Raw genomic sequence first — 195,763 nt, 5'->3', positions numbered from 1 at the left:
CTAGTGTCCTTTAACAAAAGTTCATCGACTCCGTGACTGTCCCCCTGTATCCTGATAACAGGCACTCGGGAGGCGACCGGAATGGGACGACCGATCAAGACGTTGACGATCAGTGAAGCCGAACGCGACGAGCTCGAGAGCTGGCTGCGGCGGCGCCAGATGCCCGCGGCGGAACAACAGCGCGCGCGCATGATTCTGCTGAGCACGCGAGGCCTGAAGGCTTCGGAGATTGGCGCGCGGGTTGGCGTCTCGGCGGAGACGGTGAGCAAGTGGCGCAAGCGCTTCGAGCAGGCACGCATCGGAGGGCTCACGGATGCCCCGAGAAGCGGACGTCCCCGTACGATCGATGACGACAAGGTGACCGAAGTCATCAACAAGACGCTGCAGTCGAAGCCGGATAACGCGACGCACTGGTCGACCACGCTGATGGCCAAGGAGACCGGGCTCAATGCGATGGCCATCAGCCGGATTTGGCGGGCCTTCGGTCTCAAGCCGCATCGGCTCGAGACCTTCAAGTTGTCCACGGATCCGCACTTCGTGGCCAAGGTGCACGATATCGTGGGCCTGTACATGCACCCACCGGACCGCGCCCTGGTGCTGTGCGTCGACGAAAAGAGCCAGATCCAGGCCCTGAACCGGTCCCAGCCGGCGTTGCCGTTGTCGTTCGGCCATCCCGAGACCCGCACCCATGACTACCTGCGCCATGGCACGACCACCCTGTTCGCGGCACTGGATGTGGCCACCGGCGAGGTCATCGGCAAACTCCATAGAAGGCATCGCGCCAAGGAGTTCCTGGCGTTTCTCAACGAGATCGATCGCCAGGTCCCCGACGATCTCGACGTCCACCTCATCCTGGACAACTACGGCACCCACAAGACCGAAAAGGTTCGGGCCTGGTTCGCTGCACGACCGCGCTACCACGTGCACTTCACGCCGACCTCGGCGTCCTGGATCAACCTGGTCGAACGCTTCTTCGCGCTCATCTCGCAGCGCTGGATCAAGCGTCAATCGCATCGCAGTACTCGCGAACTCGAAGACTCCATCCGCGAATACCTGAAGACGTACAACGATGAGCCTCGACCGTTCATCTGGCGCAAAACAGCCGATCAAATTATCGCGTCGATCGCCCGTCTAACCGATCGCCTCGATAAAAATACGAACTTTTGTTAAAGGAAACTAGCGTGAATAGGCCCGTGTTTCCCTGTGTCATACCGGGCGACGGCCAGCCTTGCTACACTGACCTTTTACCGTGCCCGAACCGGAACATGACTGAACGTACTGCATCTGTCCGCCGCGACACCCTGGAGACCCGGATCGCCGTCGAGCTGAACCTCGACGGCACCGGCCAAAGCCATCTCGAGACCGGCATCCCGTTTCTCGACCACATGCTGGACCAGGTGGCCCGTCACGGCCTGGTGGATCTCGACGTACGCGCCGAGGGCGATCTGCATATCGATGCCCATCACACGGTGGAGGACGTTGGGATCACTCTGGGGCAGGCGCTGGCCAAGGCCCTGGGGGACAAGAAGGGTATCCGCCGTTATGGCCATGCCTATGTCCCGCTGGACGAGGCCCTTTCACGGGTGGTCATCGACTTCTCCGGTCGTCCGGGGCTGGAGATGCACGCTGATTTCCGCCGTTCGCACATCGGCGAATTCGATGTGGACTTGTTCCACGAGTTCTTCCAGGGCCTGGTCAACCACAGCTGGATGACCCTGCACATCGACTGCCTGCGTGGCGACAACGCGCATCATGTCGCCGAGACCATCTTCAAGGCCTTCGGGCGCGCCCTGCGTGTGGCGGCGGAGTTCGATCCGCGCTCCGCGGGGATCACGCCGTCCACCAAGGGCAGTCTGTAACGGACCAACGGACGAGACCCGGCCATGGAAACTGTTGCCGTCATCGATTACGGCATGGGGAATCTGCACTCGGTCGTGCGTGCACTGGAGCACGAGGCCGCGGGCGACCAGCGCGTACTGCTGACCGACGACCCCGAGACCTTGCGCGAGGCCGACCGGTTGGTGTTTCCCGGCCAGGGCGCGGCCGGGGATGCCATGCAGGCGCTGTCGAATCGCGGGCTCGACCGGCTGCTGCCGGAGCTGGCGGCCGACCGCCCGTTCCTGGGCCTGTGCCTGGGCCAGCAGATCCTGATGGACGCCAGCGAGGAGAGCGGCGGCGTCGACCTGCTGGGCATCCTGCCGGGCCGGGTCGCGCGCTTTCCCGCCATGCAGGGCCCGGATGGCCGGCGCCTGAAGATCCCGCACATGGGCTGGAACCGCGTGCTGCCGGCGCAGGAGCATCCCCTGTGGCACGGCCTGCCGGAGACCCCGTGGTTTTATTTCGTCCATAGTTACCGGGTGCAGCCCGAGCGCGAGGCCGATGTCGCCGGGCGCACCGATTATGGCGAGACCTTTGCCTCGGCACTGGCGCGGGGCTCGTTGTTCACCATGCAGTGCCATCCGGAGAAGAGCGCCGCCTGCGGGCTGCGTCTGCTGCATAACTTTCTGCGCTGGGACGGTGACGGTCCCGGGGCGTCGTGAGGAGTCGAAGATGCTGGTCATTCCCGCAATCGATCTGAAGGAAGGCAAGTGCGTTCGCCTGCGCCAGGGGAACATGGACGATTCCACCGTGTTCGGCGAGGACCCGGTGGAGATGGCGAAGCGCTGGGTGGATGCCGGGGCCGAGCGGTTGCATATCGTTGATCTCGACGGCGCCTTTGCCGGTCAGCCGCGCAATGCCAAGGCGGTGCACGCGATTGCCAAGGCCTTCCCCGACCTGCCGATCCAGATCGGCGGCGGCGTGCGCGACGAGGACACGGTTCAGGCCTATCTGGATGCCGGGGTCGAATACGTGATCATCGGTACCCGCGCGGTCAGCGCGCCGCACTTCGTGAACGACCTGTGTCTGGAATTCCCCGGCCGTATCATCGTCGGGCTGGATGCCAAGGACGGCAAGCTGGCGGTGGATGGCTGGTCCAAGCTGTCGCACCACGACGTGATCGACCTGGCCCAGCACTTCGAGGCGGACGGCGTGGTGGCCTTCGTCTACACCGACATCGCCCGCGACGGGATGATGAAGGGCCCCAACGTGGAGGCTACCGCGCGCCTGGCGAGCAACGTGCGCGTGCCGGTGATCGCCTCCGGCGGCATCAGCTCGCTGGACGACCTGCGCAACCTCGCCGCCCGCGAGGACGAGGGCATTACCGGCGCCATCGTCGGCCGGGCCTTGTACGACGGCGCCTTCACCCTGGAGGAGGCCCGCAAGGCCCTCGCGACCTGAGATGCTCGCCAAGCGCATCATTCCCTGTCTGGATGTCGACGCCGGCCGCGTGGTCAAGGGTGTCAACTTCGTCGGCATCCGCGATGCCGGGGACCCGGTGGAGATCGCCCGGCGCTACAACACCCAGGGTGCGGACGAGATCACCTTCCTCGACATCACCGCCTCCAGCGACGACCGCGAGACCATCGTGCACGTGGTCGAGGCCGTCGCGCGCGAGGTGTTCATCCCGCTGACTGTGGGTGGTGGCGTGCGCGCGGTCGAAGACATCCGCCGCCTGCTGAACGCCGGGGCCGACAAGGTCTCCATCAACACCGCTGCAGTGCACCGGCCCGAGCTGGTGCGCGAGGCCGCCGACTGGGTCGGCAGCCAGTGCATCGTGGTCGCGATCGACGCCAAGCAGGTCAGCACGGGGAATGAACCACCGCGCTGGGAGGTCTTTACCCACGGAGGCCGCCGCGAGACCGGGCTGGACGTGGTCGAGTGGGCGCAGCGCATGGAGTCCCTGGGGGCCGGCGAGATCCTGCTGACGAGCATGGATCGTGACGGCACCCGTATCGGCTTCGACCTGCCCCTCACCCGCGCGGTCAGCGATGCGGTCGGCGTGCCGGTGATTGCTTCGGGCGGGGTCGGTGAGCTGCAGCACCTGGTGGAGGGTGTGACCGAGGGCCATGCCGATGCCGTGCTGGCCGCCAGTATCTTTCACTTTGGTCAGCACACGGTGGGCGAGGCCAAGGACGCGATGGCGGCGGCCGGTGTCCCGGTGCGGCCGAACGATGCCGAGGTGGCCGCGCAATGACCGATTCGACTCCCCGTCCGGGTGGTGCCGAGGTGCTTTCCGCGCTCGCCGAGGTGATCGAGCAGCGCCGCCAGGCCGACCCGGAGCAGTCCTACGTGGCGAAGCTTCACGCCCGGGGCCTGGACGAGATGCTCAAGAAACTGGGTGAGGAATCGGCGGAGACGCTGATTGCCGCCAAGAACGACGATACCGACGCCCTGGTGTCGGAAATGGCCGACCTGTGGTTTCATGCCCTGGTGGTGCTCGCGGCCCGCGGACGGCACCCGGACGATGTCCTCGATGAACTGGGCCGGCGTTTCGGTCTGTCGGGCGTCGCCGAGAAGGCCGCGCGCGAAATCAGTGGTCGCCGGTCCGACCATTCGTAGTCTGTACATTGGTCGGTGTTTCCCCGGGGGCCGCATTGAGTCGCCGGCTGTAAAGCGTTCGTTCATGTGGCGCGGCTACACTGCAATCACTGCGCCCTGTCCGCGAAGAAACAGCGACTCCAGCACACCGCCCACAGTGGCCGGTGTGCCCCAGAGTTGATTATGGGCCTGGCGCCGTTCAGGCTAACCCCAAAGTTGTATGACTGGAGAACAGAGTCCATGGGTATTGGTGGTATCAGCATTTGGCAGCTCCTCATCGTCCTGCTCATCGTCGTGCTGCTGTTCGGCACGAAGAAGCTGCGCAACATGGGTGGGGATATCGGCTCGGCGATGAAAAACTTCCGCCAGGCGGTCAAGGATCCCGACGCCGAGAAGAAGGAAGGCGAAGAAGGCGAAGAGCCGCGCGAGGTCGAGAACCAGACCGACAGCGAAGGCCGGGTGGTCGACGCCGAGGTGAAGAAGAGCAGCGAAAAGGATTCCGACGCCTCGCAATCGGACAAGAAGTCCTGAGCCGCGCGCCCTGCGCGGCGGCCAGGCTCGAGCGATAGCCCATGTTCGACATCGGCTTCTGGGAAATCATCATCATCGTGCTGGTGGCGCTTCTGGTCGTGGGGCCGGAGCGTCTGCCCGGGCTTGCGCGCGAAATCGGGCGCTGGGTCGGCAAGACCCGGCGTTTCGTCCATAGCGTGCGATCGGACTTCGAGCAGGAGCTGCAGACCGACGAACTGCGCAACATGCTGAAGAGCCAGGATCGCGAGATCCGCCAGCTCAAGAACATGATGGACGAGACCGAGACCAGTCTGCGCGAGGATATCGAGGATACCGAGCGGGACCTGCGCGAAGATATCGAGGGCAAGCCGAAGACCCGCAAGGATCTCTCCGGCAAGGAGCAAAAGGCCCTGGCCGAGAACAAGGCCAAGCCCGCGGTGCGGGACAAGCCATCCATGCGCAGCCCGGATGCGTCGGCGCGTGCTTCGGACACGGGTGCGCCGGAGGCAGCCGACGACGCGGATGCGCCCGAGGTTCGGCGTGTGCCCACCCAGGGCGATCTGGATGGCAACTTGATGACCGACGACCCGGCGCTGGCCGCCGAGCAAAAGGCGCGCGCCTCCGATGGCCCGCGTCCGGAGCGGACGAAACCGGCGGTGCGCGAACGGCGTACCCCGGACCCTGCCGAGTCACGGGGGGGCGAGGCCTCTGATCCCGAAGCGGATACCACCCACAACGACCAGACCCCTGACAAGCACTCATGAGCAAGACCAAACCGGGGGTCGAGCCGAGTCCGGAAGCGACCGAGACCCTGCTCACGCACCTGATCGAGCTGCGCGACCGCATCCTCAGGATGTTCATTGCCATCCTGGTGATGTTCCTGATCCTGTTCCCGTTCGCCAACCCGATCTACACCTGGCTGGCCGGCCCGCTGATGCAGCACCTGCCGGAAGGCACCAGCATGATCGCGATCGACGTGGCCGCGCCGTTCCTGATCCCGTTCAAGCTGACCCTGCTGCTGGCGGTGGTGCTCAGCATCCCCTACCTGCTGTATCAGGTCTGGTCCTTCGTGGCGCCTGGGCTTTACTCGCACGAAAAGAGCATGGCGCTGCCGCTGGTGGCGTCGTCCACCGCGCTGTTCTATCTGGGGATGGCGTTCGCCTACTTCGTGGTCTTCCCGCTGATTTTCGCGTTCTTCACGGCCACGGCGCCCGAGGGCGTGGCCGTGATGACCGATATCTCGCGCTATCTGTCGTTCGTCATCATGCTGTTCATCGCCTTCGGCATTGCCTTCGAGGTGCCGGTGGCAACGATCCTGCTGGTCTCCATGGGGGCCACGACCCCGGCCAAGCTGTCGCAGAAGCGCCCCTATGTGATCGTCGGCGTGTTTCTGGTCGGCATGGTGCTGACCCCGCCGGACATCATCTCGCAGACCCTGCTGGCGCTACCGATGTGGCTGCTGTTCGAGATTGGCCTGATCCTGTCGCGCATCATGGAGCGCAAGAAGGCGCAACGCCGCGCGGCTGCGGGCGGTGACGATGCGGCCGACGCCGATGATGGTCCGGACGACGATGGACCGGGTGGCGGCGGTGGTACGCCGCGCGGTGGCCCCGGTGGCTCGGGCAAGGCGTCCGGCACCACGCGGGCCGATTCGTCCACGGCGGCCGCATCCGCCGCTGGGGGCGCCAGCGCCGCCGCGCGCACCGGGTACACGCCGTTGACCGACGACGAGATGGACGCCGAGCTCGACCGCATCGAGGAAGAGCAGGCCGAACTGCGTCGCCAGCGCGGGTCCGCGAGCACACTCGCCACGGACGCCCCCGCCGATCCGGCGCCCGAGGCGGACGAAAGCCAGGGTGGCGAGGGCCCGGCTGACGACGGCCAGCCCGACGCGGACGCATCGCAGGAGGATGGCAATACGGGGCGCGATCGCTGAGTCACCGCGCCGGCGGCCGTATTTGTGCAGGCCTGCGCCCCCGCCAAGCATCGGAAGTTGCTAAAATACCCGGGTAACCCATTGACCCAGGTAATGATCCCGCGATGGCACACCCGCGTCCCACCCCCCGCCGCCCTGTCCTGCTGATCATCATGGACGGGGTGGGCGTGAACCCGTCCAAGCTGAACAATGCCTACGCCGAGGCCGATACGCCGCGCCTCGATGAGTACCTCTCCACTCATACCCACACGACACTGGACGCCTGTGGTCGCGCTGTCGGGCTGCCGGATGGGCAGATGGGCAACTCCGAGGTCGGGCATCTGACCCTGGGTGCGGGCACCGTGATCAACCAGGACCTGGTGCGTATCGACGACTCGATCACCGATGGCAGCTTCTACGAGAACGACGCCCTGGTCAGTGCTGCGCGCGCCGCGGCCGCGAAGGACCAGCCGTTGCATCTGATCGGTCTGGTGTCCGATGGTGGTGTGCACTCGCATATCCGCCACCTGCGCGCCCTGGTGGAGATCTGCCAGCGCGAGGGCGCGCGCCCGATGGTGCACATGATCACCGACGGCCGCGATACCGCACCCCGTTCCGCGCTCCACTACCTCGATCCGCTGGAGGAAGAGCTGGCGAACGCTGGCGGCGCTATCGCCACCGTGTGCGGGCGTTACTACGCGATGGACCGTGACAAGCGCTGGAAGCGCACGGAAAAGGCCTTCCGCGCGATGGCCTACGCCGAGGGGGAGGCCGCCGGTTCCGCGCGCGAGGCGATCGAGGCGGCCTATGCGGCGGGCGAGGACGACGAGTTCATCAACCCGCGCATCATCAACGGTGGCGAGCCGCTGGGGCAGGATGCGGTCTGCGTGCTGTTCAATTTCCGTAATGACCGTCCGCGTCAGCTGACCGCGGCCCTGGGCATGGACGACTTCGACGGCTTCGACCGCGGTGACTTTCACCCGGTCTCCGAGACCTGCCTGACCGAGTACGACCCGCGCTTCCTGTCGCCGATCGCGTTCCCGCCGGAACGCCCGTCGACGACTCTGGGCAGCACCATCGCCTCCGCCGGCATCCCGCAGTTCCACTGTGCGGAGACCGAGAAGTACGCCCACGTGACCTTCTTTTTCAACGGCGGCAAGGAAGAGCCCTACGCCGGCGAACAGCGCGTGATGGTCCCCTCGCCGTCGGTGGATACCTACGACGAGCAGCCGGAGATGAGCGCGGTCGAGGTCGCCGACCAGACCATCCAGGCGATGGAGAGCGGGCGCTACGGGTTCGTCCTGGTCAACTTCGCCAATGGCGACATGGTGGGTCATACGGCCAAGCGCGAGGCCCTGATCGAGGCCGTCCAGGTCCTGGATCGTGAGGTCGGGCGGGTGCTGGATGCGGCGAAGAAGCTCGAATATTCGGCGATCGTCACCGCGGACCATGGCAACTGCGACGAATACGTGGATCCGGTGACCGGGGCCCCGCACACCCAGCACACCATCTATCCGGTGATGTGCATGATTACCGACTCGCAGCGCTGGCGTCTGCGCACCGGCGGCGGCCTGGCCGATGTGGCCCCGACCGTGCTGGAGCTGATGGGCGTGCCCAAGCCCTCTGCAATGGGCGGGCGCAGCCTCCTGTTCGAGGAAGTGCCGGCCTCGGCCTGAGGGAGCGCGCCATGTATACACGCTACAGCGACACACCGGCCTACGACACGAAGGACGGCTCCGAGATCCGCGAGCTGATGCACCCTGACGTGCACGGCAATGCGGCCCAGAGCCTGGCCGAGGCGGTGGTCGAGCCGGGTGCTGTCACGCGCCTGCATCGCCATGCCCGCACCGAGGAGATCTATCACGTGACCCGCGGGCAGGGCGAGATGCGTCTGGGTGAGGAGACCTTCCCGGTGGCTGTGGGTGACACCGTCTGTATCCATCCCGGCACGCCGCACAACATCCTCAATACTGGCACCGAGCCGCTGCACATCCTCTGCAGCTGCTCCCCGGCCTACTCGCACGACGATACCGAACTGCTGTAGCGCCGATCGGCGCACATGCCGCCACCCTGCGTAAACCCCTGCCCCGGTCCGCGTCTCCTAAACGCCGTACTCGGCGCGGTACGCGCGCAGGGCCTCCAGGTGTTCGGGCGCGCGGCCCGTATCCTCCAGCATGGTCACGAGATCGGTCAGCCGCGCGACGCGGATGACCTGCAGGCCCAGGTCGGCTTCGACCTCCTGGATCGCCGAGCGCTCGCCGCGGCCGCGCTCCTCGCGGTCCAGGGCGATCGCCACGCCCACTGGCGTCGCCCCGGCTGCGCGGATCAGGTCCACCGATTCGCGGATGGCGGTGCCGGCGGTGATCACGTCGTCCACGATCAGCACCCGGCCCTGCAGCGGCGCACCGACGATGTTCCCGCCCTCGCCGTGGTCCTTCGCCTCCTTGCGGTTGAAGGCCCAGGGGCGGTCCATGCCGTGGTCGCGGAACAGCGCTTCGGTGACCGCCGCCGCCAGCGGGATGCCCTTGTAGGCCGGGCCGAACACCAGGTCGAATTCGATGCCGGAGTCCACGATCGCTCGGGCGTAGAACTCGCCCAGGCGGGCCAGGTCGGAGCCGCGGTTGAACAGGCCCGCGTTGAAGAAGTACGGACTGGTTCGCCCGGACTTCAGCGTGAACTCGCCAAAGCGCAGGACGTCGCGTTGCAGGGCGTATTCCAGGAAGGCGTGGGCGGTCATCGGGGTGCTCCGGTCGTAAAACGCCGTATTCTGACACAGGGACACGCGGATTCCGCAGCCAGGCCCTTTCCTGCGCGTGCGCGCGCCGGTATCGTTCCTCGCCATGCGCATACTCTCGATGAACGCCAACGGCATCCGTGCCGCCGCCCGCAAGGGTTTTTTCGACTGGCTCCCGGGGACCGAGGCCGACGTGGTCTGCATCCAGGAGACCAAGGCCCAGATTCATCAGATCCAGGGCGAGCCCTTCCATCCACCCGGTTACCACAGTGTCTATGTCGATGCGGTGAAGCCCGGCTACAGCGGTGTGGCCCTGTACAGCCGCCGCCAGCCGGACGAGGTCGTGACCCGCATCGGCTTCGAGGAGGCGGACAACGAGGGCCGCTATGCCGAGATGCGCTTCGGCAACCTGTCGGTGGTCTCGCTGTACCTGCCCTCGGGTTCCTCCGGCGACCATCGCCAGGATTCCAAGTGGCGTTTCCTGGAGTTCTTCCGGCCCTGGCTGACCGAGCGCATGCAGGACGGGCGCGAATGGGTCATCTGCGGCGACTGGAACATCGCCCACCGCGAGATTGACCTGACCAACTACAAGTCGAACCGCAAGAATTCGGGTTTCCTGCCGGAAGAACGGGCCTGGTTGGACCACCTGTTCGACGAGATTGGCATGGTGGACGTGTTCCGCCGACTGGACGAACGCCCGGAGCAGTACACCTGGTGGTCCAACCGCGGCCAGGCCTGGGCCAAGAACGTGGGCTGGCGCATCGACTATCAGATCGCCACGCCGGGCATCGCGGCCACCGCGCATGACCCGTACATCCATACCGACGATCGCTTCTCCGACCACGCGCCGTTCTGGATCGACTATGACTATCAGCCCTGATCGGGGCATGTTCCTCGCATTCGGTAACGTCGGCGCATGACCGGAGTCGCTGAAGCGCAGCGTCCCCCGAGCCGCGACTGGCGCGCGGCCCTGGCGGTCTACCGCCACCCACGGGTCATCGGGATGCTGTTCCTCGGCTTCGCCGCGGGGCTGCCGTTGCTGCTGACCGGCGGCACCTTCACCGCCTGGCTGCGCGATCTCGGGGTGGAGCTGGCCTCCATCGGCTTCCTGTCCTGGGTCGGCATGGCCTACAGCATCAAGGTGTTCTGGGCGCCGGTGGTCGACCGCCTGGCCCTGCCGCTCCTGACCCGGATATTCGGGCGCCGCCGTGCGTGGATGCTGTTCGCCCAGGCCGTGATCATCCTCGGGCTGGTCGGCATCGCCTTGACCGACCCGGTCGAACAGCTCTGGCTGGTTGCGGTCCTGGCCGTGCTCACCGCCTTTGGCGCCGCCACCCAGGACATCGCCATCGACGCCTATCGCATCGAGGCCGTCAGCCAGGAGCGCCAGGGCGCCATGGCGGCGGCCTACGTGTTCGGTTATCGCGTCGCACTGCTGACCGCGGGGGCCGGGGCGCTGCACATCGCCGCCGTCGGTAGCTGGAGCCTGTCCTATGCCGCCATGGCCGCGCTGATGCTGGTAGGTGTCGTCTGCACGTTGATCGTGCGCGAGCCCGAGGTCGCGAAACGCGATGCCGCCACGGCCCGGCTCGAGGATCGCGTGGTCCATTACCTCAACAACACCTCGGATACCGGCTGGTGGCGGGACCTCAAGGCCTGGGTCATCGGCGCGGTGGTCTGCCCCTTTGTCGAGTTCTGGCAGCGTTTCGGCCGCATCGCCCTCGTTGTTATCGCGTTTATCGCGGTCTTTCGCATCAGCGACATCTTCATGGGGGTGATGGCCAACCCGTTCTATCTGGACATCGGATTCACCAAGGAAGAGATCGCCAATATTGCGGCCGCCTTCGGCCTGGCCATGACCCTGACCGGTGCGGCCCTGGGCGGATTGCTGGTGGTGCGCTTCGGCATCATGCGCATGCTGATCGCGACCGCGATCCTGGCGCCGCTGACCAACCTCACCTTCTCCTGGCTGGCGACGCTCGGGCCCGAGACCTATGGGCTGGTGTTCGCGATCATGGCCGACAATCTATCGGGTGGCATGGCGATTTCGGTGTTCATCGCCTATCTCTCCAGTCTGACCAACAGCGCCTACACCGCCACCCAGTACGCCCTGTTCAGCTCCATCATGACCCTGCCGGGGCAATTCCTCGCCGGCTTCACCGGCGTGCTGGCCGAACACATCGGCTGGGTCTGGTTCTTCGCCAGCTCCGCCCTGATCGGCATCCCCACCATCCTGCTCGCCTTCGCCCTGATGCGCTGGGCCAACCCCGACCGTATGCCCCAGCCCGGCCGACCGGAGACCTCACCCCCGCCAGTCCGCGACTAGCCGTCGGAATCCCTTCGGCTTCCTGCAGACACAAAAAAGCCCGCACCTCTCGGTGCGGGCTAGTATTCCCTTCCGGGTAGCGCGCGATTAGAAGCTGTAATGCATCCCGACCATGAACGCGTTGTTGCTGCCATCCCCGGTGCCGAACCCAATCGGGTCGGTACCGGTGTCACGCGCTTTGAATTCGGGCACCGCGCCGGTGGATTCTTCTTCGTAGTAGTACTCGGCGAACAAGGTCAGACCATCCATCCAGTTGAAGGCATAGCCCAAGTGGTAAATGTTTTCGCCGTAGTTGTCCACGTTCGCGTAGGTCCCGTGGAATGTGTGTTGACCCATTCTGTATGCCGCGTAGATGTTGGCAGCGACATCACCGTCAACGGCATTGTTATCACTTTCGATGTACTCGACCTTCGCAGCGAGGGATAGCGGGCCCATCGAGTGCATCGCGGATAAACCCCAGATCCGCTGGTTATTTTCGCCGTTTAGATCGTCCACACCGATCGAAAGGGTCGTGTCATCTACCGCGTAGGAACCGGTCAGCTGGTAGCGGTCATCGCCATCGGCGCCGGAGTTAGCGCTGTACGCGCCGGCGAACGAAAAGCCGTCAAAATCCGGCGAGTAGTACATCACGCTGTCGCTTTCGCGGAAGGTGGTGTAGGTCGCGAACCCACTCTGGTAGGAGTAGAACATGTCCACCGGGAAGGCGATCGCGTTGTAATAGGGCATCCAGTCGCGACCGTACGCGACGGTCCCGAATGCCCCGTCCAGCCCGATCTTGCCGATACGAATATCTTCGTCTTCACCATTGAACGGATCCTGAATCTTGCCATTGGCCAGATCGATCGGGACTTCCAGCTGCGCGAAGGCATTCACGCCTTCGTTGATTTCGTAGTTGGCGTTGAAGCCCATGCGCGAATAGGCGTCCCGGAATCCGTCATAGCTGTCGAAGCCTTCCGGGTCGGCGGCTTCGTACTGCAGGCGTAGGGAGCCATAGAAATCAAACTCCACGCCGCCTGCGCCTTCTTGCTGCGCGAAAGCGGCATGCGGGCCCAGGAACAGGGCCAGGGCAACGGCACCGGAAAGGGGTGCCAGGGTCCAGCTCATCGTCTTCTTCATTGCGATCCTCTCTGGTCGGGCGGTTCGGGTGTCGCCAGAGGCCATCCTGGGCGGACACGGAATGTGCGTCTGTGCGTCTTGATCGTAGCCGGCAACGTTTATAAGCAGTTTCTAATGCGTTGTAAACAAGATACCCGAGCTCGGCGCACTGTGGTGTGACCACCACACCCGCCCCGTGTTCCTCCTTGTGGCCCCGAGGGTTCGGGGCCCTTCGGTCGCGCGTCTCGGACCCGGCGGGGAGGCGGGTTTCTCGCCGGGGCAGGTACCCCAACTCACTTGTTTAGAGCCCGTGGCGCGATTTCGCCAGTTCGACCTCGAGTTGCAATAAAACTATTTTTGTACAAAAATAAATAGACGAATGATTTATTGCGAGAAGTTTTCATGACCTCCACCCAAGCCGTGCACCAGGCACCCCAGGATGAATCCGGCACCCCTGCCGGTGCGCCGGCCGAGCCGGATGTCGCGCGGTCGGTAATCCGCCAGCTGCGCGTGATCATCCGCGCCCTGCAGGGGCATTCGCGGTCGGTGGAGCGCGCCTGCGGCATCAGCGCCTCGCAGCTGTGGGCGTTGTGGGAGTTGCAGCGCACGCCGGGACTGAACGTCAGCGACCTGTCGCGCCGACTATCGGTGCATGCCTCCACCACGTCCAATCTTCTGGACAAGCTGGAACACCGGGGTCTGATCGAGCGCCGGCGTCCGGAAAAGGACCAGCGCATCGTCCGGCTCTACGTCACCGATGCCGGGCTGGAACTGCTGGAGAGGGCACCGGCCGCCCCGCAGGGCGAACTGAACCGCGCCCTGCAGTCGTTGCCGAAGGGACGTCTCGTGGAGCTGGACCAGGGCCTGGACCTGCTGGTCGAGGCGATGAACACCACCGAGCCCAAGGCCGGCCTGCAGCCGTTCGACGGCAAGTCCTGAACCGTCTGCCGCGGAGGCCCTGATGCGATTCTTTCGCGTGCTGCTGCCGTTTCTTCTCTGCCTTCCACTGGCGGCGGGTGCGCAGCCCACGTTTGATGCGCCACCCGAGCGCTCAACGGATGGCGGCTTCACCCTGGCGTGGGAGGCAGATGGGCCCGTGGTACTGGAGCAGGCCTCGGGTCCCGACCACGCGGATGCGCGCATCCTCTATCAGGGCGGCGATACCAGCACGGTCATCAGCGGCCTGCCCGATGGTGATTACCGGTTTCGCCTGCGCGCCGCGGATGCCGATCCGGACACCTGGGCCGATCAAGCCATGGTGTCGGTGGAGCATCACAGCCTGGCCCGAGCCTTCGGTTTTTTTGCCGTGGGCGCAGTCGTCTTTCTGGTCCTGATCGGGGCCATCCTGCGCGGGCGTCCGCGCAGCTGATTCACTTGGTCCAGCCCTGCCGATCCGTGTCGAGCTAACGTTCTCGCGTGATCCGGGGTGGGCCCGCTTTCGGAGGTATCCATGACGGATCTCAAGATCAACATGCAGCGCCTGCAGCAGGACATCAACGATCTCGCGCAGATCGGCCGCGATGCCGACCGGGGCCTGCATCGTCGCGCATTCAGCGACGGCGACCGCGCCGGGCGCGAGTGGTTTCGTGGGCGCCTCGAGGCCGCCGGCCTGGATGTCTGGCAGGACGGTGCCGCCAACCTGCACGGGCGCCTCGACTACGACGGCAAGCGGCCTGTAGTGGCCATGGGCTCGCATCTGGATACTGTGCCCGGTGGGGGGCCGCTGGATGGGGCACTGGGCGTGCTGATCGGGCTGGAGGTGCTGCGCACCGCCAAGGAGAACGCGGTCGACCTCGAGTACCCGCTCGAGGTGATCGACTTCACCGACGAGGAGGGCCGCTTCGGCGGCATGTTCGGCTCGCAGGCGATGGCCGGCAAGCTCACCCCGGAGAGCATCAGCCATGCGCGTGATCTCGAAGGCGTGACCCTGGTCGAGGCCATGGCCAACTGGGGGCTGAACGCCGACGACGCGCTGGCCGCGCGGCGCGATCCGCACAGCCTGCATGCCTTCATCGAGACCCACATCGAGCAGGGCCCGGTGCTGGACCGGCGCGGCCTCAGTGTCGGGGTGGTCGAGGCAATCACCGGCTTGTTCAAGTGGGAGGTGCGCCTGAAGGGCCAGCCCAACCACGCCGGCACCACGCCGATGGACATGCGTATCGATCCCTTCCAGGGTCTGGCGGAGTTCGGCGGCGAGATCAATCGCCTGATCGAGGAGCACGGCAGTCCGAACTCGCGCGCCACCATCGGCCGCGTGGAGCTGGCACCGGGGGCGGCGAATACCGTGCCGGGCATGGCGACCTTCTCCTTCGAGGTGCGCGACACCGACGAGAAGGTCCTGACTGCGCTGGCCCATGCGGCCCGGCGCACCCTGTCCAGCCTGGCGCGCCGACGCGACCTGATGTTCGAGTTCGACGTCCTCTCCGAGATCGATCCGGTGCGCTGTGACCCCGGCGTCGTGCAGACCATCGAGGCGCAGGCCGAACGCATGGGGCTGGAGTACATCACCATGCCCAGCGGTGCAGCCCACGATACCCAGAGCATGAGCCGCATCACCCGCACCGGCATGATCTTCGTGCCGAGCCTGCAGGGGCGTAGCCATTCCGCCGCGGAATGGACAAACTGGGAAGACATCGAGACCGGCGCCAATCTGACCCTGCAAAGTGCCCTGGCGTTGGCCGCTCGGCAATAAATCGCGACGAGAGGAAGCGCCCGGAATGGCCGAACACGACAACGTCACCCAGTTGACCGACTACGACTCCCTGGATCCGCTGCGCGAGCAGTACCAGGAGAGTCTGATCACCACGCCGGTGCTGCGCCAGGAGTTGCGGGAGCACCATGTCGCCCTGCTGTGCATCGACTTGCAGTATCTGGATGCCGCGCGCGGCCACGGCGTGTTCGCGAACTCCGCCGACTCTGGCGTGCCGCTGGAGGCCCAGGAGTATTACTTCAATCGCCTGGAACAGACGGTGCTGCCCAATGTGCGCCGCCTGCAGGATGCCTTCCGCGAAGAGGGGCTGGAGGTGATCCATACCCGCATCCGCTCGCTGACGCATGATGGCCGCGACCGCAGCCCGGGCCACAAGCGCCTGAACCTGCATGCGGCCCCCGGCTCCAAGGATGCCGAGTTCGTCGAGCAGGTGGCCCCGGTCGGGGACGAGATCGTGCTGGACAAGACCGCCAGCGGGGTCTTCAACTCCACCAACCTCCACTACATCCTGCGCAACCTGAACATCAGCGCGCTGTTCATCGTGGGCGTGTATTCCAACGAGTGCGTATCCACCGCCGTGCGGGATGCCTGTGACCTGGGCTTTTATGTCACCCTGATGGACGACGCCACGGCCACGGTGACGCCGGAGATGCAGAAGGCCACGCTCACGACCATCAAGGACCGCTACGCCCGCGTGATGACCACCGACGAGGCGATCCGCGAGATCAAGAAGGTGCAGGAGGCTTCGTGACCGGTCTCGACGACCCGATCCTCCCGACCTCCATCGCCTGGGGGCTGCTGGCGGCGTTCAGCGTCCTCTGGGTGGTGCTGGGCTGGTGGCTGGGTCGTCGCAACAAGACCGCCGAGGATCACATGCTGGCGGGGCGCAACGTTGGCCTGGCGCTGGCCACCGCCACCGCGATGGCCACCTGGGTCACCGCCAACACCACGATGACGGCCCCGCAGCTGGCGCTGCAATTGGGCGTCTGGGGCATGCTTGGCTACTCGCTGGGTGCGCTGGGCCTGATCCTGTTCGCGCCGCTGGCGCGGCGCATCCGCGAACTGATGCCCGAGGGCTTTACCTCCGGCGACTTTATCCGGCTGCGCTACGGCAAATTCACCTGGCGGGTGTTCCTGGTGGTGTCACTGATCTACGCCTTCGGCTGGCTGGTCTCGATGGCGATGGCCGGCGGTGTGCTGATCAACGCCCTGGCCGGCATCGACTACCGCGTGGGCATGACCGTGATTTTGACCGTCTGCGTGCTCTACACCCTGCTGGGCGGCCTGCGCGCGGTGATCGGGACCGACTTCATCCAGACCGTCATCATCATCGCCGGTGCGGCGTTCATCGCCTGGCTGACCATCGACAAGGTCGGCTTCGAGGCGATCCACTTCAACCTGATGGAAGAGCGCCCGGAGCTGCTGAACCTGCTGTTCCCGGCCGCGATCATGTTCCTGTTCAACAATCTGCTGTTTGGCGTCGGCGAGATCTTCCACTCCAATGTCTGGTGGTCGCGCGCCTTCGCCTTTGGCCGCAACGTGGGTTTCCGGGCCTACCTCTTTGGCGGCCTGCTGTGGCTGCCAATCCCGATCGTGGCCGGCTTCATCGCCCTGGCCACGCCAGCGCTGGGCCTCAACGTGCCCGCCGCGGACATGGTCGGGCCGCTGGTGGCCGCCGAGGTGCTGGGCCTGACCGGGGCGATCGTGGTGTTCATCGTGGTGTTCGCCGCGCTCGCCTCCAGTCTCGACTCGCTGCTGGCGGCCACCTCGGACCTGGTGACCCGCGACATCTACCGCGGCCACATCCGCCCGCAGGCCAGCGAACAGCACCAGTTCCACGCGACCAAGGTGATCGTGGTGCTCCTGGGCCTTGTGACCTGGCTGGCGGCCAGTTACCGCGGCGAGCTGCCGATCGTCGGCTCGCTGGCCGAGCTTCTGTACTTCACCGGCGCCTTCGTGGCCTCCGCGATCTGGCCGATCGTTGCCGGGCTGTACTGGCAGCGGGCGAACCCGCAGGGCGCGGCCTGGTCGATGATACTGGGGTCGGGCATTGGCCTGGCCAGCTACTTCCTGATTGGATTTTATGTGGCCGCGCTGGTCGGGGCCGCTGTCTCGCTGGCCGTGATGGTGCTGAGCACCTGGTTGATGCCGCGGCCATTCGACTGGGGCCGCCTGGCCCGTCCGGACGGCGAGGTGGTCGCATGACGATCTCCATTACAGCCCTGTCCGTGATCGTGATCATCGCCACACTGGTGGCGAGCCTGACCCCGATCCTGCTGATTGCCCTGTTTATCCGCGACTGGAAAAAAGGATGCCTCTGGTGAATTACACCGAAGATCCCCTGCACGTGCTCCACCCGAAAGACGGCGCCGCCGGTACCGACCGGCCGAAGGCGTTGCTGGCGGCGGTGGAGGAAGACCCGGACCCGCTTCTCAAGCTGGCGGCCTCGCATGTGGTCTCCAGCCAGCAGTTCTCGCGCGACGAGCTGCTGCAGCTGTTCCGCCTGGCGGCGCAGTACGAGACCACGCCGGCGCTGATGCACCTGCCGCTGGCGGGCAAGATCCTGATCAGCGCGTTCTACGAGCCGTCCACGCGCACGCGGCTGTCGTTCGAGAGTGCCTGGCACCGCCTGGGCGGCTCGGTCATGTCGATTACCGATCCCAAGAGCACCGGTATTGCCAAGGGCGAATCGCTGGCGGACATCGCCGAGATGTTCAACAACTACGGTGATGTGCTGGTCCTGCGCTCCTCCGACGGCGAGGCCGCGCACAATATGCTGGAGAACCTGCGCATCCCGCTGGTGAACGCCGGCAACGGGATCGACGAACACCCGACCCAGGCGCTGGCGGACGTCTACGCCCTGGCCAAGTGGCGCCCGGAGCTGTTCACCGGCGAGGTGGCCCCGGAGCAGCGCATCAAGGTCGGCATCATCGGGGTGCCCTCGCGCATGCGCACGGTGCGCTCCCTGCTGCGCCTGTTGAGCCTGTTCCCGCAGGCGATCGACGAGATCGTGCTCGTCTCGCGCGAGGACGAGAATTTCGATCCGGGTCAGCGCGAGGAACTGGAAGAGGCCGGGATCTCGCTACGCGTGGTGCACGACCTGGACCCGGCGCTGCCGGATCTGGATGTCGTGTACATCAACGCGATCGCCTGGGTGGGTGACACCTTCGAGGCGATGGGCGAGGGGCTGAAGCTGGATCGCCACTCCCCGCTGAAGGAGGGCGCGGTGGTCCTGCATCCGCTGGCGCGAGGTGAAGAGCTGTCCACCGACCTCGATGCCACCCCGCACAACTGGTATTTCGCCCAGGCCCGCGGGGCCGTATTCGTGCGCATGGCGCTGCTGACCACGGTGGTACGCCGCATCAGCGCGGTGATGGATACCCCGGACGGCTGACGCCGCCTTTTAGTTGAACCGCGAGCGGCGTGGCGCGCCGGGCCTTCCCGGCCCGCGCCCCGCTCGCCCCGAACGGATAACCAAGGAGACATGCCATGTGTGGCATCGCAGGAATCTTTCACGCCGACCCGACCCGCAAGGTCGACCCGCAAACGCTGGTCAACATGGCCGCGATCCAGTATCACCGTGGCCCCGACGGCTTCGGTTACCGCACCCAGGATGACCGCGGTGTGGGCTTTTCCCATGCGCGTCTGTCGATTATCGACCTGGACGAGAACCGCGGCCGTCAGCCGTTCTGCATGGACAGCGGCGAGATCATGACCGCGGTCAACGGCGAGCTGTACGACTACAAGCGCATCCGCACCGATCTCACCTCGCGCGGGGTGAAGTTCCGCACCAAGAGCGACTCCGAGATGGTCATGCACCTGTACCAGCGCGAAGGGCTGGAGGACGCGGTCAAGCATTTCCGTGGCGAGTTCGCGATCTCGCTGTACGACCGCAAGCACGACCGGCTGATCCTGATCCGCGACCGCTTCGGCATCAAGCCGCTGTACTTCACCGAGGCCAACGGCAGCTTCGTGTTTGGCTCCGAGCTGAAGGTGCTGTTCGCCAACCCCGATGTGCCGCGCCAGTTTTCCGATGACGGCCTCTACCACCAGCTGATGCAGACCATGGTGCCCGGCACCACCGCCTTCGAGGACATCCAGCAGGTGAAGCCCGGCCACATGGTGATCGTCGAGCGCGCCCACGGGAAGCTGAAGATCCGCCAGGAGAAGTACTGGGACATGGACTTCCCGCTGGCCTCCGAGCGCCCGCCCGAGAGCGAGACCGACGAGGCGTACTGGATCGAGGGCGTGCGCGACCAGCTCATGGAGGCGGTGCAGTTGCGCCTGGAGGCCGACGTGCCGGTCGCCTGCTACCTCTCCGGCGGGATCGACTCCTGCATCACCCTGGGGCTGGCCTCGGCCAGCCAGCAGGCGCCGGTCAAGGCCTTCACCATCGGCTTCGACAACGACGACTATGACGAGACCGCGATCGCCCGCGAGATGGCCGAGAGCGTGGGTGCCGATCAGGACATCATGACCCTGGACGCCAACCACCTCTACGACAACTTCGAAGAGGCCCTCTGGCACGCCGAGCGCACCATCTACAACACCCTGGGTGTCGCCAAGTTGCTGATGAGCCGCCACGTGAACAAGGCCGGCTACAAGGTCGTCGTCACCGGCGAGGGTTCGGACGAGCTGTTCGGCGGCTATCCGGCCTTCCGCCGCGACATGTTCCTGCACGGCCTGGATACCCTGCCGGAGGCCGACCGCCAGGCCTGGCAGCAGATGCTGAACGAGTCCAACGAGCTGGTCTCCGGTGCGATGCTGGCCGAGGACGAGGTCAACGACCCCGACTTCACGCAGATGATGGGCTTCACCCCGTCCTGCCTGCAGCCGTGGCTGGCCGCGGCCGACCACGTGCCGGGCCTGCTGCACCCGAAGCGCCGCGAGCGCATGCAGGACTACAAGCCGGGCAAGGCGATCGCCAACGCCCTGGATGACGACATGCTGGAAGGCCGGCATCCGCTGGACAAGGCTCAGTACGTCTGGATCAAGACCATGCTGGAGGGCCAGATCCTGACCTGGGGCGGCGACCGCATGGACATGGCCAACTCGATGGAGGCGCGCCCGCCGTTCCTCGATCACCACCTGGCCGAGTTCGCCGCACACCTGCCGCCGACCATGCGCATCAAGGGCCCCACCGAGAAATACGTGCTGCGCGAATCGATGAAGGGCCTGCTGCCGAAGGTGCTCTACGAGCGCGAGAAGTTCGCGTTCATGGCGCCGCCGGCGCATACCGATCCGGTCAAGTGGGCCGCGATGAAGGCCCTGGCCGATCGCTACCTCGCGCCGGAGAAGGTCGAGGAGGCCGGTCTGCTGGATCCGGAGGGCGTGCGCCAGGTGTTCGAGCTGCACGAGTCCGAGGACACCCCGGCCGCGACCCAGGTCCAGCTGGACGCGGTGATCAACCACATGATCGGGGTGCAGGTGCTGTACGAGAAGTTTGTGGCCACCGACATCCCGGCGCTGGCACAGCAGAAGGCCGAGGAGTTCGGCTGGCACGCCTGATTGCCGATGCCCGGTCAGAGGCCCGGGAGCGTCCTCCCGGTGCCACACGAGAAGGCCCCGCGGATCGACCATCCGCGGGGCCTTTTTATGCGATGCCCGATCCGGCATCGCCGGTCGTGTCGGCGAGCAGGGCGTCTCCCTGGTGGAGCCCGAGCCCGGACACAAAAAAGCCGCCGGCCCCGGAGGGCGCGGCGGCGGATGGCCTCGCGGCCCCGAGGGGCCGGAAGCGGACGCCTTACAGGCTGTAGTACATGTCGAACTCGATCGGATGGGTGGTCATGCGCATCTGCGTGACGTCTTCCATCTTCAGGTCGATGTAGGCATCGATCATGTCGTCGGTGAACACGCCACCCTGGGTCAGGAACTCGCGATCCTGGTTCAGGGCTTCCAGCGCCTGGTCCAGCGAATGGCAGACCTGCGGGATGCCCTTCTCTTCTTCCGGCGGCAGGTCGTAGAGGTTCTTGTCCATCGCATCGCCCGGGTGGATCTTGTTCTGGATGCCGTCCAGGCCGGCCATCAGCATCGCGGCGAACGCGAGGTACGGGTTGGCGGTGGAGTCCGGGAAGCGCAGCTCGATGCGGCGGCCCTTCGGATTCATCACGAACGGGATGCGCAGCGAGGCCGAGCGGTTACGCGCGGAGTAGGCCAGCATCACCGGCGCCTCGAAGCCCGGCACCAGACGCTTGTAGCTGTTGGTGGACGGGTTGGTGAAGGCGTTCAGCGCGCGGGCGTGCTTGATGATGCCGCCGATGTAGAACAACGCGGTCTCGGACAGGCCGCCGTACAGGTCGCCGGAGAACAGGTTCTTGCCGTCCTTGGACAGCGACTGGTGCACGTGCATGCCGGAGCCGTTGTCGCCGACGATCGGCTTGGGCATGAAGGTCGCGGTCTTGCCGTGGATGTGGGCCACGTTCTGCACCACGTACTTCAGGATCTGCACCTCGTCGGCCTTCTGGGTCAGGGTCGCGGCGCCCACGCCGATCTCGCACTGGCCGGCGGTGGCCACCTCGTGGTGGTGCACCTCGGTCTCCAGACCCATCTCGGTCATCACTTCGCACATGGTGGAGCGCAGGTCATGCAGGCTGTCGACCGGCGGGACCGGGAAGTAGCCGCCCTTCACGCCCGGGCGGTGCCCGATGTTGCCGTCCTCGTAGACGCGCTCGGAGTTCCAGGAGGCTTCCTGGGAGTCCACGCGGCAGTAGGAACCGGACAGGCTGGAGCCCCACTTCACGTCGTCGAACACGAAGAACTCGTTCTCCGGACCGAACAGCGCGGTGTCGGCGATGCCGGTGCTCTGCAGGTAGGCCTCGGCGCGGCGCGCCAGGGAGCGCGGGCAGCGGTCATAGCCCTGCATGGTGGCCGGTTCGACCACGTCGCAGCGGATGTTCATGGTCATGTCTTCGAAGAACGGGTCGATCACGGCCGACTCGGCGTCCGGCATCAGGATCATGTCGGACTCGTTGATGCCCTTCCAGCCCGAGATGGACGAGCCGTCGAACATCTTGCCTTCTTCGAAGGTTTCTTCCTCGATCTCGTGGGCCGGCACAGTCACATGCTGTTCCTTGCCCTTGGAGTCGGTAAAACGGAAGTCGATGAAGCGAACTTCCTTTTCCTTGATCTGGTTCAGCACGTCGGCTGCGGACATGGGGATCTCCTTGGTCTTTACTTGAGTCTTCAAAGGTGGCCGGCCGGCCCGTCGGGCGCTTGCGCGGCGTCGCGGTTCATTATGCAGGCATCATGCCATCCGGTCCTGTTTGGCCCGGGCGCGCGAAAAACGGGCACCCGGGGCGCCCCGCCGCATCCTGTATGCACCAATCTGGTGCCTTATCTGCACAACTTTTGTGCGCATCGTGGTAGCCCGCACCTAATGAGTGCAGGGCCGATAGAGTAGCGTGACCTCGCCCAGCATGTCGCCTACCCCGGGATGGCGGTGCAGTCGGTCGGCCAGGGCCTGGGTGCGGGCCTCGAGGTCTGCCGGCGCGGCTGCCCCGTCAAGGCGCAGGGTCAGCGTCACGTGTACCCGACCGCCGAGATAATGCAGCGACAGGTGCTCCACCGCATCCAGCTCCGGGGCGTCCGCCCAGGCCTCGCGCAGCGCCTCCACCAGCGTCGGGCGCAGCGGCAGCATGGAACTCCGGGCCTGTTCCGCGTCGTTTTCCGGGTCCACGTGCACAGTGATGTCGTTCACCCGGTCATGTGCATCGGTCACCGCGTGGAACACCGCATCGGCAATCCGATGGCCCTCGGAGACCGAGATCATCGGCGCGACCTGGATATGCACGTCCACGACGACTTCGCTGCCGTGGCGGCGCGTGCGCAGCATGTGCGCATCCTTGACCCCGGGCACATCCATGATCGTGCGGTGGATGCGCTCGACCTTCTCCGGCTCCAGTGCCGTGTCGATCAGCTCCGCCGCGCTGCGCACGATCAGCCGCCCGGCGATATGCAGGATGAACAGCGCCACGATCAGCGCGGCCAGGGCGTCCGCCCACGGGAACCCGGCCACCGCAGCGGCCACCCCGGCCAGCACGAACAGCGAGGAGATCGCATCCGTGCGGTGATGCCAGGCGTTGGCATCCAGCATCCGCGACTTCAGGCGCTTCGCCACCCGGTGGGTGTACTGATACAGGCCTTCCTTGGCTACCAGGGTCAGCAGGGCAAAGGCGATCGCCATGTTTGCGGGGCCGGTCATGGCCTCGGGTTCGACCAGGCGGTTGCCGGCAGCCCAGGCAATCGCCAGACCCGCGAGCGCCAGAAAGACCCCGACGATCACCGTGGCCAGGGTCTCGATCCGCGCGTGACCGTAGGGGTGTTCCTGATCGGGGGAGGCGGCGGCCTTGCTCGCCGCGAACAGCACCACCCCGTCGGTGATCAGGTCCGACAGGGTATGCACGCCGTCCGCCACCAGGGCCTGCGAGTTCAGCAGCCAGCCACTGACGAGCTGCGCCACGGCGAGGAAGCTGTTCACGGCCGCGCCCACCAACGTGACCCGGCGGGTATCACGATAGCGCTGGCCGCTCTCCGGCGTGACCGAAGGTCCGGAATTGGCGAGGGGGTCGCTCAGGGCCACTCTCCCGAACAGAATCAGGGCCCCAGTATGGGCGCGCTTTGGCTGCATGCAAAACGCCCGCGCCAACGCGAGCGGTGGCCGTGGCCGAAGCCGGGCCGATATACTGTCGGCTTTGCCCTGACCCGGGATCCCGCATGTCGCAAGAACGCACCCCGCCCAGCCGCAGCCCGACCTTCCAGGACCTGATCCGCCGCCTGCAGGACTACTGGAACGATCATGGCTGCGTGGTCCTGCAGCCCTACGACATGGAGATGGGCGCGGGGACCTTCCATCCGGCGACCTTCCTGCGCTCCATCGGGCCGGAGCCGTGGCGCGCGGCCTACGTGCAGCCGAGCCGCCGCCCGACCGACGGGCGCTACGGCGACAACCCCAACCGTCTGCAGCACTACTACCAGTTCCAGGTCCTGCTGAAACCCTCGCCGCCGGACATCCAGGCGCTCTACCTGGGCTCGCTGGAGGCGCTCGGGTTCGACACCCTGACCCACGATGTGCGCTTCGTCGAGGACAACTGGGAGTCCCCGACGCTGGGCGCCTGGGGGCTGGGCTGGGAGGTCTGGCTCAACGGCATGGAGGTGACCCAGTTCACCTACTTCCAGCAGGTGGGCGGGCTCGACTGCCACCCGGTCTCCGGCGAGATCACCTACGGCCTCGAGCGCCTGGCGATGTACCTGCAGGGTGTGGAGAGCGTCTACGACCTGGTCTGGACCAACGGCCCGGACGGCCGCGCGATCACCTACGGCGACGTCTACCACCAGAACGAGGTGGAGCAGTCCACCTACAACTTCGAGCATGCCGACCGCGACGCCCTGTTCGCCGCCTTCGACCAGCACGCGACCGAGAGCGATCGCATGATCGAGCTGGGCCTGCCCCTGCCGGCCTACGAGCAGATGCTGCGCGCCTCGCACAGCTTCAATCTGCTGGATGCGCGCGGCGCGATCTCGGTCACCGAGCGCCAGCGCTATATCTTGCGCGTGCGCGAGCTGTCGCGGAACGTCGCCCGGAAGTACTACGAGTCGCGCGAGGCCCTGGGCTTCCCGCTGTGTGCCGAAGACGACGCGAACAAGCCCGACGCCGCCTGAATCCCGCAATCCCGCGCCGGCCGGCCCCCTGGGTCGCGCGGCGCGTACTGGACCCAACCTGGACCCGACATGGCCGAAGCCCGCGAACTCCTGATCGAACTTGGCACCGAGGAGCTGCCCCCGACCGCCCTCGCGCGCCTGCGCGACGCCCTGGCCGAGGGCCTGACCACCCGCCTGCGCGAGGCCGGGCTGGAGCCGGGCGAGCCCGAGGCCTTCGCCACCCCGCGGCGCCTGGCCGTGTTGTTCCCGAGCGTGCCCGCGCGCCAGCCGGACCAGCTGCAGGAGCGCCGCGGCCCGGCGGTGGCCGCGGCCTTCGACGATGCCGGCGAGCCGACCAAGGCCGTGCTGGGCTTTGCCCGATCCTGTGGCGTCGAGGTCGAGCGCCTGGAGCGCGAGACCACCGACAAGGGCGAATACCTGGTGTTTCGCCAGCTGCAGCCGGGGCGCGCCCTCGGCGAACTGCTGCCGGAGATGCTGGAGGCCGCGCTGGACGCCCTGCCCACACCCAAGCGCATGCGCTGGGGCAGCAGCCGTACCGAGTTCGTGCGGCCCGCACACTGGCTGGTCGTACTGCACGGGCCCGAGGTGCTGGAGATGACCGTGCTGGAACAAACAGCGGGTCGGGAGACCCACGGCCACCGCTTCCATCAGCCCGGCGCCCTGGAGCTCAAGCGCGGGAACGACTACGCCGAGCGGCTGCGTCGCCCGGGGTTTGTCGAGCCGTCTTTCGAGGCGCGCCGCGAGCGCATCCTCGAGCAGGTCCACGAGCAGGCGAAGGCCCTGGGTGGGCGTGCGCTGGTGGATGCGGACCTGCTGGACGAGGTGACCGCGCTGGTCGAGTGGCCGGTGGCGCTGACCGGCGGTTTCGACCCGCGTTTCCTGGACGTCCCGCAGGAGGCGCTGATCTCCACCATGCAGGACAACCAGAAATACTTCCCGGTGGTCGACGAGGCTGGCCGCATGCAGCCGCACTTCATCGTGATCAGCAACATCGAATCGCGCGACCCGCACGCGGTGCGCGACGGCAACGAGCGCGTGCTGCGCCCGCGCTTCGCGGATGCCGAGTTCTTCTGGCAGCAGGACCGCAAGAAGCGCCTGGAAGAGCGCCTGGAGGCGCTGGACTCGGTCGTGTTCGAAAAGCGCCTGGGCACGCTGCGCGACAAGTCCATGCGGCTGGAGGCCCTGATGCAGCGCCTGGCCGGGCTGATGGGCCTCGACGCACCCCTCGCTGCGCGCGCCGCACGTCTGGCCAAGTGCGACCTGGTCACCCAGATGGTGTTCGAGTTCACCGAGTTGCAGGGCACCATGGGGCGTTACTACGCCCTGCACGACCGCGAGGACGAGACCGTCGTCGCCGCGATCGAGCAGCACTACTGGCCGCGCCAGTCCGGCTCCGAGCTGCCGGACGCCCCGCTCGCCCAGGCGCTGGCGCTGGCCGATCGTCTCGACACCCTGGTCGGCATCTTCGCCATCGGCAAGCAGCCCAGTGGCACCAAGGACCCGTTCGCCCTGCGCCGCGCCGCGCTGGGGCTGGTGCGCATCCTGGTCGAGCGCGAACTGCCGCTGGCCTTGACCCCCTTGCTGCAGGCCGCCGCCGAACCCATCCGCGAACGCGTGCCGGAGGCCGATCAGGCCGTGGAGCCGGTACGCGAGTACATCCTCGAGCGCCTGCGTGGGTACCTGCTGGAACAGGGTCAGGCGCACGAGACTATCGAGGCGGTGGCCGCGGTCGCGCCGGATGCCCCGCTGGATTTCGTGCGCCGCGTGCGCGCGGTCAGCCTGTTCCGCGAACGCCCGGAGGCCGAGGCGCTGGCCGCCGCGAACAAGCGGATCCACAACCTGCTGCGCAAGGCCGGCGAGGAGGCCGAGGCGGAACTCGATCCGGAGGCCCTGGCGCTGGACGAGGAGCGTCAGCTGTACCAGGGCCTGCAGGCCGTGCGTCCGGGGGTCGAGCAGGCGGTGGCCGACGGTGACTACCTGCATGCGCTCGGCGAACTGGCAGGCCTGCGAGACCGGGTGGACACCTTTTTCGACCAGGTGATGGTGATGGCCGAGGACGCCGCAGAGCGGCGCAACCGCCTGGCCCTGCTGCGTGAACTGCGTCGCGCGTTCGAGACCGTGGCCGACATCGGCCGCCTGGCGACGGGGTAGGGCCGGGCGATGCTGCCCCTGATCCGAGGTCTGCTGTTCCAGCTGGGGCTCGTTGGCTCCATCCTGGTCTTCGGGCTGCTGGTACCCCCGCTGATCTGGCCGTTTTCCCGCCCCGTCCGCTACCGTGTCCTGACCCTGTGGGGCCGGTTCAACGTCTGGTGGCTGCGTGTCAGTTGCGGCATCGATTACCGGGTGCATGGGCGCGAGCACATCGACCCCTCGCGCCCGCATGTGGTGCTGTCCAAGCACCAGTCGGCCTGGGAGACCGTGGCCTTCGTCGCGATCTTTCCCATGCAGACCTGGGTGCTCAAGCGTGAACTCATGCGGATCCCCCTGTTCGGCTGGACGCTGTCCATGCTCGATCCGGTACCGATTGATCGCGAGGGCGGACGCCAGGCCCTGGAGAACCTGGTGGCCGAAGGCAAGCAGCGCCTGGACCAGGGCCGCTGGGTGATCGTGTTCCCCGAGGGCACGCGCGTGGCCCCGGGCGAACACGGGCGCTACCGTCAGGGCGGCGCGATGCTCGCAGTGCGCACCGGCTACCCGGTCCTGCCGGTGGCGCTGAACAGCGGGAGCTTCTGGCCGAAAAAGGGCCTGCGGCGCTATCCCGGCACCGTCGAGGTAGTGATCGGGGCACCGATCGAGACCGCTGGTCGCAAGCCGGTCGAGGTGCTGTCCGAGGCCGAGAGCTGGATCGAGACCACCATGACCGAGATCGAACCTCGCCCCGCCACCCTGTCGACGGAGAAGCCCGATGGCCAGTGAACCCCTGATCAGCGCCCCATTGGTCGAACTGCGTGACCGGACCATCTACCGGATCGGCGATTCGGAACCGGCCGTGTGGCTGATCGACGACCTCGAGCTCGGCGGCATCCTGGTGAACGCGCCGATCTATTCGGAGTCGCTCCTGGAGGCGATCCGGGCCATCAGCAAGCCCGCGTACCTGTTCCTGCCCAGCCGGCATGGGGCGCAGGATCTGGATGCCTGGCGCGCTGCGGGACTGGAGACCCTCACGTTCGAGGCCGAGGCCCCGGCGATCCGCGCAGCGGGCGGCGAGATCGATATCGCCTTCAACCGCAAGCAGCGCCTGTCGCGCACCATCGACTTCCTGCCGATGGCCGGCGTAACCGATGGCACCTGTGCACTGCGCCTGAAGAATCTGCCCGGCGTGGTCTTCTTCGGCCCTGCCCTGGCCCCGGGCGCGGACGGCTGGCCCACGCTGATCCAGAACCCTGAGGATCATTCCTTCGAGGCACGCCTGTTCGGTGCCCTCGGAGTGAAAGACCTGAAGTTTGCCTACGCCTTCTGCGACCGATTTGATCCCGCCACTACACAGTTCGGCCCGGACGCTGACCAGCACATCCAGGCCCGCATCGAGGCCGTGTTCGACGACTAGGGTTGGGTGCCCGCGGCCTGGCGCGGCTGAGGGGTGTCCCTCGCCGATTGCCGCGGCGCGTTGCGCCTCGCAATGACGAGTCGATACGGGTTCCTGCACTCGATTCGTGTGCGTCAGCTGCGGGTGATCAGGGTCTGGATCACGTGGCCGGCGGCGGTCAGGCCGAAGATCGCGGGCAGGTAGGAGATGGTGCCGTTGACCGAGCGCGGGCGCCCGCCGTCGCCGACCGGCCGGTGCTCCGTGCCCTTGCGCGGCTGCTCGATGGAGAACACCACGGGGTAGTCGAGATGTGCGCCCAGGCGCCGCAGCCGCTTGCGCATCTGCCGCGCGAGCGGGCACACGCGGGTCTCGGTCAGCGGCCCTACGCGCACGGCCGTCGGGTCGATGCGCCCACCTGCGCCCATGCTCGAGATCACGGCCTGCCCGCGGGCCTGGGCGGTCGCGACCAGCGCGGCCTTGCAGACAATGGAGTCGATCGCGTCCAGCACGAAGTCGGCATCCTCGGGGACCAGGTCGCCGATGGTGTCGGGCTGGAGGAAGTCCTGGCGAATGATGACCTCGATGTCGGGATCGATGTCGCGGATGCGGTTCGCCATGATCTCGGTCTTGGGCCGGTCCACGGTGGAGCGCAGCGCGACGAGCTGGCGGTTCAGGTTGGAGGCCCCGACCACGTCGTGATCGGCGAGGGTCATGCGTCCGACCCCGGCCCGCGCGATCGCCTCGGCCGCGTAGCTGCCCACACCGCCCAGTCCGGCGATGAAGACATGCCGATCGCGCAGGCGCGCGGTGACGTCATGCCCCAGCAGCAGATCCGTGCGTTCGGTAAAGGGATTGTGCGGGGCGTCGGCGGGCGAGCTCATGCAGCGGAACCGGTCGGGAGCCGGAGGACCCGGCGTGCGTTTTGTGACGTGATTATAGCCATCTCGGCCGGATCCATGTCTCGCAGGGCCGCGAGCTGGCGGTTGACCTCGGCGGTCATGGCCGGTTCGTTGCGCTCGCCCTGGTGTCCGGCCAGCGGTTGGTCCGGGGCGTCCGTCTCCACCACCAGCGCCTGCAGCGGTGCGTCGCGCACCACGCGGTGCAGTTTCTTTGCGCGCTCGTAGGTCACGGGCCCTCCGATCCCGAGTGCAAAGCCGAGATCCGCCGCCTGCCGAGCCTGCTGCGGACTCCCGATGAAGGCATGCAGGATGCCGCTGATGCCGGGGTACTGGCGCAGGCCCTTCAGGACCTCGTCGAGCGCGCGGCGGCTGTGGATGATCACCGGCAGCTCGCGTTCCCGGGCGATGGCCAGTTGCCGCGTATAGAACCGCCACTGACGGTCCCAGTCGAGCTCCTGGTGGTAGCCGTCCAGTCCGATCTCGCCGACGGCGACGGTCTCCGGGTGCGCGTCCAGCCAGGGCTCCAGCGCGTCGAGGTCGTCATCCGCATGGTCCTGCAGGAAGATTGGGTGCAGACCGTAGGCGACATGCAGACCATCGTAGTGCCGGTGCAGGGCGTCCAGATCCGGCCAGCGGGCACGCGTGACGCCGGGCAGGACCAGCTCCCGCACGCCGGCGGCGCGGGCCCGGTCCAGCACCGCCGGGCGGTCCGGATCGAACGCGTCGAGGTCCAGGTGGACGTGCGTATCGATCAGGTGCAACGGATCCGACCTACGGACAGGGGTAGGTATAGCGGGCGTGGATCGCCTCGATGGCTTCCAGCACGGCGTCGGACAGGGTGATGTCGACGGTGGCGATGTTCTCGCGCAGCTGTTCCATGGTGGTCGCGCCGACCAGGTTGCTGGTCACGAACGGTTGCTGGTTGACGAAGGCCAGTGCCAGCTGGGTTGGCGTCAGCCCATGTTCGGCGGCGAGCCTGGCGTACTCGGCGGTCGCGGCCAGGCCGGATTCGTTGCTGTAGCGCTGGAAGCGCTCGAACAGGGTCAGGCGGGCACCTGCCGGCTTGGCGCCATCCAGGTACTTGCCGGAGAGCATGCCGAAGGCCAGCGGCGAGTAGGCCAGCAGGCCGGCGTCCTCGCGGATGGCCATCTCGGCCAGGCCCGCCTCGAAACTGCGGTTGAGCAGGTTGTAGGGGTTCTGGATGGAGACAATGCGCTCGGACAGGCCGCGGTCATGTGCGCGGATCCATTCCATGAAGCCCCACGGGGTCTCGTTGGAGATGCCGATGGTCCGCACCCGGCCGCTGGCGACCATGGCCTTCAGGGCGGCGGCGGTCTCCTCGATCGGCGTGGCGTTATCGTCGGGCTTGTGGCTGTAACCGAGCTGGCCGAAGAAGTTGGTCGCGCGCGCCGGCCAGTGGACCTGGTAGAGGTCCAGATAGTCGGTCTGCAGCCGCTTGAGACTGTCGCTCAGGGCCTGCTCGACGTGTTCGCGGTTCAGCTGGGGGCCGCCGCGCAGGTAGTCGATCATGCCGGGGCCGGCGACCTTGCTGGCCAGCACGACCTGTTCGCGATTCTGGCGCTGCGCCAGCCAGTTGCCAATGTAGGTCTCGGTCAGGCCCTGGGTGTCTTCGCGCGGCGGCACCGGATACATCTCGGCGGCGTCGATGAAGTTCACGCCCTGCCCCAGCGCGTAGTCGAGCTGCTCGTGCGCCTCGGCCTCGGTGTTCTGCTCGCCCCAGGTCATGGTGCCCAGGCCGATCAGGCTGACTTCGATATCGGTACGTCCCAGCTTGCGGTACTGCATGCCTTCTCCCGGGGTGTGGTGGAGTGCGTTTCAGGTGAACAGGGTCAGGACCCCGGTGTAGCCGTACAGGCGGTTGGCGAAGATCTCGCCATTGGCGAAGAAGCCGACCAGGGGTACGTCCCCCAGCCCCTTTTGCACGATAGCCAACTCCGCGCCTTCCTGCCCGAACTGGTGGCGTCCGCGCCCGACACAGGAGACGTAGAGCGCCCCGCGAATGCCGTTGGGTGCCTGGGCGCGCACCTGTTCCAGCATGCGTTCCAGGTCGTCGCGGGCGGCCTGGCCGTCGCGGCGCACGAACAGGATCTGCGACCCCGGTTCCAGCATCTCGCCGATCGCGAGGACCTCCTGGTCCAGGTCCACCCCGATGATGTTGCGCACGCGATAGTCGCCGGTATCCGAGCCGGCGATGGGAAAGCCGACCAGGATGTAGCCCAGCGCGCGTTCCAGATCGCGCGACAGGACATCGCCGATGATGCCCTTGAATGCCGGCAGCGCCTGCTGCCCGTCCAGACGCACAATGATGTTGCGCCAGGTCTCGGTCAGCTCGTGCTGGCCGGGCAGCGGTGTGCAGCCCTGGCTGTGGCGCGCGGCGATGGCGACATCGTCGCGCAGCGCCAGGCCGGTGATGCCCGAGGCGGAGACCCCGTCGGCGATCTGTACCACGCCGGGCTCGCCGGAGTTGACACCCCCGGTGGCGAACCAGGCGGTCTGCTCGCCGATCTCCGTCAGTATGTCTTCCAGGCCCTCCGTTTGGGGGTCGGCATTCAGGATCAGACGCCCCGGGGTCTGCGGGTCGAGGAAGCCGTCCAGTTCCTGTACCAGATCCTCGAAGCGACGTACCGGATGGTAGATGACCCGAACACTGGATGCCGGGAACTCGCCGATCATCAGGGTCACACCGGGCTGCTCGTAGAGCTCGTCGCGCGGGCCGATGATTGCCATGGCCATGCCGCCGACGAAGTGATCGATCCCGAGGCCTTCGCGCAGGTGTTTCAGCAGGCTGCGGGCGTGGCGGCTCAGGGGGTCGGAGAGATAGATGAAGCCGACGCGTACCTGATCATCGCCACGCACCGGCTGTTCGCCGAGCTCGGCGATCAGGGTGGTGGCCAGGGCCCCGGGCTCGTCGCCGCGGGCGGTGGCGCTGCGAAAGGGTGTGGTCATAAACCGAGATGCTCCAGCATGCTGAGGGCCTCGTTGTCGTCGACCGGCAGGCCGGTGTGCACGTGCAGGCCGCCGTCTTCGGCGAAGACCAGGCGGGCGTGGTGGCGAGTGTCCAGTTCCTCCAGAAACCAGGCGATCTCGGAGGGGTGCACGGCATGCTGCCCGCGCGTCAGGTGGCGCACGAGGATGGCGTCCTCGCGTACGTCCAGAAACAGTGGCTGAGGGAGCTCCAGCGGCAGGATGTAGGTCTGCACCAGCCATTCCACCGGGGTGGGGCGCCGCCGCGGCAGCGGTCGGCTGTCCATGCGGAAGTGGCCCCCGCCGCCCGGCTGCTTGATGAGCTCCTCCAGCCAGTCTCCGTTGAAACCCTGGTGCACGATCAGCGAGCGTCCGTCGTAACGGCTGCGAAAGCGCTCCATCTGTTGGGCCGGCCGTGGCCCGAAGAGTCCGATCACGCCAACTCCGTCCTGTTGGTTAAATCCCGAATCCTAGCGGAATGCCCGGCCATGAACGAAAAAAGCCCCGCCGGAGCGGGGCTTGGGAACTTCTCTTGGGCTTGCGGATCAGCCGCGACGCGACAGCATCTCGTGGATGATCGGGGCCAGAATGACCTCCATCGCGAAGCTCATCTTGCCGCCCGGGACCACCAGGGTCTTGGGATCGGACATGAAGGAGTCCGGGATCATGTTCTGCAGGTACGGGAAGTCGATGCCGAGCTTCGCCGGATCCTTGAAGCTGATCACCACCATCGACTCGTCCGGGGTCGGCACCGCGCGGGCGATGAACGGGTTGGAGGTGTCCACCGTCGGCACGCGCTGGAAGTTGATGTCGGTGTAGCCGAACTGCGGGGTGATGTAGTTCACGTAGTCCGGCATGCGGCGCAGGATCGTGTCGACGATCGCCTCGGCGGAATAGCCGCGCTCGGCGTTGTCGCGGAAGATCTTCTGGATCCACTCGAGGTTCACGATCGGCACCACGCCGATACCCAGGTCCACGTGCTGCGCGGCGTCCACTTCGCCGTTCACGACCAGGCCGTGCAGGCCTTCGTAGAACATCAGATCGGTGCCCGGCTGGATCTCTTCCCAGGGGGTGAACTCGCCCGGTCCAAGGTTGGTGCCAAGGCGCTCGTTGTGCTCGGCCGCCTCTTCGTCGGAGTGCAGGTAGTAGCGCTTCTCGCCCTGGCCGGTCTCGCCGTAGGTCTTGAACAGCCCCTCGATGCGATCGAACAGGTTGGCTTCGGGGCCGAAGTGCGAGAAGTGATCGTTGCCGTCGGCGGCGGCCTTCTGCATCGCCTCCTTCATTGCCTTGCGGTCATAGCGATGGAAGCTGTCGCCCTCGATCACAACCGGGCTGATCTGCTCGCGACGGAAGATGGACTCGAAGGAGCGCTTGACGGTGGAGGTGCCGGCACCCGAGGAACCGGTCACCGCAATCACGGGATGCTTCTGGGACATGGGATTTCTCCTTGCAAACGGGTTGCTAAAGGTTGCGTTTAACAGACTAGAAAATCAGGTTGAGCATGAACATGGCGACCACGGCGAACAGGATGGTCATGATGCCGCCCGCCTTCATGAAGTCCTTCACCCGATAGCCGCCGGGGCCCATGATCAGGGCGTTCACCTGGTGGGTCGGGATCAGGAAGGAATTCGAGGTGGCGATCGCCACGGTCAGCGCGAACACGCGCGGGTCGGCATCCATGCCCGCGGCCTGCGCGGCGATCGCGAAGTTGATCGCCAGCGGCACCAGCAGCACGGTCGCGCCGACGTTGGACATGACCAGCGTGAAGAACGTGGCCAGGGCGAAGATCGTCGCCTGCAGCACCCAGGGCGGTACGGTCCCCAGCATCTCCAGCGTGTTCTGCGCGATCCAGGCGGCGGTTCCGGTGTTCTCCACCGCCATGCCTAGCGGGATCAGTGACGCCAGCAGGAAGACGGTCTTCCAGCTGACGGCGCGATAGGCGTTGTCGAGGCTGATGACGCCGGTCAGGATCATGCCCAGTGCGCCGGTCAGCAGTGCGACCGAGAGCATCAGGTCGGTGAACACGATCAGGCCCACGGTCAGCGCCAGGAAGAACAGCGCATGCGGCACCTTGGACGGTACCAGTTCCTCGCGCGGATAGTCCGACGTGATCACCACGAAATCGCGGTCCTGCTCCAGCCGGGCCAGCGATTCCCAGGTGCAGTGCACCACCAGGATGTCGCCCGGTTCCAGGGGGATGTCGCGCAGCCCCTCGCCGTAGGTCTCGTTGCCGCGCTGGATGCGCATCACCGACAGGCCGTAGGTCTGGCGCATCGCCAGTTCGGTGACCGTCTTGCCGGCGAGGTTCGAGCCCGGCGCGATGGCGACCTCGGCGACGCCGGAACGCCCACTGTCCAGGGCGTTGGCGAACACGTCGAGATGGGTGCTGGGACGCTTGCGCGTGCCCTCGCACAGCTTTTCCATGCGTGACGGGCTGGCCAGCACGGCCAGGTGCGAGTTGGCCTGGATCTCGTAGCCGGTCCACGGTGCCATGCGCAGCTCGTCGCGCATGTAGGTGCCGACGATCGCGATCCCGGTCTCGCGCTCAATCTCGGCCACCGTGCGCCCAACCATCGGGTCGTTCTCCGGGACGAACAGCTCATGGATCTCGTAGGACAGGCCGTACACGCGCTGGAAGTAGTCCTGTGCACTTTCGCGCTGGGTGGCCTTGCTCTTGACCGACGGCAGTACGAAGCGGCCCAGCAGCACGAAGTAGACGATGGCGGTGGCCAGCAGGGCCAGGCCGATCGGGGTCACGTCGAACAGCTGGAACGGTTCCATGTCCGACGGCAGCAGGTCGTTCAGCAGGATCAGCGGGCTGGACCCGACCAGAGTGATGGTGCCGCCGACGATCGCGGCGAAGCCCATCGGCATCAGCAGGCGCGACAGCGGGATGTTCAGACGATTGGAGATGCGGCTCATCACCGGCATGAACAGCGCGGCTGCGCCGATGTTCTGCATGAAGCTGGAGATTACGCCGACGGTTCCGGAGACGGTCGGGATGATGCTTTTTTCGGTGGTGCCACCCACGCGCATGATGAACGCCGCCACCTTGTGCATCACGCCGGTCTTGTCCAGGCCGGCGCCGATAATCATCACCGCGATGATCGAGATCACCGCATTGGAGGCGAAGCCGCTGAACAGCTCTTCCTGGCCGACCAGCATCCCGAGTCCGGGCACCAGCGTCAGCAGGCCGAGCAGGACCATCACCGAGATCGCCGCCAGGTCGACCCGGATGATCTCGGAGACAAACAGGAAGATCGTGAACGCGAGCAGCGCAAGCACCACGATCATCTCGGTGGTCAGCGTAAGGTTTTCCATGTTCCAGTCGTGTCCTGAGGACCCGCGCCGGACGGCGCGTGGCCAGAAGCCGAAAAAGGGGACTCGCGCCGGGCGCAGGCGCCGAGGCGGGTCGGCGGAAACAGATTCCGCCTTTCCCTTGAAAGCGCGGGATTATTTCATCCCGCGGGCACGGACGCAAAAAATGCGCCGGCGTCGGGTTGGCGGTTCGGTCGGCGCGGGCCCGAGTGCTGGGGCGCGGGCCCGAGTGCTGGGGCGCGGGCCCGAGTGCTGGGGCGCGGGCCCGAGTGCTGGCGTTTGCCGGCATGTCGGTTATGCTTGGGAAAAGTCCAGGTGGAGACCCCAGCATGTCCGAATCCGATGCCCCGATGTGCCGTTTCGAGACCATCGTCCTGGCGACGGATGGCTCCGAATTCAGCGAATCCGCCGAGAATGTGGCGCTGGATCTGGCGCAGCGCTGTGGTGCGCGCCTGATCGTCGCACGGATTATCCGCACCGATACCCAGCACGATGCGTTGTCTCCGCCGCGCAGCCACGAGGCGAGCGTTGCCGGCCAGACCGATCTGGACGCACTGGAAAAGCGCGCCCGCGAGGTGGGCATCGATGCCTCCATGATCCTGCGCCACGGGGTCGACCGGCACCAGGAGATCGTCGCCATTGCCGAGGAGTTCAAGGCCGGGCTGATCGTCATCGGCCGACGCGATCGCGGTGACCTCTCGCGCCTGATGGTGGGGGACGCCACGCGCAAGGTCGTGGGGCTCGCACCCTGCAACGTGATGATCGTCCCGCGCGGCGCCCAGGCGCCGCATCGCGGGCTTCTGGTGGGGACCGACGGCTCCGACCTTGGGGACCAGGCCGCGCGTGCCGCAATCGAGCTGGCCGGCTATTGCAAGCTTCCGATCACGATCGTGTCCGTGGCGGTCCCGGGGCAGAACGAGGAGCGGCGTCAGGAGGGTGTTCAGGCCATCCAGCGTCTGCAGGGCGAGGCCCGCGAGAAGGGGCTGGAGGCCGATGCGACCTTCGAGGAGGGGCGCCCCGAGGTCACCCTGCTGGAGGTCGCTGCGCGCGACCATCGCGATCTGGTGGTGGTCGGCAGCCACGGGCGTACCGGGCTCAAGCGCCTCCTGATGGGCAGCGTGTCCGAGCGCGTGATTGGCGGGGCTGACTGCCCGGTCCTGGTGGTCAAGAACGTCTGATCCGACCCGGCATCGCGCCGGGTATCATCAGGCGGGTTCGTCGGTGCGCCGGTAGAGCAGATCGGCGACCTGGTGGCCGCGTTGCTCCCCGCGCCGTTCGAACTTGGTCACCGGGCGCTCCGGCGGCCGGCCGGGAGCCGGGATCAGGCCATCCGGCACGAACCATGGCCGGCATTCCTCCAGCACCACCATCATGTGTTCGGCGTATTCTGCCCAGTCGGTCGCCAGATGCAGCCGCCCGCCCGGCCGGATGCGCGTCGCCAGGTGGCGCACGAAGGCCGGCTGGATCAGGCGCCGCTTGTGGTGGCGCTTCTTGTGCCAAGGGTCGGGGAAGAACACCTGCACGCAGTCCAGGCTGGCGGGCGTCAGGTAGTGCTCCAGCAGTTCCACCGCATCGACGTCGCTGACGCGCACATTGGTCAGGCCGCGCTGCTCCACCTCGCGCAGCAGATGTCCGACCCCCGGCCGGTGCACCTCGGTCCCGATGAAGTCGCGTTCCGGTTGGTTCGCGGCCTGCTCGGCCAGGCTCTCGCCGTCCCCGAAGCCGATCTCCAGCGTCACGGGTGCCGTGCGCCCGAAAACGGAAGTCAGGTCCAGCGGTGCCGCGGGTGTCGGTAGCTGCAGGCCAAAGCGCGGAAACAGGTCGTCCAGTGCCCGCTGCTGGCCCGGCGTCAGCCGGCCCTCGCGGCGCACGAAGCTGCGGATACGGCGGTAGAACGGCTTGTCGTCCGTCTCGGCGTTGGCGTGGTCGCTCATGCTCAGCTGAAGAACAGGCCGGTCTGCGGCGAGGAGGCCGAGGCGTAGCGCCGCGGCGCCATGCGCCCGGCGCGAAAGGCCTGGCGCCCGCCGATGATCGCGTGGCGCATCGCCGAGGCCATCAGCACCGGGTCGTCGGCCGCGGCGATGGCGGTGTTCATCAGCACGCCGTCGCAGCCCAGCTCCATTGCGATGGCGGCGTCCGAGGCGGTGCCGACTCCGGCATCCACCAGCACCGGAACCGAGGCGTTCTCCACGATCTCGCGGATGTTGTAGCGATTCTGGATCCCCAGGCCCGAGCCGATCGGCGCGGCCAGCGGCATGATCGCCAGGCAGCCGATGTCTTCCAGGCGCTTCGCCAGCAGTGGGTCGTCGGTGGTGTAGACCATCACGTCGAAGCCCTCGGCCACCAGCGTCTCGGCGGCCTTCACGGTCTCGAAGACGTCCGGGTACAGGGTCTTCTCGTCACCCAGGACCTCCAGCTTCACCAGGTTGTGGCCGTCGAGCAGCTCGCGTGCCAGGCGGCAGGTGCGGATCGCATCCTCGGCATTGAAGCAGCCGGCGGTATTCGGCAGCAGCGTGTAGCGCTCCGGCGAGATCACGTCCAGCAGGTTGGGTTCGTCCGGGTTCTGGCCGATGTTGGTGCGGCGGATGGCGACGGTCACGATCTCCGCGCCGCTCGCCTCGATGGCATCGCGGGTCTGGTCGAGATCGCGGTACTTGCCGGTCCCCACCAGCAGGCGGGAGGTGAACTCGCGCGTGCCTACGCGGAACAGGTCGTCGGCGGACGCGGCCGATTCGGTCATGGTCATTCCTTCGTTGAAAAGTGGTCGCAGGCCGGGCGGCTGGGCAATCTAGCCGCCCCCGATTGCCTGCACGATCTCCACGCGATCCCCGGGTTTCAGGGGATGGGCCGCGTGCTCGCTGCGCGGGACCAGCTCTTCGTTCACCTCCACCGCCAGACGGCGGCCGCCAAGGCCGCGTGCCTCGATCAGCGCGGCCAGGGTGGCCTCGCGATCATCGGGGAGTTCAAAGGGTTCGCCGTTCAGCTGAATCTGCATGGTTCTTCGACTGCTCAGTTTACCGTTGAGCCGGAGGCCGACAAGGCCTACAATCGGCGGCGCAAGCGGGTGTAGTTCAATGGTAGAACGGGAGCTTCCCAAGCTCTTAATGTGGGTTCGATTCCCATCACCCGCTCCATTCTATCAGGCTTCCCGGCCTCACCGGTCCCCGGAAAGCGGGATATGGACTTGCTCCAGACCCCTGTTATATCGTCGGAATCATGAACATCGACTCCAACAACCCGGATCTGCTCTCGGTCCACGCCGCGCGCGAAATGCTGCGCGAGCACGCGATCTCCCCGACCGAGCAGCGCGTCGAGATTGCCCGCGTGATGTTCGCCCGCCATCAGCACCTCAGCGCCGAGCAAATCCTCGGGCAGCTAATGCGGCATGCCTCGCGGGTGTCCAAGGCCACGGTGTACAACACCCTGAACCTGTTCGCCGAGAAGGGGCTGGTGCGCGAGGTCGTGATTGATCCGGCCAAGCTGTTCTACGACTCCAACCTGAATCCGCATCACCACCTGTTCCATACCGATACCGGACAACTGGAAGACGTGGATCCGGCGCGGATCGACATCTCCGATCTGCCCGCCCTGCCGGAAGGCAAGGAACTCGAGGGTGTGGACGTCGTCTTCCGCGTGGGCCGCCGCCGCTCCTGAGCCGGTGATCGGTCGATTGTCCGGGCTCGCCGGATTGTGGTCGGCACCGGCCCTCGCTATCATGTCGCGCTTCGCCGGTGTAGCTCAGTTGGTAGAGCAATCGATTCGTAATCGATAGGTCGGAGGTTCGACTCCTCTCGCCGGCACCATCTTTTTCTGTGGTTTTCCCGCGTCCGCTCAGCCCCGGTTGCCGCTGCGCTGCGGGCGGCTGCCTCCGGGGCGGCCGCCTCCGCCGGAGCGCGGGCCGCCGCGGCGATCGTCGCGCGGCTTGCGCGGGCGCGGTTTCGGCTTGACCGCATCCTGGAACAGGCGTGCCGGGTCCACGCTCGCGGTGGGGATGCGCTCGCCCAGGTAGCTCTCGATATCCGGCAGGTAGAAGGCCGAGTCCTCGCAGCCGAAGCTGATCGCGTCACCTTCGGCGCCCGCACGTGCGGTACGCCCGATACGGTGCACGTAGTCCTCGCCGGACTGCGGCAGATCGAAGTTGAAGACATGCGTGACCGCCGGGATGTGCAGCCCGCGGGCGGCCACGTCGGTCGCCACCAGGTAGGTGTATTCGCCAGCGGCGAAGTGTTCCAGCAGCTGCGAGCGCTTGTTCTGCGGCACGTCGCCGGACAGCAGCGCGGCCTTCTGGTCGTTCACGTTCAGCCAGTCGCAGACCTTCTCGGCGCCGTGCTTGGTGTTCACGAACACGATGGCGCGCTCCGGCTTGAGGTCGCGTGCGAGCCCGAGGAGCAGCGGGATTTTTTCGTCGTTGGCCGGGTAGTAAATCACCTGGCGCACGCGGTCGGCAGTCAGGGTCTCGGCCTCGACCTGGACCTTTTCCGGATTGTTCATGTGCTCGTACGCCAGCTCCATCACGCGGAAGGACAGCGTGGCGGAGAACAGCATCGACAGGCGTTCGCTGGTCGGCGCGCAGCCACGCATCAGAAAGCGCACATCCTTGATGAAGCCGAGATCGAACATGCGATCCGCCTCGTCCAGCACCACCACCTCCGTATGCTTGAGGCCGAAGACCTTCTGCTTGAAGTAGTCGATGATGCGTCCGGGCGTGCCGATCAGGATGTCGGCGCCGGCCTCCAGCTGTTCGCGCTGGCTGTCGTAGCCGGTGCCGCCGTAGGCCAGCGCGAGCTTCAGCCCGGTCTCGGCGCCCAGCGATTCGGCATCCTTGTGGATCTGGATCGCCAGTTCGCGGGTCGGGGCCAGGATCAGGGCGCGCACGTCCGTGGGCCGCCGGTTGGGCGAAGGCTGCTGGCGCAGCAGGCGGTTGAAGGTCGCGATCAGGAAGGCGGCCGTCTTGCCGGTCCCGGTCTGGGCCTGGCCGGCGACGTCGTGGCCGGCCAGCGCGATCGGCAGGGTCTGTGCCTGGATCGGGGTGCAGGTTTCGAAACCGGTGGCGCGGATGCCCGCCTGGACGGGTTCGGGCAGATCGAGCTGGTCGAAGCGGGGTGTGTCCTGCACGGTTTCGGTCATGGGGTTCCTCGGTTCCTGCGTATTACTTGAACTGTCCGGCGTTGATCGTCGATAGTAAGGGCCGTGCAGCCGGCGGTGCGGGCTGCTCCCCCAACCCAAGTCATGAGGGCTCGGAGTGAGCGACAAAATTGTGTACACATCGGACGCCGGTTTCGACGAGGACGTCCTGAAGGCGGATCAGCCGGTCCTGGTGGACTACTGGGCCGAGTGGTGCGGGCCCTGCAAGATGATCGCCCCCATTCTGGACGAAATCGCCGAAGAATACGCCGGCAAGGTCAAGGTCGCCAAGCTGAACATCGACGAGAACCCGTCCACGCCGCCGAAGTACGGCATCCGCGGGATCCCGACGCTGATGCTGTTCAAGAACGGCGATGTCGAGGCCACCAAGGTCGGTGCCCTGTCCAAGTCGCAGCTGACTGCGTTCCTGGATCAGCACCTGTAACACCCGGGCCTGGCGGTTAACCGCCAGGCCTCGCAGGCGCCCGGCTTCACCGGGGTTGCCCCGCGCCGCCGCCTCGCTTACCATCGAACCAGTTCGAGTGGCCGCCAGGCCATTCCCTGCCTCCTTCCAGTCAATCCGAGTGACCACCCCCGGTCGCCGATCATCCACGTTGAACACAGCATCCCACGCATGAATCTGACCGAATTGAAGCGGATGTCCGCTGCCGATCTCGTGGCCTTTGCCGAAGAAAAAGGCATCGAGAACATGTCCCGTGCCCGCAAGCAGGAGATCATCTTCGCCCTGCTCAAGGCTCACGCGAAGAGCGGCGAAGCCATCTTTGGCGACGGTGTCCTCGAGATCCTCTCCGACGGCTTCGGCTTTCTCCGCAGTGCCGACAGCTCCTATCAGGCCGGGCCGGACGACGTCTATGTCTCGCCCAGCCAGATCCGACGCTTCGGACTGCGCACCGGCGACACCATCTCCGGCAAGATCCGCCCGCCCAAGGACAACGAGCGCTACTTCGCGTTGTTGAAGGTCTCGGAGATCAACTTCGAGCCGCCGGAGAACGCCAAGCACAAGGTGCTGTTCGAGAATCTCACCCCGCTGCATGCCAACAAGCGCATGCGCATGGAGCGCGGCAATGGCTCCACCGAGGACATCACCGCGCGGATCATCGACATCGTCTCGCCGTTCGGCAAGGGCCAGCGCGGCCTGATCGTCTCCCCGCCCAAGGCGGGCAAGACGCTGATGCTGCAGAACATTGCCCAGAGCATCGCCGGCAACTACCCCGAGTGCTATCTGATCGTCCTGTTGATCGACGAGCGCCCGGAAGAGGTCACCGAGATGGACCGCATGGTCCAGGGCGAGGTCGTCTCCTCCACCTTCGACGAACCGGCCCAACGCCACGTGCAGGTCGCCGAGATGGTGATCGAGAAGGCCAAGCGCCTGGTCGAGCACAAGCGCGACGTGGTGATCCTGCTGGATTCCATCACCCGCCTGGCGCGCGCCTACAACACCGTCTCGCCCAGCTCCGGCAAGGTGCTCACCGGTGGTGTGGATGCCAACGCCCTGCATCGCCCGAAGCGCTTCTTCGGTGCCGCGCGCAACGTGGAAGAGGGCGGCAGCCTGACCATCATCGCCACCGCACTGGTCGAGACCGGGTCGAAGATGGACGAGGTGATCTACGAGGAGTTCAAGGGCACCGGCAACATGGAGCTCCAGCTGGAGCGCCGCATCGCGGAGAAGCGCATTTATCCTGCGATCAACGTGAACCGTTCCGGTACCCGCCGCGAGGAGCTGCTGACCGCACCCGAGGAGCTGCAAAAGCTCTGGATCCTGCGCAAGTTCCTGCACGGCATGGACGACATCGAGGCCATGGAATTCCTGCTCGGCCGCATGCAGTCGTCCAAGACCAATTCCGAATTCTTCGACCAGATGAAGCGCAGCTGACAGGGGGCGGGCGCAGCCCGCCCCCTGTCAGCGCGAGCGCCAGCGAAGCGATCGCCCCACGCAGCCCCGGTCCCTCCCGGGCTGGCGCTCCGAGCCCTCCTGGTTGCCCCGCAGAGGGCACGGAGCGCATAGAGGATGAACAAGGCCCATTCTGGTCCAGCGGGATTGCAGGGCTGTTGATTCGCAGGGGATGGCAAGTTGCCGGAAGCCCGGTTACGGGCGTACCCCAAAGGGTCCACGCCTTCTGCGTTGTGCATGATCCAGCGGTGTCTACCGCCCCCGACAACCCCTGCGCCTTTCTCCGTGTCCGCTGTGCCCTATGTGGTGCGGCGATCAGACGAGCCACCTCGCCGGTCGCAGCCCGGATGGCGTTCAGCCCGGGACCGGCTCGAAGCTGATCAGCCGGTCCAGGCGCCACCATTGCCGCCGGCCCTCGGCGTCACGCAGGATCAGGTACTCCGCGCTGCGCCGGGTGCGCAAGTCCAGCGGCCGCACGATCGCGATGCGGTCCATCTCCCCGCGGCGCCAGTGCGTGCGCAGGGACTGACCGCGCAGGATGGCCAGCTCCAGCTCGGAATAGCGCTCGCAGTCGATCGGGGTATACGGTGGCGCCGCGCTCACTCGCCCTCCCGCTGGGCAGCGACGCGCGGAATCTCCTCGTCGCCGGCATCCTCGCGGCGGAACACGATGGGGGCACAGCACACCGCGCAGTCCTCGACCCATTCGCGGTCATTGCTGACCATGTCCACCGTGATCTCGCCGGGCTCGCCGCACCAGGGGCAGGCGAAACCAACAAACTCGACGGGACGCATTATCGACCCTCCTCCCGGCCCGCGGGCCAGGCTATCGGCGTGGCGATCGAGTCCTGCGGAGTCCCTTCCGGAAGAAAACGCTCCAGCACGTCATTGAGAAACGCCAGGCCCCGTTCCGTGGCCTGCAGGCGCTCCGTATCCGCCGCCAGCAGCCCGTCCGCGCGCAGTTCGGAAAGCGCCGGCTCGAGCGCCGCCAGCGGCAGGCCGCAATGCGCCTCGAAGCTCGCGGCCGGAACACCTTCCACCAGTCGCAGCGCGTTCAGCATGAACTCGAAGGGGCGCTCCGCCGTCGGCACGGTCTGATCGTTGTGCTGCAGCGGCCCGGCGAGATAGGCCTCCGGCTGGCGCGGCTTCACCCGCCGCAGGATCGTGCCATCGTGCACCTGCGTCAGCTTGCCGTGGGCCCCGGCGCCAATGCCGAGATAGTCGCCGAAGGTCCAGTAATTGCGGTTGTGGCGACATTCCTGCCCCGCGCGTGCATAGGCGGATATCTCGTATCGAGTATAGCCAGCCGCCGCCAGATGGGACTGGCCGCGGGTGAACAATTCCTCGATTGTGACGTCCTCCGGCAGTTCGGGTGGGCGCGCCGCGAACAGGGTGTTCGGCTCGAGGGTCAGCTGATACCAGGAGATGTGCCCCGGGTCCTGTTCGATGGCTGCTTGCAGGTCCGCCAGCCCGGCCGCCACCGACTGACCCGGTAGGCCGAACATCAGATCCAGATTGATCGCCTCGAAGCCGGCGGCCCGGGCATGTTCCACCGCGTCGCGGGCCTCGGTGGCGCCGTGGATGCGTCCCAGCCGGGCGAGCATCGCATCGTCGAAGCTCTGGACACCCAGCGACAGCCGATTGACCCCGGCCTCGCGGTAGCCGCGAAAGTAGGCGCGATCGGCGGTGCCAGGGTTGGCCTCCAGGGTCACCTCGCAGTCCGGGCGCAGCGGCAGGCGGGCACGCAGACCGGACATGAGAGCGTCCAGCGCCTCCGGCGGGAACAGGCTCGGGGTCCCGCCACCGATGAACACACTCTCCAGCCGCCGCCCCCATACATCCGGGAGCTGGCCCTCCAGATCCCGCAGCAGCGCCGCCACGTAGTCGTCGAACGGCGCCTCGCCGCGGGGCTCGTGGGAGTTGAAGTCGCAGTACGGACACTTGCGCACGCACCAGGGCAGGTGCACGTACAGCGCCAGCGGCGGCGGATGGATCAGGGCGGAGTTCATGTGCGGAGCATAGGCGAGCCCCCGGGTGGCGTCGAAAGCACCCAGTCCCGTCATTGCGGCCTCCGACGTCTGGGTTTTCGCGCCGATCGCCACGGCGCTGCGCGCCGCGCGATGACGGTGTTTTTTGCCCCCGTCGTTGCGAGGCCCCGTAGGGGCCGTGGAACAAAAGCGCGAAGCGCGTTGAACGGCCGCAGGCCGAGCGCAGCGAGTAGCCGCCCGACGACACCCCGGCGCATGTTCGGGCCCGCATCGGGGCCAGGCCCGGGAGATCGCCACACGCCTGCGGCGCTCGCGATGACGGTACTTCTGGTCCCCGTCATCGCGAGGCGCGCAGCGCCGTGGCGATCTCCCTGGATGCGCCCCGGAGCCAGGCAGGACCGGGTGTCAGGCCGGCGCGTGGCCCATTCGGTTGCGCAGGCTGGCCACGAGCTGTTGCAGGGCCTGGCCGCGGTGGCTCAGGCGGTTCTTGGTCGCCGGGTCCAGTTCGGCCGAGGTGCAGCCTTCCTCCGGAACGAAGAACAACGGGTCGTAGCCGAAGCCCTCGGCGCCGCTGGCCTGCTCGGCGATGCGTCCGGGCCACACGCCCTCGGCGATGATCGGGGCCGGGTCCTCGGCGTGTTCCAGGTACACCACCACGGCGCGGAAACGCGCACCCCGCTGTTCCGGTGGCACGCCTTGCAATGCCTCCATCAGCCGCGCGTTGTTGGCGGCATCGTCGGCGTCCGTACCGGCGTAGCGCGAGGAGTAGATCCCCGGCTGGCCGCGCAGGGCCTCCACCTCCAGCCCGGAGTCGTCGGCGATCGCCGGCAGTCCGGTGTGCCGGGCGGCGTTGCGCGCCTTCAGGATGGCGTTCTCCACGAATGTCAGGCCGGTCTCCTCGGCCTCGGGCACGTCATGCTCCGATTGCGGTTCGACCGCGAGGCCCAGCGGCTCCAGCAGGGTGCGGATCTCGCGCAGCTTGCCGGGGTTGCCGGTGGCCAGCACAACGCGTTGGGGTTCGCCGACCATGGCCCAAATCAGCCTTCGGCCAGAACGGCGCGCTGGGCGTCGCAGATCTCGCGGATGCCCTTCTCGCCCAGATCCAGCATCTGGTCCAGCTCGTCGCGGCGGAAGGCGTGGCCCTCGGCCGTGCCCTGGATCTCGATCACCCCGCCGGCCTCGTTCATTACCAGGTTCAGGTCGGTCTCGGCCTGGGAGTCCTCGTCGTAATCGAGGTCCAGCACCGGCGTGCCATTGAAGATGCCCACGGAGACCGCTGCCAGGTGTCCGTGCAGCGGGTCCTTGCGGATCAAGCCCTGTTCGCGTGCCTTGCGGATGGCATCGCGCAGCGCGACGTAGGCCCCGCTAATCGCGGCCGTGCGGGTGCCGCCATCGGCCTGGATCACGTCGCAGTCGACGATGATCTGGCGTTCGCCGAGGGCCTCGAGATCAACCGCGGCACGCAGCGAGCGGCCGATCAGGCGCTGGATCTCCATGGTGCGACCGCCCAGCTTGCCCCGGGCGGCCTCGCGCACCATGCGCTCGTGGGTGGAGCGCGGCAGCATGCTGTATTCGGCGGTGACCCAGCCGCGGCCCTTGTTCTTCAACCACGGCGGCACGCGCGACTCCACCGTGGCGTTGCACAGCACGCGCGTGTCCCCGAATTCCACCAGTACGGAACCCTCCGCGTGACGGGTGAAATGGCGGGTAAAACGCACGGGGCGCATCGCGTCGGCTGCTCGGCCACTGGGTCGCATGCTGTGATCCTTGCTAGATTTGAGAGGGGCGCAGTATACGGGCCATGAGTGTAGTGCGTTACCCCACTGGGCGACGCACTACACTCATGCCTTGCGCAGCAGGGACCGCAACGGGGGAATAATGATTACCAGCATGACCGGATTTTCCCGGCACGCCATCACCCTGGACGGGGGCGTGTTCGACTGGGAGCTCAAGAGCGTCAATCACCGCTACTTGGAGCTGCGGATCCACCTGCCGGATCACCTGCGCTCGCTGGAGGCCGAGGTGCGTAAGCGCCTCAAGGGCCACTTGGCACGCGGCAAGGTGGACGTGGTGCTGCGCGACCGAGGCCAGGCGGACAACGCCCCGGAGGCCTTCGATCAGGAGCGCGCGCAGGCGCTGATCGATGCCTGCGCGGCGATCGAGCGAAGGATGCGCAATCCGGCCCCGGTCTCGCCGCTGGACGTGCTGAGCTGGCCCGGCGTCCTGCAGGGCGCCTCGGATGCCGGCGAGGTCCTGGCGGAGCCGCTACTGGCCGGCTTCGACACCGCGCTGGAGGCCCTGGTCGCGATGCGCACGACGGAGGGGGCGGCCCTGGCCGATGGCATGCGCACGCGCCTGGAGGCCCTGGCGGAGCATGCCCGGACGGTACACTCGCGGCGTCAGCCGATGCTCGACGAGCAGCGCGAACGCATCCTGGCGCGTATCCGCGAACTGGACCTGCACCTGGACCCGAAACGCCTGGAGCAGGAGGTCGCGTTACTGGCCCAGCGCATGGATATCGCCGAGGAGCTGGATCGCATCGACGGTCACGTGGCGGCCGTGCGCGAGATCCTGGACCAGGGCGGGCCCAGCGGTCGGCGGCTCGACTTCCTGATGCAGGAGTTCAACCGCGAGGCCAACACCATCTCCTCCAAGTCGCACGATCTGGAGATCACGCGTGCCACAGTGGAAATGAAGGTCCTGATCGAGCAGCTGCGCGAGCAGGTGCAAAACCTGGAATAGCGCGATGCGCCGGTTTCGCCTGCGCCTGGCGATCTCGCGCCAGGAGATGGAGGACTACTACACTGGCCGCGCCGCGGTGGTCTTTGCGCAGGCCGACAGCGGCGAAAGCGTGCAATTCCCGGCGCGGCTGCTGCGCAGCCATCTGGATCAGCGCGGCGTGCATGGTGTGTTCGAACTGACTACCGACGATGACTACAAGCTGAGGGAGTTTCGCCGTGTGTAAGGGAGGCGTTCATCAGCCTGCACAATCGGCGCGAGTGCGGGCCAGTACAGTGAGCGCCGTCTCTCTCAGGCCCTTGAAAACGCGGGAAGTGTCCCCTAACTGTAAGGGTGAGTCAGATGACACCCACACAGGAGGGAATGCCATGACCATGACCCGCTACGAACCGTTCAGCCTGCTCGGTCAACTGTCGCGCGAACTCGGTCGCATGCCGGACATGCCCGGCGCCGAGGACTCTTCCGCGACCTCAGACTGGGCCCCCGCGGTAGATATCCGCGAAGAGACCGATGCCTACGTGCTGCATGCCGATATCCCCGGGGTAGACCCGAAGGACATCGAACTGAACATGGAGAATGGCGTGTTGACCCTGCGCGGCGAGCGCAAGCACGAAAGCGAGGAAGAGAAGGATGGCTACAAGCGCATCGAACGCGTGCGTGGCACGTTCTTCCGCCGCTTCTCGCTGCCGGATACGGCGGATGCCGAAAACATCTCCGCGCGCAGCGAGAACGGCGTGCTGGAGGTGCGCATCCCGAAGCAGGCCCGCGTGCAGCCGCGCCGGATCCAGATCGAGAACTGATCCGGCCTCACGTGCCCGGTGGGGATGCTCGCCCACCGGGCGAGACACGGGCGCTGCCCCGGGTTCCACCCGCGGTGGCGCCCGTTTTTTTGAACCTTGGGAGGCACGGATCTTTTTCTGCGGCTCCTGTCTCCCGGGGTGACAGCCGCATCCCGGCTATCATGGGCTAGGGAAACACTGATCAATGTACACACTCGCGTTGGTACCCCAGGTTTTCCGAGACAAGGCGCGGCGTGCAGCGGGTAGTGGTTCTACCCGCAAGCGGCGCAACGCAGGATCGGGGAACCTGGGGTACCAACCCCGAAGGGGCTCGGCCGCTTTTGCGCGCGCACGGCGTTGCGGCTCCCTTGTGCAGAGTGACTGCACGGCAGTCGCCGCGCCTTGTTCGCACGCAAAAGCGACTCGAGCGCGAGCGTGTACATTGATCAGTGTTTCCCTAGGCGGGATCCAGGTGTCACCCGAGGACGCAGCCGCAATCGCTCGAGGAAAGCAATGGAATACAAGGACTACTACAAGATCCTCGGTGTGAGCCGCGACGCCAGTCAGGACGAGATCAAGAAGTCCTATCGCAAGCTGGCGCGCAAGTACCACCCGGATGTCAGCAAGGACCCGGACGCCGAGACCCGCATCAAGGAGGTCAACGAGGCCTACGAGGCCCTGGGCGACGCGGAAAAGCGCAAGGCCTATGACCAGCTGGGCTCTAACTGGCGCCAGGGACAGGACTTTCGTCCGCCGCCCGGCTGGGACGGCCGGGCGCAGTACGGCGGTGCCCGCGGGGGCGCCGATGCCGGCGGCTTTTCGGACTTCTTCGACTCGATCTTCGGCGGTGGCGGCATGGGTGGGGGGCGTCGCCGTGGCGGCGCCGGCTTCAACATGCGCGGCGCCGACCGCGAGGGGCGCGTGGACATCAGCCTGGATCAGGCGCTCAAGGGCACCGAGGTCTCGGTTCAGGATGCCGAGGGCCGGGTGCAGCGCGTGCGCATCCCCGCCGGGGCCAAGGATGGCTCGCGCCTGCGGGTGCGCGGCCAGGGCGACCCGGGCGTTGGCAGTGGTGGCGCCGGCGACCTGCTGCTGGAGATCCGGGTCAAGCCAGATAACCGCTACACGCTGGACGGTCGCAACCTCTACCGCGACATCCCGATCACCCCGTGGGAGGCCGCGCTGGGCGGGACGATCGAGGTGCCCACGCCGCATGGCTGGGTCAACCTGAAGGTCCCGGCCGGTACCCAGTCGGGCAAGCAGATGCGCCTGAAGGGCAAGGGACTGCCGGGCAAGCCACCGGGTGATCTCTACCTGAAGCTGCTGGTGCAGGTCCCGCCGGAGGACGAGGCCGGTGACTGGTACCGCAAGATGGCCAAGGAGTCGTCCTTCGCCCCGCGCGCCAACCTGGCGCCCTGATCGAGGATCGCTCATGCGTCGGCTGGTTCCCCTTCTGATCCTGGCCCTGGCCCTGCTCGGGGCCGCACCGGCCGCCGCCCAGCTCCCGGCTGCGGTGGACGGTCAGCCCCTGCCCTCCCTGGCGCCCATGCTCGAGCGCACCATCCCCGGGGTGGTGAACATTGCCACCCGCGCGCGGGTGGTGGAGTCGGTCAGCCCGCTGTTCGACGACCCCTTCTTCCGCCGGTTCTTCGATGTCCCCGAGCGTTCGCGTGAACGGGAACGCCAGGGTCTGGGCTCCGGCGTGATCGTGGACGCCGAGGCCGGCACCATCCTGACCAACAGCCACGTGATCGCGCGCGCCGACGCGATCCTGGTCACGCTCTACGATGGCCGCCAGTACGAGGCCGAGGTGGTGGGGACCGACCCGGCCACCGACGTCGCCGTGATCCGCATCGACGCGGAGGACCTGCAGGCGATCCCGCTGGCGGACTCCGACGCCCTGCGCGTGGGCGACTTCGTGGTCGCCATCGGCAACCCCTTCGGCCTCGGCCAGACGGTGACCAGCGGCATCGTCAGTGCCCTGGGCCGCAGCGGACTGGGTGGTGACGGCTTCGAGGACTTCATCCAGACCGATGCCTCCATCAACCCTGGCAACTCCGGCGGGGCGCTGGTCAACCTGCGTGGCGAGCTGGTTGGAATCAATACCGCCATTCTCGCGCGCGGCGGGGGCAACATTGGTATCGGCTTCGCGATCCCCGCCAACATGGCCAGCCAGATTCGCGACCATTTGCTGGCGGAGGGTCGCGTCGAACGCGGCGCGCTGGGCGTGGAGATGCAGGATCTGACCCCGGCGCTGGCCCAGGCCTTTGAGTTGGATATTTCCCAGGGCGCCGTGATCACGCGGGTGGTGCGTGGATCCGCCGCCGAACGCGCCGGCCTTCAGAGCGGGGATATCGTGCTGCGGGCGGACGACCAGTCGGTCCGCAGCGCCGGCGACCTGCGCAACCGGCTCGGCCTGCTGCGCGCCGGTTCCGATGTGCGCCTGGATGTCCTGCGCGACGGGGCCGAACAGCGGATCGTGGCCCGCCTGGATCGCCCCGAAGAGCGGCGCATCGAGGGCGCGGCCGTGCATCCGCGGCTGGAGGGTGTTCGCTTGTCCGAGGCCACCGGGCGTGACGGGGGCAGTCGCGTGGCGGTGATCGCGGTGGAGCCCGGCACCCCGGGGGCGCGCGCCGGCCTGCGCGCGGGCGACGTGCTGCTGGCCATCAACCGCCAGCGCATCCAGCGCCTGTCCGACCTGCCGCAACAACTGGCCGCACACCAGACCCTGGAGTTGCAACTGCGTCGCGGCAACCAGACCCTCTTCCTCACCCTGCGCTGAGGACCGGCCGTGTTCCATTGCGCCCAAGGTCGCGCGCAACTCCGTCACCCGGCGCACCCCCGTGTCCACTGTTAAGCCGGCCTTATCCTCCGGCCCACCCCGTCATCCCGGCCGGAGCGGAGCGGAGAGCCGGGATCTCCCGCGCTGGAGCCTCCGCGGACGCCCGGCTCATCTCCGGCGGTGGCGATCCCGGATAACCGCTGTGCGGTTTCCGGGATGACGATGTGGGGGCGGCCGGAATGCCCCATGTCCTGATCTGCCCCCTGTGGGAGCCTGCTCGCAGGCGAATGCTCCGGCCCGCGTCCGACTCTGGCAGGGGCTTCGCCTGCAAGCAGGCTCCTTGTGTCTTGCGGTTCACGGATCGCTACCATGAACCGCATTGGGCTCGGGGTAACCCGTCAGGCTCCTGAGGTCACGAACCTGTTCTGTAGATTGGCCCCCGAGTCCTTTCTCATCTCGAAGTTTGAACGGTATCCAAGACCCCCCTCCGTGATGGACGGGTGAGGCTGTACGGACAAGGCGAGAGGACGAGATGGCTCATATTGGCATTGATGTTAGCAAGAACAAGCTCGACTGCATGTGGGTCCGGGACCTGGCAGCGGGCAAGGTGAAGCCGAAGGTGTTCCCGAACCGTCGGGACCAGTATCCGGAGATGCTGCGCTGGCTCGAGCGCAACACCGGCGAGGCCCCCGAGGGGCTCCATGTGTATCTGGAGGCCACCGGCATCTACCACGAGCCGCTGGCGTACTGGCTTCATGATCAGGGGGTGCAGGTCCACGTGCTGAACCCGGCCCAGGTGCGTTCGCATGCCAAGGGCATGGGGGTGCGCAACAAGACCGACCGCAAGGACAGCATGATGCTGGCCCGCTACGGCATCGAACGCGCACCACGGCGCTGGCAGCCCGAACCGCCGGAGGTGCGGGAACTCAAGCGCCTGCTCAGCCGCCTGGAGGCTCTGGAACAGGACATGCGGCGCGAAGAGAACCGCCTGGAGAAGGCGCGTTTCAGCGAGGACACCCTGGCCCAGGCGTCGATCGACAACGTCCTGCAGGCCCTGCGTGAGGAACACCGTCGGCTCCAGCAGCAGATCGATGATCACTTCGACGCCCATCACCACCTGAAGCGGGATCGGGCCTTGCTGGAGAGCATCCCCGGCATCGGCCGAGTGCTGTCGGCCTCGATGACCGCAGCGCTGCGCAGCCGCGCGTTCACGAGCGCTCGACAAGCGGCGGCGTTCCATGGGCTGGCGCCGGTCCTGGAAGAATCGGGGACCACGGTCCGGCGGCCCTCGCGGTTGGCGAAGATCGGTTCCAGCCGACTGCGCAAGGCGCTCTACATGGCGGCGGTGGTGGCGACCCGGTACAACCCGGACGTGCGACACCAGCATCAACGTCTGCTGACACGCGGCAAGGCCAAGATGTCGGCGATCGGGGCGGCCATGCGCAAACTCCTGCACATCGCCTTCGGTGTGCTCAAATCCCAAACCCCGTATCAAGCCCGCCATGAAAACCCTTGCACCCCGTAGGGCAAGACGGTATCTACAAGGGGGGCGAACAGCGGGTGTCGTTCAGAAGCCCGGGGTGTTTTTCTCCACCCAGCGGTCGGTGCCGTCGGCCAGGGTCTCGCGTTTCCAGAACGGGGCCTCGTGCTTCAGGCGTTCGAGGATGTCACTGCAGGCGTCGCGGGCGGCGATGCGGTGGGCGGACCAGGTGGCCACCAGCACCAGGGCATCGCCGGGACGTACATCGCCGACGCGGTGGGCCACATGGCAGCCCAGCAGCGGCCAGCGCGCCTCGGCCTCGGCGACGATGCGCTCCAGCTCGCGCTCGGTCATCCCCGGATAGTGTTCCAGGAACAGGCCGGTCACGTCCTCGTCTTCGTTGAAGTCGCGCATGCGGCCGACGAACACGCTGGCCGCGCCGCGGGCGTTCGCCGGGATGGCCTGTTCGGCCTGGCGGACGACCTCCCAGGGGTCGAAATCGTTGGTGTGGATCTCGACCGCCACCCTAGCCCCCGGTGACCGGCGGAAAGTAGGCGACCTCGTCGCCATCGCGCACCGGGGTCTCCAGGCTCGCCTGCTCCTGGTTGACCGCGGCCATCAGGCGTTCCGGGGGGGCATCCTGGTGCAGGTGCCGCCACAGCTCGCCGACGGTCAGGCTGTCTCCGGGCAGCGCCACATCGTCGCCCTGGCGGCCCAGTTCCTCGCGCAATCGCGCGAAATAGTGAACGCTTACGGTCATTCCGGCCCCTGTAAAGATAACTGCGAGTCAAGCATTATAGCCGGCATGAACGAATTCACTCACTTCGATGCCGAAGGCCATGCGCACATGGTCGATGTTGGCGAAAAGTCCGTCACCCATCGCGTGGCGATCGCCGAGGGCCGGATCCACATGCAGGCGGACACCCTGCAGCGCATCCGCGAAGGCCGCCATGCGAAAGGGGACGTCCTGGGTATTGCCCGCGTGGCTGGCATCATGGGGGCCAAGAAGACCGGCGACCTGATCCCGCTTTGCCACCCGATCGGACTGACCCGGGTGGCCCTGGAGCTGGAGACGGAAGACACCGCCGTGCGCGTGCAGGCCACCTGCGAGGTGCACGCCCGGACCGGGGTGGAGATGGAGGCGCTGACCGCCGTGTCCACCGCGCTGCTGACGGTCTACGACATGTGCAAGGCCGTGGATCGCGGCATGCAAATTGATGGTGTTCGCCTGCTCGAGAAACGCGGGGGCCGCAGTGGCACCTGGCGGGCCGAACCGAAAGGAGATTCCGAATGAAATGGATCAAGCGCCTGCTGGGCCTGATCGCCGTACTGATCCTGCTGGCCATCATCGTGGCCGCCTACCTGCTGATCACCTTCGATGCCAATGACTACAAGGAGCGCATCGAAGCCGAGGTGCAGGAGGCGACCGGTCGCGAGCTGACCCTCTCCGGGCCGATCGGCCTGACCCTGTTCCCCAGCCTTGGGCTGCGTCTGGAAGAGGTGCGCTTCGGCAATGCCGAGGGCTTTGGCGACGAGCCGTTCGCCGAGGTCGACGTGGTGGATGTTGCGGTGGCGGTGATGCCGCTGCTGCGCCGCGAGCTGGAGGTCCAGCGCGTGCAGGCCGACGGTGTGCGCCTGAACCTGGCGCGCGACGAACAGGGCCGCAACAACTGGGACGACCTGCTGGATCACGCGGGCGCTGCCCGCGACGACGCTGTGGGCGCGGATGACGACGAACGCACCACGACCGAGACCCGGCTGGCCCTGCAGCGCATCGACGTGGCCGGGATCTCCCTGACCAATACCCGGGTGCACTGGGATGATCGCGAGACCGGCATGCAGGCCACCCTGGACCCGTTCGAGCTGCAGATTGGGCGCTTCCGCCCGGGCGTCGAGACGCGGCTGGATCTGGAAGCGGTCGTGCGCGCCGAGGGCGGTGATCTGGCCGAACCCGTGGAGCTCGCGCTTGACCTCGGCGGGCTGATGAACGTCGACCTGCTCAACGAGCGCTACTCCGTGCGTCGTCTGAACGCCACCCTGGGCCTCGCCGGTGGTGGCTTGCCGCGCGCCGTGGGCATGACCCTGGAAACCGATGTCGCCCTGGAAATGGCCGACGCGATGTCCCTGCGCCTGGAGCGTCTGACGCTGGGTGTCGCCGGCGTGCGCATGACCGGGTTTGCCGAGCTTTCCGAGCTGGATGGCGAGCAGCCGCAGATCCGGAGCGAGATGCGCACCAACACCTTCAACCTCAAGGACGTGTTGACGGACCTGGGAATGGACGCCCCCAAAACCAGCGATCCGGATGCCCTGGCCCGGGTTGCCCTGGACCTGTCCGCCCACGGCAGCTTCCAGGCGTTGAACATGGACCCGTTCCTAATCACCGTGGATGACGCCATGCTGAGCGGTTCCGCGGGCTGGGATGGTCGCGGGGAACGCCCGCTGATTACCTTCGATGTCTCCGGCGAGCGCCTGAATCTCGACCGCTACCTGCCGCCGGAAGTGGAAGAGGCGCGCACGGAAAACGGCAATGGCAATGGAGAAGCCGACGAGGATATCGCCATCGAATTGCCGCTGGAGGCCCTGCGCAGCGTCGATGTGGATGGCAGCGCGGCGCTGGGCCGCCTCGACGTGATGGGCATGGTCCTGCGCAACATCGAGCTGCAGATCCGCGCCGAGGCCGGTGACTGGAATATCCAGCCCCTGAATGCCGAGGCCTACGACGGCGAGCTGAGCAGCCGCCTGCGCCTGGATGCGCGCCACGATGCCCCGCGCTACGAGCTGGCGGCCGACCTGCAGGCCCTGGATATCGGGGCCCTGCTGGAAGACTTTCAGGGCGATGATGCGCGCCTGATGGGTACCGGCAACCTGGAGCTGGACATCGCCACCCGGGGCGAGCTCCTGAGCGAGCTGAAGGGCGCCCTGAACGGCTCCGGCAACATGCGCTTCGAAGATGGCGCGGTTCGCGGCATCAACGTGGCCCAGATCATCCGCCGGGCCGAGGCGCGCCTGCGCGGCGAGCAGCTGGAAGAGGAAGAGCCCAACCAGACCGATTTCAGCGAACTGACTGGCAGCTTCACCATTCGCGACGGCATCGTGCGCAACGAGGACCTGGCGGCCAGCTCGCCCCTGCTGCGGGTGAGCGGCGAAGGCCAGGCCGACCTGAACGACGACACCCTCGACTACCGCGTGAATACCACCGTGGTGGGTACGCTGGAGGGCCAGGGCGGCCGGGAACTCGACGATCTGCGCGGCGTGATGCTGCCGATCCGCATCAGCGGCACGTTCACCGACCCGAGCTTCCGTCTCGATCTGGAGGACGCCCTGCGGGACCGCTACGAGGACGAGGTCCGCGAACGCGTGCAAGAGGAAGAGGATCGTGTCCGCGAACGCCTGGACGAGGAAGAGGAACGCGCCCGCGAGCGCATCGAGCAGGAGTCCGACCGGCTCCTGGATCGCTTCCGCAGTCGCTGATTACCCGCGGCGCCTGCCCCCGGTGCGGGTGCCGCCATGTTCGATTCGCCCATGAACGCCTTCGCCGAGCGGCTGCTCGCCTGGTTCGATCGCCACGGTCGCCAGGACCTGCCGTGGCAGCATCCGCGCACGCCCTATCGGGTGTGCGTCTCCGAGATCATGCTGCAGCAGACCCGGGTGGAGACCGTCGTCCCCTACTTCCTGCGCTTCATGGAGCAGTTCCCCGACGTGCAAAGCCTTGCCACGGCCCCGCAGGACGCCGTGCTGCACCAGTGGTCGGGGCTTGGCTATTACGCCCGTGCGCGCAACCTGCACCGCGCCGCACAGGTGGTGGTCGAGGAACACGGGGGCGTGTTCCCCGCCGAGCGCGAGGGCCTGGAACAACTGCCGGGCATCGGGCGCTCCACCGCCGCCGCCATCATCGCCCAGGCGCACGACGTGCCCGAGGCCATCCTGGATGGCAATGCCAAGCGCGTACTCGCCCGTCACGCGGCGATCCACGGCTGGCCGGGCAGTACCGCCGTCCAGCGCGAACTGTGGGCCGAGGCCGAGGCGCGTACCCCTGCCACACGCTGCGCGGATTACACCCAGGCGATCATGGACCTGGGCGCCCTGCTCTGTTCTCGCAGCCGCCCCGCCTGTGAGACCTGCCCGGTGCACACCGACTGCGGCGCCGCGCAGCAGGGCCTGACCGGCACGCTGCCTTCGCCCCGGCCGCGCCGCGATCTGCCCACACGCACGCGTTGGGCCGCCTGTCTGCGGGCGCCGGAGGGTATCGCGTTGATCCAGCGCGAACAGGACGGCATCTGGGGCGGGCTCTACAGCCTGCCCGAGGCCGAAACCGCCGAGGCCCTGGAAGACTCGGTGCTCGTTCAGTGGCCCGGTGCCACCCCGTCCGGTGCCGATCACGGGCTCCAGCACAGCTTCAGCCACTACCGCCTGGATCTGCGCATTCGGTCCTTCGACCTCCCGGCTGGCGCGTGTGGGATCATGGAAGGCAACAGGGTGATTTGGTATAAACCCGGCACATCACGGGCGGTCGGCATCCCGGCCCCCATCCAGCGTTATCTGCACGACGACAAGGATCCCGGCAATGGCACGAACCGTTAACTGCGTGAAGCTCGGCAAAGAGGCGGACGGGCTCGACTTCCCGCCCTATCCCGGCGAGATGGGCAAGAAGATCTACCTGAACGTGTCCAAGGAGGCCTGGCAGGCCTGGCTGAGCCACCAGACCATGCTGATCAACGAATACCGCCTGACCCCGGTCGACCCCAAGGCGCGCAAGTTCCTCGAAGAGGAAATGGAGAAGTTCCTGTTCGGCGACGGTTCGGAAAAGCCGGAAGGTTTCGTCGACCCGAACGCCTCCTGAGTCGCAGTTTTCCGCGGCTCGTATCGATCTGGCAGCCCCGCGCGCTTGACGTGGGGCCGCCGGACGGCTTTAATACCGCCCTTCGTCCGCAGGACGATTCCCCCGAAGTATGGCCGGGTAGCTCAGTCGGTAGAGCAGGGGATTGAAAATCCCCGTGTCGGCGGTTCGATTCCGTCCCCGGCCACCATTATTTCCCCCTTGTGGCACCATCTTTCCCATGAGCGTTCGCCCTATCCTGCGCATGGGACACCCCGACCTGCGTCGCGTCTGCGACCCGGTACCCGAATCCGATTTTGACAGCCCCCGGCTGCACGCCCTGGTGGACGACCTCGTCGACACCATGCACGCCTGTGAAGGGCTCGGCCTGGCCGCCGCCCAGATCGGTGTGCCTCAACGCGTTGCCGTGATCGAGATCGAGCCCGGTAACAGCCGCTACCCCGATGCCGTGCCCACCGGCCGCCTGGTGCTCGTCAACCCGGCCGTGACCGTGCTCGACCCGACGCCGCAGAGCTACTGGGAAGGTTGCCTCTCCGTACCCGGCCTGCGCGGCGAAGTCGCGCGACCGCGGCACATTGCCGTGGACTACCGCGAGCCGGACGGAACGCCGTGCCATGTGGAGCCCGAAGGCTTCCTCGCCACCGTCTTCCAGCACGAGATCGACCACCTCGACGGCAAGCTCTACATCGACCGCGTCACCGACACCACGCGCCTCGCCTTCCTCGACGAATACCGCGAATTCCACGCGACAGCCTTGTCAAAGCCCACGTAAGCCAGCCCGTGCTGGCGATCAGAATTGGCCCACCTTCCAGTCGCCTCCGTCCAAGAGGACCGTACCGTCGACCGCCCATACAGGATGCGTCGGTAGCCGACCTCGCACTCAATAGTGATATCGGCAGGAGATGATCGTGATAGACGAATCCTCCACCGCATACACAAGTCGATTGGTGTCATCAATTCGACGCGACCAGAAGCCCGCCAGGTTCTCCTTGAGAGCTTCCGGCTTGCCAATGCCTTCTAATGGAGACCGCTTCACGTCTTCTATCAACTTGTTGATCCGCTTCAAGGTCTTCTTGTCCTGACGTTGCCAGTAGAGGTAGTCAGTCCATGCTTCGTCGGTCCAGCAAAGCAACCGACTACTCATCCTCATCTACCAACGCACGCTCGGTCGCCTTTCCGGCCTTGTATTGCGTAATGGACCTGTTGAGGTGCTCTGCATTGGCAGGGGAACGCAAAAGATGCACGGTTTCCATCAGGCTGTTGTAGTGATCAAGCGACATGACCACTGCATCCTCCGAATCACGGCGGGTAATCACCGTGGTGTCGGCATCGTTGACCACGCCATCCAGTACTGCCTTAAGCCCGTTGCGAGCCTCGGTGAATGAAACAATCTTCATGGCGCCCTCCTGTACTTGAACTTGTACAAGTATAGGCCTGGCAGCCCACATGTACAATCAACTGTGCAGCTCGTGCCATCGCGTCGCCGAGTGAATACCGTTTACCTGACAGCCACTCGCCCGGCGCTGGTGGACCCCGTGTTCACCGAGTGCGGCGCGAGCCAGCCGCCCCTGTGTTCCAGTGTCGACTTCCCCGGAAACTTCTAGTTATGCGTGGACCTAATCGGGGGAAGTCGACACGGCACCTCACCCAGCTCGGAAACCGGGCAGCGCTACATCCACCACGAACAGGTCGGCTACATCCCCATGCTGTTCATACGCCCGGCCAAGCGCGACGCCACCGGCCTGAGCCAGCCATTCACCTTCTGCGGACCGGTTCGCTACCAGCGTCACGAAGGCAGCAAGCCGATGAGCATCGTCTGGGAGCTGGATTACGAACTGCCCGCCCGGCTCCTGCACCTCGCCCGTCGGACGGTGCTGTAAAAAGAAGAGGTGTACAGGCTTGCTTGCGGGCTGGCCGCCTGGAGATTTGCTCTCAGGTGGGTAGCGCGGCCTGGAGCTGCCGCAAGGCGGGCAGATATCCCGGCAGCCGGGAGTAGAGTTGCTCGGCCAGCTTCTCGTCGTAGGTGTGCGAGGCGCGGTTGCGGTCATCCAGCATGGCGAGCCAGATGGCCTCATCCGATATCCAGCTCTGGCTCAGAGCCAATCGCAGGCAGGATCGTGGCGACGCGCACTCCAGCCCTTCGGGCACCGCGGCTGCCTTTACGGATTTCCACGCCAGTTCGAAGGTGAATTCGAAACGCTGGATGCTGGCATCCCGGGCCAGGTCGCTGGTGGGCGCCTGCAGGGCTTCTTCAAGCCGGCCGAGGGCCTTGCCGAAACTTTCGCGGACGGTGGTCAAAGCGGGATTCCCTCGCTCTCGATTTCCTTGCGCAACTCGTCGCTGACCTCGGTCATGTCAACCAGGTCGAAGGTGTAGAGGGTGCGCAGGTCCTCGATGTGCCCGCGGAGTCGGCCCCAGTCGCTGATGGAAACCTCCCTGGCCGGGCGTACGGCGAGGTCGATGTCCGAGTTCCACCGTGCGGTGCCGCGCGGCCAGGACCCGAACCAGAATACCTGTGCGTCTTTTCCGAACTCTTCGCGCACGAGTTCCGCGGCCGCATGCGCGAGGTGGTTCACGCGTTCGCGGGGCGGGAGTGCCTCTGCCGTGTTTCCGGTGCTGGCGTGGAGGGTCGATGCCATGTTTCGGACCGCCTTGGGCTTTGGCTCGACTATAGCATTCGGCCCTCAATGCCTGGGAGATACGGATCAGGCGGTCTCTAGTGCGGTCTTCTGTTCCCAGGCGAGGGCGTGGCGGACGATGAGGTCGACGTCGGCGTATTGCGGTTCCCAGGCGAGGGTCTGGCGGATGCGGCGGGCGTCGGCCATCAGGGCGGGCGGGTCGCCTTCGCGTCGCGGGCCGAGGGTGACGGGGAAGTCCACGCCGCTGGCGCGTTTCACGGCGTCGATGACCTCGAGCACGCTGTAGGCGTGGCCGTAGCCGCAGTTGAGTACCTGGGAGTCGCCGCCGCCGTCGAGGTGTTCCAGGGCGCGAACGTGGGCGGCGGCGAGGTCCTCGACGTGGATGTAATCGCGTTCGCAGGTGCCGTCGCGGGTGGCGTAGTCGGTGCCGAATACGGTCATGCCGTCACGCTGGCCGGTGGCGGCCTGGCAGGCGACCTTGATCAGGTGGGTGGCGTCCGGGGTGGCCTGGCCCAGCCGGCCTTCGGGGTCGGCGCCGGCGACGTTGAAGTAGCGCAGGCTGACGTAGCGCAGGTCGGAGGCGGCGCCCAGGTCCATCAGCATCCGTTCGGACATCATCTTGGAGGCGCCGTAGGGGTTGATCGGTTGTAGCGGTGCGTCCTCCGCGACCGAGACGGTGTCGGGGATCCCGTAGACGGCGGCGGTGGAGGAGAACACAAAGTAGCGCACGCCGGTGGCGGCACAGGCCTCCAGGAGGTTGAAGGTGTTGCGGGTGTTGTTGCCGTAGTACTTGATCGGGTCGGTGACCGATTCCGGCACGATGATGTGCGCGGCAAAGTGGAGTACGCCGTCGAAGCCGCGTTCGAGCGTTTCTCGCAGGCGGCCGGTATCCGCCAGGTCGCCGACCACCAGCTCGGCATCCCCCACGGCCCATGCGTGCCCGGTGCTGAGGTTGTCGTACACGGTGACGTCGTGCCCCGCCTCGCGCAGGTGCCGCGTCACGTGGCTCCCGATATAACCGGCGCCGCCTGTTACGAGCATTTTCATCCGCCGCCCCCGGTGGTGATGGGTTGGGGCTGGCGGGGCGCGTCAGGTGCCCGGTGATGCCGGGTGACGGCCGTATTGCCAGCGATACCACAGAATACCGAGGTACTCGTGCATGGCGAGCCAGCTGGTGCGCATGGCGTTAGCCTGGGGTTTGAAGGCGCCTAACGACAGGCGCGTGTCGTGGGCCACGAAGGCACCGGTGGGGGCCGGGATGGGCTGCAGCCCGGCGCGTTCGAAGGCCGCTGTGGCGCGCGGGAGGTGGTGGGCATGGGTAACCAGCAGCACGCGCTGCATGCCGCGTTCGTGCAGCAGCGCGGCGGAGTGGCGGGCGTTGCCCTCGGTGTCGCGTGCCCGGGTTTCCTGCCATACCGGGGTGACGCCGAACTCCTCGAGGACCTCGGCCATCCAGCGGGCCTCCGGTTCCCGGTCCTCCGGGCCGCCGCCGGTGGCGACGACCGGGAGCCCGGTGCGCCGATGCAGGGCGGCGGCATAGCGCAGGCGCACCAGGGCCAGGTCGTTGACCGTCTCGCCGGAGAATTCCACGGCGCCGCTGCGATAGCCGGCACCGAGCACGACGATCGCCTCGGCGCGTTCCAGCGCTGGGGCGTCGGGTGGCGACCAGGGCGCCTGCAGCGGGGCCATCAGGGCGTGGCTGACCGGCGGGAGGCTGAAGGCGTAGGTCAGTAGCAGCCCGCTGGTCAGCAGGGCCTTGCCCGTCAGGGTGCGATACAGCAGCAGGCCTGCCAGGGCCATCAGGAGTGGCCCGCTGGGCGGGAGCAGCAGCCAGTCAGCCAGAACACGAAGCGAAAGAAAATCCACGGGGCACCCTTGTTGGCGGCAGACGGACGGCCCGGCTGCGCCGTAACGAGAACGTTAGTCCGGAGGCGCCGGGAATGAAGACCTTACGTGGACTCTGTTCACAACCGGGGCCTAACATCAAGTCACTTGTGGAATCCGGTATTCCCGGTAAGCGTAGCCAGTTGCCGCAGCCTTCGGGACGCGGTGCGGGCCCGGTTCCCGGTCGGGTGAAGCCTCCAATAACCGCGAGAACGTCCAAGGGGGAGTCGCGATGTCCCTGATCAATGCTTCAAAGGTCGGGCGGAAGGCCGGGCCGAGGTTCGGCTTCGTCATCCTGCTGCCGGCTCTGCTGATGGCTGGCTGTGCCACGACGGATTATCCGGAGGCCCCGACCTCCATCGAGCGCACGGTGATCGAGCAGTACATCATCGGTCCCGGCGATTCCCTGCAGGTGGCCGTGCGCGGTAACCCGGATCTATCCACCGGCGTGGCGGTACGCCCCGACGGGCAGATCACGACCCCGCTGGTCGAGGATGTCCAGGCCAGCGGCCAGACGCCCACGGAACTGGCGCGGGCGATGGAGGAAGAGCTGTCCCGTTTCCTGCGCGATCCGATCGTGACCGTCATGGTGACCGGCTTTGCCGGGCCCTACAGCCGTCAGGTCCGTGTGATCGGGCAGGCTGCGGAGCCGCAGGCCCTGCAGTACCGCGAGGAGATGAGCGTGATGGACGTGATGATCGCCGTGGGCGGGATCACGGACTTCGCGGCGGGCAACCGCGCGGTGATCGTGCGCAACGAGAACGGCGAGCGCCGGCAATATCGCGTGCGCCTCGATGACCTCGTCAATGGCGGCGACATCTCGGCCAACGTGGACATGCTGCCCGGCGATACGCTGATCATTCCGGAACGACGCTTCTGACGACCCCGTGCGGGGGCGTCGTGTCCCGGGCGGACGGGCTCTTGATGTGCCGTCCGGGGTCGGCGACCCCCATGCAACGGGATCGGGAACGGTGTACATGGATCCCCTGACAAGGACGCACAACCCCGCTGCGCAAGCGCCTCGGCGAGAGGGCTAGTCGTGCGCATCTTCGGTCACTACATACGCCGCCGCGTGCTGATGCTCGCGGCCGCCGAACTGCTGGTGGCGTATCTGTGCCTATACCTGGTGCTGACCCTGCCGCCCTTCCAGCCGGAGGTCCTCAGTCTGCTGGACCCGGAGCTGGTGGCGGCGACGCTGGTTGTCCTGCTGGTGCTCACCCTGGCGGGCCTGTACGAGTCCGACTATCTGGCCACCCGCAGCACGCTGCGCTCCCTGTTGCGCCTGGTGCCGGCGCTGCTGTTCGTGGGCGGGCTGCTGCTCCTGTATGGGGCCCTGGTGCCGGCGGCGCTGTTTTCGCCAACGGCGGTCGGCGGCGGGGTGCTGCTGTTGCTGACCGGGCTGGTCGCCGAGCGAACCCTCTGGTGCAACTTCTCCGACGCCGACGCCTTCAAGCGCCGCATCCTGGTGCTGGGTACCGGAAGCCGGGCTCGCGCGATCGAGACGGTCCACCCGGACAAGGCCCCGGACGACCTGCCGTTCCGGGTGCTGGGCTACATCGCCACCGAGGGCGAGAAGGACTGTCCGCAGGATCCGGCGCGCCAGTTGCAGCTGGGCTGCGACGCGAGCCTGCTGGAGATGGCGCGCGACTTTCGGGCCCACGAGATCGTGGTCGCCATCCGCGACCGACGGGGCAACCTGCCCGTCCGGCAGTTGCTGGAGTGCAAGCTGAACGGGGTGGCTGTCACCGATGTGTCCAGTTTCTTCGAGCGCGAACAGCAACGGGTGCAACTGGATTCGCTGAATGCCAGCTGGCTGATCTTCGGCGAGGGGTTCCGCCAGCACTGGACCCGCAACGCCATCAAGCGGACCTTCGACGTGCTGGCCAGCTCGACGCTGCTGCTGGCCACCCTGCCGGTGATGCTGGTCACCGCCCTGGCGATCAAGCTGGAGAGCCGCGGCCCGGTGTTCTACTGGCAGACGCGCGTGGGGCTGGGGAATGTGCCATTCGAGGTCTGCAAGTTCCGCAGCATGCGCGAGGACGCCGAAGTCGATGGCGTGGCGCGCTGGGCGGTGCGCGACGACGACCGCATTACGCGTGTGGGGCGCATCATCCGCAAGCTGCGCATCGACGAGCTGCCGCAGGTGATCAACGTGTTCCAGGGCAGCATGTCGTTCGTCGGGCCGCGCCCGGAGCGGCCCGTGTTCGTCGAGCAGCTGACCGAGCAGATCCCCTATTTCCCGGCGCGCCACACCATTCGCCCGGGCATTACGGGGTGGGCCCAGGTGCGCTACCCCTACGGGGCCTCGGTCGAGGATGCGCGTCAGAAGCTGCAGTACGACCTCTACTACGTGAAGAATCACACCCTGTTCCTGGACATCCTGGTCCTGTTCGAGACCGTCAAGGTCGTACTGTTCGGACGCGGCGCGCGCTGAAACCGCGATGACGATGCCCCTGGCCGCGACCAGCTATCTGACGGCGGCGCTTGCGTTCCTGATCCTCGCGGTCGTCACGCTGGTGCGCTGGCGCAACCGGCCTTCGGGCCTCTGGGTGGTGCTGGCCTCCCTGTTGTCGGTGGGCTGGGCCGGCTATCTGGCCTTTCTCGCCTGGCAGTACGGAACCAGTGCGGCAATCTCCGGCGGCGTAATGGAAGTGGCGCGCAATGCCGGATGGTTTGCGGTGCTGCTGGCGCTGCTCGCCGGCAGCAACAGTCGTCCGGGTGTCGATCCGCGTGCGCTGCGCTGGTGGGCCAGTGCCGTGGCGGCCTTTTTGTTGTTCATCCTGGTGCCGATGCTGTGGCCGCAGTTGCTGGGTGCTGTCTGGCCGGGGCTGGCCACCCTGTTGATGGCGATCGCCGGCCTTGTGCTGGTGGAGCAGGTGTACCGCAACACGCCGCCGCAGAATCGCTGGGAGATCAAGTTCCTGTGCCTGGGGCTGGGCGGCCTGTTCGCGTTCGACCTGTTCCTGTTCGCGGATCTGGTCCTGTTCCAGACGGTCGACAGCCCGTCGTGGCAGGCCCGCGGGTTCGTCAATGCACTGGTGGTGCCATTGCTGGCGGTTGCGGTGAGCCGGCGCCTGCCGCAGCGCGAGGGTCCCACGGTCTCCCGGCATCTCCTGTTCCACACCGCGTCACTGTTCGGGGCCGGCCTCTATCTGCTCGCGGTGGGGGGTGCGGGGTACTACCTGCGCCACCACGGGGGCGAGCTGGGCGCGTTGCTGCAGGTCACCCTGCTGTTCGGGGCCGTGCTGTTGCTGGCGATTGTGCTCTTTTCCGGCAGTGTGCGCGCCCAGTTGCGCGTCTGGCTGGCGAAGCATTTCTTCAACTACCGCTACGACTACCGCCAGGAATGGCTGCGGTTCACCGGAACCCTGGCGCAGACGGACCACGAAACCCCGTTCCGGCAGCGGGCCATCCAGGCCATCGGCGAGCTGGTCGAGAGTCCCGGGGGCCTGCTCTGGGTCCACCGGGACGATGGCACCTTCGCGCTCGATGGCGTGCTGAATCTGGGCGAACCGGATTACGCGGCGCTGGAGCCGGATGACCCCCTGGTGGTGTTCCTGACGCAGTCCGGGTGGGTCATCGACATCGAAGAGTTCCGCCGTGACCCGGCGTTCTATCACGGCCTGGAGTTGCCGCCGTGGCTGGTGGATAACCCGCGTCACTGGGCGGTGGTGCCGCTGCTGAAAAGCGATGGCCTGGAGGGGTTCGTCGTGCTCGCCCAGCCGCGCGCACGGCATCGCATCGACTGGGAGGAGCGCGACCTGTTGAAGACCGCGGGCCGTCAGCTGGCGGTGTACGTGGCCCTGGTGCAGACCGACGAGGCGCTGCTGGAGGCACGCCAGTTCGAGACCTTCCACCGTCTGGCCGCGTTCCTGGTCCACGATCTCAAGAACGTCTCGGCCCAGCTGTCCCTGATCAGTGCCAACGCCGAGCGCCACCGCGACAACCCCGAGTTCGTGGCGGATGCCTTCCGCACCGTTGGCAATGCCCGCGAGCGCCTGGAACGCACTCTGGCCCAGTTGCGCAAGGCGCAGCCAAGTGCCGACAGCCCGCGTCAGGCCATCGAGCTGGATGCCCTGTTGCACGAAGTCGCGCGCGATAGCCGCGAGGTCCAGCCGGTGCCCCGGGTGGCGATCGCGGCGCCCGCCGGTGTCCTCGGAAACCGCGACGCACTGCGGAATGTGCTGCTCCATCTAGTGCGGAATGCGCAGGAGGCCACACCGGATAACGGCGATATAACCATGACCCTGAAAACCCGGGATCAATGGGCCATCATCGAAATCGAGGATAACGGCGCGGGCATGGACGAGGATTTCGTGCGTCGGCGGCTGTTCCGCCCTTTCCAGACCACCAAGGGAAATGCCGGCATGGGCATCGGCCTGTACGAGGCCCGGGATCTGGTGGTCCGGATGGGTGGCCGGATCGATGTATCCAGCCGCGTTGGCGAGGGGACCGCCTTCACGCTGCGCCTTCCGCAGTACGGCACATGAACTCTCTTCGTGCCGTTCACCATCATGTCCTCGCGGGGTCCGGTGCAAAGTAATGGAGTCGATGCTCAAGCTTCTCATTGTCGAGGATGACGCCGGCCTGCAAAGCCAGTTGCGCTGGTGCCTGGACGGCTACGAGATCCTCCAGGCGCAGGATCGCGCCAGCGCGATGGCTCACATGCGCCGGCACGAGCCCGAGCTGGTCACGCTGGATCTGGGCCTGCCCCCCGACCCCGCCAATGCCACCGAGGGCCTGGCGCTCCTGGAAGAGATCCTCGCGTTCAATCCCGGCACCAAGGTGATTGTGGTCACGGGAAACGATGATCGGGAGAACGCGCTGAAGGCCGTCGCACTCGGGGCCTACGACTTTTACATCAAGCCCGTGGACGCCGAACTGCTGCGGTTGATCGTGGATCGCGCCGCACGCTTGTACGAACTCGAGGAAGAGAATCGTCGCCTGGCGCGGGGCAGCACCTCGTCGCTGTCCGGGATCATTACCTCGGACCCGGGCATGCTGCAGGTCTGCCGCATGGTGGAGCGTGTGGCGCCTTCCGACGCGACGGTCCTGCTGCTGGGCGACAGTGGCACCGGCAAGGAGGTCCTGGCGCGCGCCGTCCATGACCTGAGCAACCGCGCGAAAGAGCGGTTCGTCGCGATCAACTGCGCCGCGATCCCGGAGAACCTCCTGGAAAGCGAACTGTTCGGCTACGAGAAGGGCGCTTTCACCGGCGCGACCCGCCAGACCATCGGCAAGATCGAGCACGCCGACAAGGGCACGCTGTTCCTCGACGAGATCGGCGATTTGCCGCAGAGCCTGCAGGCCAAGCTCCTGCGTTTCCTGCAGGAGCGCACGGTCGAGCGCCTGGGGGGGCGCAACGAGATCCCGGTGGACGTGCGCATCATCGGTGCGACCAATCAGGATCTCCAGGCATTGATCCAGTCGGGGGATTTTCGCGAGGACCTGTTCTACCGCATTAGCGAGATCGCGATCGAGATCCCGCCGGTCCGCGCGCGCCAGGGCGACGCAACCCTGCTCGCGCACGCGCTGCTGGAACGCTTTGCGCGCGAGCAGGGCAAGCCGCGGCGTGGCTTTACCGCCGACGCGCTGCGGGCCATCGAAGGCCACAGCTGGCCCGGCAACGTGCGCGAGATGGAAAACCTCATCCGGCGCGCCGTGATCATGGCCGACGGCAATCTGGTGACGGCGGAGGACCTCGGCCTCCAGGACCGGGATCAGGAGGCGTCCCCCGAGCGTCTGCGCGAGGCCCGCGACCGGGCCGAATATCAATCCGTAATCAAGGCGATGGGCCGTTGCAACGGCAACATCGCCCAGGCAGCCGACACCCTCGGCATTACCCGTCCAACGCTCTACGGCCTGCTCGACAAGTACGGCCTTAGATGAGGAGCATCATGGTGACTACGCGATACACGACACAAGGCACCGGGTTTTCCCGGCCCCGTCACAGCCGCATGCCGAACGGACGGTTGAAGCCGCTGGCGCTGGCCGTGGTGCTGGCCACGGGCGTGGGCCTGGCGGGCTGCGACCCGATCGGCTCGGCCAGCGAACAGGACTATCTCGAACGTGCCCAGGCCCTGCAGGAGCAGGGTGACTACCGTGGCGCGCGTATCGAATACCGCAATGCCCTGCAGCTGAACACCGATGCCCCCGCCACTCGGCGCAGCCTCGGGAAGGTGTACCTGGAACTGGAAAACCCCGAGGAGGCCCGCCGCCAGCTGGAGCGGGCGCAATCGCTCGGGATCCCGGAGGCCGAGGTGGCGCTGCCACTGGCCGAGGCCTGGTTCGCCCTCGATCGGTTTGCCCGTATCCGCGAGCAGGACGTGCCGGAAGGTCTGCCCGTCGAAGAGCGGCCGCGGCTGCACGCGTTGCGGGCGGTTGCATTCGCGGCCGTGGGGGATCGCGCCGCGGCGGAAGGCGAGTTGGCACAGATCGAGGCGGGCGAACAGGCGCCTCTGCAGGCCCTGGCACATGCCCATCTGTCGATGGCGGAGGGGGCTGCCGACCAGGCCATCGCGTCGCTGGAAAAGGCCATCGACCTGGAACCCGGGCTGGGACACGCGTGGAGCCTCCTGGGCGAGTATCGCCGCATCACGGGTGACGCGGACGGTGCGGAAGAGGCCTTCAGCCGGGCCATCGAGGTGCGTCCGGCTTCCGGACGCGACCACATGGCGCGAGCGATGGTGCGCCTGAACCAGGGGGATTACGAGGGCGCACGGGCGGATGTTGACGGCCTGAAGCAAGGCGGCTCGTCCCATCCGGGCGTGCATTACCTGGACGGCATGCTCCTGATGGAGCAGGAGCGTTATGGCGAGGCGCGGGCGAGTTTCGAGCAGGCCGTGGCGGTCAATCGTGCCTACAGTCCGGCGCTGCTGGGCCTCGGGCTGGCGCATCGCAGCCTGGGCAACCTGGAGCAGGCTGAACACAACCTCAACCGTCATGTTCAGGAGAGCCCGGGATCGCTGCAGGGCATCCGGACGCTGACGGCGATCTACCTGGAACAGGATCGCGTGGAGGATGCCCTGCAGTTCGTGGAGCGGGTCAGCCGCGAATACACCGGCGATCCGGCCGACATGGCTGAACTGCGCGGGCGACTGTTGCTGGTCGCCGGTGATTCCGATGCCGGGATCGAGGCCTTGCGTGACGCCGCGGCCTCGAGTCCGGGATCGCAGGGTCTGCAGGAACTCCTGGCGGTCGCACTGCTCCGGGGCGGCGAGACCGAAGAGGGTCTGGATACCCTGCGTGCCGCGGGAGGGGGCGAGGCCACCGTCCAGCAGGTGGATACCACCATGGTGTTGTACCTGTTGCAGCGGGGTCGCTATGACGAGGCGCTGGAACGCGCGCAGCGGTTGCAGGAGTCGCAGCCCGAAGCGGCGGGCCCGCTGAGTCTGCAGGGTGCGGCCCTGATGGGCCTGGGGCGAATCGACGAGGCCCGCGCGGCCTTCCGCGAGGGTGTCGCGCTGGATCCGGATGACGTGTCCGTGGCGATGAATCTCGCCGGACTGGAGCTTCAGGTGGGCAATCGCGGGGCGGCGCGCGAGGTCCTGGAAGGGATCCAGGAACGCCACCCCGGGCATGCCCGGTCCGCGCAGCGCCTGGCCAGCCTGAGCTTGCAGGACGGCGATCAGCAGGGAGCGGCTCGCTGGTTTCGGGTGGCGATCGACGCGCAGCCCGAAATGCTGCCACCGCATCTCGCGCTCGCCCAGATCCAGCTCCAGGGCGGCCAGCCGGAGCAGGCGCTGGAGACGCTCCAGGCCGCGCGCGAACACCACCCGCGCAATCCGGACCTGCTGTATGCGCTGGCCGATGTCCAGCAGACGCTCAATCGTCCCGATGCCGCGGTCGCGAGCCTCGCAGAGGCCGTCGAGCAGGCGCCGGACAACGTGAACCTGCGCCTGGCCCTGGCCCGCGCGCATGCGCAGGCGGGCGACGAGGGCGCGACCGAGGCCACGCTTCGCGAGCTCCTGGACCAGCAGCCGGAACATTACCGGGCCCGCGTACTGCTGGCCCGGGGTCTGCTCAACCAGGACCGTACGGAGGATGCCCGGCCCCACCTGCAGCGGCTGGAGGAGCGGTACGAGGATCGCAGCGAGGTCCAGGCCCTGCTGGGTCGGGCGGCCCTGCAGCGGGAGGATCCGGAGGCCGCCGTGGCGCACTACCGGGCCGCCCTTTCGGATCCGGGCGCGCAGCGCCGGGACTGGGTGCATGAACTGGCCCGCGCCCAGCGCGACTCCGGCGATGTCGACGCCGGGCAGGCCACGCTGGCCGACTGGCTGGACCAGAACCCGCAGGACCTGGCGACGCGCCACGTCTACGCGGCGCAGCAAATGGCAACGGGCGACCCGTCCGGGGCGGTGGCTTCGTACCGCCGGATCGTCGAGCAGGATGCGGACGACGTGATCGCGCTCAACAACCTCGCATGGTCGCTGCGCGAGAGTGAAACCGAAGAGGCGCTGGGGCATGCCCGCCGTGCCGCGGAGCTGGCTCCGGAAGCCCCGCCGGTACTGGATACCCTCGCGGTGGTGCTGATCCATGCGGGCGAGCCGGCGGAGGCCGTGGACATCCTGGAGCGTGCCGGCGAGCTGGCACCGGACGATCCCGGCATCCAGTACCACCTGGCCTGGGCGGAAAGCGAACAGGGCGATCGCGGCGCCGCCAGAGAACGCCTGCGGCGACTACTGGAGGCGCACGAGGCGTTCCCGCAACGGGCGGACGCCGAGGCCTTGCTCGACCGCCTGTAAGCCCGAAGAGGCCGTGCTCCGAGGGGCTGCCTGTGGCAGCCCCTCTTTTGTATACCGGCCCGCACGCCCGCACGCCCGCACGCCCGCACGCCCGCACGCCCGCACGCCCGCACGCCCGGGGGCTGGCGCGGCGGCGGTGGCAGCGTCGGGAGACCCCGGCTCTCCGCTTCGCTGCGGCCGGGATGAGGGTGTGTGTGAGTATGCGGCCGGGAATCCGGATGTCCTGATCCGACCCCTGTGGGAGCCTGCTCGCAGGCGAATGCTCCTGCCCACGTCCGGCTCTGGCAGGGGCTTCGCCTGCAAGCAGGCTCCTACAAGAATGCTTCCACCGCGCACCCCCTCTGTCGTCATCCCGGAGACCGCGCAGCGGTTATCCGGGATCACCCGGGATCTCCCGACGCCGGTGGCAGCGTCGGGAGATCCCGGCTCTCCGTTTCGCTCCGGCCGGGATGACGGTGTGTGTGAGTATGCGGCCGGGAATCCGGATGCCCCGATCCGACCCCTGTGGGAGCCTGCTCGCAGGCGAATGCTCCTGCCCGCGTCCGGCTCTGGCAGGGGCTTCGCCTGCGAGCAGGCTCCCACAAGGCTGTTTCCACCGCGCACCCCCCTTGTCGTCATCCTGGAAACCGCGTTGTGGTTATCCGGGATCTCCGGGGCTGGCGCGGCGTCGGTGGCAGCGTCGGGAGATCCCGGCTCTTCGCTGCGCTCCGGCCGGGATGACGGTGTGTGTGAGTATGTGGCCGGGAATCCGGATGTCCTGATCCGACCCCTGTGGGAGCCTGCTTGCAGGCGAATGCTCCTGCCCGCGTCCGGCCCTGGCAGGGGCTTCGCCTGCAAGCAGGCTCCTACAAGAATGCTTCCACCGCGCACCCCCCTGTCGTCATCCTGGAAACCGCGTTGTGGTTATCCGGGATCTCCGGGGCTGGCGCGGCGTCGGTGGCAGCGTCGGGACATCCCGGCTCTTCGCTGCGCTCCGGCCGGGATGCCGGGGTGTGGGGGAACGCTCCGGCCGGGATGACCGGGGGGAGCCTTGGGGGTAGGCATCCAGGGTTTTGGTCTGCGGTATGAGCCGGAGGGCGGGCACAAAAAAGGGCTCCACGGAGGGAGCCCTTAACTCGTTGGCCCCCAGGGGGGGGAGGGCCGCCAAGGTTGTCGTTTTGTTATCGGTCAGGCTGCCTGGCGGGAGGCGTTGGCGGAGCGGCGGCGGATGCCACCGACCCCGATGAAGCCCGCCAGGATCAGCAGGGACAGCCCCATCAGCGCCAGGGTACCCGGTTCCGGCACTGCGAAGCGCAGGCTGCCATCGTGGGTGGACTGGGTTTCGCTGAACAGGGTCTGACCTTCCTGGGTGTCGCCGTACACGTTGTTGGCATCGTCACCGAAGAAGGTCTCCGGAGCCGGATCCTGGACGGTGCCGGCGCTGGCAGAGGCCGTGACCTGGAAGGTCGGGGCGCCGTCCTCGTCTTCGATCAGGTCCGCGAAGTCGATGCCGTCGCGGGTGAACCAGAAGCCCGGCAGTACGTCCACCACCTGGAACTCGAAGGTGAAGGTCCCTTCGATGAAGGCCCCGCCCTCGCTTTCGAACTCCAGGATGCTGTTCCCGGACTTCAGGGCGAGTTCCATCACCTGCTCGCCGGCGCTGTAGTGGGCCGCTGCCCCTTCATAGTCCTGGCCGAAACCGGGGGTCACATCGGACATGAACAGCTGGAAGTTGTCGGTACCCACCGAGGTGTAGTTGGCGTTGACCACGTAGTTGCCGCCGACGGTATCGGTGCCGGTGATTACGCCGCGGAGCTCATCCCAGAGGAGCCCCATGGAGTAGTCCTCGCCCAATCGGTCCCCGGTCCGAGGCGCAGCTCCGCCGAGCGAGGTCCGGTAGCCCGTGGCATCGCCGTACCCGCGGTCATAGAAGACATCGCCTACCTGTGCGGGGTTGTCCGGGTCCTGGACGTACTGGAAGGTCTGGGTGTTCAGGTCGAACTGGATCCGGCGGACGTTTTCGACCGAGCCGCTGTAGTTCGCGGTGGCGTCGAGATTCATGTCGAAGTCGATCGTCTCCGCTGTCGCGGTACTCGCACCTGCGGCGAAAATGCCGACGCAGAGCGAAGCAAGAAGTACTTTTTTCGCGTTCATGGGGTTCTCCTGATGCTTAATCAAAAGCGATTCAACCATCGCCGGGGTTTGGCCTGGTGGCCTTGTCTGTTGCTTTCGGTTGAATACAAAGCAGGTCGCGTGCCAGGTTTCGACCGCAATACCGACCCCCTTGTAACTATCGGATTTTGCGCAAATAAATAGACGTCCTGATGGGGCGGTTCGGAATCTTCGTTGCAGTCGGGCGGTTTCTCGAGCCGAACTGTAAAAGGGGTCGACGGCGGTCGGGGATGTTTGGGGCCTTGCGGACGGCGGGAATCGGAGATTCGGGAGGAGTTCTCGATAAAACAATGGCTTGAGTGGATTGTTTTGCTTGTAAAGCATCTCGACAGACCGGTCGAATACGTTGCCGTGGAGGCCAATGACGGTGGGCTGGTTTGCTTTGTGAAGGGGTGTGCACCGTGACGATCGCGACCGCGCAGCCAGTGTGGGCCACCGGGGATCAACGGTGGTTGGGGTCAGGCCGTGCGCGAGCGGGTTAGCCGATGCCCGGCGACCAGCAGGGCCGGGAGGACCAGCAGGTCGAACAGCAGCGCCGCGATCAGCCCGAAGGCCGTCAGCCAGCCAAAGGCGGCTGTGGGCTGGAAGTCGGACAGGGCCAGCAGCAGGAACTGACCCACCAGCACGATCGTGGTGGCGGTGATCGCGCGACCGCTGCGGCGGAAGCTCCGGGCGAGGGCCCAGGCGACCGGGCTGCCACGCCCGCGGCGCTGGCGATAGTTGTGCAGGATGTGGATGGTGTCGTCCACGGCGATCCCGATGGCGACACTGGCAATCATGGCCGTGGCCATGTCCAGCCAGATCCCCAGCAGGCCCATCAGGGCGAAGATCATCGCCACCGGTGCCAGGTTGGGGATCATGCTGAGGAGGGTCAGGGGGATCGAGCGCCACATCAGCAGCATCAGCAGCGTGATCATCGCGGCCACGGCATACAGGCTGTGGAGTTGTCCCTCGATCAGCAGGCGCTCCTGGTCCGCGAACAGTCGGGCCATGCCGGCCATGTCCCAATCGAGGTCGGCCGGCGGATTGGCGTCCAGATGGGCGCGCAGGTCGTCCATCAGCACGTTGATGGCGCGGGCCCCGTGGGCGTTCAGATTGAGCAGGATGCGGCTGCGTTCAAAGTCCCGGTCGACGGCATCGAACAGATCGCGGCCGTCGTAGATGAACAGGTACTGGGCGACCAGGTTGGGGTCGTCCGGGATCCGCCGGTATGCCGGGTCTTCCTCGTTGAAGGCCCAGTGCATCTCCGCGACCAGATCCGGCAGGGACAGGCTGTAGTCGACTTCGGGGCGCTGGTCCAGCCAGTGCTGCACCCGCTGGATGGCCTGCAGGCGTTCCGGGTCCTGGAGGCTGTCCCACTCCGGGCCGTCGAACACCACCTCCAGTGCCATCACCCCGGAGAGTTCGTTCTCCACCGCACGGGTCGCCTGGGTGATCGAGTGATTGTCGTCGAAGAAGGCGTAGAGATCGGTTTCGACCTCGACATGCCGGATCTGCGGGATGGCCAGCGCCAGCAGGATGGCCGTGGCCAGCAGGACCCAGCCGGCCCGGCGGATCGCCAGGTGTGCCGCCAGCGCCGTCACGCGGTCCAGCAGGCGCAGCCCGCGCCGGGGCGCGAGCCAGTTGCCACGGTCCCAGCGCACCATGATCGCCGGCAGGATCAGCAGCACGACCGCTGCCGCGACGAGGACGCCAAAGGCCCCGATCAGGCCGAAGGTCTCGATCGGCCGGATGCTGCTGACCTGCAGCGAGGCGAGCCCCGCCGCCGTGGTCAGCGCCATGAACCACGTGGGCCGGGCCACGGCGGAAAGCGCCGCTTCCACTCGCGCGCGCCCCCGGTGGCCACGTTGCGCGGCGTGCAGCATGGCGTTGAAGAAGTGCATCAGCATCGCCACGGTGAGCGCGGTCAGTAGTGGCGGCAGGATGGCGGAGATCAGCGTGAACGGCCGGTCGAGCAGGATCAGCAGGGCGATCGCGGGCCCGGTGACCGCGCTGATGGTGGCGGCCGACAGCACGACCACCAGCGGGCGCCGGAACAGCCACCACAGCAGCAGGAGGCTGATAGTCATGGTGCCCGGAACCAGGAAGGCGAGGTCCTTGACCATCGCCCGGAGCTGGGCGACATCCAGGGCAATATGGCCGGCGATGGCGGCCAGCTCGCCTTCCAGTTCGTGTTCCCGGATCCGGTCGCGCAGCAGGCGTTCCAGCTGCAGGCGTTGCAGGCTGTTGTCCAGCGCGTGCGGCCGCACCACCACGGCCAGGGCCTCGCCCCCGGGACCGGCCACCAGGCCGGGCGCGAAGCGATCGCGCAGCACCCGCTCGCGCCATTGTTCCGGGGTGCGCTCGTCCAGCGCGCGACCGTCCACCAGGCGGTCCACGGTAAAGCCGTCCGTCGTCGCCCGGATGTGGTCCAGGGTGGTGACCGACAGCACCCGTTCGACGCTTGGGTCGGACTCCATGTCCTGTACCAGTGCGTCGATGCGTTGCAGGAAGTCGGTTTCGAACAGGTGACTTCCGGTAAACAGGCCGACCAGCACCTGGTCCTGGGGGAAGCGCTCGCGCAGTTCGCGATCGAAGGTGACGGCCGGGGCGTCCTCGGGGAAGTACGACTCGGGTGCGTTGTCCAGATTGACCTGTAGCAGGACCGGGCCGGGCAGCAGGATCAGCAGGGCCAGGATGCCCAGGGCCAGGAGGGGGTGCCCCAGGAACCAGCGCATCAGAACTGCCCCCGCCAGCCGGTCACGAGCATGCGGTTATCGCGGTAGAAGCCCCCGGCCGTGCCCTCGGCCCCGTCCAGCCAGTGCAGGCCGATATAGAACTCCATGGGTTCGCGGGCAATCCAGGTCAACTCCGGGTTCAGATAGATGTCGCGCCGGTTCAGGCCGAACGAATAGCGCAGGCGAGCCCGCCAGTTGTAGGCGGCAAACGGGCTTTCCAGTTCTCCGGTGAGGAAGTAGCTTTCGCGTGCGTCCAGCATGTCGCCGGCATCGATCAGGTGCTGGCCGGCCAGCTGGGTCGTCATGCGGAAGTCCCCGTCCCCGGGGAAGCCCTCGGCGCCGATCACCCAGTCGACGCCTTCCACCGTTGTCTGGCGCAGGTCGTCCGCGCGGGTGACCGGTACATCGCTCAGCCAGGCGGCCTCGGCGCGCCAGGTCCAGGCCCCCGCCGCAAAGGCGGTGTCACCGCCGACGACCCAGGTGCGTGGGTGCACGGCCTCCAGCGTCGGGTTGTCGGCCGGCTGGCCGGTCAGGATGGCCTGTCGGGTGTTGGTATCGAAGCGGTAGTAGGGCTGCGAGTGCCGGGCACGCTGAACGGTGACGGCGAAGTCGGCACCCCGCCCGGAACGCCCCAGCCGTACCCCGGCGCCGCCGTTGCCGGAGACGTCGTCGTTGAGCGCGGCCTGTTCGATCACCGGCGCCAGCGCCGGGTCCTGCGGCAGTCCCAGCAGGCGTCCGCGGTTGCGGTCCACAGGGTGCCAGAGGCTGTCACGGTCGGGGAGCTCCGCCGGGCGAAAGATGGGCAGGAACACCAGGTCGGCGTGCCAGGGCCCTTCGAAGAATTCCGCGCGAATGGCTGGGTTCGCGCGGCGGCGATCGGCGTAGGGGTCCAGCCCGAAGCGGGTCAGGTCCTTGGTGCTGAGGCGGTCGGTGGGCGGGATTTCGTCCACCCGTCCCCACAGGATGCGCTGGGTGCCGATGGTGACCCGGGTGCGGTCGCCGCGGTAGCGCAGGAAGTTCTCGTCGTAGTCGGCGCGTGCGCGGGTGGTGCTCGGGTAGTCGCCGCCCTGCTGGGCCTGGATGTCCGCGCGCGCGCCCAGGCGCAGCTCCCAGGCCTCGTTCAGGTCGCGGCGGGCACTGACCACGCCGCGGCCGTGCTGCACATGGTCCACGGGGCGCCCGGATGTGCCCAGCATGCCCAGTTCGATGCGGGCGTCCTCTACCCGCAGGTCCCAGGCGGCGGCGCCGGTCTGGGTGTCCGCGTCCGCATCCTCGGCCGACTCCTCGCCAAACACGAACGTGCGTTGCGCTTCGTCTTCGGCATCGTTCCTGGCGCCGTCGCGCTCCGGCGCCGGGGTGTCGGGCGCGGCGTCGCCCGCGGGAGCGGGGGATGCCTCCGCGACGGCCACGGGCTCAGCGGTGGGCCCAGGCCCAGCCGTGGGCATGTCCGGGACCTGCAGCACCGCGCCGGCGCGCAGGGTATGCACGTCGCCGTCGAAGGCGTGCGGATTGTGCTCGAACAGGCGCTGGACCATCTCCCGGGTGGGGATGCTCGGGTCCGGGCGCAGGCGCTCGGCCACGCTCCACAGGGTGTCGCTGGCGCGCACTGTGTAGTGGTTGCCGGCGTTCGGGATGGGCGAGGGTTCGGTGCGCGCAAGCTGCTCCGGCGCGGGCGGCAGGAGCGTGGCCCCGGCCTTCAGGCCCTCGGGTCCGCCGTCAAAGGCATCCGGGTTGCGGGCATACAGTGCCTGCGCCATGGCCTGGATGCGGACGGACGGGTCGGGGCGCAGGTCGCGGGCGATGCTCCAGAGGGTGTCGCCCGGCTGCACCGTGTAGGGGGCCGGCGACGCGGTGGCCAGCGGCAGCGGCGCCAGCACCAGCAGCCCGGCGAGCACCGCTACGCGGTAGCCCCCGGGCAGAAGGCCGCCGGCGTCATGGACGATGGGGGCGCGCAAGGCTCGGGTCCGACAGGCCGCGGAGGGTGAACAGTTCGTCCGGGAGACCGCTGTTGTAGGTCACGTCCTCGACCTCGAGGATGGTGGTGCGGCCGCTGGCGAGATGGGTCATGGAGCTGCGGGTGACCGTCCAGTAGCCCTGAATGTCCTCGATCCGTTGCACCTCCAGGCGTTTCGCTGGCTCGTCGCCCCCCTCGTAGAGGTCGATCCGCAACGGCAACCGGGTCTCCTCGTGGATCCAGCTGACGCGCTTGCTGTAGACGGAGTTGCCGCTGTCCACCGGGATGCTCTCGAGGACGGTGACGGGGGTCCCTTCGTAGGTGTCCTCACCCAGGATGCGATGGTGGTCCTTGTGCGGCTCGCGGTCTTCCAGGTCCTCGAAGTAGAGCTCGGACTGCACAAAGCTGCCGCCGCGGTTTTCGCTGCTGATGCGGCGTTCGCGCTGGATGGCGGGGAGATAGAGCCACTGGTCGACATCCCCGCCGGGGTGGTTGTGGATCAGGATGGCCGTGTCGGCGATGTTGCGTGGCGACGTGAAGCGGATGAGGTTGCGGCTGGCGCCGGGCTCCTCGCCTTCCAGGCGGTACTCGTAGCTTTCGCGCACCCGCTCGCGGCGTCCGCCGCCGGTGAGCGTCATGATGCCCCGGGTGACGGCATCGTCGCCTTCCGGGCGCTCGTGTACGGCGCGCGCCAGGTCGCGTGCGGTGGATTCCTCGGCCAGGGCCGCGGGGGGCAGCGTGCCGCCCGACAGCAGCAGGGCGACGGTACCGACGAACATGGCGATCCGGCTGATCATGGCGTCATTGTACTCCGGGGTTCGCGGCCCGCTGCCGGGCGCGCTGGGCATGCAGCCGTTTGCGGGCGATGCGGATCAGGAGGCGATGGAGCGGATTGCGGTTGCCCCCGGGGCGCCACGTTCGCGCGAGGCGCTGGCGGTAGGCGTCGAAGTGCACACCCCGCGGGGCCCAGGTGAGCGAGCCACGGCCCAGTAGAAGCTTGAGCACCTCGGTCCCCATGACCCCGGCGCACAGGTCGCAGGCCATGGGGGTGGAGGGGCCGCGCCGCGCGGCCAGGTCGACGGCCGTCGGGTCGGCCAGGTAGCCCATCTGCAACATGGCGGGCGCGAGGCCGATCATGAAGCGCAGGGCCAGTTCTTCGTCGTCGAGGTCGTCGTGCAGGTCGAAGTAGGCATCGAAGCTCATCCCGCCGGGGCGGAAATTCAGGAGCGCCGCCCCCATTCCGAGCGGCGCGACCGTGACGGCGGGTATGCCGCGCTCCGCGCAGGCCGCGAATACCTGGCGGCGAATGTCGAAGGCGAAGAAATCGAGGCCATCGACATACACATCCACGCCCGCGAGAAAGGTGTCCAGGTTGTCCGGCTGGACACCCTGCGGGAAGGCGTCGATCTCGAGCTCCGGATTGATGTCGCGCGCCATCTCCTCCAGCACCTCGACCTTGGGGCGGTCCAGGCGCGAGAGTGCCGCGCCAACCTGGCGGTTCATGTTGTGCAGTTCGAAGATATCCGGATCGGCAATGCGGAAGCGGCCGATCCCGAGGCGGACGAGCGTGAGCAGGTGCGCCCCGCCGACGCCGCCAAGGCCGGCGATTGCGACCCGCGCCCCGCGCAGCTGCTGCAGCTCACCGGTCGTGACCCAGCCAACCGTGCGGGCGAAGGCGGTTTGGTAGTCGAAGCCCGAACTCAACGCATCAACCCGTGGTATCCATTTTCAGGTGCTGTTGGTGGCGGTATGCGGGTCCGGCCGGCCGGCAAGCCCGTGGCAGGCATCACGACGCCACGTGGCCAGGCCGTCTTCGCTGGCATGACGGCGGGTTGCGGAAGCGGTCCGCGCAACAGGGTCGACTCCACGTATCCGCACAGCTCGCTCAGGGCGCTCGACCGCCGGATGCTTTCGTGTGCCTCGCCGGAGTCGATGTAGAACGCGGCGCGCTTGCCATGATAGTGCACGACCTCGCCGACCTGGGTGAACTCCAGCCCGGTGTGTCGCAGGATCCGGGCAAGGGCCGGCTCCATCATCGCGAAGGCGTGTTGCTTGCGATAATGCACGCAAAGCAGGGTTGCGGCCACGAACAGGCTGACCGCCAGGATCGGGAATACGCGAATCTGGTCCGGCGAGAGCTTCAGGGCCTCGATGTCGCCGATCGGCGTGGCGGCCTCGCCATTCCGTCGCCGGAACATGCCGTGCACGGCCAGCCGGGAGACCTCGCAGATGCTGTCGCGGTCCAGGCGGTCGGGGCGCCAGTCACTGTCGAAGAAGCTGTCGACGCAGTGGCGTTCCATGGGCAACTGGCCGATCGGGTCATGGGTGTCGACATGCACCACCCGCACGCAGCCGGCGGCCATACCGCTGGGCTTGTGTTCCAGCAGACAATGCCAGGCCTGGGTGTCGTATTCGTCGACCTCCTTGTGGCCCGGGCAGTCTTCCTCGCGTTCGAAGCCGAACTCCTTGCAGTACACCTGATAACGAAGGTGCTGGATATCCTCCAGGTCCTGCCCCACGCGCTTGGAGAGCTCGAAGTACCGTTTGAATGCGCTGACCACCGAGTCGTTTTCCACGACTAGTTTCCTCCTGCTGCAAGCCCCGGAACGCCGGAGGGCGGGTCCCCGCGGTCGGGAAGTTCCGCCTGGTGCGGCGGATGTTCCGATCCGGGATCCTCCCATGCAGTGTAGTGGGGAACGTCCGGTGGTGCTGGAAGCTGCAATCGCTGCCGCCAGGCTTGCAGGGCCGTTCCCGCCGCGTCCGTGTATGCCACGCAAGGGATGCGCGTCCCGCGATGCCGGTGGGGTGAGCCGCACACCTCGACGGGCAGGCCGTGACGGCGCAGCAGCCGTGCGAGGGCCGGACGCACCAGAAAGAACATACGCGGGTATGCGTGGCGTTGCGCGTATTCCTGCGCGGCCTGGCAGAGGTAATAAAGGATCTCGGAGGAAGCCCCGCGTACGATCAATCGCGACACTTCCAGTGCCGCGGCATCGGCTTCGTCCGCCACCTCCGGGAAGAGTCGGCAGTTTGCGGCGGTGGGCAGAGGTCGCTTTCCCGGCAGGATCAGGCGCATGGTGCCCACCCAGCGCGTTTCCGGAGGGCGGCCCTCGTGGCCGACCAGGAAGTGTTCGGCGTGCTCGTCGAAGGCATCGCGCTCGACGCCGTCCGGGTGCTGTTCCGGCGGCTCAAAGCCGGTCTCGCGGCAGTACACCTCGTAGCGCAGCCGGAAGTGGATGCGTCGGGCGGCCTCGGAGCGGGCAAGATAGGTGCGCAAACGGCCGGGGCTATGCACGTGAAGGGGCCCGCCTGGAGCCGAATGCGATGTTCGATTGCGCAGGCGCAATGGCGCCGGAGGTCAAGGCCGGAACGGCCTCTGGATCATGCATGTTCCTGCTCCCATGTTGGGGCGGAGGGCATGCTTCAGGCCGCGGCGTTCGCGAACTGCAGCCCGACCCCCCTTGGACTGGAAAAGACAACGACGCCGTCGCGCACGCCGCTATCCGGGATCGCCACGCGAATGGCGGTGCCGGGGGGCAGCCGCGGCTGGTACCGCAGTGGCATGACCCGCGCGCCGAAGCGCGAGATGTCCACCAGCCGGCAGCGTGCCGGGTGCCCCTGAACCCACATCTCCGTGAGCATGTTGACCATCCTGCGCGGCCAGCGCCGCCGCTCATCGCGCGCCGGTGTGGCCTCGCCGGCCTCCTGCCTCTCGCCGAACTGCCATACCATGGCCGCCCCCCAGTGGCGCTCTTCCGCGGAACCGGCATAAACCTCGGCCTGTGCCGGGTCGGTGACCGGTGGCGAGCCCAGGCGGTCGATCAATGCGGCGACGAAGCTGGCGGAGACCTGTTCGTACTCCTCCGCGGTTTCCAGATCCTGATAAAGCTGGCCATGGACCTCGTCGAGGATGCGGAGGCGTTCTGCCCACGTCTCGTTCGCGATGGCCGGGAACCAGAAGTCCGCGAGCTCCAGTGCCAACTTTTCGTGACTCATCAGCGATCCTTGATGGTCGGTGCAGGGGCCGCTGCAGGCTTGAGACTCTACCCATTGACGCTGAAGCAAACCCTGTACCAGTTCACAGAAGTGACCCGGGATTCATTCATCTTCGCGCGATTGGCGGCTCCGTGATCCGCGCGTCAGTTAGCGGGATGTAAACAATCCCGACATCTGTGGACAGGCCTTCCCAAACCCACTTCAATGAACCTGGGATTTTTCCCAACCCGGGCGGCACCTGCGTGGCGCCGGGCCCGGGTGGTCCCGGCGCCACGCAGGTGCGTCCGGGGGACAGGTATTCGCTGCAGATCGGCCCGTCGGCGCTCCCGAGTGCCGGTGCGGTCGACGGGAAGCTGGGTCGTAATGGAAAAGATCGTTCAAGAGCTCTGGCAGCATGTCCGGGCCACCTGGCGCAAGCGCTGGTGGATCCTGCCCATTGCCTGGCTGGTCTGTCTGGGCGGCTGGGCCTATGCCCACAGTCTGCCGGATACCTATCAGGCGGATGCCCGGGTCTACGTGAACACCCAGTCGGTTCTGGATCCGTTGCTGCGCGGCATGACGGTGCGTCCCAACACCGAGCAGCGCCTGCGCATGATCACCCGCACCCTGCTCAGCCGGGATAACCTCGAGGAGATTGCCCGCGAGAGCGATCTCGACGTCCTGACGGGCAATTCCAGTCTGGATGCCCAGGTGGCATTGCTGCGTTCCCGCCTGACCCTGGAAGGTGGCGAGCGCGACAACATCTACAGCGTACGCTTCCGCCACAGCAACCCGGAGGTGGCCTACCGGGTGGTCCGCGAGACGGTCGACCTGTTCATGGCCCGTGGCATGGGCGATTCGCGCCTTGATCTCACCACCTCGCAGCAGTTCATCGAGCGTCAGCTCGAGAACTACGAGCAACAGCTGCAGGAGAAGGAAGCCGAGATCGAACAGTTCAAGCGCGACAACGCGCGCTTCCTCAGTGGTGACGGAAACTTCTATTCACGCCTGGAGCGGACCCGCGATCAGCTGCAACAGGCGCGCCTGCAGCAGCGCGAGGCCCAGAGCCGGCTGCAGACCCTGCAGCGGCGTGCGCGTGAAGGCCGGGCCAATGGCCTGGGGGGCTACGAGAACTCGGAGCTGGATCGGCGCATTAGTGACCTGCAGCAAAACATTGACGCGATGCGGTTGAGCTACACCGACGAGCATCCGGACGTGGTGTCATCCCGCCGTATCCTGGCCGAGCTGGAAGAACGCCGGGAACAGGAAGCGCGGGAGTTCGCGCGGAACCCGCAGGCCATCCAGCGTCCGGGCAGCAGTAACGAGGCCCTGCAAAACGCCATCAGCGAAACCGAAAGCGAGGTTGCTTCGCTGAACACGCGCATTGCCGAATTCGAGGACCGGGTGGCGCGGCTGGAGGGCGACGTGGATCGCGCCCCGGCAGTGGAATCCGAACTGACTTCTCTGACACGCAATTACGACGTCATGCGCAACTCGTTCCGCCAGCTACAGGACCGCCGCGAGCAGGCCGTCATGTCCGGCGCCGTCGAGAGCCAGACCGATGCGGTCGATTTCCGCGTGCTCGAGCCGCCGCGTCAGCCCACGGCGCCAGCCTCGCCGGATCGTCCGATGCTGGCGACGGCGGTACTCCTGGTCGGCCTCGGAGCGGGTACCGGCTTCGCCTTCCTGCTCTCGCAACTGCGGCGGACGATCAGCAGCAGCCAGCAACTGGCGGCGGTGACCGGCCGGCCGGTCCTGGGTAGTGTATCGCGCGTGCGCACGCCAATGACCCGGCATCGGCGCCTGTCCGAACTGGCGGTGTTCGCGGCTGCCCTGGGAACGCTGGTGCTGGTATATGCCGTGGTGATGGGGCTCTATGCGACCGGGTCCGAGTTCCTTCTGGACGAACTCATGGGATTGGTTCGATGACGGCGCCGATCGGGTTCGCCGGGCACTGGCCCGGTAATCAACGCGCGGGCGGACTATCTTTCAGGAAACGGGCCGGCTCGCCGAAGCCGGTTGCCGACAGGGGGCTGACAGCGCGATGAGCATTATCGAGAAGGCACTGGACAAGAACCGGGCGCGTCAGCCGATCGCTGAAGCAAGAGCGGAACAGGCGCCGGCCCCCGAAACCGCGAAACTCGACCCCGAACCTCAACGGGCACCGGTATCACAGGAAGTCAGCATCGATTTCGCCTGGTTGCGCAAGCAGGGGATCATCGTACCCGGGGACCAGCGTTCCAGCGTCGCGGAAGAGTTCCGCATGATGAAGCGCCCGCTGCTGAACAACGCCTTCGGGCGCCACGCGGCAATGCGCGTGCCCCGCGGTCGGCTGATCATGATCACCAGTGCCCTGCCAGGGGAAGGCAAGTCCTTCACCAGTGTGAACCTGGCCCTGAGCATGGCGATGGAGCTGGAGCGCACGGTGCTGCTGGTGGATGCCGACGTGGCGCGACCGGCGATCCCCCGCACGCTGGGTTTCAAGGCCGACCTAGGACTGATGGATGTACTCAGCGAGCCGGATATCCAGATCCCCGATGTCCTGTTGCGCACCAACGTGGAGAACCTGACCGTTCTGCCCGCGGGCCGTCCGCACGGGCGTTCGACCGAGATCCTGGCGAGCGACGTGATGCGGGATCTGGTCGATGACCTGCACGATCGCTACGAGGACCGGATCATCCTGTTCGACTCCCCGCCCCTGCTGGCGACCAGCGAGCCGGGCGTGCTGGCGACCCACATGGGTCAGGTGGTGATGGTGGTCGAGGCCGATCGCACGCCGGCCAGCACGGTGGAGCGGGCCATGCATCAACTCGATTCCTGCGGGGTCGTGCTCACCTCTCTCAACCGCGCGACGCCCGGTATCGGCATGGGGGGGCAGTACTACGGGGGCAGCTACTATGGCAGCGAGCGTGATCATGTCGCCGGCGCCCCGTCCCGCTAGGCCCCGGGGCCCGGCGGTGGCCCGTCGGTGGTGGATCGGCGCGGCCGCGGTCGTGCTGGCGGTGCCCGGTAGTGCGCAGGCCGTCGACTGGACGTTCACCCCGCGGGTCACGGTATCCGCGGAGGTGACCGACAACGCCCGCCTGGCCCCGCGGGGGCAGGAGGAGGCGGACCTGATCGGCACGGTGAGCCCCGGCTTCACGTTGCGCGGGGAGGGTGCGCGCAGCGACACCCGCATCGACTACCGCATGAATTCGCGCTTTTATGCCGACGATACACGCCAGGACCGCACGACCCACACCCTGCGCGGCCGCACGAACTGGGAGCTGGTGGACGACACCTTTTTCGTCGATGCCGGGGCCTCGCGTACCGAGCAGGCGGCCTCGATCCTCGGGCCGGTCGGGATCGGGGGCAGTACCCCGCGCGAGAACCTGCAGGAGACCACCACCTACAGCGTCTCGCCGATGCTGCGCACCCGCTACGGCAGTTTCGCCACGCAGGAGATCCGCTACACCTACGGCGAGAATCTCTACCACCGCAGCAACCGCCAGGACAGCGACTTCCACCGGGGTGAATACGTCCTCGACAGCGGGGCCGCCTTCAACCGTCCCTTCTGGCAGCTCGCCGGGTTTTACGAGAAGGAACGCTTCGAGGACGGACTGGAGGGCGAGTTCGGACAGGTCAGCGGGACCCTGGGCTACCGGTTCGGGCGGTCCCTGCGCCTGTTCGGCGTGGTCGGCGAAGAGTTCAACGACTATGCGACCACCCGCGAGGACGATGACGGCGGCTTCTGGCAGGTGGGGGCGGGCTGGGCCCCGACGAGGGTCACCAACATCGAGGCCCGCTACGGCGAACGCTACTTCGGCAAGAACCGGTCGTTGGCGGTCGACCACCGCAGCCGCCGCGCCACCTATCGCCTCAGCTACAACGAGGGCGTGAGTTCGACCCGGCAGCGGCGCGACGGGCCCTTTGCCCAGCTCGCGGAGGACATCCAGTTCATGTCCGTCGATGAACTCCTGGACAACTACTCCCCGGAGGAGATCTTCCTGTTTCTGCTGAACCCGGAGCTGGGCGACGAGGCATTCGTGGAAGGCTTCTACCTGACGCGCACCTGGCGTGCGGGCTGGAGCTACGACACCGGCCGCAGCGTGTTCGGCGTCAATCTGATCCAGACCGAACGCGAATCCGAGACCCAGACCAACATTGGCCTGTTCGAGGACAACCGGACCCAGCGCGGGGCCAACGCCTTCTGGCAATGGCAGGTCGGCCCGCGCACCACCTCCCTGCTGACCACCGGCATCAGCCGGACCGAGTTCGCCGACAGCGATCGCGAGGATGACCTCTGGTTCCTGCGGGCCAGCGTCACCCGTCAGTTGACCCCGGACACCAGCGCGAGCCTCGCCGTCCGCCACCAGCGCCGCGATTCGACCAGTGCGGCCAACGAGTACCGCGAGAACGCGGTCATCGGCACGCTGACCAAGGAGTTCTGAGTCATGTACGAGGAATTCTACGGGTTCACCGGCCGGCCCTTCGCGCTGAGCCCCGATCCGCGTTTCTTTTACGCGAGCAAGGGCCACAGCCGGGCGATGGCCTATCTCGAATACGGCGTGCAGCTGGAGGAGGGCTTCATCGTCATCACCGGCGAGGTCGGGGCGGGCAAGACGACCCTGGTGCGCAGCCTGTTCGAGACCCTGACCGACAAGCCCCTGGTGGCGGCCCAGCTGGTCAGTACCCAGCTGGATGCCGAGGACCTGCTGCGCTCGGTCTGCCTCGCCTTCGGTCTGGAGGATGCCCCGAATCACAAGGCCGGCCAGCTGCGGCGTCTCGAGACCTTCCTGCATGACACGCGTGCGCGGGGGCAGCGGGCGCTGCTGGTGGTCGACGAGGCGCAGAATCTGGGGCCCGACGCCGTGGAAGAACTGCGCATGCTGTCCAACTTCCAGGGCGAGGACGGGCCGCTGCTGCAGAGCTTCCTGCTCGGGCAGCCGGAGTTTCGGCGCCTGCTGCGCAGCGAGAACATGCAGCAACTCCGCCAGCGTGTGATCGCGACCTACCACCTGGGGCCGATGGACGAGGACGATACACGCGCCTACGTCGAGCACCGGCTCGCCCGGGTCGGGTGGAGCGGGCGGCCGCATTTCGACGACGATATCTGGCCGCGCATCCACGACTACACCAGTGGCATCCCGCGCAAGGTGAATACCTTCTGCGACCGCCTGTTGCTGATGGGGTACCTGGAAGAGTGCGCCGATCTGGATGCGGCGCGGGCGCAGCAGGTCATCGACGAGATCGAGGAAGACCTCGAAGGGGTCCTGCTGGACGAAGGTCCAGCCGCCGCGCAGTCTTCCGAACGCCGCTCGGAGCCAGAGGACGTCGCCCGCGCCGATGACCAGGCCATTGCGAGCCAGGTCTCCATGCTGCGCATCGAACAGGACATCGAGGCGCTGGAAGAACGCCTGCAACGGATCGAGCGCAATCTCCTGGTCAACTTTCGGGTGACCCAGGAGGTGCTGAAGATCGTGCGTGACGAGGGCTACGAGCCGGAGTCTCTGGCGCCGGTTCCCAGCGCCGCGCGCTCGTAGCCACGGGCCCCTGCCATGCAGTCGCAAAGCGCCCAGCGTCCCAACGCCCTGACCGTCGATGTCGAGGACTACTTCCAGGTCTCGGCGCTGGCCCCGTGCATCCCGCGCGATACCTGGGATGCGCGCGACTGCCGGATCGAGCGGAACCTCGAGCGCATCCTTGAACTGTTCGATCAGAACGGTGCTCAGGCAACCTTCTTTACCCTCGGCTGGATCGCCGAGCGCTATCCGCACGCGATACGCCGCATCGTCGACGCCGGCCACGAGCTGGCAAGCCATGGCTACGGCCACGAGCGGGTCACGGACCTGACGCCCGCCGCCTTCCGGTCCGATATCGAGCGCGCCCAGCACATCCTCGAGGACCTGTCCGGGGCCCCGGTTCGAGGTTATCGCGCGCCCAGCTTCTCCATCGGGGAGGGCAACCTCTGGGCGCTCGAGATTCTGCGCGAGGTCGGGCTGGAATACAGCTCGAGCATCTATCCCGTGCATCACGATCACTACGGTATGCCGGGGGCCCCGCGGCATCCGCATCGTCCGGTGTCCGCCGGGGTGCTGGAACTGCCGCCGGCGACCCTGCGCATGGGCGGGCGCAACCTGCCAGCCGCGGGCGGCGGGTATTTCCGGCTGCTGCCGTACGCCCTCTCACGCCGGGCACTCCGGCGAATCGGGGCAGTGGATGCGATGCCGGCGGTTTTCTACTTCCACCCCTGGGAGATCGATCCCGGGCAGCCGCGAGTCCCCGGGCTGGGGGCGCGCAGCCGGTTCCGGCATTACGTGAACCTGCACCGGATGGAGTCGCGCCTGGAGCGTTTGCTACAGGACTTTCGCTGGGGCCGAATGGATCGCGTATTCGCCGCGGAACTGGCGACACCCGAAGACCCGGTACGGGCAAATGGGGACGGCCATGTACGAACCGCCTGATCAGCGCGCCAGCGGCACCGGTGCCCTCCAGGTACGGACCCTGGCCGCAACCGATCATGCGCGCTGGGACCGGTTCGTGGAGAGCTGTCCCCAGGCAACCTTTTTCCATCGGGCCGGCTGGTCGACGGTGCTGCGCGAGGCGTTCGGGCACGAGACCTATTTCCTCTACGCCGAGGCGGATGGTGCCATCCAGGGCGTGTTGCCACTGGCGCGCATCCAGTCCCGACTGTTCGGGCACTCGCTTTCCTCGCTGCCGTTCTGTGTTTACGGCGGTGTTGCCGCGGTCACCGACGCCGCGGCCGCAGCGCTGGATGCCCGGGCGCAGGCCCTCGCGCGCAGTTTGAATGTCGACTACCTCGAATACCGGAACCTCGAACCCCGGCACCCGGACTGGCCGACCAAGAGCGAGCTCTACGTGACCTTCCGCCGCCTGCTGGATCCCGATGTCGAGGCGAACATGAACGCGATCCCGCGCAAGCAGCGCCGGATGGTGCGCAAGGGCATCAAGGCGGGGCTGGTCAGCGAGGTCGACGCGGATCTCGACCGCTTCTATCCGATCTACGCGGCCAATGTCCGGCGCATGGGGACCCCGGTCTTCGCGCAAAAATACTTCCGCCTGCTGCTGGAGGTGTTTGGCGAGGATTGCGACGTGCTGACGGTGACGCACGAGGGCGAAGCGGTCGCCAGCGTGGTCAGCTTCTGGTTCCGCAACGAGGTGCTGCCCTACTACGGCGCGGGAACCCCGCGGGCCCGCGAAGTCGCGGGCTACGACTTCCTTTACTGGGAGCTGATGCGCCGTGCCTGCGAGGCAGGCTACCGCGTGTTCGACTTCGGCCGGAGCAAGCGCGATACCGGTTCCTTCAGCTTCAAGAAGAACTGGGGTTTCGAGCCGCAGCCGCTGTACTACGAATACGACCTGGTCCGGGCCCGCGAGATGCCGGACGTCAATCCCCTCAATCCCAAGTACCAGTACTTCATCAAGGCCTGGCAGCGCCTGCCCCTGCCGGTCGCCAACTGGCTCGGCCCCAAAATCTCCCGCTCCCTCGGCTGAGCGAATGGAAGGTCAAGGTCAAGTACGTTTAACAGGAAGAAGGGAAGAAACGAAGATTTATGGTGTGGCGTTCGGGGAAAAGCTTGGGTTGGGGCAGCCTTTGGCGTTGGTCTTTACCCTAGGCGCCCCAGAACTCTTCTCACCTTCTAACCTTCCTGTGAACCGCTCTTTAGCCGAAGCTATGTGAGAGCTGTATCGAACCGAACAATGTTGAAGGGACGGGAGCGAAATGGAATTCGACCCGCTTTCGAAGGAAGTGATTGGCGCCGCGATCGAAGTTCATCGGGAGCTGGGCCCAGGACTGATGGAGTCCGTCTACGAGAAGTGCCTTGCCCATGAACTTCGTGAACGAAGGATCTGTTGCGCCACGCAGGTTTCGATGCCCGTTGCCTACAAGGGCGAAACCATTGATGCGGGGTACCGCATTGACGTTCTCGTCGAGGATTGCCTGATGATTGAACTGAAGAGCGTGGATGAGCTCAGTGGCCTGCACAAGGCGCAGCTTCTGACGTACATGAAACTTGCGCGAGTCGACACGGGACTCTTGATCAACTTCAACGCCCCCGTCCTCAAGGATGGTATCCGCCGTCTTGTGCGGCGGGGCGTTTCAGCTGGTTTTTGAAACTCATTCCATGAGCCTTCCCGTCTTCAAACCTTCCTGTGATCAACTGCAGTTGGCAGATGCCTGATGGATGATCTTTTGTATTTGGTGCATCGGATTCCGTGGCCGCCGAACAAGGGCGACAAGATTCGCTCGCACCACATCCTGCGCTATCTGGCGCGGCACTACCGCGTACACCTGGGTACCTTCATTGACGACCCGGCGGATGCCGTCTACCTGCCGGAGCTCAAGAAGCTGTGTACCAGCGTCTGCGCCCGACCGCTCCCGCGTCGGCGTGCGCAGTTGCGCGCGCTGACCGGCTTCTTCACCGGCGAGCCGCTGACCGTGCCGTGGTATCGCGACAGGGAGCTGGCGCGCTGGGTTCGTGCGACGCTGATCCGCCAGCCAGTGGCCCATGCGGTGGCCTTCTCTTCGGCGATGGCCCAGTACCTGCCGGAGGGCAGTGGGCGGACCCGAGTGGTCGATTTCGTGGACGTGGATTCGGACAAGTGGACCCAGTACGCCCCCACCCGGCGCTGGCCCATGAGCGCGGTGTATCGGCGGGAAGGGCGTCGGCTGCTGGCCTACGAGCGGCAAGTGGCGCAGGCCAGCAACGCGAGCCTGTTCGTCTCGCCGGCCGAGGCGGAGGCCTTTCGTGAGCGGGCACCGGAGGTCGCCGGCCGGGTGCACGCGCTGAACAACGGCGTGGATGCCGGCCGTTTCTCGCCCGACGCGGTTGCGGGTCTGGATCCCTATCCCGACGGGGTGCGCGCCATCGTCTTCTCCGGCGCGATGGATTACTGGCCCAATGTCGACGCGGTGGTCTGGTTCGCCGACCACGTCCTGCCCGCGTTGCGCGCCGAACACCCGGATGTGGAGTTCTGCATCGTCGGCAGCCGACCCGCCCCCGAGGTAGCGGCCCTGGCGGCCCGGCCCGGTGTGACGGTAACCGGGTTCGTGGACGACGTGCGCCCGTGGATCGCGCACGCGACGGTTGCGGTCGCGCCGTTGCGCATTGCCCGCGGGGTGCAGAACAAGGTGCTGGAGGCGATGGCCCTGGGGCGCCCGGTCGTGGCCAGCCCGCAGGCCCTGGAGGGGCTTACGGCGCGAATCGGGAGCGAGGTCATCCAGGCCGAGGCCGAGCCCCGCGCGTTCCTGGAAGCCGTATCCGGGTACCTGCGCGCGCCGGATCCGGCGCTCGGGCACGCGGCGCGGGCCCGGGTGCTGGCGGATTACGACTGGGCGCGCAACCTCTCGTACCTGGGCGAGATCCTTCGCCGTCGCCCGGGCCCTGCGCCTGGAGCCGAACCGACCGTGGAGGCCGCGCATGGCCGCTGACGCACTCGATATCCGGACGCGTGCAAGCGGTTCGTCCTGGTGGCTGGCCGGCCCGGTACTGGTGCTGGGACTGGCCGTTCTGGGGTGGATGTTCTACCCGACATTTGCCTCCATCGTGGATGTCTGGAACCGCTCGGATACCTTTGCCCATGGCTTCCTGATCGTCCCGATCGTCCTGTTCCTGCTGTTCCTGAAGCGTCAGGAGGTGCTGGCCCTGGAGCCGCAGCCATCGTGGTGGGCGCTGGTACCCCTGGCGGGCTTTTCCCTGGTCTGGGTGGCAGGAGAGCTGGTGGATGTCGTGTCAGTGCGCCAGTTCGCGGCCGTGCTGATGATCCCCGCTCTGTTCTGGCTGGTGCTGGGCAATGCGATTACCTGGCGCTTGCAGTTCCCCCTGGCGTATTTGCTGTTCGCGGTTCCGTTTGGCGAATTCCTGGTCCCGCCGATGATGGATCTCACCGCGGACTTCACGGTGACCGCCGTGCAGCTGACCGGGATCCCGGTCTATCGCGACGGGCTGTATTTCGATTTGCCCACCAGTCGCTGGTCGGTCATCGAGGCCTGCAGCGGTGTGCGCTATCTGATTGCGTCGGTCGCACTCGGGACGCTGTATGCCTATCTCATGTACCGCAGTACCTGGCGCAGGCTCGTGTTTGTGGGCGTTTCCATCGTGGTCCCGATCGTGGCCAACGGGCTGCGGGCCTACATGATCGTGATGATCGGGCATCTGAGCGACATGGAGTATGCGGCCGGGGTCGATCACCTGATCTATGGCTGGATCTTCTTCGGCGTGGTAATCGCGCTGATGTTCGGGATCGGGGCCTTCTGGCGCGAGGACATGGATGCGCCCGGCGCGCCGGTGCGCAGCGTGGCGCCGGGACGTGCCCCGCATGCCGGGCCGTTCGCCGTGGCGGCCGTGCTGGCGGTGGTGCTGGCCAGCGCGGCGCCGCTGTATGCGGAGTGGATGAACCAGCGGGATCTGGGTCCGGTGGCGGGGCTGGGTGTCGGGCCGCTGACGCCCCCCGGCTGGCGGGCGCTGGAGGAGCAGTCCAACGCGTGGGAGCCGGGCTACCGGGGCGCCCGGGACGGCCGCGGCGGTCTGGTCGTCGCGGAAGAAGGCGGGCCGCCGGTGGGCATGCACGTATTGTTTTACCGCAAGCAGCACCAGTACGGGACCATGGCGGGCTGGAGCAACACCCTGGCCGGGCGTCATCGCGCGGGGGTCTGGTCGCAATCGCATCGCGGGCGGACCGCGGTCGACGGCTATCCCGATCCGGACCGTTTCCTGCTCAATGGCCCGGGGCAGCAGCTTCTCGTCTGGCGCTGGTACTGGGCGGGTGGCCAGCTGACGACGCTGCCGCACACGGTCAAGGCTCGGGAGGCGCTGAACCGGCTGGTGGGCGGTCGGGACGACGCCGCGCTGGTGGTGTTCTACGCGCCCTATGACCTTGAGCCTGACGAGGTGGAGGCGGCCCTTCAGGCCTATGCAGCCGACGCCCTCCCGGGCATCCTCGAACGGCTTGCCACCGTCACGCGACAGTGACGGGACCCGTTGCCAAAGCGGTCCGGGAGGGGGATCCCCGGCCCTGCGTCGCGCACGTGATCCACCGCCTGGACATTGGCGGGATGGAGAACGGGCTGGTCAACCTGATCAATCACATGCCGGCCGATCGCTTCCGCCACGCCATCATTTGCATGACGGACTACACCGACTTCCGCCTGCGCCTCCAGCGGGAAGATGTCAGCCTGCACGCCCTGCACAAGCGCGAAGGCAAGGACCCGCGGGTTCATGTCCGACTGTGGCAGGTGCTGCGTGCCCTGCGACCGGACGTTGTCCATACCCGGAACTTCGGCACCCTGGAGGCGCAGGTGACGGCCGCGCTCGCCGGCGTGCGCGCGCGGGTGCATGGCGAGCATGGCTGGGATGTCGGGGACCTCGATGGCACGCGCGACCGCAACCGCCGCCTGCGCCGCCTGGTGCGGCCGCTGGTCGGTCACTACATTGCGCTGTCGCAGCATCAGAAGGGATACCTTCGGGACGCGATCGGCGTGTCCCCGTCGCGGCTGTCGCATATCTTCAACGGCGTGGATATCGACCGTTTCGCGCCTGCGTCTGGTGGGTTCGTTTCCCCGGCCCCGGACGGTTTCCGCAGCCCCGGCACATTCGTGATCGGTTCGGTCATGCGCATGCAGGCCGTCAAGGCGCCGCTGGATCTGGCGCGCGCCTTTGTCGCGTTGCGCGAGCGCATACCGGAGGTGTTCCCGCGCCTGCGCCTGGTGATGATCGGGGACGGTCCGCTACGCGCGGAGGTCCACGAGTTCCTCGAGCAGGCCGGGGTGGCCGAACAGGTGTGGATCCCCGGCGCCCGCGAGGATATCCCCGACTGTCTGCGGACACTGGACCTCTTCGTGCTGCCGTCGCTGGCCGAGGGCATCTGCAACACCATCCTCGAGGCAATGGCGACCGGCCTGCCGGTGGTCGCGACGGATGTCGGGGGCAACCCCGATCTGGTGCAGCCCGGCGAGACCGGGGCGCTGGTGCCGGCCGGGGACCCCGACGCGATGGCCCGCGCGCTGATGGCCTACCCCGGCGATGCCTCGCGCACCGCGCGCGAGGGGCAGGCCGCCCGTGCCCGGGCCGAGGCGGCCTTCAGCATGGAGGCGATGGTCACGGGCTACATGGCGGTATACGACCGGGTACTGGCCCGGCGTTAGTTGTGGCGCTAACGCCAGCGGCCCCACGGCGCGAATCGCGGGCGCTCGGTGGCGGGGTTGTCGTTTATTCTGGATTTTCCGTGATGGAGTGAGGGGTCCCGGCCCGAACCGGTGCCCGCCCGCCGGCGCCGCCCAGCGTCGACCGGGCCGTAGTTCGCCCGAATCCGATCGAAGCCCAGGCAAGGAAGCAATCAGGATCCCTACATGTGCGGCATCACCGGCATCTTCGATCTGCGCGACCGGCGACCGGTAAACCGGTCCCTGCTGGAGGCGATGAACGAGACCCAGTTTCACCGGGGTCCGGACGAGGGCGGCGTGCATCTGGAGCCGGGTGTGGGGCTGGCGCATCGGCGCCTGTCGATCATCGACCTGGCCAGCGGGCAGCAGCCGCTGTTCAACGAGGACGAGACCGTCGTCGTCACCTACAACGGCGAGATCTACAACTTCCCCGAGTTGACCGCCGAGCTGCAGCAGGCGGGGCACCAGTTCCGCTCCCACTGTGATACCGAGGTGATCGTGCACGCCTGGGAAGAGTGGGGCGAGGCCTGCGTGCAGCGCTTTCGCGGCATGTTTGCCTTCGCCGTCTGGGATCGCAATCGCGACACCCTGTTCCTGGCCCGTGACCGGCTGGGGATCAAGCCCCTGTACTACAGTGCGCTGGCAGACGGGCACCTGATCTTTGGCTCGGAGCTCAAGGCGTTGATGGCGCACCCAGGGATGCCGCGAGAGATGGATCCGCATGCGGTGGAGGACTATTTCGCCTTTGGCTACGTGCCGGAGCCGCGCAGCATCTTCCGCGGCGTGCACAAGCTGCCGCCGGGCCACACGCTGACCCTGCGCCGTGGCCAGGGCAACCTGACCGAGCCGCGCGAATACTGGGATGTGCCCTTCGCGGACAGCGGGGTGGCGGATGCCGACGCCGCCGCCGAGGAACTCACCGCCCGCCTGCGCGAGGCGGTGGACATCCGCATGGTGGCCGATGTCCCGCTGGGCGCATTCCTCTCCGGCGGGGTGGACTCCAGTGCGGTGGTCGCGATGATGGCGGGGCTGTCCGATGATCCGGTCCGGACCAGTTCCATCGGCTTCGCCGATTCGGCCTACGACGAATCCCGCTACGCGCGGATGGTCGCCGAGCGTTACCACACCGATCACCACACGCAGGAAGTCGATCCCGACGACTTCGCGCTACTGGATCGGCTGAGCGGGCTGTACGACGAACCGTTTGCCGACAGTTCCGCGCTGCCGACCTATCGCGTCTGCGAACAGGCGCGCCAGCAGGTGGTGGTGGCGCTTTCCGGGGACGGCGGCGACGAGAACCTCGCCGGGTACCGCCGCTACCGCCACCACCTGGCCGAGGAACGCCTGCGGTCGCCCCTGCCCCTCGGGCTGCGGCGACCGCTGTTCGGCACCCTTGCGAAACTCTATCCGAAGGCCGACTGGGCCCCGCGCCCGCTGCGCGCCAAGGCGACCTTCCAGGCGCTGGCACGGGACTCGGTGGAGGGCTATTTCCAGGGCGTATCCATCCTGCGCGACGACCTGCGCGCGCACCTGTTTTCGCCGGCATTCCGGCGTTCGCTCCAGGGCTACGGGGCGGTGGAAGTCCTGCGCCGGCACGCGGCGCGTGCTCCCACCGAGCACCCGCTGTCGCTGGTGCAGTATCTGGACATGAAGACCTACCTGCCGGGCGACATCCTGACCAAGGTCGACCGCGCGAGCATGGCGCATGCGCTGGAGGTGCGCGTCCCGATCCTCGACCACCAGCTGGTCGAGTGGATCTCGGGGCTGCCGCCGGAACTCAAGCTGCGCGGGCCCGAGGGCAAGTTCGTGTTCAAGAAGGCCATGGAGCCCTACCTGCCGGAGGAGATCCTCTATCGTCGCAAGAAGGGGTTTGCCGTGCCGGTGACTGAGTGGTTCCGTGGCCCATTGCGCGAACGCATGCAGGCGCAGGTGCTGGGGCCGCGCATCGCTGACTCCGGCGTCTTCGACATGGACTACCTCAAGACCCTGGTGGACCAGCACACCAGTGGCGCCCGCGACCACAGCCCGGCCCTGTGGTCGCTGTTGATGTTTGAGGGCTTCCTGGCCCGGTCGACGGTCTGATGCGGGGGTGACGATGAAGATCCTGCACGTGCTCGATCATTCCATACCGCTGCACAGCGGGTATACCTTTCGCACAGCCGCCATCCTGCGCGAGCAGCACCGGCTCGGCTGGGAGACGTTTCACCTGACCAGCCCCAAGCAGGGTGCGGTGGACGCGGACGAGGAGGATGTCGATGGCCTGCACTTCTACCGCACGCGCTACCGCCCCGGAAAGCTCCCCGGGCTTGGCGAGTGGGGGTTGATGCGCGCCCTGACCCGGCGCCTCGAGGCCGTGGCGCGGCAGGTGCAGCCGGATGTGCTTCATGCCCATTCCCCGGTCCTCAACGCGCTGCCGGCGCTGCGGGTTGGCCGGCGTCTCGGCATCCCCGTCGTCTATGAGGTCCGGGCCTTCTGGGAGGATGCCGCGGTCGATCACGGGACCAGCCGCGAACACGGCCTGCGCTACCGCATGACGCGCGGCTTCGAGACGCACGTGTTCCGCCGGGCGGATCACGTGACCACCATCTGTGAAGGCCTGCGCCAGGACATCGTCGCCCGGGGTATCCCGCAGGACCGGGTGACCGTGATCCCGAATGCCGTGGATGCCGAGGCCTTCCGTCTGGGCGGGGCCCCGGACGCGGAGTTGAAGGCGCAACTGGGGCTGGCCAATGCCCGGGTGCTGGGCTTTATCGGCTCGTTCTATGCCTACGAGGGGCTGGACCTGCTGCTGGAGGCGTATCCGCGCATCCGTGAGCAGGCGCCCGATGTACGCATCCTGCTGGTGGGCGGCGGCCCGCAGGCGGAACACCTGCAGGAGCAGGCCCGGCGCCTGGGCATCGCAGATCAGGTTGTCTTTGCGGGCCGGGTGCCGCATGACCAGGTACAGCGCTACTACGACCTGGTCGACCTGCTCGTGTACCCCCGGCACTCGATGCGGCTGACCGAACTGGTCACCCCGCTCAAGCCGCTGGAGGCGATGGCCCAGGGGCGACTGCTGGTGGCCTCGGACGTGGGCGGCCACCAGGAACTGATCCGGAACGGCGAGACCGGCTGGCTGTTTCCGGCCGACGATTCCGAGGCACTGGCGAACACCGTACTGGACACCCTGGCCCGCGAGCCCGAATGGGATGCGGTGCGAGCCGCGGGGCGCCGCTTTGTCGAGCAGGAACGCACCTGGGCGAGGAGTGTGGCCCGCTACCAGGCGATCTACGAACGTCTGCGGGGTGTCGTGGAGCCCGCCCATGCCCGGTGATTGGCGTCATCCGGGCCGACGTCCACGGCTCGTGGTCTTCACCCGTGTCTATCCGAACGCCGCGCAGCCGAACCTCGGCCTGTTCGTGCGCGAACGCATGCGGCGGGTGGCCGGACACCTGGATCTGGTCGTCGTGGCACCGGCCCCGTGGTTTCCGTTCCAGGGATTGCTCGGGCGTCTCAGGCCGCATTCGCGCCCCCCGCTGCCGCGCTACGAGGAGCAGGACGGCATTGCGGTCTACCACCCCCGGTTTTTTTGTTTCCCCGGCGTGCTCAAGTGGACCGACGGGCTCTTCCTGGCGCTGGGCAGTTTCCGGTTGATGCGGCGGTTGCGGCGTGACTTCGGATTCGACGTAATCGACGCGCACTTTGTGTATCCCGACGGCGTGGCCGCCCGCTGGCTGGCGCGCTGGCTGCGCTGCCCCTACACCATCACCCTGCGCGGCAGCCTGACCCGTTTCGCCGGCAGCGCCCTGCATCGGCGCCAGATCTCCCGGGCGATGAGCGCGGCCGCCCGAGTGTTCTCGGTGGCGGACTCGCTGCGCCAGGATGCCATTGCCTGGGGGCAGGCCCCGGGGCATGTCCAGGTGGTCGGCAACGGCGCGGACCTGGCGCGTTTCCACCCCGAGGACCGGGCTGTGGCCCGGCGGCGTCTGGGGCTGCCGCAGGAAGGCCGTTTCCTGGTGTCGGTGGGCGGACTGACGGAGCGCAAGGGTTTTCACCGGGTGATCGCGACCCTGCCCGAATTACTGCAAACGGAGCCCGACCTGCATCTGGTGATTGCCGGCGGTGCGACGCCCGAGGGCAACAACGAGGCGGAGTTGCGCGAGCAGGTGCGGGCGCTGGGTCTGGAGGAGAGGGTGTGGTTCCTGGGACAGGTGGCGCCCGATGATCTGCGCTTCGTCTATTCGTCGGGCGATGTGTTCGTCCTGGCCACCCGGTTCGAGGGCTGGGCCAATGTCTTCCTGGAGGCTTCCGCCTGCGGGCTGCCCATCGTGACGACCCGTGTCGGGGGGAATGCGGAGGTGGTGAACTCCGATCGGGTCGGCATCGTGGTCCCCTACGGCGACCATGACGCACTGCGCGATGCCCTCAAGGATGCGCTTGAACGCGACTGGGATCGCGAGGCCATCCTGGCGCATGCGCGGGCGAATGCCTGGGAGACACGGATCCCTGAGCTGGTCGCGGCCTTCGAACAGATCGCGGACGCGGATGCCGCGACGGCCCACGGGGCCGCCCGGTCCGACTGATCGGCGGATACATGGGGCTGTATACGCAATGGGTAGCGCATGGCCTGTTCCCCCTGCAGGAGCGGCTCAAGGGCCATCCGACCGTGCGCCACTTGCGGGCCCTGGAGGCCAGCCAGTGGTGGAGCCCGGAGGCCCTGCGGGGCCTGCAGGCGCAGCGTTTGCAGGTGCTTCTGGAAAATGTCGCGCGGCAGGTGCCGTTCTACCGGGGGCTGTTTGCGCAACGGGGTTTATTCCCTTCGGACTTCTCCGGCATCGCGGATCTCCAGCGCCTCCCGGTCACCGACAAGGCACTGATCCGCGAGCAGGGTTCGGCGTGGCGCGCGGAGGGTGCGAGGCACCTTGAATCGCAGCACACCAGCGGTTCATCCGGCGAGCCGCTGAGCTTCTGGCTGGGCCCCGATCGCATCGGGACGGACATCGCCGCGCGCTGGCGGGCGACGCGCTGGTGGGGCCTGGATGTGGGCGACCGCGAACTGGTGCTGTGGGGATCCGCCGTCGAGAACGAGGCCCAGAATCGCGTACGGGCCTGGCGCGATCGCCTGTTCCGTTCGTACCTGGTCCCTGCGCGAGACCTGAATCCGGACCGGCTCGACCGGATCATCGAGCAAATACGCCAGCGCCGCCCGCGCATGCTGTTCGGCTATCCGTCGGCGCTGTCCCGAGTGGCCTGGCGGGCGCGCGAGCAGGGGCAACGACTGGACGATCTCGGGATCCGTGTCGCGTTCACGACCTCGGAGGTGTTGCGACCGGAATGGCGCGAGGTGATCGGCGAGGTGATGGGCTGCGGGGTCGCGAACGAATACGGCGCGCGCGACGCGGGATTCATCGCCCGCGAGTGTCCGGCGGGCGGCATGCACATCACGGCCGAGGCCCTGATCGTCGAAATCCTGGACGACGAGAATCGACCGGTGTCAGCCGGCGAGACCGGGAACATTGTCGTCACCAACCTGACGGGGCCGGAGTTCCCGTTCATCCGCTATCGCACCGGGGACCGGGGTGCGCTGGACCTGCGGCCCTGCCCCTGCGGACGTGGCCTGCCGCTGCTGCGCGATATCGACGGCCGCGCCAACGACGGCTTGATCGCGGCGGATGGCTCGTGGGTCCACGGCAGCCGTTTCAACTACCTGATGCGCGACCTGCCCGGGCTGCGCGCCTACAAGATCATTCAGCACGACCGAAATCGCGTCGAGGTTCTGCTGAACCTGGTCGCCCCATTGCCGACCGAGGCGGAGGAGCGACTGCGCCACGCGATCGTCGCCGCACTGGGCCAGACGATCCACGTGGAGGTCCACGTCGTGGATGCCATCCCGCCGGAGCCCAACGGCAAGCACCGCCACGTCGTGTGCCGCGCCCCCGCCCCCGATTGATTGCTCCGGGTGATGTCGGTCCCCGTGCCGACGTGGCTTGTTTCACCACAGAGGGCGCGGAGCGCACAGAGGTGAAAGATTGGATTCACCACGAAGTACACGAAGGCACGAAGAAGGGCTCGTTCACAGGAAGCGTGGGAAGAAGGGAAGATTTGTGAGGGTGTTACCGGGGCATGCCGGGTGATCGGGGTAACCCCAGCGCGGTGGATGCAGGCGGCCACCGAAGCCCACAAGGATCTGAGTCCGCGCTCAATGCACCCATCTGTCATCCCGGAAACCGCGCAGCGGTTATCCGGGATCTCCGGCGTCGGGGCTGAGCCGGGCGCCTGGGGCGGCCTCTGTGCGGGAGATCCCGGTTCTTCGCTTCGCTGCGGCCGGGATGGCAGTATCTTTTGATCCAGACCCTTCCCGTTCTTCTCGTCTTCCTGTTACCCGCCCTTGCGGGGAACCTGGCTCAGGCAGTCTGTTTCCACGAACTGAATTCGCGGATTTGTTCCAGTTCCGTCTGTTCCGATTGCTGGGCCTTGAATAAATCCCAGCGTACCTGAAGGTTCAACCAGAAATCGGGCGACATGGCGAAAAAGCGTGCTAGACGCAGCGACGTGCTTGGCGTAATGCCGCGCTTCTGGTTCACGAGCTCGTTGATGCGCTGATACGGAACATGGAGCGCGTCCGCCAACTGGCGCTGGGAGATATGCATCGGCTCCAGGAACTCTTTCGCCAGCATTTCACCGGGGTGGGTCGGCTGTCGGTGGGTAGGGATGCGGACCATGATTGTGCCTCAGTGGTAATCCGTGATTTCGACCTGGTCGGGCCCGGAGTCTGTCCAGGCGAAGCAGATCCGATATTGCTCGTTGATTCGAATGCTGTATTGGCCTTTTCGCTCTCCCGCCAGGGCTTCCAGCCGGTTACCCGGTGGGACTCTCAGCTCCTCAACGTTCATGGCCGAATCCACCAATTCCAGCTTTCTTGCGGCAACCCGCCATACAGATTGTGGGCAGACCTTGCGAGCAGCCTTCGACGAAAGCCCGTTGAAGATATCCTGAGTGCCTCGATCCTTGAAGCATACAATCATGGATACGCGGTATCACGGGTTCCATGCTATTCCAAAACCTGAAAAGGGCGGGGCGAAGGGCGGTGTGGGTGCCACGGACTGGAGATCCCGGCTCCCCGCATCGCTGCGGCCGGGATGACAGTGTCTTTCCGTCCAGAGCCTTCCCACTCTTCCATCTTCCTGTTGCCTGCCCTTGACCTGCCTTTCTCCGCGTCCTCTGTGCCCTCCGTGGTGCAATCGCCCTTGCCCTTCTTCGTGTCTACGTGCGCTTCGTGGTGAACACATCTAGAGGGCCGGCAGCATGCAGCCGCGACCAGCATCGCGTGGGCAAGCCGTCAGATCAAAGTGCTGGTTGAAGCGATAAGCGAAGGCTGCAAGAAGGATTAAACGCTCACCGGTCGCCACGCACACCGGGCTTTGATGTACTATGGTATGCACGCATACCACTGGATATTCCATCATGACCATACGTACAGGAGATACCCGTCAAACGGCTGTCCGGCTCCCGAAAGAGACGTATGGGCGCCTGAAAGCTCTGGCCGAAAAGACGGGCCGCACGACCACATACTACATCCGTGAAGCCATCGAGGAGCACCTGGAAGACCTGGAGGACATCTACCTGGCCGAACAGACGCTGGAACGTATCCGGAGCGGCGAGGAAGAGGTAAGCAGCTCCCAGGAGTTCTGGCGTGGCCTGGAGGATTGAGTACGCTCATTCCACCCGAAAGGCGGTGCAGAAACTCGACCGGAAGGCCCGCCAGCGCATACGCCGGTACCTGGAGGAGCGTGTAGCCCATCTGGATGATCCGAGAGAGCTCGGGAAACCGCTAAAGGGGCGGTTTACCGAGCTATGGCGTTATCGGGTTGGGGACTACCGTGTGATCTGCGAGTTGCGTGACGAGTCATTGGTGGTGCTGGTTGTGCGGATTGGACACCGGAAAGAGGTATACGATTAACGAGAGCCAGCCCGTCTGGTTCCCGCGACTGGCTGGCTCTCGTTGCTGAAAGCCCGTTGCGGTCATTCGGGATCTCCAGCGTTAGAGTAGAGCCGGGCGCCCGGGGCGTCTTCTATGCGGGGGATCCCGGCTCTCCGCTGCGCTTCGGTCGGGGTGACGATCGTGGTGTGCTGCGACCGGGATGACGATGGTGGTGGGGCGCGACCGGGGCGACGGTGTGGGGCGCTACGGCCCGGATGACGGGGGTATGGCATCCGCCACTGCCGGGAGAGCCGCAAGCAGTCGATCCCGAGTTATTTCATCCTGAGCCTTCGCGCGCTTCCCGCCTTCCTGTTCCCCGCCCTTGACCTGCCTTTCTCCGTGTCCTCTGTGCCCTCCGTGGAGCAATCGCCCTTGCCCTTCCTTAGTGTCTTCGAGCCCTTCGTGGTTAACCAAAAGAGCGCCTGGGCTAGCGCGCGGCAGGGTGCGATTCGAGCCAGAGGTCGAGCATCATCAGGATCCAGACGAAATCGCCGTAGTAGGCCGCATGCCCCTCGCGGTGCAGGCGGATCAGCTCGTCGATGAAGTCGTCGCGCAGGAAATCGCGACCCTTGAGGCGCAGCAGGCTGTCGTAGGCGAGTTCCTGTAATGGGGCGTGCTCCTGCATCCAGACGCCGAATGGCAGGCCGAAGCCGTGTTTCTTCTTGTCGATGATGGCGTCGGGCAGAAAGCCGGTGAACGCCTCCTTGTAAAAGTGGCGCAGCCGGCCGTTTTTCAGCTTGAGATCCGACGGCACGCGACAGGAGAACTCCACCAGGTCGTCGTCCAGCATCGGGAAGGCGACGTCCACCCCGGCCAGCTGGCACATCTCCGCGACCTTGCGCAGGTCGTTGTCGGCCAGGGTCTGCTGCCAGTCCAGGTACATCATGCGGTTGAGGCATGACGCCGGTTCCGGCTCCGAGTAGATCCGGCGCATGAGCTCCCAGGGTGCTTCGGTGTCCACCGCCGCGAGGAACTCCGGCTCGAACATCGCCTCCGGCGCCAGGCGGTGCAGGTAGTTGTAGGTCTGCAGTCGGTCCGGCAGCGGGATGCGGGCCTGCTCCACGTAGCTGCGGGCCTTGCCGGCCAGCGGCAGGCCTCGCGGCAATCGGGTAAACAATGGATCGAGCAGGTGGTGGCGCAGCGGCGCGGGGATCCGGCCCCAGTGTTCGAACACCCCTTGCTTGGCGTAGCGCGCATTGCCGGCGAAGAGTTCGTCACCGCCATCACCAGCGAGTAGCCGGGTGATCCCGGCGTCGGCCGCCATGCGCGCGCAGAAATAGGCCGGCAGCGCCGACGAGTTGCCGAAGGGCTCGTCGTAGCTGCGAGCGATCCGGGGCACGGCCTCGACCACGTCCTCCGGCGTCACGTAATACTCGTGGGCCTCGGTGCCGAAGTGCTGTGCGGCGATGCGCGCATACTCCATCTCGTCGTAACCGGGGGCATCGAAGCCGATGCTGAAGGTGTCCGCCCCGGGGTGTTTGCCGGCGAGCATCCCGGCGACCGTCGAACTGTCCAGGCCGCCGCTCAGGAAGGCGCCGGGGTGTGGCGTGTCCGCCCGACGGTCTACCGCCGCTTGCACGTGTTCGCGCAGGGCCTTTTCCAGGGCCTCGGGCGTGGCGCTGCGGTCTTCCTCGAAGCGCGGGCTCCAGTAGCGGGTTACTTCGGCCCGGTCGCCGTTGTGGGTCAGGCAGTGGGCGGCCGGCAGTTTCTCCAGCCCGGCGAACAGGCTGACCGGGGCCGGAAGCATGTGGAAGAAGCAGTAGTGGTAGAGGCCCTCGCGGGTCACCTCGGTGGCGACCGCCGGGTGGGCAGCCACACACCCGGCACTGGTGCCAAACGCCACGCCGCCATTCAGCCGTGCATAGTGGAGCGGTGTCTGGCCCAGGCGATCGGTGCCGGCTACCAGCCGGCCCCGGCCGGCATCCACGATGACCAGCGCATAGTCGCCGCTTACCTGTTCGAACAGGCCGGTGCCGTGTTGTCGCCAGGCCTCCAGCAGGGCCTGCGCGGGGTCGCGCTCGCGTGCGCGTTCCGCCAGTGAGGGTTTGCGCCATTGCGGATGGCCGGCGATTGCGGCGATGACGTCCCCTTCCTGTGCGGTCCAGCCGCCCCGAACCAGGCAGCCACCCAGGCGGTTCGTACACCGGGATTCAGGCGCCCCGGCGAGCCCCGGCAGGGCCGCCCCCTGGGCCTCGAGGGCGTCGCCCGGGGATGCGGCATTCACCGCGAACCATCCACAAAGTCCCGCCATCCGTCCGCCTGTTGCCTGGTCGGTCCAGGGAAACGCTGGTTGATGTACGCACCCGGGCGTGGGCCCGGCAATCCGTGCCGTATGGGTCACCATTCTACGTCCGGGGTCGGGCGTTCGAAGGCTTGTCGGGTGCAGGGGGTTAACGAGCCGATCACGCGGGACCCGCGGCCTGTCAGCGACGATCTGGACAGCCTGTACAGATGCGGTAACCTGCCTGCTAACCCGCATCCCCGGCCGGGCACGGATACCCGCCTTCAGGAACCCTTATATGTCGACCCTCGATCACACCCGGAATCTGCTGGACAGTGCCCTCAGCCTGAATGGACGCGCTCAGCAATTCGATCGCAACACCACGCTGCTGGGCGGCGTCCCCGAGCTGGACTCCATGGCGGTCGTATCGCTGATCACCGCGATCGAGAGCCACTTCGACATCGTGATCGATGACGACGACGTCAGCGCCGAGACCTTCGAGACGGTCGGCACCCTCGCCGATTTCATCGACGCCAAGCTGGACTAGCTCGGTCATGGAAGCCGGGTTCCTGGAAGGCAAGGCCGGGCCGGTGTTCCATGTGCTGCATCGGCCGGATGGTCCGTCCGTTCGGGGCGCGATCCTGTTTGTCCCGCCCCTGGCCGAAGAACTCAACAAGTCCCGCCGCATGGTGAACCTGCAGGCCCGCCGCATGGCGCAGGCCGGGTACGCGGTGCTGATCCCGGATCTCTACGGATGCGGCGATAGTGGCGGCGACTTCGGCGACGCCGACTGGGATCTCTGGCTGGACGACCTCGCCCGCTGTAGCGACCACCTCGAGGCCTGCTGCCCGGCGCCGCTTGTGGTCTGGGGGCTGCGCGCGGGATGTTTGCTGGCAGGCGATTTCCTGGCCGCACGTGCCGAACAGGCCGCCGCCGCGATCTACTGGTCGCCCGTCACGAACGGCGAACAACACCTGACCCAGTTCCTGCGTCTGCGCATGGCCGCCGGGATGATGGGCGGGCAGAAGGAAGGAACGGCTCAGTTGCGGGCCCAGCTGGGTGCGGGCGAGCCGCTGGAGGTCGCCGGGTACACCCTGGCGCCCGGTCTGGCCACCCGCCTGGCGGCAGCCCGTCTGCAGCAACCGCAGGCGGATGCGATCGAGTGGTTCGACGTGGCCGCGCAGGACACCGCAGCGTTACCGCCGGCGAGCGAACGCCTGATCGAGCGCTGGCGCGAGCAGGGGGGGGCGGTGACTGCAACGGTCGTGGGCGGCGACGCCTTCTGGTCCACCCAGGACATCATCGAGGTGCCGCAATTGCTGGAGGCGACTACACAACGCCTGGAGTCCCTGGCATGACCGAGCGCGCCGTGGTCTTTCGGGTGGGGGAGGACGAACTCCTGGGGATCCTGCATCCCGGGGTAGAAGACGCCCGGCGGGGTGTCCTGATCGCGGTGGGCGGGCCGCAGTACCGGGTGGGCAGCCACCGTCAGTTCCTGCTCCTGGCCCGGCATCTGGCGGCGCAGGGTATCCCGGTGTTCCGCTTCGATTTTCGCGGCATGGGCGACTCTTCCGGTGCCCAGCGCGATTACGAGGAGGTCCACGATGACCTGCAGGCAGCCATGGAGACTTTCTCGGCCGAGATGTCGGGGATGCACGAGGTGGTGATCTGGGGGCTTTGTGGTGCAGCCTCCGCGGCGCTGTTCTACGCCTGGCGCGACGCCCGGGTGGCGGGCCTGGTGCTGGCCAACCCCTGGGTTCGCACCGACGAGGGGCTGGCTCGAGCCTACCTGAAGACCTACTACCTGCAGCGCCTGATCAGTCGCGATTTCTGGGCCGGTGCCTTCAAGGGGCGTTTCAACCCCTGGGTGTCCCTGCGCTCCCTGGGACGTATGGTCGGCGCTGCGAGCAGCTCCAGATCCGGGCCTTCCGCTGGCGACCCCGGCGCTTCAAGCACGAACCTCGGCGACGCCCCGTTGCCGGACCGGATGGCCGAGGGATGGCAGCGTTTTCAGGGGCCGATCCTGGTGATCCTGAGTGGCGACGACCTGACCGCCGCCGAGTTTCGTGATGTGGCGACCAATGCGCCGGCATGGAGCGGGCTGCTGCAGGAGCCGCGGGTAACCCTGCAGGAACTGCCGGCTGCCAACCACACCTTCTCCCGACGCGAGTGGCGCGATCAGGTGGCGAACTGGACCCATGACTGGGTACGTGATCTTCCGGCGGCAGGCACAGAGTCATGACGGCGCGGGACGTCGGCAATCCGCTGGTGTCGGTCATCATGCCGGCCTACAACACGGCCGCATACATCGCCGAGTCCGTGGACAGTGTCCTCGACCAGGACTACCCCAGCGTCGAGCTGATCGTGGTGGATGATGGCTCGACCGACGGGACGATCGAGATCCTGCGCGAGTATGGTGACCGCCTGACGCTGCTGACCCAGCAGAACCAGGGCGCGGCCGTGGCCCGCAATGCCGGCATCGCGAAGGCGCAGGGCGACTATATCGCCTTTATCGATTCCGACGACGTCTGGTTGCCGGGCAAGCTTACGGCCCAGGTGCTCTACATGGAGCAGCATCCGGAGATCGGTTTCGTGCATACCGACTTCCTCTCCTGGAAGCCGGGTGCGGATGGCCGGTTCGCTCCGGCCCGTACACTGGCTGACCCTCCGGTCCCGGTCACCGAAGCACCGGGCATTGTACTGGAGGGGTCGGGCTGGGTGTACAACCAGCTATTGATGGAGTCACTGCCGCATACGATCACCGTGATGATGCGGCGTACGCTGGTCGATCAGGTGGGCGAATTCGATCCGGAACTCAAGCGCGGCCAGGACTATGACTACTGGATTCGGGCTTCGCGGCTGACCGAGTACCGCCAGCTGGATCGGGTGACAGCCCTGTATCGCCTGCACGGGCGCGGCTGCATTACCAAGTATCCGGATGTGAATTACGAGGTCGAGGTTGTCCAGCGGGCACTGGACCGCTGGGGCCTGGTGGGCCCAAATGGCGAGGAAACTCCCTGGTCCCGGGTGCGCGAGCGGCTTGGCGAGGCCTGTTTTACCTTTGGGTATCACCATTACTGGGAAGGTGATCCACGCATTGCTCGGCGGGCCTTCCTTCAGGCCCTGCTGCGCAAGCCGGGGCGGGCGAAGACCTGGGGATATCTGGGTGCGAGTACCCTGAAGGCCCTGCTCCCGGGCAAGGGAGGCGCTGATTAAGGTACGCCTCGGAGCCCTTCAGTGGCGATTGCGGTATACGGCTACCCGCCCGATCGGCATCTTTCTGAGCCGCTTCGTGCGGTATTCCCGGTAGTCGATTCGTTCCAGGAACGAAGCCTGGTCCAGCAGGCGTCTCTGGGTTGGGTTCTGATACACGATCAGCACATCCCGCGGCTTGGCCTGCAAGGACCTCTCGAGATTCGCGAGCACCCGCTCCATGATCGCGCCCTTGAACGGATTGAACAGATAGATCAGCAGGTCGTCCGGCGGCAGCTCGAACGCGCCCGCATCGTCGCAAACGGTTTCGATCGTGTGAACGCGGCGTTCGGGGTGTCGATAGATGCGGCCGTTCTCGGCGGCGATGGCATCCAGACGCGGGTTGTATTCGACCCCGATGATCCGCCGGAACGGATGGTGTGCTGCGAGCAGCAAGGCCTTGCCCTTGCCCGAGCCCAGATCGATAAAGGTGTAGCGGTCCGCGCTGATCTCCAGGGATCGGATGATGCGAGGGAACAGCCGCGGGGGTGCGCCCTCGTACCCCTCGTGTTCCTGCGGCAGCCCCGCGTCGTCCTCGGCCTGCATGCCGGTATTGGTGCCGTGCTTGCGGTCGAAATCCGTCAGATGGAACAGGATGTTCCGCGGGATGAGTGTCAGGGTGCGCCACCAGCCATTCTTGCGCAGGGAGGCGCGCAGCCGCGCAAGTGCATCCGTCATGTGCTCGCCCGGGTGCTTGTGCAGTCGGAAAAGGGGATGTGCTTCATGCCTCAGTCGTCTCCAGCTGCGCGACGAGCGCCTTGCGGTCGACCTTGCCGTTCGCATTCAGCGGCAGGTTCTCGAGCGAGTGGATGGTTCGCGGGACCATCACGGCGGGCAGGCGCTGGCGGAGCCGGTCGCGCAGGGCTGCCTCGTCGACTTCTTCCGCGACCACGAAGGCCACGATCCCGGAGGCGCCGCTTTCCGTTCGTGGCCATCCAACGGCCACGGCCTGGTCCGTGCCGGCGGCCTCGCGTAGTTCGGCTTCCACTTCTCCGAGTTCGATGCGCACCCCGCCAATCTTGATCTGGTGATCCAGGCGCCCGAGAAAGATGAGCGGTTCGCCCGGGGGCGGCCGGCGCACCAGGTCCCCCGTGCGGTAGTGCACGCGCCCATCGTCCAGGTGCACAAAGGCCTTCGCCGTGCGTTCGGGGTCCTTCCAGTAGCCGGGGGTCACCTGCGGGCCGCTGATCAGCAGTTCGCCCTCGGCCCCGATGGGTACCTCCTGCAGGGCCTCGTCCGCCACGCGCAGCCCCACCTGGTTGCCCGGATAGCCGATCGGGACCATTCCGTGCTCGCATTCCGCCGGTGATTGCTCCGGCTCCCAGCGGTAAAAGCAGGCATCCACTGTGCATTCGGTGGGCCCGTAGGCGTTGTCGATCCAGGCATTGGGCGCGGCGGCGGCCATCGCCCCGGCCAGTTCCGCCGAGAGGGCCTCGCCGCCAAAGCGGCACAGGCGCAGGTCCGGAAAGCGTCCCGGTGCCCATCCGTTGCGACGGTTCATCCCGTGCCCGGCCGAGGGGGTGATGTCGATGACCGTGAGGGCCTTGTCCGCAATGTAGCGGTTGGGGTTGAACCATTCCTTCGCGGAGGGGCAGCAAAGGCAGGCACCAAACGCCCAGGACACGTACAGGTCGAACATCGACGAGTCGAAGGTGATGTCGTAGAACTGCGAGAAGCGGTCCGTCTCGTTGATGCCGAAGTCGCGGTAGCGTTCCTGCGACATCTCTACAAAACGCGTCACATTGCTTTGCAGGACACCCACGCCCTTGGGAACGCCGGTGCTGCCGGAGGTGAAGAACAGGCAGGCCAGATCATCCCGAGATATGGTCGCTGGCACCCATTCCGTGGGCCGGAGGGAATCCTCGATCACCCGGAAGTCGTGCCGGGGCCAACGCGTCTTCAGCTCATCCAGCCGCTCCGCATCGGGCAGCAGTATGGCAAGCGGCCGGGAGAACGCCCCCAACAGTTCATCGAGCCGTTCCAGCCCCTGGAGATCCACCAGCAAGCCCGACAGATCGGCCTGTTCGGCCATGGCGATCGTGCGTTCCGCGGGAAAGCCCGGATTCAGCGGGACCAGCGTATGGCCGGCCATCAGGGTCCCCAGGATGCCCTGGTACATCGGCAGCGAGCGCTGCGCCAGTACGCCGACCCGAGCCGGTATGCCTGCACTCAGGGCCTGTTGCAGCCCATGAGCAACATCCGCCCCCGCCCCGAATAGCTCGCGGTAGGTGAACGCGCGGCCCTCCACGTCCAGCGCAGGGCGGTCGGGGAATCGTTCTACCGAACGCAGGAAGCCGGTCAGCATACCCCTCGTTAGCCCGGCGTTTGGCATGGTTGCGGCCCTCGTTCTGCTTCAAAACCCTTTGCCGACGGGGCTTCCGGGACATTCCGGTCAGCACACACCGGCCATCCATTCGCGCCGTTGTCTGCTCGCGCATCCACGGTGCCATCAACGAGAGCATCGGCGATCACCTCATCTCGTACAATCGAAACGAGAAGCCAGCCTCAAGGCTTGGCTAACGGCTGCCTGATGGCGGTTCCCCCGTGGGTCGCCAAGGCCCCTCGCATGAAGGATCCGGGTCGGCGAAACCATGCTGCAAACCCTGCGCAAGCTGAATGCCCTGCTGGACCCCCGTGATCGCGGGAAGGTCGGGCTTCTGGTGATTCTCATGATCGTCACGGCCTTCATGCAGACCGCGGGCATTGCCTCGGTGATGCCGTTCCTGGCGGTGCTGTCCGACCCGAACATGGTCCACGACAACGAGATGCTGCGCCTCGCCTACGAATGGCTTGGTTTCGAGTCCACCGGCAGCTTTCTCCATTTCCTGGGTGTGGCGGCGTTTGTGCTCTTCGTCAGCGGAACCGCACTCCAGGCCCTGAACCAGTGGGCCATCACGCGCTTCACCCACATGCAGCAGTACGAGCTTTCGCGGCGGCTGATGGGCGACTACCTCAGCCGGCCGTTCACGTTTTTCCTAAACCGCAATTCGGGCGACCTTGCCAAGACCGTCCTGCAGGAGACGACTCAGGCCATCAATGGCGCATTGATGCCGGCCATGAAGCTGGTGAGCCAGGGCCTTCTGGCGATATCGATTATCACGCTCCTAGTCGTGGTCCAGCCCTGGCTGGCGGTCACCGTCGCCCTTGGGCTCGGCAGTATCTACGCGAGCATCTACCTTGCCGCGCGAACCTGGTTGAACCGCATCGGCACGGATCGAGTGGAGGCAAACCGGGAGCGCTTTACGGCAGCAGCGGAGGCTTTCGCTGGTGCCAAGGAGATCCGTCTTCTCGGGCGTGAGCGAGACTATCTGGAGCGTTACCGGCGCCCATCGAAGCGTTTTGCCAGCCATCAGGCCAATGCGATCCTGCTGAAAGAGATCCCACAGTATGCGATCGAAGCCATCGCGTTTGGCGGCGTTCTCCTTCTGGTCCTGTTTCTAATGGCTGGCGACGGAGGCCTTGCCACGGCTCTTCCCTTGATCGGGCTATATGCACTGGCGGGCCGGCAACTGATCCCAGCGTTCCAGAAGATCTTTCAGCAGGTTGCCTCGCTGCGTTTCAATGTCGCTGCAGTCGACAACATCCTTCAGGATCTTGGCCATCCGACCCAGGTCGAATTTTCGACCGAAACCGCAGATGGAGTGGCGCCACTGGCGCCCAGGTCAGTTCTAACCACCACGGATCTTGCATACACCTATCCCGGTCACGATGAGCCGGCGGTCCGCGATGTTTCGATAACCATCGAGGCTAGGACGACCGTCGGGTTCATCGGTTCGTCCGGCGCGGGAAAAAGCACCTTGCTTGACCTGCTACTGGGGCTGCTCGAACCGAACCAGGGCCAAATCCGGATCGACGATGAACCCCTTGCGCTCCGCAACGTGCGCAATTGGCACCAAGCAATCGGCTATGTTCCACAGCACATCTTCCTGGCGGACCAAAGTGTTGCTGCGAACATCGCCCTCGGCGTTCCGTCCTCCCAGATCGATTATGCGGCCGTAGAACGAGCCGCCCGTCTCGCGAACTTGCATGATTTTGTCACCCGAGAGCTTCCTCTCGGCTACAACACAATCGTGGGCGAACGGGGCACCCGGCTTTCCGGCGGTCAGCGCCAGCGTATTGGTATTGCTCGCGCCCTCTATCGCGACCCTGAGGTGTTGTTCTTCGACGAAGCGACCAGCGCGCTCGATAACGCCACCGAGCGCGCCGTCATGGATGCCATTCACAAACTCGCCGGGAACAAAACGATCATCCTCGTTGCTCACCGATTGACAACCGTCGCCCCCTGCGACCGGATCTTTATTCTGGAAAAGGGGCGGGTAGTCGATGCGGGGACTTGGGAGGAGCTCTCCGAGCGGAGTGGCTCCTTCAAGACTCTGGCGGCTAGCGCAAGTTGATGGCACTGGGTCTAACCCCTGCGACCGCTATCGCCACACTGACCCGCTTGGAGCACACGTGACGAACGCAAAGCTTTCCGTTGGTACCCGCGCCTTCCAAGACCAGACGGGCCGTTCTGCGGGCAGAGGTTCTAATGCGTAAGCGGTGCACCGCAGTAACGGGGGAAAGCTGTAGTGCTACCCCGCAACCCGTTGAAGGCGGGGATCGGCCGCCTGTTCCTGATAAAAACGGGCGTGCTACGGCGGGCGGCTCCGTTGTGCAGGCTGACTGCACGGCGTTCGCTGCGCCCGGTTCTCGCGCAAAAGCGACTCGCGCGCGAACATCTACATTAATCACTGTCCCCCAGCGAACGAAAATGAGGCCGGAGTGAGCAATAATGGAATTAGGCCAGAAGGAGGAGGCGGTTCCGGTGGGAGCCTGCTGGCGCACGTTGATGCGCCGTGCCCGCCGCAAGATGCTCCGCCATGTCAGACCCCCGGTGAAGCTTTCTCGAACACAGCGCGCCTACTATCGAACGCAGCACGTCGACATTAATGACGAGACCTTCGCGCGCTTTTACAAAGCGGGTCTGCTAGATGACCTTGATCGTGACACTGTGGAGCGAGCCCGGGCCTATCAGCTGCGTGTGTTGGGGCGCCCGATTGATGTCGCGATCCATGCGGCTTTCCATAACCTCCACGGGTATTCGGATTCGCGCCTGCTTCCACGCCACTTGTACTGGCACATCCTCATGCCTTTCCTCAATGACCTCAGTTTTCGTTCCGCATATTCTGACAAGAATCTGTATCACTATTTTGCAGGCGCTTCACGAACCCCGATTTCTCGTCTCAAGTGTGTTGCCGGGAACTTCTACGATTCTGATAACGTATCGCTGAACCCGTCTACTCCGGTCCGGGATGTCTTGGGTGGGGCGGGGAATATGATTATCAAGCCATCCAGAACCGATAATGGATGCCGCGTCGCATCTCTTGACCTGTCGCCCGACGGTGTGGAGTGTGATGGGCTTATCCGTAGAACCGTGGGTGAGCTTTCTGACGTCTATGGGGCGAACTTTGTTGTCCAGGAGAAGCTGGCTCAGCATCCGGTCCTGGCGGCCCCTCATCCGCCCTCGGTTAATACCCTTCGGGTCCTTACGCTGCGCTGGTCGGGCGAAATCCACTATTTGTTGGCCTTCGCGCGTTTCGGTACGGGTGGAGCCGTTAACGATAATGCGGGAACGGGGGGTATCTGCGTTGGAATCGTTGGCAACGGGGCGTTGAAGGATCATGCCGTGACCGAGGCGGTAGAGCGCCTGGCTCGGCATCCTGATACGGGCTACGAGTTTGGCCGGCGTCCGGTGGTCCCCGCCTTCGAGAGGGCGGTGAATTTATGCAAGGACATGCATCGCGACGTGTTGCATCATAATATTGTGTCGTGGGACATCGCCATTGATGTGAACGAGGAGCCAGTGTTTATCGAACATAATTTTCGCGGAGCATTGTGGCTCTACCAGATGGCGGTTGGCACGCCCGCGCTGGGGACGCTTACCGACGAGGTATTGTTGTGGGCAGCACAGCAACAAGGGCAGATTGGATAAAGGTGCAAAGCGGCGGTGGGAGTGATGTTCTTATTGCGCCCAGGCCTTCGGTCCGGCCACGAGCCTGACCGGTTGGGAGAACCTCGAGATGGCCCAGCGTAAGGGGCTTCTTCTGTTTTCACGTCCCGATGCCAAGTTCGAGAGTTGGGCACGGGGTGTTCGGGCTATATCAGACACCCATGAGGCGGTATCCGCGTGGCGTCCCTGGTTCGGGTTCTGCCATTTCCTCCGGTATAGAGTTCAGGGCTACCGAGTTGATGCCTTCGTCGTGCGCTACCTCAACGATCCTGGGTCCCCGGCATCGGCGCTGCTGCGGCTTGGAGGTGATGCGGTCACGCTATTTGTCGCACGCCTTCTTGGGATCCCCGTATTCTGGATACTGCACAATGTGGATCGTGAGACGTGTAACCAGCGCCCTTTGATTATCCGGTGTCGTCGTCACCTGGTACGCCGGAACGCATCGGCGTTTTTCGTGACCGAGAAGGCGTTGGTGGAGCCGGCACAACGACTGCATGCTCTGCCAGCGCCGGTTCAGGTCCTGCCGTTGGGTGAGCCCAGTGAGGCGTGCCTTTACCCAGAGCAGTCATCAGACACATGGGATCGTTTTCGGAGTGGGGCCGAGCGATGGCTCAGGGCAGAAGGTGTCGACTTCCCCCCCTGCCTCCTGGTGGTTGGAACCCCGGAAGAGAAATACACGCACTTCTGGCGGTTGCGCGAATTGCTGGACCACGCCCGAGGGCGTGGTGTGCCTGTCAGAGCGCTCGTAGTTGCGCCCCTTGATGAAGGGTATGGGGAGGATTTGCGGCGGGAGCTGGCCGAGCACGTAGCCCGCGGGACGGTGTACCTCAGCGAGACTTTTGTCCCGTTGAACTGGAAATGGGCGAAAAAGCACTGCACGGCGTTGCTTCGAGGCTATTCGGATTTATCGATGTCGCATGCGATCTACCACTCAGTGTCTGTGGGGATGCCGGTCCTCGCGATGCCCGGGTCTGTAGTTCCCAAGGTGGTTCGTGACGAGGAGATTGGCGAGGTACTGGAGGACGACTTCAGTAATCTGGAGCAAGTCCTGCGGCAGCTACAGCCTTTGAATGACGCAACAGTCGCTGGGTTCTTTTCCGCGCGAACCGGTGTGCGTGCCGCTGAAGTGCTGCTCCAGGCTGTACGCGATGTTGCCGCAGCGCGATGAAGAGGGGCCTGGTCTAGGTGTGGCCTCTCAAGGTGATCCTCGGGCTACCTTTGGGCAGCCTTGTGGGATCCACTGCCAGCGTCTTCCGCGACGCACCGTGCCGGCCCACTTTACGCTGTACGGCAGTGCCGGCGCGCGACTTAATGCCCGAGACGGCGCACAAAGGGAAGTGTTTCCCTAGCATGACGTGCGACGCTTGCTAGCAAGCCCTTCCCAGAAGCTTCGGTGCTGTATTCGGCGTAGAAACGGGATCCTCCAGCCCATGCCTTGCTCAATCGCGTACTTGCATGGCGCGCAGCGGCCACAGGGTTTCCCCGTTCTGGGCTGGTGGCAGAACCATGTCTCTTGCATGATCGAGCGAAAGCCGTTTTCGTCTGCGATCTGCATCATGTCGGTTTTTGAAAGGTGCATGATCGGAAATCGGAACGGCTCGAACAGCGTCCATATTGCATGGTCGAATTCCGTCTTCCCTGTTGCTTCCAGTTTCCCGTGGTGAACGTGTGGCCCGAGCGTTTTTTCGATTCTTCCACCGCCCTGGATCCCGAGTTCCAGGGGGCGCTCCAAACGCCTGGCATATCCAGCGAGCCAAGGGTATTGGGTGCCGATGTCTTTGTGGCTGTAGATGGTCTTGAAGGCGCGTCGGATATCATCCGGGATAGGGGCTCCCCGAGCGGGCGCATACTCAGTGGGGAGCAGGCGATCGGATGTCTCGCTCCATAGCTGTTGGGCCATCGCTCGTATTCGCGACATGGCCCGGATTTCCTCGCCGGTCGACTCCCGTGTCTCGTCTACGAGATAGTGAGGTTGGATGACGTCACTGGACTCGGCGAGGATCTGACAAACTCGGAAGGTACTGTCGAATCCCCCAGTCCAGAGGATGTTGCGTACGGGTTTGCTCATATGGAGTGTCATTGAGTGAAGGCGGGTCGAGTGCGCCATTCAGGCGTAGCGTTGAAGGAGGTCCAGAAGCCGTTTCCTGCAATGCCATAGTACCCGGGCTTCCAGTGCCTTGCGGCGCCGGACCTGCGGAAATGTGTCGCTTCCGTTAGCGAGCCGTAGAAGGAAGTATCGCGCGGCGACAAGTTCGAACAGCGGGTTGTTCTGGTGATCTACTGAGCAGCCATCCAGAAAGGCGTCCTGCAGTTGGCCAAGTTCGCGTGCGGAATTGAGGTGCTCCCATTTGGAACATTCGAGCTCGACCCAGAATGAGCAGACGTCAACCATCGGTATGTCCGTTCCGGAGTTGCCGAAATCGAGCACTTGTATGCGGCCATCAGCGATCCAGATGTTGTGAGACTTGTAGTCTCCGTGACAAAAGGTGGTTGCCAGCTGGATCTCCGGTTGCTTCGAGATGATTTCCTGGGCCACGCGTTCGAATTTCGTGAGGTAGTCCGGTGGGAGCCAGGGGATCCGTTGGTTCGAAATGCGAATGACCTGTGCCTCGCAGAATTCGAGCAGCGAGTCTGCCTCGAACGTGTCGGTATCGTCATCGGCTAGTGTGTGCAATTCGCGCAGCCAGCTCCCCACATGGCGCACAGGCTCCTTCAGATCGAGTAGCAAGCGCGGGTTCCACGCGGACATGTGCTCGGCAAGCAAGTGTCTGAGCGGCTTCCCGGGGAGGGCGCTCATGGCGAGGGCGTTGTAGTCGGGGTAATACCCGATGGGATCCGGAGTGCTCGGCTCGGTCAGAAGAGGCGCGGCACTTACGCGTTGGAGTGTGGCGTACTCCTTTCGAAGTTTCTCCGCCCGGACCTCTGCGTCCATGCCGCTGACCCAACGCGGAAGGCCTTTAAGGTACACCAGGAAAGAGCCTCCCGTGTCGACGAAATGTAGCCGGAAGATGCGGGAGTACGGATAGTCCTGGACCCATACTCGGTGAAGGTGAGGGGGGGATGTGGAGCCCCGGTGTCGTTGAACATCGTGAACGAGCCGTTCTCGTAGTGTCGTTGGCAGTCCAGTGCGGTTAATCAGCTTCATGCCGTCCCTCTGCATGGGATCTCTCCGGGTGGACCCGGCGCATTAGCGGATCGAGAAATGTCTGCCATCCGCTGGATGCAGCCTGCTGCGTTATGCCGCAGGGTTGTCATTACGCCTCCCTCGGGAGGAGTTGCTGGTTGTTAAAGTTTTCGATCCGTTCCCGAATTCGCGTCAACCGGTCGTTCAAGACGGCATCCTTGCCAAGCTGAAAGCTCTGGCTTCGAGACAGCTGAGCCAGTTTTTGACGGAAGGCGACCGCCTTGAGTCCGGCGACCGCCCTCCCTGCCAAGGAGGAGGGAGGCCTGGACCAGATAACCGGGAGGCTTCGAAAATGGATCGACGTGTCCATTGAGGCGGCCCAGTCTTCCCACTTGGAAAGCAACATCTCCCGGTTGGTCATGACAGGTAACCAGGGCACGCGCAGGGCTTCCGCGGCAATGGCGCCGTGCATGGCAGAACAGATGAGGCGGCGCGAACGTCCGATCTGGTCGAGGACGCTGGCACAAGGTTCCTCGGGGTGGATGAAATGAACCCCGGCCTGCTCGCATAGCGCCTTCATGTGCTCGGAGTAGAGGCCGTGGTGGGGCATGAAGGCGCAGTCGATGTCCTTGGTGCAGTTCAGGTTCTGTGTTTCGTGAACGAGCAGGCCCGGGTCCGAAATGGCGAATTCGGGCGGCAATCCAAGAGTGTTGGCGGTCAATGGCCCGCGAACAAAGTGCACCCGCCAGCGAGCTTTGGCATCGGGCTGAACATTTCCGTACCCGGAGCCACTGCCAAAGATGTGCAATACGCCCTTCGGGGGCAGGCGTTCATTCAGCAAGGTTCCGATTCCTACAAATACCTCTTGGGATCCTGGCGTCTTCTCCAGAGGCGCTTGAATAAAATGCGGCCAGAGATAGTCGTTGAGGGCATCGCCAAAGTTGGGGCGCTTACGATAGCTATAGAGATACATCTCGGGCTCCAGCACAATTCAGGGACGTTCCCCGGGCTCCGGAGTTGGGCGGATGACCGTGAGCGCCACAGGGCGATTGTTTAGGCCTCTTCATGGAGAGAACACCGTGTCCGTGACTCCCGTAAAGATTGCGGTGGTGATACCGTATTTCCAGCGTAAGCGAGGGCTTCTGCGCCAGTGCGTGCGCTCGGTGCTGGAGAATGCCACCGGCGTCGATACGGCCGTCGTGGTGGTCGACGATGGGTCTCCGTTGCCTGCCGAGGAAGAGATCGGTGATCTGCTGAGGGATGGCCCTGTCGAAATCGTTCACCAGAAGAATGCCGGGCCGGCGGCCGCCCGGAATATGGGGCTCAGCCGTGTCGAACCCTACGCGTCTTACGTGACCTTCCTGGACTCTGATGACGAATGGACCGGCCCCTTCCTGGAAGATGCCGTCCGCGCGCTGGACCAGGGGTTCGATCTCTTCGTAGGAAACAGTCGCCGGGTTGGAATTCCGGTGTCGCGGTTCGAGTGGTCCGATGTCCAGAGCCAGAATATCCATCCAGGCGGGCACCGTCTGGTGGACCCAGATCATGATGTTTACGAGTACGTAGGGAGCTTTTTCGATCTTTTGGTGCGGCGAAGCAATGTGATTGGCGCGACAACGATGGCTTTCCGTCTTGACCGATTCCCCGGGATCCGCTTCCGCGAGAGTCTTTTTCAAGGCGAAGATCGGCTGTTCAAGCTCACACTGGGGCAGTCGCTGGGCCGCGTAGCGTTTTCGCCCCGCATCTATGCGGAGGAGGGCGAGGGCGTAAATATATTCGACAAATCGGGTTGGAAGACGGACGGATACCTGCGTCTGACATCCAATTACATTGCGCTGTCGCGCATGGTGCTGGATGAGATCCGGCTTGATGCATCGCAGCGCGCTTTTGTGCGGGGGCAACTGGCCGACTCGCGGCGTGCCTTCGTGGCAGCGGTGCTGCACCAGCTTAGACACCGGAAGCCGCTCGACTGGGCACAGGTCCGGGCGACACTGCGCGGCGATCCGACAGGGGCTGTCCTGTTCCTCCCGAATGTTCTTCGCCTGGTCGCTGGCCACCTTGGAGTAAAGGGACGGCGGCGTCCAGGGTAGGCGATGTTGTCGTCCTAGCATGGCGAACCTGCGATATCGAACACGCGAGCGGGCCATTCCAGAAGCAGCTCGGACCTGCAAGAACCTTTCGCGATACGTTCGGGACTTTGGCAAACCCCCCTGCCGCCAGCGATGGCAGAGGGCAAGGCTCTCTCAAGCCATTCGTTCGATGGATGTCCTTTTGAGGTGCCCTTCGTTTCCCACTGGAAGGAATGTTTCGCCATTGGCAGGTCGGTCACCGTGTGCCCGCCCGGGTTCAGGTAAGTGACCGGGTGCTGCCCGTCGTATTCGAGTTCGAGCCGCTGACTGAGACGGGGTCTCCGCAGGGAAATGGTCAGGGAAAGGGTGGCAGCCAAGGGCCGGAATGCGTGTCTCTGGAGGGCGGCTCGCCGCCCAAGCGCGCCACCCAGTAGTCGCCAGTCCAGCGCTGCGAGAGCCCGTTTCGGGAGACCCTTTTCAGCTGGGCGAAGCAGCGGGCGTGGGCGTCCCCAGAGCGTTATTTGAAGGTATTCCTTCGAGGCGTCGGTTTCGCAGCGGTCGAAGTCGGTGAGCCCGAACAGCTGCCCGTCGATCAGGAAGACGGGCGTCCAGCCTGCCAGAGCCGGCGTCTCCAGCAGCGTTTTTGCGGGGATTCGCACAGGAGCGGGACACAGAATCTGGCCCTGCCAGGTCACGTGCAGAGGTATGCCACCGCCATAGCGCAGTTCCACGGTGTCTCGACTGAAGCCTTGCGGGGGTTGTCCGCGGGCCGAGACCAGGGCAAGGGTTCCGGAAGGGTCGCCAACCTTCAGGATTTCCAAGTCTTCACGGGTGGGTAGTGTGGACTCGTATTCCTCCAGGGGCAAAGGTCGAGCGCGCTCAGTGCGGCCGGCTTGGCCGCGTGACCATGCCACAAGACCCGCCGCCCAAGCGTTGTAGACCGACAGATGCATGTAGTCATCCCACCCGGTGCCGGGCGTTGCGGTGTCTGCGGGATTCAGCCCAAGAAAACCGTCTGGTCGGATCTGTTGGGTCCAGCGTTCCAGCACACCCTCAAGCATCAGACCGGGCCCCGTCTTGTGGTGCCGGTCTTCCGCTGCTCCAAGCAGTAGCAGGCTTGCCACGAGGCAGGCGTCTCCGAAGAGCGCGTGGCTGCTCCGCCCGAGGCCACCGACGTGGCCGTGGCCGTCCCATATGTAAAGGCTCCAGGTCAGCAACCTTTCAATAATGGGGCTCCACACATCCTGGTTCCCGTACTCCGCAGCCATGACCGCTACGAACAGCGCCTTGTGGTGGTAGGCCGCGGGCGTCGCCCCGCGTGCCGGTATGCCGGGGTGGGCCGGGTAATCGACGAATGCACCGGAAGGCGTGATCCAGCGGTCAAAGAGCCCTCGCAGGCGCGTATGCGCACGGATTCTGGCGTTGCCGCTGGCTTCCTGCAGTTCGCATAACCGGGCCAGCAGGGCCCAGTTGTTGGAGGGATATGCGCGGGAAAGCTTGCACCGTCGCGCCAGGCATCGAATGTGCGAGACCTCGCTTGCCGATGCGCCGGATTGCTCGAGGTGTTCTGCGAGCAGATTCAGGAGGAATCGGTTGAAAGGGGCGTGTCCTGTCAGGTGCGCCGGCAGGGCCTCCCATGCCTCCAGGGGGTGGCGCCAAAACCCGGAACCGGGACCCTCCTGGATGGCGAGTGCCAGCGCAGTGGCGGTCTGTCCGTAGTGGTCCCTGGGCGTAGGGGCCTCGTCCACTGGATCGTAGAGGCCCACCACGGGCTGAGTGTTGGCACGTAGCGCAGCGGTCAGCCTGTCGATGCATTGGTCCAGCACTGCCGCCGTCTGCGTAAAGGGGGCGTTGATCGGGAAGGTTTCCATCAGGGCGTCATCCAGGACCGAATCAGTTTCGGGATGACGATGGCCCCATGAGGGTGCCGGACATGACCGTATCGCTTTCCGTCTTGACCGGGTCGGGGGCGGGGGGGGAGGACGGTTCTGGCTGTACCGGCCTGCTGGCGACCGGAGCCGTAGCGGGCTGTGGGGCCTGCTCCAGTTCTCTGCGCATGATGACGGCCAGGGCGACAAAGGCGTACAGGAGGTTGAAGTAGGCGACATCCAGGAAGATGCCGGATATCAGGTAGCCAACCAGTCCCACCTGTAGCGCCCAGGCGTATTCCGACAGCCAGATCTCTCCGGTTCTTTGACGTGCCGTTCGCCGGACGCGATTGAGGGTGTGAAAGGTGAAGGCGATCAGCAGCAGGAATACCGCCAGGCCGCCGAATCCGTGTTGGCCCAATATCCCGAAGTACACGCTGTGGGGCGACAGCACGTGGCGCCATCGGCCTTCAAAGTTCGCATAACCGATCCACCAGTCATAGCCCAATGCAGCGTTCCGGAAGCCCATGCCGGTGAGAGGCCGCTCCAGCGCCATGTTCCAGGCCACGCCCCAGGACTGGATGCGCTGCATGGCGGACTGGTCTTCCTCATAGGTTTCGATGGTCTGCCATCGCTCGACGAGTGGTTCTGGTGCGGTCACGCCGACGACCGCGACCAGGAAGAAGCCAACGATAACCATCAGCCACTTCTTGTGCATGTGCCAGAAGAGCAGGGGCACGATCGCCAGCAGGCCGACGAACGCACCGCGCGAGTGGGTCGCGAGGATGGCGATGGCGGTCAGCCAGAAGACGCCGTAGATGAACCACCCGATCGGGCGCGAGAAGCGACTGAGGAACTCGAAGCCGAGGTCGGCCGACCAGCGCTGGTGGAACATTCGGGCGGATACGAGGATCAGAGGCAGGATCATTAGCATGGCCAGCCCGATGTAGGTGTTGCCGGAGAGGTACGAACCGGTAGGGCCGAGGACCATGTGGGCGCCACCCGTCTGAACGGCGAAGATCCCGCCTTTGAACCCGTAGAACGCGAGCGAGGCGGTGATGACCAGCAACAGCCACACGATGCGGCGTTCGCCGTAGATCAGTAGCGGGGTAATGAAAGTGATCAGCAGGATCTTCATGAAGTGGAACCAGAAGTCCCACGCCCCGCTGGAGTTGACCGCGAAATAGCTGGTCATCGCGAAATAGCCCGCCAGCGCGAACAGCATCACCGTCTCGCGGGTAATCGGGAAGGGTTTTCGGTCCTTCGCCAGGAACAGTGCGATCAGTGTGGCCCCGCCCAGGTAGGTGGCCAGCGGGGCGCCGCGCATGAAGGTCCAGGTGTGCCACTGGGGCGCAAAGAGCCCGACCCAGAACCAGGCCAGGATGCCGATCCACGCGTAGCGCACGATCAGGGGTACGAGCACGACGACGATCAGGGCGAGCAGGTAATCACGCATGCAGTTCGAACCTCGCGCCGCTGTGGCTGGTTCAGGCGATAGGGGCTGGCTCATGGCCCGTTTCGTCGCATGTTACACGCGGCCGCTCCCGTGTAACCCTGGGCCGACGAACGGGCTACTAACGGTGCGCCCGGGTCGCGGCCGGAAGCCGCTGGTGCCTGGGGTATGATCGTGCCGTCAGTTTCCGATAGCCCCGGGCGCCGAGATGTCCTTTCTTGTGCACGATTCCGTATGGATGCAAGCCGACAGCGCAGCGGCCGCCCCGGCCCTGCGCTATCGGGACGAGGGCGAGGACTACGCGACACTTGCGGCCAGTATCGATCGAGCCGCCCGGCGCCTTCTGGGGTGCGGTCTGGGGCGTCAGGAACGGGTGGCGGTCTACCTCGACAAGCGGCCGGAGACGGTGCACGCCCTGTTCGGCGCCAGCCGGGCCGGCGGCGTCTTCGTGCCGGTGAACCCGTTGCTCAAGGCGGAGCAGGTGGCGCATATCCTGCGCGACTGCAATGTGCGCATCCTCGTCACCTCCGCGGACCGCCTTTCGGCGCTGAGTCCGGTCCTGGCCGGCTGCCCCGATCTGCACACGGTGCTGCTGTTAGGGCGGGAGCTGAGTCAGGAGCCGGGCGATGCCGAGGTCGGGCATGTGCGAGTGGATGCGTGGGATGTCGCGCCGGAGCATGACGGCCTGCGTCGGCACCGGGTGATCGATACCGACATGGCCGCGATCCTCTACACCTCCGGGAGTACCGGACGTCCCAAGGGGGTCGTGCTCTCGCATCGCAACATGGTCGCGGGGGCGCAAAGCGTTGCGACCTATCTGGAGAACCGGCCCGAGGATCGTCTCCTCGCCGTGCTGCCGTTCAGCTTCGACTACGGCCTGAGCCAGTTGACCACGGCATTTCACACCGGGGCCCAGACTGTTTTGCTGAACTACCTGCTCCCGCGCGACGTGATTCGGGCGGTGGAGCGTTACGGCATCACGGGGCTGGCGGCCGTGCCTCCGCTCTGGATTCAGCTTGCGCGTCTGGAATGGCCCGAGGCGGCGCGGGCGACGTTGCGCTATCTCACCAACTCCGGTGGCGCGATGCCGAAGGAGACGCTGGCCGCACTGCGCGAGCGCCTTCCGGGCACCGATTGCTACCTGATGTACGGTCTGACCGAGGCGTTTCGTTCCACCTATCTGCCACCCGAGGAGCTCGACAGGCGCCCCGGCTCCATGGGCCGCGCGATCCCCAATGCGGAGATCCAGGTCGTCCGCGAGGACGGCACACCCTGCGCCCCCGGCGAGCCGGGCGAACTGGTCCATCGCGGCGCCCTGGTTGCCATGGGGTACTGGAACGACCCGGAGCGCACGGCGGGGCGCTTCCGTCCCGCGCCGGGCCAGCCGTCCGGTGTCCCATTGCCCGAGGTCGCGGTTTGGTCCGGCGACACGGTGCGGATGGACGAGGACGGCTTCCTGTATTTCGTGGGCCGCCGCGACGAGATGATCAAGACATCGGGGTACCGCGTAAGTCCCAACGAGGTGGAAGAGGCGGTCTATGCGACGGGTTTGGTGGCGGAAGCCGCGGCGCTGGGGGTGGAGCACCCGGATCTGGGACAGGCCATCGTGCTGGCGGCCCTGCCCCAGGCCCCGGGTTTGAGCGAGGACGACTTGCTCAACGCCCTTCGTCCCCATCTGCCGGGCTTCATGCTGCCGGCGCACGTGGGGCTGCGCACCGAGCCGCTGCCGCGTAACGCCAACGGCAAGATCGACCGCAAGGCGCTTGCTGAGGACTTCGGCGATCTGTTTCGGGAGGGGGTGCCGGCATGAACGATAGCCGTCCCGGTCACAGTGCGATGGAGCAGTTCACGATAGTGGACGACTGTCTGCAGATCGGCGGTATTTCGCTGCCCGATCTGGCCGCGCGTGTCGGCCAGACCCCATTTTATGCCTACGACCGTGCCGTGATGAGGCGCCGGGTCGAACACCTGCGCAGCAGCCTTCCGGACGGCCTCTCCCTTCATTACGCGATCAAGGCCAACCCGATGCCGGCTGTGGTGCAGCATATGGCGGGTCTGGTGGACGGTCTGGATGTAGCCTCGCAGCGGGAGATGCAGGTGGCGCTCGATACCGGGACCCGTCCGGATGACATCAGCTTTGCCGGACCGGGCAAGTCGGTGCCGGAGCTGGAGGCCGCCGTCGCGGCCGGGATCACCATCAACCTGGAATCTCCCACCGAGCTCGAGCGGGTCGGCGCGATTGCCGCGCGTACCGGGTATCAGGCCCGTGTCGCGGTCCGGGTGAACCCCGATTTCGAGCTGAAGAGCTCCGGCATGCGCATGAGTGGCGGCCCCAAGGCCTTCGGGATCGATGCCGAACGGGTTCCCGGCCTGCTGGCCCGCATTGGCGAACTCGGGCTGCATTTTCGCGGTTTCCATATCTTCTCCGGCTCGCAGAACCTGCGACCGGAGACCTTGGTCGAGGCGCAGGGGCAGACGTTCGAGCTTGCCCTGCGTCTGGCCGAATCCGCGCCGGGGCCGGTCGAGATGCTGAATATCGGCGGCGGCTTCGGTATCCCCTATTTCCCGGGTGACCCGTCGCTGGATCTCGGCCCCATCGCGGAACACCTGGCGGAGCGCTTGCCGGCGGTACGGGATGCGCTTCCGGACGCGGAGATTATTCTCGAACTGGGGCGCTACCTGGTGGGCGAGGCGGGTATCTATGTGGCCGAGGTACTGGACCGCAAGGAGTCGCGCGGCCAGGTCTTTCTTGTCACTAATGGCGGCCTGCACCACCACTTGGCTGCATCCGGCAACTTTGGCCAGGTGATTCGCAAGAATTATCCGGTGGTAGTGGGCAATCGCGTGCAGGGCACCGAGCGCGAGATCGTGAACGTGGTGGGCCCGCTGTGCACGCCGCTGGACGTGCTCGCCCAGCAGATGGAGCTGGCCCGCGCCGACGTGGGGGATCTGGTTGTGGTCTTCCAGTCGGGTGCCTACGGCTATACCGCCAGCCCGACGCGCTTCCTGAGTCATCCGGAACCGGTGGAGATCCTGGTGTGAACGGCGCCGTTGCCGCACCTGCTGAGCCCCCGGCATTGCCGCTGGCGCGGCAGACGGTGTATCTGCCCTTCCGCTTCGGGTATCGCACACTGGCGGAGCCGGTGCGCACGATGCAGGTGCTGCAGCTCCCGTTTACGCACATCCGGCCGGAGCATGCGGAGCAAGTGTTGGCGGCCGCACCGGACGAGGACTGCCTGATCCGCTCCATGCCGGTGGAGGCGCCTCTGCCTCGTGTCTCGCGGTTTCGGGGGCGGTTGCGCTTCGTGCCCCGGCAGTACCAGCGCCACTTCATTGACTTGACTACCGGGTGGGAGGCCTATCAGTCGCGTTTCTCCTCGAAGTCGAGGTCGAGCATGCGCCGCAAGGTTCGCAAGCTGTCGGAGGCCTCCGGTGGCACCGTGGACTGGCGGCAATACGATACGCCGGAGGGGATCCAGGAGTTTCACCGCCTGGCCCGCGAGGTGTCGGCCCGGACCTACCAGGAGCGATTGCTGGACGCCGGTCTGCCCGGAGGCAAGGGATTCGTCAAGCAGCTGTTGGAACGCGCTCGTGAGGGGCGGGTGCGTGGCTACCTGCTGTTCCTGGATGGGCAGCCCATTGCTTATCTGTACTGCCCAATTGACGACGGCATCCTGCGCTATGCCTTCCTCGGGTACTTGCAGGAGTACTCGGACCTGTCGCCCGGGACGGTCTTGCAGTGGCTGGTTCTGGAGGCGTTGTTCCTTGAGGGGCGCTTTGCCCTTTTCGATTTCAGCCCGGGTGAGGGGGCGCACAAGTCGCTTTTCGGGAAGGACTCCCGCTATTGCGCCGACGTGTACCTGTTGCGCCCGTCCTGGCGCAACCGGGCGCTTGTGTACTCGCATCTGGCGGTGACGGACCTGTCGCGTTTCGCCAGCGCTGTCCTGAGCCGTCTGCGGCTCAAGGGGCGGGCCAAGCGTCGCGCTCGGGCGACCGCGACAGGCTGAGAGGTAATCGCTCGTGCGCCGACTGCACCTGTCACCAGTTACATTCGAGGCATCCACCCTGTGGCTGTTGAAGCGCCTGACCGGTATTCAGGTTCACTGGGTCTATGAACTGGGCGCCGACGCTACAGGTACCGAGGGTTTGCACGGGGCTTTACCGGGAGCGTTTTATCACCAGTTCCATGATGTTCCCGGATTTGATGGCCTGCCGGAGGACCAGGCCAGGGCGATCGCGGGCCATACCGGCCGGTCCCCCCGGCGTCTGTTGCGCGAGGGTGGTCGCATCTATGCCATGGAGGTGGATGGCCGGATCGTGTCGCAGTTAAATGTGCAGTTCGGCGCGTTCGATGTCTCGACGCCGATGCCGTTGCGGTTCTCCCTGCCGGCCGATGCGTTCTTTGTCTCCTTCTTGTATACGCCGGAAGCCGAGCGCGGCCATGGGTATGCCCAGGCACTGTTGCGGCATGCCTGTGGGGCGCTGTTTCGGGAAGGCTACGGGCGCGCGTACTGCCATATCCGCTCCACCAACATTGCCTCCCGGCGGGCATTCCAAAGTGCGGGCTGGGGGGCGGCGGGACTCATCGTCAGCACCTTGTCCGGTCGGCTGCTCGGTACCCCGGGAGCGGGCACGAAGGGTCTGCGGATCGTTTCGGTCAGCGCTGCCTCAGGTGACGCCGAATCCCGTCCTTGATGTGCAAGCCTTTGGCGAGTGACGCCAATTTGTCGGACAAGGTGTTGAACAAACCGAGCGTGGCGTAACGGAGTGTGCCACGCCAGTCCTTGGGGAACAGGTAAAATTTTCCCTCATGGTGCATGCAATTGCTTAGCTTGCGCTTAGCCGGGTTGTCACCGTAGAGGAGGTCGATGCGGCGGACGGCGGGGTGCAGCGAGACCAGGTCCCGGATCGACTTGACGTGCAGCACGATCCCCGGCGTCCATTCGGCATAGTCCGGATCGAAGCCCACGTGATGGCTGAAGTACGTCCCACCATGGAGAAAGCCAATTCTCCAGGCGATTACCGCGTCGTCGATGTACAGGCCATAACAACGGGCGCGTCCTCTGCTTGCAGCCGCCAGCAATTGCCGTTCAATCGCACCGCCCGGCCCCACACCGATTTTCAGGAGACGGTGCTGATAGGTGCGACGGGATACCGGCCCCACTTCCTCTAGGAATGAGCGCAGCTCGTCTTCGCGGGTCATGACCCGGATTTCGGCCCTGGGCCCGAATTGTCGGTCGAATCGACGCTCCCGCCGTTTCAGGTCCTTGCGATGATCGCGAGGGATGCTGGACAGGTAGGTGTCGAAACTTGCGTGCAAGTCGACGCTGCGGCGTATGTCAGTCCGTCCGCTTTGCAGCACGTGGTAACGGCGGCGAAGCTCGGCCGATTGCAGCGCCTGCCAGAGAGGTTCGCCTTCGACCACACCGATCAGGAAGACCACGCTGCGGCGGTCCAGGAGGCCCCTCAACTCGCCGAGGATGGCGACCAGGTCATCCTGTGACCAGTCGGGCAGGTTGCCGGTGAGTACGTAACGGCGGATCTCGATGCGGCGGAGGGCCATGCCACCGAGGACGAAGCTGAGGGCCCCGTCGTGGACATAGATCGGTAACTGGCGAGAGTCGCCCCCCTTGGCCAGCAGCACGGCGCCGTGGCCAGGGTGCCGGATGGCGAGCAGCCACTCCGGGTCATGTTCCATCATGGTGCCCGGTGCCGGGGGCGCGAAGGCCTCGCCTGGAGAGGCCTCGCGCAGCTGCCACCCAGCTGTACGGGCATCATCGCTGCGCTGGGTCTCCGCCCGGGTCTGCATGCCTACACCCCGACCCGGGCGTGATTGAGACGGTTGACCAGGATTCGCCCCAGAGCGCGGTAGGCGGGCACATCCAGCGTATCCTCATGGGGTGTCGCCGGCTCGTTGCCCAGCGAACTCATCCAGGCCGCCTCCAGGTTGGGCTCTTCCGCGACGAATGCGCACAGCCGTTCCAGGCGGTGGCGATTGACGTGGTCGAGCTTTGGTGGGCGTGCCGCGCTCCCCTGATGCTTTACGAACTCGAACGGGTGGGTCAGGACCACGATATCCGAAACCCCCTGCGCGCGGGCATTTTTGAGGACGGTTCGGGTCTCCGGCCAGGAGCAGCCCGTGATCGTGAGGGTCTTGTGGTGGCGCCGCCCGGGCCAGCGGAAGTCGGAGTAGGTGGTGACCGGGAACTCGCGAATGCCGTCGATATCGTGGTGCCCGGCGAACAACTGCAACTCTGGTTCGTGCGGACGGAAGATCGCGAGGCCGATGTTCGAGGCCATCCCGATGCCGCATTGGCGCATCGCCGCGTACACGCCCAGTCCGACCTTGAGTCCACCGGTGCGCAGGACGCCGGGGGCGGGCAGCCCCCAGCGGCGAAACGTGTCCTGGCCCATCTGGATCAGGCGCACCTGTTCGTCTTCGCTGCGGCGAGTGATGTCGTCGTTCGGCGGGTCTATCTCGAGCCACTGGGCCCAGTCCGGCTTTTCGAAGTACGTCCAGCAGGGGTGCAGGTGGAGCTGCACGTCATGCCCGCGCGCGGCAATCTCGCGCGCAATGCCTCCCATCGGTTCGTCGCCGAAATAGCAGGTGTTCAGGGTCTCGACAAAGAAGGTGCCGCGGATGCCGTGCTGTTCCAGGGTTGCCATCAGATAGCCCAGGCCTTCCGAGCGGCCCTGGCGCTCGCAGTACACGGATGCCGGCCCGACCGGCGTCCGATTCTTCGGATCGGCAAAGGCCCCGCCAATGCTGAACTCGGTGTCGACCGTGATGTGAATGCGCGTGGTCATGCCGCTTGGCGTTCGCGGGGTTCGGCGAGGTTGCGGGCCAGGCGCAGGCCGAACCGCAGGGGTGTGCGGTCCCAGGGTGTGAAGCGCGGAAGCTGAAAGGGGTCGGAGTCCGCGCGTGCGGCTCCGGCGGCGGTGGAGACGGCGGCGTCGAAGCCGCAATCGCGCGCGATCTGGGTGTGTTCGGCGGCGTAGTCGCGGCCCGGGCGACCATTCGGGTAGGCGAACAGGCGCAGGGGGCGGCTCAGCATCTGTTCCAGATCGGCCTTGCCGCGCTGGATCTCGGCGCGGGCGGTCGCGGCATCCACTTCGGTCAGGATCGGGTGAGTGGCCGTGTGCCCGCCGATCCCCATGCCCGCCGCTGCCAGCTCGTGGATCTGGGCGCGGGTCATCATCAGGTCGTTCGGCGGCTTGATCCCGAAACGTTGGGCCAGTGCCTCGGTGCCGGCAGTACGCTGCTCTGCGGGCTGGTACTTGAAGCGGCCGATCAGGGCGTGGATCAGCTTTAGCCGGTCGTGGTGGGTCTCCAGCGTCCATTCGCCGAGGCCTTCCGGGCCCAGGTCGGCATTTTTCGGCAGGCGGCGCACCGTCTCGATCAGGGTGTCGTTGAACATGCGCCCGCCGTCGAGATACCCGGTGGCGATGAAGAACGTGGCCGGGACGCCTTCCTCGCGCAGGATGGGCAGGGCGACCTCGGCGTTGTCGGCATAGCCGTCGTCGAAGGTGATGCTGACCGCGCGGGGCGGCAGTGTCCCCGCCCGGAGACGGTCCACGGCTTCGTCCAGCGGAAGCGGGTTCATGGATCGGGCGAGGAGCTGCATCTGCCAGCGGAAGTCGCCAGCGTGCGGATCGCCTGGCAACAACGGGTCGGGTGCGGGCAGCACGCGATGGTAGATCAGGATGGACAGGCGTGCGCGGGCGCCGCCGGGCGACATCAGGGAAAGCAGCGAGCGCAGCAGCATGGCGGTCAGCCCGTGGCGCGGGCGCGTGGCTCGTGGCCCAGCCATCGGGCGATGACGGCCGCGATGCGCTCCCCGGCCCGGCCGTCCCAGTACTGCGGTACGCGGCCCTTCTTGCCCCCGTGGTCCATGACGTCACGGAAGGCGGCTTGCAGGCGTTCCGGGTCGTGTCCGACCAGGACATTGGTGCCCGCGTCGATGGTGATGGGCCGCTCGGTATTCTCCCGCAGGGTGATGCAGGGCACGCCCAGGGCGGTGGTTTCTTCCTGCATGCCGCCGGAGTCGGTGAGGACCACCCGCGCATCCTTCATCAGGCCGAGCATTTCCAGATAGCCCGCTGGCGGCAGTACCGCGATGGCCGACTCGTTCAGGTGGTGCTCCAGCCCGGAGGCCTGCAGCCGGTCACGGGTACGGGGGTGCAGCGGAAAGATCAGAGGCAACTCGCGGGCGATGCCCGCCAGGGTGGTGATCAGGCGTTCGAGGATTGCTGGCTCGTCGACATTGGAGGGGCGGTGCAGGGTCAGAACGCCATAGGCACCATCCGGGGCGAAGCGCGCCGGGTCGATACCCGCGGATTGCAGGGATTCGTCCCAGGGCACGGCCCGCTCGAGGTTGTGGAGCTGGGTGTCGATCATCACGTTGCCGACGAAGTGGACGCGCTCGCGATCGATCCCCTCGCGGGCGAGGTTGTCGATGGCGTGTCCTTCGGTGGTGAACAGCAGATCGGATATCTGGTCGGTCAGGACCCGGTTGATCTCTTCCGGCATGCGTCGATCGTAGCTGCGCAGGCCGGCCTCGACGTGGATGACGCCGATGCCCTTCTTGGCTGCGACCAGAGCGCAGGCGATGGTGGAATTCACATCGCCCACGACCAGAACGGCCCGCGGATTCAGCTCGTCCAGTACCGGTTCGAAGCGGCTCATGACCTCGGCGGTCTGGACGGCGTGGGAGGAGGAACCGACCTCCAGGTTGATGTCCGGATAGGGGATGTTCAGATCGGTGAAGAAGCGCTCGTTCATCGCCGGATCGTAGTGCTGGCCGGTATGCACGAGCTGGGCGGTGATGCCGGCGTCCGTGAGGGCGCGCATGACCGGGCCGATCTTCATGAAGTTCGGCCGTGCGCCGACCACGCACAGGATTTCGCATTGCGGTTGGGGAGTCATGGGCTGTCGAGACATCCTGTGGGCGCATGGGCGGGCCCGCTCGCGACGACGCCAACGGGCGCGGCTCGGCATCCTTGTCGGGTTCGACGGCCCGGTCCGGATCCCTGTCGAATCACTTTATCGTTTCGGCTGGAACGCGCGGCGCCCTTCGTGAATGGCTCGTTAGGTCCGGGATGCTGGCATGTGCATGACAACCAGGTGGGAAGTGATCATCGTTGGACCTGATAGACGATTGAGGGGTGGGCTGCATTGATCCAGATTCCTGGCAGTGACGGACGGTGATGAGGCGCTTCGGGCACGCACCGCATCCGTGGCTTTGCGCAACGCTTGCACCGTGCGTCTTGCTGCTTGGGGTGCCGGTGGCCACTGCCGATACCGTCGCTCCGGCCGCCCCGGCGAGCTCTGGCGTTGCTCTGTCGGATGGGGGCTGGAATGTGGTTCAGGTCGGGCCGGGGGATTACCGAGCGGCGGTGGCTGCGCTGGAGCCTGGTGACTGGTTGCGGCTGGAAACGGGGGGCTATCCGCGTTCCCTGCGGCTGCGCGGGGTGCGCGGGACGCCGGAGCGGCCCATCGTGATCAGCGGGCCGACCGATGGGGCGCCCGCCATCCTGCGCGGGCGGCGCGGGGAGAACACGATCAGTCTGGTGGATGCCGAGTACGTAGTGATCCGGCATCTGACTCTGGATGGCGGGGGTGAGCCGGTCGCCGGGGTGGTGGCGGAGGCGCGGGGCGACGGGGTCCATCACGTGACGCTGGAGCACCTGACGATCCGCCACTACGACCATTCGCAGGGCAACACGGGGATCACCACGCGGGTACCGGCCCGGGGCTGGGTGATCCGGCACAACGAGATCCACGATGTGGGGACCGGGATGTATCTCGGGCAGCCGGACGGGACCAGTCCGTTTGTTGCTGGCGTGATCGAGCACAACCATGTGCACCGCACCCTTGGGTACAACATCCAGATCAAGCATCAGACGGATCGCGACGGGATCCCGGGGATGCCGTCTCAACCGTACGAGACGCGCATTCGCTACAACGTGCTGAGCAAGGCGGAGCGCGGAAGCGACGGGGCACGGGCACGGCCCAACCTGCTGGTGGGGCATTTCCCGCCCACCGGCCCGGGGTCGGAGGACCGGTATCGTATTGCCGGGAATCTGTTTTATCAGAATCCGCATGAGCGGTTGTTCCAGGGCGAAGGCCACATCGAGCTCCACGACAACCTGTTCGTGAACGATGCCGGTGACGCGATGGTGATCCGCCCGCACAACCACGTGCCGCGCGCGGTCCGCATCGTGAACAACACGGTGCTGGCCACTGGCTTCGGGATTCGCGTGGACGAGCCGGACCGTGCCTACCGGCAGGTAGTCGCGGGCAATGCCGTGTTTGCCGGGGACCCGCTGCAGCTCTCCGGGGGTATCGCGGGTGACGACAATTTCACTACGTCGCGCGAGGATGCGGTCCACTACCTGCTGGCCCCGGATGCGGGGTTGGCGGCGCTGGATCTGTATCCCCGCGAGGGTGCTCTGCCCGAGCGTGCGGGCAGCGTGAGTTCGGCCCCGGTCGCGGGTGCGAATCGTGACTACAATGGCCGTCTGCGCGAGCGGGTGGTCTGGGGTGCCTATGGCGGGCCGCCGGGGCCCAACCCCGGGCGCGTGGATGGGATCGGGCCGCGCGTCCCCGGCTGCGCGCCCTGTCGGTGATCCGGCGGCAAGCGCCGGCGGCGACGTACAAGCACGGAGTGGCATCCGGCCCGGGGCCCTCCCTCACATTGGCTATGAGAACGGACATCTTATGCACACGCTTCCCGCGCTGGATGAAGTCACCATCGGTGTAATCGGTCTGGGGTACGTCGGCCTGCCACTGGCCGTGGAATTCGGACATCACTGGCCCACACACGGGTTCGACATCGACCCGGAACGGGTGCGGCAACTGCAGGCCGGGGTGGACCGCACGCGCGAGGTGGAGCCGGACAAGCTCGCGGCCACGCCGAAGCTGACGTACACGGCGGATCTGGAGGTCATGCGTCAATGCAACGTGTTCGTGGTGACGGTGCCGACGCCGATCGATCAGCACAAGCGCCCCGATCTGGGCCCGCTTCTGGGCGCCAGCCGCAGTGTCGGGCGGGTGCTCAAGCCGGGTGACACGGTGATCTACGAGTCCACCGTCTACCCGGGGGCGACCGAGGAGGATTGTGTGCCGATCCTGGAGGCGGAATCCGGGCTGGTGCACAACCAGGACTTCTTTACCGGCTACAGCCCCGAGCGCATCAACCCGGGTGACAAGGAGCACGGGGTCACCTCCATCATGAAGGTCACCTCGGGCTCCACCCCGGAGGTGGCCGACTTCGTCGACGCGCTGTATGCGCGGGTGATCACCGCCGGTACGCACAAGGCCGAGAGCATCCGCGTGGCCGAGGCCGCCAAGGTGATCGAGAACACCCAGCGCGACGTGAACATCGCGCTGATCAACGAGCTGGCGCTGCTGTTCGAGCGCCTGGGCCTGGATACGGAGGCGGTGCTGAAGGCGGCCGGGACCAAGTGGAACTTCCTGCCGTTCCGGCCGGGCCTGGTGGGCGGCCACTGCATTGGCGTGGACCCGTACTACCTGACCCACAAGGCCCAGGCGGTGGGGCACCACCCGGAAATGATCCTGGCCGGGCGCCGTGTGAACGACTCTATGGGCGCCCACATCGCGGACAACACGGTGCGGGCCCTGGTGCGCAAGGGCATCAACCCGGTGGGGGCGCGAATCCTGGTGATGGGGCTGACCTTCAAGGAGAACTGCCCGGACCTGCGCAATACCCGGGTGATCGATATCCACGCCACCCTGGCCGGCTACAACGCCGAGGTAACCGTCTTCGACCCCTGGGTGGACCCGACCGAGGCCGAGCACGAGTACGGCATCACCCCGGTGACCGAGACCCCGGACCCGGGGCAGTTCGATGCGATCATCGTCGCCGTGCCGCACCTCGAATTCCTGCAGATGGGAATCGAGGCGATCCGGGCGCTGGCACGCCCGGAGTCGGTGATCTTCGACGTGAAATCGGTCTTCCCGCGGGAAACGACCGACCTGCGCTTGTAGCCGCGGTTCGGGGTGCACTCGCAGGGAGGCATCGAATCCATCGTTCGGTGTCGCCCCGGTTTTTCGACGAAACGATCTTCGACGGGTGGTGCAGCGCCCGTCGAAGATCTTCCGTGGTGGGTGTTTCAGTTGCCGCTGTCGGACTGCTTGCGGCGCCAGAGCATCGATCCGGCCACCAGCAGCCCGCTGGCCAACAGCACGAGCGTTCCCGGCGCGGGCACGGGTTCTCGCGGCGTTACCTGCTCGAGTTCACCGATGGTCATGTTGTCGAAGCTGAAGATGTCGGTCTGCGGGCCTTCGACCAGGTCAAAGTCGAGCGAAGTGAACAGGAAGTCCTCGCTTGAGGCAATGGCGCCGAAGTAGAAGACCGAGCCGTCCGTAGACCCGCCTGATCCCACGGTGTGCGGGACGGTTTCCTGGTGGACGCCTCCCGAGCTCAAGTTGAAATTGATCAGCAGTTGCCCGCCGAAATCACCGATGTCGATCCCGTAGAACCCGAAGGCGGCGATGTCCTGTCCGAAGTCCACGCCGAATCCGTCGTCTCCTGTCGCATCGGCCCGCCAGGTGTTGGTGCCGGATACGGAGTAACGACCGAAGTAGGCACTACCCTCGGAGACGGTCTTGATGCGGCCGTCCCCCGTAAGGGTGGCGTCCAGTGAGCCGCCACCAAAGCCCGGAAAGGTGAGGTTCAGGGGCGCGCCGGTCCCGGTGGCAAAGCCTTCGAAGTCCTCGGTCCCGACGCCACTGAGTGACCCGAGAAAGGCGCTTTCGGCGGCATCGGAGTTGGGGGTCGAGGACAACGGGACGGTTGCCGAGTTGTTCAGATCCTCTCCGAAATAAGTGATGAACGCGGCCTGGGCCGATGTTCCGGCAAACATCGCCCCCGCGGCGATCAGTGCAATAGCGAGCGGTCCTTTCATGCCGTGACTCCCTTGTTGAAATCCTGGACCCCGGCCAAAGAAGAAAGTGTGCCATTGCGCTGCAAGTGACTGACTTGTCGGTGTTTAACGCGGCATACGAGCGGGCTCGGCCTTGTCGGTGTAAAGGTTCGTGACGCTTGTCGCGATTCCTGTGTGCTACTGCTCTGCGGACTCCACCGGGTATACAGTGATGACCCGGCCCCATCCCCGAGCGCCGCATGAACGCGATGGCAAATGCAGACGAGCCCTTGTCCCTGCGCACCTGTGCGCTGTGGGCCTGGCTGTCGCTGGGGGCGGCGATCTATTTGACGCTGCTGCCGTTCGAATTCGGCTCGGTGAGTCTGGAGCGTGCCTGGGAGATCTACCGCGGCATGAGCCTGACCGGCCCCGGGACCAGCGGCCGCCAGCAGTTCATGGCCAATGCCCTGATGTTCCTGCCGCTGGGGTTCTTCTGGACCGCGTGGCTGACCCATGGCCGCCGCAACCGACTGACGGCTCTTACGGTGTTCGCCTTCGTGGCGGCCCTGGGGCTGGCCGTTACGGCTAGCGTGGAGTTCCTGCAGGTCTGGCTGCCTTACCGGCACCCCGCGGGTGCCGACATTGCCGGTAATTTTTCCGGGGCCGTGGCCGGTTCGCTCGCCTGGCTGGCCCTGCGCGACCCGCTGGCGCGCTGGCGACGGGTGCTGGAAGGCGCGGGCCCGCAGACCCTGGCCGCCGGACTGGTGGTATATGCCGCGGCCTATGTGCTGGTCGGTTTCGTCCCCTTTGACCTGGTGCTTGCCCCCGAGGAACTGCGGGCCCGTTTGGCCTCCGATGCCTGGGGCTGGTGGGTAGCCGCCGGGGCCTGCACCGGCGGTGTCCGGTGTATCAGCTGGCTGACACTCGAGGTGGTCGCCAGCGTGCCGGTGGGGTTGCTCCTGGCGTTGTGGCTGCACCGGCGTGGAGCTTCGCTGCTGGGGGCCGGGATCCCGCTGTCCCTGCTGCTGGCGGGGCTCCTGGAGCTGCTGAACCTGGTCACGTTGTCGGGCATTGCCGAGGGGCGCTCCGTACTGTTGCGAGCCCTGGGGATGGGCATCGGCCTGGTCCTGTTCCCGCGTCTGCCCGGGCATCCTCACGGCGTAATCCGCGCGTTGCAGCAGTTCGCCACGCCGCTCCTTGTGACGAGTGGCCTGGCGTACGCGCTGTTGCTGGTCGCGCTGAATCACGGCTTCGGCCCGTTTCATGCCGATGTGGAGGCGGTGCGGGCGCAGTGGGACAACCTGAACCTGTGGCCGTTCTACTACCACTATCACGTGGACGAGATCCATGCCCTGCGCAGCACCGCGCTGCACCTGGCCATGTATGCCCCGCTGGGGTTCCTGGTCTGGCTGTGGCAGCTTCGCCATCCCATGCAGCCGGCGGCGCTGAATCTCCTGGCTGTCGTGGCGGGGGTGGTGCTGGCGCTGGTGGTCGAGGCCGCCAAGCTCTTCGTGGACGGTGCGCGTCCAGATCCAGCCAGCCTGGTCCTCGCCGGACTGGCCGCCTGGGCGATGGCGGCCGTGTTGCAATGGCTCGGCCGGGCCAGTGTCGCACCGGGTTTGACGGCCGGCCGTGCAGCGTCGGAGCCGCGCGATTTGCACCCGCAGCCGGAGCTGGCCCGGTCGGGCCCGCCTGGCGCGACCCTGCAGCGATTGCGCCAGGCGCTGGCCGGCTTGCTGGTGTTGGCGACCTTGCTGGCGGCGGTGACCTGGCCGATCGCGCCGGTCGCGCTGAGTGCCGGGTTGCTGGCCTATGGTGCAGTTCTGGCGTGGCGTCCCCAGGCGTGGCTGCTCGTGATCCCCGTGCTCCTGGCCACCCTGGACCTGACGCTTTATCACGGGCGCCTGTTCGTATCCGAACTGGACCTGTTCCTGTTGATGACCCTGGCCGTGGCCCTGTGGCTCGGCCCGCATACGCTGCATGCGGGGGTATCGCTGTTGCCCCGCGGGATCCGCTGGGCGCTGGGGCTGCTGGTGGTGTCCACGCTGATCAGCCTGGCAGTTGCGTTGTTTCCGAACGTGGCGTGGAACCCGGGCGAGGCGGTCCATTTTGCTCACCAGTGGAATGCCTTGCGGGTGGCCAAGGGCCTGCTGTGGGCGGTCGTGCTGCTGGCAGTGCTGCGCGTGGCGCCCATCCCGGTACGGGCGCAGGTGACCCGCTGGTTTCTGCCCGGGGTGGCGCTGGCCCTGCTGGCTCAGCTGGCCTTCGTGGTCCGCGAGCGGATCACCTATCCCGGGCTGCTGGATTTCGACAGTGGCTACCGCCTGTCCGGTCTGTTCTCCGAGATGCAGGCGGGCGGCCCCAGCATCGAGACCTTCCTGGTGCTGGCCTTCCCGCTCGCCCTGGTCTGGTGCTGGCGGCAGCGCCCCGGCGTACTGCTCGCCGGATCGGCCGTGCTGGCGGTCGGGACCGCCTATGCGGTCGCGATGACCTATTCGCGCGGCGGGTATCTGGGGCTCGCGGTGGCGGTTGCGGTGCTGGCGGGCGGGATGCTGCTGGCGGCGATGCATGGGCGCATGCGGTCAGCCGGGGCCGTGGTGGCCGGTGTGCTGTTGCCGGTCGTGGCGATTGCGCTGATCGCGGGCACGACGCTGGGCGGGTTTGCCGAACAGCGCCTGGGTCAGATCGAACGCGACTTCGGCAGTCGCCTGGATCACTGGCGTGCCGCGCTCGAGTTACCCGGTGCCGGGCCGCTGGCGCCGCTTCTGGGCCGGGGTGTCGGCAGTTTCCCCGAGCACTATCGCACGGGTAACCGCGACGGGCGCGTACCCGGGAACCTGGCGTTCACCCACGAGGGTGATGTGCCGCGCCTGCAGATCGGGGGCGGCGATTCGCTGTTCGTGAATCAGCGCGTGAGCCTGCCCCGTGACGGGCGCCTTACCGTAACGGTGGAGGCGGCCAGCGACCGGCCTGCGGGATTCCGGGTGTTCATCTGCGAGAAGCCCATCCGCCATTCCTTCGTCTGTCGCAGTGAGGGGATGCGGCTGGACGATGGTGGGCGTCAGAGCTTCCAGTGGCCCTTCGATCTGGATCCCATGGAGACGCGTCCCTGGCCCTTCCAGCGCGGCCTCGTGCTGTCGCTGGCAGTCGACGCACGTCAGCAGTCTGTCGTCGAATTTTACAGGGTGCAGATCCGGGATTCGGCCGGTCGCGAATATGTGGCCAATGGCGATTTCCGGCACCTGGGCCGCCACTGGTACTTCACCACGGATCACCTCGGGCCCTGGCGCGTCGAGAATCAGTGGCTGGAGCTCTATTTCGACCAGGGCTGGCTGGGTGTGGCCGCCTTTGTCTGGCTGACGCTGGCCGCCCTCGCGTTCCTGTTGCGCCGCGGCCTCCGCGGCGATGCGGTGGCCCTGGCCTCGGCCGCTGCCCTGGCGGGGGCGCTGTCCATTGGTCTGTTCAGCACACTGTTCTTCTCGCCACGGATTGCGCTGTTGTTCTATCTCGTCCTGTTACTGGGGGTGGCGGCTAGCAAGGTGCCACCATCAAGTGGCCCCCGATGGCGTTAGGGTCGGCTGCTTGCGTGGCTAACGCTGGCCGGATTCCGTGCCGGGGCGGGCTGTTAACCTCGCGGTACGACACCGCCATGGGGCCGGGGGATGGAAGAGGCCTTTAATGCATTCGACGAGCGGCTCCTGGAGCTGGCTCATTTTGTGGAGGAGGCCGAGTCCCTGGAAAAGGGGCTGTCCGGGCTGGCCACGCTGGTGGGACATGCCATGGGCTGCCAACACTGCTCGATCATGCTGTTGAAGCAGGATCCGGAGACCGGTGAACCGCGTCTGCGGGTGCAGGCGCATCACGGGCAGCTCCCCGGCCAGGCCTATGGCGAACGCCAGCCTCTGGGGCGCGGCATTGCCGGCCGGGTGGCGAGTGCCGGCAAGGGGCTCTTGATCCGTGACCTTCACCGATCCGAATTTGCCAGTATGGCGTGGCATGAAAACGGGGGGGACCCGGTCGACATCATCGCGGTGCCGATCGTGCTGGAGGCCGAAGTGGTGGGGGTGATCAATATCGACTCGCCCAAGGGGAGACGGCGGCTGACGCAGGAGGACCTCCGCATGGCGTCGATCCTGGCACTGGTTGTGGCCCAGTCGGTGCTGGTCCATCGTCTGAAGGGGCTGTTGCGCACCAGCTTTACCCAGTTGGCTCTGGGGCGTCAGCCGGGGGCGGCCACGGGCCCGATTACCCATGCCCCGGAGCGGGTGGCCCGGTTGCTGGCCCGCACGTTGTACGACGAGATGAGTCGCGCCGGGTTTTCCCGCGATCATGTACTGACCGCAGCGACCGAACTCATCGGGCAGGTGAGCGAGGACCAGGAATGAGAGGGTGCCCGAGCGTGTCGACAGCACTTGGAGCTGTGCCATGAAAGACACCGGCTTCGAGCGCCGCTGGCGCCAGCGCTTTCTCGAGCGTGGGGCAAGCCTGGAGGATGATGCCGACATCGCGGGCTGGACGCACAGCGGCCTGAACAGTCGCGTGCGGCAGTTCGAACGTCTGTGGCGAAGCGCCGATCTGGCGCCCGGGCGCTGGCTGGATATCGGCTGTGGCGCAGGCACCTACACGCGGATGCTGCAGGCGCAGGGTCACGCGGTGTGGGGCCTCGACTATTCAACCCCATCCCTGCAGAAGGCGCGCGCTCGAAGCGATGCCGCGATCCCCTGGCTGGCGGCGGATATCAACCATCTTCCATTGGCGGATGCGGCGTTCGACGGGGTGCTCTGCTTCGGTGTCATGCAGGCGTTGTCCGATCCCGCACCCGCGCTCGCCGAGATCCGCCGGGTTCTGCGTCCCGGTGGCGAGGCCTGGGTTGATGCCTTGAACCTGCGCTGTCTGCCCACTGCGGCTCGCGAATGGCGTCGCCATCGCCAGGGCCGCCCACCGCATTTGCGCTACGACGATCCCGCCGCGCTCCGGTCTACCGCGGAGTCCGTGGGTCTTGTACCCGGTGACCTGTACTGGCTGCCACTGGCCCCCGGTCGGCTGGCTCGCCTGCAGCCACTCCTGGAGAACCGGGGCACCCGGGGGTTCCTGCAGGCATTACCGATCGCCGGGGCATGGCTAAGCCATTCGTTCATCCTGCGTATGCGCAAGGAGTGACGCGCCGCCCGTGCCGTGAGCTGTCGGAAAATTTTGCACTTGTCGGTGCCTGGATCCGCGTTGGATGTTTCGTGTGGCGGGCGGCCCCTCGATATCAGTGAGTTACCCGTTATTCGAAGCGGTGGCATTACGCTTGCTAAGTCTTGGTAGAAAGCGTCTGATTGCATTGTGCCCCCGAGAATTCGCCGGTCGCGGTGGTTTCGGGTTTTCCGGCGCGAACGGCGCAAGGCCGAGTACGGATCTGGAGGAGTCAAGCATGAGTGACGAACACGAGCACAACGATGGCAAGGGCCTCAAGGGCAAGGGCGAAAACGCGTCCGGAACCCCTACGGACCACGACTCGGATTCGTCGGCCCCCCGTAGTCGGAGTCGGCGCCGCCTGACCGCAGCCGGCCTGGGAGGGGCGATGCTGGTGTCGCTCCCGGCCAAGTCGGTCTGGGGTGCCCAGGGTCAGTGCTCGCTGTCGGGCAACATCTTCTCTGCCAACGTCTCCAACATTGACCATGAGTGCACCGAGGGCGATGGCTGCACACCGGGCTTCTGGAAGAACAACTGGTTTGCCTGGGACTGCACCGGCTACTCGCCTGGGACTTGCTTCGAGACCAATCCGTCCGGTAACCAGTGCCGTCGTTTTGACGCCACCGTTCACCCGGGTGGGGCGACCTCCTTCGAGGAGGTCTTCGGCTACAAGCCGGAGTGCCTGAGTGGCTCGCCCTCCCTGATGGAGGTCCTCCAGGCGGGTGGTGTGTGCAGCGGCTCGCTCGATTGGCATGCGGTGGGCGCCGTGCTGAACGCCGCCTGTACCTCCATCGACTTCGGCGCCTCGGTGGACGAAGTGGTCAAGGCCTATTCCATGGCCCGCGAGGATGCGGACAAGTACGCGGCGGTGAAGAATGTCTTCGTCTACATGAACGAGCGCTTCTGTCCGATCAACAGCCAGGGCGATTGCGAGGATGGCTACTCGCGCAACGAACTGGGCGTATGCGTGGAAGTGCGGACCACCACATCCAACCAGTAGGGCATTCGCTGACCTCCGGGGCGCTGCTGCCCCGGATACGCCTGACCGCACGGTGCACGAGGCGCACTTGTCCGTTTTCGAAGAACCCCTCGAGCTGATCCCCCTGCCTGCCACTCACGTGCGGGCATGGGGCGAGTCCGTGGTCGTCTATGACCAGCGTTGCGGCGAGACCCATGTGCTGCAACCGCCCCTCACCGAGCTCTTCCAGGTCCTGCAAGAGGGGCCGATGACGCCGACGGCCCTGTTCGAGTACCTTGAACAGCGTTACGAAGCCGCCGAGGGGGAGCTGGAGGATGCGATGCACGCGGGACTGACCCAGTTGCGGCAGCACTACCTGATCCAGGTCGCCCCGGAGTCGCGGAGCGCGTGACGGGCCAGGAAACCCTGAAGGCAGGGTTGCGGGGTGCCGGCCTTCCCATCCAGGTGGGCCCGTTCGTGGTGCGGTTGCGTTCGCGGCTGGACCGCATCGAGCGTGCCGTGGCCTTGTTCTATGACCGCCAGCTGCTGCCGGCGGATGGCACCCCGTTTGCGGACTTCCACATCACCCTCGCGCGTTCCTCCGGCCTGCATGCGGTCTGGCGACCGCAGGCGCGTTTCTTCCTTGACGGGCGTTCGCCCTTCCGGCCATTGCCGCTGGCCCATGCCTACCCGCTGTTCGAGTGGGGCCTCAACTGGTGCATCGCCCAGCATGCCCATGACTTCCTGATGATCCATGCGGCGGTGCTGGAACGCGACGGTCAGGCGCTGGTGATGCCGGGCGAGCCCGGGGCGGGCAAGAGCACCCTGACCGCCGCGCTGGCGCTTTCGGGGTGGCGGTTGTTGTCGGACGAGTTCGCCCTGCTGTCCCTGGAGACCGGCCGGCTCGTGGCGTTGCCGCGTCCGGTCAGTCTGAAGAATGCCGCCATTGATCTGATCCGCGAGCGCTACCCGCAGGCAATCATCGGGCCCTCCTCGTACGACACCAGCAAGGGGACGGTGGCCCACCTGAAGCCGCCGGGCCCAAGCATCGAGCGGATGGACGAGCAGGCCCGGCCGGCCTGGCTGGTGTTTCCGCGCTTTGCCGTCGGGGGGCGTGACCATCTGGAGCCGCTGGCCCCGGCCGAGGCGTTGCAGCGGCTGGTCGGCTCGTCGTTCAACTACAGCGTGGTGGGGGCGGCGGGCTTCGAGGCTGCGGCCGACCTGATCGAACAAAGTGCATGTCTGAACCTGGAGTACGCGGACCTGGACGCCACCCTGGGCCTGCTGAACGGGTTGCCGGAGGGTGGCGCGTGACCCGCCCCGCGCTTGTACACATGCTCGCGATTCTGCGCGAGCCGGCCGGGGTCCGTGAGCGGACCCCGGCGGACTGGGACTTGCTGGTCCGGGTGGCGCGGGTCGCCTCCCTGGAGGGGCGGCTACAGGCGTTGATCGAGGATGCCGGGGCCTTGCCGGACGTGCCCCCGGCGCCGCGGCGGCACCTGCATGCGGCCCGCGTACTGGCGGATCGCCAGCATGTCATGGTCCGCTGGGAAGTGGCACGGATCCACGAGGCCCTGGCCCCGGAACAGATCCCGGTGATGCTGCTGAAGGGGGCCGCCTACGTGATGGCCGGTCTGCCCTGTGCCCGGGGGCGGCAGTTCTCGGATGTCGACATCATGGTCCCGAAGGCGCAGATCCAGCAGGCGGAACAGCACCTGTTCGTCCAGGGGTGGGTCTGCGAGGGATACGATGCCTATGACCAGCGGTATTACCGCCAGTGGATGCATGAACTGCCGCCGCTGACGCACATGCGGCGCAAAAGCGTGCTGGATGTACACCACACGATCCTGCCGCCGACGGCGCGGTTGCACCCCGATCCGGCCCTCCTGTGGCAGGCGGCGCTGCCGCTGGAGGGCTACCCCGGTGTGTACATCCCGGCTCCGGTCGACATGGTCCTGCACAGCGCGACGCACCTGTTTCACGACGGCGAGCTGGAGAACGGGTTGCGCGATCTGGCGGATCTGGATGCGCTGCTGCGGCACTTTGTGGTCGAAGATCCGGCCTTCTGGGAGCGACTGACGGCGCGGGCCTTCGAGATGGACCTGGCACGTCCCCTCTTTTACGCCCTGCGTTACGGGCACGAGTTCCTGCAAACCCCGGTTCCGGATTCGGTGATCCGGGCCCTGGCGCCGGCGCGCCCGGCGTTGCCCCTGCTCGCCTTGATGGATGCCCTCTTCCGTCGTGGTCTGAAACCGCACCACTGGAGCTGTGATGGAGGCCTGTCAGGCGTTGCGCGCTGGCTGTTGTATGTCCGTTCGCACTATCTGCGCATGCCCTTGCACCTGCTGGTGCCGCATCTGCTGCGCAAGGCGATCAAGGAGCATCGCAAGGGCAAGCGGGAAAGGCCCGATGCATGATTGCGGTGGACCCGGGTGTGCCGGTATCACGAGGCGGCCGGTGGCGGCTCCATTGCCAAAGCGGCAAGCGGGGCCAGGAGTAGCTCGCCGCGGAAAAGGGTGCGTGCGCCCGAGAGGATCCCGAAGCAGCGATACCGCCGTTGCGCCATGCCGGATCCGGCGAGCCCGCGGTCCACGGTCTCGAGGTGTTCCGCCGGGCTCACCAGGATGTGCAGGGCCTCGGCACTGCGCAGGCTGCGGGCGAGCCGCTGGTCGACGCTGATGTGATGGGCCGTGTAAACCAGCGGGTCCCGGTAGAAATCGTGACCGTCGGCGTGGGCCCTTTCAAGCAGGGCGCAGGAGATGAGCGCGGCCGGAAACATGTCCGGAAAGTTGATGCGGTCCTCCAGCTCGTCGAAGTAGTCCGCCTGGCGTACCAGTGAACCCGACAGCAGGTTCTTCGCATTGCTGTTGGCCATGAACTTGCGCTTGTGGAACCACCCGTTGCCCGGCAGCACGCACCGATCCTCGAGTTGATCGAGGTCGCCATTCGCGGGAAGGGCCAGTACCTCCTCGGGTAGTGCCCGGGGCGCGAACGTGTCGCGCACGTGGCCGAGCAGCACCAGCCCACTGTCCTTGCGCATCACGATGCGATTGGATGGCTGCTCGCGCCCCGCCTCGTCCGGTCGCCGCCTCGTGGGCTTCACCTCTGTGGTGAACGGCTCGTCCACGCGCAGGGCGTCAGCAAAAGTGAACTGGTAGTCCCGGAACGGCAATGGTTCCGCGTTGTCGGTCTCACCCTCGGCCAGGCGCGTCCGGGTGACTAGCGCCTCGGCGAGGCACTCCAGCTGGAAGCCAAGCACGATCGGCCCGCCGAACGGATTGCCACGGATGCGCGCCCACTTGTCGCCGTCATGGAACGGGTTGAAGTCGTCCGTGGCATTGCGGGCCACGTCGATGTGAATCTGACGATAGACGCGGGTGCCGTCGGAAGGGGCCACTACCATGGGGATGGCCTCTTCCGTATCGGGGTGGCGGGGTGCTGGGGTGTGGATCGGGCTACTCCCGGACGTTCGCCAGCAGCGGACGAATGCGGTCGGCCGGCACGGCGTAGCTGATGCCGCTCGGATGGCCGACCGCGGCCTCGCGTCCGCCCTGCACGAAGACCTGGTTGATTACGCCCACGACTTGGCCGCTGTCGATGCGGTAGAGGGGGCTTCCGCTGTTTCCGGGGTAGGCGGTGGCGTCCAGCTGAAACACCATGGGCGCGCCGTCGCGCAGTTGCCGGATGCGAGCCTCGCTCAGTTCGCTCGAGCGGCGTGCGGTGATGGCCATGGGCGTGCGCGCCGCCACGCTGGCGCGATGGGTCGCCGGGTAGGTGCCCAGGACCATGCCGATCGGGTAGCCCGTGAACGCGAGCTGTTCGCCCTCGCGCACCGCATCCGACGATCCCAGCTGCAAGGGGGGCAGCGGGTCGCCGGCAATCCGCAACAGGGCTAGGTCGTCGTTCGCCGAATGTGCCACGACTTCCGCGCTGTGAAGGGAGGTGTTGCGACCTTCGCCGCTGACCACCACGAGCTGTTCGCGGTTCTCGTGGTCGAGTGACGCCGGGATCACATGGTGATTGGTGACGACCAGGGTCCCGTCGCCAACGGCGAAGCCGGTGGCGATGTACTGGGCGCGCGGGCTACGCGAGGGCTGGTGGGTCGCGATGCTGACCACCGAGGGCTTGATGCGCTCGATGGTGTCGGGGAGCCCGTCGGCAGCGGCCGGCTGCTGGGCTGCCAGCAGGGTCAGAAGACTCGCTGTGGCCAGCAGTTTTAGCGTCCTCCCTTTCCGCTGCCGGGTACGCGCCGGGCGGCGCAGGGTCAAAAGGCCGGATCGCGTGCTTGTCGTGCTGTTCATGGGCCACCCCCGCCGATCGATGATTCGAGTCTAGGCCAGGCGCTTCCGGCCGTGGGGGCGATGCGTTAGGCGGGGAGGGTGGTGAACGGCGGTGGCGTTAACCGGTGCCGCCTCAGTTGAAGACGATGGTCTTGTTGCCGTGAGTGAGGACGCGGCCCTCGAGGTGGTAGCGCAGGCCGCGGGCGAGGACCCAGCGTTCGACGTCGCGGCCCTTGCGGATCAGGTCCTGCACGCCGTCGTCATGGCGGATGCGGGTCACGTCCTGCTCGATGATCGGGCCGGCGTCGAGGTCTTCGGTGACGTAGTGACATGTGGCACCGATCAGCTTCACGCCGCGGGCGAAGGCCTGGTGGTAGGGCCGGGCGCCGACGAACGATGGCAGGAAGCTGTGGTGGATGTTCAGGATGCGCTCGGGGTATTCGTCGCAGAGCGTGGGCGGCAGGATCTGCATGTAGCGCGCCAGCACGATGGCATCGGGCGCGAGTTCGGCGAGCCGCGCCTGCAGGGTGGCGAAGGCGGTCTCGCGGTCCTCGCGCGGCACGGGGATGTGCTCGAACGGGATGCCGTAACACTGGGCCAGCGGTTCCAGGTCGCGGTGGTTGGAAATAATCGCGGGGATCTCCATCGGCAGCTCGCCATTGCTCCAGCGCGCCAGCAGGTCGCTGAGGCAGTGCGGCTCGCGCGAGACCATCAGCACGACCCGGGGCCGGGTTTCGGCCGCGGCCAGCCACCAGTCCATGCCGAGATCGAGGGCCAGTTCGTCCAAGCGTTCGCGCAGGGCGGGCTCGGCATCGACGGGCATCGAGAATACCCAGCGCATGAAGAACCAGCCGGCCTCGGCATCGGTGTGCTGGGCCGCTTCGGTGATCCAGCCATCGGTATTCGCGATTGCGTTGGCAATGCGCGCGACAATCCCGTGCTGATCAGGGCAGCGAATGCTCAGCCGAAAACGGGGTCGATCATCCATGTCGTTTAAGTATCCCGAATAAGGTCCAGGGCGGGGTTTTACCACGAAGCGCGCAAAGGCGCGGAGCAGGTCATGGGCATTTTTACCACAGAGGGCATCGCCCCAAGCGAAGTCATCCCGGAAACCGCGCAGCGGTTATCCGGGATCTCCCGGGGTTGGCGATGCGTCGGTGGCAGCCTTGGAAGATCCCGGCTCTCCACTGCGCTACGGCCGGGATGACAAGATTCTGCTACGCATCGGGTTTGGGCCTTTCAAAAGGATCGATGCGATTCGCGGCGCTCATCAGCTTCCTGCCTGCCACAAAGCCATCCCCGGTTATCTCCGTGACCTCTGTGGTTCATTCGCCTTGCCCTCTTCATCTCTTTGTGCGCTTCGTGGTGAACAAATCGGCGCAGGGAAGGACGGGGCGGGTCAGGCAGATTCGCGGCGCAGGCCGGTGGGGATGGAGAAGGTGATGGTCTCTTCGCGGCCGGCGAGTTCGGAGACGGTGTCGACGCCATGCCCACGGAGGTAGTCGAGGACCTCGTTGACCAGGATCTCCGGGGCCGAGGCGCCGGCGGTGACGCCAATGCGGCTCTTGCCCTCGAGCCAGGCCGGGTCGATGTCGGCTGCGCCGTCCACCAGATAGGACTCCACGCCCATGCGTGCGCCGATCTCGCTCAGGCGGTTGGAGTTCGAGCTGTTCTTCGAGCCGACCACCAGTAGCAGGTCGCATTGCTTCGCCAGGTCCTTCACCGCGTCCTGGCGGTTCTGGGTGGCGTAGCAGATGTCCATCTTGCGCGGGCCCTCGATCTTCGGGAAGCGCGCGGTGAGGGCGTCGATGATCCCGGCGGTGTCGTCCATCGACAGCGTGGTCTGGGACACGAAGGCAAGCCGGTCGGGGTTGGCCACCTCGAGGTTCTCGACGTCCGCGATGGTCTCGACCAGCATCATGCTCCCGCCCCGGGAATCATCGAACTGGCCCAGGGTGCCTTCGACCTCGGGGTGCCCGGCGTGGCCGATCAGCACCACCTCGCGGCCCTCGCGGGCATAGCGCGCTACCTCCAGATGCACCTTGGTGACCAGCGGGCAGGTGGCGTCGAACACCGTCAGGCCGCGTTGTTCGGCCTCCTGCTGCACACGCTTGGGCACGCCGTGGGCGGAGAAGATCACCACCTGGCCGTCGGGGACCTCGTCCAGCTCGTCGACAAAGCGCACGCCGGCATCCGTCAGACGCCCGACCACGTGCCGGTTGTGCACCACTTCATGGCGGACGTACAGCGGCGCGCCGTAGATCTCCAGGGCGCGTTCCACGATCTCGATGGCGCGTTCCACCCCGGCGCAGAAACCACGCGGATTGGCGAGCTGGGCCTGCATGCTCATAGGAGACTCTCCTGCGACCTATTGCGGTTCACTTACCGATAGCACATCCACCTCGAAGGTGAAGTTCTGCCCCGCCAGCGGGTGGTTGAAATCCACCGTCACGGTGTCGTCCTCCACCGCTTCGATGCGGCCGGGTACGGCATCGCCGGCCGGGCTGTTGAACTCGTAGATGTAGTCCACTTCCAGCGGCAGGTCGGCCGGGAACTGCGAGCGCGGCATCTGCTGTACCGCCGCCTGGTCCCGAAACGGGAACATGACGCCGGCCTCGATCGCAAATTCCCGGTGGTCGCCCGCGATCAGACCGACCAGCAGATCCTCCAGCCCGGGCAGGATTTCGCCGGAACCGATCTCCAGGGTGATGGGTTCTTCGCCCGTCCCGTCCACGACAAAGCCGTTTTCCAGGATCAGGCGGTAGTGCATCTCGATGTGCGCGCCCTTGGTGGCCGTGGTCATGTGTGCTCCCGACTAGTCTGTGTTGCCCGAGTGGCTGCGATCGCCCTCGATGAAGGTGGCGATGATCAGCGTGATCGCCCCCACAACAATGGCCATGTCCGCCACGTTGAAGGCCGGCCAGTGATAGCCCGCCCAGTGAAAGTCCAGAAAATCCACCACCGCGCCGTAGCGCACGCGGTCGATCAGGTTGCCGATGGCGCCGCCCAGCACCAGGCCCAGGGCGGTCACCGACCACCAGGCCTGGCGTGGCAGGCGGGCCAGCCAGACGAGGATCAGAAGCCCGATCACCACGGCAATGCCGGTCAGCAGCCAGCGGCCCCAGTCCCCGGCCCCGGCCAGGAAGCTGAAGGCCGCACCCGGGTTGTACACCAGCGACAGATTAAAGAAGCTCGTGACCTCGACCGGCGCGAACAGCGTCAGCGCATGCTCCGCCCAGACCTTGGTGACCTGGTCGGCCAGCACGATGGCCACCGCGATCAGCAGCCCCGGGCCGAGGCCGGACCCCCGCAAGCCCATCAAGCGAAACGCCGGGTCTCGCCCGGGCCGTCCACGTTACTGACGCAGCGCCCGCACAGTTCCGGATGCTGGGTGTGTTGACCGACGTCCGGGCGGCGGTGCCAGCAGCGGGCGCACTTGGGCTGTTCGCTCTTGTGCACCGCCACGCCCAGCGGCGTCCCGTCGCCGAGTTCCGCGGCATGCGCAGCTTCCGGTGCGGCGCCTTCGGCGAGGCGGGCCTCGGAGGTGATCAGCACGAAGCGCAATTCGTCTCCGAGGCGTTCCAGCAGGCTGCGGGCGGTCGAGTCGGCCGGCAGGTGCAGGTCGATCTCGGCATTCAGCGAGGCGCCGATGCCCTGCTCGTTGCGCGCCAGTTCGAGGGCGCGGGCGACATGGGTGCGCACCTCCAGGATGCGGTCCCAGTCGCCATCGGAGAACGTGGCGTCTTCCGGCAGGGGCGCCAGCCCCTCGTACCAGGTGGCGAACAGCACGCTGTCCGGACGCTCGCCGGGCAGCAGTTCCCAGATCTCCTCGGCGGTGAAGGTCAGGATCGGGGCCACCCAGCGGGTCAGGGCCTCGGCCACGTGATATAGCGCGGTCTGTGCCGAGCGGCGGGCGTGCGAGTCTGCCTGGGTGGTGTACTGACGATCCTTGATCACGTCCAGGTAGAAACTGCCCAGCTCCACCGAGCAGAAGTTGTGTACCCGCTGGTAGATCTGGTGGAACTGGTAGCCGTCGTAGGCCTGCGTGACCTGGCCCTGTACCTGCAGTGCGCGGGCGACGATCCAGCGATCCAGTGGCAGTAGATCCTCCAGCGGCAGGGCGTGTTCGGCCGGCTCGAAGCCGTTCAGGTTGCCCAGCAGGAAGCGCGTCGTGTTGCGGATGCGGCGATAGGCATCGGCGGTGCGGTCGAGGATGTCCTTGGAGATCGCCATCTCGCCGGAGAAGTCGGTCGCCGCGACCCACAGGCGCAGGATGTCCGCCCCCAGGGTGGAGACCACCTCTTGTGGCGCGACCACGTTGCCGCGCGACTTGGACATCTTCTCGCCCTTCTCGTCCACCGTGAAGCCGTGGGTTAGCACCGCCTTGTAGGGCGCCTCGCCGCGCATGGCTACGCTGGTCAGGAGGCTGGACTGGAACCAGCCGCGGTGCTGGTCCGAGCCCTCCAGGAACAGGTCCACCGGCAGCTCGCCCAGTTCCGGGCGTTTCTCCACGACCGTGGAGTGCAGCACGCCCGAGTCGAACCAGACGTCCAGCGTGTCGTTCAGCTTCACGTAGTCGTCGGCCTTCTCGCCCAACACCTCTTTCGGATCCAGCTGAAACCACGCCTCGATACCGTCGCGCTCGATGCGCTGTGCGATGGTCTCGATCAGCTCTGCGGTATGCGGATGCAGGCGGTTGGTTTCCTTGTGCACGAAGAACGGGATCGGCACACCCCAGTTGCGCTGGCGCGAGATGCACCAGTCCGGGCGGTTGACCACCATCCCGTGGATCCGGGCCTGGCCCCAGCTCGGCATCCACTCCGTGTCGGCGATGGCCTTCAGGGCATCGGCGCGCAGCTCGGCGCGGTCCATGCTGATGAACCACTGCGGCGTCGCGCGGAAGATGATCGGGGTCTTGTGGCGCCAGCAATGCGGATAGCTGTGCTCGAACTTTACCGCCACGATCAGCGCGGCGTGCTCCTTCAGCACGTCGATCACGTGACCGTTGGCCTGGTGCACGTTCTCGCCGGCGAAGTGCGGGGTGTCGGGCAGGAAGCGGCCATCCGGGCCCACCGGGTTTTCCACCGGCAGGCTGTACTGCAGCCCGACCGCATAGTCCTCCTGGCCGTGGCCGGGGGCGGTATGCACCGCGCCGGTACCGGTCTCGGTGGTGACGTGATCGCCGAGGATCAGCGGCACGTCGCGCTCCAGGAACGGGTGGCGCAGCATCAGGCCTTCCAGTGCCTGACCCTTGGTGCGTGCCACGATGTGGCCTTCGCCCAGGGAGTAGCGCGCCAGGCAGTCCTCGACCAGGTCCTCCGCCAGCAGGATGCGTTCGTGTTCCAGCTCCACCAGGGCGTAGTTCAGTTCCGGGTGCAGGGCGACCGCCTGGTTGGCCGGCAGGGTCCATGGGGTGGTGGTCCAGATCACCACGCTGATTGGGCCGCGCGAGCCGTCGATGCCGTCGAAGCGGCGCAGGAAGTCGATGTCGTCGACCACGCGAAAGCGTACGTCGATCGCCTGCGAGAACTTGTCCTCGTACTCGACCTCGGCCTCGGCCAGGGCCGAGCCGCAGTCCACGCACCAGTGCACCGGCTTCTCGCCCATCTGCACGTGGCCACGCTTGAAGATGGTGCCCAGCGCCCGGACGGTGTCCGCCTCCACCTGGTAGTTCATGGTCAGGTAGGGGTTGTCCCAGTCACCCAGTACGCCCAGACGCTGGAAGTCCGCGCTCTGGCCGTCCACCTGCTCCTGGGCGTATTCGCGACAGGCCTTGCGGAAGGTCGCGGCGTCCACGTCGCGCCCGGCCTTGCCCAGCTTTTGTTCCACCTTCAGCTCGATCGGCAGGCCGTGGCAGTCCCAGCCCGGCACGTAGGGAGCGTCGAAGCCCGCCAGCGTGCGGCTCTTCACGATCACGTCCTTGAGGATCTTGTTGACCGCGTGGCCGACGTGGATCGAGCCGTTCGCATACGGAGGGCCGTCGGCCAGCACGAAGCGCGGCCGCCCGGCACAGTATTCGCGCAGGCGCTGGTAGCGGTCCTCGGCCTTCCAGGCCTCCAGCCACTCCGGCTCCCGCGTCGCCAGGCCGGCGCGCATGGGGAAGGCCGTCTCGGGCAGGTTGAGGGTGTCCTTGTAGGGGTTCGGCGGTGCCGGTTTACGTGCCATTAGCGAGTTCCGGATCGGCCCTGCGGGCCGGTTTCAGTCGTGTGCGGAGAGTTGCGTGCGGGCGGTTTCGACGTCACGCGCGATCTGCGCGCGCAGCGCCTCCAGGCCCTCGAAGCGTTGCTCGCCGCGCACCTGCGCGACGGGTTCAAAACAGACGGCCTCGCCGTACAGGTCGGGTTGGCCCTCGAGTACGTGGGCCTCCAGACGCTGTTCGGTGCCACCCACCGTCGGACGCCAGCCGATGTTGGCGACGGCGGGCAGGGCCTCGCCGGAGGCCCGGCGCAGCCAGCCGGAGTACACCCCGCGCAGTGCCAGCGGCCATGGCCCCAGGCGCAGGTTCGCGGTGGGAAAGCCGATGGTGCGCCCGCGCTTGTCGCCGTGTGCAACCCGGCCGTGCAGCCGGTAGGGCCGCCCCAGGAGTTCCGCCACGCGGGCGAAGTCGCCGGCGACGGCGGCGGCGCGCACCCGCGTGCTGCTGATGCGCCCCTCGGCGTCACGCACCGTCGGGGTGGATTCGACGGTGAAGCCGAGACGTTTGCCGGCCGTCTGCAGGGCCGACTGATCGCCCTCGCGTCCGCGTCCGAAACGGAAGTCGTCGCCCACCAGCACATGGCGGGCGCCCAGACGGCGATGCAGGACCTCCTCCATGAAGGCCGTGGCCGAAAGCCCCGCCAGCTGCGCGTCGAAACGCAGGACCCAGGCTGCGCCGAGGGCGCTATCGCCCAGCGTCACCAGGCGATCGCGCAGCCGCTGCAGGCGGCCGGGTGGCGCGGGGGCCTGGGAGCGTGCGGCGAAGTACTCGCGTGGCAACGGCTCGAAGGTCATCAGGAGCGCCGGCGCCTGGCGATCCTGCGCCGCCTCGAGTAGCCGTCCCAGAACAGCCTGATGACCACGATGCAGACCATCAAAGTTGCCAATGGTCACCACCGCGCCATGCATGCCGGCTGCCTCGAACGCCTTGCTGTCGGCCGGCCCCAGGCCGCGAATCAGCCGCATCGCCCCGATCCCGCGCAAAACCGAAAGTATAACCCGCCGGGGCCTTCCCCGGCATCATTGATCGGTGCCTTCGCGCAGCAGCAAGTGGTGCGGGCGCACGCCGGTCAGCCACAACGTGGCGGCGAGTGTGGCGGTGCCGGCCAGGATCAGGCCGGTGAGCGCCAGCAGGCGGGTGTCGACGGGCCACTCGGTCCACTGGCCAAACTCCGGCGAGAGCCAGATCAGCACCCCGATCATCGCGGCGAGCCCCAGGGGCAGCCCCAGGCGTAACGAGCGCAAACCCGGTCCTGGCTGGTAGATGCCCTCGCGGATCAGCCCGCGGTAGAGCAACCCGGCGTTGATATAGGCCGAGGCCGAGGTGGCCAGCGCCAGTCCGGCGTGCGCTCCGGGCGTGCCGGAGAGATACCACGGCAGCACAAAGGCGCCGTTCAGCACCATGTTCCAGAGCATGGCGATGATCGCAATCTTCACCGGGGTCTTGGTGTCCTGGCGAGCGAAGAAGCCAGGCGCCAGCACCTTGATCAGGATGAAGCCGGGCAGGCCCAGGGCATAGGCCGCCAGGGCCATCGCGGTCATGTAGGTATCGAACTGGGTGAAGGCCTGATACTGGATCAGCGTGGCCAGGATCGGCACTGCGAGCACGACCAGACCGACCATCGACGGCAGGGCGACCAGCATCGCCAGGCGCAGGGCCCAGTCCAGGGTGCGACCGAAGGCGGCCGGGTCGGCCAGGTTGTACTGCCGCGCCAGGCGCGGAAGGATCACCGTGCCGATCGCGATCCCGAACAGGGCCAGCGGCAGCTCCACGAAGCGGTCGCCGAAGTACAGCCAGGAGATCGATCCGGCCACCAGGAACGACGCGATCAGGGTGTCCACCAGCAGGTTGATCTGTACCACCGAGGTCCCGAGGATCGCCGGCAGCATCAGCTTCACGATCCGGCGCACCCCCTCGTGGGCGCGTCCAAAGCGCGGGCGCGGCAGTAGCCCCGCGCGCCACAGAAAGGGGATCTGGAAGGCCAGTTGCAGGGCCCCGGCGATAAACACCCCCCAGGCCAGGGCCACCACCGGCTCGTCGAACATCGGCGCCAGCCACAGCGCGGCGACGATCATCGACAGGTTCAGGAAGACCGGGGTGAAGGCCGGCACCGCAAAGCGCCCGATGCTGTTGAGAATGCCGGCCGCCATTGCGGTCAGCGAGATGAACAGCAGATAAGGGAAGGTGATCCGCAGCATGGCTGCGGCGAGGTCCTGGCGCCCGGCCTCCTGGGTGCCCAGCCCCGGGGCGAACACCCAGATCAGTGCCGGCGCCGCCAGGATCCCGATCAGGGTCACGACGGTGACCACCGTCATCAGGGTGCCGGCGGTGTGATCCAGCAAATCACGCAGGGCCTCGCGCCCGCGCTTCTCGCGGAACTCCGCGAACACCGGAACGAAGGCCTGGTTGAAGGCGCCTTCGGCGAACAGTCGGCGCAGAAAATTCGGGATGCGGAAGGCGACGAAAAAGGCGTCGGTGGCCGGCCCGGCGCCGAAGGTGACCGCCAGCACCATGTCGCGCAGATAGCCCATGATCCGGGAGATCATGGTCATGCCACTGACGACGGCGGTGGAGCGAAACAGGCGGTTCATCGCGTGCGGGAGCAGCCTTCGGGAAAGCCCCGCAGTGTACTTGAATCATTCTCGATGAACTTCTGCATTCACCACGAAGCGCACGCTCAAGAGCGATTGCACCACAGAGGTCGCAGAGGACGCAGGGGTTAGGGTGGGCGTTGGGTGGTGGGTAGGATGCTGATGAGCGTAGCGAATCGCATCGATCCGGGGACGGCCCGACCCCTGCGGATGAGCACTGCGAATCCGTCTGTTCGTGTGCTTCGTGGTGAATGCAGAACGCCGGACACGAAAAAGGCCGCCCGGAGGCGGCCTTTTCGGACGGTCCAACGAAGGAGCCGTCAGCCTTGGGAGCGGCGCCTTAGATGGCGGTCACTTCGCCGGCGGCCAGGCCCTTGGCGGTTTCCTGGATTTCAAAGGAGACCTTCTGGCCTTCGGCCAGGGTCTTGAAACCCGAACCGCTGATCGCGGAAAAATGGACGAACACGTCCTTGCCGCCATCATCGGGGGTAATGAAACCAAAACCCTTGCTCTCGTTGAACCACTTCACAACACCAGTATTCACAACTTGTAACCTCTTCATGTAACTAACAAATGTGTTCGCGGCATGCTGCCAACAGATCAACGGGAGCACTGGTTCAGAAACTAGAAACTTCCTAGTGTTGTCGCTCAACCACGAATCACGCTCCCGACTATACGCGCCATCCCAGGCAAAATCCAACGCACCTTCATGAACCTTTTTTGGCGCTGCGAAGCCGATTTTCCGGGTTGGGTCGCGGTCCGCGCCCCAACCGCCCGAAGCCGCGAAGAAGGGCAGCGTCAAGAGCGTTTCCACCGCAATTTTCTGCGTGCGAAACCGAAACGGGCGTCAGAGTTGGCGGATGTCGACGAAGCTGCCGCGGGTCGTGTGGCGCAGGCGCGGCAGGGCATCCAGGATGGCGCGCGCGGCGTTTTCCGGGTCGGGCATGTCCGGGGTGCCGCGCGCCGCCTTCAGGCGCTGGAGCACCGGGAAGCTCTCGCGGTCGGCCTCGTCGCACAGGTAGTCCTGCATCGCGGTGTCGACCAGGCCCGGGGCGAAGGCGTTGATGGCGGTCTCTTCGGGGAACTCGTGCGCGTAGAGCTGCATCATCATGTTCAGCGCGGCCTTGGACAGCGAATAGCCGCTCCAGCCGGCATGCCCGGAGACCGACGCGCCGGAGGAGATCGCGATGATCTGGCCGACGGCCACGCGCTGCTTCAGCAGCGCGTCGAGGATGACCTTGTTGGCGAAGGTGTTCACGTCCATCAGCAGGCGCAACTCGTCCATCGGCGCGTCCTGCATGCGCTGCATGTGGCCCAGTAGCCCGGCGTTTAGCACCACCAGATCAACGCGGTCCACGCCGCCCAGCAGCCGCTCCATTGCGGCCCCGGTGGCGTTGAAATCGCCCAGATCCACTTTTTCGTCGCCGCTCACCCCGGCCTCGGGGCAGCCGCGCCGGCTCATGCCGTAGACCTTCGCGCCGCGTTCCAGCAGTGCCCGGGTGAGGCCCAGGCCCAGACCGCTGGAGTTACCGGTGACGAGTGCCGAACCGAAACTGCCGTCCTGCATGCTCTTTCTCCTTGGTTTTGCCGATGGAGGGATTGTCTACCACGAAGCCCACGAAGACACGCAGAAGGGTCAGGTTAAAAGCTTTTTCACCATAGAGGGCACAGAGGACACCACAAGGCCTTCAGGCGGATTCGCGGCGTGCAGCGGTAGGATGCGTTGAGCTATGTGACACGCATCGGGGGCGGGTTGCCCCGTGGGATCGATGCGATTCGCTGCGCTCATCAGCATCCTGCTCGCTTCAAGGGCATCCTCGGTTTTCGCCCCGTCCTCTGTGGTGTACACCCAATGCGGTTACCCCGGTGTGCGAGTGTTCCTTCCATTCGCGTTCGAGCTGGGCGGCGGGCATCGGACGGCCGAGCAGGAAGCCCTGGACCTCGTCGCAGCCCATGTCGCGCAGGAAGGCGTGCTGCTGTTCAGTCTCCACGCCCTCGGCCAATACCCGGAGCTTCAAGGTCTTGCCCAGGCCGATGATCGCCCGGGTAATCGCCTCGTCGTCCGGGTCGTTGCCGATGCCCCAGGTGAATTCACGGTCGATCTTGAGCGTGGTCAGCGGCAGCCGCCGCAGGTAGCGCAGGGACGACTGCCCGGTGCCGAAGTCGTCGATCGCCACCGAGACGCCCAGGTGCACCAGACGCTGGAGCATCGCGGCCGCCGCGTCGATATCCTCGACCAGTACGCTCTCGGTGATCTCCACTTCCAGGCGCTCGGGGGCGAGCCCGGCCGCCTGCAGGGTCTCCAGGATGCGCTCGGGCAGTTCGGGGTCGGCGAACTGCCGGGCGGACAGGTTGATGGCCAGGCGCAGCGGTGGCAGGCCCAGGCGATCCCATTCCGCCAGTTGCCGGGTTGCGGTGCGCAGGACCCAGTCGCCGATGGGCACGATCAGCCCGGTCTTCTCGGCCAGCGGGATGAAGTCGCCCGGCGATACCATGCCGCGCTCGGGGTGATGCCAGCGGATCAGGGCCTCGACACCAACGGGGTCGCCGCGATTCAGTCCGATCTGGGGTTGATAATGGAGCTCGAATTCTTGCTGGCGAAGCGCGCCACGCAGTCCCTGTTCCAGCTCCAGCTGTTCGCGCGCCTGGGTGTTCAGCTCCTGGGTATAGAAGCGGCAGGTGTTGCCGCCCGAACCCTTGGCCTCGTGCAGGGCGCTGGTGGCGTGCCGCAGTAGGTCGTCCTTGCCGCGTGCATCCTGCGGGAACAGGCTGATGCCCACGCTGCTGGTGGCGACATGCAGGCCCTTCCCGAGGGCAAACGGTTCCGAGCAGTGATCCAGAATGGTCTGGGCGCGTTCCTGCGCATGGGCGAGGTTCTCGATCTCGGTCAGGATCACGGCGAACTCGTCAGCGGCCAGGCGGGCCAGAGTGTCGCGCGGGCGGAGCAGGTTCTGCATGCGCTGGGCCAGCGCGTTCAACAGGGCGTCCCCGACGTCATGGCCCAGGGTGCTGTTGATGGATGTGAAACGGTCGATGTCCAGCAGCAGTACCGCCAGCGACTCCCCCTGACGCTCGGCCTCGCTCAGGGTGGCCCGCAATCGGCTGCGCAGCCCGGTGCGGTTGGGCAGGCCCGTCAGGGCGTCGAAATTCACGAGCTTGAACAGTGCCTGCTCGGTTTTTGCGCGCTCGGTCAGGTCCTGATGGATGCCGAGGATACGGGCGGGCAAATCCTCGGCGCGCTCGCCCTCGGCCAGCATGTAGCGTTCTTCGCCGTTCGGCAGTAGCAGGCGGTGGCGGATGGAGAAGCGCGGGGTTTCGCCGTTGGCCAGACGCAGGAGGGCGAAGGACAGGGCTGCGCGGTCATCCGGGTGGGTCGCTTCGATCAGCGCCTCGCGGGTCATGGAGCGGGGGCGGTCGTCATGCCCGAACAGCACGCTGGCTTCCGGGGAAAGCTGGAGTTCGTCGGTTACCAAGTCCAGATCCCAATGCCCAATACGGGCCACGCGCTGGGCGGCCAGCAGGCGTCGGTGACTATCCTGCAGGGCCTGTTCGGCGCGCATGCGTTCTTGTACCTGGCGGGTTAGCAGATCGATGGCCTCGCGCAGGTACTCGGCCTGTTCCGGCGTGTCGTCGGGCCGATCCGGCCGTTGCTCCCGCAGGACTACGAACTGCACATTCTCATGCGTGTGCTGGCAGGTTCCTATATCGAGGAGGGCCGACCGCGTCTCCCCGTCGTCGCAAAGGATGTTTACCGGATCGCGGCGGGGGATCCATCCATCCGCGCGCGTCGATTCGCGCAGCCGTTCGAGCAGATCGAAGTCCGGGTCCCGGGGCGTGATCAGGGCGGCCATGTCGCGCCCGTCCAGGCTGCAGGCGGTGCTGCCAAACAGGCGCTCGGCCGCCGGGTTGGCATAGCGCACGTGGCCATCCGGCGCGACAAACAGCACTGCTTCGCTCAGGGCGTTGACCAAGTCGATCGGCACCGGACTGGGCCTGGACTCCAGTGCGTAAGTCATCCTGAAGCTCCACTCTCGGCCGCGTTATCCACGGCAGCACCCCAACGATAGTCCGCTTCTACCACGTTGCCGCTGCCTTGATAGCGCACCTGATGGCAGAGCTGGCGTACCAGATTCAGGCCGCGTCCCCATAGGCGCTTGTCGCCACGGCCTTCCAGCGCCTCCCGGATCTGGCGGTGATCAAAGCCGGGGCCGCTGTCGCGCACCCGGATGCGGATGCAGTGCTGGCCGGTCATGGGTCGGTAGCGCAGGGAGATGCCAATCCGCCCGTGAATGTCGCGCAGGCCCTCGGCCCGTTGGCGGTAGTACTGCTCGAAGCCCTCTACCGTGGCCTTCATGTCGGAGTCCAGGCGCAGCACACCGTGCTCGAAGGCGTTATTGCAAAGCTCGGCGATGACCGTCTGTAGTGCCTCGGCGTGGCCGCCTCCCAGGTTCGGCAGCCATTCGAGCAGCTGGGATCGGGCCGCGCCGACCAAGTCAATCTCGGCCAGGCGTTGGTCGCTGGCCTCCACTGACCAACGTAGGGTGCCCCCTAGCTGGCGACCCTGTGGGCGCTCGCTTTCGGTGACTACCGCGGGCGTGCAGTCGATGGTCACCAGGGTCATGTCGTCGGCGGGCGTCTTTTCCCCGCAGTGGGTGTCCAGCGCTTCGCGGATGCGCTCGAAAGCATCCGCAGAGGACTGGCTGGACTGGCAGTGGCGAGAGATCGTGCCTTCGCCGAACGCGGTGCCAGCGACATCGGTGGCCTCCAGCACCCCGTCGCTGACCAGCGTGAGCCAGTCGCCCTCGTCTAGATCGAAGGAACGGGTTCCGGTATCAGCGTCGAGGCGGTCGAGGATGCCCAGTGGCATGGCCTGGGACTGGATGCGCCGCACCCGGTCCCGTTGCGAGTTGCACAGCCAGGCGTCGGGCATGCCGCCGTTCCACAGGCGGACCCGGCGGCCGTCGGCGGAGAACGTGACGAGCAGCGCACCCATGAACATCGCGGCTGGCAGGAAATCGTGCAGGACGTGGTTCAACTCGTGTAGCAGTTCTTGGTCGTCCACGCCTTCCTGGGTCAGGGTGTGAAAGGTCTCGCTGACCGGATATGTCCCGATCGCGGCGGTCAGCCCGTGGCCAGTGAAATCGCCTACCAGGACGCGCAGCGCCCCGTCGGGGGTGTAGTCGGAGAGCACTACGTCGCCGCTGAAGGTGGAGGCAGCGCAGCGATGCAACCGCAACCGGTCCAGACCTTGGTTGCGGCGGGTGATGGCGCGCGAGAACAGGCCTTCGGCGGTCTCTTCTTCCCAGGCCTGGCGAGCCTGGGCGCGCAGCAGGGCCTCATTGCGGTTTTGCAGCCCCGCGTGCAGGTCGCGCAGGCGCTCCATCGCATGGATCTTGGCCTTGAGGACCGCGAGATTCAGCGGCTTGCTGAGGAAATCATCCCCGCCCGACTCGATGCCGCGCAGCAGGGCGTTCTCATCGTCCAGGGCGGTCAGGAAGATCACCGGGACGAAGTGATGGCCCATCGCGGCCTTGATGCGGGAGGTGGCCTGGTAGCCGTCCAACTCCGGCATCATCACGTCCATCAGGATCAGGTCCGGCACTTGCTCGCGGCAGGCCTCCACGGCCGCAAGACCGTTGTTGGCCTCGCGGATTCGGTATCCGGCGCCCATCAGCATCATTCGCAGCAGGCGGCGGTTGTGCGGGTCGTCGTCGACCACCAGCACCAGTCCCTCGCCGGAGATCAAATCGCCCGGCGAGGATTCGTTGCTGGTCGGGATGTTGGTCTGTTCGTCCACGACCCTGCTACTGAATGCGGAACAGGCGGCCGAAATTGGCGATATCCAGCACCTTGCGTACGCCCTGGGAGGCACCGGTGACGGTGATATCGGAGAACTCGCCTCCGGCGTGTTCGCGCAGCAGGAGCAGCATGCCCAGCGCGGAGCTGTCCATGTATTCGGTCTGCGAGAGGTCCACGGTGTAACGCACACCAGTCCCGGCGGTGTCGCGGTAGGCGGCGCGGAAGTCCTGGTGCTGTTCGAAGTCGAAGCGACCCTTGACCCGGATGCGGACTTCCTTGCCGTCGTCGGAGGTGTGTTGCTCGATACTCATATGCGATTCCTGGCGCTTTGGGGGCTTCGTGCCCGGTGAAGTAGGCGCTGAACAAAGCCACCCTGGCTTGTTCGGCGCAAGCGACGCTGCAAACCCGAGTCGCAGCTTGCGGCGGAATCAACCGTGTGGTCCGGTCGATTCCGGTGGCACATCCGACGTGCCGCGGGGAGGCGCGAATGAAGCTGCGCTTCCCCGGCGGCTGATGGCCGGCGTGATGCCGGAAGGGCGACGTCGGCGGGGTGTTGGATGGCAAGACTTCAGAACAATTCCACGTCGCCGGTGGCCATGTTTTTCTGGTCCACCGCGCGGTGGTAGTTCTCCTGGCGCCGGTCGCGCCACTCGCGCACGCGCTGCGCCATGGCCCGGGCGTCTTCGGTCGAGCGGGCCTCGTGCAGGATACCCTGCAGTTCCTGCAGGTGGGTAACCGCCTCTTCGGCGGTGCCCAGCGACTGTCGGGCAATGTCCTCGAATTGCAGTGAGCGCACGGCGATGGAAACCGCCTGATTCATGCGCTCACTCAACTCTGCCTCCTCGCGGATACGCTCGTCCAGTTCGTCGGTGGCGCGCCTGGCATATTCGAACAGGTGAGTAATGCGCTCTTTTTCGCCCATGCTTTCGTTCATGTCGCGCGAGGCCATGTCGTGTACCGTGCCATGCACCTTGCTGATCGACTCGCGGGCCTGGTCGATTTGTTTGCGGATGTCGTCATGGAAGGTTGCCGAACGCTGCGACAGCGAGCGTACCTCGTCGGCAACTACCGAGAAGCCGCGTCCGGCCTCGCCGGCGCGGGCGGCCTCGATGCTGGCGTTCAGCGCCAGCAGGTTGGTCTGCCCGGCGATCGCGCCGGCACTGTCCAGCAGCTTGAACACCCCGTCCATGTGCTGGCTCATGTCTTCCATGTGGTGGGCGCTCTCGACGCTCTGGCGACTGATCTGGACCAGGGTGTCGATGAACATCTGCAGGGTCTCGTCGGACTTGCGGGTCAGCTCAGTGATGACCTCGGCATGGGTCATGCCCTCGTCGTCACCGTCCTGGGCGACCTCGCTGGTCATCAGTTCCATCTGGCGTCCGGCGATCTGGTGCATCTCGTTGAAGCTGGAACCCAGTTCCTTCACCGCCTCGGCGATCAGCCCGCGTTGGCGGCCGATCTCGGCCGACAGCTGCCCCAGTTCGAAATCCATCGCCTGATCCAGTTCGTCGGAGAGTTCGCTCCCGCCGGTGGGCTGGCCCGGGGAGGCGCGCTCATCGGACACGGTGTCAGCGGTTGTCGGCCCGCGCTGCTGGATGCCCAGGGCCAGAACCGCCGCCAGCCCGGCCAGGGTCGTGGCGGCCAGTGCCTGCCACCAGGCGGCGTAGAAGCCGGCGATGATGGCCGCGAGCAGGAGCAGGGCGGTCAGTGCCAGCGCCAGGCCTTTCTGGGCCGAATCACGGGTGAGCCATTGCATGCGGTCGTCCATTCACATTGCTCCTATTGGCCGGATGCGGCGGCGTTGCGGTGGTCACGGATCAGGGACGCGGCGATGCCTCCCAGCGGCAGGACCTGCACCGCGGCGTCCAGTTTGACCGCTTCGCCAGGCATGCCCCAGACCAGGCTGGTGTTCTCGTTCTGGGCGATGGTGTGGGCGCCGGCGTCGCGCAGCGCTCGCAGACCGCGGGCGCCATCGTCGCCCATGCCGGTCAGCAGGGCGGCGACGACGTTGGCCCCCGCCTGCTCGGCGGCGGAGTTGAACAGCACGTCGACGCTGGGGCGGTGGCGGTTTACCGGGCCGCCCTGGTCGAGCCGGCAGATGTAGCGGGCGCCGTCGCGCGCCAGGCGCAGGTGGTAGTCGCTGCCAGGGGCCACATAGGCATGCCCCGGCATCACGATATCGCCGTCCTCGGCCTCTTTTACGCTGAGCGCGGTGTTGCGGTCCATGCGCTCGGCGAAGGCGCGGCTGAACCCCGCCGGGATGTGCTGGGTGATGAGGATACCCGGGGCGTCCGGTGGCAGGGCGACCAGGACCTCGCGCAGGGCCTCGGTGCCACCGGTGGAGGCGCCCAGGACGATGACCCGGTCGGTGGTTCGGAAACGTCCGCTGCCCACGCTGGCCAGCCGCTGCGGTGCCGGGGCGGGGGTGGCACTGCGCGCCTGCAGGCGGACGCGCGCCGCCGTGCGGACCTTGTCGATCAGCACGTCGGCATAGTCCTGCAGGGCGTGGGAGACATCCACCTTGGGCTTGGTGACAAAATCCACCGCGCCGACCTCCAGCGCCTCCAGGGTCACGTCGGCCCCTTCCTCGGTCAGTGACGAGACCATCACGACCGGCATCGGGCGCAGCCGCATCAGATTGCGCAGGAAGGTGATGCCGTCCATCTTCGGCATCTCCACATCCAGGGTCAGCACGTCCGGTTCGTATTGCTTGATCTTGGTGCGAGCGTCGAAGGGGTCGGCCGCGGTAGCCACGACCTCGATCTCCGGCGCCTGGGACAGGATTTCCGTAAGCAGCTTGCGGATCAGGGCCGAGTCGTCGACGACCAGGACGCGAATGGGCTTGGAGGTGGCAGACATCTAGAAGAGCTCCACGTCGCCCTGCAGGGGGTCGTCCTGCAGTCGGCGGCGGTAGTCCTGTTCGCGTTCGAGCAGGGTGTTGTTGTGCAGGGACACGAGTTTCTTGACCCGTGCCCGCCCGGTGGCGGGAAAGAACACGACCTTGCGCGGCCAGCGCCCGCCCACGTCTTCCGCTACCAATTCCAGTTTCTCGTCACGGAGGAACCGGCGCATGAAGGCGATGTTGCCCGCGCCGACATCGCTCATTCCGGCCATCACGCGGCCACCGCCAAACATCTTGATGCGCAGATCCTCGCGCCGGGCTCCCAGCTTGAGCAGCTCGTTGATCAGGAACTCCATCGCGTGCGTACCGTAGCGGGTGGCGTTGGAGACGGCCGGTCCCCAGCCGCTGTCGCGGTCGCCATCCGGCAGCATGAAATGGTTCATGCCCCCGACCCCGGCCTCGGATGACCACACGCAGGCGGAGACGCAGGAGCCAAGCACCGTGGTGATCAGCTCCGAACGCGAGACCGAGACATAGCATTCGCCCGGCAGCAGCTTCGCCGCCGGGCAGGCATGCACCCGATCCCAGTAGCGATTGATGTGCGCGAAGGCGCCATCGTGCAGCTGCGGCAGGGCGGACATCAGCCGGCCCGCCGGTACAGCGTCTGTTCCAGCAGCCGGAAGTCTTCGGTCACGCGGAACAGGGACTCCGAATGGCCGATGAACAGGTAGCCCTCCGGACGTAGCAGCGTGGCAAAACGCTCCACCAGCTGCTTCTGGGTCGGCTTGTCGAAGTAGATCAGGGTGTTGCGGCAGAAGATCACGTCCAGCGGGCCCTTCATCGGCCACGGATCGAACAGGTTCAGTTGGCGGAAGTGCACCATGGCGCGCAGCTCGTCGCGGATCTTCACCCGGTCCTCGTTGGCCCCCTTGCCGCGCAGCAGCCAGCGTTTCTGGCGTGCCCGCGGGATGCCGGTGACGCGCTTGGCGTCATAGACCCCGGCGTCGGCATGCTCGACCACGCGCGAGTCGATATCGGTGGCCAGGATGCGTACGTCATCCGGCGAGGGCAGGGCCTCGGCCAGGGTCATGGCGATGGAGTAGGGCTCCTCGCCGGTGGAGCACCCCGCCGACCAGACCTTCAGCGGGCCGTTCGGGTTGAGCCGTTGGATCTCCTGCAGCACTGGGCCACCCAGCATCTCGAAGTGATGCGGTTCGCGAAAGAACGCGGTCAGGTTGGTGGTCAGCGCATTGATGAACTCCTCGAGTTCGCCCTCGTCCCCCCCCTCGACCCGGTCCAGATAGGTGTCGAAGGCGTCGAGACCGAGCACGCGCAGCCGCCGCGAGAGCCGGCTGAACACCAGCTCCTTCTTGCTCTCGTTGAGCATGATCCCGGTGCGTTCCTGGGTCAGGCGGGCTACGCGCCGGAAGTCGCGTTCGCTCAGGCGATCGGAGGCGGCCAATCAGTCTCTCCCTGGCATGGGTTGAGTGTCGGGACTCAAAACTCTTCCCATTCTTCCGAGCTTTCCTGGCGCGAGGGCGCTGCAGCCGGACGCTTGGCGGCGGCGTTGCCACCGGCAGAGACCGGGCGCTTCAGCCCGCCGGCGCTCCCGGAGGCGGGCTGCGGTGCCGGCTTGGCGTTCGGTTGTTTCATCGAGCGGCCAGCGGCCGCGGACTGTTCGCCCTTGAAGAAGCTCATCAGGTCCAGCAGTTCGCGTGATTGGTCGTCCAGTGACTCGCTGGCGGCCGCCGCCTCTTCGACCAGGGCGGCGTTCTGCTGGGTGACCTCGTCGAGCTGGGTCACGGCCTTGTTGATCTCGTCGAGTCCGGTGGACTGCTCCTCGCTGGCGGCGGCGATCTCGGCAATGATGTCGGAGACCTTCTTCACCGAATCAACGATCTCCTCCAGCGCCTTGCCGGAGTTGTCGACTAGCTTGCTGCCCTCGCCAATGCGCTCCACCGAGTCGTTGATCAGGGTCTTGATCTCCTTGGCGGCCTGGGCGCTGCGCTGTGCGAGGTTGCGCACCTCGGTGGCGACCACCGCGAAGCCGCGGCCCTGTTCGCCGGCGCGGGCGGCTTCCACTGCCGCGTTGAGCGCCAGCAGGTTGGTCTGGAATGCGATCTCGTCGATCACGCCGATGATATCGGCGATCTTCTTCGACGACTGGTTGATCTCGCCCATTGCCGAGACTGTCTTCTCCACGACCTGGCCGCCTTCCTGAGCCTTGTCACGCGCGGCGCTGGCGAGCTGATTGGCCTGGCGGGCATTGTCGGCGTTGGATTTCACCGTGGAGGTCATCTCCTCCATCGACGAGGCGGTCTCCTCCAGCGAGGAGGCCTGCTCTTCGGTGCGCTGGGACAGGTCGGTGTTGCCCTGGGCGATCTCGGCCGAGGCCGAGCGCACGTTGCCGGCGCCCTCGAGGATCTGCCCGACCAGGTCGTCGAGGTTTTCCAGCGAGGTGTGGATGGCGTCGCGGAACTCGCCGAATTCGCCTTGGAATTCGCCCTCCATGCGGACGCTGAGGTCGCCCTCCGCCATGGCCTGCATGACGCGGGAGCCCTCGCGAACGGGCGGCACGACGGCGTCGAGCAGTTCGTTTACGCTTTCCGCAACGCTCTGGGTAAAGCCGCTGTAGCGTTCGGCCTCAAGGCGTTCACCCAGTTTGCCGCTTGCGGCATCCCGGATAAGGGTATCGATCTCGGCCTCGGCGTTTCGCATCTCGGTGACATCCCGCCACTCCAGCATGTTGCCGGCGTAATTGCCGTCTTCGTCAATGATCGCTGTGGCGTTAATCCAGAAGCGCAGATCACCCAGGCTGATTTCGGTCTGGTAGGGCAGCTTGGAGGGGTCTTTCAGGATCGAATGCTGATGCGACGGAACCGAGTGAAACTGGTCAATGGACTGGCCAACCATGTTGTACGGATCAAAGCTTGGGAACGCCTTGGTGAAGGCTGCCCGATGCTTCTGGAACATGGTTGTCAGCGCTGCGTTGGAGAAGGTGATGGTCATGTTCTCGTCGCACATCATGAGTGACGATGTAGCACCATCGATCGCCGCCTTGAAGCGAGCGCGCTCGCGTTCCGACTGATTCCATTCGGTCATGTCCTGCCACTCCACCATGCTGCCGACGAGCGCGCCGTTGTCATCGGTGATGCCGGAAGCCTGCAGCTTGAAATCGATGCCACCGACCTCGATCTCGGCGGTGTACGGCATGCGTGCCGGGTTCGACAGGATGGCGCGCTGATGCGACGGGTCCTTGTGGAACTGGTCGATGGACTGCCCCACGAGGTTATCCGGGTCAAAGTTCGGGAAGTGCTGCTGCAGGACATGGCTGCGTTTCCGCAGCAGGCTGATCACGGCCGAGTTGGCGTAGATGATGTTCATGTCGGTGTCGCACATCATCACGGCCATCTGCGAGCCTTCGCAGGCGGCACGCATGAAGTGCCCGTCCATCATCTCGTTCGGGGCATTGTGTGCGGCGTCGGTTTGCGGAGTGGCGGCCATCGGGGTGTCCTCGCTTTGCTTGTTCGTCTGGCGCGATGCCGGGGTGCGGCGACGCGCGGGTTTGTTCGTTTTCTTGGAAGTGTCGGTTTGCGGGCCGGATAGGGGCTCGGGCGTGGCCGTAGCGGTCGGCTGGGGCGCGGTCGAGGGCTCGTCGCCGCTTGCCTCGCCGGCCGCGCCGGATTCGTCCATCCAGCCCAGCGGGTCGTTGCCCAGCTTGTTGCGTTTGCGTGTCGTCATGGCCCGTTCTCCCTGGCTCGAGGCTCAGGCGTGTGCCGCCGTCGGGCGGGTGGTTGTTGGTGCCCCGGCCGCGACCAGATCGGCGGCCAGTTGCTGAAAGTCCCCGGCCGCGCGGTGGCGCGGCTGGTACTCGAATATCGTCTGCCCGAAGCTCGGGCTCTCGGCCAGCACCACCGTCTCGCGGATGGTGGTCGGCAGCAGGGCATCGGCGAAGTGCTCGCGGATGCGTTCGCGGACCTCGCGGGCATGCCGGCGTTGCTCGACAAAGCGCGAGAGCACGATCCACTTCTTGCGGGTCGAGCCCAGGCGCGCCTCGACGCCCTGGAGGATGCGCATCAGACGCGACAGGCCGTTCAGGGCCAGGAAGTCACCGGCCACGGGGATCAGCATCTCGTCGGCCGCGATGATCGCGTTCATTCCCAGCAAGCCCGCCGAAGGCGGACAGTCGATCAGCACGAAATCGAATGGCTGATCCAGTGCGTCCAGGGCCTTCTTCAGGCGCCAGCCGCGTTCGGCGCCGCCCTGGTTCAGGTTCTCGACCTCCTGCAGTTGATCCCCGGCGGCGACGATCTGCAGTCCGTTGCCGGCCTCGCTGAAGGCATCCTGCAACCGGGCCCCATCCTGCAGTACGCGGTCCAGGCCGGCGGGGTCTTCCAGCCCGAAGGCCATGCTCAGGTGGCCTTGCGGGTCGGCGTCGATCGCCAGCACCCGGTAGCCCTGCAGGGCCAGGGCATGAGAGAGGTTCAGGGTTACCGTCGTCTTTCCGACCCCGCCTTTCTGGTTGATCACCGCGATGGTTCGCATGGTCCGTGTGCGAGGTCGGGCTTACGCCGTCGCCTCGGCCTCGATGGCATCGGCGCTGGCGATCAGGCCCGGACCCAGCAGGGTGTCGATGTCCAGCACCAGGATCATCTGTTCCTCGACGGTCGCCAGACCGCGTACAAAGTTGACCCCGATGCGGGTCCCGAAGTCGGGTGCCGGCTGCAGGTTGTCCGAGCCGATGTTGTAGACCTCGGAGACCGCATCCACGACCACGCCCATTACGCGTTCGCGTTCCTCGCCGACCACGCGCAGCATGATGACCACCGTGGTGGGGCCGTATTCCAGCGGCTCCATGCCGAAGCGCAGACGCATGTCGATGATCGGCACAATCATGCCGCGCACGTTGATCACGCCGCGGATGTAGTCCGGCGTGTTGGGCAGGGGTGTGGGGCGTTCCCAGCCCTTGATCTCCTGCACCCGCAGGATGTCCACGCCGTATTCCTCCTCCGCGAGGATGAAGGTGAGGTACTGGTCCTCGCCGGCGGTGGCCGGGTCGTGGATCGATTGGGTTGCGTCGTTCGCCATTGCGTTCGGCTCCTTGATGATCAGGCCGCGCGGGTATCGCGCCCGCTGGCCATGCGCGCGATCCCGGCGACATCCAGGATCAGGGCCACCTGGCCGTCCCCGAGGATGGTCGCGCCGGCCGTGCCGGGGACCTTGCGGAAATTGGTTTCCAGCGTCTTGATGACCACCTGTTGCTGACCGAGCAGGTCATCGACCCGCAGCGCCACGCGCTGGTCGTCGGCCTCGGCGACCACCAGCAGGGCGCGTTCCGGCAGTGGGCTGGGCTCGGTACGGCCGAACAGGGCCGCGAGGTCGACGATCGGAATGTATTCGTCCCGGAGGCGGTACAGGGGCAGCTTGCCGAAGACCTGTTTCACGCTCTCTGGCAGGGTCTGGAGCGACTCGACGATCGCGATCAGCGGGATCACGAAGGTCTCCTCGCCGATCTTCAGCAACTGGCCATCCATGATCGACAGTGTCAGCGGCAGGCGGATGGTCAGGCGCGAACCCTTGCCGGGTTCCGACTCCAGCTCGACGTTGCCGCCGAGACCGCGGATATTCTTCTTGACCACATCCATGCCGACCCCGCGACCCGACAGGTCGCTAACCTGGTCGGCCGTGGACAGGCCGGGTTCGAAGATCAGCTGCAGGATCTCGTGGCGGTCCGGATGCTGGTTGGGTCCAACGAGGCCGGCATCGCGGGCCTTGGCGAGGATGCGGTCGGCGTCCATGCCCTTGCCGTCGTCGCGGATCTCGATGACCACGTTGCCACCCCGGTGGAAGGCCTCCAGGGTGACCTGGCCGGTCTCCGGCTTGCCGGCCGCAGCGCGTTCTTCGGGCATTTCAATGCCGTGATCGACGGCGTTGCGGACCAGGTGTACCAGCGGGTCGCCCAGGTGCTCCATGACGGTCTTGTCGACCTCGGTGTATTCGCCCTTCAGGGTCAGCTCGATCTGCTTGCCCAGCTGCCCGGAGATGTCGTGTACCAGCCGCGGAAAGCGGTTGAAGACCTGCGCGATCGGCACCATGCGGATGCTCATCACGCTTTCCTGCAGTTCGCGGGTATTGCGTTCCAGTTCGCCCAGTCCGGTGCGCAGGCGCTCGATCTGCGCCTCCATCTGCGAAGGGTCTTCCTCGAGTTGTTCGCTGATGTCGGTCAGCATTGACTGGGTGATGACCAGTTCGCCCACCATGTCGATCAGGGCATCGATCTTGCCGGTGTTCACCCGCATGGAGCTGGACTCCGAGCCGCGTGCGCCACTGGCGCCGCGTGCGGCCGGTGTCTCCGGCTGGCTGTCGGATGGTGCGGCCGTCTCGGGGGTTAGTGCGGGCGCATCAGCGGTCGGTTCGCCGCCCGATTCGCCGCCCGATTGGAGAGGCTCGATCTCCAGATCGCATTCGTCCTCGACCCATTCGAAGACCTCCTGGATCTGGTCGCGGGTGGCATCGCCTTCCAGCTCCAGGGTCCAGGCGAGGTGGCAGTCCTCCGGATCGAAGGCATCGACGCTGTCCGGCAGGCGGTCGGTGTCGCAGTGCACGGTCAGCCTGCCCAGTTCCTCCAGCACCTCGAACATGCGCAGGGGGTCGTTGCCGGTGCGCATCAGGTCCGCGTAGGGCCGGAAGTGGATTCGCCAGCCGCGCGGGCCACCGTGGTCCCCGCCGCTGGAGGCATCGGTACCATCGTTGCCACCGGCTGCCGGCGGGTTTCCGGCTTCGCTGGCGGGCGCGGCATCTCCCAGATGGGCCTCGATCAGGGCGCGCACTTCGGCTACCTCGGCGGGGTCGGCCTCGCCGCCATCGCGGGCGGCGTGCAATTGCGCGCGCAGAGTGTCCACCGCGCGCAGGAGGAGGTTCACCGTCTCCGGGGCCACCTCCTGCTCGCCGTTGCGCATGCGGTCCAGCAGGGTCTCCACGCCATGGGTGAACCCGGAGATCGCGCCGAACCCGAAGGTCCCGGCTCCGCCCTTGATCGAGTGGGCGCAGCGGAAGATCGTGTTCAGCGTCTCCGGGTCGCCATCGTCCAGCGCGAGGAGTTCGGTCTCCATGCGCTCCAGCCCCTCGAAGCTCTCCTCGAGAAAGGCATCGATGAACTGGGCCATGTCGATCGACATGACTAGCGCAGCACCCGGTTCACGGTGTTCATCAGCTGGTCGGGGTCAAACGGCTTGACCAGCCAGCCCGTCGCGCCGGCCGCCTTGCCTTCCTGCTTCTTCTCCGGCCCGGCCTCGGTGGTGAGCACCAGGATGGGGGTGAACTTGTAGTCGCCCAGCTTGCGCAGCTCGCGGGTCAGCTGCAGGCCGTCCATGGCGGGCATGTTCACGTCCGTGATCACCAGATCCGCCTTGGCGCCCTGGGCCTTGCTCAGGCCATCCTTGCCGTCGCGGCCCTCGACGACCTCGTGCCCGGCCTGCTTGAGGGTGAATGCGACCATCTGGCGCATCGAGGCGGAATCGTCCACCACCAGAACCTTAGCCATTGATGTCTCCTGAATCCTTGTCGTCGTGTTGTGCGGCGCTCGACGCAAAACCGTCTTCGGGTGCGCCCAGTGCCTGCAGGGCCTGGGCCAGAACCGCGCTGGTCCCGATGAGCGAACAGCTTTGCGCCTTGCGGGCGGCCGAATGGCGGGCCATCAGCAGGACCTGCACGCCGGCGGCGTCCACATCATTCACGGCCGCCGAATCCAGCTGCAGGTCTTCGCCGGCATCCAGTGCCGCGCGCAGTTCCTGCCAGCATTCGGCTGCGGTATCGATGCGCAGGCGTTCCGGCAACGCAATGGGGGTCATCTGCAGTAACCTTCTCTTGTCTGGGTGAACACTGTACAGGTTTTGTACAGGATGGTTCCAGTCCTGTGTAGAAATCTTGTACGGCTGGGAGCAAGAAAACTTGAGACGCGCTTCACCTTGATCAGCCGATAAAGGACTGGATTTTTGGCTCGACAGTCTGGACATCTCGCCGCTTTCAGCTCAGGAAACCCGCTTGTCTCACGTGTCATTTGATCGGAAGGAGCCGCCGATATGCAGGCCCGTACGCTCTATCGCCTGACCACCGATGCCGCAGCCTGTCAGGTGGCTACGAACTGCCTGCGGGCTGCGGCGGTGGAGGGGCCGGTGCTGTGGGTGGGCCGCTCGCCGCCCGACGGGGTGCCACATGTGGCACCGGCGCAGGCTGGGCATTGGCTGGGGCACGAGGTACAGGCCCTGGTATTCGAGGCCGGGCAACCGCTCGCGGTGGACGCGCTGGTCACGGTCGCTGGCCTGCTGGTCGGCGGCGGCACCCTGGTCATCCTCGACGGCACCGGCGGAGACGGGGCGTTTGCCCGCCGCTGGCAGGCGGCGCTGGCCGAGCCGTGGGTGCGGACGGTGGAGCCGCCGTCGGCGGATCGACGGCCCGGAATCATGCCGAGGGCGGCGGGCCCGTTTGCGTGGACGCCGGATCAGGCCGTCGCGCTGGGGCATTTGGCGGGACTCGCGCCGGGCGAATGTGTGGCGTTGACCGCCCCGCGTGGCCGCGGCAAGTCGACCCTGCTGGGCGAGTTCCTGGGCGCGGCACTGCAGCGCGGCGAATCCACGATCACGCTGACGGCGCCGACACCACGGGCCGTGGACGCATTGCTGGCACGCGCCCGACATTGGACACACGCGCCGGAACGGCACTACCGGGCCCCGGACGTTTTGCTGGAACAGGCGGAACCGCTGGATACCTTGATCATCGACGAGGCTGCGAGCATGCCGGTCGAGCGCCTGCTTCAGTTGGCCCGGTTGGCACGGCGCCTGGTGCTGGCGACCACGACCGGCGGCTTCGAGGGGAGCGGGCAGGGCTTTCGGCTGCGTGGGCTGCCGGCCCTGGAGGGGGCGGGCTTTCGCGTACGGCTACAGACCCTGGATACACCGGTTCGCTGGGCCCCGGGCGATCCGCTCGAGGACTGGCTGAATCGGCTGTTCCTGTTGGAGGCGGCGAGTCGCCCCCCGGTCTCCCAGGCCGTGCGGCTGCGCTGGAGCACGGGCGCGGCGCTTGCGGACATGCCGCAAACCCTGGAGGCGGTAATGGGCCTGCTGGCGGATGCCCATTACCGCACACGGCCCTCCGATCTGGCGCGCTGGCTGGATGATGCGGGTGTTCACCTGCTGCTGCTGGAAGGGGCGGCGGATGGCGCCCTGTTCGGGGTGGTTCTGATCCAGGAAGAGGGCGGACTGGAGCGCGCGATAGCCGAAGCGGTTTGGTCGGGCGAACGGCGCCCGCAGGGGCATTTCCTGCCGTGCACCGTTGCGGCCCGGGGTGACTTCGACCTGGCGGGGGAGGGCGCGTGGCGCATTCAGCGCATTGCGGTGCATCCGCACTGGCAGGGGCGCGGCCTGGGGAGCCGTCTGTTGCGTGCGGTCGAGGACCGGGCTGGTGCCAAGGGGGTGGCGCTGATTGGCGCGAGTTTCGGGCTGCAACCTGTGTTGCTGCACCTTTGGCAGCGCGCGGGTTATGGCCTGGTGCGAGTCGGCATTCAGCCGGATGCGGCCAGTGGCCAGGTGAGCGGCGTGGTCCTGCGTGCGACCGCGCCCCGATTGCAGCCCCGGCTGCAAAAAGCATTGGCGGCCTTTCGGCGCGACTGGCCGGTCTGGCATCCACGGTTCCTGCCGGACACCACCGCGGCTATGGTGAGCGAAGTCCTTGGGGATCAGGATGCGGAGGGCGATTGTTGTTTGTCGCTGGTTGACCCGGTGGCGGATCTGAAGGAGGTCCGAGCCTTTTCCCAGCGGGCGCGGCCCCTGGAGTGGGCGCTTCCCGCGTTGCTGCGACAGTTGGCGGTGGCGCCGCCGGACGAGCCGGAAGGTCAGCTGCTCGAGGCGAGCCTGGCGCAGCCCATCGACTGGGACCGACTGGCACGCGAGCTGGAGGTTTCCGGGCGGCGCGGCGTCACCCGAAGGTTGCGTCGCGCCGCCCGGAACTGGCTGGAGGCCCGGAGTCTGTAACCCGCCCGGTCAGAGCCGGAACTGGGCCAGTGCCTGCTGGATCTCCTTCTCTACCTGCTTGAGCTCGTCGGAGGCGGCGCTGACGCGGTCGGCGGTATTGGCCGACTGATCCGCCTCGTCGGAGATCTGCACGATGTTGCGGTTGATGTCCTCGACTACAGTGCTCTGTTCGCGCGAGGCGACCGCGATCTGCTCGGTCATCTCCACGATCGTGGTCACCGACTGGCGGATCTGTTGCAGGGCACCGTTCACCTCGGAGGTGTGCTCCATGGTGTTCTCGGCCTCTTCCTGGCCGTGCTGCATGGCCTTCACCGCGCTGGTGGTGGCGGACTGCAGGCGCGCGATCATGGTTTCGATCTCGTCGGTGGATTCCTGCGTACGGGTCGCCAGCTTGCGTACCTCGTCGGCCACCACCGCGAAGCCACGGCCGTGTTCACCGGCGCGGGCGGCCTCGATGGCCGCGTTCAGGGCCAGCAGGTTGGTCTGTTCGGCCACGCCACGGATCACCTCGAGGATGGTCCCGATCTGCTTCGAGTCCTCGCCCAGCTTGGCCACGGTGTCGGCCGCCTGTTCAACCGTCCCGAGCAGCGAGGCCATGGACTCGATGTTCTTGCTCATCACCTCGGAGCCGTTGTTCACTGCATTCCCGGCTTCCTGGCCCGCCTGGGAGGTCGCATCGGTGTTGCGGGCGATCTCCTCGGCGCTGCTTTGCAGTTCGTTGATCGCGGTGGCGACGCGGTCGGTCTCGTCGCGCTGGCGCGACACGGCCTCGCGGGCCTGGTAGGCCTCCTGGTTCAGGTTCTCGGTGGCGCGATTCAGCGTCTCGGTGCCGCCGCGGGCATTGCCGATGGCCTGGGCGATCTTGTCGGTGAAGCGGTTGAAGGCCCGGCCCAGCTGTGCGGTTTCGATCAGGCCGTTCTCGTCCAGGCGGCGGCTCAGGTCGCCGTCGCCGTCCGCGATCTCCTCGAGTGCCGCGGTCGAGTGGGCCAGGGCGCGCCGGACCACCAGGATGATGAACACCGCGCCGGCCAAGCCCAGGATCACGCCAATCAGGGCCAGTACGCCCTGGGTGGTCTGGGTCGCGCGCATGTCGGCGGTCAGCGCGGCGGCGCTGCGCTCGGCGCGATTGGTAATCCGCTCGCTGAGTCCCTGGAGGTGGTCACGCGCCTCGATCAGCACGGGCCCGATCTCGGTACGGATCAGGTAGGCGTCTTGCAGTGCCTGTTCACTGCCGTGGATCTCGATCAGGTCATCCAGCGCCGTGTTCTGGGTGTCCAGCGCCCCCTGGAAGTCCTCCAGCGCGATCTGCTGTTCGAAGTCCAGATCGTCGAACTGGTCCATCAGTTGTGCGGTGATGTCGTTGGTGCGGGTCGAGAACAGTCGGACATTCTCGCGGAATGCATCGTCCCGGAAGGCGATAAAGCCGCGCAGGTTCGAGGTGACCTGCACCACCGACATACGCAGGTCATGCAGGGTGTCGAGACGATCCCAGGACCGCTGGAAGCGCGGGAGCCCCATCTCGGCGCTGATCATCATGTTGGTCTGCTGGGTCATCTCGCGGCTGGCGGGGTTGGCCCGGGCATTGGCGATGCCCAGCGCCGGCATGTTTTCGGCGGGGTTTTCGGCCACCTCGATCAGTCGGTCCTCGAAGCTGGCGAACTGGTTGACCAGCCGGCGGACCTCGGTCGCGCTGGCGGACAGTTCCTCGTCGGCGGCGATCACCGGGTTCTCGTTCAGGGCGCGGGTTGCGCCATCGAGGTCACGCATCGCGTTTTGCCACGCGTCGCGGTGGGACTGCTCCTCGCTCATCAGGTAGAACCCGAGAAACGCCGCGCTCTCCTGCAGCAATTGCTCGACGTCATTGACCCGGGCTACCGCCGGGTAGTCGGACTGGGTGAGCTGTTCAACCCCTTGGCTGCCCGTACTCATCGCGCGCAGGGCCAGCAGGGAGTTGATGATCAGGATGGCAACCACCAGGCCAAAGCCGGCGATCAGTAGCCCCCGAATGGAGAGTTTGTCCAGCATGCGATGACTCCTTCTGGGCGCCTTGTGTCCGGCGCTTCACGAACCGGCCGCGACCATTACGACCGCGGACTCGAAAGGTGGTGATTCAACCCCTGTTACGGCCGGCCGCGCTTAGAGTTGAGCCGGTTATTCAGGGAGTCGCCGGAGGATAGACGTGCCGGGGCTCAGTCGGATTCCAGCTGTTCCCAGCGCTCGTAGCAGAGGGCCAGTTCAGACTCGACGGCTTCGAGCCGCGTCTGCAGTTCGCGCATGCGGTCACCGTCGCGCAGGGCATCCGGCTCGGTCATGGCCGTGGTCAGGCTTTGCTGTTCCTGTTCCAGGGCCTCGATCTGTGCCGGCAGGGCCTCCAGTTCGCGCGCGGTCTTGTAGGACCGTTTGCGTGGGGTCGCCGGTGCCGGCTCGGGTGCGGGCGCCGCGGGTTTGGCCGCGGGCTCGGCCTTCGCGGTCGCTCCGGACTCGCCCTCCAGCAGGCGCCGGGTGACCCGTTCGGGCAGGTCGGACCAGCCGCCGACGAACTCCTCGACCGCGCCATCGCCCGGCAGGACCAGGGTGGAGGTCGCGACGTTGTCGAGGAACGAGCGGTCGTGACTGACCACGATAACGGTGCCGGTGTACTCGATCAGCAGCTGCTCCAGCAGCTCCAGGGTCTCCACGTCGAGGTCGTTGGTCGGCTCGTCGAGCACCAGCAGGTTCGCCGGGCGCAGGAACAGCTTCGCCAGCAGCAGGCGGTTGCGCTCGCCCCCCGACAGCGCCGATACCGGCTGGCGGGCACGCGCGGGCGGGAACAGGAAGTCTTCCAGATAGGACAGGATGTGGCGGCTCTCGCCGTTGACCATGACCCGGTCGCGACCCTCGCCGACCGCATCCTGAACCGTGGTCGCCTCGTCCAGACGGGCACGGGCCTGGTCGAAGTAGGCGATCTCCAGCTGGGTGCCCAGCTTGACGCTGCCTGCGAGCGGCTCCATCTGGCCCAGGAGTCCGCGCAGCAGGGTGGTCTTTCCGGCCCCGTTGGGTCCGACGATGCCCAGGGCATCCCCGCGCTGCAGCAGCAGGTTCACGTCGCGCACGATGGGCGTGTCGTAGCCGAAATCGGCGTGTTCCGCCTCGATCACCAGGCGTCCGGAGCGTTGCTCCGGACTCAGCTTCATCTTCACCTGGCCGCCGCGTTCGCGGCGTTCGGCACGCTTGCGACGCAATGCCTGAAGTGCCCGCACGCGGCCTTCGTTACGGGTGCGTCGCGCCTTGATGCCCTGGCGCACCCAGACCTCCTCCTGGGCCAGCTTGCGGTCGAACTCCGCGCGCTGGGTGGCCTCCGTTTCCAGCCTTTCGGCCTGGCGCTCGCGGAAGGCCTCGATGGATGGTGGGTGCTCGTACAGATGCCCGCGGTCCAGCTCGAGGATGCGCGTGGCCACGCTCTCCATGAACTGGCGATCATGGCTGATGAACACCACGGTCAGTCCGCTCTCGATCAGGAACTGTTCCAGCCAGCGGATCGCGGCCACGTCCAGGTGGTTGGTGGGCTCGTCGAGCAGCAGCAATTGCGGGCGTTGCACCAGCTCGCGCGCCAGCCACACCCGTCGCTTCAGCCCGCCCGACAGCGCGGCGAACTGCGCCTCGGGATCCAGGCTCAGGTGCGAAATCGTGGTCTCCACCCGGTTCTGCAGGCTCCAGCCGTCGATGGCGTCGAGTTTCGATTGCACGGGCCCCATCTTGTCCAGGGCGTCCATGTCACCCGATGCCGCGGCCTGGCTCAGGTGGTGGAAGCGTTCCAGCAACCGGCCGGCCTCGCCGAGGCCCTCGGCGACCACGTCGAAAACGGTGCCCTCGATCCCGGGCGGTAGTTCCTGGGTCAGGTAGGCGGTGGTCAGGCCATCCTGGCGGGTCAGTTCGCCGGAATCGGCCTGGGCCTCGCCGGTGATGACCTTGAGCAGGGTGGACTTGCCCTCGCCGTTGCGCCCGGCGATCGCGACGCGTTCGCCGGGCTCCAGGCTCATGTTGACGCCATCGAGCAGGGAGGCCATGCCGTAGGCCAGGTGGATGTTGCGCAGGGTGAGCAGTGCCATTCGAATTCCGGTCGCGAGCAAGTGTTGTTGCGGGCGCCAAGACTATCACCTTGGCGTGCCGTAGCGCGCACCGTGAGGCCTTTCAGGCTCGCCATCCCGGAGCGCGAATTGCGTTCTTTCTACTGCCTGCCGGGAGAGGCTGGCCCTGGTTCGTCGTCGGTGTTTACGGTGCCTTCGTCGGGCCTCCTGCCGCGTTGTGGCAGACCATGGTTCGGCATCTGGTGTTTGCGGTGGCTCCGGTCCGCCGCCTGCCACGCGCTCTCTCGCGAGCGCAACGCGAGGTCCTTTCTTGCTTGCCCAAGAAAGGACCCAAAGAAGGGCACCCGGATTCCGCCCGGGAACCTCGCTCCGGACGTGCTGGGCCGGCGGCGCTGAACTCGCTACGCCTACGGCTTCGCTCAGACATCCAGCGCCTTCTTCCGGCCCATCACGCCCTCCGCGAGGGGCTCCATACGGGAGGAGAAGGTCAAAACAGTCGGCATCTCGTAGGGTGCGGTTGAGCCCAGCGAAACGCACCATCTCCCACGCCGTGCGAAACCCTGATGCGATTCGCTGCGCTCATCACATCCTACGCCCCTACCCCCCCGGCGCCCGCCACGCGGGCGCGGCACGCCATGGCCAAAGGCCACGCGTGCCGAAGATGTATGAAGACCTAGCCATCATCCACTGGCAAGAACGCTGGGATAGCCGTTGTTTTGACCTGCCTCCCCGTTGTCGTCGCGCCGAGTGGAGAGGCTTTTCGCGGGATTCAAGGCGCTGGATGTCTGAGCGTAGCGAGTTCAGCGCCGCCCGCGAAAAGCCTCGGAGCGAGGGAAACCCCGGCCCGCGCAGCGGGCCGGGGTCGCGGCAGTCGGGCGTGTTTCTTGGGTACTTCTTTGCACGAGCAAAGAAGTACCTCGCGGCGCGCTGGCGAGACAGCGCACGGCAGTATGCGGACCGAAGCCACCGTAAACACTGAGCGATGAACCATGGCCAGCCACAACATGGCATATGCGGCCGGATGGAAGGCGGGTGCCCGGAAGGTGGCGCGCGGTAGCGGTCGGGTCAGGTGGGGCAGGGTGTCTGCCAGGTCGTCACGCGGGTGGGATCGCCGTCGGTGTTGTCGAGGCGGGCGAGGGTCATGCGGTTGCCCCAGACGCAGCCGCTGTCCAGGGCCAGCCAGTCCGGTCCGACGCGATGTCCGAGGGCGGCCCAGTGGCCGAACACGATCGGGTGGCCGGCGGTCGCGCGGCTGGGTACCTGGAACCAGGGGGTGAGGCCGTATGGGGCCTCTTCCGGCGGGCCGTTTCCGGCGAATTCCAGCGCCCCATCGGAGGTGATGTAGCGCATGCGGGTGAAGGCGTTGATGGTGTAGCGGGAGCGGTCGTAGCCGTCCAGATCGGGGCTCCACAGCGTCGGTTCATCGCCGTACATGACCTCGAACAGCGCCTGACGGCGGGCGGGGTCGCGTAGATCGGCCTCCACGCGCCGTGCCTCGGTCTGCGCTGTGTCCGGGTCCCAGGCCGGCGGGAGGCCCGCATGCACCAGGGTCCAGCCGCTGGACGCGTCGGAATGCAGGAGCGGGCGCCGCGCCAGCCAGTCCAGCAGGTCGGCGGCATCCGGGGCGTCCAGCACCGGGCGCAGGGTGTCCTTGCCGCCGGGGGGGCGCACGCCTTCCGCGGTGGCCAGCAGGTGCAGGTCGTGGTTGCCCAGTACTGTGGTCGCGGCATCCCCCAGCGCCCGGACCCGGCGCAGGCAGCCGAGCGAGTCCGGGCCACGGTTGACCAGGTCGCCGACCAGCCATAGATGGTCGGCCGCCGGGTCGAAGCGCACCTGCTCCAGCAGGCGTTCCAGCGGGGCCAGGCAGCCCTGGAGGTCGCCGACTGCGTAGAGGGCCATCGGGCCGGCCTAGTGCAGCGTGCGCGGGACGGATAGCGTGAACGGCGGGATTGGCGCGTCGAAGGTGTTGCCGCGTTCGTCGCGCATGCCGTAGCTGCCTTCCATGGTGCCCACCGGGGTCTCGATCACCGTGCCACTGGTGTACTCGAAACTGTCACCGGGCTCGATGCTGGGCTGTTCCCCGATCACGCCCTCGCCGCGTACCTCCTGCGTCTGGTCGCGGCCATCGCGGATGATCCAGTGGCGGTTGAGCAGTTGCACGGTCAGCGCCCCCGCGTTGCGGATCACCACGTGATAGGCGAAGACATAGCGGTCGTCATCGGGTTCCGACTGGTCTTCCACATAGGCAGTGGAGACCTCGATCTCGATGGTGTGGGCTTCGGTGTCGTGCTCTTGGGGCTGGTTCATGCGGTTGCGGCTCCAGATTCGTGAGCGGGAAACGCCCGTGCGCGGGGCAGGCCCGGCGTCAGGGTTTCACGGACCGGCTGGCGTAAACGGCAGCGCCGAGCAGGCCCGGTTCGGGGTGCATGATAAGGGCCACGGGCAATTGCTCAAGCAAGTGGGTCATCGGTGGGCGATTACGGAAGGTGCTACGAAAGCGTGGTCCGCGGAATGCCTCGAGCCAGCGCGGGGCGATGCCACCGGCCAGGAAGACCCCCCCGCTGGGGAGCGCGGTCAGGGCCATGTCCGCCAGTTGCCCGGCGTAGACGCCGACGAAGCGATCGATGACGGCTTGAGCCGCGGGGTGCCCGGCGAGCGCCAGTTCGCCAATCGCCGCGGCGGGTTCGGCGGTCTCCAGGGCCTGTGCCAATTCGGGGTCAGGCTGGCGGTCAAGCTCGAAATGCCCGATGCGGGCGATTCCGCGACCGCTGAGCAGATGCTCGCGTGTGCAGTATCCCAGTTCGCGGGCTACGAAATCGCCCAGTGCGGCCTCCTCCGCCCCGCTGGGCGAGAAGCGCGCGTGGCCGCCCTCGCCGGGAAAGATGGTGGCGGCGCCGGGCGGGCCCACCAGACAGGTGCCGAGCCCGGTACCGGCGCCCGCGACCAGACGCAGGCCGGCGGGATCGTGCGCTCCTTCCTGCAGGGTTTCATAGTCCTGTGGCTGCAGGGCGTCGAGGCTCGCGCCGATGGCGGCAAAGTCATTCAACAGAGTGACGGGCAGCCCCAGGTGATCCGCGAGCGTGGTGGTGTCCAGCGCTGGCCAGGGCAGGTTCGTGACGCGCGCCCGGCCGTGATGCACGGGGCCGGCCACCGCCAGACCCGCCGCAGCAAAGGTATCCACTGTCGCAACCTCGGTGCGCCAGCGTTCGAGGATGCTGGCCAGGTCGGGGTGTTCGCGGCTGCGGTAGCGCTCGCCCTCGTGCAAAGACCACCCGTCCGCATCGCGGTGGGCGCGGGCAACGCGGGTATTGGTCCCGCCAACATCGGCAACGATCAGGTCCATGGGCCCATGGTAGCGGATCGCGGCCGCCGGCTGTTCAGGGGCTGGCGGGGTGGAGGCGTCGAGCCAGGGCTTCGAAGCCGGTGATGTCGATGTTCTCCGGGCGCTCGCCCGGATCCAGGCCGGCGGCCTCGAGGTCGGCGATCTCGGCCAGGCCGGAGAGACCGCGGCGCAGGGTCTTGCGGCGGCTGGAGAATGCCTGGTTGACCACCCGCGCGAAGGTTGGGTACAGCGTCGGCGCGACGCGCGGTTCGGCCAGGGGCGTGATGCGCACGACGCTGGAGTAGACCTTGGGTGGGGGGTGGAAGGCCCCGGGGGGCACGGTGAACAGGGCGGTCGCCTCGGCGCGGGCGGCCAGCATCACCGTCAGGCGCCCGTAGCGCTTGCTGCCGGGGGCGGCAGTCATGCGCTCCACGACCTCGCGTTGCAGCAGGAAGTGCATGTCGCGGATGGCGCCGACCTGATCCAGCAGGTGGAACATCAACGGGGTGGAGATGTTATAGGGCAGATTGCCGACCACACGCCAGCCCCGCTCGGGCAACGCGCCGAGGTCGGATAGCTGCATATGCAGGGCGTCGCCCACGTGCAGGTCCAGGCGTTCTGGGGGGAAGCCGGCGCGCAGGCCGGCCGCCAGGTCGCGGTCGATCTCCACCGCGACCAGATGCTCCAGGCGCTCCAGCAGGGCGGCCGTCAGGGCGCCACGGCCAGGACCGATCTCCAGCACGGCATCGCCGGGTTGCGGGGCGATCGCCGCGACGATGCGCGCGAGGATGCCGGCATCGTGGAGGAAGTTCTGGCCGAAACGCTTGCGGATCGGCGACGAGGTCTTGATTCGGGTCATGCCCTGGGGGTGCTCCGGCGTGCGGCGGCTCGCGCCGCGAGGGTTTCGGCCAGGCGTTCGGCGGCCTGGAAGCTGCCGACCTCGGCGCGCCCGGTGCCGGCCAGATCCAGTGCCGTGCCGTGGTCCACCGAGGTGCGGATGAAGGGCAGGCCCAGGGTGACATTGATGGCGCTGCCGAAGCCGGCATGCTTGAGCACCGGCAGTCCTTGATCGTGGTACATGGCGAGCACGGCGTCGACGCCGTGCAGGGCGCGCGGGGTGAATGCGGTGTCGGCCGGGAGTGGCCCGCGCAGACGCATGCCGGCTTCCCGCAGGCGGTCCAGGGTGGGGGTGATGATCTCGATCTCCTCGCGTCCGAGGACACCATCCTCGCCGGCATGCGGGTTCAGCCCGCAGACGGCGATCACCGGGTCGGCGATACCGAAGTCGCGCTGCAGGTCGTGATGCAGGACGCGGGTCACGGCCTCCAGGCGGTCTGCGGTGATGGCGTCGGGGACCGCGCGCAGTGGCAGGTGGGTGGTGACCAGCGCGACCCGCAGGCCCTCGGTGGCCAGCAGCATCACCGGCATCGGCGCGCCGGCGCGCTCGGCAAGCCACTCGGTGTGACCACTGAAGGCGATCCCGGCGCGGTTGATTATGCCCTTGTGCACCGGACCGGTGACCATCGCCTCGAAGGTGCCGTCGAGGCAGCCGGCGGCGGCCGTGGCCAGCAAGGCCAGCACGTGCTCGGCGTTGGCCGGGTCCAGGGTGCCGGCGACCACCGGGGTTGCCACCGGTACGGGCAGGATCTCCAGGGTGTGGGCCGGGGTGACCGCGCGCGGGCGTTCCGGGTCGAAGTGGATCAGGCGCAGGGACTCGCCGAGCTGGCGGGCACGGGCCTCGAGGACGTCCGGGTCGGCGATGGCGACGCGCTGCGCGTGGCCGCGCTGCCGGGCCATTGCGATCAGGAGATCGGGCCCGATGCCGGCGGGGTCGCCGGCGGTCAGGGCCAGGCGCGGGACCGCGTGGGCCCCGCGCGGATCAGGAGCCGAAGCCGTCGACCCGGTATTCGACATAGGCCTCGTCCCGCAGGCGGCGCAGCCACAACTCGAGTTCTTCCTCGCGCTTGCGGTTTTGCAGGATCTCGCGGGCACGGGCCCGGATCTGTTCGCGCGAGGTGTCGACCTCGCGGCGTTCCAGGACCTCGATGATGTGCCAGCCGAACTGGCTCTCCACCGGTTCGCTGGCCACGCCCGGTTCCAGGGCGTCCATGGCCTCCTCGAAGCCGGGCACCAGTTCGCCCGGGCTGACCCAGCCGAGGGCGCCGCCCTGGGCGGCCGAGCCGGGGTCGTCCGAGTTGGCGCGTGCCAGGTCCTCGAAGCTCGCGCCTTCGCGGATGCGGTTGTACAGCGACTGCGCCTGGCGGCGGGCGTCCTCGTCGCTGCGCACCTGGTCCGGGCTGATCAGGATATGGCGCACGCGGGTCTGCTGCACGCGCGTCTGGTCGCCGCCCTCGCGGTCCAGCAGTTTCATGATGTGGAAGCCGCCGGGCGAACGCAGGACCTCGCTGATCTCGCCTGTGCGCATCAGCACCGCTTCGCGGGCGAACATGCCGGGGATTTCGCCGGCCGAGCGCCAGCCGAGGTCGCCGCCTTCCAGGGCCTGAGGGCCTTGGGACTCGCTGATCGCGACAGTGGCGAAGTCCTCGCCCTCGCGCACGCGCTGGCGCAGCGCTTCGGCCTTCTCGCGTGCCTCGGCGATCTGGCTGGCATCCGCGCCCTGGGGCAGGGGGACCATGATCTGTGCGATGCGGTAGCGCACGCCGCGGTCGATCGCGCCGCTCTCGGAGGCGATCAGGTCGGCGATCTCCGGGTCGGAGACGCGGATGCGCTGATCGACCTGGCGGCGCTGCAGCTGGTTCACGGTCAGTTCGTGGCGGATCTGTTCGCGAAAGGCGTTGAAGTCCACCCCGTCCTGCATCAGGGCCTGGCGCAGTTGCGGCAGGGTCATGCGGTTCTCGCGGGCGATGTTTTCCATCGCGCGGTTCAGGGTCATCTCGTCGATATTGATGCCGACGCGCTCGGCTTCCTGCAGCTGCACGCGCTCGACGATCAGGCGCTCCATGACCTGCCGCGCCAGGGTGTCCTGATCCGGCGGGCGGGTGCCGCGCTCGACCATCTGCTGGGCGATCAGGTTCATGCGTTCCACCAGCTCGCGCTGGGTGATCACGTCGTCGCCCACCACGGCCAGGATGCGGTCGGTGAAGCGGTCGCCCTCCGGGGTGATGGGGGCGGCCGGGGCCCCGCTGTCGCGGGCGGCCCCGGGGGTGACCGGGGCCTCGACCGCGCCCTGCGAGAGGTCGCCGGCCGCGGGCGCGGTCGTCTGGGCCATCGCCGGCAGGCCGAGGCCGTAGACCAGGGCGGCCAGCAGCGGCAGCAGGGCGCGGGCCTTGCCGCGGCGGCGTTGTTCAGGGACGTGCGTCATATCCGGCAATACCCTCGCGCAATAGCGAATCCACGCCGGAATCGAACCGTGCCAGGCCGTCCAGCGTGAGTTGGAAGTAGATCGAGTTGTCGTAGGTCTCGTCGAAGGAGTACGCGCGGCGTGCGACCACGCGGATACCATAGCAGCAACTACGATACTGAAGCCCGGCCAGAAGTTCGAGATCGCGTTCCTCCTGCAGGCTGTAGTTCCAGCGCCCGATGGCGTCGATGCGCTCGGTGACCGGCCACATCACGGAGACATCGGTCTGGTCGATGGAGCGGGCGCCGGCCTCGCGCTGGCGGTAGCCCACGTTGATCCGGGCGCGTTCGCGCGGGCTGTAGCCGACCGAGACCGCCGCCAGGGTGGTCTCGCCGGCATCCTGGTTGTAGAGGATGGATCCGCGGCCGTCCCATGCATCGCCGATGCGGACCCGGCCTTCCAGCGCGAGATCGGAGCGTGACTCGGATAGTGGGTCATCTCCCGAGCGCCGGCGGACCTCGCGGTCTTCCAGATAGTGGATCTGCCCGGCAGACAGGCTCAGGCGTTCGCGCCCGGTCTGCTGGTCGAAGATGCGCGTGGTCAGGGCCGTGGTGACCTGATGGGTGTCGCCCACCCGGTCGGCGCCGACGAAGCGGTCCAGGCTGAACAGGTTGTCGAAGCTGAAGTCGGCCTCGCCGGTATCGAAGATCGGGATGTCATTCTGGTCGCGGTAGGGCACGTAGCCGTAGAAGATGCGCGGTTCGAGGGTCTGCAGGCGCTGGCCGTCCGCGATCGGACGTTCGAAGATCAGTCCGGTGTCGATGGAGGCGCGCGGCACGGTGCGGCTGATCGATTCCGGACCGGTCCGGCCGCGGCGGTCCAGCTCGTAGCGGGTGTGACGGACCCCGAAGGCGGGTTCGAAGAAGAAGCCGCCGGTGTCATGGCGCCAGCGCACCTCGGGGTTCAGGTCGAGCCGGGTGCCCAGCGGGCGCCCGGACTGATCTTCACTGCGCTCGAAACGCACCAGTTCGGTGTCGAGGTCCCAGGACAGGCCGTGGCCCAGGTATTCCCCGGCCTCCAGGGTGATCTGCGGCAGGCGCTGGTAGGGCTCGCCGGCGGCACTCAGCTCGGGGTCGACGATCTGGTAGTCCTCGATGCGCGTGCGCAGGCGATAGGCCGGCTGGTTCCAGGTCAGGTCGGCGGAGCGTCGCAGATAGGGCGTGGAACCGGCGTAGCGGTCGGAGTTGCCGAAATCGAAGAAGTATTCCCGATCGGAGACATCCGCGACGTCGAGGCGCAGGTTCAGGTTGGAGGTGATCCGGGTCTGGTGGCGCCACTGGGCGAAGTGGCGGTCTTCGCCGGTCTCGCGGTCATCCGGCAGGTAGCGGACGTCAAGCACACCATTGTGCCGGGGCTGCAGATAGCGGAACTCGGTGCCCAGCATTACCCCGCGGTCGGCCATGATGCGCGGGGTGAATGTCGCGTCGTAATTGGGCGCGATGTTCCAGTACCAGGGCGTCGCGAGATCGAACCCGGTGCGCCCGCCGGTACCCGCACTGGGTAGCAGGAAGCCACTCTTGCGGCGATCATCCAGTGGGAAGTTGATGTACGGGGTGTAGGCGATGGGCACACCCTTGAAACGGATCGTCGCGTTGCGGGCCACGCCGACGCCGCTTTCGCGGTCCAGCTCCAGGTCGCCGGTGCGCAGCCACCAGGAGTCGTTGCCCACTGGGCAGGTGGTGTATTCGGCGTCCTCGAAGTCGTGGAGGTGCGGGGCATGCTGAACGCCGCGTTCGGCGCTACCGCGTGCCGGGATGGACTGCACCAGGAAATCGATTCGGCGGAACTCGCCGGTCGCCGCGTCCAGGCGATATTCGCCGCCCTCGGTGTGCAGCAGCAGGTCGCCGTCGAACAGCCGGGTGTCGCCCTCGGTGCGCGCAGTGCCGGAGGCGCGATCGTATTCGAGGAAGTCGGTATCCAGGCGTCGCCCGGCCTCGAACAGGTGCACGTTGCCCGTGGCCGAGATGCGTTCGCCATCGCGGCGGACGTGATCGGCGTCAATCTCGGTCAGGCCGCCCTCGAGGGTACGCAGCTCGGGCCATTCGATCCCCGGGGCAAACGCGCATCCCGACGGGCGGTCGTCGGCGGGAACGGTTACGGGGATCAGGCCGGCGGCCGCCAAGCCCAGGCTCACCGCGACCTGCCGCGCGATCGGGTGACGGCGAGGCGCGGAGCTGGCGGGCCGGCGGCTCATCCCGAATTCAGGACAGCAGCTGGCGGATCTCGTCGAAGATCAGCTCGATGTCGCGGGTGCCGTTGATGTGCTTGAGCAGGCCATGACCGTCGTAGTACTCGATCAGCGGCTGGGTCTGCTCCTCGTAGACCTTGAGGCGGTTGACCACGGTCTCTTCGTTGTCGTCCGCGCGGTGGACCAGGTCACCGCCGCACAGGTCGCACACGCCTTCCTTTTGTGGCGGGAAGGTATGGGTGTTGAACACTGCGCCACAGTCGCCGCAGGAGACACGCCCGGTCAGGCGCTGCTTGAGTTCCTCGAACGGGACGTCGATCTGGATCGCGCGGTCGAGCGGCGACTCGATGTCGGCCAGCATGGTATCCAGGGCCTCGGCCTGGGCGACGTTGCGCGGGAAGCCGTCGAGGATGAAACCCTTCTGCGCATCGGGTTCCTGCAGGCGATCGCGGATCAGCCCCAGCACCAGGTCGTCGGGGACCAGTTGGCCGGCATCCATCGCGCTCTTGGCCTGCTTGCCGAGTTCTGTCTCGGCGGCGACGGCGGCACGCAGCAGGTCGCCGGTGGAGATCTGGGGGATGCCGAAGGTGGCGACCATCTTCTTGGCCTGGGTGCCCTTGCCGGAACCGGGGGCGCCCATCAGGACGATACGCATAGCTGACTCCTGCCGGGTGCCGCGCCGAACCGCAGGACTAGCCGGGAACGGGGGCGGCACGGTGAATGGCGGTGGCGAAACGGGGCTGGTCACTGAAGACGCAAACCGTTTCCCGAGCGCGGTCTTATACCGCCTGAAGGTGCTTGCCCGCAACCGTTGGGGCCGCTGGCCGGGTGCCCTTGAGGTGCGTGTCCCCTGTATAATGCCCGGCTAGCCAAACCAACTTTTGGGAAGCAAGCATGGACATGAACCAGATCGAAGCCGGCAAGGATCTCCCCAATGACGTCAACGTCGTGATCGAGATCCCCGCCCACGGGCAGCCCGTCAAATACGAGATCGACAAGGACAGCGGGGCCCTGATGGTTGATCGCTTCATGACGGTCGCGATGTTCTATCCGTGCAACTACGGGTTTGTTCCGCACACCCTGTCGGAAGACGGCGATCCGGTGGATGTGCTGGTGGTCACCCCGGTGCCGCTGATGCCGGGTTCGGTGGTGCGTTCGCGTCCGATCGGCGTGTTGCAGATGACCGACGAGGCGGGTGTGGACGCCAAGATCCTGGCCGTGCCGGTGACCAAACTGCATCCGCAGTACGAAAAGTATCAGGGGCCGGAGGACGTGGGTCAGGAACTGCTGGACTCGATCAAGCATTTCTTCGAGCACTACAAGGAGCTGGAGAAGGGCAAGTGGGTCAAGGTCGAGGGCTGGGCGGACGCCGAGGCGGCCAAGGCGGAGATTGTTGCCAGCTACAAGCGTTTCCAGAAGAGCAAGATCTGACGTCGCCACCCGCTGCATGCAGCGCGAGGCCAGCGCCGGGCCACCCCCCTGGGGCGGTCCGGTCTTTGCGTGGGCGGTGGTCAGTGGGGGTCACGGCCCCGTGACCCCCTGAAATGGCCGAACGCGACGCCTACGGCGAGGAACAGCAGGACCGCGAACGCTTTGCCGTGCGCATCCTGCTGGCGCTGGTGATCCTGGCGGTCATTCTGCTGGCACTGGGCTGGCGGCTTTCGGGCCTGCAGGTCGGTGCGCACACGCACTTCACCACGCTCTCGGAGAACAACCGCCTGCGGGTGGAACCGATTGCCCCCACTCGAGGGGTGATCCGCGACCGTAATGGCGTGCTTCTGGCGGGCAATCGCGCCTCCTATCAGCTGGAGGTCACGGTCGAGCAGGCCGGCGATCTCGATTCCCTGCTCGCCCGCCTGCGCGGTTACGTGGAGCTAAGCGAGGCGGACGTCGAGCGGTTCCAGCGCGGGGTGCGTCAGCGGCGGCCGTTCCAGCCGGTGTTGCTGAAGGCCGGCCTGGACGACGAGACGGTGGCGCGGATTGCGGTTTCGCGCCACGAGCTGCCCGGGGTGGAGATCGAGGCGCGGCCGCTGCGGTTCTATCCGCTGGGGTCCAAGTTCTCGCATGCGGTCGGCTATGTCGGGCGCATCAATCAGCAGGACCTGCAGCGGGTCGACGGGCGTGCCTATGCCGGCACTTCGCATATCGGCAAGAGCGGCGTCGAGCGCTACTACGAGGATCTGCTGCACGGGCGGCCGGGCTATCGCCAGGTGGAGGTGAACGCCCAGGGGCGCGTGATCCGCGAACTCTCGGTGACCCCGCCGCAACCGGGCACGGACCTGACCTTGACCCTCGACGTCAACCTGCAGCAGGCGGCCTATCGGGCGTTGGCCGGGCGGGACGGGGCCATCGTGGCCGTGGATCCGAATAATGGCGAGGTGCTTGCGCTGGTCAGCGCCCCCGGTTTTGATCCCGAGTCGTTCGTCCACGGGATCTCGCAGGCCGACTTTGCCGCGGTGCGTGACGACTATCGCCGGCCCCTGTTCAACCGCGCCCTGAGTGGCCAGTACCCGCCGGGTTCGACGATCAAGCCGCTGGTGGGTCTGGCGGCCCTGGACGAAGAGGTGACCACCGCCGAGCGCGAGATGTTCGCCCGCGGGTATTTCCAGCTCCCGGGGCATGAGCGGCGCTATCGCGACTGGCGTCGCGAGGGGCATGGTCGCGTGGACATGTCGCGCGCCATCGCGGTGTCGTCGGACGTCTATTTCTACGACCTGGCCCACACCATGGGGATCGACCGCATGGTCCCGATTCTGGGGGCCTTCGGGATCGGGCAGCGGACCGGGATCGATTCCACCGGGGAGCGCCCGGGCATCCTGCCCAGCCGCAACTGGAAACGGGCCACGCATGACCAGGTGTGGTTTCCCGGCGAGACCCTGATCACCGCAATCGGCCAGGGCTACATGCTGTCGACCCCCCTGCAGATGGCCGACTTCACTGCGGCCCTTGCGGCCCGTGGCGAGCGTTATCAGCCGCACCTGCTGCGCGCCATGGACAACGGAGTGGGCGAACCCGAATATCGCTTGCCCATGCTGCGGGATCCGGTAACGGTCGACGAGAAACACTGGGACGCCATCCATGGCTCGCTGGTGGAGGCCGTGAACGCGCGTCATGGCACCGCCTGGGGTAGCATCGGAAGTACCCGGCCGGAGTACACCATCGCCGGCAAGACCGGTACCTCGCAGGTGTTCAGTCTGGGCGAGGACGAGGAATACGACGAGGAGGAACTGGCGCGCCGCCTGTGGGACCATGCCCTGTTCGTCGGATATGCCCCGGCCGAGGACCCGCGCATCGCGGTGGCGGTGCTGGTGGAACACGGCGGTTCCGGTGGCCGGGTGGCGGCGCCGGTGGCCCGCGAGGTCCTGGACGCCTACCTGCTGGAGGGGGCGGGCATGACGATCGATGTCCCGGAGGACGAATGATCAGCGTGACCGGCCGCGAGATGTCCGTTAGTCAGTGGGCGCTGCGCAGCCTGCGCCTGGACAGCGTGCTGCTGGTGCTGCTGTCCATCCTGCTGTTGCTGGGGCTGGCGGTACTGTTCAGCGCCACCGGCGAGAGCGTGGTCGCCCTGGAGCGACAGGTCATGCGGATCGGCCTGGGGGTGGCCGCCATGCTGCTGGTCGCCCAGGTGTCCATGCATGCCCTGCGCGCGATCTCGCCATGGCTCTTTGTAGCCGGGGTCCTGCTGTTGCTGGCGGTGATGTGGGTCGGGGATGTTGGCAAGGGCGCGCAGCGCTGGCTGGATCTCGGCTTCATGCGCTTCCAGCCTTCGGAGATCATGAAGCTCGCGGTGCCGATGATGGTGGCCTGGTACCTGTCCCAGCGGGATGGACGTCCGCGCTTCCGCGACCTGGTGGTGACCGCGGCGCTGATCCTGGCGCCGGTCTATCTGATCATGCAGCAACCGGATCTGGGCACCTCGATGCTGGTCGGGGCCGCCGGGTTCCTGGTGATCTTCCTTGCGGGGCTGGGCTGGCGCTGGTTCGTTGGGCTTGGGGTCACGGCGGCCGCCGCCATCCCGATCCTGTGGTCGCAGATGCTGGATTATCAGCGCCAGCGGGTGCTGACGCTGTTCAACCCGGAGTCCGATCCGCTGGGCGCCGGCTATCACATCATCCAGTCGAAGATCGCCATCGGGTCCGGCGGGCTGTATGGCAAGGGCTGGCTGAACGGGACCCAGTCGCAACTGGAGTTTCTGCCCGAGCGTTCCACCGACTTCATTTTTGCGGTCTACGCCGAGGAATTCGGCTTTATAGGTGTCGCGCTGTTGCTGCTGCTGTATTTTGCGATTGTTGCGCGCGGGCTCTGGATCGCCGCGCTGGCACAGGATCGCTACGCCCGATTGCTGGGCGGGAGTATCAGCCTGACCTTTGCGGTCTACATGGTGGTCAATATCGGCATGGTGACCGGCCTGTTGCCGGTGGTCGGCGTGCCGCTGCCCCTCGTCAGTTACGGGGGTACTTCGCTGGTGACCCTTATGGTCGCCTTCGGTATTCTCATGAGCATAGCCTCCCAGAAACGCCTGGTGAATCGATGAGCCTGAACTTGCGCCCCGTGTGGGCCCGCATTGTCCGCCCGACCCTGTTACGGACGGGGCTGGTCCTGTCCCTGGCTGCCGTGTCCCTCCCGGTCGCGGCCGAAAGCGAATTCCGTGCCGGCGATCCGCCGTATCTCGAGCGCGACGAGGTGCAGGCGTTCATCGACGAACAGGTGGAGGCCGGCCGCGACCGCGAGGCGCTGGAGGCGATGTTTGCCGCCGCCGACCCCCAGCAGCGCATACTCGACCTGATCTCCAGCCCGGCCGAGGCGCGGCCGTGGAAGGACTATCGTCCGATCTTCATCACCGACCAGCGCATCGAGCGCGGTCACGACTTCATGGAAGAACACGGCCGCTGGCTCAAGCGCGCCGAGGATCGCTTTGGTGTGGAGCCGAAGATCATCGCCTCCATTATCGGGGTCGAGACCTACTACGGCCGCAACACCGGTGGCTTCCGCGTGTTCGATGCCCTGGTGACCCTGGGCTTTGACTACCCGCCGCGATCGGATTTCTTCCGCCGCGAGCTGGGTGAATTCCTGACCCTGGTGGACGAGGAAGGCCTGGATCCGCGCGAGACGCGCGGATCCTACGCCGGGGCCATGGGGCGCGGTCAGTTCATCTCGTCCAGCTACCGCCACTACGCAGTGGACTTCGACGGCTCCGGTCAGCGTGACCTGTTGAACTCCTGGCCGGACGCGATCGGCTCGGTGGCCAACTATTTCCGCGAGCACCACTGGAGCCATGGTGAGCCGGTGGTGGCGAAGGCGCGGGTCGAGGGGGATGCCCACGAGGCCCTGATCAGCCGTAACTATCAGGCCCGCTTCGGTCTCGACGAACTGGCCGAGCACGGCATTTATCCCGATGAGGCCGTGGACGAGGATGGCGAGTATTCCTTCATTCGTCTCGAGGGCGATGACGGTTACGAGTACTACCTGGGATACCCGAACTTCTACGTGATTACCCGCTACAACCGGAGCCCGCTGTATGCGATGGCCGTGCACCAACTTGCCGAGGCACTGGCCGACTAGTCCGGCCTCCGGGCCTGCGCCCGGGGCGCTCTTGCTGGGGTTTGTGTTGCTGGCGCTGGCTGGCTGTTCCGGTACCCCGGAGCGTGACCCGCGCCCGCTGGGGGACGCCGCCTATGACAGTTACCCCGATGCGGCCGACGTGCCGCAGGATCTCGCCCTGATCCCGGAACCGGAGCCGCGCAACGAGCCGCCCAGTCGCTATGGCAACCCGTCGGAATACGAGGTGTTCGGGCAGCGTTATCGCACCCTGCGGACCAGTGACGGCTTCGAGGAAGAGGGCATTGCCTCCTGGTACGGCACGAAATTCCACGGCCGGCGTACGTCCAGCGGCGAGCCCTATGACATGTATGCGATGACGGCGGCACACAAGTCTCTGCCGCTGCCAAGCTATGTCGAAGTCACCAACCTGGAGAACAACAAGCAGGTGGTGGTGCGGGTGAATGATCGCGGGCCATTTGTGGATGGGCGCATCATCGACCTTTCCTACGCTGCGGCCCATCGCATCGACATGACCGATGCCGGTGTGGCTCGGGTGCGTGTGCGCTCGGTGGGGCCGGGTGATACCGAGTCCGACGACCGAGTTGCGGCCGCGCCGGCCGCGGGGCCCGTCGTCGACGTGGCCGCCGTGACCTCGCCGGAACGGGTGGCCGAGCGAGCCCCCGAACCGCTACCGGAAACAGCAGACTCCGGGATGCCCGCCGCCGGGTCCAGCGGCGAGGGCGCCGGGGGCGGGCGTTTTGTCCAGGTCGGGGCGTTTTCCGAGCGCCAGTCGGCCGAGCAGGTGCGCGAAGATCTGCGCGCCCTGGGTTTCGACCCGGTTCGTATCTCCACCCTGGGGCGGGACGACGGTGCGGACCTCCATCGCGTGCGGATTGGCCCGTTGGCGGATGGCGATGCGGTCCGCGCGATCACGGATCGCCTGCAGGGTGCGGCGCACGTTGATTACCGCGTGGTCGAGAACGCCCAGTAAAGGCTCTGCCGCTGTTGTTTTTCCGGCCCGTCCCGGGCCCCACTCTGCTATCGTAGACCGGTCCTTAAGGAGGTCCTTCCCTGCCATGACTCTGTCCGTCCGCATTCCCTTTTTGCCGTTTCTGGTGGCCTGCCTGCTCGCGATGCTGGTGCTTGCTCCGGTGCACGCGCAGGAACAACAACTGCCCGTGGCCGGGGATGGGGCGATCACCCCCAGCGGGATCCCGCGCCCGCCATCGGATGTGACGGCGGCGAGTTATGCGCTGATGGACTTCGACTCCGGTCTGATGCTGGCCAGTCGCGAGCCGCAAGTGGAGCGCGAGCCGGCCAGCCTGACCAAGGTGATGACTGCCTATGTGGTGTTCGGCGAGATCACCGAGGGCCGCATGGCGCTGGACGATACGGTCACGGTGAGCGAGCGTGCCTGGCGCACCGGGATGACCGGGGCATCGCGGATGTTCATCGAGGTCGGCGAGGAGGTCGCGGTCGAGGACTTGTTGCGGGGCATGATCGTCCAGTCCGGGAACGACGCCTCTACCGCTCTGGCCGAGCATGTGGCCGGCTCCGAAGGGGCCTTTGTCGACATGATGAACTCCCAGGCTCGTGAACTGGGGATGCGCCAGTCCTATTTTGCCAACCCGCATGGCCTGCCTTCCGAGGAGTCGCAGTACACCACTGCGCAGGACATGGTGCTGCTGGCGCGGGCGCTCATTCGCGATTTCCCGGATCTCTATGGCTACTACAGCGAGCGGTCCTTCGAGTACAACGACATCTCCCAGAGCAACCGCAATATGCTCCTGTGGCGCGATTCCGGCTTTGATGGGCTGAAGACCGGCTGGACCTCGAGCGCCGGGTACAACCTGGTGTCGTCGGCCAAGCGCAATGATCGTCGCCTGGTGGCCGCGGTGATGGGCATCGAAGCGGCCGACCATCAGCAGGGCGGGACCCGCCGCGCGAACGAATCCCAGGCGCTGGTGAACTGGGGTATGCGTTTCACCGCGACCCGCAAGCTGTTCGAAGGGGCGCACGAACTGGGAACGCCACGGGTCTACCGCGGGGCGGATACCGAGGTCGCCGTGGGGCTGGCCGAGGATTTCTGGGTGATGGTTCCGCCGGGGCGTGAGGACGACCTGGACGCCTCGATGGAGGTGCACCAGCCGTTGGAGGCACCGCTGGCGGCGGGCGACCCGGTCGGTGAGGTGGTCGTACGCCTGGATGGCGAAGTGATCCGTACCCAGCCACTGGTTGCGTTGCACACGGTGGAGCAAGGTGGCCTCGTGCGCCGCCTGTGGGATGGGGCAGCGCTGGGTATCCAGGCGGCCTGGCCGTTCTGACACGCAGGCCGCGCGTGAGTATTGCCTACTTTAACGGGGACTATCTGCCGCTGGACCAGGTGCGGATCTCGCCGCTGGACCGAGGTTTCCTGTTCGGGGATTCGGTCTACGAAGTGATTCCCAGCTACGCGGGCGAATTCTTCATGCTCCCCGCGCATCTCGAGCGCCTGGATCGGTCCCTCGCGGCCATCCGCATTCTCAGCCCCTTTGATGCGGGGCAGTGGACTGCGCTTCTGGAAGATCTGCTGGCGCGCAATGCCGATCCCGCTACTCCGGATCTGGGGGTGTACCTGCAGGTGACCCGCGGCGTGGCCCCGCGCGATCATGCCTTCCCGCCGGATGCCCGGCCGACGGTCCTCGCGATGGTGAGCCCGATCCGTCCTCTGCCGGAGGCGGTGCGCACGGAGGGTGTGGCGGCCGTGACCGCCGAGGATCGCCGCTGGGGCCACTGCGACATCAAGGCGACCACGCTGCTGGCCAATGTCCTGAACCGCCAGGCTGCGGTCGAGCAGGGTGCGGTCGAGGCGATCCTGCTGCGTGATGGACAGCTAACCGAGGGTGCGGCCAGCAACGTCCTCGTGGTCCTCGACGGCCGTCTGGTGACGCCGCCACTTGCGCCTTCGGTGCTGCCCGGGGTGACGCGGTCACGGGTTCTCGATCTGGCGCGCGAGTTGGGCTACCCGGTGGAGGAGTGCGCGGTAAGCGAGTCGGAGCTGGCACGGGCCGAGGAGATCTGGCTGACCAGTTCGACCCGCGAGATCCTCCCGGTCACCCGCCTTAATGACCGGGTCGTGGGCGCGGGACATCCTGGTCCGGTCTGGAAGGCCCTCCATGCGGCCTATCAGGCTGCCAAGCCGAGTGGGCCCGTGAGTGAGCCAATGCAGTCCGGAGGTGCCGCATGAGTGACCGCGAGACCCTGATCGAATTTCCCTGCCGGTTCCCGGTGAAGGTGATGGGGGATGCCCATCCAGAGTTGATGGAGGCCGTAGAAGGTTGCGTGGCCGAACACCTGGATGCCGATGACGCGGTGATCGAGCAACGGGCCTCGCGCGCCGGCCGTTACGTCGGCATCACCATCACCTTTACCGCGACGAGCCAGGCACAACTGGACGCCTTCTACCGCTCCCTTGGCCGCTGCGACCGGGTGCGCATGATCCTGTGACACCGGCCCCGGTCGAGGTGCGCGAGCTGGGGCTGCACCCTTACGTCCCGGTCTGGCAGGCGATGCAGTTGCATGGGCGCGAACGCGCGGCCGAAGCCCCCGATGCCCTGTGGTGCGTGCAGCACCCCCCGGTCTTCACCCAGGGGCGCAATGGCCGTCCGGAACACCTGCTGGATCCCGGGGCCGTGCCGGTGGTGGCGATCGACCGCGGCGGGCAGATCACCTATCACGGGCCCGGCCAACTCGTCGTTTACACCCTGCTGGATCTCAGGCGCCTCGGGATCGGCGTGCGCCGTCTGGTCGAGTGCCTGGAACAGGCCATCATCGATACGCTTGCCCAATGGGGTATCGAGGCCGAACGTCGGGCCAACGCGCCCGGGGTTTATGTCGGGCAGGCGAAGATTGCGGCCCTCGGCTTGCGCGTGCGCCACGCCCGCAGCATCCATGGCCTCGCCCTGAACGTGGCGCCGGTGCTGGCGCCGTTTGCGCGCATCAACCCCTGTGGCTATGCGGGCTTGCCGACGACCTCCATGCAGGTCCAGCTTGGTGGTCCGGTCGCAATCGACCGTGTTCGCGACGCGCTCCTGGCGAATCTCGCCATCCAGCTGTACGAGGGGGCGGATGTCGCGCTTCGGCATGAGGCGGCGTTGCCCGCCGAACTGGTGCGCGTGCAGGCGCTGGGGCGTTGCCCGGCGCCGTAACACGTCGCCTGGCCTTCCCAAGGCTGGGTTGTGGCTGGTCCTGGTTCGTCCTTCGGTGTTTACGGTGGCTCCGGTCCGCCGCCTGCCACGCGCTCTCTCGCGAGCGCGCCGCGAGGTACTTCTTTGCTCGTGCAAAGAAGTACCTGTCAGGTCTCAGGTGGTTACCTACCGTCGGAGAAGGAGCCGCTGTTTCGAGCTCGGGAGTGGCTAGCTACCCTGTTGGCAGAGCCCCACCGGAGGTGATTCGATGTCCAGTGCGATTCACGTGAACGCCCGTACCACCCCGCGAACCCGGCGCGAGATCCAGCAAGCACCGCCGTCGGTCCGTCACCGGGACCTGGCACGCCGCCTGGGCATCAGTCGCCATACGGTGATGAAGTGGCGCCACCGGGAAGACACCGAGGACCGTTCTCACCGCCCGCACCGGATGAAGACGG

General features: G+C 66.4%; 178 protein-coding genes, 3 tRNA genes and 2 pseudogenes. 97 read left to right on the top strand and 86 right to left on the bottom strand.

Annotated features, from left to right (window positions below):
- The first annotated feature begins 81 nt into the window (after window positions 1-81).
- The 11 genes from D579_RS0107615 to D579_RS0107565 all read left to right on the top strand — a co-directional run bounded on the left by D579_RS0107615 (window position 82) and on the right by D579_RS0107565 (window position 8,888).
- Window positions 82-1,170, top strand: coding sequence for an IS630 family transposase (locus tag D579_RS0107615; protein ID WP_012981522.1), 1,089 nt, complete (start codon window positions 82-84; stop codon window positions 1,168-1,170).
- A 95-nt stretch (window positions 1,171-1,265) separates the two neighbouring features.
- Window positions 1,266-1,859, top strand: a complete 594-nt coding sequence (hisB, locus tag D579_RS0107610; protein WP_018144928.1) for an imidazoleglycerol-phosphate dehydratase HisB — start codon at window positions 1,266-1,268, stop codon at window positions 1,857-1,859.
- Between the two features lie 24 nt (window positions 1,860-1,883).
- Complete coding sequence (gene hisH / locus D579_RS0107605; RefSeq protein WP_018175911.1) at window positions 1,884-2,540, top strand: imidazole glycerol phosphate synthase subunit HisH; 657 nt, start codon at window positions 1,884-1,886, stop codon at window positions 2,538-2,540.
- Window positions 2,541-2,550: 10 nt separating this feature from the next.
- A complete protein-coding gene (gene hisA, locus D579_RS0107600; protein WP_018144926.1) occupies window positions 2,551-3,279 on the top strand; it encodes a 1-(5-phosphoribosyl)-5-[(5-phosphoribosylamino)methylideneamino]imidazole-4-carboxamide isomerase in 729 nt (242 codons plus the stop codon).
- Window position 3,280: 1 nt separating this feature from the next.
- The gene (gene hisF / locus D579_RS0107595; RefSeq protein ID WP_018144925.1) at window positions 3,281-4,075 is read left to right on the top strand and encodes an imidazole glycerol phosphate synthase subunit HisF; all 795 of its coding nucleotides are present in this window, start codon (window positions 3,281-3,283) and stop codon (window positions 4,073-4,075) included.
- Window positions 4,072-4,440, top strand: a complete 369-nt coding sequence (locus D579_RS0107590) for a phosphoribosyl-ATP diphosphatase (protein WP_018951611.1) — start codon at window positions 4,072-4,074, stop codon at window positions 4,438-4,440. The genes hisF and D579_RS0107590 overlap by 4 nt, the downstream gene beginning before the upstream one ends.
- A 219-nt stretch (window positions 4,441-4,659) precedes the next feature.
- A complete protein-coding gene (gene tatA / locus D579_RS0107585) occupies window positions 4,660-4,950 on the top strand; it encodes a twin-arginine translocase TatA/TatE family subunit (protein WP_018938647.1) in 291 nt (96 codons plus the stop codon).
- A 41-nt stretch (window positions 4,951-4,991) separates the two neighbouring features.
- Complete coding sequence (gene tatB / locus D579_RS0107580) at window positions 4,992-5,693, top strand: Sec-independent protein translocase protein TatB (protein WP_018175909.1); 702 nt, start codon at window positions 4,992-4,994, stop codon at window positions 5,691-5,693.
- Window positions 5,690-6,865 (top strand): twin-arginine translocase subunit TatC, encoded by a 1,176-nt coding sequence (tatC, locus tag D579_RS0107575; protein WP_018951610.1) that lies wholly within the window; start codon window positions 5,690-5,692, stop codon window positions 6,863-6,865. The genes tatB and tatC overlap by 4 nt, the downstream gene beginning before the upstream one ends.
- A gap of 104 nt (window positions 6,866-6,969) precedes the next feature.
- Window positions 6,970-8,520 (top strand): 2,3-bisphosphoglycerate-independent phosphoglycerate mutase, encoded by a 1,551-nt coding sequence (gene gpmI, locus D579_RS0107570; protein ID WP_018649593.1) that lies wholly within the window; start codon window positions 6,970-6,972, stop codon window positions 8,518-8,520.
- 11 nt (window positions 8,521-8,531) lie between these two features.
- The gene (locus D579_RS0107565) at window positions 8,532-8,888 is read left to right on the top strand and encodes a cupin domain-containing protein (RefSeq protein WP_018951609.1); all 357 of its coding nucleotides are present in this window, start codon (window positions 8,532-8,534) and stop codon (window positions 8,886-8,888) included.
- Between the two features lie 57 nt (window positions 8,889-8,945).
- Here D579_RS0107565 and pyrE read toward each other — a convergent pair whose 3' ends face one another.
- Entirely contained in the window at window positions 8,946-9,581 is a 636-nt protein-coding gene (gene pyrE, locus D579_RS0107560; RefSeq protein WP_018144918.1) for an orotate phosphoribosyltransferase, read from the bottom strand.
- Window positions 9,582-9,684: 103 nt separating this feature from the next.
- Here pyrE and D579_RS0107555 point away from each other — a divergent pair, with 103 nt between their 5' ends.
- Together D579_RS0107555 and D579_RS0107550 are read left to right on the top strand one after the other, a co-directional pair.
- Complete coding sequence (locus D579_RS0107555; protein ID WP_255346780.1) at window positions 9,685-10,458, top strand: exodeoxyribonuclease III; 774 nt, start codon at window positions 9,685-9,687, stop codon at window positions 10,456-10,458.
- A gap of 36 nt (window positions 10,459-10,494) precedes the next feature.
- Complete coding sequence (locus D579_RS0107550) at window positions 10,495-11,904, top strand: AmpG family muropeptide MFS transporter (RefSeq protein WP_018951608.1); 1,410 nt, start codon at window positions 10,495-10,497, stop codon at window positions 11,902-11,904.
- Between the two features lie 87 nt (window positions 11,905-11,991).
- Here D579_RS0107550 and D579_RS0107545 read toward each other — a convergent pair whose 3' ends face one another.
- On the bottom strand, window positions 11,992-13,020 hold the full coding sequence (locus tag D579_RS0107545) for a porin (protein ID WP_018951607.1): 1,029 nt from the start codon (window positions 13,018-13,020) through the stop codon (window positions 11,992-11,994).
- Window positions 13,021-13,401: 381 nt separating this feature from the next.
- On the opposite strand from D579_RS0107545, the gene D579_RS0107540 reads away from it, so the two are divergent.
- The 8 genes from D579_RS0107540 to asnB all read left to right on the top strand — a co-directional run bounded on the left by D579_RS0107540 (window position 13,402) and on the right by asnB (window position 21,217).
- Window positions 13,402-13,938 (top strand): MarR family winged helix-turn-helix transcriptional regulator, encoded by a 537-nt coding sequence (locus D579_RS0107540; RefSeq protein ID WP_018168765.1) that lies wholly within the window; start codon window positions 13,402-13,404, stop codon window positions 13,936-13,938.
- Window positions 13,939-13,960: 22 nt separating this feature from the next.
- Entirely contained in the window at window positions 13,961-14,368 is a 408-nt protein-coding gene (locus D579_RS0107535) for a hypothetical protein (protein WP_018951606.1), read from the top strand.
- An 81-nt stretch (window positions 14,369-14,449) separates the two neighbouring features.
- Entirely contained in the window at window positions 14,450-15,691 is a 1,242-nt protein-coding gene (locus tag D579_RS0107530) for a Zn-dependent hydrolase (protein ID WP_018168763.1), read from the top strand.
- A gap of 25 nt (window positions 15,692-15,716) precedes the next feature.
- A complete protein-coding gene (locus D579_RS0107525; protein ID WP_018144911.1) occupies window positions 15,717-16,460 on the top strand; it encodes a cysteine hydrolase family protein in 744 nt (247 codons plus the stop codon).
- Window positions 16,457-17,914: a sodium:solute symporter family protein gene (locus D579_RS0107520; protein WP_018144910.1), complete on the top strand. Its 1,458-nt coding sequence runs from the start codon at window positions 16,457-16,459 to the stop codon at window positions 17,912-17,914. Before D579_RS0107525 ends, D579_RS0107520 begins: the two co-directional genes overlap by 4 nt.
- The gene (locus D579_RS15405) at window positions 17,911-18,033 is read left to right on the top strand and encodes a hypothetical protein (RefSeq protein ID WP_018168760.1); all 123 of its coding nucleotides are present in this window, start codon (window positions 17,911-17,913) and stop codon (window positions 18,031-18,033) included. Before D579_RS0107520 ends, D579_RS15405 begins: the two co-directional genes overlap by 4 nt.
- A complete protein-coding gene (locus tag D579_RS0107510; protein WP_018144908.1) occupies window positions 18,021-19,103 on the top strand; it encodes an aspartate carbamoyltransferase in 1,083 nt (360 codons plus the stop codon). The genes D579_RS15405 and D579_RS0107510 overlap by 13 nt, the downstream gene beginning before the upstream one ends.
- 95 nt (window positions 19,104-19,198) lie before the next feature.
- Window positions 19,199-21,217 carry an asparagine synthase (glutamine-hydrolyzing) gene (gene asnB, locus D579_RS0107505; RefSeq protein WP_018951605.1) on the top strand — a complete coding sequence of 673 codons (2,019 nt, stop codon included), beginning with the start codon at window positions 19,199-19,201 and terminating at the stop codon, window positions 21,215-21,217.
- A gap of 235 nt (window positions 21,218-21,452) precedes the next feature.
- Here the strand turns inward: asnB and glnA are convergent, their stop codons facing one another.
- Together glnA and D579_RS0107495 are read right to left on the bottom strand one after the other, a co-directional pair.
- Window positions 21,453-22,862, bottom strand: a complete 1,410-nt coding sequence (gene glnA / locus D579_RS0107500) for a glutamate--ammonia ligase (RefSeq protein WP_018951604.1) — start codon at window positions 22,860-22,862, stop codon at window positions 21,453-21,455.
- Window positions 22,863-23,081: 219 nt separating this feature from the next.
- Window positions 23,082-24,335 carry a cation diffusion facilitator family transporter gene (locus D579_RS0107495; RefSeq protein WP_026287974.1) on the bottom strand — a complete coding sequence of 418 codons (1,254 nt, stop codon included), beginning with the start codon at window positions 24,333-24,335 and terminating at the stop codon, window positions 23,082-23,084.
- 86 nt (window positions 24,336-24,421) lie between these two features.
- Here D579_RS0107495 and glyQ point away from each other — a divergent pair, with 86 nt between their 5' ends.
- From glyQ to D579_RS0107475, 4 genes are all read left to right on the top strand, one after another.
- Window positions 24,422-25,366 carry a glycine--tRNA ligase subunit alpha gene (glyQ, locus tag D579_RS0107490; protein WP_018938656.1) on the top strand — a complete coding sequence of 315 codons (945 nt, stop codon included), beginning with the start codon at window positions 24,422-24,424 and terminating at the stop codon, window positions 25,364-25,366.
- A 69-nt stretch (window positions 25,367-25,435) separates the two neighbouring features.
- The gene (gene glyS / locus D579_RS0107485) at window positions 25,436-27,517 is read left to right on the top strand and encodes a glycine--tRNA ligase subunit beta (RefSeq protein ID WP_018951603.1); all 2,082 of its coding nucleotides are present in this window, start codon (window positions 25,436-25,438) and stop codon (window positions 27,515-27,517) included.
- Window positions 27,518-27,526: 9 nt separating this feature from the next.
- Window positions 27,527-28,282, top strand: coding sequence for a 1-acyl-sn-glycerol-3-phosphate acyltransferase (locus D579_RS0107480; protein ID WP_018144902.1), 756 nt, complete (start codon window positions 27,527-27,529; stop codon window positions 28,280-28,282).
- Window positions 28,272-28,913, top strand: coding sequence for a hypothetical protein (locus tag D579_RS0107475; protein ID WP_018951602.1), 642 nt, complete (start codon window positions 28,272-28,274; stop codon window positions 28,911-28,913). The genes D579_RS0107480 and D579_RS0107475 overlap by 11 nt, the downstream gene beginning before the upstream one ends.
- 113 nt (window positions 28,914-29,026) lie before the next feature.
- Here D579_RS0107475 and D579_RS0107470 read toward each other — a convergent pair whose 3' ends face one another.
- The 7 genes from D579_RS0107470 to D579_RS0107440 form a co-directional block, all read right to left on the bottom strand.
- Entirely contained in the window at window positions 29,027-29,773 is a 747-nt protein-coding gene (locus tag D579_RS0107470) for a ThiF family adenylyltransferase (RefSeq protein ID WP_018144900.1), read from the bottom strand.
- On the bottom strand, window positions 29,770-30,552 hold the full coding sequence (locus D579_RS0107465; protein WP_018168751.1) for a TatD family hydrolase: 783 nt from the start codon (window positions 30,550-30,552) through the stop codon (window positions 29,770-29,772). Before D579_RS0107465 ends, D579_RS0107470 begins: the two co-directional genes overlap by 4 nt.
- A gap of 10 nt (window positions 30,553-30,562) precedes the next feature.
- The gene (locus D579_RS0107460; protein ID WP_018951601.1) at window positions 30,563-31,597 is read right to left on the bottom strand and encodes an NADP(H)-dependent aldo-keto reductase; all 1,035 of its coding nucleotides are present in this window, start codon (window positions 31,595-31,597) and stop codon (window positions 30,563-30,565) included.
- 30 nt (window positions 31,598-31,627) lie between these two features.
- Window positions 31,628-32,758, bottom strand: a complete 1,131-nt coding sequence (locus D579_RS0107455; protein ID WP_018175894.1) for an FIST C-terminal domain-containing protein — start codon at window positions 32,756-32,758, stop codon at window positions 31,628-31,630.
- Window positions 32,755-33,213 (bottom strand): hypothetical protein, encoded by a 459-nt coding sequence (locus tag D579_RS0107450; RefSeq protein ID WP_018144896.1) that lies wholly within the window; start codon window positions 33,211-33,213, stop codon window positions 32,755-32,757. Before D579_RS0107450 ends, D579_RS0107455 begins: the two co-directional genes overlap by 4 nt.
- Window positions 33,214-33,321: 108 nt before the next feature.
- Window positions 33,322-34,212, bottom strand: a complete 891-nt coding sequence (locus D579_RS0107445) for a phosphoribulokinase (RefSeq protein ID WP_018144895.1) — start codon at window positions 34,210-34,212, stop codon at window positions 33,322-33,324.
- Between the two features lie 46 nt (window positions 34,213-34,258).
- Entirely contained in the window at window positions 34,259-36,097 is a 1,839-nt protein-coding gene (locus D579_RS0107440; RefSeq protein WP_018144894.1) for an SLC13 family permease, read from the bottom strand.
- 326 nt (window positions 36,098-36,423) lie between these two features.
- Between D579_RS0107440 and D579_RS0107435 the strand changes: the two genes are divergently transcribed.
- On the top strand, window positions 36,424-37,272 hold the full coding sequence (locus D579_RS0107435) for a universal stress protein (RefSeq protein WP_018938663.1): 849 nt from the start codon (window positions 36,424-36,426) through the stop codon (window positions 37,270-37,272).
- A 27-nt stretch (window positions 37,273-37,299) separates the two neighbouring features.
- Here D579_RS0107435 and trmB read toward each other — a convergent pair whose 3' ends face one another.
- Genes trmB through thiS form a run of 3 tightly spaced genes read right to left on the bottom strand, consistent with a single transcriptional unit; the run spans window position 37,300 to window position 39,089 of the window.
- Entirely contained in the window at window positions 37,300-38,028 is a 729-nt protein-coding gene (trmB, locus tag D579_RS0107430; RefSeq protein WP_018951600.1) for a tRNA (guanosine(46)-N7)-methyltransferase TrmB, read from the bottom strand.
- 2 nt (window positions 38,029-38,030) lie between these two features.
- Window positions 38,031-38,834: a thiazole synthase gene (locus D579_RS0107425; RefSeq protein WP_018168745.1), complete on the bottom strand. Its 804-nt coding sequence runs from the start codon at window positions 38,832-38,834 to the stop codon at window positions 38,031-38,033.
- Window positions 38,835-38,882: 48 nt separating this feature from the next.
- A complete protein-coding gene (gene thiS / locus D579_RS0107420) occupies window positions 38,883-39,089 on the bottom strand; it encodes a sulfur carrier protein ThiS (RefSeq protein WP_018175889.1) in 207 nt (68 codons plus the stop codon).
- 65 nt (window positions 39,090-39,154) lie between these two features.
- Here thiS and D579_RS0107415 point away from each other — a divergent pair.
- From D579_RS0107415 to D579_RS0107405, 3 genes are all read left to right on the top strand, one after another.
- Window positions 39,155-39,228: transfer RNA gene (locus D579_RS0107415), tRNA-Gly, on the top strand.
- Between the two features lie 82 nt (window positions 39,229-39,310).
- Window positions 39,311-39,748, top strand: a complete 438-nt coding sequence (locus D579_RS0107410) for a Fur family transcriptional regulator (protein ID WP_018144889.1) — start codon at window positions 39,311-39,313, stop codon at window positions 39,746-39,748.
- A gap of 73 nt (window positions 39,749-39,821) precedes the next feature.
- Window positions 39,822-39,897: transfer RNA gene (locus D579_RS0107405), tRNA-Thr, on the top strand.
- A gap of 28 nt (window positions 39,898-39,925) precedes the next feature.
- On the opposite strand, the gene D579_RS0107400 is transcribed toward D579_RS0107405, so the two are convergent.
- Complete coding sequence (locus D579_RS0107400; RefSeq protein WP_018951599.1) at window positions 39,926-41,221, bottom strand: DEAD/DEAH box helicase; 1,296 nt, start codon at window positions 41,219-41,221, stop codon at window positions 39,926-39,928.
- 115 nt (window positions 41,222-41,336) lie between these two features.
- Between D579_RS0107400 and trxA the strand changes: the two genes are divergently transcribed.
- Window positions 41,337-41,663, top strand: a complete 327-nt coding sequence (gene trxA, locus D579_RS0107395) for a thioredoxin TrxA (RefSeq protein ID WP_012983830.1) — start codon at window positions 41,337-41,339, stop codon at window positions 41,661-41,663.
- Window positions 41,664-41,852: 189 nt separating this feature from the next.
- A complete protein-coding gene (gene rho / locus D579_RS0107390; protein WP_018649579.1) occupies window positions 41,853-43,112 on the top strand; it encodes a transcription termination factor Rho in 1,260 nt (419 codons plus the stop codon).
- 372 nt (window positions 43,113-43,484) lie between these two features.
- Here rho and D579_RS0107385 read toward each other — a convergent pair whose 3' ends face one another.
- The 5 genes from D579_RS0107385 to rph all read right to left on the bottom strand — a co-directional run bounded on the left by D579_RS0107385 (window position 43,485) and on the right by rph (window position 46,874).
- Window positions 43,485-43,733: a transcriptional antiterminator, Rof gene (locus D579_RS0107385; RefSeq protein WP_018168682.1), complete on the bottom strand. Its 249-nt coding sequence runs from the start codon at window positions 43,731-43,733 to the stop codon at window positions 43,485-43,487.
- Complete coding sequence (locus D579_RS0107380) at window positions 43,730-43,924, bottom strand: CPXCG motif-containing cysteine-rich protein (RefSeq protein WP_018168681.1); 195 nt, start codon at window positions 43,922-43,924, stop codon at window positions 43,730-43,732. Before D579_RS0107380 ends, D579_RS0107385 begins: the two co-directional genes overlap by 4 nt.
- On the bottom strand, window positions 43,924-45,192 hold the full coding sequence (gene hemW, locus D579_RS0107375; RefSeq protein ID WP_018951598.1) for a radical SAM family heme chaperone HemW: 1,269 nt from the start codon (window positions 45,190-45,192) through the stop codon (window positions 43,924-43,926). Before hemW ends, D579_RS0107380 begins: the two co-directional genes overlap by 1 nt.
- 330 nt (window positions 45,193-45,522) lie before the next feature.
- Window positions 45,523-46,146, bottom strand: coding sequence for an RdgB/HAM1 family non-canonical purine NTP pyrophosphatase (gene rdgB / locus D579_RS0107370; RefSeq protein ID WP_018951597.1), 624 nt, complete (start codon window positions 46,144-46,146; stop codon window positions 45,523-45,525).
- Between the two features lie 8 nt (window positions 46,147-46,154).
- Entirely contained in the window at window positions 46,155-46,874 is a 720-nt protein-coding gene (gene rph, locus D579_RS0107365; RefSeq protein WP_018938668.1) for a ribonuclease PH, read from the bottom strand.
- A 121-nt stretch (window positions 46,875-46,995) separates the two neighbouring features.
- Here rph and D579_RS0107360 point away from each other — a divergent pair, with 121 nt between their 5' ends.
- The 6 genes from D579_RS0107360 (at window position 46,996) to D579_RS0107335 (ending at window position 52,942) form a co-directional block, all read left to right on the top strand.
- The gene (locus D579_RS0107360) at window positions 46,996-47,859 is read left to right on the top strand and encodes a YicC/YloC family endoribonuclease (RefSeq protein WP_019572104.1); all 864 of its coding nucleotides are present in this window, start codon (window positions 46,996-46,998) and stop codon (window positions 47,857-47,859) included.
- A 4-nt stretch (window positions 47,860-47,863) separates the two neighbouring features.
- The gene (locus D579_RS0107355; protein ID WP_018951595.1) at window positions 47,864-48,082 is read left to right on the top strand and encodes a DUF2835 family protein; all 219 of its coding nucleotides are present in this window, start codon (window positions 47,864-47,866) and stop codon (window positions 48,080-48,082) included.
- Between the two features lie 142 nt (window positions 48,083-48,224).
- Window positions 48,225-48,656, top strand: coding sequence for an Hsp20/alpha crystallin family protein (locus D579_RS0107350; protein ID WP_018168675.1), 432 nt, complete (start codon window positions 48,225-48,227; stop codon window positions 48,654-48,656).
- A 492-nt stretch (window positions 48,657-49,148) separates the two neighbouring features.
- Window positions 49,149-50,054, top strand: a complete 906-nt coding sequence (locus D579_RS0107345; RefSeq protein ID WP_018951594.1) for a DnaJ C-terminal domain-containing protein — start codon at window positions 49,149-49,151, stop codon at window positions 50,052-50,054.
- Window positions 50,055-50,067: 13 nt separating this feature from the next.
- Window positions 50,068-51,417 (top strand): Do family serine endopeptidase, encoded by a 1,350-nt coding sequence (locus D579_RS0107340; protein WP_018951593.1) that lies wholly within the window; start codon window positions 50,068-50,070, stop codon window positions 51,415-51,417.
- A 532-nt stretch (window positions 51,418-51,949) separates the two neighbouring features.
- Window positions 51,950-52,942 (top strand): IS110 family transposase, encoded by a 993-nt coding sequence (locus D579_RS0107335; RefSeq protein ID WP_018951592.1) that lies wholly within the window; start codon window positions 51,950-51,952, stop codon window positions 52,940-52,942.
- Window positions 52,943-52,984: 42 nt separating this feature from the next.
- On the opposite strand, the gene D579_RS0107330 is transcribed toward D579_RS0107335, so the two are convergent.
- Both D579_RS0107330 and moaD read right to left on the bottom strand, forming a co-directional pair.
- Window positions 52,985-53,422 carry a molybdenum cofactor biosynthesis protein MoaE gene (locus tag D579_RS0107330; protein ID WP_018951591.1) on the bottom strand — a complete coding sequence of 146 codons (438 nt, stop codon included), beginning with the start codon at window positions 53,420-53,422 and terminating at the stop codon, window positions 52,985-52,987.
- Window position 53,423: 1 nt separating this feature from the next.
- Window positions 53,424-53,657: a molybdopterin converting factor subunit 1 gene (moaD, locus tag D579_RS0107325; protein ID WP_018951590.1), complete on the bottom strand. Its 234-nt coding sequence runs from the start codon at window positions 53,655-53,657 to the stop codon at window positions 53,424-53,426.
- A gap of 45 nt (window positions 53,658-53,702) precedes the next feature.
- Between moaD and moaC the strand changes: the two genes are divergently transcribed.
- The 6 genes from moaC to def all read left to right on the top strand — a co-directional run bounded on the left by moaC (window position 53,703) and on the right by def (window position 58,506).
- Window positions 53,703-54,191 carry a cyclic pyranopterin monophosphate synthase MoaC gene (moaC, locus tag D579_RS0107320; protein WP_018938673.1) on the top strand — a complete coding sequence of 163 codons (489 nt, stop codon included), beginning with the start codon at window positions 53,703-53,705 and terminating at the stop codon, window positions 54,189-54,191.
- Window positions 54,188-56,368 (top strand): AsmA family protein, encoded by a 2,181-nt coding sequence (locus D579_RS0107315; RefSeq protein ID WP_018951589.1) that lies wholly within the window; start codon window positions 54,188-54,190, stop codon window positions 56,366-56,368. Before moaC ends, D579_RS0107315 begins: the two co-directional genes overlap by 4 nt.
- Before the next feature lie 51 nt (window positions 56,369-56,419).
- Window positions 56,420-57,478, top strand: a complete 1,059-nt coding sequence (gene mutY / locus D579_RS0107310; RefSeq protein ID WP_018951588.1) for an A/G-specific adenine glycosylase — start codon at window positions 56,420-56,422, stop codon at window positions 57,476-57,478.
- Complete coding sequence (locus tag D579_RS0107305) at window positions 57,462-57,737, top strand: oxidative damage protection protein (protein ID WP_038032041.1); 276 nt, start codon at window positions 57,462-57,464, stop codon at window positions 57,735-57,737. The genes mutY and D579_RS0107305 overlap by 17 nt, the downstream gene beginning before the upstream one ends.
- 111 nt (window positions 57,738-57,848) lie before the next feature.
- Window positions 57,849-57,924: transfer RNA gene (locus D579_RS0107300), tRNA-Phe, on the top strand.
- A gap of 30 nt (window positions 57,925-57,954) precedes the next feature.
- The gene (gene def / locus D579_RS0107295; RefSeq protein WP_018951587.1) at window positions 57,955-58,506 is read left to right on the top strand and encodes a peptide deformylase; all 552 of its coding nucleotides are present in this window, start codon (window positions 57,955-57,957) and stop codon (window positions 58,504-58,506) included.
- Window positions 58,507-58,614: 108 nt separating this feature from the next.
- Here def and D579_RS0107290 read toward each other — a convergent pair whose 3' ends face one another.
- Together D579_RS0107290 and D579_RS0107285 are read right to left on the bottom strand one after the other, a co-directional pair.
- A complete protein-coding gene (locus D579_RS0107290; RefSeq protein ID WP_018951586.1) occupies window positions 58,615-58,878 on the bottom strand; it encodes a Txe/YoeB family addiction module toxin in 264 nt (87 codons plus the stop codon).
- Window positions 58,871-59,131, bottom strand: coding sequence for a type II toxin-antitoxin system Phd/YefM family antitoxin (locus D579_RS0107285; RefSeq protein ID WP_018951585.1), 261 nt, complete (start codon window positions 59,129-59,131; stop codon window positions 58,871-58,873). Before D579_RS0107285 ends, D579_RS0107290 begins: the two co-directional genes overlap by 8 nt.
- Window positions 59,132-59,362: 231 nt before the next feature.
- Here D579_RS0107285 and D579_RS14205 point away from each other — a divergent pair.
- Window positions 59,363-59,614, top strand: a pseudogene (locus D579_RS14205) (hypothetical protein); the annotation flags it as partial.
- Between the two features lie 52 nt (window positions 59,615-59,666).
- Here the strand turns inward: D579_RS14205 and D579_RS0107275 are convergent.
- The 4 genes from D579_RS0107275 to D579_RS0107260 all read right to left on the bottom strand — a co-directional run bounded on the left by D579_RS0107275 (window position 59,667) and on the right by D579_RS0107260 (window position 62,239).
- Window positions 59,667-60,032, bottom strand: a complete 366-nt coding sequence (locus D579_RS0107275; protein WP_018951583.1) for an HI0074 family nucleotidyltransferase substrate-binding subunit — start codon at window positions 60,030-60,032, stop codon at window positions 59,667-59,669.
- On the bottom strand, window positions 60,029-60,373 hold the full coding sequence (locus D579_RS0107270) for a nucleotidyltransferase family protein (protein WP_018951582.1): 345 nt from the start codon (window positions 60,371-60,373) through the stop codon (window positions 60,029-60,031). Before D579_RS0107270 ends, D579_RS0107275 begins: the two co-directional genes overlap by 4 nt.
- A gap of 66 nt (window positions 60,374-60,439) precedes the next feature.
- Entirely contained in the window at window positions 60,440-61,420 is a 981-nt protein-coding gene (galE, locus tag D579_RS0107265; protein WP_026289470.1) for a UDP-glucose 4-epimerase GalE, read from the bottom strand.
- 42 nt (window positions 61,421-61,462) lie between these two features.
- Complete coding sequence (locus D579_RS0107260; protein ID WP_018951580.1) at window positions 61,463-62,239, bottom strand: YdcF family protein; 777 nt, start codon at window positions 62,237-62,239, stop codon at window positions 61,463-61,465.
- Window positions 62,240-62,489: 250 nt separating this feature from the next.
- Between D579_RS0107260 and D579_RS0107255 the strand changes: the two genes are divergently transcribed.
- The 5 genes from D579_RS0107255 (at window position 62,490) to prsT (ending at window position 71,001) form a co-directional block, all read left to right on the top strand.
- On the top strand, window positions 62,490-63,137 hold the full coding sequence (locus D579_RS0107255; protein WP_017941929.1) for an XrtA/PEP-CTERM system exopolysaccharide export protein: 648 nt from the start codon (window positions 62,490-62,492) through the stop codon (window positions 63,135-63,137).
- A gap of 159 nt (window positions 63,138-63,296) precedes the next feature.
- Window positions 63,297-64,691, top strand: coding sequence for a TIGR03013 family XrtA/PEP-CTERM system glycosyltransferase (locus tag D579_RS0107250; protein WP_018951579.1), 1,395 nt, complete (start codon window positions 63,297-63,299; stop codon window positions 64,689-64,691).
- A gap of 7 nt (window positions 64,692-64,698) precedes the next feature.
- Complete coding sequence (gene prsK, locus D579_RS0107245) at window positions 64,699-66,747, top strand: XrtA/PEP-CTERM system histidine kinase PrsK (protein WP_018951578.1); 2,049 nt, start codon at window positions 64,699-64,701, stop codon at window positions 66,745-66,747.
- Between the two features lie 61 nt (window positions 66,748-66,808).
- On the top strand, window positions 66,809-68,146 hold the full coding sequence (prsR, locus tag D579_RS0107240; RefSeq protein WP_018951577.1) for a PEP-CTERM-box response regulator transcription factor: 1,338 nt from the start codon (window positions 66,809-66,811) through the stop codon (window positions 68,144-68,146).
- Between the two features lie 8 nt (window positions 68,147-68,154).
- Entirely contained in the window at window positions 68,155-71,001 is a 2,847-nt protein-coding gene (prsT, locus tag D579_RS0107235) for an XrtA/PEP-CTERM system TPR-repeat protein PrsT (RefSeq protein WP_231376846.1), read from the top strand.
- A gap of 1,167 nt (window positions 71,002-72,168) precedes the next feature.
- On the opposite strand, the gene D579_RS0107230 is transcribed toward prsT, so the two are convergent.
- From D579_RS0107230 to D579_RS0107195, 8 genes are all read right to left on the bottom strand, one after another.
- A complete protein-coding gene (locus D579_RS0107230) occupies window positions 72,169-73,134 on the bottom strand; it encodes a PEP-CTERM sorting domain-containing protein (RefSeq protein WP_018951575.1) in 966 nt (321 codons plus the stop codon).
- 476 nt (window positions 73,135-73,610) lie between these two features.
- Window positions 73,611-75,869: an RND family transporter gene (locus D579_RS0107225; RefSeq protein ID WP_018951574.1), complete on the bottom strand. Its 2,259-nt coding sequence runs from the start codon at window positions 75,867-75,869 to the stop codon at window positions 73,611-73,613.
- The gene (locus tag D579_RS0107220; RefSeq protein WP_026289467.1) at window positions 75,869-77,764 is read right to left on the bottom strand and encodes a LysM peptidoglycan-binding domain-containing protein; all 1,896 of its coding nucleotides are present in this window, start codon (window positions 77,762-77,764) and stop codon (window positions 75,869-75,871) included. The genes D579_RS0107225 and D579_RS0107220 overlap by 1 nt, the downstream gene beginning before the upstream one ends.
- Before the next feature lie 37 nt (window positions 77,765-77,801).
- Window positions 77,802-78,620 carry an outer membrane lipoprotein-sorting protein gene (locus tag D579_RS0107215; RefSeq protein ID WP_017941938.1) on the bottom strand — a complete coding sequence of 273 codons (819 nt, stop codon included), beginning with the start codon at window positions 78,618-78,620 and terminating at the stop codon, window positions 77,802-77,804.
- Window positions 78,621-78,624: 4 nt separating this feature from the next.
- Window positions 78,625-79,527 (bottom strand): ThiF family adenylyltransferase, encoded by a 903-nt coding sequence (locus tag D579_RS0107210; RefSeq protein WP_018951572.1) that lies wholly within the window; start codon window positions 79,525-79,527, stop codon window positions 78,625-78,627.
- Entirely contained in the window at window positions 79,524-80,399 is an 876-nt protein-coding gene (locus D579_RS0107205) for a PEP-CTERM/exosortase system-associated acyltransferase (protein ID WP_018951571.1), read from the bottom strand. The genes D579_RS0107210 and D579_RS0107205 overlap by 4 nt, the downstream gene beginning before the upstream one ends.
- Window positions 80,400-80,401: 2 nt before the next feature.
- Window positions 80,402-81,118, bottom strand: coding sequence for an acyl-homoserine-lactone synthase (locus D579_RS0107200; RefSeq protein ID WP_026289466.1), 717 nt, complete (start codon window positions 81,116-81,118; stop codon window positions 80,402-80,404).
- Between the two features lie 128 nt (window positions 81,119-81,246).
- Window positions 81,247-81,819, bottom strand: a complete 573-nt coding sequence (locus tag D579_RS0107195; protein WP_018951569.1) for a PilZ domain-containing protein — start codon at window positions 81,817-81,819, stop codon at window positions 81,247-81,249.
- A 363-nt stretch (window positions 81,820-82,182) separates the two neighbouring features.
- On the opposite strand from D579_RS0107195, the gene D579_RS0107190 reads away from it, so the two are divergent.
- The 14 genes from D579_RS0107190 (at window position 82,183) to D579_RS0107125 (ending at window position 99,890) form a co-directional block, all read left to right on the top strand.
- On the top strand, window positions 82,183-83,727 hold the full coding sequence (locus D579_RS0107190; RefSeq protein ID WP_018951568.1) for an XrtA system polysaccharide chain length determinant: 1,545 nt from the start codon (window positions 82,183-82,185) through the stop codon (window positions 83,725-83,727).
- A 115-nt stretch (window positions 83,728-83,842) separates the two neighbouring features.
- On the top strand, window positions 83,843-84,739 hold the full coding sequence (locus D579_RS0107185; RefSeq protein WP_018951567.1) for an XrtA-associated tyrosine autokinase: 897 nt from the start codon (window positions 83,843-83,845) through the stop codon (window positions 84,737-84,739).
- 16 nt (window positions 84,740-84,755) lie between these two features.
- Window positions 84,756-86,228: a TIGR03016 family PEP-CTERM system-associated outer membrane protein gene (locus D579_RS0107180; protein WP_018951566.1), complete on the top strand. Its 1,473-nt coding sequence runs from the start codon at window positions 84,756-84,758 to the stop codon at window positions 86,226-86,228.
- A gap of 3 nt (window positions 86,229-86,231) precedes the next feature.
- Window positions 86,232-87,320 (top strand): XrtA/PEP-CTERM system-associated ATPase, encoded by a 1,089-nt coding sequence (locus D579_RS0107175; protein ID WP_017941946.1) that lies wholly within the window; start codon window positions 86,232-86,234, stop codon window positions 87,318-87,320.
- Between the two features lie 15 nt (window positions 87,321-87,335).
- On the top strand, window positions 87,336-88,241 hold the full coding sequence (locus D579_RS0107170) for an XrtA system polysaccharide deacetylase (protein ID WP_018951565.1): 906 nt from the start codon (window positions 87,336-87,338) through the stop codon (window positions 88,239-88,241).
- On the top strand, window positions 88,225-89,292 hold the full coding sequence (locus D579_RS0107165) for a FemAB family XrtA/PEP-CTERM system-associated protein (protein ID WP_017941948.1): 1,068 nt from the start codon (window positions 88,225-88,227) through the stop codon (window positions 89,290-89,292). Before D579_RS0107170 ends, D579_RS0107165 begins: the two co-directional genes overlap by 17 nt.
- A gap of 229 nt (window positions 89,293-89,521) precedes the next feature.
- Window positions 89,522-89,914 carry a GxxExxY protein gene (locus D579_RS0107160; protein ID WP_017941949.1) on the top strand — a complete coding sequence of 131 codons (393 nt, stop codon included), beginning with the start codon at window positions 89,522-89,524 and terminating at the stop codon, window positions 89,912-89,914.
- A gap of 66 nt (window positions 89,915-89,980) precedes the next feature.
- A complete protein-coding gene (locus D579_RS0107155; protein WP_026289465.1) occupies window positions 89,981-91,231 on the top strand; it encodes a TIGR03087 family PEP-CTERM/XrtA system glycosyltransferase in 1,251 nt (416 codons plus the stop codon).
- Window positions 91,221-92,771 carry an exosortase A gene (xrtA, locus tag D579_RS0107150; RefSeq protein ID WP_018951562.1) on the top strand — a complete coding sequence of 517 codons (1,551 nt, stop codon included), beginning with the start codon at window positions 91,221-91,223 and terminating at the stop codon, window positions 92,769-92,771. The genes D579_RS0107155 and xrtA overlap by 11 nt, the downstream gene beginning before the upstream one ends.
- Window positions 92,768-93,943, top strand: a complete 1,176-nt coding sequence (locus tag D579_RS0107145) for a TIGR03088 family PEP-CTERM/XrtA system glycosyltransferase (RefSeq protein ID WP_081621700.1) — start codon at window positions 92,768-92,770, stop codon at window positions 93,941-93,943. Before xrtA ends, D579_RS0107145 begins: the two co-directional genes overlap by 4 nt.
- A gap of 204 nt (window positions 93,944-94,147) precedes the next feature.
- Window positions 94,148-96,043, top strand: coding sequence for an XrtA/PEP-CTERM system amidotransferase (locus D579_RS0107140; RefSeq protein WP_018951560.1), 1,896 nt, complete (start codon window positions 94,148-94,150; stop codon window positions 96,041-96,043).
- Between the two features lie 13 nt (window positions 96,044-96,056).
- On the top strand, window positions 96,057-97,274 hold the full coding sequence (locus D579_RS0107135) for a TIGR04063 family PEP-CTERM/XrtA system glycosyltransferase (protein WP_018951559.1): 1,218 nt from the start codon (window positions 96,057-96,059) through the stop codon (window positions 97,272-97,274).
- Complete coding sequence (locus tag D579_RS0107130) at window positions 97,264-98,523, top strand: glycosyltransferase (protein WP_018951558.1); 1,260 nt, start codon at window positions 97,264-97,266, stop codon at window positions 98,521-98,523. The genes D579_RS0107135 and D579_RS0107130 overlap by 11 nt, the downstream gene beginning before the upstream one ends.
- 11 nt (window positions 98,524-98,534) lie before the next feature.
- Window positions 98,535-99,890 (top strand): phenylacetate--CoA ligase family protein, encoded by a 1,356-nt coding sequence (locus D579_RS0107125; RefSeq protein ID WP_018951557.1) that lies wholly within the window; start codon window positions 98,535-98,537, stop codon window positions 99,888-99,890.
- A 454-nt stretch (window positions 99,891-100,344) separates the two neighbouring features.
- Here D579_RS0107125 and D579_RS0107120 read toward each other — a convergent pair whose 3' ends face one another.
- Together D579_RS0107120 and D579_RS0107115 are read right to left on the bottom strand one after the other, a co-directional pair.
- Window positions 100,345-100,662: a HigA family addiction module antitoxin gene (locus D579_RS0107120; RefSeq protein WP_018951556.1), complete on the bottom strand. Its 318-nt coding sequence runs from the start codon at window positions 100,660-100,662 to the stop codon at window positions 100,345-100,347.
- Between the two features lie 9 nt (window positions 100,663-100,671).
- The gene (locus tag D579_RS0107115) at window positions 100,672-100,965 is read right to left on the bottom strand and encodes a type II toxin-antitoxin system RelE/ParE family toxin (RefSeq protein ID WP_018951555.1); all 294 of its coding nucleotides are present in this window, start codon (window positions 100,963-100,965) and stop codon (window positions 100,672-100,674) included.
- A gap of 439 nt (window positions 100,966-101,404) precedes the next feature.
- Between D579_RS0107115 and D579_RS0107110 the strand changes: the two genes are divergently transcribed.
- Together D579_RS0107110 and D579_RS0107105 are read left to right on the top strand one after the other, a co-directional pair.
- Entirely contained in the window at window positions 101,405-101,650 is a 246-nt protein-coding gene (locus D579_RS0107110) for a DUF6290 family protein (RefSeq protein WP_018866620.1), read from the top strand.
- Window positions 101,634-101,900, top strand: coding sequence for a type II toxin-antitoxin system RelE/ParE family toxin (locus D579_RS0107105; RefSeq protein WP_018951554.1), 267 nt, complete (start codon window positions 101,634-101,636; stop codon window positions 101,898-101,900). The genes D579_RS0107110 and D579_RS0107105 overlap by 17 nt, the downstream gene beginning before the upstream one ends.
- A gap of 448 nt (window positions 101,901-102,348) precedes the next feature.
- Here D579_RS0107105 and D579_RS0107100 read toward each other — a convergent pair whose 3' ends face one another.
- Entirely contained in the window at window positions 102,349-104,172 is a 1,824-nt protein-coding gene (locus tag D579_RS0107100; protein WP_038050269.1) for an asparagine synthetase B, read from the bottom strand.
- A 268-nt stretch (window positions 104,173-104,440) separates the two neighbouring features.
- On the opposite strand from D579_RS0107100, the gene D579_RS0107095 reads away from it, so the two are divergent.
- Genes D579_RS0107095 through D579_RS0107080 form a run of 4 tightly spaced genes read left to right on the top strand, consistent with a single transcriptional unit; the run spans window position 104,441 to window position 107,358 of the window.
- Window positions 104,441-104,689, top strand: a complete 249-nt coding sequence (locus D579_RS0107095) for a phosphopantetheine-binding protein (RefSeq protein WP_017941958.1) — start codon at window positions 104,441-104,443, stop codon at window positions 104,687-104,689.
- A 7-nt stretch (window positions 104,690-104,696) separates the two neighbouring features.
- The gene (locus D579_RS0107090; RefSeq protein ID WP_018951552.1) at window positions 104,697-105,500 is read left to right on the top strand and encodes a hydrolase 2, exosortase A system-associated; all 804 of its coding nucleotides are present in this window, start codon (window positions 104,697-104,699) and stop codon (window positions 105,498-105,500) included.
- On the top strand, window positions 105,497-106,384 hold the full coding sequence (locus tag D579_RS0107085; protein WP_018951551.1) for a hydrolase 1, exosortase A system-associated: 888 nt from the start codon (window positions 105,497-105,499) through the stop codon (window positions 106,382-106,384). The genes D579_RS0107090 and D579_RS0107085 overlap by 4 nt, the downstream gene beginning before the upstream one ends.
- On the top strand, window positions 106,381-107,358 hold the full coding sequence (locus D579_RS0107080; protein WP_018951550.1) for a glycosyltransferase: 978 nt from the start codon (window positions 106,381-106,383) through the stop codon (window positions 107,356-107,358). The genes D579_RS0107085 and D579_RS0107080 overlap by 4 nt, the downstream gene beginning before the upstream one ends.
- A gap of 18 nt (window positions 107,359-107,376) precedes the next feature.
- On the opposite strand, the gene D579_RS0107075 is transcribed toward D579_RS0107080, so the two are convergent.
- Window positions 107,377-108,072: a class I SAM-dependent methyltransferase gene (locus tag D579_RS0107075; RefSeq protein WP_018951549.1), complete on the bottom strand. Its 696-nt coding sequence runs from the start codon at window positions 108,070-108,072 to the stop codon at window positions 107,377-107,379.
- Window positions 108,073-108,115: 43 nt separating this feature from the next.
- Entirely contained in the window at window positions 108,116-109,726 is a 1,611-nt protein-coding gene (locus tag D579_RS0107070; protein ID WP_026289464.1) for an amino acid adenylation domain-containing protein, read from the bottom strand.
- Between the two features lie 259 nt (window positions 109,727-109,985).
- On the opposite strand from D579_RS0107070, the gene D579_RS0107065 reads away from it, so the two are divergent.
- The 3 genes from D579_RS0107065 to D579_RS0107055 all read left to right on the top strand — a co-directional run bounded on the left by D579_RS0107065 (window position 109,986) and on the right by D579_RS0107055 (window position 114,551).
- Window positions 109,986-111,788, top strand: coding sequence for an ABC transporter ATP-binding protein (locus tag D579_RS0107065; protein WP_018951547.1), 1,803 nt, complete (start codon window positions 109,986-109,988; stop codon window positions 111,786-111,788).
- 377 nt (window positions 111,789-112,165) lie between these two features.
- The gene (locus D579_RS0107060) at window positions 112,166-113,365 is read left to right on the top strand and encodes a sugar-transfer associated ATP-grasp domain-containing protein (protein ID WP_018951546.1); all 1,200 of its coding nucleotides are present in this window, start codon (window positions 112,166-112,168) and stop codon (window positions 113,363-113,365) included.
- Window positions 113,366-113,453: 88 nt separating this feature from the next.
- Complete coding sequence (locus D579_RS0107055) at window positions 113,454-114,551, top strand: hypothetical protein (RefSeq protein WP_231376845.1); 1,098 nt, start codon at window positions 113,454-113,456, stop codon at window positions 114,549-114,551.
- 177 nt (window positions 114,552-114,728) lie between these two features.
- Here D579_RS0107055 and D579_RS0107050 read toward each other — a convergent pair whose 3' ends face one another.
- From D579_RS0107050 to D579_RS0107040, 3 genes are all read right to left on the bottom strand, one after another.
- Window positions 114,729-115,451, bottom strand: a complete 723-nt coding sequence (locus tag D579_RS0107050) for a 7-cyano-7-deazaguanine synthase (RefSeq protein WP_231376844.1) — start codon at window positions 115,449-115,451, stop codon at window positions 114,729-114,731.
- A 39-nt stretch (window positions 115,452-115,490) separates the two neighbouring features.
- Entirely contained in the window at window positions 115,491-116,315 is an 825-nt protein-coding gene (locus D579_RS0107045) for an aminoglycoside phosphotransferase family protein (protein WP_231376843.1), read from the bottom strand.
- Window positions 116,316-116,637: 322 nt separating this feature from the next.
- The gene (locus tag D579_RS0107040; protein WP_018951542.1) at window positions 116,638-117,480 is read right to left on the bottom strand and encodes a hypothetical protein; all 843 of its coding nucleotides are present in this window, start codon (window positions 117,478-117,480) and stop codon (window positions 116,638-116,640) included.
- 106 nt (window positions 117,481-117,586) lie between these two features.
- Here D579_RS0107040 and D579_RS0107035 point away from each other — a divergent pair, with 106 nt between their 5' ends.
- Window positions 117,587-118,597 (top strand): glycosyltransferase, encoded by a 1,011-nt coding sequence (locus D579_RS0107035; RefSeq protein WP_026289463.1) that lies wholly within the window; start codon window positions 117,587-117,589, stop codon window positions 118,595-118,597.
- 14 nt (window positions 118,598-118,611) lie between these two features.
- Here the strand turns inward: D579_RS0107035 and D579_RS0107030 are convergent, their stop codons facing one another.
- The gene (locus D579_RS0107030; RefSeq protein ID WP_018951540.1) at window positions 118,612-120,447 is read right to left on the bottom strand and encodes a hypothetical protein; all 1,836 of its coding nucleotides are present in this window, start codon (window positions 120,445-120,447) and stop codon (window positions 118,612-118,614) included.
- Window positions 120,448-120,469: 22 nt separating this feature from the next.
- Window positions 120,470-121,900 (bottom strand): putative O-glycosylation ligase, exosortase A system-associated, encoded by a 1,431-nt coding sequence (locus D579_RS0107025; RefSeq protein WP_018951539.1) that lies wholly within the window; start codon window positions 121,898-121,900, stop codon window positions 120,470-120,472.
- 235 nt (window positions 121,901-122,135) lie between these two features.
- On the opposite strand from D579_RS0107025, the gene D579_RS0107020 reads away from it, so the two are divergent.
- Genes D579_RS0107020 through D579_RS0107005 form a run of 4 tightly spaced genes read left to right on the top strand, consistent with a single transcriptional unit; the run spans window position 122,136 to window position 126,592 of the window.
- The gene (locus D579_RS0107020; protein ID WP_018951538.1) at window positions 122,136-123,707 is read left to right on the top strand and encodes an acyl-CoA ligase (AMP-forming), exosortase A system-associated; all 1,572 of its coding nucleotides are present in this window, start codon (window positions 122,136-122,138) and stop codon (window positions 123,705-123,707) included.
- Window positions 123,704-124,939: a pyridoxal-dependent decarboxylase, exosortase A system-associated gene (locus D579_RS0107015; protein WP_018951537.1), complete on the top strand. Its 1,236-nt coding sequence runs from the start codon at window positions 123,704-123,706 to the stop codon at window positions 124,937-124,939. Before D579_RS0107020 ends, D579_RS0107015 begins: the two co-directional genes overlap by 4 nt.
- Window positions 124,936-125,904, top strand: coding sequence for a GNAT family N-acetyltransferase (locus D579_RS0107010; protein ID WP_018951536.1), 969 nt, complete (start codon window positions 124,936-124,938; stop codon window positions 125,902-125,904). Before D579_RS0107015 ends, D579_RS0107010 begins: the two co-directional genes overlap by 4 nt.
- A 13-nt stretch (window positions 125,905-125,917) precedes the next feature.
- Window positions 125,918-126,592 carry a GNAT family N-acetyltransferase gene (locus tag D579_RS0107005; RefSeq protein ID WP_231376842.1) on the top strand — a complete coding sequence of 225 codons (675 nt, stop codon included), beginning with the start codon at window positions 125,918-125,920 and terminating at the stop codon, window positions 126,590-126,592.
- Here D579_RS0107005 and D579_RS0107000 read toward each other — a convergent pair.
- The 4 genes from D579_RS0107000 to wecB are packed head-to-tail and all read right to left on the bottom strand — an operon-like array spanning window position 126,555 to window position 130,823.
- A complete protein-coding gene (locus D579_RS0107000) occupies window positions 126,555-127,706 on the bottom strand; it encodes a GNAT family N-acetyltransferase (protein WP_018951534.1) in 1,152 nt (383 codons plus the stop codon). The genes D579_RS0107005 and D579_RS0107000 overlap by 38 nt on opposite strands.
- Before the next feature lie 2 nt (window positions 127,707-127,708).
- Entirely contained in the window at window positions 127,709-128,704 is a 996-nt protein-coding gene (locus tag D579_RS0106995) for a hypothetical protein (RefSeq protein WP_018951533.1), read from the bottom strand.
- Window positions 128,701-129,663 carry a polysaccharide deacetylase family protein gene (locus D579_RS0106990; RefSeq protein WP_018951532.1) on the bottom strand — a complete coding sequence of 321 codons (963 nt, stop codon included), beginning with the start codon at window positions 129,661-129,663 and terminating at the stop codon, window positions 128,701-128,703. Before D579_RS0106990 ends, D579_RS0106995 begins: the two co-directional genes overlap by 4 nt.
- A gap of 5 nt (window positions 129,664-129,668) precedes the next feature.
- Window positions 129,669-130,823, bottom strand: coding sequence for a non-hydrolyzing UDP-N-acetylglucosamine 2-epimerase (wecB, locus tag D579_RS0106985; RefSeq protein ID WP_018951531.1), 1,155 nt, complete (start codon window positions 130,821-130,823; stop codon window positions 129,669-129,671).
- A 572-nt stretch (window positions 130,824-131,395) separates the two neighbouring features.
- Between wecB and D579_RS0106980 the strand changes: the two genes are divergently transcribed.
- Window positions 131,396-132,526 carry a hypothetical protein gene (locus tag D579_RS0106980; RefSeq protein ID WP_026289462.1) on the top strand — a complete coding sequence of 377 codons (1,131 nt, stop codon included), beginning with the start codon at window positions 131,396-131,398 and terminating at the stop codon, window positions 132,524-132,526.
- Window positions 132,527-132,617: 91 nt separating this feature from the next.
- On the top strand, window positions 132,618-133,907 hold the full coding sequence (locus D579_RS0106975; protein ID WP_018951529.1) for a nucleotide sugar dehydrogenase: 1,290 nt from the start codon (window positions 132,618-132,620) through the stop codon (window positions 133,905-133,907).
- Window positions 133,908-134,032: 125 nt separating this feature from the next.
- On the opposite strand, the gene D579_RS0106970 is transcribed toward D579_RS0106975, so the two are convergent.
- On the bottom strand, window positions 134,033-134,827 hold the full coding sequence (locus tag D579_RS0106970; protein ID WP_018951528.1) for a PEP-CTERM sorting domain-containing protein: 795 nt from the start codon (window positions 134,825-134,827) through the stop codon (window positions 134,033-134,035).
- 218 nt (window positions 134,828-135,045) lie between these two features.
- On the opposite strand from D579_RS0106970, the gene D579_RS0106965 reads away from it, so the two are divergent.
- The 7 genes from D579_RS0106965 (at window position 135,046) to D579_RS0106935 (ending at window position 143,338) form a co-directional block, all read left to right on the top strand.
- Entirely contained in the window at window positions 135,046-138,357 is a 3,312-nt protein-coding gene (locus tag D579_RS0106965; RefSeq protein ID WP_026289461.1) for a VanZ family protein, read from the top strand.
- A gap of 90 nt (window positions 138,358-138,447) precedes the next feature.
- Window positions 138,448-139,170 (top strand): GAF domain-containing protein, encoded by a 723-nt coding sequence (locus D579_RS0106960; protein WP_018951527.1) that lies wholly within the window; start codon window positions 138,448-138,450, stop codon window positions 139,168-139,170.
- A gap of 40 nt (window positions 139,171-139,210) precedes the next feature.
- Window positions 139,211-139,945: a class I SAM-dependent methyltransferase gene (locus D579_RS0106955; protein ID WP_018951526.1), complete on the top strand. Its 735-nt coding sequence runs from the start codon at window positions 139,211-139,213 to the stop codon at window positions 139,943-139,945.
- A 256-nt stretch (window positions 139,946-140,201) separates the two neighbouring features.
- Complete coding sequence (locus tag D579_RS0106950; protein WP_018951525.1) at window positions 140,202-140,963, top strand: hypothetical protein; 762 nt, start codon at window positions 140,202-140,204, stop codon at window positions 140,961-140,963.
- A gap of 67 nt (window positions 140,964-141,030) precedes the next feature.
- Window positions 141,031-141,333, top strand: coding sequence for an HPr-rel-A system PqqD family peptide chaperone (locus D579_RS0106945; RefSeq protein ID WP_026289460.1), 303 nt, complete (start codon window positions 141,031-141,033; stop codon window positions 141,331-141,333).
- The gene (locus D579_RS0106940; protein ID WP_018951523.1) at window positions 141,330-142,235 is read left to right on the top strand and encodes an HprK-related kinase A; all 906 of its coding nucleotides are present in this window, start codon (window positions 141,330-141,332) and stop codon (window positions 142,233-142,235) included. Before D579_RS0106945 ends, D579_RS0106940 begins: the two co-directional genes overlap by 4 nt.
- 20 nt (window positions 142,236-142,255) lie before the next feature.
- The gene (locus D579_RS0106935) at window positions 142,256-143,338 is read left to right on the top strand and encodes a nucleotidyltransferase family protein (protein ID WP_018951522.1); all 1,083 of its coding nucleotides are present in this window, start codon (window positions 142,256-142,258) and stop codon (window positions 143,336-143,338) included.
- A gap of 26 nt (window positions 143,339-143,364) precedes the next feature.
- Here D579_RS0106935 and D579_RS0106930 read toward each other — a convergent pair whose 3' ends face one another.
- From D579_RS0106930 to D579_RS0106810, 24 genes are all read right to left on the bottom strand, one after another.
- Window positions 143,365-144,324 carry a hypothetical protein gene (locus D579_RS0106930; protein WP_018951521.1) on the bottom strand — a complete coding sequence of 320 codons (960 nt, stop codon included), beginning with the start codon at window positions 144,322-144,324 and terminating at the stop codon, window positions 143,365-143,367.
- Window positions 144,325-144,376: 52 nt separating this feature from the next.
- A complete protein-coding gene (locus D579_RS0106925) occupies window positions 144,377-145,222 on the bottom strand; it encodes a S1C family serine protease (RefSeq protein WP_038050265.1) in 846 nt (281 codons plus the stop codon).
- 112 nt (window positions 145,223-145,334) lie between these two features.
- The gene (gene purU / locus D579_RS0106920; protein ID WP_018951519.1) at window positions 145,335-146,189 is read right to left on the bottom strand and encodes a formyltetrahydrofolate deformylase; all 855 of its coding nucleotides are present in this window, start codon (window positions 146,187-146,189) and stop codon (window positions 145,335-145,337) included.
- 411 nt (window positions 146,190-146,600) lie between these two features.
- The gene (gene ispH, locus D579_RS0106915; protein ID WP_018951518.1) at window positions 146,601-147,551 is read right to left on the bottom strand and encodes a 4-hydroxy-3-methylbut-2-enyl diphosphate reductase; all 951 of its coding nucleotides are present in this window, start codon (window positions 147,549-147,551) and stop codon (window positions 146,601-146,603) included.
- Between the two features lie 18 nt (window positions 147,552-147,569).
- Window positions 147,570-148,004, bottom strand: coding sequence for a peptidylprolyl isomerase (locus tag D579_RS0106910; RefSeq protein WP_018169270.1), 435 nt, complete (start codon window positions 148,002-148,004; stop codon window positions 147,570-147,572).
- A 12-nt stretch (window positions 148,005-148,016) separates the two neighbouring features.
- The gene (gene lspA / locus D579_RS0106905) at window positions 148,017-148,520 is read right to left on the bottom strand and encodes a signal peptidase II (RefSeq protein WP_018951517.1); all 504 of its coding nucleotides are present in this window, start codon (window positions 148,518-148,520) and stop codon (window positions 148,017-148,019) included.
- On the bottom strand, window positions 148,520-151,366 hold the full coding sequence (gene ileS / locus D579_RS0106900) for an isoleucine--tRNA ligase (RefSeq protein WP_018951516.1): 2,847 nt from the start codon (window positions 151,364-151,366) through the stop codon (window positions 148,520-148,522). The genes lspA and ileS overlap by 1 nt, the downstream gene beginning before the upstream one ends.
- 33 nt (window positions 151,367-151,399) lie before the next feature.
- The gene (gene ribF, locus D579_RS0106895; RefSeq protein WP_018650622.1) at window positions 151,400-152,362 is read right to left on the bottom strand and encodes a bifunctional riboflavin kinase/FAD synthetase; all 963 of its coding nucleotides are present in this window, start codon (window positions 152,360-152,362) and stop codon (window positions 151,400-151,402) included.
- A 54-nt stretch (window positions 152,363-152,416) separates the two neighbouring features.
- Complete coding sequence (gene murJ, locus D579_RS0106890) at window positions 152,417-153,988, bottom strand: murein biosynthesis integral membrane protein MurJ (protein WP_018169266.1); 1,572 nt, start codon at window positions 153,986-153,988, stop codon at window positions 152,417-152,419.
- 340 nt (window positions 153,989-154,328) lie between these two features.
- Window positions 154,329-154,550, bottom strand: a complete 222-nt coding sequence (locus D579_RS0106885; protein ID WP_196799411.1) for a cold-shock protein — start codon at window positions 154,548-154,550, stop codon at window positions 154,329-154,331.
- A gap of 285 nt (window positions 154,551-154,835) precedes the next feature.
- Window positions 154,836-155,555: an SDR family NAD(P)-dependent oxidoreductase gene (locus D579_RS0106880; protein WP_018650621.1), complete on the bottom strand. Its 720-nt coding sequence runs from the start codon at window positions 155,553-155,555 to the stop codon at window positions 154,836-154,838.
- Window positions 155,556-155,793: 238 nt separating this feature from the next.
- Window positions 155,794-158,004, bottom strand: a complete 2,211-nt coding sequence (locus D579_RS0106870; protein ID WP_026289458.1) for a bifunctional diguanylate cyclase/phosphodiesterase — start codon at window positions 158,002-158,004, stop codon at window positions 155,794-155,796.
- Window positions 158,001-159,785 (bottom strand): SpoIIE family protein phosphatase, encoded by a 1,785-nt coding sequence (locus tag D579_RS0106865; protein WP_018951513.1) that lies wholly within the window; start codon window positions 159,783-159,785, stop codon window positions 158,001-158,003. Before D579_RS0106865 ends, D579_RS0106870 begins: the two co-directional genes overlap by 4 nt.
- A gap of 7 nt (window positions 159,786-159,792) precedes the next feature.
- A complete protein-coding gene (locus D579_RS0106860) occupies window positions 159,793-160,098 on the bottom strand; it encodes an STAS domain-containing protein (RefSeq protein ID WP_018938355.1) in 306 nt (101 codons plus the stop codon).
- 257 nt (window positions 160,099-160,355) lie between these two features.
- Complete coding sequence (locus D579_RS0106855; protein ID WP_018951512.1) at window positions 160,356-161,555, bottom strand: methyl-accepting chemotaxis protein; 1,200 nt, start codon at window positions 161,553-161,555, stop codon at window positions 160,356-160,358.
- An 11-nt stretch (window positions 161,556-161,566) separates the two neighbouring features.
- Window positions 161,567-162,646: a chemotaxis response regulator protein-glutamate methylesterase gene (locus tag D579_RS0106850; RefSeq protein WP_018951511.1), complete on the bottom strand. Its 1,080-nt coding sequence runs from the start codon at window positions 162,644-162,646 to the stop codon at window positions 161,567-161,569.
- Window positions 162,647-163,270: a chemoreceptor glutamine deamidase CheD gene (gene cheD / locus D579_RS0106845; protein WP_018951510.1), complete on the bottom strand. Its 624-nt coding sequence runs from the start codon at window positions 163,268-163,270 to the stop codon at window positions 162,647-162,649.
- Entirely contained in the window at window positions 163,270-164,091 is an 822-nt protein-coding gene (locus D579_RS0106840) for a protein-glutamate O-methyltransferase CheR (RefSeq protein ID WP_018951509.1), read from the bottom strand. The genes cheD and D579_RS0106840 overlap by 1 nt, the downstream gene beginning before the upstream one ends.
- Before the next feature lie 35 nt (window positions 164,092-164,126).
- Complete coding sequence (locus D579_RS0106835) at window positions 164,127-166,370, bottom strand: methyl-accepting chemotaxis protein (protein ID WP_018951508.1); 2,244 nt, start codon at window positions 166,368-166,370, stop codon at window positions 164,127-164,129.
- Window positions 166,371-166,394: 24 nt separating this feature from the next.
- Window positions 166,395-167,174 (bottom strand): ParA family protein, encoded by a 780-nt coding sequence (locus D579_RS0106830; RefSeq protein WP_018951507.1) that lies wholly within the window; start codon window positions 167,172-167,174, stop codon window positions 166,395-166,397.
- A 21-nt stretch (window positions 167,175-167,195) separates the two neighbouring features.
- A complete protein-coding gene (locus D579_RS0106825) occupies window positions 167,196-167,717 on the bottom strand; it encodes a chemotaxis protein CheW (RefSeq protein WP_018938350.1) in 522 nt (173 codons plus the stop codon).
- Between the two features lie 20 nt (window positions 167,718-167,737).
- Complete coding sequence (locus D579_RS0106820; RefSeq protein ID WP_018951506.1) at window positions 167,738-169,807, bottom strand: chemotaxis protein CheA; 2,070 nt, start codon at window positions 169,805-169,807, stop codon at window positions 167,738-167,740.
- A 2-nt stretch (window positions 169,808-169,809) separates the two neighbouring features.
- Window positions 169,810-170,172, bottom strand: a complete 363-nt coding sequence (locus D579_RS0106815) for a response regulator (RefSeq protein WP_018169253.1) — start codon at window positions 170,170-170,172, stop codon at window positions 169,810-169,812.
- Complete coding sequence (locus D579_RS0106810; protein WP_018951505.1) at window positions 170,165-170,479, bottom strand: lipid asymmetry maintenance protein MlaB; 315 nt, start codon at window positions 170,477-170,479, stop codon at window positions 170,165-170,167. The genes D579_RS0106815 and D579_RS0106810 overlap by 8 nt, the downstream gene beginning before the upstream one ends.
- A gap of 231 nt (window positions 170,480-170,710) precedes the next feature.
- Between D579_RS0106810 and D579_RS0106805 the strand changes: the two genes are divergently transcribed.
- On the top strand, window positions 170,711-172,657 hold the full coding sequence (locus tag D579_RS0106805) for a GNAT family N-acetyltransferase (RefSeq protein ID WP_018951504.1): 1,947 nt from the start codon (window positions 170,711-170,713) through the stop codon (window positions 172,655-172,657).
- 9 nt (window positions 172,658-172,666) lie between these two features.
- Here D579_RS0106805 and D579_RS0106800 read toward each other — a convergent pair whose 3' ends face one another.
- The 11 genes and pseudogenes from D579_RS0106800 to D579_RS0106750 all read right to left on the bottom strand — a co-directional run bounded on the left by D579_RS0106800 (window position 172,667) and on the right by D579_RS0106750 (window position 186,250).
- Complete coding sequence (locus tag D579_RS0106800; RefSeq protein ID WP_018951503.1) at window positions 172,667-174,682, bottom strand: methyl-accepting chemotaxis protein; 2,016 nt, start codon at window positions 174,680-174,682, stop codon at window positions 172,667-172,669.
- Window positions 174,683-174,846: 164 nt separating this feature from the next.
- Window positions 174,847-176,745 carry an ATP-binding cassette domain-containing protein gene (locus D579_RS0106795; protein ID WP_018169249.1) on the bottom strand — a complete coding sequence of 633 codons (1,899 nt, stop codon included), beginning with the start codon at window positions 176,743-176,745 and terminating at the stop codon, window positions 174,847-174,849.
- Between the two features lie 398 nt (window positions 176,746-177,143).
- Window positions 177,144-177,408 (bottom strand): annotated as a pseudogene (locus D579_RS15305) (hypothetical protein).
- A 381-nt stretch (window positions 177,409-177,789) separates the two neighbouring features.
- The gene (locus D579_RS0106785) at window positions 177,790-178,623 is read right to left on the bottom strand and encodes a symmetrical bis(5'-nucleosyl)-tetraphosphatase (protein WP_018951502.1); all 834 of its coding nucleotides are present in this window, start codon (window positions 178,621-178,623) and stop codon (window positions 177,790-177,792) included.
- A gap of 9 nt (window positions 178,624-178,632) precedes the next feature.
- On the bottom strand, window positions 178,633-179,031 hold the full coding sequence (gene apaG, locus D579_RS0106780; protein ID WP_018144096.1) for a Co2+/Mg2+ efflux protein ApaG: 399 nt from the start codon (window positions 179,029-179,031) through the stop codon (window positions 178,633-178,635).
- 58 nt (window positions 179,032-179,089) lie between these two features.
- Window positions 179,090-180,067, bottom strand: a complete 978-nt coding sequence (locus D579_RS0106775; RefSeq protein ID WP_018951501.1) for a glucokinase — start codon at window positions 180,065-180,067, stop codon at window positions 179,090-179,092.
- 34 nt (window positions 180,068-180,101) lie between these two features.
- Entirely contained in the window at window positions 180,102-180,905 is an 804-nt protein-coding gene (gene rsmA / locus D579_RS0106770; RefSeq protein WP_018951500.1) for a 16S rRNA (adenine(1518)-N(6)/adenine(1519)-N(6))-dimethyltransferase RsmA, read from the bottom strand.
- Window positions 180,902-181,960: a 4-hydroxythreonine-4-phosphate dehydrogenase PdxA gene (gene pdxA, locus D579_RS0106765; protein WP_018951499.1), complete on the bottom strand. Its 1,059-nt coding sequence runs from the start codon at window positions 181,958-181,960 to the stop codon at window positions 180,902-180,904. The genes rsmA and pdxA overlap by 4 nt, the downstream gene beginning before the upstream one ends.
- The gene (locus tag D579_RS0106760) at window positions 181,926-183,368 is read right to left on the bottom strand and encodes a peptidylprolyl isomerase (RefSeq protein WP_018951498.1); all 1,443 of its coding nucleotides are present in this window, start codon (window positions 183,366-183,368) and stop codon (window positions 181,926-181,928) included. Before D579_RS0106760 ends, pdxA begins: the two co-directional genes overlap by 35 nt.
- A complete protein-coding gene (locus D579_RS0106755; protein WP_018951497.1) occupies window positions 183,352-185,601 on the bottom strand; it encodes an LPS-assembly protein LptD in 2,250 nt (749 codons plus the stop codon). Before D579_RS0106755 ends, D579_RS0106760 begins: the two co-directional genes overlap by 17 nt.
- A gap of 7 nt (window positions 185,602-185,608) precedes the next feature.
- Entirely contained in the window at window positions 185,609-186,250 is a 642-nt protein-coding gene (locus tag D579_RS0106750) for an adenylate kinase (RefSeq protein WP_018144090.1), read from the bottom strand.
- 239 nt (window positions 186,251-186,489) lie between these two features.
- On the opposite strand from D579_RS0106750, the gene ppa reads away from it, so the two are divergent.
- From ppa to D579_RS14200, 10 genes are all read left to right on the top strand, one after another.
- Window positions 186,490-187,026, top strand: coding sequence for an inorganic diphosphatase (gene ppa, locus D579_RS0106745; RefSeq protein ID WP_018144089.1), 537 nt, complete (start codon window positions 186,490-186,492; stop codon window positions 187,024-187,026).
- Window positions 187,027-187,139: 113 nt separating this feature from the next.
- The gene (mrdA, locus tag D579_RS0106740; protein WP_018938395.1) at window positions 187,140-189,017 is read left to right on the top strand and encodes a penicillin-binding protein 2; all 1,878 of its coding nucleotides are present in this window, start codon (window positions 187,140-187,142) and stop codon (window positions 189,015-189,017) included.
- On the top strand, window positions 189,014-190,132 hold the full coding sequence (rodA, locus tag D579_RS0106735) for a rod shape-determining protein RodA (RefSeq protein WP_018144087.1): 1,119 nt from the start codon (window positions 189,014-189,016) through the stop codon (window positions 190,130-190,132). Before mrdA ends, rodA begins: the two co-directional genes overlap by 4 nt.
- A complete protein-coding gene (gene mltB / locus D579_RS0106730; protein WP_018951496.1) occupies window positions 190,129-191,160 on the top strand; it encodes a lytic murein transglycosylase B in 1,032 nt (343 codons plus the stop codon). The genes rodA and mltB overlap by 4 nt, the downstream gene beginning before the upstream one ends.
- Entirely contained in the window at window positions 191,117-192,130 is a 1,014-nt protein-coding gene (locus D579_RS0106725; RefSeq protein WP_081621699.1) for a septal ring lytic transglycosylase RlpA family protein, read from the top strand. Before mltB ends, D579_RS0106725 begins: the two co-directional genes overlap by 44 nt.
- Before the next feature lie 85 nt (window positions 192,131-192,215).
- The gene (locus D579_RS0106720) at window positions 192,216-193,463 is read left to right on the top strand and encodes a D-alanyl-D-alanine carboxypeptidase family protein (RefSeq protein ID WP_018951494.1); all 1,248 of its coding nucleotides are present in this window, start codon (window positions 192,216-192,218) and stop codon (window positions 193,461-193,463) included.
- A gap of 14 nt (window positions 193,464-193,477) precedes the next feature.
- On the top strand, window positions 193,478-194,365 hold the full coding sequence (locus D579_RS0106715; protein WP_018951493.1) for a D-amino acid aminotransferase: 888 nt from the start codon (window positions 193,478-193,480) through the stop codon (window positions 194,363-194,365).
- Window positions 194,362-194,625: a YbeD family protein gene (locus D579_RS0106710; protein WP_018144082.1), complete on the top strand. Its 264-nt coding sequence runs from the start codon at window positions 194,362-194,364 to the stop codon at window positions 194,623-194,625. The genes D579_RS0106715 and D579_RS0106710 overlap by 4 nt, the downstream gene beginning before the upstream one ends.
- Window positions 194,622-195,326 (top strand): lipoyl(octanoyl) transferase LipB, encoded by a 705-nt coding sequence (gene lipB / locus D579_RS0106705; RefSeq protein ID WP_018951492.1) that lies wholly within the window; start codon window positions 194,622-194,624, stop codon window positions 195,324-195,326. The genes D579_RS0106710 and lipB overlap by 4 nt, the downstream gene beginning before the upstream one ends.
- A 247-nt stretch (window positions 195,327-195,573) precedes the next feature.
- Window positions 195,574-195,763: helix-turn-helix domain-containing protein (locus D579_RS14200; protein ID WP_018951491.1), on the top strand; the 190-nt coding region annotated here is incomplete at its 3' end.

This window comes from Thioalkalivibrio sp. AKL12, from assembly GCF_000377925.1.
Taxonomy (GTDB): Bacteria; Pseudomonadota; Gammaproteobacteria; order Ectothiorhodospirales; family Ectothiorhodospiraceae; genus Thioalkalivibrio; species Thioalkalivibrio versutus.
Note: the sequence above shows the minus strand (reverse complement) of the source record. Positions and strands in the feature narration are given on the sequence as shown.

Excerpts from the sequence above, each read along its gene's own strand:
- D579_RS0107445 (WP_018144895.1), bottom strand. The coding sequence starts at position 34,212 with ATGTCCCAGAAGCATCCCGTGATTGCGGTGACCGGTTCCTCGGGTGCC.
- D579_RS0107195 (WP_018951569.1), bottom strand. The coding sequence starts at position 81,819 with ATGAGTCACGAAAAGTTGGCACTGGAGCTCGCGGACTTCTGGTTCCCG.
- D579_RS0106820 (WP_018951506.1), bottom strand. The coding sequence starts at position 169,807 with ATGTCGATCGACATGGCCCAGTTCATCGATGCCTTTCTCGAGGAGAGC.
- D579_RS0107435 (WP_018938663.1), top strand. The coding sequence starts at position 36,424 with ATGTCCGAATCCGATGCCCCGATGTGCCGTTTCGAGACCATCGTCCTG.
- D579_RS0106950 (WP_018951525.1), top strand. The coding sequence starts at position 140,202 with ATGAGTGACGAACACGAGCACAACGATGGCAAGGGCCTCAAGGGCAAG.
- prsT (WP_231376846.1), top strand. The coding sequence starts at position 68,155 with ATGGTGACTACGCGATACACGACACAAGGCACCGGGTTTTCCCGGCCC.
- D579_RS0107355 (WP_018951595.1), top strand. The coding sequence starts at position 47,864 with ATGCGCCGGTTTCGCCTGCGCCTGGCGATCTCGCGCCAGGAGATGGAG.
- D579_RS0107130 (WP_018951558.1), top strand. The coding sequence starts at position 97,264 with ATGCCCGGTGATTGGCGTCATCCGGGCCGACGTCCACGGCTCGTGGTC.
- D579_RS0107140 (WP_018951560.1), top strand. The coding sequence starts at position 94,148 with ATGTGCGGCATCACCGGCATCTTCGATCTGCGCGACCGGCGACCGGTA.
- lspA (WP_018951517.1), bottom strand. The coding sequence starts at position 148,520 with ATGGGCTTGCGGGGGTCCGGCCTCGGCCCGGGGCTGCTGATCGCGGTG.
- D579_RS0107160 (WP_017941949.1), top strand. The coding sequence starts at position 89,522 with ATGGAATTCGACCCGCTTTCGAAGGAAGTGATTGGCGCCGCGATCGAA.
- D579_RS0107345 (WP_018951594.1), top strand. The coding sequence starts at position 49,149 with ATGGAATACAAGGACTACTACAAGATCCTCGGTGTGAGCCGCGACGCC.
- D579_RS0106835 (WP_018951508.1), bottom strand. The coding sequence starts at position 166,370 with ATGACGACACGCAAACGCAACAAGCTGGGCAACGACCCGCTGGGCTGG.
- prsR (WP_018951577.1), top strand. The coding sequence starts at position 66,809 with ATGCTCAAGCTTCTCATTGTCGAGGATGACGCCGGCCTGCAAAGCCAG.
- D579_RS0107440 (WP_018144894.1), bottom strand. The coding sequence starts at position 36,097 with ATGGAAAACCTTACGCTGACCACCGAGATGATCGTGGTGCTTGCGCTG.
- glyQ (WP_018938656.1), top strand. The coding sequence starts at position 24,422 with ATGTCGCAAGAACGCACCCCGCCCAGCCGCAGCCCGACCTTCCAGGAC.
- D579_RS0107565 (WP_018951609.1), top strand. The coding sequence starts at position 8,532 with ATGTATACACGCTACAGCGACACACCGGCCTACGACACGAAGGACGGC.
- D579_RS0107455 (WP_018175894.1), bottom strand. The coding sequence starts at position 32,758 with ATGACCACACCCTTTCGCAGCGCCACCGCCCGCGGCGACGAGCCCGGG.
- D579_RS0107090 (WP_018951552.1), top strand. The coding sequence starts at position 104,697 with ATGGAAGCCGGGTTCCTGGAAGGCAAGGCCGGGCCGGTGTTCCATGTG.
- D579_RS0106750 (WP_018144090.1), bottom strand. The coding sequence starts at position 186,250 with ATGCGTATCGTCCTGATGGGCGCCCCCGGTTCCGGCAAGGGCACCCAG.
- D579_RS0106870 (WP_026289458.1), bottom strand. The coding sequence starts at position 158,004 with ATGACTTACGCACTGGAGTCCAGGCCCAGTCCGGTGCCGATCGACTTG.
- moaC (WP_018938673.1), top strand. The coding sequence starts at position 53,703 with ATGAACGAATTCACTCACTTCGATGCCGAAGGCCATGCGCACATGGTC.
- D579_RS0107270 (WP_018951582.1), bottom strand. The coding sequence starts at position 60,373 with ATGGCATCGACCCTCCACGCCAGCACCGGAAACACGGCAGAGGCACTC.
- D579_RS0107100 (WP_038050269.1), bottom strand. The coding sequence starts at position 104,172 with ATGGCGGGACTTTGTGGATGGTTCGCGGTGAATGCCGCATCCCCGGGC.
- rsmA (WP_018951500.1), bottom strand. The coding sequence starts at position 180,905 with ATGACCCGAATCAAGACCTCGTCGCCGATCCGCAAGCGTTTCGGCCAG.
- D579_RS0107025 (WP_018951539.1), bottom strand. The coding sequence starts at position 121,900 with ATGCGTGATTACCTGCTCGCCCTGATCGTCGTCGTGCTCGTACCCCTG.
- D579_RS0106995 (WP_018951533.1), bottom strand. The coding sequence starts at position 128,704 with ATGACCACGCGCATTCACATCACGGTCGACACCGAGTTCAGCATTGGC.
- D579_RS0107225 (WP_018951574.1), bottom strand. The coding sequence starts at position 75,869 with ATGCGCTGGTTCCTGGGGCACCCCCTCCTGGCCCTGGGCATCCTGGCC.
- ppa (WP_018144089.1), top strand. The coding sequence starts at position 186,490 with ATGGACATGAACCAGATCGAAGCCGGCAAGGATCTCCCCAATGACGTC.
- D579_RS0107530 (WP_018168763.1), top strand. The coding sequence starts at position 14,450 with ATGACGGATCTCAAGATCAACATGCAGCGCCTGCAGCAGGACATCAAC.
- D579_RS0106850 (WP_018951511.1), bottom strand. The coding sequence starts at position 162,646 with ATGTCTGCCACCTCCAAGCCCATTCGCGTCCTGGTCGTCGACGACTCG.
- D579_RS0107065 (WP_018951547.1), top strand. The coding sequence starts at position 109,986 with ATGCTGCAAACCCTGCGCAAGCTGAATGCCCTGCTGGACCCCCGTGAT.
- hisB (WP_018144928.1), top strand. The coding sequence starts at position 1,266 with ATGACTGAACGTACTGCATCTGTCCGCCGCGACACCCTGGAGACCCGG.
- D579_RS0106910 (WP_018169270.1), bottom strand. The coding sequence starts at position 148,004 with ATGACCACGGCCACCAAGGGCGCGCACATCGAGATGCACTACCGCCTG.
- D579_RS0107115 (WP_018951555.1), bottom strand. The coding sequence starts at position 100,965 with ATGATTGTATGCTTCAAGGATCGAGGCACTCAGGATATCTTCAACGGG.
- D579_RS0107360 (WP_019572104.1), top strand. The coding sequence starts at position 46,996 with ATGATTACCAGCATGACCGGATTTTCCCGGCACGCCATCACCCTGGAC.
- D579_RS0106880 (WP_018650621.1), bottom strand. The coding sequence starts at position 155,555 with ATGCAGGACGGCAGTTTCGGTTCGGCACTCGTCACCGGTAACTCCAGC.
- D579_RS0107085 (WP_018951551.1), top strand. The coding sequence starts at position 105,497 with ATGACCGAGCGCGCCGTGGTCTTTCGGGTGGGGGAGGACGAACTCCTG.
- rph (WP_018938668.1), bottom strand. The coding sequence starts at position 46,874 with ATGCGACCCAGTGGCCGAGCAGCCGACGCGATGCGCCCCGTGCGTTTT.
- D579_RS0107165 (WP_017941948.1), top strand. The coding sequence starts at position 88,225 with ATGTACGAACCGCCTGATCAGCGCGCCAGCGGCACCGGTGCCCTCCAG.
- D579_RS0107110 (WP_018866620.1), top strand. The coding sequence starts at position 101,405 with ATGACCATACGTACAGGAGATACCCGTCAAACGGCTGTCCGGCTCCCG.
- D579_RS0106825 (WP_018938350.1), bottom strand. The coding sequence starts at position 167,717 with ATGGCGAACGACGCAACCCAATCGATCCACGACCCGGCCACCGCCGGC.
- D579_RS0107535 (WP_018951606.1), top strand. The coding sequence starts at position 13,961 with ATGCGATTCTTTCGCGTGCTGCTGCCGTTTCTTCTCTGCCTTCCACTG.
- D579_RS0107215 (WP_017941938.1), bottom strand. The coding sequence starts at position 78,620 with ATGATCAGCCGGATCGCCATGTTCGTCGGTACCGTCGCCCTGCTGCTG.
- gpmI (WP_018649593.1), top strand. The coding sequence starts at position 6,970 with ATGGCACACCCGCGTCCCACCCCCCGCCGCCCTGTCCTGCTGATCATC.
- D579_RS0107190 (WP_018951568.1), top strand. The coding sequence starts at position 82,183 with ATGGAAAAGATCGTTCAAGAGCTCTGGCAGCATGTCCGGGCCACCTGG.
- D579_RS0107315 (WP_018951589.1), top strand. The coding sequence starts at position 54,188 with ATGAAATGGATCAAGCGCCTGCTGGGCCTGATCGCCGTACTGATCCTG.
- purU (WP_018951519.1), bottom strand. The coding sequence starts at position 146,189 with ATGGATGATCGACCCCGTTTTCGGCTGAGCATTCGCTGCCCTGATCAG.
- D579_RS0106785 (WP_018951502.1), bottom strand. The coding sequence starts at position 178,623 with ATGGCCCTCTACGCAGTCGGCGACCTCCAGGGCTGCCTGGCCCCGCTG.
- moaD (WP_018951590.1), bottom strand. The coding sequence starts at position 53,657 with ATGACCGTAAGCGTTCACTATTTCGCGCGATTGCGCGAGGAACTGGGC.
- D579_RS0107400 (WP_018951599.1), bottom strand. The coding sequence starts at position 41,221 with ATGACCGAAACCGTGCAGGACACACCCCGCTTCGACCAGCTCGATCTG.
- D579_RS0107020 (WP_018951538.1), top strand. The coding sequence starts at position 122,136 with ATGCAAGCCGACAGCGCAGCGGCCGCCCCGGCCCTGCGCTATCGGGAC.
- wecB (WP_018951531.1), bottom strand. The coding sequence starts at position 130,823 with ATGACTCCCCAACCGCAATGCGAAATCCTGTGCGTGGTCGGCGCACGG.
- D579_RS0107125 (WP_018951557.1), top strand. The coding sequence starts at position 98,535 with ATGGGGCTGTATACGCAATGGGTAGCGCATGGCCTGTTCCCCCTGCAG.
- D579_RS0107510 (WP_018144908.1), top strand. The coding sequence starts at position 18,021 with ATGCCTCTGGTGAATTACACCGAAGATCCCCTGCACGTGCTCCACCCG.
- D579_RS0107380 (WP_018168681.1), bottom strand. The coding sequence starts at position 43,924 with ATGCGTCCCGTCGAGTTTGTTGGTTTCGCCTGCCCCTGGTGCGGCGAG.
- D579_RS0106935 (WP_018951522.1), top strand. The coding sequence starts at position 142,256 with ATGCTCGCGATTCTGCGCGAGCCGGCCGGGGTCCGTGAGCGGACCCCG.
- D579_RS0106720 (WP_018951494.1), top strand. The coding sequence starts at position 192,216 with ATGACTCTGTCCGTCCGCATTCCCTTTTTGCCGTTTCTGGTGGCCTGC.
- D579_RS0107305 (WP_038032041.1), top strand. The coding sequence starts at position 57,462 with ATGGCACGAACCGTTAACTGCGTGAAGCTCGGCAAAGAGGCGGACGGG.
- D579_RS0107540 (WP_018168765.1), top strand. The coding sequence starts at position 13,402 with ATGACCTCCACCCAAGCCGTGCACCAGGCACCCCAGGATGAATCCGGC.
- mltB (WP_018951496.1), top strand. The coding sequence starts at position 190,129 with ATGAGCCTGAACTTGCGCCCCGTGTGGGCCCGCATTGTCCGCCCGACC.
- D579_RS0107550 (WP_018951608.1), top strand. The coding sequence starts at position 10,495 with ATGACCGGAGTCGCTGAAGCGCAGCGTCCCCCGAGCCGCGACTGGCGC.
- D579_RS0107040 (WP_018951542.1), bottom strand. The coding sequence starts at position 117,480 with ATGTATCTCTATAGCTATCGTAAGCGCCCCAACTTTGGCGATGCCCTC.
- D579_RS0107170 (WP_018951565.1), top strand. The coding sequence starts at position 87,336 with ATGCAGTCGCAAAGCGCCCAGCGTCCCAACGCCCTGACCGTCGATGTC.
- D579_RS0107155 (WP_026289465.1), top strand. The coding sequence starts at position 89,981 with ATGGATGATCTTTTGTATTTGGTGCATCGGATTCCGTGGCCGCCGAAC.
- D579_RS0106725 (WP_081621699.1), top strand. The coding sequence starts at position 191,117 with ATGCGATGGCCGTGCACCAACTTGCCGAGGCACTGGCCGACTAGTCCG.
- thiS (WP_018175889.1), bottom strand. The coding sequence starts at position 39,089 with ATGCAGATTCAGCTGAACGGCGAACCCTTTGAACTCCCCGATGATCGC.
- D579_RS0107285 (WP_018951585.1), bottom strand. The coding sequence starts at position 59,131 with ATGAAGATTGTTTCATTCACCGAGGCTCGCAACGGGCTTAAGGCAGTA.
- D579_RS0107185 (WP_018951567.1), top strand. The coding sequence starts at position 83,843 with ATGAGCATTATCGAGAAGGCACTGGACAAGAACCGGGCGCGTCAGCCG.
- D579_RS0106800 (WP_018951503.1), bottom strand. The coding sequence starts at position 174,682 with ATGCTGGACAAACTCTCCATTCGGGGGCTACTGATCGCCGGCTTTGGC.
- D579_RS0106710 (WP_018144082.1), top strand. The coding sequence starts at position 194,362 with ATGAGTGACCGCGAGACCCTGATCGAATTTCCCTGCCGGTTCCCGGTG.
- D579_RS0106830 (WP_018951507.1), bottom strand. The coding sequence starts at position 167,174 with ATGCGAACCATCGCGGTGATCAACCAGAAAGGCGGGGTCGGAAAGACG.
- D579_RS0106795 (WP_018169249.1), bottom strand. The coding sequence starts at position 176,745 with ATGGCACTGCTCACCCTGCGCAACATCCACCTGGCCTACGGCATGGCC.
- D579_RS0106805 (WP_018951504.1), top strand. The coding sequence starts at position 170,711 with ATGCAGGCCCGTACGCTCTATCGCCTGACCACCGATGCCGCAGCCTGT.
- D579_RS15405 (WP_018168760.1), top strand. The coding sequence starts at position 17,911 with ATGACGATCTCCATTACAGCCCTGTCCGTGATCGTGATCATCGCCACA.
- def (WP_018951587.1), top strand. The coding sequence starts at position 57,955 with ATGAGCGTTCGCCCTATCCTGCGCATGGGACACCCCGACCTGCGTCGC.
- D579_RS0107175 (WP_017941946.1), top strand. The coding sequence starts at position 86,232 with ATGTACGAGGAATTCTACGGGTTCACCGGCCGGCCCTTCGCGCTGAGC.
- prsK (WP_018951578.1), top strand. The coding sequence starts at position 64,699 with ATGACGATGCCCCTGGCCGCGACCAGCTATCTGACGGCGGCGCTTGCG.
- pdxA (WP_018951499.1), bottom strand. The coding sequence starts at position 181,960 with ATGTCGAATACCGGGTCGACGGCTTCGGCTCCTGATCCGCGCGGGGCC.
- D579_RS0106775 (WP_018951501.1), bottom strand. The coding sequence starts at position 180,067 with ATGGACCTGATCGTTGCCGATGTTGGCGGGACCAATACCCGCGTTGCC.
- rho (WP_018649579.1), top strand. The coding sequence starts at position 41,853 with ATGAATCTGACCGAATTGAAGCGGATGTCCGCTGCCGATCTCGTGGCC.
- hisA (WP_018144926.1), top strand. The coding sequence starts at position 2,551 with ATGCTGGTCATTCCCGCAATCGATCTGAAGGAAGGCAAGTGCGTTCGC.
- D579_RS0107255 (WP_017941929.1), top strand. The coding sequence starts at position 62,490 with ATGTCCCTGATCAATGCTTCAAAGGTCGGGCGGAAGGCCGGGCCGAGG.
- tatA (WP_018938647.1), top strand. The coding sequence starts at position 4,660 with ATGGGTATTGGTGGTATCAGCATTTGGCAGCTCCTCATCGTCCTGCTC.
- D579_RS0107075 (WP_018951549.1), bottom strand. The coding sequence starts at position 108,072 with ATGACGGATGCACTTGCGCGGCTGCGCGCCTCCCTGCGCAAGAATGGC.
- xrtA (WP_018951562.1), top strand. The coding sequence starts at position 91,221 with ATGGCCGCTGACGCACTCGATATCCGGACGCGTGCAAGCGGTTCGTCC.
- D579_RS0107015 (WP_018951537.1), top strand. The coding sequence starts at position 123,704 with ATGAACGATAGCCGTCCCGGTCACAGTGCGATGGAGCAGTTCACGATA.
- trmB (WP_018951600.1), bottom strand. The coding sequence starts at position 38,028 with ATGAGCGACCACGCCAACGCCGAGACGGACGACAAGCCGTTCTACCGC.
- D579_RS0106855 (WP_018951512.1), bottom strand. The coding sequence starts at position 161,555 with ATGGACGACCGCATGCAATGGCTCACCCGTGATTCGGCCCAGAAAGGC.
- D579_RS0107135 (WP_018951559.1), top strand. The coding sequence starts at position 96,057 with ATGAAGATCCTGCACGTGCTCGATCATTCCATACCGCTGCACAGCGGG.
- D579_RS0107050 (WP_231376844.1), bottom strand. The coding sequence starts at position 115,451 with ATGAGCAAACCCGTACGCAACATCCTCTGGACTGGGGGATTCGACAGT.
- D579_RS0106885 (WP_196799411.1), bottom strand. The coding sequence starts at position 154,550 with ATGAAGAGGTTACAAGTTGTGAATACTGGTGTTGTGAAGTGGTTCAAC.
- D579_RS0106990 (WP_018951532.1), bottom strand. The coding sequence starts at position 129,663 with ATGCTGCTGCGCTCGCTGCTTTCCCTGATGTCGCCCGGCGGCGCCCGC.
- hemW (WP_018951598.1), bottom strand. The coding sequence starts at position 45,192 with ATGACGGGACTGGGTGCTTTCGACGCCACCCGGGGGCTCGCCTATGCT.
- D579_RS0107480 (WP_018144902.1), top strand. The coding sequence starts at position 27,527 with ATGCTGCCCCTGATCCGAGGTCTGCTGTTCCAGCTGGGGCTCGTTGGC.
- pyrE (WP_018144918.1), bottom strand. The coding sequence starts at position 9,581 with ATGACCGCCCACGCCTTCCTGGAATACGCCCTGCAACGCGACGTCCTG.
- D579_RS0107290 (WP_018951586.1), bottom strand. The coding sequence starts at position 58,878 with ATGAGTAGTCGGTTGCTTTGCTGGACCGACGAAGCATGGACTGACTAC.
- rodA (WP_018144087.1), top strand. The coding sequence starts at position 189,014 with ATGATCAGCGTGACCGGCCGCGAGATGTCCGTTAGTCAGTGGGCGCTG.
- apaG (WP_018144096.1), bottom strand. The coding sequence starts at position 179,031 with ATGAACCAGCCCCAAGAGCACGACACCGAAGCCCACACCATCGAGATC.
- mutY (WP_018951588.1), top strand. The coding sequence starts at position 56,420 with ATGAACGCCTTCGCCGAGCGGCTGCTCGCCTGGTTCGATCGCCACGGT.
- D579_RS0106955 (WP_018951526.1), top strand. The coding sequence starts at position 139,211 with ATGAAAGACACCGGCTTCGAGCGCCGCTGGCGCCAGCGCTTTCTCGAG.
- glnA (WP_018951604.1), bottom strand. The coding sequence starts at position 22,862 with ATGTCCGCAGCCGACGTGCTGAACCAGATCAAGGAAAAGGAAGTTCGC.
- ribF (WP_018650622.1), bottom strand. The coding sequence starts at position 152,362 with ATGCGGCTGATTCGCGGCCTGGGGCCGGCCGACAGCAAGGCGTTCGAG.
- D579_RS0106810 (WP_018951505.1), bottom strand. The coding sequence starts at position 170,479 with ATGACCCCCATTGCGTTGCCGGAACGCCTGCGCATCGATACCGCAGCC.
- rdgB (WP_018951597.1), bottom strand. The coding sequence starts at position 46,146 with ATGGTCGGCGAACCCCAACGCGTTGTGCTGGCCACCGGCAACCCCGGC.
- D579_RS0107045 (WP_231376843.1), bottom strand. The coding sequence starts at position 116,315 with ATGGACGCAGAGGTCCGGGCGGAGAAACTTCGAAAGGAGTACGCCACA.
- mrdA (WP_018938395.1), top strand. The coding sequence starts at position 187,140 with ATGGCCGAACGCGACGCCTACGGCGAGGAACAGCAGGACCGCGAACGC.
- hisH (WP_018175911.1), top strand. The coding sequence starts at position 1,884 with ATGGAAACTGTTGCCGTCATCGATTACGGCATGGGGAATCTGCACTCG.
- D579_RS0106970 (WP_018951528.1), bottom strand. The coding sequence starts at position 134,827 with ATGAAAGGACCGCTCGCTATTGCACTGATCGCCGCGGGGGCGATGTTT.
- galE (WP_026289470.1), bottom strand. The coding sequence starts at position 61,420 with ATGAAAATGCTCGTAACAGGCGGCGCCGGTTATATCGGGAGCCACGTG.
- D579_RS0107070 (WP_026289464.1), bottom strand. The coding sequence starts at position 109,726 with ATGCCAAACGCCGGGCTAACGAGGGGTATGCTGACCGGCTTCCTGCGT.
- D579_RS0106755 (WP_018951497.1), bottom strand. The coding sequence starts at position 185,601 with ATGAGCCGCCGGCCCGCCAGCTCCGCGCCTCGCCGTCACCCGATCGCG.
- D579_RS0106860 (WP_018938355.1), bottom strand. The coding sequence starts at position 160,098 with ATGAGTATCGAGCAACACACCTCCGACGACGGCAAGGAAGTCCGCATC.
- D579_RS0107425 (WP_018168745.1), bottom strand. The coding sequence starts at position 38,834 with ATGACCGAATCGGCCGCGTCCGCCGACGACCTGTTCCGCGTAGGCACG.
- D579_RS0107120 (WP_018951556.1), bottom strand. The coding sequence starts at position 100,662 with ATGGTCCGCATCCCTACCCACCGACAGCCGACCCACCCCGGTGAAATG.
- ispH (WP_018951518.1), bottom strand. The coding sequence starts at position 147,551 with ATGAGCATGCAGGCCCAGCTCGCCAATCCGCGTGGTTTCTGCGCCGGG.
- murJ (WP_018169266.1), bottom strand. The coding sequence starts at position 153,988 with ATGAACCGCCTGTTTCGCTCCACCGCCGTCGTCAGTGGCATGACCATG.
- D579_RS0106760 (WP_018951498.1), bottom strand. The coding sequence starts at position 183,368 with ATGACGCACGTCCCTGAACAACGCCGCCGCGGCAAGGCCCGCGCCCTG.
- D579_RS0107470 (WP_018144900.1), bottom strand. The coding sequence starts at position 29,773 with ATGAGCTCGCCCGCCGACGCCCCGCACAATCCCTTTACCGAACGCACG.
- tatB (WP_018175909.1), top strand. The coding sequence starts at position 4,992 with ATGTTCGACATCGGCTTCTGGGAAATCATCATCATCGTGCTGGTGGCG.
- D579_RS0106815 (WP_018169253.1), bottom strand. The coding sequence starts at position 170,172 with ATGGCTAAGGTTCTGGTGGTGGACGATTCCGCCTCGATGCGCCAGATG.
- D579_RS0106930 (WP_018951521.1), bottom strand. The coding sequence starts at position 144,324 with ATGGTAGTGGCCCCTTCCGACGGCACCCGCGTCTATCGTCAGATTCAC.
- D579_RS0107000 (WP_018951534.1), bottom strand. The coding sequence starts at position 127,706 with ATGCAGACCCGGGCGGAGACCCAGCGCAGCGATGATGCCCGTACAGCT.
- D579_RS0106975 (WP_018951529.1), top strand. The coding sequence starts at position 132,618 with ATGCACACGCTTCCCGCGCTGGATGAAGTCACCATCGGTGTAATCGGT.
- D579_RS0107525 (WP_018144911.1), top strand. The coding sequence starts at position 15,717 with ATGGCCGAACACGACAACGTCACCCAGTTGACCGACTACGACTCCCTG.
- D579_RS0107080 (WP_018951550.1), top strand. The coding sequence starts at position 106,381 with ATGACGGCGCGGGACGTCGGCAATCCGCTGGTGTCGGTCATCATGCCG.
- D579_RS0107055 (WP_231376845.1), top strand. The coding sequence starts at position 113,454 with ATGGCCCAGCGTAAGGGGCTTCTTCTGTTTTCACGTCCCGATGCCAAG.
- D579_RS0107475 (WP_018951602.1), top strand. The coding sequence starts at position 28,272 with ATGGCCAGTGAACCCCTGATCAGCGCCCCATTGGTCGAACTGCGTGAC.
- D579_RS0107495 (WP_026287974.1), bottom strand. The coding sequence starts at position 24,335 with ATGCAGCCAAAGCGCGCCCATACTGGGGCCCTGATTCTGTTCGGGAGA.
- D579_RS0107030 (WP_018951540.1), bottom strand. The coding sequence starts at position 120,447 with ATGGAAACCTTCCCGATCAACGCCCCCTTTACGCAGACGGCGGCAGTG.
- cheD (WP_018951510.1), bottom strand. The coding sequence starts at position 163,270 with ATGTCCGCCCTGCCGCAGCTGCACGATGGCGCCTTCGCGCACATCAAT.
- D579_RS0106965 (WP_026289461.1), top strand. The coding sequence starts at position 135,046 with ATGAACGCGATGGCAAATGCAGACGAGCCCTTGTCCCTGCGCACCTGT.
- D579_RS0107335 (WP_018951592.1), top strand. The coding sequence starts at position 51,950 with ATGGCTCATATTGGCATTGATGTTAGCAAGAACAAGCTCGACTGCATG.
- D579_RS0107555 (WP_255346780.1), top strand. The coding sequence starts at position 9,685 with ATGCGCATACTCTCGATGAACGCCAACGGCATCCGTGCCGCCGCCCGC.
- ileS (WP_018951516.1), bottom strand. The coding sequence starts at position 151,366 with ATGGCACGTAAACCGGCACCGCCGAACCCCTACAAGGACACCCTCAAC.
- D579_RS0107460 (WP_018951601.1), bottom strand. The coding sequence starts at position 31,597 with ATGCAGTACCGCAAGCTGGGACGTACCGATATCGAAGTCAGCCTGATC.
- asnB (WP_018951605.1), top strand. The coding sequence starts at position 19,199 with ATGTGTGGCATCGCAGGAATCTTTCACGCCGACCCGACCCGCAAGGTC.
- tatC (WP_018951610.1), top strand. The coding sequence starts at position 5,690 with ATGAGCAAGACCAAACCGGGGGTCGAGCCGAGTCCGGAAGCGACCGAG.
- D579_RS0107340 (WP_018951593.1), top strand. The coding sequence starts at position 50,068 with ATGCGTCGGCTGGTTCCCCTTCTGATCCTGGCCCTGGCCCTGCTCGGG.
- hisF (WP_018144925.1), top strand. The coding sequence starts at position 3,281 with ATGCTCGCCAAGCGCATCATTCCCTGTCTGGATGTCGACGCCGGCCGC.
- D579_RS0107615 (WP_012981522.1), top strand. The coding sequence starts at position 82 with ATGGGACGACCGATCAAGACGTTGACGATCAGTGAAGCCGAACGCGAC.
- D579_RS0107230 (WP_018951575.1), bottom strand. The coding sequence starts at position 73,134 with ATGAACGCGAAAAAAGTACTTCTTGCTTCGCTCTGCGTCGGCATTTTC.
- D579_RS0107590 (WP_018951611.1), top strand. The coding sequence starts at position 4,072 with ATGACCGATTCGACTCCCCGTCCGGGTGGTGCCGAGGTGCTTTCCGCG.
- D579_RS0107060 (WP_018951546.1), top strand. The coding sequence starts at position 112,166 with ATGGAATTAGGCCAGAAGGAGGAGGCGGTTCCGGTGGGAGCCTGCTGG.
- D579_RS0106925 (WP_038050265.1), bottom strand. The coding sequence starts at position 145,222 with ATGAACAGCACGACAAGCACGCGATCCGGCCTTTTGACCCTGCGCCGC.
- D579_RS0106960 (WP_018951527.1), top strand. The coding sequence starts at position 138,448 with ATGGAAGAGGCCTTTAATGCATTCGACGAGCGGCTCCTGGAGCTGGCT.
- glyS (WP_018951603.1), top strand. The coding sequence starts at position 25,436 with ATGGCCGAAGCCCGCGAACTCCTGATCGAACTTGGCACCGAGGAGCTG.
- D579_RS0107350 (WP_018168675.1), top strand. The coding sequence starts at position 48,225 with ATGACCATGACCCGCTACGAACCGTTCAGCCTGCTCGGTCAACTGTCG.
- D579_RS0107095 (WP_017941958.1), top strand. The coding sequence starts at position 104,441 with ATGTCGACCCTCGATCACACCCGGAATCTGCTGGACAGTGCCCTCAGC.
- D579_RS0107545 (WP_018951607.1), bottom strand. The coding sequence starts at position 13,020 with ATGAAGAAGACGATGAGCTGGACCCTGGCACCCCTTTCCGGTGCCGTT.
- D579_RS0107410 (WP_018144889.1), top strand. The coding sequence starts at position 39,311 with ATGAACATCGACTCCAACAACCCGGATCTGCTCTCGGTCCACGCCGCG.